The organism is Terriglobia bacterium (assembly GCA_020072645.1).
GTDB lineage: Bacteria > Acidobacteriota > Terriglobia > Terriglobales > Acidobacteriaceae > Angelobacter.
In genome coordinates this window covers 1-230,686 of the sequence record JAIQGK010000002.1, presented here as the reverse complement: position 1 = coordinate 230,686, position 230,686 = coordinate 1, and the positions used below count along the sequence as shown (strand labels likewise).

198 protein-coding genes, 5 tRNA genes and 2 pseudogenes (1 of these 205 cut by a window edge) are annotated in these 230,686 nt (G+C 53.7%); 128 read left to right on the top strand and 77 right to left on the bottom strand.

Translation table 11 applies throughout. The features are described from left to right. A protein-coding gene (locus LAO76_03095; GenBank protein ID MBZ5489900.1) for an amino acid permease crosses the window boundary here: on the bottom strand, positions 1-873 show its 5' portion. Its footprint begins 546 nt before the window's first position; only the first 873 of its 1,419 coding nucleotides appear in the window; it begins with the start codon at positions 871-873; its stop codon lies off the left edge, out of view. Then, positions 866-2,101, bottom strand: coding sequence for a cysteine desulfurase-like protein (locus LAO76_03090; protein ID MBZ5489899.1), 1,236 nt, complete (start codon positions 2,099-2,101; stop codon positions 866-868). The genes LAO76_03095 and LAO76_03090 overlap by 8 nt, the downstream gene beginning before the upstream one ends. Before the next feature lie 179 nt (positions 2,102-2,280). Between LAO76_03090 and LAO76_03085 the strand changes: the two genes are divergently transcribed. From LAO76_03085 to LAO76_03065, 5 genes are read left to right on the top strand one after another with little or no spacing between them, the layout of a single operon-like run. Continuing rightward, on the top strand, positions 2,281-3,222 hold the full coding sequence (locus LAO76_03085; protein MBZ5489898.1) for a bifunctional enoyl-CoA hydratase/phosphate acetyltransferase: 942 nt from the start codon (positions 2,281-2,283) through the stop codon (positions 3,220-3,222). 4 nt (positions 3,223-3,226) lie between these two features. Then, positions 3,227-4,432, top strand: coding sequence for an acetate/propionate family kinase (locus LAO76_03080; protein ID MBZ5489897.1), 1,206 nt, complete (start codon positions 3,227-3,229; stop codon positions 4,430-4,432). A 52-nt stretch (positions 4,433-4,484) separates the two neighbouring features. Then, entirely contained in the window at positions 4,485-6,740 is a 2,256-nt protein-coding gene (gene pflB / locus LAO76_03075; protein MBZ5489896.1) for a formate C-acetyltransferase, read from the top strand. 10 nt (positions 6,741-6,750) lie between these two features. After that, the gene (gene pflA / locus LAO76_03070) at positions 6,751-7,608 is read left to right on the top strand and encodes a pyruvate formate lyase-activating protein (protein ID MBZ5489895.1); all 858 of its coding nucleotides are present in this window, start codon (positions 6,751-6,753) and stop codon (positions 7,606-7,608) included. 18 nt (positions 7,609-7,626) lie between these two features. Next, positions 7,627-9,216 carry a YidE/YbjL duplication gene (locus LAO76_03065; GenBank protein MBZ5489894.1) on the top strand — a complete coding sequence of 530 codons (1,590 nt, stop codon included), beginning with the start codon at positions 7,627-7,629 and terminating at the stop codon, positions 9,214-9,216. A gap of 742 nt (positions 9,217-9,958) precedes the next feature. On the opposite strand, the gene LAO76_03060 is transcribed toward LAO76_03065, so the two are convergent. Together LAO76_03060 and LAO76_03055 are read right to left on the bottom strand one after the other, a co-directional pair. Further along, on the bottom strand, positions 9,959-10,981 hold the full coding sequence (locus tag LAO76_03060) for a hypothetical protein (protein ID MBZ5489893.1): 1,023 nt from the start codon (positions 10,979-10,981) through the stop codon (positions 9,959-9,961). Next, positions 10,981-11,388: a helix-turn-helix domain-containing protein gene (locus LAO76_03055; GenBank protein MBZ5489892.1), complete on the bottom strand. Its 408-nt coding sequence runs from the start codon at positions 11,386-11,388 to the stop codon at positions 10,981-10,983. Before LAO76_03055 ends, LAO76_03060 begins: the two co-directional genes overlap by 1 nt. A gap of 166 nt (positions 11,389-11,554) precedes the next feature. Here LAO76_03055 and LAO76_03050 point away from each other — a divergent pair, with 166 nt between their 5' ends. The 6 genes from LAO76_03050 to LAO76_03025 are packed head-to-tail and all read left to right on the top strand — an operon-like array spanning position 11,555 to position 17,220. Then, a complete protein-coding gene (locus LAO76_03050) occupies positions 11,555-12,634 on the top strand; it encodes a cyclic nucleotide-binding domain-containing protein (GenBank protein MBZ5489891.1) in 1,080 nt (359 codons plus the stop codon). A gap of 31 nt (positions 12,635-12,665) precedes the next feature. Further along, positions 12,666-14,216 (top strand): hypothetical protein, encoded by a 1,551-nt coding sequence (locus tag LAO76_03045; protein ID MBZ5489890.1) that lies wholly within the window; start codon positions 12,666-12,668, stop codon positions 14,214-14,216. 58 nt (positions 14,217-14,274) lie between these two features. Next, positions 14,275-14,904 (top strand): SEC-C domain-containing protein, encoded by a 630-nt coding sequence (locus tag LAO76_03040; GenBank protein MBZ5489889.1) that lies wholly within the window; start codon positions 14,275-14,277, stop codon positions 14,902-14,904. Between the two features lie 30 nt (positions 14,905-14,934). After that, complete coding sequence (locus LAO76_03035) at positions 14,935-15,546, top strand: hypothetical protein (GenBank protein ID MBZ5489888.1); 612 nt, start codon at positions 14,935-14,937, stop codon at positions 15,544-15,546. Positions 15,547-15,597: 51 nt separating this feature from the next. After that, on the top strand, positions 15,598-16,503 hold the full coding sequence (locus LAO76_03030; GenBank protein ID MBZ5489887.1) for a nucleotide-binding protein: 906 nt from the start codon (positions 15,598-15,600) through the stop codon (positions 16,501-16,503). A gap of 9 nt (positions 16,504-16,512) precedes the next feature. After that, positions 16,513-17,220, top strand: coding sequence for an adenylate/guanylate cyclase domain-containing protein (locus tag LAO76_03025; protein ID MBZ5489886.1), 708 nt, complete (start codon positions 16,513-16,515; stop codon positions 17,218-17,220). 262 nt (positions 17,221-17,482) lie between these two features. Here the strand turns inward: LAO76_03025 and LAO76_03020 are convergent, their stop codons facing one another. From LAO76_03020 to LAO76_03010, 3 genes are read right to left on the bottom strand one after another with little or no spacing between them, the layout of a single operon-like run. Further along, on the bottom strand, positions 17,483-19,048 hold the full coding sequence (locus tag LAO76_03020) for a restriction endonuclease subunit S (GenBank protein MBZ5489885.1): 1,566 nt from the start codon (positions 19,046-19,048) through the stop codon (positions 17,483-17,485). After that, entirely contained in the window at positions 19,045-20,544 is a 1,500-nt protein-coding gene (locus LAO76_03015; GenBank protein MBZ5489884.1) for a type I restriction-modification system subunit M, read from the bottom strand. Before LAO76_03015 ends, LAO76_03020 begins: the two co-directional genes overlap by 4 nt. Next, positions 20,541-23,249 carry a DEAD/DEAH box helicase family protein gene (locus LAO76_03010; protein MBZ5489883.1) on the bottom strand — a complete coding sequence of 903 codons (2,709 nt, stop codon included), beginning with the start codon at positions 23,247-23,249 and terminating at the stop codon, positions 20,541-20,543. The genes LAO76_03015 and LAO76_03010 overlap by 4 nt, the downstream gene beginning before the upstream one ends. Before the next feature lie 235 nt (positions 23,250-23,484). Here LAO76_03010 and LAO76_03005 point away from each other — a divergent pair, with 235 nt between their 5' ends. The 4 genes from LAO76_03005 (at position 23,485) to LAO76_02990 (ending at position 26,199) form a co-directional block, all read left to right on the top strand. Next, on the top strand, positions 23,485-23,982 hold the full coding sequence (locus LAO76_03005; GenBank protein ID MBZ5489882.1) for a gamma-glutamylcyclotransferase: 498 nt from the start codon (positions 23,485-23,487) through the stop codon (positions 23,980-23,982). A gap of 77 nt (positions 23,983-24,059) precedes the next feature. Continuing rightward, complete coding sequence (locus LAO76_03000; GenBank protein MBZ5489881.1) at positions 24,060-24,836, top strand: toll/interleukin-1 receptor domain-containing protein; 777 nt, start codon at positions 24,060-24,062, stop codon at positions 24,834-24,836. A gap of 407 nt (positions 24,837-25,243) precedes the next feature. Continuing rightward, positions 25,244-25,765, top strand: a complete 522-nt coding sequence (locus LAO76_02995) for a hypothetical protein (GenBank protein ID MBZ5489880.1) — start codon at positions 25,244-25,246, stop codon at positions 25,763-25,765. A gap of 212 nt (positions 25,766-25,977) precedes the next feature. After that, complete coding sequence (locus LAO76_02990; GenBank protein MBZ5489879.1) at positions 25,978-26,199, top strand: hypothetical protein; 222 nt, start codon at positions 25,978-25,980, stop codon at positions 26,197-26,199. Between the two features lie 582 nt (positions 26,200-26,781). Here LAO76_02990 and LAO76_02985 read toward each other — a convergent pair. The 3 genes from LAO76_02985 to LAO76_02975 all read right to left on the bottom strand — a co-directional run bounded on the left by LAO76_02985 (position 26,782) and on the right by LAO76_02975 (position 28,137). Beyond that, positions 26,782-26,970 (bottom strand): hypothetical protein, encoded by a 189-nt coding sequence (locus LAO76_02985; GenBank protein ID MBZ5489878.1) that lies wholly within the window; start codon positions 26,968-26,970, stop codon positions 26,782-26,784. Positions 26,971-27,034: 64 nt separating this feature from the next. Continuing rightward, positions 27,035-27,415 (bottom strand): helix-turn-helix domain-containing protein, encoded by a 381-nt coding sequence (locus tag LAO76_02980; protein ID MBZ5489877.1) that lies wholly within the window; start codon positions 27,413-27,415, stop codon positions 27,035-27,037. A gap of 473 nt (positions 27,416-27,888) precedes the next feature. Continuing rightward, complete coding sequence (locus LAO76_02975; GenBank protein MBZ5489876.1) at positions 27,889-28,137, bottom strand: helix-turn-helix domain-containing protein; 249 nt, start codon at positions 28,135-28,137, stop codon at positions 27,889-27,891. A 575-nt stretch (positions 28,138-28,712) separates the two neighbouring features. On the opposite strand from LAO76_02975, the gene LAO76_02970 reads away from it, so the two are divergent. Genes LAO76_02970 through LAO76_02935 form a run of 8 tightly spaced genes read left to right on the top strand, consistent with a single transcriptional unit; the run spans position 28,713 to position 36,424 of the window. Beyond that, complete coding sequence (locus tag LAO76_02970) at positions 28,713-28,991, top strand: TrbC/VirB2 family protein (GenBank protein MBZ5489875.1); 279 nt, start codon at positions 28,713-28,715, stop codon at positions 28,989-28,991. A 7-nt stretch (positions 28,992-28,998) separates the two neighbouring features. Then, positions 28,999-29,310 (top strand): VirB3 family type IV secretion system protein, encoded by a 312-nt coding sequence (locus tag LAO76_02965; protein MBZ5489874.1) that lies wholly within the window; start codon positions 28,999-29,001, stop codon positions 29,308-29,310. Beyond that, a complete protein-coding gene (locus LAO76_02960) occupies positions 29,303-31,768 on the top strand; it encodes a hypothetical protein (protein ID MBZ5489873.1) in 2,466 nt (821 codons plus the stop codon). The genes LAO76_02965 and LAO76_02960 overlap by 8 nt, the downstream gene beginning before the upstream one ends. Positions 31,769-31,774: 6 nt before the next feature. After that, a complete protein-coding gene (locus LAO76_02955) occupies positions 31,775-32,560 on the top strand; it encodes a TrbG/VirB9 family P-type conjugative transfer protein (GenBank protein ID MBZ5489872.1) in 786 nt (261 codons plus the stop codon). A gap of 3 nt (positions 32,561-32,563) precedes the next feature. After that, a complete protein-coding gene (locus LAO76_02950) occupies positions 32,564-33,979 on the top strand; it encodes a hypothetical protein (GenBank protein ID MBZ5489871.1) in 1,416 nt (471 codons plus the stop codon). 48 nt (positions 33,980-34,027) lie between these two features. Further along, entirely contained in the window at positions 34,028-34,762 is a 735-nt protein-coding gene (locus tag LAO76_02945) for a hypothetical protein (protein MBZ5489870.1), read from the top strand. A 55-nt stretch (positions 34,763-34,817) separates the two neighbouring features. Further along, entirely contained in the window at positions 34,818-35,678 is an 861-nt protein-coding gene (locus LAO76_02940; GenBank protein MBZ5489869.1) for a type IV secretion system protein, read from the top strand. 32 nt (positions 35,679-35,710) lie between these two features. Beyond that, positions 35,711-36,424, top strand: a complete 714-nt coding sequence (locus tag LAO76_02935) for a type IV secretion system protein (protein MBZ5489868.1) — start codon at positions 35,711-35,713, stop codon at positions 36,422-36,424. Between the two features lie 46 nt (positions 36,425-36,470). Here LAO76_02935 and LAO76_02930 read toward each other — a convergent pair whose 3' ends face one another. After that, positions 36,471-36,743 carry a hypothetical protein gene (locus LAO76_02930; GenBank protein MBZ5489867.1) on the bottom strand — a complete coding sequence of 91 codons (273 nt, stop codon included), beginning with the start codon at positions 36,741-36,743 and terminating at the stop codon, positions 36,471-36,473. 32 nt (positions 36,744-36,775) lie between these two features. Between LAO76_02930 and LAO76_02925 the strand changes: the two genes are divergently transcribed. The 6 genes from LAO76_02925 (at position 36,776) to LAO76_02900 (ending at position 43,858) form a co-directional block, all read left to right on the top strand. Next, positions 36,776-38,353, top strand: a complete 1,578-nt coding sequence (locus tag LAO76_02925; protein MBZ5489866.1) for a type IV secretory system conjugative DNA transfer family protein — start codon at positions 36,776-36,778, stop codon at positions 38,351-38,353. Between the two features lie 5 nt (positions 38,354-38,358). Further along, positions 38,359-39,141 (top strand): hypothetical protein, encoded by a 783-nt coding sequence (locus LAO76_02920; protein MBZ5489865.1) that lies wholly within the window; start codon positions 38,359-38,361, stop codon positions 39,139-39,141. Positions 39,142-40,077: 936 nt separating this feature from the next. Further along, a complete protein-coding gene (locus tag LAO76_02915; GenBank protein MBZ5489864.1) occupies positions 40,078-40,380 on the top strand; it encodes a DUF2274 domain-containing protein in 303 nt (100 codons plus the stop codon). Next, positions 40,377-41,387 (top strand): Flp pilus assembly complex ATPase component TadA, encoded by a 1,011-nt coding sequence (tadA, locus tag LAO76_02910; GenBank protein MBZ5489863.1) that lies wholly within the window; start codon positions 40,377-40,379, stop codon positions 41,385-41,387. Before LAO76_02915 ends, tadA (LAO76_02910) begins: the two co-directional genes overlap by 4 nt. After that, positions 41,384-43,510 (top strand): DNA topoisomerase 3, encoded by a 2,127-nt coding sequence (locus LAO76_02905; GenBank protein ID MBZ5489862.1) that lies wholly within the window; start codon positions 41,384-41,386, stop codon positions 43,508-43,510. The genes tadA (LAO76_02910) and LAO76_02905 overlap by 4 nt, the downstream gene beginning before the upstream one ends. Positions 43,511-43,639: 129 nt before the next feature. Continuing rightward, positions 43,640-43,858: a superinfection immunity protein gene (locus LAO76_02900; protein ID MBZ5489861.1), complete on the top strand. Its 219-nt coding sequence runs from the start codon at positions 43,640-43,642 to the stop codon at positions 43,856-43,858. 140 nt (positions 43,859-43,998) lie between these two features. Here LAO76_02900 and LAO76_02895 read toward each other — a convergent pair whose 3' ends face one another. Together LAO76_02895 and LAO76_02890 are read right to left on the bottom strand one after the other, a co-directional pair. Then, positions 43,999-44,619, bottom strand: a complete 621-nt coding sequence (locus LAO76_02895; protein ID MBZ5489860.1) for a hypothetical protein — start codon at positions 44,617-44,619, stop codon at positions 43,999-44,001. A gap of 15 nt (positions 44,620-44,634) precedes the next feature. Next, positions 44,635-45,366 carry a hypothetical protein gene (locus LAO76_02890; protein MBZ5489859.1) on the bottom strand — a complete coding sequence of 244 codons (732 nt, stop codon included), beginning with the start codon at positions 45,364-45,366 and terminating at the stop codon, positions 44,635-44,637. A gap of 748 nt (positions 45,367-46,114) precedes the next feature. Between LAO76_02890 and LAO76_02885 the strand changes: the two genes are divergently transcribed. From LAO76_02885 to LAO76_02875, 3 genes are all read left to right on the top strand, one after another. Next, positions 46,115-48,526: an ABC transporter permease gene (locus LAO76_02885; GenBank protein MBZ5489858.1), complete on the top strand. Its 2,412-nt coding sequence runs from the start codon at positions 46,115-46,117 to the stop codon at positions 48,524-48,526. A 77-nt stretch (positions 48,527-48,603) separates the two neighbouring features. Beyond that, positions 48,604-49,104 (top strand): hypothetical protein, encoded by a 501-nt coding sequence (locus LAO76_02880; GenBank protein MBZ5489857.1) that lies wholly within the window; start codon positions 48,604-48,606, stop codon positions 49,102-49,104. Between the two features lie 828 nt (positions 49,105-49,932). Beyond that, on the top strand, positions 49,933-53,010 hold the full coding sequence (locus tag LAO76_02875) for a choice-of-anchor D domain-containing protein (protein ID MBZ5489856.1): 3,078 nt from the start codon (positions 49,933-49,935) through the stop codon (positions 53,008-53,010). A 223-nt stretch (positions 53,011-53,233) separates the two neighbouring features. Here LAO76_02875 and LAO76_02870 read toward each other — a convergent pair whose 3' ends face one another. Then, entirely contained in the window at positions 53,234-53,815 is a 582-nt protein-coding gene (locus LAO76_02870; GenBank protein MBZ5489855.1) for a M23 family metallopeptidase, read from the bottom strand. A 40-nt stretch (positions 53,816-53,855) separates the two neighbouring features. Next, positions 53,856-54,962: a hypothetical protein gene (locus LAO76_02865; GenBank protein ID MBZ5489854.1), complete on the bottom strand. Its 1,107-nt coding sequence runs from the start codon at positions 54,960-54,962 to the stop codon at positions 53,856-53,858. Positions 54,963-55,242: 280 nt separating this feature from the next. Here LAO76_02865 and LAO76_02860 point away from each other — a divergent pair, with 280 nt between their 5' ends. Beyond that, positions 55,243-57,429 carry a hypothetical protein gene (locus LAO76_02860; protein ID MBZ5489853.1) on the top strand — a complete coding sequence of 729 codons (2,187 nt, stop codon included), beginning with the start codon at positions 55,243-55,245 and terminating at the stop codon, positions 57,427-57,429. Between the two features lie 494 nt (positions 57,430-57,923). Here the strand turns inward: LAO76_02860 and LAO76_02855 are convergent, their stop codons facing one another. Then, positions 57,924-62,534, bottom strand: coding sequence for an Hsp70 family protein (locus tag LAO76_02855; GenBank protein MBZ5489852.1), 4,611 nt, complete (start codon positions 62,532-62,534; stop codon positions 57,924-57,926). An 888-nt stretch (positions 62,535-63,422) separates the two neighbouring features. Between LAO76_02855 and LAO76_02850 the strand changes: the two genes are divergently transcribed. The 9 genes from LAO76_02850 to LAO76_02810 all read left to right on the top strand — a co-directional run bounded on the left by LAO76_02850 (position 63,423) and on the right by LAO76_02810 (position 73,174). Next, on the top strand, positions 63,423-64,343 hold the full coding sequence (locus tag LAO76_02850; protein ID MBZ5489851.1) for an ssDNA-binding domain-containing protein: 921 nt from the start codon (positions 63,423-63,425) through the stop codon (positions 64,341-64,343). Next, the gene (locus LAO76_02845; protein MBZ5489850.1) at positions 64,343-65,170 is read left to right on the top strand and encodes a hypothetical protein; all 828 of its coding nucleotides are present in this window, start codon (positions 64,343-64,345) and stop codon (positions 65,168-65,170) included. Before LAO76_02850 ends, LAO76_02845 begins: the two co-directional genes overlap by 1 nt. Before the next feature lie 851 nt (positions 65,171-66,021). Then, a complete protein-coding gene (locus LAO76_02840) occupies positions 66,022-66,903 on the top strand; it encodes a site-specific integrase (GenBank protein MBZ5489849.1) in 882 nt (293 codons plus the stop codon). A 12-nt stretch (positions 66,904-66,915) separates the two neighbouring features. Then, positions 66,916-68,121: an IS91 family transposase gene (locus LAO76_02835; GenBank protein MBZ5489848.1), complete on the top strand. Its 1,206-nt coding sequence runs from the start codon at positions 66,916-66,918 to the stop codon at positions 68,119-68,121. A gap of 561 nt (positions 68,122-68,682) precedes the next feature. Continuing rightward, the gene (locus LAO76_02830) at positions 68,683-69,837 is read left to right on the top strand and encodes a site-specific integrase (GenBank protein MBZ5489847.1); all 1,155 of its coding nucleotides are present in this window, start codon (positions 68,683-68,685) and stop codon (positions 69,835-69,837) included. Further along, positions 69,834-71,213, top strand: coding sequence for a tyrosine-type recombinase/integrase (locus tag LAO76_02825; GenBank protein ID MBZ5489846.1), 1,380 nt, complete (start codon positions 69,834-69,836; stop codon positions 71,211-71,213). Before LAO76_02830 ends, LAO76_02825 begins: the two co-directional genes overlap by 4 nt. Positions 71,214-71,224: 11 nt before the next feature. Beyond that, on the top strand, positions 71,225-72,211 hold the full coding sequence (locus LAO76_02820; protein MBZ5489845.1) for a site-specific integrase: 987 nt from the start codon (positions 71,225-71,227) through the stop codon (positions 72,209-72,211). Positions 72,212-72,470: 259 nt separating this feature from the next. After that, on the top strand, positions 72,471-72,782 hold the full coding sequence (locus tag LAO76_02815) for a hypothetical protein (protein ID MBZ5489844.1): 312 nt from the start codon (positions 72,471-72,473) through the stop codon (positions 72,780-72,782). A 128-nt stretch (positions 72,783-72,910) separates the two neighbouring features. Then, positions 72,911-73,174: a hypothetical protein gene (locus LAO76_02810; protein MBZ5489843.1), complete on the top strand. Its 264-nt coding sequence runs from the start codon at positions 72,911-72,913 to the stop codon at positions 73,172-73,174. Positions 73,175-74,382: 1,208 nt separating this feature from the next. Here LAO76_02810 and LAO76_02805 read toward each other — a convergent pair. Further along, positions 74,383-74,475: transfer RNA gene (locus tag LAO76_02805), tRNA-Pro, on the bottom strand. 312 nt (positions 74,476-74,787) lie between these two features. Between LAO76_02805 and LAO76_02800 the strand changes: the two genes are divergently transcribed. From LAO76_02800 to LAO76_02790, 3 genes are read left to right on the top strand one after another with little or no spacing between them, the layout of a single operon-like run. Continuing rightward, positions 74,788-75,753 (top strand): IS1595 family transposase, encoded by a 966-nt coding sequence (locus tag LAO76_02800; GenBank protein ID MBZ5489842.1) that lies wholly within the window; start codon positions 74,788-74,790, stop codon positions 75,751-75,753. Beyond that, positions 75,750-76,142, top strand: a complete 393-nt coding sequence (locus LAO76_02795) for a hypothetical protein (GenBank protein ID MBZ5489841.1) — start codon at positions 75,750-75,752, stop codon at positions 76,140-76,142. The genes LAO76_02800 and LAO76_02795 overlap by 4 nt, the downstream gene beginning before the upstream one ends. A 23-nt stretch (positions 76,143-76,165) precedes the next feature. Beyond that, positions 76,166-76,327: a hypothetical protein gene (locus tag LAO76_02790; protein ID MBZ5489840.1), complete on the top strand. Its 162-nt coding sequence runs from the start codon at positions 76,166-76,168 to the stop codon at positions 76,325-76,327. An 89-nt stretch (positions 76,328-76,416) separates the two neighbouring features. Here LAO76_02790 and LAO76_02785 read toward each other — a convergent pair whose 3' ends face one another. The 3 genes from LAO76_02785 to LAO76_02775 form a co-directional block, all read right to left on the bottom strand. Next, entirely contained in the window at positions 76,417-76,638 is a 222-nt protein-coding gene (locus tag LAO76_02785) for a hypothetical protein (GenBank protein MBZ5489839.1), read from the bottom strand. 86 nt (positions 76,639-76,724) lie between these two features. Further along, positions 76,725-76,925 (bottom strand): hypothetical protein, encoded by a 201-nt coding sequence (locus LAO76_02780; protein MBZ5489838.1) that lies wholly within the window; start codon positions 76,923-76,925, stop codon positions 76,725-76,727. A gap of 77 nt (positions 76,926-77,002) precedes the next feature. Further along, positions 77,003-78,418, bottom strand: coding sequence for a recombinase family protein (locus LAO76_02775; protein ID MBZ5489837.1), 1,416 nt, complete (start codon positions 78,416-78,418; stop codon positions 77,003-77,005). Positions 78,419-78,671: 253 nt separating this feature from the next. Here LAO76_02775 and LAO76_02770 point away from each other — a divergent pair, with 253 nt between their 5' ends. The 3 genes from LAO76_02770 to LAO76_02760 all read left to right on the top strand — a co-directional run bounded on the left by LAO76_02770 (position 78,672) and on the right by LAO76_02760 (position 80,677). Next, on the top strand, positions 78,672-79,277 hold the full coding sequence (locus LAO76_02770; GenBank protein MBZ5489836.1) for a DUF433 domain-containing protein: 606 nt from the start codon (positions 78,672-78,674) through the stop codon (positions 79,275-79,277). A gap of 6 nt (positions 79,278-79,283) precedes the next feature. Continuing rightward, positions 79,284-79,679, top strand: a complete 396-nt coding sequence (locus tag LAO76_02765; GenBank protein MBZ5489835.1) for a DUF5615 family PIN-like protein — start codon at positions 79,284-79,286, stop codon at positions 79,677-79,679. 620 nt (positions 79,680-80,299) lie between these two features. Next, complete coding sequence (locus tag LAO76_02760; protein MBZ5489834.1) at positions 80,300-80,677, top strand: single-stranded DNA-binding protein; 378 nt, start codon at positions 80,300-80,302, stop codon at positions 80,675-80,677. A gap of 159 nt (positions 80,678-80,836) precedes the next feature. On the opposite strand, the gene LAO76_02755 is transcribed toward LAO76_02760, so the two are convergent. After that, positions 80,837-82,321, bottom strand: a complete 1,485-nt coding sequence (locus tag LAO76_02755; protein ID MBZ5489833.1) for a restriction endonuclease — start codon at positions 82,319-82,321, stop codon at positions 80,837-80,839. Positions 82,322-82,518: 197 nt separating this feature from the next. On the opposite strand from LAO76_02755, the gene LAO76_02750 reads away from it, so the two are divergent. Beyond that, positions 82,519-83,340: a hypothetical protein gene (locus tag LAO76_02750; protein ID MBZ5489832.1), complete on the top strand. Its 822-nt coding sequence runs from the start codon at positions 82,519-82,521 to the stop codon at positions 83,338-83,340. A 52-nt stretch (positions 83,341-83,392) separates the two neighbouring features. On the opposite strand, the gene LAO76_02745 is transcribed toward LAO76_02750, so the two are convergent. The 4 genes from LAO76_02745 to tadA (LAO76_02730) form a co-directional block, all read right to left on the bottom strand. After that, positions 83,393-84,664: a site-specific integrase gene (locus tag LAO76_02745; protein MBZ5489831.1), complete on the bottom strand. Its 1,272-nt coding sequence runs from the start codon at positions 84,662-84,664 to the stop codon at positions 83,393-83,395. 83 nt (positions 84,665-84,747) lie between these two features. Continuing rightward, positions 84,748-84,837: transfer RNA gene (locus LAO76_02740), tRNA-Ser, on the bottom strand. 169 nt (positions 84,838-85,006) lie between these two features. Beyond that, the gene (locus tag LAO76_02735; protein MBZ5489830.1) at positions 85,007-87,508 is read right to left on the bottom strand and encodes an ABC transporter permease; all 2,502 of its coding nucleotides are present in this window, start codon (positions 87,506-87,508) and stop codon (positions 85,007-85,009) included. 30 nt (positions 87,509-87,538) lie between these two features. Then, positions 87,539-87,982: a tRNA adenosine(34) deaminase TadA gene (gene tadA, locus LAO76_02730; GenBank protein MBZ5489829.1), complete on the bottom strand. Its 444-nt coding sequence runs from the start codon at positions 87,980-87,982 to the stop codon at positions 87,539-87,541. Between the two features lie 243 nt (positions 87,983-88,225). On the opposite strand from tadA (LAO76_02730), the gene LAO76_02725 reads away from it, so the two are divergent. Continuing rightward, positions 88,226-89,464: a hypothetical protein gene (locus LAO76_02725; GenBank protein ID MBZ5489828.1), complete on the top strand. Its 1,239-nt coding sequence runs from the start codon at positions 88,226-88,228 to the stop codon at positions 89,462-89,464. Positions 89,465-90,264: 800 nt separating this feature from the next. Then, positions 90,265-90,567 (top strand): hypothetical protein, encoded by a 303-nt coding sequence (locus tag LAO76_02720; GenBank protein MBZ5489827.1) that lies wholly within the window; start codon positions 90,265-90,267, stop codon positions 90,565-90,567. Between the two features lie 318 nt (positions 90,568-90,885). Here the strand turns inward: LAO76_02720 and LAO76_02715 are convergent, their stop codons facing one another. Next, positions 90,886-91,488, bottom strand: coding sequence for a hypothetical protein (locus LAO76_02715; GenBank protein MBZ5489826.1), 603 nt, complete (start codon positions 91,486-91,488; stop codon positions 90,886-90,888). Positions 91,489-91,965: 477 nt separating this feature from the next. Then, on the bottom strand, positions 91,966-92,820 hold the full coding sequence (locus tag LAO76_02710; GenBank protein ID MBZ5489825.1) for a DUF92 domain-containing protein: 855 nt from the start codon (positions 92,818-92,820) through the stop codon (positions 91,966-91,968). Between the two features lie 106 nt (positions 92,821-92,926). Here LAO76_02710 and LAO76_02705 point away from each other — a divergent pair, with 106 nt between their 5' ends. Next, entirely contained in the window at positions 92,927-93,808 is an 882-nt protein-coding gene (locus tag LAO76_02705) for a Ku protein (protein ID MBZ5489824.1), read from the top strand. A 224-nt stretch (positions 93,809-94,032) separates the two neighbouring features. After that, positions 94,033-95,577 carry a YncE family protein gene (locus LAO76_02700; protein ID MBZ5489823.1) on the top strand — a complete coding sequence of 515 codons (1,545 nt, stop codon included), beginning with the start codon at positions 94,033-94,035 and terminating at the stop codon, positions 95,575-95,577. Between the two features lie 78 nt (positions 95,578-95,655). Here the strand turns inward: LAO76_02700 and LAO76_02695 are convergent, their stop codons facing one another. Genes LAO76_02695 through LAO76_02665 form a run of 7 tightly spaced genes read right to left on the bottom strand, consistent with a single transcriptional unit; the run spans position 95,656 to position 103,290 of the window. Continuing rightward, the gene (locus LAO76_02695; protein ID MBZ5489822.1) at positions 95,656-96,138 is read right to left on the bottom strand and encodes a chemotaxis protein CheX; all 483 of its coding nucleotides are present in this window, start codon (positions 96,136-96,138) and stop codon (positions 95,656-95,658) included. Positions 96,139-96,144: 6 nt separating this feature from the next. Next, positions 96,145-96,582, bottom strand: a complete 438-nt coding sequence (locus LAO76_02690; GenBank protein ID MBZ5489821.1) for a response regulator — start codon at positions 96,580-96,582, stop codon at positions 96,145-96,147. 23 nt (positions 96,583-96,605) lie between these two features. After that, entirely contained in the window at positions 96,606-97,688 is a 1,083-nt protein-coding gene (locus tag LAO76_02685; GenBank protein ID MBZ5489820.1) for a chemotaxis response regulator protein-glutamate methylesterase, read from the bottom strand. After that, the gene (locus LAO76_02680; protein ID MBZ5489819.1) at positions 97,685-99,811 is read right to left on the bottom strand and encodes a chemotaxis protein CheA; all 2,127 of its coding nucleotides are present in this window, start codon (positions 99,809-99,811) and stop codon (positions 97,685-97,687) included. The genes LAO76_02685 and LAO76_02680 overlap by 4 nt, the downstream gene beginning before the upstream one ends. Beyond that, the gene (locus LAO76_02675) at positions 99,808-100,713 is read right to left on the bottom strand and encodes a protein-glutamate O-methyltransferase CheR (protein MBZ5489818.1); all 906 of its coding nucleotides are present in this window, start codon (positions 100,711-100,713) and stop codon (positions 99,808-99,810) included. The genes LAO76_02680 and LAO76_02675 overlap by 4 nt, the downstream gene beginning before the upstream one ends. Before the next feature lie 29 nt (positions 100,714-100,742). After that, the gene (locus tag LAO76_02670; GenBank protein ID MBZ5489817.1) at positions 100,743-101,228 is read right to left on the bottom strand and encodes a chemotaxis protein CheW; all 486 of its coding nucleotides are present in this window, start codon (positions 101,226-101,228) and stop codon (positions 100,743-100,745) included. A 16-nt stretch (positions 101,229-101,244) separates the two neighbouring features. Continuing rightward, positions 101,245-103,290: a HAMP domain-containing protein gene (locus LAO76_02665; protein MBZ5489816.1), complete on the bottom strand. Its 2,046-nt coding sequence runs from the start codon at positions 103,288-103,290 to the stop codon at positions 101,245-101,247. A gap of 546 nt (positions 103,291-103,836) precedes the next feature. On the opposite strand from LAO76_02665, the gene LAO76_02660 reads away from it, so the two are divergent. The 15 genes from LAO76_02660 to LAO76_02590 all read left to right on the top strand — a co-directional run bounded on the left by LAO76_02660 (position 103,837) and on the right by LAO76_02590 (position 121,657). After that, a complete protein-coding gene (locus LAO76_02660; GenBank protein ID MBZ5489815.1) occupies positions 103,837-107,082 on the top strand; it encodes a PAS domain S-box protein in 3,246 nt (1,081 codons plus the stop codon). Then, positions 107,079-107,480: a response regulator gene (locus LAO76_02655; GenBank protein MBZ5489814.1), complete on the top strand. Its 402-nt coding sequence runs from the start codon at positions 107,079-107,081 to the stop codon at positions 107,478-107,480. Before LAO76_02660 ends, LAO76_02655 begins: the two co-directional genes overlap by 4 nt. Beyond that, complete coding sequence (locus tag LAO76_02650; GenBank protein ID MBZ5489813.1) at positions 107,477-108,886, top strand: sigma-54 dependent transcriptional regulator; 1,410 nt, start codon at positions 107,477-107,479, stop codon at positions 108,884-108,886. Before LAO76_02655 ends, LAO76_02650 begins: the two co-directional genes overlap by 4 nt. A gap of 168 nt (positions 108,887-109,054) precedes the next feature. Beyond that, positions 109,055-109,480, top strand: coding sequence for a hypothetical protein (locus LAO76_02645; protein MBZ5489812.1), 426 nt, complete (start codon positions 109,055-109,057; stop codon positions 109,478-109,480). A 5-nt stretch (positions 109,481-109,485) separates the two neighbouring features. Continuing rightward, entirely contained in the window at positions 109,486-111,015 is a 1,530-nt protein-coding gene (locus LAO76_02640; protein MBZ5489811.1) for a hypothetical protein, read from the top strand. A gap of 224 nt (positions 111,016-111,239) precedes the next feature. Continuing rightward, positions 111,240-111,605 carry a response regulator gene (locus tag LAO76_02635; protein ID MBZ5489810.1) on the top strand — a complete coding sequence of 122 codons (366 nt, stop codon included), beginning with the start codon at positions 111,240-111,242 and terminating at the stop codon, positions 111,603-111,605. A gap of 177 nt (positions 111,606-111,782) precedes the next feature. Next, on the top strand, positions 111,783-112,295 hold the full coding sequence (locus LAO76_02630; protein MBZ5489809.1) for a chemotaxis protein CheW: 513 nt from the start codon (positions 111,783-111,785) through the stop codon (positions 112,293-112,295). 168 nt (positions 112,296-112,463) lie between these two features. Further along, positions 112,464-113,918 carry a methyl-accepting chemotaxis protein gene (locus LAO76_02625; protein MBZ5489808.1) on the top strand — a complete coding sequence of 485 codons (1,455 nt, stop codon included), beginning with the start codon at positions 112,464-112,466 and terminating at the stop codon, positions 113,916-113,918. Positions 113,919-113,945: 27 nt separating this feature from the next. After that, on the top strand, positions 113,946-114,809 hold the full coding sequence (locus tag LAO76_02620) for a protein-glutamate O-methyltransferase CheR (GenBank protein MBZ5489807.1): 864 nt from the start codon (positions 113,946-113,948) through the stop codon (positions 114,807-114,809). Next, positions 114,806-117,967, top strand: a complete 3,162-nt coding sequence (locus LAO76_02615) for a response regulator (GenBank protein MBZ5489806.1) — start codon at positions 114,806-114,808, stop codon at positions 117,965-117,967. Before LAO76_02620 ends, LAO76_02615 begins: the two co-directional genes overlap by 4 nt. 19 nt (positions 117,968-117,986) lie before the next feature. Then, positions 117,987-119,132, top strand: coding sequence for a chemotaxis response regulator protein-glutamate methylesterase (locus tag LAO76_02610; protein ID MBZ5489805.1), 1,146 nt, complete (start codon positions 117,987-117,989; stop codon positions 119,130-119,132). Beyond that, positions 119,129-119,638: a chemotaxis protein CheW gene (locus LAO76_02605; GenBank protein MBZ5489804.1), complete on the top strand. Its 510-nt coding sequence runs from the start codon at positions 119,129-119,131 to the stop codon at positions 119,636-119,638. The genes LAO76_02610 and LAO76_02605 overlap by 4 nt, the downstream gene beginning before the upstream one ends. Next, positions 119,635-120,063 (top strand): chemotaxis protein CheW, encoded by a 429-nt coding sequence (locus LAO76_02600; protein MBZ5489803.1) that lies wholly within the window; start codon positions 119,635-119,637, stop codon positions 120,061-120,063. Before LAO76_02605 ends, LAO76_02600 begins: the two co-directional genes overlap by 4 nt. Beyond that, positions 120,060-120,836 (top strand): DUF4388 domain-containing protein, encoded by a 777-nt coding sequence (locus tag LAO76_02595; protein ID MBZ5489802.1) that lies wholly within the window; start codon positions 120,060-120,062, stop codon positions 120,834-120,836. The genes LAO76_02600 and LAO76_02595 overlap by 4 nt, the downstream gene beginning before the upstream one ends. Next, complete coding sequence (locus tag LAO76_02590; GenBank protein MBZ5489801.1) at positions 120,833-121,657, top strand: response regulator; 825 nt, start codon at positions 120,833-120,835, stop codon at positions 121,655-121,657. Before LAO76_02595 ends, LAO76_02590 begins: the two co-directional genes overlap by 4 nt. A gap of 3 nt (positions 121,658-121,660) precedes the next feature. Here the strand turns inward: LAO76_02590 and LAO76_02585 are convergent, their stop codons facing one another. Next, a complete protein-coding gene (locus LAO76_02585) occupies positions 121,661-123,565 on the bottom strand; it encodes a glycoside hydrolase family 3 protein (GenBank protein ID MBZ5489800.1) in 1,905 nt (634 codons plus the stop codon). Positions 123,566-123,790: 225 nt separating this feature from the next. Between LAO76_02585 and LAO76_02580 the strand changes: the two genes are divergently transcribed. Together LAO76_02580 and rfbC are read left to right on the top strand one after the other, a co-directional pair. Continuing rightward, positions 123,791-125,752: a Na+:solute symporter gene (locus tag LAO76_02580; GenBank protein MBZ5489799.1), complete on the top strand. Its 1,962-nt coding sequence runs from the start codon at positions 123,791-123,793 to the stop codon at positions 125,750-125,752. Between the two features lie 36 nt (positions 125,753-125,788). After that, the gene (gene rfbC, locus LAO76_02575) at positions 125,789-126,370 is read left to right on the top strand and encodes a dTDP-4-dehydrorhamnose 3,5-epimerase (GenBank protein ID MBZ5489798.1); all 582 of its coding nucleotides are present in this window, start codon (positions 125,789-125,791) and stop codon (positions 126,368-126,370) included. A gap of 8 nt (positions 126,371-126,378) precedes the next feature. On the opposite strand, the gene LAO76_02570 is transcribed toward rfbC, so the two are convergent. From LAO76_02570 to LAO76_02485, 18 genes are all read right to left on the bottom strand, one after another. Then, positions 126,379-127,272: a polyphosphate kinase 2 family protein gene (locus LAO76_02570; GenBank protein ID MBZ5489797.1), complete on the bottom strand. Its 894-nt coding sequence runs from the start codon at positions 127,270-127,272 to the stop codon at positions 126,379-126,381. Between the two features lie 51 nt (positions 127,273-127,323). Next, on the bottom strand, positions 127,324-128,418 hold the full coding sequence (locus tag LAO76_02565) for a hypothetical protein (GenBank protein ID MBZ5489796.1): 1,095 nt from the start codon (positions 128,416-128,418) through the stop codon (positions 127,324-127,326). 71 nt (positions 128,419-128,489) lie between these two features. Further along, positions 128,490-128,663, bottom strand: a complete 174-nt coding sequence (locus LAO76_02560) for a hypothetical protein (protein ID MBZ5489795.1) — start codon at positions 128,661-128,663, stop codon at positions 128,490-128,492. Positions 128,664-128,736: 73 nt separating this feature from the next. Then, positions 128,737-128,883 (bottom strand): hypothetical protein, encoded by a 147-nt coding sequence (locus tag LAO76_02555; GenBank protein MBZ5489794.1) that lies wholly within the window; start codon positions 128,881-128,883, stop codon positions 128,737-128,739. Positions 128,884-128,980: 97 nt separating this feature from the next. Continuing rightward, positions 128,981-129,133 carry a hypothetical protein gene (locus LAO76_02550; GenBank protein ID MBZ5489793.1) on the bottom strand — a complete coding sequence of 51 codons (153 nt, stop codon included), beginning with the start codon at positions 129,131-129,133 and terminating at the stop codon, positions 128,981-128,983. A 74-nt stretch (positions 129,134-129,207) separates the two neighbouring features. Then, positions 129,208-129,378, bottom strand: a complete 171-nt coding sequence (locus LAO76_02545; GenBank protein MBZ5489792.1) for a hypothetical protein — start codon at positions 129,376-129,378, stop codon at positions 129,208-129,210. A gap of 75 nt (positions 129,379-129,453) precedes the next feature. Next, positions 129,454-129,627, bottom strand: a complete 174-nt coding sequence (locus LAO76_02540) for a hypothetical protein (GenBank protein MBZ5489791.1) — start codon at positions 129,625-129,627, stop codon at positions 129,454-129,456. Positions 129,628-130,525: 898 nt separating this feature from the next. Continuing rightward, positions 130,526-130,684 carry a hypothetical protein gene (locus LAO76_02535; protein MBZ5489790.1) on the bottom strand — a complete coding sequence of 53 codons (159 nt, stop codon included), beginning with the start codon at positions 130,682-130,684 and terminating at the stop codon, positions 130,526-130,528. Positions 130,685-130,780: 96 nt separating this feature from the next. After that, positions 130,781-130,930: a hypothetical protein gene (locus LAO76_02530; protein MBZ5489789.1), complete on the bottom strand. Its 150-nt coding sequence runs from the start codon at positions 130,928-130,930 to the stop codon at positions 130,781-130,783. Positions 130,931-131,030: 100 nt separating this feature from the next. Then, positions 131,031-131,183, bottom strand: coding sequence for a hypothetical protein (locus LAO76_02525; protein MBZ5489788.1), 153 nt, complete (start codon positions 131,181-131,183; stop codon positions 131,031-131,033). Between the two features lie 123 nt (positions 131,184-131,306). Beyond that, positions 131,307-131,462, bottom strand: coding sequence for a hypothetical protein (locus LAO76_02520; protein MBZ5489787.1), 156 nt, complete (start codon positions 131,460-131,462; stop codon positions 131,307-131,309). A 109-nt stretch (positions 131,463-131,571) separates the two neighbouring features. Continuing rightward, complete coding sequence (locus tag LAO76_02515) at positions 131,572-131,769, bottom strand: hypothetical protein (protein MBZ5489786.1); 198 nt, start codon at positions 131,767-131,769, stop codon at positions 131,572-131,574. 52 nt (positions 131,770-131,821) lie between these two features. After that, complete coding sequence (locus tag LAO76_02510) at positions 131,822-131,983, bottom strand: hypothetical protein (GenBank protein MBZ5489785.1); 162 nt, start codon at positions 131,981-131,983, stop codon at positions 131,822-131,824. Further along, entirely contained in the window at positions 131,976-134,117 is a 2,142-nt protein-coding gene (locus LAO76_02505) for a peptidase domain-containing ABC transporter (protein MBZ5489784.1), read from the bottom strand. The genes LAO76_02510 and LAO76_02505 overlap by 8 nt, the downstream gene beginning before the upstream one ends. A gap of 29 nt (positions 134,118-134,146) precedes the next feature. Then, positions 134,147-134,785, bottom strand: a complete 639-nt coding sequence (locus LAO76_02500; GenBank protein MBZ5489783.1) for a hypothetical protein — start codon at positions 134,783-134,785, stop codon at positions 134,147-134,149. 226 nt (positions 134,786-135,011) lie between these two features. Next, the gene (gene murA / locus LAO76_02495) at positions 135,012-136,316 is read right to left on the bottom strand and encodes a UDP-N-acetylglucosamine 1-carboxyvinyltransferase (GenBank protein ID MBZ5489782.1); all 1,305 of its coding nucleotides are present in this window, start codon (positions 136,314-136,316) and stop codon (positions 135,012-135,014) included. Positions 136,317-136,462: 146 nt separating this feature from the next. Beyond that, positions 136,463-137,389 carry an N-acetylmuramic acid 6-phosphate etherase gene (gene murQ / locus LAO76_02490; protein ID MBZ5489781.1) on the bottom strand — a complete coding sequence of 309 codons (927 nt, stop codon included), beginning with the start codon at positions 137,387-137,389 and terminating at the stop codon, positions 136,463-136,465. A 3-nt stretch (positions 137,390-137,392) separates the two neighbouring features. Beyond that, positions 137,393-138,487, bottom strand: coding sequence for a beta-lactamase family protein (locus LAO76_02485; protein ID MBZ5489780.1), 1,095 nt, complete (start codon positions 138,485-138,487; stop codon positions 137,393-137,395). 74 nt (positions 138,488-138,561) lie between these two features. On the opposite strand from LAO76_02485, the gene LAO76_02480 reads away from it, so the two are divergent. The 3 genes from LAO76_02480 to LAO76_02470 all read left to right on the top strand — a co-directional run bounded on the left by LAO76_02480 (position 138,562) and on the right by LAO76_02470 (position 142,381). Then, positions 138,562-140,976 carry a DUF1343 domain-containing protein gene (locus tag LAO76_02480; GenBank protein MBZ5489779.1) on the top strand — a complete coding sequence of 805 codons (2,415 nt, stop codon included), beginning with the start codon at positions 138,562-138,564 and terminating at the stop codon, positions 140,974-140,976. A 242-nt stretch (positions 140,977-141,218) separates the two neighbouring features. Beyond that, positions 141,219-141,974, top strand: a complete 756-nt coding sequence (locus tag LAO76_02475) for a DUF72 domain-containing protein (GenBank protein MBZ5489778.1) — start codon at positions 141,219-141,221, stop codon at positions 141,972-141,974. Further along, entirely contained in the window at positions 141,971-142,381 is a 411-nt protein-coding gene (locus tag LAO76_02470; protein ID MBZ5489777.1) for a carboxypeptidase-like regulatory domain-containing protein, read from the top strand. The genes LAO76_02475 and LAO76_02470 overlap by 4 nt, the downstream gene beginning before the upstream one ends. 71 nt (positions 142,382-142,452) lie before the next feature. On the opposite strand, the gene LAO76_02465 is transcribed toward LAO76_02470, so the two are convergent. Next, on the bottom strand, positions 142,453-143,289 hold the full coding sequence (locus LAO76_02465; GenBank protein MBZ5489776.1) for an aldo/keto reductase: 837 nt from the start codon (positions 143,287-143,289) through the stop codon (positions 142,453-142,455). A gap of 54 nt (positions 143,290-143,343) precedes the next feature. Between LAO76_02465 and LAO76_02460 the strand changes: the two genes are divergently transcribed. From LAO76_02460 to LAO76_02435, 6 genes are all read left to right on the top strand, one after another. Continuing rightward, positions 143,344-143,634 carry a DUF1330 domain-containing protein gene (locus LAO76_02460; GenBank protein ID MBZ5489775.1) on the top strand — a complete coding sequence of 97 codons (291 nt, stop codon included), beginning with the start codon at positions 143,344-143,346 and terminating at the stop codon, positions 143,632-143,634. 544 nt (positions 143,635-144,178) lie between these two features. After that, a complete protein-coding gene (gene xerD, locus LAO76_02455; protein ID MBZ5489774.1) occupies positions 144,179-145,189 on the top strand; it encodes a site-specific tyrosine recombinase XerD in 1,011 nt (336 codons plus the stop codon). Next, entirely contained in the window at positions 145,186-146,109 is a 924-nt protein-coding gene (locus tag LAO76_02450; protein ID MBZ5489773.1) for a tyrosine-type recombinase/integrase, read from the top strand. Before xerD ends, LAO76_02450 begins: the two co-directional genes overlap by 4 nt. Before the next feature lie 55 nt (positions 146,110-146,164). Next, a tRNA-Arg gene (locus LAO76_02445) sits at positions 146,165-146,241 on the top strand. A 19-nt stretch (positions 146,242-146,260) separates the two neighbouring features. Further along, positions 146,261-146,803 carry a hypothetical protein gene (locus LAO76_02440; protein ID MBZ5489772.1) on the top strand — a complete coding sequence of 181 codons (543 nt, stop codon included), beginning with the start codon at positions 146,261-146,263 and terminating at the stop codon, positions 146,801-146,803. Positions 146,804-146,812: 9 nt separating this feature from the next. Then, the gene (locus LAO76_02435) at positions 146,813-148,024 is read left to right on the top strand and encodes an ABC transporter substrate-binding protein (GenBank protein MBZ5489771.1); all 1,212 of its coding nucleotides are present in this window, start codon (positions 146,813-146,815) and stop codon (positions 148,022-148,024) included. Between the two features lie 15 nt (positions 148,025-148,039). Here the strand turns inward: LAO76_02435 and LAO76_02430 are convergent, their stop codons facing one another. Further along, entirely contained in the window at positions 148,040-148,936 is an 897-nt protein-coding gene (locus LAO76_02430) for a hypothetical protein (GenBank protein ID MBZ5489770.1), read from the bottom strand. A 390-nt stretch (positions 148,937-149,326) separates the two neighbouring features. Between LAO76_02430 and LAO76_02425 the strand changes: the two genes are divergently transcribed. Beyond that, positions 149,327-149,557, top strand: a complete 231-nt coding sequence (locus LAO76_02425) for a hypothetical protein (protein ID MBZ5489769.1) — start codon at positions 149,327-149,329, stop codon at positions 149,555-149,557. A gap of 255 nt (positions 149,558-149,812) precedes the next feature. On the opposite strand, the gene LAO76_02420 is transcribed toward LAO76_02425, so the two are convergent. Beyond that, entirely contained in the window at positions 149,813-151,381 is a 1,569-nt protein-coding gene (locus tag LAO76_02420) for a glycosyltransferase family 39 protein (protein MBZ5489768.1), read from the bottom strand. Between the two features lie 27 nt (positions 151,382-151,408). After that, a complete protein-coding gene (locus LAO76_02415; GenBank protein ID MBZ5489767.1) occupies positions 151,409-151,708 on the bottom strand; it encodes a DUF3467 domain-containing protein in 300 nt (99 codons plus the stop codon). 133 nt (positions 151,709-151,841) lie between these two features. On the opposite strand from LAO76_02415, the gene eno reads away from it, so the two are divergent. Next, complete coding sequence (gene eno / locus LAO76_02410; GenBank protein MBZ5489766.1) at positions 151,842-153,158, top strand: phosphopyruvate hydratase; 1,317 nt, start codon at positions 151,842-151,844, stop codon at positions 153,156-153,158. 44 nt (positions 153,159-153,202) lie between these two features. On the opposite strand, the gene LAO76_02405 is transcribed toward eno, so the two are convergent. The 5 genes from LAO76_02405 to LAO76_02385 form a co-directional block, all read right to left on the bottom strand. Further along, complete coding sequence (locus LAO76_02405) at positions 153,203-156,388, bottom strand: sialidase (protein ID MBZ5489765.1); 3,186 nt, start codon at positions 156,386-156,388, stop codon at positions 153,203-153,205. A gap of 43 nt (positions 156,389-156,431) precedes the next feature. Beyond that, positions 156,432-157,202 carry a hypothetical protein gene (locus LAO76_02400; GenBank protein MBZ5489764.1) on the bottom strand — a complete coding sequence of 257 codons (771 nt, stop codon included), beginning with the start codon at positions 157,200-157,202 and terminating at the stop codon, positions 156,432-156,434. Between the two features lie 220 nt (positions 157,203-157,422). Next, positions 157,423-160,845, bottom strand: a complete 3,423-nt coding sequence (locus LAO76_02395) for a hypothetical protein (protein ID MBZ5489763.1) — start codon at positions 160,843-160,845, stop codon at positions 157,423-157,425. Between the two features lie 91 nt (positions 160,846-160,936). Next, on the bottom strand, positions 160,937-161,524 hold the full coding sequence (locus LAO76_02390) for a GNAT family N-acetyltransferase (protein MBZ5489762.1): 588 nt from the start codon (positions 161,522-161,524) through the stop codon (positions 160,937-160,939). 3 nt (positions 161,525-161,527) lie between these two features. After that, positions 161,528-163,516, bottom strand: a complete 1,989-nt coding sequence (locus LAO76_02385; protein MBZ5489761.1) for a hypothetical protein — start codon at positions 163,514-163,516, stop codon at positions 161,528-161,530. Positions 163,517-163,716: 200 nt separating this feature from the next. Here LAO76_02385 and LAO76_02380 point away from each other — a divergent pair, with 200 nt between their 5' ends. The 11 genes from LAO76_02380 to LAO76_02330 all read left to right on the top strand — a co-directional run bounded on the left by LAO76_02380 (position 163,717) and on the right by LAO76_02330 (position 173,681). Beyond that, the gene (locus LAO76_02380; GenBank protein MBZ5489760.1) at positions 163,717-164,448 is read left to right on the top strand and encodes a lipid-binding SYLF domain-containing protein; all 732 of its coding nucleotides are present in this window, start codon (positions 163,717-163,719) and stop codon (positions 164,446-164,448) included. Positions 164,449-164,451: 3 nt separating this feature from the next. Beyond that, positions 164,452-165,327, top strand: coding sequence for a DUF1684 domain-containing protein (locus LAO76_02375; protein ID MBZ5489759.1), 876 nt, complete (start codon positions 164,452-164,454; stop codon positions 165,325-165,327). A 26-nt stretch (positions 165,328-165,353) separates the two neighbouring features. Further along, on the top strand, positions 165,354-166,529 hold the full coding sequence (locus LAO76_02370; protein ID MBZ5489758.1) for a threonine synthase: 1,176 nt from the start codon (positions 165,354-165,356) through the stop codon (positions 166,527-166,529). A gap of 66 nt (positions 166,530-166,595) precedes the next feature. After that, positions 166,596-167,597 (top strand): metallophosphoesterase, encoded by a 1,002-nt coding sequence (locus LAO76_02365; GenBank protein ID MBZ5489757.1) that lies wholly within the window; start codon positions 166,596-166,598, stop codon positions 167,595-167,597. An 83-nt stretch (positions 167,598-167,680) separates the two neighbouring features. Further along, on the top strand, positions 167,681-168,892 hold the full coding sequence (locus LAO76_02360) for an alanyl-tRNA editing protein (GenBank protein MBZ5489756.1): 1,212 nt from the start codon (positions 167,681-167,683) through the stop codon (positions 168,890-168,892). Positions 168,893-168,903: 11 nt separating this feature from the next. Continuing rightward, a complete protein-coding gene (locus LAO76_02355; GenBank protein ID MBZ5489755.1) occupies positions 168,904-170,295 on the top strand; it encodes a M20/M25/M40 family metallo-hydrolase in 1,392 nt (463 codons plus the stop codon). A gap of 3 nt (positions 170,296-170,298) precedes the next feature. Next, positions 170,299-171,087 (top strand): SDR family oxidoreductase, encoded by a 789-nt coding sequence (locus tag LAO76_02350; protein ID MBZ5489754.1) that lies wholly within the window; start codon positions 170,299-170,301, stop codon positions 171,085-171,087. 60 nt (positions 171,088-171,147) lie between these two features. Then, on the top strand, positions 171,148-171,936 hold the full coding sequence (locus LAO76_02345) for a PEGA domain-containing protein (protein MBZ5489753.1): 789 nt from the start codon (positions 171,148-171,150) through the stop codon (positions 171,934-171,936). A 118-nt stretch (positions 171,937-172,054) separates the two neighbouring features. Further along, positions 172,055-172,130: transfer RNA gene (locus LAO76_02340), tRNA-Ala, on the top strand. A 113-nt stretch (positions 172,131-172,243) separates the two neighbouring features. Then, positions 172,244-173,428, top strand: a complete 1,185-nt coding sequence (locus LAO76_02335) for a site-specific integrase (GenBank protein MBZ5489752.1) — start codon at positions 172,244-172,246, stop codon at positions 173,426-173,428. Between the two features lie 58 nt (positions 173,429-173,486). After that, positions 173,487-173,681, top strand: a complete 195-nt coding sequence (locus LAO76_02330; protein ID MBZ5489751.1) for a hypothetical protein — start codon at positions 173,487-173,489, stop codon at positions 173,679-173,681. A gap of 71 nt (positions 173,682-173,752) precedes the next feature. Here the strand turns inward: LAO76_02330 and LAO76_02325 are convergent, their stop codons facing one another. Further along, a complete protein-coding gene (locus LAO76_02325) occupies positions 173,753-174,631 on the bottom strand; it encodes a hypothetical protein (protein ID MBZ5489750.1) in 879 nt (292 codons plus the stop codon). Positions 174,632-174,701: 70 nt separating this feature from the next. On the opposite strand from LAO76_02325, the gene LAO76_02320 reads away from it, so the two are divergent. Continuing rightward, on the top strand, positions 174,702-175,349 hold the full coding sequence (locus LAO76_02320; GenBank protein MBZ5489749.1) for a DUF4393 domain-containing protein: 648 nt from the start codon (positions 174,702-174,704) through the stop codon (positions 175,347-175,349). Between the two features lie 237 nt (positions 175,350-175,586). On the opposite strand, the gene LAO76_02315 is transcribed toward LAO76_02320, so the two are convergent. Both LAO76_02315 and LAO76_02310 read right to left on the bottom strand, forming a co-directional pair. Further along, complete coding sequence (locus LAO76_02315) at positions 175,587-177,197, bottom strand: TIGR04141 family sporadically distributed protein (GenBank protein MBZ5489748.1); 1,611 nt, start codon at positions 177,195-177,197, stop codon at positions 175,587-175,589. A gap of 430 nt (positions 177,198-177,627) precedes the next feature. Then, positions 177,628-178,539, bottom strand: coding sequence for a hypothetical protein (locus LAO76_02310; protein ID MBZ5489747.1), 912 nt, complete (start codon positions 178,537-178,539; stop codon positions 177,628-177,630). Between the two features lie 246 nt (positions 178,540-178,785). Between LAO76_02310 and LAO76_02305 the strand changes: the two genes are divergently transcribed. The 3 genes and pseudogenes from LAO76_02305 to LAO76_02295 all read left to right on the top strand — a co-directional run bounded on the left by LAO76_02305 (position 178,786) and on the right by LAO76_02295 (position 180,023). Beyond that, entirely contained in the window at positions 178,786-179,028 is a 243-nt protein-coding gene (locus LAO76_02305; GenBank protein MBZ5489746.1) for a hypothetical protein, read from the top strand. Positions 179,029-179,033: 5 nt separating this feature from the next. Beyond that, positions 179,034-179,309, top strand: a complete 276-nt coding sequence (locus tag LAO76_02300) for a hypothetical protein (GenBank protein ID MBZ5489745.1) — start codon at positions 179,034-179,036, stop codon at positions 179,307-179,309. Positions 179,310-179,312: 3 nt separating this feature from the next. Next, positions 179,313-180,023 (top strand): annotated as a pseudogene (locus LAO76_02295) (SOS response-associated peptidase). 50 nt (positions 180,024-180,073) lie between these two features. On the opposite strand, the gene LAO76_02290 reads toward LAO76_02295, so the two are convergent. The 3 genes from LAO76_02290 to LAO76_02280 all read right to left on the bottom strand — a co-directional run bounded on the left by LAO76_02290 (position 180,074) and on the right by LAO76_02280 (position 181,555). Then, positions 180,074-180,436 (bottom strand): hypothetical protein, encoded by a 363-nt coding sequence (locus LAO76_02290; protein MBZ5489744.1) that lies wholly within the window; start codon positions 180,434-180,436, stop codon positions 180,074-180,076. 186 nt (positions 180,437-180,622) lie between these two features. Next, on the bottom strand, positions 180,623-180,877 hold the full coding sequence (locus LAO76_02285) for a helix-turn-helix domain-containing protein (GenBank protein ID MBZ5489743.1): 255 nt from the start codon (positions 180,875-180,877) through the stop codon (positions 180,623-180,625). A 444-nt stretch (positions 180,878-181,321) separates the two neighbouring features. Further along, on the bottom strand, positions 181,322-181,555 hold the full coding sequence (locus LAO76_02280) for a helix-turn-helix domain-containing protein (GenBank protein MBZ5489742.1): 234 nt from the start codon (positions 181,553-181,555) through the stop codon (positions 181,322-181,324). Positions 181,556-181,870: 315 nt separating this feature from the next. Between LAO76_02280 and LAO76_02275 the strand changes: the two genes are divergently transcribed. From LAO76_02275 to tadA (LAO76_02210), 14 genes are all read left to right on the top strand, one after another. Then, positions 181,871-182,131, top strand: coding sequence for a TrbC/VirB2 family protein (locus tag LAO76_02275; protein MBZ5489741.1), 261 nt, complete (start codon positions 181,871-181,873; stop codon positions 182,129-182,131). 34 nt (positions 182,132-182,165) lie between these two features. After that, positions 182,166-182,462 (top strand): VirB3 family type IV secretion system protein, encoded by a 297-nt coding sequence (locus LAO76_02270; protein MBZ5489740.1) that lies wholly within the window; start codon positions 182,166-182,168, stop codon positions 182,460-182,462. Then, positions 182,455-184,908 (top strand): DUF87 domain-containing protein, encoded by a 2,454-nt coding sequence (locus LAO76_02265; GenBank protein ID MBZ5489739.1) that lies wholly within the window; start codon positions 182,455-182,457, stop codon positions 184,906-184,908. Before LAO76_02270 ends, LAO76_02265 begins: the two co-directional genes overlap by 8 nt. Continuing rightward, entirely contained in the window at positions 184,905-185,663 is a 759-nt protein-coding gene (locus LAO76_02260; protein MBZ5489738.1) for a TrbG/VirB9 family P-type conjugative transfer protein, read from the top strand. Before LAO76_02265 ends, LAO76_02260 begins: the two co-directional genes overlap by 4 nt. Before the next feature lie 2 nt (positions 185,664-185,665). Next, the gene (locus LAO76_02255) at positions 185,666-186,928 is read left to right on the top strand and encodes a hypothetical protein (protein ID MBZ5489737.1); all 1,263 of its coding nucleotides are present in this window, start codon (positions 185,666-185,668) and stop codon (positions 186,926-186,928) included. Positions 186,929-186,939: 11 nt separating this feature from the next. After that, positions 186,940-187,731 carry a hypothetical protein gene (locus tag LAO76_02250; GenBank protein ID MBZ5489736.1) on the top strand — a complete coding sequence of 264 codons (792 nt, stop codon included), beginning with the start codon at positions 186,940-186,942 and terminating at the stop codon, positions 187,729-187,731. A gap of 52 nt (positions 187,732-187,783) precedes the next feature. Continuing rightward, positions 187,784-188,608 (top strand): type IV secretion system protein, encoded by an 825-nt coding sequence (locus LAO76_02245; GenBank protein ID MBZ5489735.1) that lies wholly within the window; start codon positions 187,784-187,786, stop codon positions 188,606-188,608. A 2-nt stretch (positions 188,609-188,610) separates the two neighbouring features. Next, positions 188,611-189,288, top strand: coding sequence for a hypothetical protein (locus LAO76_02240; GenBank protein ID MBZ5489734.1), 678 nt, complete (start codon positions 188,611-188,613; stop codon positions 189,286-189,288). A 13-nt stretch (positions 189,289-189,301) separates the two neighbouring features. After that, complete coding sequence (locus LAO76_02235) at positions 189,302-189,595, top strand: hypothetical protein (GenBank protein ID MBZ5489733.1); 294 nt, start codon at positions 189,302-189,304, stop codon at positions 189,593-189,595. 2 nt (positions 189,596-189,597) lie between these two features. Beyond that, positions 189,598-190,443, top strand: coding sequence for a hypothetical protein (locus tag LAO76_02230; protein ID MBZ5489732.1), 846 nt, complete (start codon positions 189,598-189,600; stop codon positions 190,441-190,443). Beyond that, a complete protein-coding gene (locus tag LAO76_02225) occupies positions 190,440-191,408 on the top strand; it encodes a hypothetical protein (protein MBZ5489731.1) in 969 nt (322 codons plus the stop codon). Before LAO76_02230 ends, LAO76_02225 begins: the two co-directional genes overlap by 4 nt. 252 nt (positions 191,409-191,660) lie before the next feature. Continuing rightward, a complete protein-coding gene (locus LAO76_02220; GenBank protein ID MBZ5489730.1) occupies positions 191,661-191,909 on the top strand; it encodes a hypothetical protein in 249 nt (82 codons plus the stop codon). Between the two features lie 15 nt (positions 191,910-191,924). Beyond that, the gene (locus tag LAO76_02215) at positions 191,925-193,949 is read left to right on the top strand and encodes a type IV secretion system DNA-binding domain-containing protein (GenBank protein MBZ5489729.1); all 2,025 of its coding nucleotides are present in this window, start codon (positions 191,925-191,927) and stop codon (positions 193,947-193,949) included. Further along, positions 193,946-194,923 carry a Flp pilus assembly complex ATPase component TadA gene (gene tadA / locus LAO76_02210; protein ID MBZ5489728.1) on the top strand — a complete coding sequence of 326 codons (978 nt, stop codon included), beginning with the start codon at positions 193,946-193,948 and terminating at the stop codon, positions 194,921-194,923. The genes LAO76_02215 and tadA (LAO76_02210) overlap by 4 nt, the downstream gene beginning before the upstream one ends. Positions 194,924-195,216: 293 nt before the next feature. On the opposite strand, the gene LAO76_02205 is transcribed toward tadA (LAO76_02210), so the two are convergent. From LAO76_02205 to LAO76_02195, 3 genes are all read right to left on the bottom strand, one after another. Beyond that, complete coding sequence (locus LAO76_02205) at positions 195,217-196,284, bottom strand: ATP-binding protein (protein ID MBZ5489727.1); 1,068 nt, start codon at positions 196,282-196,284, stop codon at positions 195,217-195,219. Positions 196,285-196,288: 4 nt separating this feature from the next. Beyond that, positions 196,289-198,799, bottom strand: a complete 2,511-nt coding sequence (locus LAO76_02200) for a hypothetical protein (GenBank protein ID MBZ5489726.1) — start codon at positions 198,797-198,799, stop codon at positions 196,289-196,291. A 174-nt stretch (positions 198,800-198,973) separates the two neighbouring features. Continuing rightward, positions 198,974-200,188: a hypothetical protein gene (locus tag LAO76_02195; protein ID MBZ5489725.1), complete on the bottom strand. Its 1,215-nt coding sequence runs from the start codon at positions 200,186-200,188 to the stop codon at positions 198,974-198,976. 684 nt (positions 200,189-200,872) lie between these two features. Between LAO76_02195 and LAO76_02190 the strand changes: the two genes are divergently transcribed. From LAO76_02190 to LAO76_02175, 4 genes are read left to right on the top strand one after another with little or no spacing between them, the layout of a single operon-like run. After that, positions 200,873-201,565, top strand: a complete 693-nt coding sequence (locus tag LAO76_02190) for a class I SAM-dependent methyltransferase (GenBank protein MBZ5489724.1) — start codon at positions 200,873-200,875, stop codon at positions 201,563-201,565. Then, the gene (locus LAO76_02185; GenBank protein ID MBZ5489723.1) at positions 201,562-202,149 is read left to right on the top strand and encodes a hypothetical protein; all 588 of its coding nucleotides are present in this window, start codon (positions 201,562-201,564) and stop codon (positions 202,147-202,149) included. Before LAO76_02190 ends, LAO76_02185 begins: the two co-directional genes overlap by 4 nt. Further along, complete coding sequence (locus LAO76_02180; protein MBZ5489722.1) at positions 202,146-203,120, top strand: queuosine salvage family protein; 975 nt, start codon at positions 202,146-202,148, stop codon at positions 203,118-203,120. Before LAO76_02185 ends, LAO76_02180 begins: the two co-directional genes overlap by 4 nt. Before the next feature lie 11 nt (positions 203,121-203,131). Next, a complete protein-coding gene (locus LAO76_02175) occupies positions 203,132-203,680 on the top strand; it encodes a hypothetical protein (GenBank protein ID MBZ5489721.1) in 549 nt (182 codons plus the stop codon). A gap of 5 nt (positions 203,681-203,685) precedes the next feature. Here the strand turns inward: LAO76_02175 and LAO76_02170 are convergent, their stop codons facing one another. The 6 genes from LAO76_02170 to LAO76_02145 all read right to left on the bottom strand — a co-directional run bounded on the left by LAO76_02170 (position 203,686) and on the right by LAO76_02145 (position 209,567). Next, positions 203,686-204,123 (bottom strand): hypothetical protein, encoded by a 438-nt coding sequence (locus LAO76_02170; GenBank protein ID MBZ5489720.1) that lies wholly within the window; start codon positions 204,121-204,123, stop codon positions 203,686-203,688. A gap of 5 nt (positions 204,124-204,128) precedes the next feature. Continuing rightward, a complete protein-coding gene (locus LAO76_02165; protein MBZ5489719.1) occupies positions 204,129-205,064 on the bottom strand; it encodes a hypothetical protein in 936 nt (311 codons plus the stop codon). A gap of 227 nt (positions 205,065-205,291) precedes the next feature. Continuing rightward, positions 205,292-206,308, bottom strand: a complete 1,017-nt coding sequence (locus LAO76_02160; GenBank protein MBZ5489718.1) for a hypothetical protein — start codon at positions 206,306-206,308, stop codon at positions 205,292-205,294. After that, positions 206,305-208,794, bottom strand: a complete 2,490-nt coding sequence (locus tag LAO76_02155) for an SIR2 family protein (GenBank protein MBZ5489717.1) — start codon at positions 208,792-208,794, stop codon at positions 206,305-206,307. The genes LAO76_02160 and LAO76_02155 overlap by 4 nt, the downstream gene beginning before the upstream one ends. Positions 208,795-209,020: 226 nt before the next feature. Then, positions 209,021-209,097 (bottom strand) — tRNA-OTHER (locus tag LAO76_02150). Between the two features lie 233 nt (positions 209,098-209,330). Then, complete coding sequence (locus LAO76_02145) at positions 209,331-209,567, bottom strand: helix-turn-helix transcriptional regulator (GenBank protein ID MBZ5489716.1); 237 nt, start codon at positions 209,565-209,567, stop codon at positions 209,331-209,333. 102 nt (positions 209,568-209,669) lie between these two features. On the opposite strand from LAO76_02145, the gene LAO76_02140 reads away from it, so the two are divergent. The 14 genes and pseudogenes from LAO76_02140 to LAO76_02075 all read left to right on the top strand — a co-directional run bounded on the left by LAO76_02140 (position 209,670) and on the right by LAO76_02075 (position 230,373). Then, positions 209,670-209,906 (top strand): hypothetical protein, encoded by a 237-nt coding sequence (locus LAO76_02140; protein ID MBZ5489715.1) that lies wholly within the window; start codon positions 209,670-209,672, stop codon positions 209,904-209,906. A gap of 20 nt (positions 209,907-209,926) precedes the next feature. Then, positions 209,927-210,142: a hypothetical protein gene (locus tag LAO76_02135; protein ID MBZ5489714.1), complete on the top strand. Its 216-nt coding sequence runs from the start codon at positions 209,927-209,929 to the stop codon at positions 210,140-210,142. Between the two features lie 380 nt (positions 210,143-210,522). Then, positions 210,523-211,383 (top strand): ssDNA-binding domain-containing protein, encoded by an 861-nt coding sequence (locus tag LAO76_02130; protein MBZ5489713.1) that lies wholly within the window; start codon positions 210,523-210,525, stop codon positions 211,381-211,383. Continuing rightward, entirely contained in the window at positions 211,380-212,198 is an 819-nt protein-coding gene (locus LAO76_02125; protein MBZ5489712.1) for a HipA domain-containing protein, read from the top strand. Before LAO76_02130 ends, LAO76_02125 begins: the two co-directional genes overlap by 4 nt. A gap of 933 nt (positions 212,199-213,131) precedes the next feature. Continuing rightward, positions 213,132-213,791, top strand: a complete 660-nt coding sequence (locus LAO76_02120) for a site-specific integrase (GenBank protein MBZ5489711.1) — start codon at positions 213,132-213,134, stop codon at positions 213,789-213,791. Between the two features lie 431 nt (positions 213,792-214,222). Continuing rightward, complete coding sequence (locus LAO76_02115) at positions 214,223-215,128, top strand: MoxR family ATPase (protein ID MBZ5489710.1); 906 nt, start codon at positions 214,223-214,225, stop codon at positions 215,126-215,128. Then, positions 215,128-215,628, top strand: a complete 501-nt coding sequence (locus LAO76_02110) for a lytic transglycosylase domain-containing protein (GenBank protein ID MBZ5489709.1) — start codon at positions 215,128-215,130, stop codon at positions 215,626-215,628. Before LAO76_02115 ends, LAO76_02110 begins: the two co-directional genes overlap by 1 nt. Positions 215,629-215,804: 176 nt before the next feature. Beyond that, positions 215,805-216,548, top strand: coding sequence for a hypothetical protein (locus tag LAO76_02105; protein MBZ5489708.1), 744 nt, complete (start codon positions 215,805-215,807; stop codon positions 216,546-216,548). Then, entirely contained in the window at positions 216,545-217,864 is a 1,320-nt protein-coding gene (locus LAO76_02100; protein MBZ5489707.1) for a TrbI/VirB10 family protein, read from the top strand. Before LAO76_02105 ends, LAO76_02100 begins: the two co-directional genes overlap by 4 nt. Before the next feature lie 1,827 nt (positions 217,865-219,691). After that, the gene (locus tag LAO76_02095) at positions 219,692-225,748 is read left to right on the top strand and encodes a hypothetical protein (protein ID MBZ5489706.1); all 6,057 of its coding nucleotides are present in this window, start codon (positions 219,692-219,694) and stop codon (positions 225,746-225,748) included. Positions 225,749-226,334: 586 nt separating this feature from the next. Next, positions 226,335-227,309, top strand: coding sequence for a hypothetical protein (locus LAO76_02090; protein ID MBZ5489705.1), 975 nt, complete (start codon positions 226,335-226,337; stop codon positions 227,307-227,309). Between the two features lie 195 nt (positions 227,310-227,504). After that, a complete protein-coding gene (locus LAO76_02085; protein ID MBZ5489704.1) occupies positions 227,505-227,843 on the top strand; it encodes a transposase in 339 nt (112 codons plus the stop codon). Positions 227,844-227,848: 5 nt separating this feature from the next. Continuing rightward, positions 227,849-228,835 (top strand): IS3 family transposase, encoded by a 987-nt coding sequence (locus LAO76_02080; protein ID MBZ5489703.1) that lies wholly within the window; start codon positions 227,849-227,851, stop codon positions 228,833-228,835. Positions 228,836-229,316: 481 nt separating this feature from the next. Then, positions 229,317-230,373: pseudogene (locus LAO76_02075) on the top strand (IS110 family transposase). Positions 230,374-230,686 lie beyond the last annotated feature (313 nt).

Here is a 230,686-nt window from a genome sequence, read left to right as displayed (position 1 = left end):
AAAGGGACTGCCCGAAAGGGTGGACGAACTGCCCGTCTGGTTCCAGGGAACCATGGTGACCATGATGGAAATGGCAAGCACGTAGAAAAAGATGAGTCGATAAACGATGTTCCGCATGGCGCGGGGAATGGTCACTTCCGGACGCTCGGCTTCGCCCGCAGTAACCGCAATTATTTCCACGCCCATATAGCTTGTTACGGTGATCGTCAGTGAGAGCCAGACGCCTTTCCAGCCGGAGGGAAGAAAGCCTCCATGCCGCGTGAGATTGGCCAATCCAAGCGCATGCCCTGTGCCCACGCCGAAAATCAAACCCAGCCCCACGATGATGAAAGCTAGAATGGCAGCCACTTTGATCATGGCGAACCAGTATTCGAACTCGCCCAAGCGGTTGACCTGCATGGAATTGAGGGCCACCAGCGCGGCTGAAACCAGCACCACCCAAATCCATTGCGGCACATGTGGAAACCAGTAGGAGATGTAGATAGCGGCGGCGGTGACCTCAGCGCCAATGGCAATGATCTGCGCCACGCCATAGGTCGCACGGATAGAAAATCCGGCCCAGGGGTTCAGATACTTTTCCGCATAAACGCCAAAGGCCCCGGCCACGGGATGGACGACAGCCATCTCCGTCAGCACGTAAGACATGATCAGAGCGATGCCGGCCCCGAGAAGATATGACAAGATCACAGCCGGCCCAGCCAGGCGAATCGTGACGCTGCTTCCCAGAAAAAGGCCCACACCAATAGCGCCGCCGATGGCCATCATGGTGAGCTGCCGCTGTTTCAGGCGGCGATGAAGGCCCTCGGCTTTAGGCGCAAGTTGCTCGCCCGCCGTGGATGCTGCCAGGGAAGGGGAACCTGCGGGATCAGTCATGGGACTTGGCTATCGCGGCAAGAGCGTTTTGAAATTTGTGCACTTCTTCCATAGTGTTGTAGTGCACCAATGACGCCCTGACTGCGCCGCTTTCTTTAGTCAATCCGAGGCGTTTCATTAAGCGGGGTGAATACATGTGGCCATCGCGCACGCCAATGTTCTGTTGGGCCAGCGCCTCTGTGACTTTCGCCGGTGAAATGCCAGGAAGATTAAAACATAACGTCGGCGTGCGAAGTGAGAGATGGTCGCTGGCGGTAATGCCGTAGACCGTAGCCTTTACGGCGGAGAGCGCGTCCAGCATGCCGCGGGAAAGCAGCGCTTCATAGTTGCGAATGGATTCCATACCCGCGGCAAGCGTGTCGCGGCGCGACGCAGCGGCGGGATTCACGCACCGTCCCAGCTCTTCCAGATATCGCACCGCCGCATCCATTCCGGCCACGTTTTCGTAAATATAGGTGCCAATTTCCAACTTCGCCGGCGTGGTGTCCGGAACAAAATCTTCGCGGAAAGTAGGCAGTGCATTGAGCGTTTCTCGCCGTCCCCAGAGGAAACCCATGTGCGGAGAGAAAATTTTGTAACCGGAACAAACCAGGTAATCGCAATTGAATGCCTGCACATCAATAGGCCCATGGGGGCCGTAATGCACTGCATCGATGAACACTTCAGCGCCGGCGGCATGGGCCCGCCGGGAAACTTCCGCTACATCGAGAACGGACCCAATGGCATTCGAGGCCAGCGTGCAGGCCACGATTCTTGTTCGCGGCGAAAGGAGCTTCTCCAGGTCTTCAGGATGAAGGCGTCCGTCCTCGCGGAACTGCCACCATATGATCTTCGCGCCTTCGCGCTCCAGAGCCAGCCAGACGGCAATGTTGGCCTCGTGGTCAAGGTCAGTAACGATGATTTCACGCCGCTGCTGCAATGATTGCCCAATGGCGATGCTGATGAGCCGCATGAAAGAAGTGGCATTCATGCCGAAGGAAATTTCTTCAGGATGCCGCGCATTCACCAGCAGGGCCACGCTCTCCCGCGCGCGTGCAATCACTGCATCCACCTCTTGGGACTGCCTGTACCGTCCGCCGCGCTGCACATTGCGATGGAGAAGATGGTCTGCCACCGCGTCCAGCACCGCCTTGGGCGACTGCGCTCCGGCAGCGTTATCAAAGAAAATGAAGTCGTCTTGTAGCGCAGGAAAAGCGGCGCGAACCTGATCTATGGGGAATGCAGCCATGGTTCCAATAATATATAGGAGAGTTCCGGTCGCGGCAGGTGAAAGCGGATATTTGGTTTGGAACCACGGAAGAATTCTCTGATCTGAGACTTGTCTGGCGGAGAGGGAGACAGCTGTCAAATCTGACAGTTCTCCCCTGCACTGGGTATCTGTAGCTTTGAAGCATGAGCACAGCTACGATCGTTCGCCAACACGAGAAATATGAACAACTGATGGCCCGCTGCAAGTCGCTACCGCCGACGGCAACCGCGGTAGCCCACCCCTGCGATGAGAGTTCGCTTTCGGCGGTGATCAAGGCTGCAGAAATCGGGCTGCTGAACCCCATTCTGGTCGGTCCGCGCGCAAAAATCGAGGCGGTCGCCCGCCAACTTGGCAAGGACATCTCCGGCTACCGAATTGTCGACGCGCCGCACAGCACCGCCTCCGCTGAGGAATCTGTCAAGCTGGTGCGCGAAGGCAAGGCTGAGATGCTGATGAAAGGCAGCCTGCACACGGACGAGCTAATGGGCGCCGTAGTCAAACGCGAGACCGGGCTCCGGACCGAGCGCCGCATCAGCCACTGCTTTGTCATGGATGTGCCATCGCTCGACCGCGCAATCATTATCACGGATGCCGCGGTCAATATGTTTCCAACGCTAGAGGATAAGGTCCATATCATCCAGAACGCGATTGATCTGGCCCACGCGCTTGGCAAAGCGCGGCCCAAGGTGGCGATTTTGTCGGCGATGGAAACGATCAATCCCAAGGTACAAACAACCGTCGAGGCCGGCGCACTGTGCAAGATGGCGGATCGCGGCCAGATTACCGGAGGCATCCTGGACGGTCCACTTGCGCTCGACAACGCGATCAACCTCACCGCGGCAAAAATCAAGAAAATCGACTCACCAGTTGCGGGCCAGGCTGACATCCTTATTGCACCTGACCTGGAGGCCGGCAACATGCTCGCCAAAAGTCTATCGTTCCTGGCGGACGCAGACTCAGCCGGAATCGTGCTGGGAGCGCGCGTGCCGATCATACTGACCAGCCGCGCCGACTCAGCCATAGCACGGCTTGCTTCCTGCGCGATCGCGGTGCTGGTTGCCAAAGCCCGACGCGAAAGCGCCGGCACAACAATCGGGTGACATGATGACGGATGTAATTCTTGTACTCAACGCCGGTTCTTCAAGCATCAAGTTCTCTGTTTTTCAGGCGCAGACGCCTGGACTGGAGCCCTGCTTTCGCGGCCAGATTGAGGGGCTGCACACCGCGCCGCGATTTGTCGCGAAAGACCCGGCGGGCACTACCATCCGCGAACGCACGTGGGAAAAGGGCACATCTCTGGGTCATGCGGGGGCAATCGACTACCTGTCCGGATTCATGCGCGACTATAGCCAGGACTATCGACTGATTGCGGTTGGCCATCGCGTTGTACATGGCGGGCTCGAATTTTCCGAGCCAACATTCGTTACGCCTGATGTGCTTGCGAAGCTGGATCAACTTGTGCCTCTTGCACCGCTGCACCAGCCGCACAATCTCTTGCCGATCCGGGTGCTTGCTGGGCGGAGGCCTGAACTGCCTCAGGTGGCGTGTTTTGATACTGCATTCCATCGGGCGCAGCCGGAACTGGCCCAGGCATTCGCGTTGCCGGCAGCCATCACCGATCGCGGCGTGCGCCGTTACGGTTTTCACGGCCTCTCTTACGAGTACATTGCCAGCGCGTTACCGCAGTTGGATGCAAAGGCAGCGGCTGGACGCGTCGTCGTCTTGCATCTGGGCAACGGCGCCAGCATGTGCGCCATGCATGCCGGCAGAAGCGTGGCGAGCACGATGGGATTCACCGCCGTGGACGGCCTGCCGATGGGCACGCGCTGCGGAGCGATCGATCCGGGGGTGATGCTGTACCTGATGGACGAGTTGAAGATGGACGCGCGAGCAATTGAAAAACTCATTTACCAGCAGTCGGGCCTGTTAGGTGTTTCCGGTATTTCCAGCGACATGCGAGTGCTGCTCTCCAGTGACGATCCGCGGGCAAGGTTTGCAGTTGACCTCTTTATATATCGGATCGATCGTGAGCTAGGTTCGCTGGCCGGAGCGCTGGGCGGGCTCGATGCCCTCGTGTTTACCGGCGGAATCGGGGAACATGCTGCGACGATCCGCGAACGTGTTTGCCGCAATGCGGCATGGCTGGGGGTGGAATGCGATTCCATCGCGAATGCCGCGGGCGGGCCGGGCATCAGCACGCCGGCGAGCCGCGTTCCGGCTTGGGTGATTTCGACGAATGAAGAACTGATGATCGCGCGCCACACCAGGTGCATGATCCAGGCAATCCGCCAATTGAAGGTGGCAGTTTGAACTGAAGACTTTGAAATACAAGATATATGAACTGAAGGCGAGGGGGGAGATTATGGCAGCCAGTCCAAAAATCGCAAGGGAGCAATGGGAAATCGCATGGCGGGGATTCGCGCCCGGCGTGTGGCAAAGTTGCGTTGATGTTCGTGAATTTATTCAGCTCAACTACAACCCGTACGAAGGGAACAGCCAGTTCCTGCAAGGCGCGACCAGGCGCACGCTCGCCCTGTGGCAGAAACTGCAGCCACTGCTCGTAAAAGAACTTGAGAAGGGCATCCTCGACGTCTCGCAGACTCCCGCCGGCATTCTGGCACATGGGCCCGGTTACATTGACAAGGAAAACGAGATCATTGTCGGCCTGCAGACGGATGCGCCACTCAAGCGGGCGATCATGCCCTTCGGCGGCTGGCGCGTGGTGGCGGACAGCCTCAAGTCGTACGGCTATGAGCCCGATCCACGAGTTGCCGAAATCTTTACCAAGTATCGCAGGACGCACAATGATGGCGTGTTCGACGCTTACACGGGTGACATCAGGAAGGCCCGTAAATCCGCCATCATCACCGGCCTGCCGGATGCCTACGGGCGTGGCCGCATCGTCGGCGACTACCGCCGGGTAGCGCTGTATGGAGTGGATTTTCTCATCACGGACAAGCAGCGCGAGAAACGAGAACTGGACGATGAATATTCAACTGAAGAAGTGGTCCGTTTGCGCGAGGAACTGGCGGAGCAAATCCGGTCGCTCGACGAACTGAAGGAGATGGCCTTGAGCTATGGCCATGACATTTCCGGGCCGGCCGCGAACGCGCGTGAAGCGGTGCAGTGGACCTACTTTGGCTATCTTGCGGCCACCAAGCAGCAGAACGGCGCGGCGATGTCTGCCGGGCGGCTCTCCACATTCTGGGACATCTATTTTGAGCGCGATTTGCGCGAAGGCACGCTGACCGAGTCGCAGGCCCAGGAGATCATCGACGATCTGGTGATCAAGTGGCGCATTGTGCGATTTCTGCGCGCGCCCGCCTACAACCAGCTTTTTTCAGGCGATCCGGTTTGGGTCACTGAAGCCATTGGCGGCATGGGTGAGGACGGACGCACGCTGGTGACCAGGACGTCATTTCGCATGCTGAATACCCTGAACAATCTGGGACCGGCGCCGGAGCCCAACCTGACGGTGTTCTGGTCGCCAAGGCTGCCCGACGGCTTCAAACGCTTCGCCATCAAGGCGTCCATCGACACGAGTTCTATCCAGTATGAGTCCGACGACCTGATGCGGCCAAAATGGGGCGACGACTGCGGCATCGCGTGCTGCGTTTCAGCAATGCGCATGGGCAAACAGATGCAGTTCTTTGGCGCGCGCGTGAACCTGCCCAAGACGCTGCTGTACGCGCTCAATGGGGGCCGCGACGAAATCAGCGGCGAACAGATTGGACCCAAGCTTCCACCCATTACCAGTGCGGTGCTGGATTATGACGAAGTGATGAGCCGCTTTGATCCGATGCTGGACTGGCTGGCCAAGACCTACATCAACGCGCTGAACATCATCCACTTCATGCATGACAAGTACTGCTACGAGTCGCTGGAGATGGCGCTGCACGATCGCGATGTGTTGCGCACCATGGCCTGCGGGATCGCCGGCCTGTCACACGCGGCAGACAGCCTTTCCGCAATCAAGTACGCCAAAGTGACTCCAGTGCGCGATGAGCGCGGGATCATTGTGGACTTCAAGACGGAAGGAACGTTCCCGTTCTACGGCAATAACGACGACCAGGCCGATGACATGGCTCGCCTGCTGGTCGCAAAGATGATGGAAAAGATCCGGAAATATCCTGCTTACCGCAACGCCACCCACACCCAATCCGTGCTTACCATCACGTCAAATGTTGTCTATGGCAAGTCAACCGGCAACACTCCAGACGGACGCCGGAAAGGCGAGCCGTTTGCTCCTGGAGCGAACCCCTCGAACGGCCGCGATACGCACGGCGCTCTTTCAGCCCTGTTGTCAGTGGCCAAGCTGTCTTACGACGATGCTGAGGATGGTATCTCGCTGACTCTGTCCGTGGTTCCAACGGCGCTCGGCGAGCAGAGCGATCGCATTGCCCGCGGGGTCGGCGCGCTGGACGCTTACTTTGCAAGTGGAGGCTTCCACGTCAACATCAACGTGCTCGATCGCGAAACTCTGAAGGACGCGATGGAACATCCGGAAAAATATCCGCAACTCACGGTGCGCGTGTCTGGCTACGCCGTGAACTTCGTGAAACTTAGCAGAGAACAACAGCAAGACGTGATCAACCGCACATTCCACCGTGCTGTGTAGGAGATATGCAATGAGTCAATCATTTGTCGGAAGCCGCTACGACCTGCACGTCGCTCGCGAGGGCGCGCACGAGAGCAAGAAAGTACACGACTATTACGCTATCCATCCGGGGGACACCGAAGAGGTCCGGGAAAAAGACGATCTCATCGGCTACGTGCACTCTTATGAAGTGGGAAGCACCGTGGATGGTCCCGGACTACGCTTTGTAGGTTTTCTTACCGGCTGCCTGCTACGCTGCCAGTACTGCCACAACCCAGACACGTGGCACAAGCTCAACGGCCATCCTGTCCCTGTGTCACGCGCCATGCATACCATCGGAAAGTATGCACCAGCGCTCAAGATCAGCAAAGGTGGCATCACGCTCTCCGGCGGTGAACCTCAGGTGCAGAAGCCATTTGTTGCCCGGATTTTCCGGCGCTGCAAGGAAATCGGGCTGCACACATGCATTGAAACCTCAGGCCGTCTCGGCGAACGGTTCACCGATGACGAATTGATGGATATCGATCTCCATATTCTCGATATCAAGTCCGGCGACCCAGCCATCTACGAGAAGGTCACCGGCCATCAGTTGCAGCCCACGCTGGATTTTGCACGCCGGCTTTCGGCTCTCGGGCGTCCCATGTGGGTCCGTCTTTGCCTGGTGCCCGGACTGACTGATGGCCTTGAAAACGTGGAAAGAATTGCCGATTTTTGTACCGGGTTAAAAACCCTGGAGCGTGTGGAGATCCTGCCTTTTCACCAGATGGGCAGGGAAAAATGGCACAAGCTTGGCCTGCAATACAAGCTGGAAAATGTTGAGCCGCCCCGTCCTGAGCTGACGGAGCGGGCCCGAGGCCAATTCCGCAGCCACGGTCTGACGGTTTATTGAGGTTAAGAAGGAGGCAACATGGAGTGGGTCAAGACTCTGCTTGAGCAGCAGCCGCTGATGGCTTTGTTTCTCACCATCGCGCTCGGATATCTGATAGGAGAGATCAACATCAAAGGCTTCTCGCTGGGCGCTGGTGCGGTCTTGTTTGTAGGCCTCACCGTGGGTTGGTTCGCCCCGAAGGCAGCGCCTGCCGCAATGGTCGGTACGCTGGGCCTCGCCCTTTTTCTCTATGGCGTGGGTATCCATTATGGCAAGCAGTTTTTTATAGGCTTGACCAGTGCTTCTGGCCGCAGGGCAAACATCATGGCGCTAACAGGCGTGATGTCGGCGGGTGCGGTAAGCATTCTTTTCGCGAAAATGCTCCACCTTCCGCTGGGACACGCGCTCGGGTTGTTTGCGGGATCGGGCACCAGCACGCCGACGCTCCAGGCGATCATAGCAACGCTTCACAATGACGACGCCGCAGTTGGTTATTCGGTTTCCTATCCGTTCGGCGTGGCCGGGCCCATCCTGTTTTTGTATATCGTCTACATGATTTTCAAGCCGAAGATCCAGATGCCCACGGGCACCGGAGTTGAGATGCTTGAAATTTCGGTGCACAACCTGGATATGTTCGGACGGACGCTGGGCGAACTGATGACAACGCTTCCCGCCGGGGTCCAGATCGCCGCGGTACGTACCGGGCAACGGAACGAGCCGGCTTCCCCGAACATGGTAATTGCGGAGAATGACGTGCTTCTCGCAGTGGCTCCCACCAAAGTGGCGCTTGAGGAGGCCAGCAAGACCATCGGCGCAACAGCGCACGGCCGTTTAATGAAGGACCGCAGTAATCTCGACTATCTCCGGGTGTTTGCTTCGCGCCCCGGCGTAGTAGGCCGTTCGCTCGGCGATCTCGATATCCCGGGGGACAAGGCTGCGTTTGTTCTTCACGTTCGGCGCGGCGATACCGACCTGATGTCGCGGCCCGATCTTGTGCTTGAGTTCGGCGATCGCATCGGCGTGCTTGCCAGCCGCGGTGATTTTGCGGCCTTGCGCAAGTTCTTTGGCGACTCAATCAAAGGAACCGCCGAGTTCAGCTACATCTCCATCGGTCTGGGTATAGGAGTCGGCTTCCTGCTGGGCGCCATACAACTGCCACTGCCCGGCATTGGAAAGATCACGATCGGCGTTTCAGGCGTATTAATAGTGGCGCTAGTGTTAGGTTACCTACGACGCACGCGCGGCATGAACTGGACCATCCCGCTTTCCGCCAATCTGGTTCTTCGCAATCTTGGATTGACGTTATTTCTGGCGCAGGTCGGAATGTCTTCCGGACCCAAGTTCGTCGCGACGGTCTCCTCCAGCGGCTTGACGATGCTGGGACTGGGTGCGATCGTGCTTGTCGCACTTGTGCTGCCGGTCCTGATCCTGGGCTTGTGGATCTTCCGGATGCCGTATGACGAGGTGGCGGGCATTGTTGCGGGCGCTTGCGGCAATCCGGCGATCCTCGCCTACTCAAACAAACTCGCGCCGACCGAAAAGCCGGACATTGGCTACGCGATGATCTTCCCGGGCATGACCATCGTAAAGATCCTCTTTGTAGATATCGTTGGGGTGCTACTGCGGTAACCGGCTCGAGCGCGGCCAGTCAAAGAAATCTGCTAGCCGGAGAAAGGGATTCGAACTCATTGGAGCGCTCAATCATGAGCAAAGGCCTTTGAATTAAGGCATTTGGCTTGTCACCTTTATGAACTATGATCTTGGTTATAGATTTGGAGGAGAAAACTCTGCAGCCTCTCGAAAACCCTTTCGGGGCAAAAGTGTAACCCGTTTCTCCGGTACGTTCTGTTACCTATGTCTCAAGGCCGGACACTGTTTAAGTGGCGGAGAGGGAGGGATTTGACCTACCCTAAATTTCCCAAGTTGTTGATTTCCGGCGGCATAGCCTCAAATATGCATGAATACAGCGGATTCTTTGCTTTCCGCCCTTTCTGCCCTTTCCGCCCTGTCTGCCCAGTAGAACCAATTTCTGCATTTTATGGACAGGATGGACAGGAAGCAAAGCGATTCGGACTGGAGCAGGCTAAGGCGTGCCATCCCGGCTCGGTCTGGAACTGAGTACAGGAACAAGAGGCAAACACAACCATGCAAGATTATTCTGTGAGCAGTTAGCGCGGTTCTTATCCAAGTGCGCAATTTGGCCAGCCTTCTCTTCCAGGTCACCATTGAGCCGGAAGCACAACGCAACACCTCCTGGCGCTCTTTACCAGAATGGCATTTTCAGTCGCGACGAGGTATTTTTCGCCGAGGCGGTCTTTTTGATCGCATCTTTGTTTATTAGGGCGATTGACGGAACAAGACAATCTGTATTCTAACGCGGTGTGATCAACGCGCGAACCCCATCCCAAGCCCGTCGAGCCTGAACGAGCACCTTAGCGGCTGGAAGGCGACTTCCATCGCTTGATTCCCACAAAGACAGATCCTCAACTGTTGGGCTAGTGACGGTCTCACCCGCAAAAACTCGATGAATAATGGAGCGTTCGGGAACTCGCATGTTTGGGAAAATCACAAAATTTGCGCTGCGAGCAGCGTCATTCATCATTACTTGTACGGCCCGAAGTACCTCTTTGGGTTTGTCCTGAAAGCTCAGAGTTCTTTGCGCAAGCTCTCTTCGTTCGCCACGCTTGAGAGCCATTTGTGCCTGGAGCAAGATACATGGAGTAGGCCAAGCCTTTGCGATTCCGATGAGTGAAGCCTGCTGGCTTGCCTCCGGACAAATCTTAATACGGATATTTTCGATTTGGTCGAAAGAAGGCTGCCCTTTTGCAAGGGGACTCACAAGGTCCGGCATAAATCCGAATGCACCTGCAATTACATCAACCAAAGCCTCCTCTGGATCTTTGTCGTCCAACCCAAAGTGTGTTCGCCGGAATGCCAAGCGCATCTGGTCCGTAAGTATCAAGAGATGACCAAGTTCATGCCACTTGGTGTAATACGAGCGGAACTGCTTTTCCCCTCGACAATCGATTACAGAGACGTACGGAAGTTCCCAAGCTTTTCGATTGAGACGCTTGAATGTTACGCCAAAAACATTCGCTGAAAGCTCTTCGTGAAGACCCGCAAATGCCTTTTCACTTTGGCGCAAGTAACGTCCACGTACTTCAACTAGTTCAGTATCAGAGTGGATCTCTTCAAATTTTGTGCCTAGTTTTGACGCGGAGATTTCAAGCAATTGAGAGAGCGTCTTACAGTCAGGAAAATCACGTAAAAATCGTCGAATGCGCTTCTCGCAAAAACGCACGATTTCTCTTATCGGATCGCTTGAGGGCTTGATCCCGAGATCGCCGGCCAAAGCGTGGATCTTGTAGTTGCGTTTTAGAGAAGCGGGTGACATCAACCGAACACTTTCTTTATCAGCTTGTGGAGCTCTTTCCAATCCTCAACCGAAAACTTGCGTAGTCCTTTGTTGCTTCGACGGGCAATAACCGATCGATGTGCCTCCAAGAGTTCCACTGTAGCTGCGTAGGAGAGTTCCAATTCTTCTGCGGCTTGGGAAAGCTCTGGAGGGATGACAACAGGTTCAGAACTCGTGGGCTCTACGGCCTCTCCACGAAGAAGGTAATCAACTGACGCGCCAAGGACATTCGCAATCTTTAGTAGGTTCTCTGAACCAATATTACGCTTGTTGTTCTCGACATCGCTGAGGAATCCTTTGCTCAAACCAGCTCGATTTGCCAATTGCTCCTGGTTGATCTGCATCTCTTCGCGGATCTCGCGGATGCGGTCACCTACTGTCGGCATAGGCACCAAAAAAGGCTGAATTTTTCACTACGCCCACTATATCCGAAAGAAGGCATTTGTCAAGCCAATGGTTCGCAGCGTTTGCGAATTTACATTATGAAATGACTGTGTATATAATGTATTGCGAACCAGCAAGGAAGGGCCTTGGTGGAGAAAACAGGATCAGATGGCGGCATGGGACAACACGAAGCTTGATCTCTCAAATATCCCTCTGTTCGAGGGTATAGCGGACACGACGATCATCCCCAACGTCGAAGACTGGATCTTTTTCTACAACGACGGGCAGAAAATCTGCGTACAAGGTGAGCTCGCGGACAGTATGCTCGTCATCCTGCGCGGTGAGGTTCGGATTCTTTCTCAGGACACGTTTCTAGTGACACGGCGTGCCACCGATGTTGTAGGGGAGCAAGGCTTCCTCGCTCCGGGTGCTCGCCGGACAGCCGATGCGGTTGCTTGTGGAACGGTGGAAGTTCTCCGCATCCCCTACGCAGAAATTAGGCGGCTGCAGGCCACCAGTCACCAGTTCACGCGCAACCTCTTGGCGATCGTGTCGGCGAAACTCGCTGACGCTACGTCGGAACGCGCATTTCGATACCGAAATGAGCACAGGCTGATTTCTGCTTTCAACTCACATCTTGCTCCGAACATTACCGCACGGCTCCTGGGCTCAGGAGATGATTACGGTAACCCCCGGCTAATTCAAGGCATTGTTCTGTTTGCGGACATTCGCGGTTTTACGACGACGAGCCTAGCCCTGCCACCGGATGCACTGGCAAGTCAGCTTGGGGAATACCTCGATGAGATGGTCAAAATCCTCCTCGACCATCACGCGTATGTGGACAAGTTCATCGGCGATGCAGTGATGGGCGTTTGGGGGTTTCCTTTTGATGTTGATAATCAGGCGTCCGAGGCGCTCGCTTGCGCGACGCAGATGGTGGACCGCGCTGCGAAGAAGACAATCGGCAATAACCCAGTCAAGATCGGCGTTGGTCTGAGTTCAGGGAAGATCTTCTGTGGAAATGTCGGCAGCGACTTGAAGAGACAATTTACCGTTCTCGGCCCTCCCGTAAATCTCGCAGCACGGTGCGAAAGCGCATGCAAAGAACTGAATGCTTCAGTTGTCCTATCGGCAGACGTCTACGAACACCTGGCGGCGACCGAAAGGACCCAATTGCGTGCTCATTCCAATGTGCCGCTCAAAGGAATCGGCGAGGTCTGTCTTTACAGCATGGAGAACGGGCAATGAACAAAAAAACTGTAATACAAGGGAGAACAAGATGAGTTGGAACCATGACATAAGTCTCGACCGAGTCCAGAGCCACCTGAACGACATGGGTGAAATCGAAGTCGAAAAGCTCGTACGCGATGCCGACCTGCACAGTCTCCTCTCTGAGACCTGCTGCCGGGATATTTATGGCGCGCACGTCTATATTGATGTTCCCAACTTCGCGGATCTAGCGACTATGGCAGCGGAGGGCGAGGAATATCGCCGGGTGATTCAGGCGCTGCATATCTACGAGCGCGAGGTGGCTCGGATCGTTGAGGGGCAAGATATCTTCGACGGGGTCCGCATACATTTTCAGGGTGCAAAGCTGCACGCACTTTTCTTCCGACCGATCGATAATTCCGCTGAGATCGCGGCGCGCGCCGTACTGCTACAAATGGTTCTGCGATACTTTGTTCGCTGCGTGTTCAACCCGGAGTTCCCAAAGTTGCCCAACCTGTCTGTTTCCGGCGGCGGCGACATTGGATACGCTATCGGAACAAAAAACGGTCATCGAGGCGACCGCGAGTTGCTGTTTCTCGGAGCGCCGGCCAACTACGCCGCCAAGATTCTCACAGGGACGGACGGCATTCGCGTCACGAAGACGATTTACGAAGCCCTACCCGATACCCTGCAGCCTTACTTTACAGAAGTCGAAGACAGTCGGCTCAGCGTAACGGTCTACGAGATGGGTGCCGTTTCAACGGAGGAAATGGATGCGCTCCTCGTGGAGCACGGTATCAACTGGGATCGCACGGCGAGTCTTCAGCGGCTGAAGGATGACAAGGCAATGTACCCGCTCAACCAGATCGAATACAGTGACGCAGAGGTGTTGATTGATATCGATGCACTCGGCATCACCAATAACAAGCGGGTCTTGGCAGCCTCCGTCTTCGGTGACGTATCCGGCTTTACCGCGTACATCGACAAAGCGGTCGGCGAGAACAGTGGGAAGACGGCCCTGAGAGTATTGCACGCGATTCGGAAAGAGATGGCTTCAATTGTTAAGCACGATTTTTCCGGGCTAAGGGTCCAATTTCAGGGTGACCGTGTCCAGGCGCTGTTTCATCTGCCTCAAGGAGATGAAAAGCGCATTGTCGCCCGAGCTGTCGACACTGCTGTCGCACTTCATTCTGCTATGGAACTCGTTATCAAGACGCTACTCCCGGAGGCGAAGGATCTCGGCATGGCCGTCGGCAGTTCGATCGGGACGACGCTCGTATCAAAACTTGGAACCCGAGGACACCGGGATCGCATCTGCATCGGAGAAGCAGTCGAAGATGCGGCAACCTTTCAGGAGAGCAGCGCAGGAGGAGAGATCGCAATCCCGTCGCATTTTCATAAGCATCTGGAGGAGGAACTCCAAAAGTTCTTCCTCTGGAACGGCGACCGGCGTCTCTATGTCGCGACGAATCTGACCCAAGATAAAGTCGAACGAGCAGGCAAAGTTGCTCTCTTCAAGCAGACGGTTCATGTCGCAACCGGACTCGGCGGCGCTCGGGTCACCAGTCAACCGAGTGTGGGGAGCCGCTCCTTTGTACCATCGTCGTCATTTGCTGAGTAAGCCAAAGCCGTGGTTCGAGCGCGATGGACGAAGCCTTCTACGCGAGGAGCAGGCACTGGTGTCAGAACACTACCCCGGCCTCGCGTTTCGGGCCGATGCGAAGAGCGAACGGATGTGCTTAGAGGGTGACTTCATCCTCAAGGCCGACTGCGGGATTTCCACCTCAATCTATATCCGGATCGACTTCCCATCCAACTATCCTGAAGGTGAACCCACGGCATATGATGCTGCTGGACGATTTGCCCCATCCCTAGATCGCCACATTCTCAAAGACGGCCAATTCTGTCTTTGGCTTCCTCCATGCTCTCCTTGGTCAAAGGACAATCCGTGTAGATTGCTGCGGTTCCTCGATGAAGTGACAGTGTTTTTGGAGCGCCAGCTCGTTTACGACGCGATTAACGGACAGCAGTGGCCGGGACCACAGTTCAAACACGGCGTCGACGGTTATGACGAGTTCATGTTGTTAATACTTGGGGGGAACGAAGAACACCTTCGTTGCTTGTTCCCCGTAATCGTCGGTCGCATACACGCCGGACGCAATGAGTTGTGTCCTTGTGGAAGCAAACTGAAATATAAGCGCTGTCATGCTGATCGAGTCGAGGAGATTACTCGCCGCATCGGTCGCAATAGACTCCAGTTTCTTTATGGGAAATCCGTATCGGAGGATGCCACCACCACGAAGTTGTAAACTTTCCCTTGTCATCCGATGGGAGACCAAATGTTAGATCCACGCACGATTTATGAGCAGCACACCGTTTCATGCGTTGCCTTGATCGTTGACATCAATGGCTCCGAGAAGTTAATCGATGCCGGTGAGGATGGTCTCACGGGACAGTTCTTTAGGGACCTCTTGAATGGCGGTATTCAAGCCGTTGAGAGATGCAATGGTTCTGTAATTAACTTCACGGGCGACGGTTTCATCGCCGTACTTCCGACGGAGACTGATGCGGCCCACGCTTGCTGGGACATTGCCCGGGATCTTCGAAAGACCAGAGAGTACCTTAAAGACTGCCTGACAGATTGCCCCGAGTCCTGGCCCCAACTGGATGTCGGGGTCGGGCTTAAAATTGCCATCGAGGGTGGCCAGCTCGAAGTTAGCAGTATTTCCTCGGCATTTCTTGGAGTACAACCGTTTCTGGTAGGCCCGCCGACTGTCTATGCTTCGAGGATTTCAGCATTTGGCAAGGGGGACCGCTGTGTCATCGGCCCGAGAGCGGCAGCCAACTGGCCGTACGCTGGTCTGGAAGGACCCTTCGAAGGTGAAGTGAAGCATAAGGGCTTGAAGTATCAATATTATTCTTACGATCTTAGCGATTTATGGGGCGAATAGCGACAGCGTGACGAAACGAGCAAATAACTAGCGGTGTTTGGAGTGGAACGAATGATAGAGCGTTTTCAAGGCGAGCACAGACGGCAAAATCTGATTGAAGCGCTTCGCGATCAGAAGATCATAGCTGGGAATGCGACCTTGGCCGAGCGGATTGCAAGCATGGGTTCTCTCATAGAAGTGAGTCCTGGAACGACGATCATCGAACAAGGCGCAGAAGACAACGACGTCTATCTGATCATCGCGGGCGCATTCGATATTCTAGTCAACGGACGCAAAGTAGCGCGTCGGTTCGCCAACGACCATGTCGGCGAGATGGCAGCCATACAACCGTCGCAGCGGCGCTCCGCCACTAACATTGCAAGCGAGCCATCTGTTTTGTGCAAGCTGACAGAGCCGCAACTCAGTGAGCTTGGTCGAGATTTTCCCGATATTTGGCGCTTAATTGCGAAGGAGCTTGCTCGTCGGCTGGAGCAACGCAATGCGCATGTTACCGCCACCCATGACAAGATTCGTATTTTCATTATCTCGTCCGTGGAGGCACTCGAGATTGCCCGTACAATTCAGAATGCGTTTGAATACGACTTCACGGTTGTCGTTTGGACTGATGGCGTCTTCCGGGCTTCCTGGTATCCAATCGAGAGCCTGGAGCGACAGCTGGATCAGTCCGACTTTGCGATAGCGGTCGCGCAGCCGGACGACATCACGTTGAGCCGTGGAGGTTCGTCTCCTACAGCGCGCGACAACGTCATCTTCGAGTTGGGGCTGTTCATCGGTCGCATCGGTAGACAGCGCTCCTTCCTGGTCGAGCCTCGGGGTGAGGAAGTAAAACTGCCGACAGATCTTTCCGGGATCACGGCTCTTTCGTACAAATATGACCCCGAGAATCTTGCGTCTGCAGTCGGGCCGGCATGCAATCGCATCCGGGCCATCATTAAAGACCTCGGCCCCAACAACTGATCGACACCTATGCCACTCAAAGACGATCTCGAGAAGGAAGTAGCGACCATATTCAAGGCTGCTTGGGACACGCGGGATGGTACGGTCGTCCCGTCGGACGATTCTCTAAAGCTCGGTAATGACGCCGTACAATTAGATGCTACGGTGTTGTATGCAGACCTAGCGGATTCAACCAACTTGGTCGACAGTCATATCGGTAGTTTTGCTGCAGAAATATACAAAAGTTTCTTGCATTGCGCAGCAAAGATCATTCGGTCGGAAGGCGGAGCCATCACTGCTTACGACGGTGATCGCATTATGGCAGTCTATACCGGCAACACAAAAAATACGTCCGCTGTTCGTACTGCTCTGAAGATCAATCATGCGGCGACGTACATCATCAATCCAGCAATGCAGTCACAGTATAGTAACGAGACATACCGCCTTCAACATGTCACAGGAATCGACACCAGCAACCTTTTTATTGCCAGAACTGGTGTGCGGGGCGCGAATGATGTGGTGTGGGTAGGGAGAGCGGCAAATTATGCCGCGAAACTTGCAACGCTTCCTGAAACATACCGAACTTACATAACTGCTGAGGTCCATGACAAACTGAACAATCAAGTGAAGATTTGGACCGACGGGCGACAGATGTGGGAGGCTGTTCGGTGGAATAACTTCGACAACAGAATCATTTATCGTTCAAATTGGTGGTGGAACGTTGACTATGTGCGCTGAAGAATGCGTACGATCCGCGCGGAGCATCGAGAGTGCTTTTGTGGGTAATATTCAAATTGCAAATCGCAACGTAAGCGTCAGCCTATGGCCGCATGGACAATAGCAGGGCTGAATGGACATCCTAACCGTGAGGCACGAGATGCCTCCGGGAGGGACGACCGTTTTAATAGCTGGCCAATTTTAGTACCGGTTAAGCCCTGAGGATGTGTCCCCAAGCACATCACAAAGCGCTTGCAAACGGTTGGCATCGAGTTTTGGAATCTTAGCCATGTGATGATGAACCCACACGCCATCTTATGCGGGTTCTAGCGCGCCTTGCTTCGTCTTTGCTGCTTCCAGTCTTGATTTTCTCCAACAGCATCGACGCGGGCTCATACTCCCGACCTTCTCGCCGAGCAAGCTCCGCTTCAATTGGTACGAGTTCCCCTCGGAGTGCCTTCGCGAGAATCGCTTGGGTTAATCTTTCTGCCCGGAATGATACTGTGGCCACCCTCTTTTCGATTGCGTCCGCCAATTTGAATAGAGCTTCAACGCGGCGAACGATTTCTTGCTGCTCTTCGACTGGGGGCAAGGGAACCTCCAAGTTGCGCACCTTCTCGCCATTAAGGGCAGGTTGATTTCCGCCGCGACCTACTGCACGAGTTCTCTCGTACTCGCTCAGCGCCCAAAGCCAGACATACTCGGAATTGACGGTTCCCGGCTCAACTATCAAACCTGCTGCGTTCTGGTTGGTGCAGGCCTCAATTTCCAGGATTGCAGCTTGCCCACGCGTTTTCCCTTCCCCAATCATCGCGATCAACACCGTTCCCCTCGGGTAGAGTTTTGCATTGCTCTTTTCGAGCCCGAGATCAGAAATGGTCTCGTTTGTCTTACGGATTCGACAGTTTGCAACTTCTCCGGAACTCACCCACGCAATATCACCGCCCCAATATGCAGCAACTTTCCGAGATGGAGTTCCTCCGAGAGAAACTGTGGCGATTTGATCGACCCTGCACCATTCCCACATCTCTGGGATATCCCACCGATTGACCTCGTCATCACCGTCCGAGGACTCTTGCCGCCCGCGTGCGTCTCTGCTCTTTTGGCCTTTACGGCTAAGAACGATACGTTTTAATAACGACGACGCAGGTTCCACATCCGGATGTTCTCGTCTCCACTCCACTGTCAACTTCCCGGAACACGCCGCCGCAAGCACAGCTTCGCGAAGGTGCTTCAGAATCTTTGGAAGTTTATGCAGGCGATTGCGCACCAACCGGGTGTTGTTAACGAGTTGGTTGAGTTTCTGAATAATCCGTTCTTGCTCTGGCAAAGGTGGTACTGGGATGCTTGTTTCCTCGAGGAAATCAACCGGTACACGCTTTTGCCCGACCGAGCCAGTCATTTCGTTTTCGGCAGATCGTCGAAAAGAATCCTGACGGATGAAATGGTACAGATAATCAGGCAGAATGGCTCCGTTCGACCGAAACACGTGGAACTCGGTCGAACCGAATCCAAGACCGTTTTCTAGGCCCCGCGCAACGGCAGCTTTACCGTTTTCCATGCATGGCGTGATTTTCGCCATGAGGACATCGTTATCTCTGAATGCGGTGTACCCCTTCCGCACTTTCACAAATGGACGCTTCTCCGCCTTGGTAATCGCACCTAAATCAGCGTCTACGGCTGGCATGGGCACAAACGAAACGTCTGCCCCGGGAGGGAGTGCGTTGGCTGCAGGCTTTGGCGGGTTGAGCTCGCAAACCTCCGGAAGCAGAGCTAAAACCCACCCTTCCGGCAACTCCGTTTCGGGTGTCTCAACTTCTGTTCTGACTTGTTGGGCTGTGGTGCTCATGCCTTCTTGCCTGCCGCGGCGGGTTCGGCCGCCTTACCATTCCCGTTGTCATTCGAATCGAGCATCATCAAAATCGAGTTCAACTCTTCGACTGCACCTTCGAGTTCCGCAATCGCGTCCGTCGCCAGTTCCTGCGGTTCGATATCGGGATCAAATTCGCCAAGCGACTCATCCTTCAGCCACTTGAGCCCGTCAATTTTGTAGTCGCGCACCTTCACTTCCGCTATTGTGAAGGGTCTCCAGCGATCTTCCTTCGAGTCGCTCGCCTTGCGCTTCGCCAGACCGTTCGGATCGCTCCCGAAGCATTTCTCGAATTCCGCAAAATGTTCCGGCGTGAGCGGGCGGTCCTTCTTCGTGATCCGCGGTACATTGCTGCGCGCGTCGTAGACCCAGACAGTCTCCGTCGGCGCTCCCTTAGTAAAGAAAATTACGTTCGTTTTCGTGCCAGGGCTATAAGGACTAAACGTTCCATTCGGGAGTCGCAAGACCGTGTGCAAAACGCAATCCTGCATTAGGATCTCGAACACTTCTCCCGCCTGATCCACGAACAAACAATTATCGGGCACCACGACTGCCGCTCGGCCACCCGGCTTCAAAATAGTGAGGACGTGTTGCAAGAAGTTGAGCTGCTTGTTCGATGTCTCGATCGTGAAATCATCTCGGTCCGGGGCCTGATTCGCACCTTTTGTGCCAAATGGGGGATTTGTCAGTACCACATCGAACCGCTGCGAGTCGGGGACCTCGTAAATGGAGTCCCCACCCTTAATGACAGGTTCCAGACCGTGGAGATACAGATTCATGAGCGCGAGGCGCTTCGGCCGTGCGACGAGCTCCTGCCCGTAATACGTAGTCTTACGAATCCTCTTGGCAAGATCCCGGTCAAGGGCGCCGTCCTTGGTCGCGCTCATGAACCATTCGTAGGCCGATACCAAGAACCCGCCGCTCCCGCAGGCAGGGTCACAAATCGTAAATTCCTTATATGCTCTCGGATCGGGCTTCACACACCGAACGATAGATTGGATGAGGATGCGCGGTGTAAAGTATTGTCCCGCACCCTTCTTGCCTTCGCTCGCGGCCTTCTCCAGAAGCCCTTCGAAGGCAGCCGCTTTCACATCCACGCCGAGCTCGGTCCATTCCGTCTCGTCAATGACGCCGATGAGCGCTCTAAGGTTCACGGGATTGTTGAACCGCGAGAGCGCCCCAGCGAAAATGCCACCAAGCAGGCCCTTCTGTTTGCCTAACGCCTGAAGCACCGCAACATAATGATCGGTGAGCGCCGTGCCGGCTTGTGCTTCAAGAGCGGGCCAGGAGCAATCAAAAACCACGTCTCTGCCGTTGCCGGCTACGTACTTGGTTTCGCTGAGATCGATTCCACGCTCATCGGCCATCTTCAGAAACAGAAGATACGTGAGCTGTTCAATATAATCGCCATAGTCAATCCCGTCATGGCGCAGGGTGTGACAAAACCCCCAAAGTTTCCCGACAATGTCGCTCATATTGCTACCGCCTTATTAAATGAATGAATAAGCTGCGGCAGTTCGCCGAAGAAGACTCCGTTGGCTTTCTTCCAGCCGCCGAAACGAGCGAAGATCGGGAGGATCTCAAAGTCCTCTTGGTCGATGGACAAGTTTTCAGTCAAGTGCGCCTTAATCCGCTCCAACCATTGCTGTTGTTCCGGCATGAATTTCCGTCCGCAACTTACTGTCGCAAACGCCCGTTCGACCCGCTCGCTTGCAGTTAGCAAGGGGTTTTGCTTGTCGGCAGCATGTTTCACCATCGAGATGATATCGGCGAGCGCTTTGTGATACTGGATCTCATGAACTTTTTGCAGGTTCTCGACAGTGAAACGTTGAGGTGCTGCCTTCAGCTTATTTCTTAACTCCGCAAGCGCTGCCGCACCCCAGTCCGCGGGACTCTTCTGCAATATTCGTATTGCCTCGATATGCTCAGGATTTTCCTCGACAAATCTTGCGAACGCTTGCAGATAATCCCCCGGCTTGTACTCTTTCCCATCCGCTCCGCGGACCAACCACTCCGAAGTGACTTGATCCTTCGTGTCATAGGCGATGACAAACGTCCTTTTCGCCCGAGGATATTCGACAAGTAGTTTCTGGAATGCTGCATCCCGCAAAAGGCCTATAGTTCCGGTAAAGTCCTGTCTCAGGCTTTTAGGCAAGTTCTTGGCATACCCACCGAGATCCCCGCTCTGGACGTAGGCCGCAAAAAGGTCCCGTGCCTCGCCTGACATTTCTTTGTCGATCCGTTGCAAGCGCTTGACGAGACACCGCACGTTGTAGTCGCGGTCGCGATTCTGCCAAATATCCTCGATGACCTCCGAGATTGTCCGCGCCTCTTTCTCCAAGGGCTCTGCGGTAATATCCGTCGCGTTCCTGAAATACTCAAGCAGTGTTCCGCCGAAGCAATCAAAGACAGTGAAGTGCGACTTGTCTGGAAATTTGTCGCCTTTACGGGTTCCGCGTCCGAGCATCTGCTCAAAGAGAATGCGCGACTTCACCGGCCTCAAGAAGACGATACACTCAAGGTCGGGGATGTCCACACCAGTCGAAAGCATGTCGACAGTAACCACGACTACGGGCAGCGGCCGGTTGCGAAATTCCCGGATGCGCTGTAGTGGGCGGTCCACTGTCTTGGAGCCCGTGATCTTTTGCACGAATGAATCACCGCGGCCGAATACGTCGCGGGCAATGTCGACGAGCTGATCTGCGTGAGAGGTGTGGGGAAGATCATTGGCGGCGAAAATGAGGATCTTCGGGATTCTACCGTAACGTGTTTCATGTTCGAGCGCGCACTTCTTCACTTCTTCCAGAATTTTCCGATTTGAGTCGGGTGAGGTGACCTTCTCTTCGATTTCCGTGGTGTCAAACTGGCGCTCGTCCTCAAGTAGGTCGAGCTGCTTCGCGCCTGTCTCAGAATTGACGATGCCGACTTCTTCCCCTTCCTTAAGGAAAATACCTTTCATGCGAACCTCAGACGAGATCGCAACCACGTCGTAATCGACGAGGAAACCCTCGCGCACAGCGCGTTCGTATTCATAGCGAAATACTACATCCTTGAAATAAGACGTGGTGTGCGACGCGGGTGTTGCGGTAAGCCCGATCTTGATCGCATCGAAGTGTTCCAAGGTTTGTCGCCAGATGGCTACTTGCGTTGCCGTATATCCGCGATGGCATTCGTCTGCAATGATTAGGTCGAAAGCATGAATCGGGATATTCTCGACCTGTTCGGCATCTTCTTCCGGGACCTCGTCTTTGTCTCCGAGAACTGTTTCGCGTCCAAAAAGATTGATCGCCATTCGCTGGATGGTTGACACATACACGAAGGCATCTCCGGGCTTCGGGGACACCAGATAAGAATTGGGCAAGACGGTTGGATCGAACTTCTCTTCTTCGCCAAAGTCCTCACGCTGGAATTTCTGACTGTATACCTGATAGATCTTGTTGAACTTCAGCCCCGGCTCTGGCTCAAAGGATGCGAACGTTCGTACCGCCTGGGCGGCGAGCGCTCTCCTGTCTACTAAAAAGAGAATGCGCTTGGCCACACCCGACTTCATAAGGCGGTAGATTTCGTTCACCGTCATGAAGGTCTTGCCGGTGCCAGTGGCCATCGCTACGAGCATTTGGCGCTTGCGCGCCTCGATTGCCTTCTCTATCTCGCGGTTGGCATCGATCTGGTACGGTCGCGCGACAATCCGTGGATGATCGTTGGGCATCGCACGGAGTTTCACCGTGGCTCCTTCGAGGTCCCGTGCCAAAAACTCCGCGAGCGCGTCCGGGGTATGGAATTTCGCGATCTGGCGTGAGCGGCTTGATTCACTTCGGACATCGTGGTACCAAATTACTTCGCCGTTAGTTGAAAAGAGGAACGGCACGTGGTACCCGCAAAAATCGAACGGGCTAACGATTAGCCCCCTTGAGTAACGCTCGGCCTGCGTAAGTACGTTTTGCGGGCCCAGACTCAGCTTCTTCGCTTCGACGACTCCGAGGATTCCGCCGTCGGCGCAGAGGGCATAGTCGGCTGGCCCATTCTCGGTGGGGTACTCCTCGATTGCACATCGGTTGAGGTTTGTGAGTGGTCTTGACGGATCGAAAGGAACCACTCGCCAGCCAGCGGCCTTTAGCTTGCTGTCAATCAATGACTTGCGAGTGACGTGCTCCGATTTGCCCGGTGGCGTTTTGAACATTTCCTCGGGACTCATGCAGGGAGTTTTGGGAGAGATAATAGCAGGAATTCGGCTAAATACCTATAAGCTCTTGCATTTACAGGCAGTTACTATCGTATCCTTAATTCCCGATTTGAGTAAAAACCGTCCTCTTGCGTCCAAATCCTGCTTCCATAATAGATTTGCAAACCCACAAACTGCTTGACCCAGCGCACATAACTGCTACTTTTTAAGAGGCACCCTCAAGGAGAACATTTTGTTGTATTTTGCCTACGGCTCGAACATGTGCACCGGCCGGCTCCGGCGCCGAGTACCCAGTGCTTCCCCATTGCGAATCGCCCGTTTGACTGGTCACCTTTTCGACTTTCATAAGCGCAGCTCAGATGACTCGGGCAAAGGAAATGCACTAGAGACCGGTAGCCCTGCAGACGTTGTCTGGGGAGTGATTTTCGAGATTGACTCGCAAGAGAAGCCCATATTGGATGATGCAGAAGGGCTTGGGCACGGATATCAAGAAGTTCAAGTGAGAGTAAACGATGAGGCCGGCAATCAGCATCAGGTTTCGATGTATGTCGCTGCCTCAGACAGCTTCGATGATTCCCTGCGTCCATACTCTTGGTATAAAAGATTCGTAGTGGAAGGCGCGCGCCAACACAGGGTGCCAGTGGACTATATAGCCCGCATAGAGGCGATGCCGGACAGTGAAGACCCAAATCGGAATCGAGACACTCGAAATCGACGAATCGTCTGTTGAGGAATTCTTGCCTAAGAACAATAACTTAATGACAAGAGAGATTATCCAAAGGGCTATTTCCGAGAATTAAGTTAAATATGAAACACGACGTATTCATTTCACACGCGAGCGAAGACAAGGAGGCTTTTGTTGATCCTCTCGCAAATGCACTCGCGAAAGCTGGAGTGAAGGTCTGGTACGACAAATTTGCGCTGGCATGGGGAGATACCCTGCGAGGCACGATCGACCGCGGTCTGGCAAGCTGTCGTTATGGCATTGTCGTGCTCTCGCCAGCCTTCCTGAAACGAAAGAAATGGACGGAGCACGAATTAGACGGTTTGTTTGCGCGTGAGCAATCTGGCGAAAAAGTCGTTTTGCCAATCTGGCACAACATCAAGAGAGAAGACTTAATCGATTATGGTCCCTCCTTCGCCGACCGGCTTGCGAAGAACTCAGCTGCGGATTCAATAGATGACATTGTTCGTGATCTCAAGCACCTCCTTGCGAGTACAGACCAGCCTAGTGCTAATGAGGTCCCGGCGGTCAACAAGGATTGGCAGGAAGACGTCGAAGCCTACGCAGCCTTAGTGATACAAGTCGGAGGAGTAGGCTCTCGCCTGGTTACAAAAACCGCGTGGTTAATGACAGGTGAGCACGCATACCTCGATAGTGATCGCTTTGTCCTTGTCGGCTTCAATGGCGGGGGCGATCTTATGAGCCTTTCTGCCAGGGACGGGTATGAAATAGTTGGTTGCAGCAGTCCAAGCGGGAATGAGATCCACGATGAAGACTACCCTCATTGGAGGCGTATTATTCTTGAAGACAAACTTAAGAATGAGTTAATGATCCATTGTGAAAGGCGGGCTACCGCCTAGTCGAATACGAAAATGAAGCTGATTTAGAAGCAGCCACTATCCAAGTACAGGGTTCGCTCTTTGGACAAGACCGGTATTACTTGGACATCAAGAAGAAGATTGGAGCGAAGGCCCCGACGGATAAGGTCATCGGGCTGCAGAAGAGGTCCGCGTCGCCTGTCGCCAGCCGCGCGCAGGAAGATTTCTGAGGCGCACAAGCAGCGTTGGGCAAAACGGAAAGGAAAAAGTTAAAGATATGGTCCAGATTTACTGTTTTTTAACCGCCTCTGGCTTTCGCGCAGAACCTGGGATAACATATACATGAATTTTATGAATTACAAGCCCAGGTGTAAGGAGAAAGGCATTTCCAAAATTCCTTACGGTTCTCAAATATTGTCCGCTAGTCGAGCTTGGTGAAAGCGCACACGATGACCACCACGACAAAGAAGCGGATTGTCAGGCCTAACCTTGGCGGTTCATTGAGGCCACGGGCTGAGGCTCCGCGACGGCATTTCCTCTATCTCGACGTGACGAAAGAGGAACAGAAGAAAATTCACGATTACTGCCAGCAAAAGAAGATTAGCGTAAGCCAGTTTCTCGCCGACCTTGTACTCAAGGATGCCACTAAATCCAAGCCCAAGCGTAAAGAGAAAGTTACGATCCGAGCGGAATTTGAAGTAACTCCCGAGGAGCAGGAGAAACTGGAATTGCTTCTCAGATTGCATCAAAAAGGTTCGATTGGCCAGTTCGTTAGCGAACTCATCCGGCCCAGTCTGGAAGTCCAAAAATTGCACGCGCCCGTGGAAACGACGCCTCTTCGCTATTACTTGTCAGAAGAAGAACACGAGATCGTCACCAAGCACATGGCAGGCAAAGGAATAGCGGCCCGAAATTATGGGGCCTTACTTGCCGTTAAGGCTATTGAAAAAGTCCAAAAGAAAGGGAAATAGTCCACCCGTCTAGGGACGGGTTTCGGCGCAACTTTCTTCCAACAAGCCGTTCCGCAGGCTTCGCGCAGCGGTCCCCATTGCTTACAGCATAGCAACGTTTCTTTCTTGACATGGACTGTATATTTATTGATATTATGTTCATGTAGTCAATTGCCTGCTGTCAATGTGCGTGGCAGCCATGTAGGCCCAGGTAACGGGTGGGCTGGAATTAAATGAAAGTTGCAAGCGACAGGATCGATCTCTACCGCAGCCTTTATTGGGCGAACCAGGGACTTCTTAATGCTGTCCACGCCCTGCACAAAGCAGAAACTCCCGTCTCATCCATCTCAGCAAAACAGCTCAATCATGAACTACGCCGTACTCAAGCCATCATCGAAGAGACTCGGGAGGTGATGAACCACATTTTGCACGAATGGATTGAGCGCAAAGAATGATTTCCGGTCAGTCGATTGAACGGCTACATCGCAAGGGTACTCATTCGCTTGAGAACCAATCGCTGGTGAGCATCTTCGATGTTTTGAGAGTGCCGAAATCATGTAGTTTGGCATTCAATCTGACCCGCTGACAACCCGCGCCCCTTAGCAGTACTCGGGGGCGCGGCTTTTTTAGGTCCACATTTGTAATTGGATTGCATCCAGGGCTGCGCGATCTACCAGGGATCTTAAGTGGAACCGAACACAATGCAACACGGTCGGCTCACAGGAGACAACCTAAAGAAAACTGCGCCTGGGCTCTATGTTGATGACCGAGGGGCCGAATATTTTTACTTGACGGATATGTTCGTGTGCGTATCGCAGCGAATGCTGAAAAATCCTGAACTGTACACGCCCGGTTTCATCGTAGACGTACTTGATGAACTTCGAGAGTCCCTCCATGTCTTGCGGATGGAGTTGATGGATTGATTCATGAATGTTGTGGAAATATACCGAACGTGTTGGCTGCATGCTAAGGACCTACTCTTCAGGCACTCGTTATTTTCCCCCGGAGAGACCTATCCCTCAATCAGCCGACTAATTCTATTGCTTTCTGACCGGCTCGATTCCAGGCAAAATCTCGCTGTGCCGATCGAGAGCGTGCCGCACCCATTGCACCACCGTGTCGAAAACTTCGGAACAGTCGGCGCATTGAAAGGCGTAGGTGCCCTCCATTTTCATCAATTCATTTAGACTCGGGCCATTACCAATCGGGAAGACATCTTCGGGCATTTTGAATCCACCTTTGAAATTGTGATTTCGTAACGATTAGAGCCCAACAGTATTCAGGGTCGTATTAGCTCTTCTCTGCTGTCTTGTCCAGCCCTTGTCCATTAGTAACACCATCAATGACTGCGGCAGCTTCCAAATGCTGGGCCTTCCGCCGCAGAGCGTTGTGGACGGCACTATTGCCGCTACCGTGTCCGTTTCGGTTCAGCACCGGACGCTTTTGAGGCCGCTTTTGATCGCGGGCCTGGACTACAGGAAGCTTCTTCTTTCGCAGCCAATCAGCTATGTCCTGCGGATCGAGCCGAACGGACCTGCCGACGTAAAAAGCCGGCAATGTGCCGTCCGCCACCATTTCATAAATATGCTTGTCGGAAACCCCCAGGACTTCTGCGACTTCTTGAACGGTAAGAGCTTCTCCCCGACTCTCCAGTATCTGTATCAGTGTCATAAACGTCTCACGCTTGCCGGATCCCCACTCGCCCCGAAATGACTGGCATGAAGGGGCTACAAAACGATAGACGCACAGAGACCACCCAAAGTCGTTGAAGCTCGATCGAAATGCGCACTCTTGCGCACAAATGGCCACAAATGTCACAGGAGAAAACATAGCCAATCGGCGACTGAGCAGGCCACAATCAACGCTCCGGCAACGATTGCGGCCAATTAGCTGTTCTCGGAGTTGAGGCAAAACCATTGCTTGTTGCCGTCCAGCAAAAGCTCCGTCAATCTTCAACCAAGAAAAAACAGGCGCTCAGTGCTATTTTGGTGAATAAAGTTAAACCGCTGTCTGCTTAATTTGATTGCACTCTGCCGCCAGCAGCCTGCCTTTCCATCCAAAGGTTTAAACTAGCTGGATCCATAATGTAGCCCTTATTGTCTTGGGGTTTTGATTGCTTAGGTTGATGCGTCATAACTATCGTTTCATGGCTGTTCCTGGGCACTTCCACTGCGATTTGGCCGCTTTCCATTGCCATTAAACCGCCGCTCCAGCCAGACCTTTAGCTTGCAAGGACAAAACATGATGTGTCCGCCTTCAACCCTTGACCAGCCATCAATTTTGTTTTGACGGACAAGCCTGTATAGATGCCTGACGGAGTATCCGAGAAATGCGGCCGTCTCGGCCATGGTCCAGGCACGCTCTGCATGATCGAGTTTGTCGTATGGGTTCATTGTTGTGACATCTGTGGCCAAACGTGCGCAAGAGTGCGCAGGAGTGCGCATTTTGCTTTGGCACCAGAAACCTCCTTCTACCTGTGGCGTCTGATGTTGTAGACACCGCAGCTAGCCGCGCAACTCGGCGACTCTGACGAAGACGGAAAGGAGAAAACAAACTAGCGAGTTTTGGCGATCTGGCTGCGGTGTTGAGAGCAGGGATCGCTAACAGAAGCTTTGGGAAGCTGGGGATCGAGACCAGGGAGCCCGACTGCATAGTTAGCAACACCTTGGAACATAGGACGCATTGAGAGAACGTTTGTATTCAACTTTTTTGCCGTAGTTCTGATATTGCCACAGGCGTCCGATCTCAAGCCTATGGCCGAAGTTAAGGACAAATACCAGGAATACTTCAAGGAAAGGTCAATGAGAAGGCAATGCTCAATGCGAATAACATCTGAAAACCAAAATCACTATAGCTTTATAAAACAATTCGGGCAGCCTTAACGGGACGACCCGACAGCACTTGGACAGCCCGAGTCATTAGAAACGTAAAGAACGATAGCAACCAGCGAGAAAAGGGAGTTTAGAACATGAACGCTATCCAGTCACTATCCCACAGTGCCAGCGCAACACTCTATCTGCTTTTATACCAAGCCGGCGTGCCTGGCCAGGGCCTGCTCGACTCCATCGCGCAATTCATCACAGGCCCCTTTGGCAAGGCCATAACCCTCATTGCCATCGTGCTTTGTGGCGTCAGCTATATGTACGGCAAGCAAAGCGACAACGCAAATATCGGAAGGCTAGCCATTGGCGCCGCCCTGATCGTCGGCGCTGCCAATATCTTTGCCTACATTCAACAAGCAGGGTGAAGCAACCATGGCCGAGATCACGGGGCGGAGCAATCCGGTTTACAAGACGCTGAATAAGCCGCTGACCATCATGGGTGTAGAGCGGACCCTGTTCGCCACAGCCCTGTTTACAGGCGGAGGCTTTCAAGTTCTTTTCAGCAGTTTTCTTGGCGCTATCGTGATCTTCGCCATCCTGCTTATGCTGGCCCGGATCGCAACCCGCCGCGACCCCAAAATGCTGGTGTTTGTCATTCAGGCGATGTCACGCACCTTCCGGGCGGAATACGACCCTGTGAAATACACCCTGACAACCGTAAGGAGAATTCCGAGCCGTGCTTAACATCCGCAAACTTGTCAAGAATTACCGTGAGACTGGCGCACTCGCCGAGCAATGCGGCGTTTTCAGCTTCATCAACGACTGGTGCTTTATCACGAAAAGTGGGGCCATTGGCACGGTCATCGAGGTTGAAGGGATTGATTATGAATGCCTGGATCAGCGAACGCTCGATACCACGACGAAACGCTTGGAAGCCGCTTTCAGACTGTGCGGGCCGGAATTCCGCGTTTACCAGTATCTTTTCAAGTCCCATTTTCACCCCGACCGGCCTCCTGCCTACAGCAATCCAGTCGTCGAGAGGGTTGAGGTTGAACGCTCCCGCTATTTCGCTGAGAAGTCCGAGGAGATGTTTTCCGTCCGGATCTATTACGTGCTGCTCTACCAGAGCACCTCCCACGCCGCCAAGATGACACCCACGAAAGCCGCGGGAAGTTTCTTCAGCCACGGCCTTACCGCTGGCTCACGGAATCTCAAATCTCTGTTCAGCGCGAGGAAGGAAATCCTTCTCATCGAGGACGAAATCGAGCAGGCCACAACCGTCCTGCTGCGCCAAGCCAACAGCCTCGTTTCCTTTCTGTCCGATCTAGTGGAGATCAAGGTCGTGAACAAGAAAGACGCTTTTGGAATGTTGCTCAGAATCTTTAATGTTGATCCCGAGAAGCAAGCCCAGCGGCTCAAGTTCGACGTGATGACGGACAAATACCTGGTTAACTCGCCGCTCGAATCCCATACGGACCACCTGACAATAGACGGCTATCACACGCGCGTCCTAACGCTTCGCGAAGAACCGAGCGAGAGCCGGCCAATCGTTTTGCAGCAGTTGCTCCGAATCCCTGCAACCTATCACATCGTTACAGAATGGCGTGCTGTCGAAGCGAGCGAGGCCGTCCATTACATCGAGTCCATGCGAACCCATTTTCACAAAACCAAATCATCCTTGAGCGTATCAAGCGGCGGGGACCGACTGAAGGACGAAACCAAGGTTGAATTTGTCGATGATCTCAATGAGTGCCTGAAAGAGGTGCAGAAGCGCGGCAACTACTTCGGCAAATTCTCGCTTACCGTGGTCATTTATGACCCCCACCGGGCCAAAGTTGAAAAAGCAGTATCGGATTTCAGCAAGGCATTCGCCACGGTCGGCGCATCACTATATTCCGAGACATACAATCAGCTATCGGCATTTTTCGCCACCTGCCCGGGAAACTCCCATTTCAATTTCCGCCAGCTCTACATTACGAACAACAACTATGCCGATTGGTCGTTTCTGTTTACGCTCCACGAGGGCCATCGCTGGAACACCTTTCTCAATCGTGAGGCGCTGGCCCTCGTGGAGACCACGGACGGAACCCCCTTTTACCTAAACCTGCATCAGCGCATTCAGGACGGCAACGGCTCAACCAGCGACGACGTAGCCCACACGTTTCTTACCGGGCGCACTGGAAGCGGGAAATCATTCTTTGCGAACTTCCTGACGCTGGCTTTACAGAAGTACGATCCCCGTACTTTCATCTTTGATCTGGGCGGCAGCTACGAAAAGCTGACCCGCCTCCTGGGAGGCTCGTATCTCAAGATCGGGGCGGAGAATCGCGATTACCAAATCAACCCGTTCAGCCTCGAACCCACCGCTGCTAATCTGGAATTCCTGTTCTCGCTCGTTCAGGTGCTCATTGCGGGAAGCGATGGCTATCAAACCACAACCGACGACGACCGCAACATTTTCCAGGCCATCGAGACGCTGTATGTATTAGACCGCGACATCCGGCGCTTGAAGACTCTCGCCGGCACACTGCCCCGGCATCTGGCCGACCGCCTGCACAAATGGACGGAGGGTGGGCAGTATGGGCATCTCTTTGACAACGTAAGAGACACACTCACCCTGTCCACGCTACAATGCTTCGACTTTCAGGGCATGGATGAATATCCTCAGCTCATCCAGGCGTTGCTTTTTTATGTTCTTCACCGCGCCAGCGCCGTCATCTATGACCCTGCGATCCGCCCGACTCTCAAGATTTTCATTCTGGATGAAGCATGGAAATTCTTCACCGTGCCAGTCATCCGCAACTATCTGATCAAGGCTGCGAAGACCTGGCGCAAGCATAACGGTGTCCTCATCATGGCGACGCAATCACCGGAGGACCTGAAGGAATCAAACCTGCTTCCGCTGCTCGATTCCTTTCCTACCAAGATCTTCCTCGCTAATGCCGATGCTGATTTTGACTTTTACACCCAGAAATTCCACCTCAACCCGCGCGAGGTGGAGCTGATCCAGACCCTCATTCCCAAGCGCGAGGGACTTGTTAAGACATCCACAATGGGCAAAAAGTTTGTCCTCAACGTGGACCACAAGAGCTATTGGCTTTACACCAATTCTCCAAAAGACAACGAGCGCTTCGCTGCTGTTGTCCAGGAGCACGGTTTTGAACACGGCCTAGAAATCTTAGGCAGCACTCATAGGAGTTGAATCATTATGCAACGACTACTTCGCTTTACTGCTCTCATTGCAATCTCTCTCAGCGCCGTCTTTGCGACAGCCCAGACCCAGGATTTGAGCCGTGCCGCGGCTGAGGCCCGCACGATTAAATATGCGGCCAAGGACATTGTTCGCATCACAGCCCGGCCGCACTTTACCACCCTGATCCTGCTGCCGCCGCAGGAACGCATCCTCGATTTTGTTATCGGAGACAAAGATGCCTGGGTGCTCGAAGGAACGCAAAACTTCGCCTATCTCAAGCCCACGAAAACAGGGCTTGAAACTAGCATGAATCTCATCACTGCTTCAGGAAACATCTATACCTTTTATTGCACAAGCACGGAAGGCGCGCAGGCCGACCTCAAGATTTTCGTCGAACCCACGGACGAAAAATTGCTGACTGCGGCCAGCGGAGCGCCGCGCCTTGTGCCCGCATCCGATGTGGACCAGTTCCGGGAAGCTGCCGCTCTTCAAATCAAAGCCGCGCAGGACCAGAGCAATCGCTTTCGCACCGAGTACCCGCTCCATGCGCTGAAATTCGATTACAAATTCAGGCAAGACAAAAAGCCTTTTCGTATATCGGCCATCTACCACGACGACCGGCTTACCTACATTCACTCGACTGCAACGGAAAAGCCGACTTTTTACGAGATCAAGGACGGCCAGCCAACGCTTGTGAATTACACCCTCGAAGATGGCGTGTACGTAATCGACCACGTTGTTGACAAAGGCTACCTCTCGATTGGCAAGCATAAGAGCACATTTGAGAGGCAGGGAGAGTGACCAATGTCCACCACACTGCAAACAATGCCACCAAAGCCCGAGCCCGAAGGGCCGGAGCTTTCCACTGCTGCCGCCCCCGTCAACAACAAGCGGATTGCCGCCACTGGCGTTATCCCGAAACGGATGCAGTCATGGATCTTTCTCGCAGTGCTTCTGGTTACGGCTGTAGGACTTTGGTTTTCCTCTGGTTCCACGAAAGCAGCCAAGCCAAAACCCGGCACGGTTGCGGCGCCAGGAGATCAGGTTAAACCGCCCGTTGGCGGACTCTCCCCGGAAGAGGTACAGACGCGCCTAAAAGAGAGCGAGCAGGCCAGCCGAAATGTGGCAGCCAATCAGCATTCCAGTCCACCGCAAGCTAGCGATGCGCAATTCAAAGCCGCCTTCGGCGATTCTAACCAGCCATCCACTGCCACCCAGAACGCTCTCCAAAACCCGGCGACCCGCGATCCCATTCAGGAGGATGAACGCAAGCGGGAATACACCGGACGCTTTGCTTCTAACATCGCGTTGTCCTATCGTTCCGATCCACATGCCGGAGCTGCCAGCAACCAATCACCTGCCAGTCAACTCTCGCGGATGACGAATTCCAGCGAGTTACCGGCAGAATCCGCCCTGCAACCGGGCCTTCCCGCTCTGCCAGCAGATTTCCAGCAACAACTTGATTTGCTCCAGGCGCAACAAGAAAAACTCCTGTCCCAACAGCAACAACAACTGGCTGCGGCTACAGGCACTCCCCAAGGTTCCGCCCCGCAAGCCCAAACACCGGGGCAGAGTGCTCCCGCCGCAACTCGCCGCAATCCCAACCTAAATCAGGCTACGGGCAAAGATCACGTCATTTTTGAGGGGACGGTGCTCGAATCAGTGCTTGTGAATCGCCTCAATGGCGACTTCGCCGGCCCGGTCATCTGTCAGATTTCTACTGACGTTTATTCCCACGACCATGCCGAGTTGCTGATCCCGTCTGGAAGCCGAATTCTGGGAGAAACAAAGAAGGTCAACGATGTCGGACAGGAACGGCTGGCCGTCATCTTCCATCGGCTCATCATGCCGGATGGCTATGCTGTGGACCTGGACCAGGCCCCCGGTCTCAATCAGATCGGGGAGACCGCACTACGCGACAAAGTTAACAATCATTATTTCAAGATCTTCGGCGCTTCTATCGCAATCGGAGCGATCGCCGGGCTCTCGACCATTGGGACAAACAACAGCGCCGTAACCGGCCTGCCTACGTCCAATGCCAGCGCTTACCGCGAAGGTGTAGCCGGAAGCCTGTCGCAGTCGTCTCTCAGAATCCTCGACAAATTCTTGAACATTCCGCCAACCATCACCATCCACGAGGGCCACCGCGTGAGAGTTTTTCTTACCCAGGATTTGCTGCTGCCCGCGTACAGCAATCACAGGATGCCCTCGGATTTGTAAAGGAGAAGTTCGCCAGTTTTATCAGATTCAAAGGAGAAGAAACACGTTATGAAAAAGCTAATTTCAGTCGCAATTTTATTGCTCGCCACCACCATACCGGGTACAGCCCAGATTGCTGTCCTTGACGTGGCCAGCGTCAGGCAGCAAGTGCAACAGCTTTTGCAAATGCAAAAAGAGTTAGTGCAGCTTCAGCAGATGTATGCCCTCTATCAACAGCAATTCAATTTGCTGAATGCCGAGGCGCAATCCCTCAAGGGCCTGCCCAATCGCTACCGCTACACCTTTGCCAACTGGCAGCAGTTTGTCGCTGGTAACCAGTACGGCAATACGAACAATTGGGCCAGCGGCATCACCACGGGCGACGCGAACTCGATCCAAACAGGATTCCGGAACCTGTTGCCGACGATCCAGCCCGTTGATGTCACAGCCACCCCGCAGGCGCAACAGGACTGGCGGCAACAATACGGCCTCATGCAATTGCAGGATGCCAGCCTCATGACCGGAATGAAGACCATCGGCGATCTCCGCAACAACATGCAGCAGAACACACGAATGTTAGCGCAGCTTGAAGCCGATGCTGCTTCCAGCGATCCGAATTTGCAATCGGCCAAGGCCCTCCAGCAGAAGACGCTTGTCGCCTTGTTGCTCATGATTCACACGCTCCAGGACACGAACCGGGCGCTTGCGTCTTCCATTGATTTAGAGGTGCAGACGCTTGCTCAACAGCGATGGGAGAGAGGACGAGAATTGAACGCTACAGCCAGAGACCGCCAAGGGCGCTAATTGCGGCGACTGTCAATTCACGTGAGTACGAACCGTCCTAAAAGGAGACGGAACGATGGACCCGACATTACTCAACAACTTCCTGGCCTCACTGCGCGACACCATCTTTAATGTGCTCACCGAACACGGCACTCCGTTTGCGCAACTCGGCCTTAATATCTTCCGCACAATCACGATTGTCATGATTGTCATTGCGGGGAGCCGCATCGCGTTCTCTGACCACCACTCTCTACATAAGCTCCGCACACTCGCGGGATTGATTCTGACCGTGTGGATCATGTTGACGCTTTACACCCGATCCAGTCCGCTTCTAGGTGGCTATTCGTTTTCCGAGGCAATTCCAAGAACCGCATTCGGCATGGCTGATCTAGTCGGCACCACGACGCAGCAGCAGATGCTGGCCAAACTTGACCAAATCACCAACGGCATTTCCGGCATGAGTTCGTTCTCATTCCTGCATGCCCGCGACTTCATCACTTACCTCATCATCACCCTTCTTATCGCCCTATTGGAACTGGCCATGTTTATTGTCATCGGCTTCGGTTATCTCGCTCTTGGGGCGGTGCTCGTCATTGGCCCCATCCTTATTCCTTTCATGATCGTGCCGAAGCTCGATTTCCTGTTCTGGAGTTGGCTTAAAGCGCTTATCAAATACAGCTTCTATCCCGTAGTCGGCAACATAGTCCTGCTCGGAATTTGCCAGATCATGCTTTCCACCCTAAACGTCACCTTCCCACTTGCGGGCCAGATCGCCTTCAACATTGTCCAACTCCCTATCTTGATCATAGTGTTCGCCGCGGGACTCTATGCCATCTTCAAAATTCCCAGCTTGGTCGCGGACATCTTCAGCGGCGCGGCCAATGCCGGAAGCGGAGTACACGCAGCGATCACCGCTGCCGTCATGAAGGCGCTCTGACGGCGCCCCGTAAAAAGGAGAACGAATACGCCATGAATCCATCTTCAACCCGCAAACCAGAGTTGCCGACCATCCCGGCAAAATCCGATGCCGAATTCCAGGCAGGCAAACGGCTCTATGCCGAACAGTGGGGGAATGCGGTGGTGACCAATACATACCTCAAGATCACCATCCTGGCGCTAAGCCTGCTGTGCGCCGGCTCACTCTATATCGCCTATGCCACAGTCAAAAAGATTGACAGCTTTCATACGCGCTACATCCGCATCGACGCCATCGGGCGGGCCGAAGCCATCAGATACGATGACCTCAGTTACAAGCCGCAGGAAAAGGAGATCAAGTATTTCCTGACCGAGTTTTCCCGCCTGTATTACGGCCGCAACAAGCTGACGATTCGCGACGACTTCCGTCGCGCCCTGCTGTTCATGGACACGCAGCTTGCTAATAACGTCCTGGCTGCCTGGACCAAAGACAAGACAATCGACAATTTCCTCACCGGCACAGCCCCGAATCAGGAGGTAAGAGTCAACCGTATTGACATCGAAGACCTGCGGACCGCGCCTTACAAGGCTACCGTGGAGTATGAATTGATCTACAAATCGCCCCTTGATGGCAGCGTGATCAAACGTTCTCAATACACCGCCCACTTTGTTTTCGCTTTTCGCGACAACGTGAGCAATGACCTCATACAAATCAACCCGCTTGGTCTCGCCATTTCCTATTTCCGGGAAGACGAGGCCCTGAATTGAGCCCGCGCAAAGGAGTACCGCAATCATGCCGCAACCGCAGCTTACGTTACCGCAACAGTACGGACGCTTTCTGGTGACGGGGGCCTTCGTCTTTGTCCTTGTCTTCTGGGGTCTGTCCCAATTCCTGATTTCGAGTCACGACGCGCACCTCAATTTCGCCGCCGTCCGCCTGACCGCCAAAGCCTCTATCCACCAGCCCTTTTCCGTATGGCTTCAGAACTTTGAAACGGCTTATCTGCCATTCTTTCTCCGGCAGCACTCCTTGCTCGGTTGCTACATGATTGCCAGCGCCTTTGCCTGGTTGGTCGGATTCTTTCATGACACAAAGATCCTGCGTAAGGAGAACACGCTGTGACGTTCCCCAATTTCAAAGACCGGCGCTTCTCGAACAAAGTCATCATGGCAACGGTGCTTTTGCACTTCATCAGCCTCATGATGGCCGCTCGTTTTGACCAACTCTGGCTTACCCAGGTCGCTCTCTACGGCACCCTGAGTCTTTATCTCGGTCTCATGCCGGTCCTCTGGTTATGGCACCGCGCCACCAAACGCTTGCCCTCCGATGACACGCTGTCGGATATCCGCAGGAGCTTCGATGAAACCGAACGGCCTGCCTATGAGCCAAGCCGCTATTTTGCTTTTGAAAAGGGAATCTTCACCGGCCTCAATGACCGCCGCAAACCCGTCTATGTCTCGTGGGAAGAATTCAATAGCACCCACATGCAGGTCATCGGCACTACTGGCGCGGGCAAAGGCGTCATGAGCACCATGCTGCTCGTCCAATGCGGGCTCAACGGCCAGCGCGTCATCATCTTTGACCCCAAGAACGATAAGCACGCTCCCAGCGTCATTGCTCTTGCGGCCAGGCAGGCAGGTTTGCCGTTCCATCTGATCGACTTGCGACCGGAGACGCCGCCCCAGGTCAACCCTTTTCGCTTTGCGACGTATGCGGAGATGAAAGAGCTTTTGACGACAACCTTCGATCTTGCAGATAAGGGAGAGGCCGCTGACTTCTACCGGCTTATCGACCGCAGGGCGGCCCGCGATGTAATACGCCGTGCCGGATCGAACCCGACCATCAAACGGATGCTAGAAGTTGCCGATGAGAGCCCATTCATCACCGACGAAGACGCGGTTGCCTTTCTCGAAAAGCTCACCGAGATGACCGAACTTGACGCCATCGACACCAATGAGGGGCCAAATCTCGGCGAACTGATTTCCAGTCCCGGCTTTCTCTACATCATCGGCAGCATTCGCAGTGTCGAATCCATCCAGTGCCAAAAGCTGCTCTTGCTGCGCATCCTGCAAATCATCGAGAAACGTCCTGAAAACTTAGCCGACCGTCTGTCTATCGCCATGATGCTCGATGAGTTCAAGTACATCCTTTCACCGCCTGCATTGCAGGCGCTCGGGACGGTGCGGGACAAGAACTGCCATCTCATCCTGGCCCATCAGAGCATTGGCGACCTTGAAGAGTGCAAAGGGCTTGATCCCGCCGCTGTCCGCGGAGCAGTGCTGGAGAACACGGGAATCAAATTCATCTATCGGGCCAAGACCCCGGAGACAGCGCAATGGGCCTCAGAGCTTTCCGGGACCATCATTGCAAAAACCCGCCGCACCGACATTCAGCAATCCGCGTTCGATGCTGCCACCGCCCAATACAACGAAGTCGAGAGGGCACTGCTCACCACCAACGACATACTCGCCCTTCCTAAGCTGGTGGGAATGCTCTTTGGAGTTGGGTTGGCAAAACGCTGCCAAGCCGCCCGTATGCCAAAGGGCAAAAGGCCGCAGCTTACAGCCGCACCCAGGGCGCCGGAGATACTTCTTAAAAACCGAGCCAAAGCAAAGGAGTCGCAAGAGAAGGAAGCCTCCCAGACTGCATCCTCTGCCGAGGCTTCGAGCGATCCAACCCACGAGAACCTTACCTAAATGCCATGTCCCTTCTTCCCCGCACTCTCGCCTATGAGCAAAGCCACCGCAAAACGCGGGACGTGCTTTCGTTCCTACGCACATCCGTTTATTCCACGGAGTCGCTTCTCGGACAGGTCATGCGCATCAAACATCGCAGCACTGTCCATAACGCTCTCGTTCGTTTAGAGCAAGCTGGCCTCATACGCCGTGTTCCGATCCGCACGGCTATGGCATTCATCACACTTTGGGGAATTACCTCTGAGGGCCAGCAGCTTGCCACACCCTCAGGCGAAGAAGTTAGCCCGCTGACTTTTAACATTTCCAAAGTCAGCGTCTCGCGGCTTGAACACTATTTGTCGCTCCAGCAAATCCGCATTACCGGGGAGCGATTCGGCTGGACAGAGTTTGTCTATTGTGATCGCGAAGCAAGAGCAAACCCAGACAGAGCCGAGTCCAAGTACAACGTTCGCCCCGACCTAACCGCCCTTGATCCTCATGGCCGCAGGGTGGCAATCGAATGCGAACTCTCCCTCAAAAGTCCGGCCCGCTACAAAGAGAACATCATTCCCGGCCATATTCGGCACATCAATGCCGAAGAATATGACTACGTGCTCTGGATCACAAAGACGCCCGAAGATCAGCACACGTTGCATCAATCCCTCACCGCCAGGATTCAGGAGTTGAGAGAGATCGAACGCTTGCATCTGACCCGCACCTTTGCTGACTACAAGATGTTTCAATTCGCCAATCTCGACACATGGCTCAAGCCGCAGCTCGTTGTTGTGTCCAACGGAGGGCAGCATTGATGCATCCTCTCACTCGCATAGCAACCCTCTCGGCAGAGTCCCCCGTCTTCTTGCTCGCCGCTTGGTGCGGCCTTAAGGCACACCAAGCTCAGTCACCCCGTCGCATGGCTCACCGCCTACACCATCGCGCAGTCGATGTGCGCCGCAAAGTGCGCGACGGTGTGCGCGATGATGTACGCGGAAAATCTTTGCCGGAATGCTCGTTTTGGGCTGCGGGCGCTCGCCCCATTCGCATCCCAGGCGGGGCTACCGCCCCGATGCTTCGTAAAGCCGCAACCGGCCTCCGCGCTCTCGGCCTCAAACCAGCGTCTTTACTGCGCACTGCCCAGGCCAGCCTCCCTGTTCCGCGCTCTCACAGGGCACCCGCCGGCCAGGGCCAAAATCAAAATCTAAGAGGCGGGGATCTTCGGATTGGCCTCCGCGCTCTCGGCCATACACCGCTTCCGAAGACGCCCGCCTGCGCTCCCGCGCCCGACTGGCGGCCTATTCCCTCGCTTCGCTCGGTCATACCCCAGGCCGCCAGTCGTGCGCGCTTCGCGCTTGACCAAGCACCGCATCAGTCGCGTTTGGGAACGCTCCTTCCCCTGTCGCTCGTTGGGACTCGCTCCTGCTTGTGCCCTGAACGGCTCAGTCAGCGCTGGGGCGCTTCCTTCTCCTTGCGCCGCCTGGGGGCGGCATATCACGGCTCTCCGGCCCTTGGGGGCCTGCGCAAACTTTCGCTTGTAGGCAGCGAAGAGTTTTTGCCGTTTTCTCTGGTCGCTAGGACGACCTGCGCGCATCGTTTCATTGAACCTGCAAACGAGCTTGCCAGAAAGTCGGTTGGGCTGCGGGCGCTCGCCCAATCAAGCCTCGGGCATCGAGCAAACGCGAATCAATCGCAATTCAAACATCTTTCAATCGACAACCAAACCCAGAATGAGGAGTTAATCAAGAGTTATGCCGCTTATTGAAATACCACCGCAGGGAAAAGACGTTTCGATGACCGTACATCTGCCTGAGGAAACAGCAAACGATGTCAAACTCTATGCCCGTTTCCTCAAGGCCACGCATCAATCAGCGCCATCGGCAATCATCACCGAATGCATCCGCAGAACCTTGAAACAGGATTCGGAGTTTCAAACCTGGAAGTCTGATCCAGCCAACACCAAAACAAATCGGGGAGGAGTTCGCCCCCGCAAAGCTGTTCCACCCGGTCTGCCTCAATCCACTAAGTCGGAAACCGGAGGAAAAGACAAATGAATGCAGTCAGCATACATCCCGGATTCAGGCTAATCCTGCCCTACTTGCGACCAATTGAGAATCTGATTCTCGATCCAGAGATCAGCGAAATCATGCTCAATTCACCAACAGACATATTCATTGAGAAGCAGGGTGTCATAGAAAAGGTCCAGGGCATCACCATTCCTAACGATCAATTGCGCGTGGCCGTCCAGAACATCGCTCGCTCACTGGGGGATGACATCTCTGAAGAAAAACCCATCCTCGATTCGCGCCTGCCGGACGGCAGCCGAATTGCCGCCGTACTGCCGCCGTGCAGCATTCATGGAATCACCCTCACCATTCGCAAATTCAATACCCGCAGCTTCACCATCGATGACCTCATTCGCATCGGCACAATCACCGAACCGATGGCCGCTCTCCTTCAAAACGCCATCATCGAAAGAAAAAATATCCTTATCAGTGGCGGCACAGGTACCGGCAAAACCACTCTGCTCAACATTCTGGCCGACTTCATTCCTGAAGAAGACCGCTTGCTGGTGATCGAGGATACAGCGGAAATTCACATCCGCAAACCCAACCTCGTCCGCTTTGAGGCACGCCGGCAGCAGGGACCAAAGATTCCAGCCGTTACAATTCGCGATCTGCTCAAAGCAAGCCTGCGCCACCGACCCGAGCGCACGATCCTGGGAGAGATTCGAGGCGAGGAAGCATTCGATCTCCTGCAGGCGCTCAATACTGGCCACAGCGGCAGTCTTTCCACCATTCACGCTAATTCCGCCGCCCAGGCGCTTTCCCGATTTGCCAATTGTGTCCTGCAAAGCGGAATTGAGCTGCCTTACAGAGCGATCAAAGCCAATATCGCCGACTCGATTCATCTGCTCGTTCATATCGAGCGTCGCCACGCTCGCCGCTACGTCAACGAGATCCTTGCTATCAAAAGCTTCTCCCCGGCTGACGATACTTATCAACTCAAAACTTTATTCAATCGTGATCAGGACCATTTATCCCAGGAGTCAAAGCAATGATCGTAGTACTCGCAGAAAAACCCAGTGTCGCTCGCGACATCGCCGCCGTTCTAGGAGCCAATCAAAAAAAAGACGGCTACTTTGAAGGGAACGGCTACCAGGTGACGTACGCCTTCGGCCACCTTGTCACAATTGCCCAACCGGAGGAAATGAATCCCGCATGGGGACAGCCTTGGAGGATAGACCAACTTCCTATGATCCCAGCTCAATGGAAGTATCAGGTCGCCGACAGAGCCGAGAAACAATTTAATTGCATTAAGAAACTCTTCCTTCAACCCAACACGACCAGCATCGTCTGTGCCACCGACGCCGGACGCGAGGGCCAGCACATCTTTGACCTCATCTATCAATTGACCGGCTCATCCAAACCTGTCGATCGCCTCTGGATCAGCTCCTTGACTCCGGAAGCCATCCGCGCCGGCTTCCGTGATCTCAAACCTGCCAGCGCCTTTGCCAATCTCTCGGCGGCCGCAGCTTGGCGAGCTCGCGCTGATTGGCTCGTAGGATTGAGCGCCACCCGCGCCTACACCTTAATCAATGGTCAAACATGCACTGTGGGCCGGGTACAAACGCCGACCCTGGCCCTTATCGTCAATCGCCAAATCGCAATTGAAAACTTCAAACCTACGCTCTTTTATGAAATCCAAGCGGTCTTCGAACCAGGGTTTACGGCCAAATACATCACTCCGGGCAATGATCCCCAAACACGCCTCCAAGACCGCGCTATGGCTCAAGCGATTCTCGACCAAATCTCGCCCATCCCAAGCGGCATCGTCGTCTCAGTTACGACCACAGAGAAAACAACCAAAGCCCCGCCTCTGTTCGACCTGCTCACGCTACAGAAAGAGGCAAACAAGCGATTCGGGTACACCGCACAAGAAACTCTCGACGTGGCCCAAAGTCTTTACGAGCAATACAAAGTGCTCTCCTATCCCCGAACCGAATCCCGCCATCTGTCGCATGACATGCTCCCGGAACTCCCGAACATCATTCGCGCTTTACCCAGCGACCCTCAAAGCGACCTTCCCACCGAGAGCGCATTGACGGCCCTTGAAAAGGGCCTCAAACTATCCAAAACTTACGTGGACGATACCAAGCTCACCGACCATCACGCCATCATTCCCACTCACAACGCCGCGCCATCCGATCTGCCAGCAAAGCACCGCAATATTTATGACCTGGTTGCAAGACGTTTCTTGAGCATCTTTCTCCCTGCCGAAGTCCGTGATGATACTACCGCCATCATCGAACTCGGCCAGCATTCATTCCGCGCCTTTGGTTCGATCATCAAGGAATTCGGCTGGACGGTGTTGAACATTCAATCCGAGCCAGAGAAAAAGACCAGCGATGACATCGAGCCTTTGCCCCCGCTGCGCCAAGGCCAAAATGTTGCCAAACGAACATCCCAACTCAAAGAAGGCAAGACCACACCGCCCAAGCCGTATGACGATGCCGGCCTCTTAACCGCCATGAAGAATGCCGGCCAGGAGATAGGCGATGAAGATCTCGCCGCCTATATGAAACAAAGCGGCTTGGGAACCCCGGCGACCCGCGCCGCTATCATCGAAAAGCTAATTGCGGTTGGCTATATCGAGCGTAAAAAGAAGTGTCTCTTCCCCACAGAGAAGGGAAAAGCACTCATCAGTCAGGTGCATCCCACCCTCAAAGACGTAGCTCTCACTGCTTCTTGGGAACAGCAGTTGGCCAACATCCAGGGCGGAACCATGCCCCCCAATGTCTTCGCCGCCGCACTCACTCAATTCATCCAGCATATCTTTCCCGAAATCATCGCTACGCGGCCAGCAATGGCTGCCCTCCCCAACCCTAACGTTTACGGGCCTTGTCCGAAATGCAAAACCGGCATAGTACGCAAGACCATCAAGGGTGCCGGTTGCTCTCGCTTCAAGAAGGGCTGCAACTTCTCCATTTGGGGACAGATCAATGGCAAGAAGCTTACCGATGAGCACATCCGCCAGCTTGCGACCAAAGGCCGCACTGGACTTATCAAAGGGTTCAAGAAGAAAGATGGAAGCGCAACCTACGATGCCTGCCTTGTGCTAACGGATGATTTCACAATCCGTCTAGAATTTGAGAGCCACGCCAGAGCAGCAAAAACAGCGTGATTCAAACTCATTCATTTTTCCGAGGACCGAGTTGCATTGCAAAAGTCCTGCTCCCGGTCTTCGGATAAACTCTTAAAATCGAGGCACTATATGCATCATACGAACTTGCACAATCTTACTCCGATCGAAATGATTATCGCGGTTGCTGCCTTATTCTTGGTCTTATACATATACTTCTTGCCCACCATCACTGCCATCAGAAAAAACAGCCCGTATAAGGCCGCGGCTATCATTGTTAACATCCTGTTCGGCGTTACGCTTCTCGGTTGGATTATTGCCCTGATTCTTGCCAGCAAGCAACCGCAGCAGGTAGTAGTCGTCTACAATGCTCCCCCACCACCGCGCTGACAAGTACCTTGAAAATATGAAATGATTCGGGGCGCTGAATGTTAGGTCGCCAGAGTCAGGAAAAAACCTCTCAAAACAGGAATAAGAACTCGCACACGAAAGAACGAAAGAATTACATTTCGCTTTGGCGACTTCATCATTTATGCAAGGTCGGGGTCGGATTGACCGCCTTCGATTAACCGCCACTCAGTAAGCCCCAGCCTTTCCAACAGCATGTCCTTGAGCCATTTCCCTTCGACTTCTGCCAAGGCTAACATTCCTTCCTCAACGTCCTTGTAATGCACCAGCAGAGTCAGGAACACGCTCCGATCAATCTTCAATCCCAACGCGCTGCGCAACCACAGAGTCACTTGCCAACGAACCTGCTGCCACCTTAATCCTGTGGCCTCATCAATCAATGCCACGATAGCCGTTTCCTGCGGGTCATACTTCAGCCCGCGCTTACTTTCTTTAATCTTCAGCCCCTCGAAGCGGAGAGCCTGAAGAAATAACGTTGTATTGTTCGTTTCACCACGGAGGTATCCCCAATTAACTTTCAACTGCTGCCGGCGCGCCTTTCGCCCCAATCGATCTTCAATCGGCTCCTCATCATCAAGCTGCTTGTTGTAATCCAGGACGAGATGCGCCCGCGCGGGCACCACTTTCGTGATAATACAGCCCCAGACGAGGGGTGAAGGATATTGAATCTTCTTTATAAGCACTAATACGGAAATCAGGACAATAGCCAGTATTACGGGCAGGATCGCAAACAGACTTAGCATTGACTTTTGCCTTTCTTACAGTTGCTCACCGGAAGCCCGGTAACGCCGCAACGCCTTCCGAATTTCATCAGGCCCCATTCCCAACTCTTCGAACCCGAACTGTCTTAGCGGACGCGAGAAAACATAAATCCACCAGAACACAGCTACAAAGTATCCCACAGAGGGAATGTGTTTGATCAAGAAAATGTATTTCATGCCAAACAAGGAAAAACTGCCGAAGTACAGCAAAAAAGCACCTGCCGCTATGCCAAAGCCAGTTACAACGGCATCCTCCCGCGTAATGCCTTCCCTCATCAGAAAGGTTAGCACTACCGTCAAAAGGGTAATCCCAAGAAAGCCCCATCGAAAAAGAAACTCAGCACCAAACACAAAGTTGTAGAGCCGGCTCACTTGAAGGGGCGGAGCGTACACGGCCTTCCATGCCGAGTAAGCTACCACCCCGACAATCACAATCCAAACCGACCAACGGAATCCAGGCTTGCGAGTGAAACCCTGAAAAATGCGCAGAAAACTCTCGCGCACAGCTGCGACGATCAAGGCGATCTCGGCTGCGTCTATCCACCAATAAGCGTTGTAATACAAGCGATGGCTGAACAGCCAAAACGCGAACTGGACCAAAGTTATCAAGCATTCCCACCACAGGTAAAAGACAAACCACGGCAACTGCTTCCTGACGCCTTGGCGGTGGACGATCATCAGGAGCCAGAAATAGGCTGCGAAGCCAAAAATGAAGGTCGCAATTTGCATAAGAAAACCCGTACCCAAGGGTACAGAATTTTCTCATGGTTCAACGCACGGAGCAGACTCCAGGACACGCAGGCCCAGGCCCTGCCTGTGGTGCATCTATTGGTCCTGCCTTAACCAATGCAAACTGCCCCATTGATACGGCGCTTGGAAAGCTGAGCATCGCCGCAACCACAGTTGACATCATTACAATTTGGATTCTCGTTTTCATCTCATCTCCTAGAATTCCTGATTTGGGACAAGCCTTTTTTGAGTTACCGAAGCTTCTTGACATCTGTAAACCTATTTCCTAATATCCATACAGACAAAGAACCGCGGCTCAGGCCAGGTCGCCCATTTGGAAGCCTGATCCCAAACCTTAAGAAACCAACCCCGGAATCAGGAGAAGGCGAACCCCGGGCCTCTGCGGTCTCGACAACTCTTGGCCGAGATTGGGACCGCAGACCTGGGCGCATGATCGAATGCTTCGACCTTACCCCGATCTTCCGGTTGTGTTACCGCTGAGTCTCTGGACGAGCATATCGCGAGCCGCGACCGAGGGCCTCAGCTCCTTTAAGTAGGGCAAATGTTAGCACTGCACGCAAAAAATGTATCCGAAGACTTCAGCGCATTTTACCCCCCAAACACTTTCCTTTTCTTTCTTGACATTCAGTCTTTACCGCATAGTAATATGCTCGGTTTGCACCTACCTGCCTCTGGCGCGTTTTCACGCTAGCAGGCGCATCGAAAGCGCTCTCCCGGAATGCATTCCTTGATTCAAGACCTCCAGTTCACGTTGCGGCTCATCCGCAAGCGGGCGGGAATGACCATTCTAGTACTCGCAGCCTTGGGGCTCGGCATCGGTCTAAATAGCGCAATATTCAGCGCGGTCAACGCCATCATTCTGCGCCCCCTCCCAATACATGAGCCAGACCGCGTCGTATGGCTTCATTCCCGAGTGAATCGAACAGGCGGACAGCTCGGGACTTCTTATGCCGATTTCCTGGATTGGAAAGCGCAGAGCCACTTGTTTGAAAGCATGGCTGCGATGTATTTCTTTTCCGCGACCTTAAGCGGGCAAGGGCCTCCCCAACATATTAAGGTTGTCGGAATTTCCGCATCAGGATTTGATGTCTGGGGAATTCAAACCGCCTCTGGCCGGAATTTCACCAACGCCGATGATGAACCCGGCGCCAACCGCGTTGTGATCCTGACTTACGCATTTTGGCAGCACCAGTTCGGTGGCGATCCGTCCATCCTGGGAAAAGACCTGCTATTGGACGACCGCCAATACACAATTATCGGCATCCTGCAGCCCACTCCCATCAATGTCCTCACGTACTCCGATGTCTATGTAACCAATGGCCCCTTGCTCAACCAGCCCCACATCATGGAGCGAGACACCCGCTGGTTTTTTCCGCTTGGGCGCATGAAACCCCATGTAAGCATTGCGCAAGCCCAAGCAGAAATGGACACGATCGCAAGCCGGCTGGCCTCTCAATATCCTGCGACAACTAAAGACATGGGTATCAGAGTTGAGAGTATGACTGAAAACCTCATCTCTGGTAGTGGCAAGCCCCTGCTCCTTCTCATTCTTGCTTCCAGTCTCATTTTCCTGCTGGCTGTCCTGAACGTCATGACAATATTCCTGGCTGCTGCCCTCGAACGTGCCCAAGAATTAAGCGTTCGATTGGCCTTAGGTTCTCCACGGTCAATCCTGTTGCGGCAACTGCTCCTGCAAGCCCTGATGTTCGCAATTGTTGGAGCAGGACTCGGTTTACTTTTCGCCAAATTGGGACTGGTGTACTTTCTCGACCGTTTCCCGAATGCCGCTCAAAGATTTCACGAGACCAACATCGATCTCAGAGTTATCGCCCTCACGCTAGCAATGACGTTGTGCGCCACCTTGGCCAGCACTCTTGTTCCGGCTCTCTATGCTTTCCGGCTCAAAATCGGCAACGAACTCAGAGGCGAGCCTGGTTCCTCGAACAGGCGTCGGTCTCTCCCACGCGGCATCCTGATCTTAAGCGAGGTTGCCTTCGCCTCCGGATTGGCGTTAGTTGCTGGATTGCTTATCAAAAGTCTTTACGAAGTGCAAAAAGTTGATCTGGGGTTCAACCCGCACAATGTTTTTTCCTTTCAAATCACGCCCCCTCTCAACCGCTACAAAGAACCTGAGAAACAATTGAGTCTCTATAAAACAGCAGTTGAGAAACTCGGCAGCCTACCCGCAATGCAATTAGTGAGTGGAATTTCGAGTCTGCCCCTAACGAGCCAAGCCTTGGTCAATAGCATGGACCCAGATTCGCAATCCCCACTCTTTGGTAAACCACTGCTCGTGGAAGAAGAATCCATCTTGCCAGGTTTTTTTCAGGTGATGCGGCTTCCTGTTCTTGAAGGACGCGATTTTACAAATGCCGATCGCCAGGGCACTTCGCCAGTCGTAGTTATGGACGATGTTCTAGCGGCCAAACTCTGGCCCGGCCAAACCCCTCTCGGAAAACATCTCCGCATGGCACTCTTCACGGGCGAACCGGGCCCCTGGCGAGAGGTAATTGGGGTGGTGAAAGAAATCAAACACTTTGGACCAGAGCGCCAGGTCAGATGGATGCAGGTCTACGTTCCCCAGTATCAGGATCCATCGCCGGCCCTTTCCTTTGTTGTCAATACCACTCTCTCAAGTGATGCGGCCAAGAGTGCCGCCTTAAAAGCACTCCAAGATGTTGACAGAGACCTTCCAGTGGAGAGCTTCGAGACTCTGGACGCCTACTTGAGCAGAAATTATCTCAGTGGACGCCATGCAAGCTTAGCGCTTCTAACCGCCTTCGCCGGTATCGGAATTCTCTCAGCTGTCTTTGGCATCTATGGGGTTGTGGCAAATGCAGTCACACAAAGACGCCGCGAAATCGCCATCCGCATGGCACTCGGAGCAACGCCTATTCGGACAGCCTTTCTCGTCAGCCGACTTGGTCTCTTCGCCACTATAGGCGGCGTCCTCATCGGATCAGTCATCGTGATCAGCCTGAGCCGAGTTCTATCCTCGATGCTCTACGGCGTTACGGCATTAGATCCTACGATTTATATACTTAGCGCCACTCTCGTAATTCTCCTGGCAATCATCGCCAGCATCGTTCCGCTTATGCCCCTATTTCGGTTCAATATCCAACAGATTCTGCGGCAATAATGTCATTGATTTGGTCTGTACACGTATCTTATGATTCGGTGTCAGATCAACTTTAAAAATCCTTAATACTTACCCCCGTGTTAAAAACACCCAAACGGCCAGTAGCCACGGTAAAACGAAGTCAAGGCAAAGGCATCCGCGAACGGTTCCTCTACACGAACTTGACCGAGGAGGAACATAAGAAGATTTCGCAGTACTGCCGTGACAATCACATCAGCATCAGTCAATTCTTTGCCGACCTGCTCTTGCAGGAAGCCAGCAAGTCAAAGGAGAAGCCACAAAAGCTTACCCTTGAAATTGAATTGACGCCCACGGAACACGAAAAGCTTGAGCAGTTGACCCGCCTTCATAAAAAGGAATCCATCAGCGACTTTATCCGCGAAGTCCTCGAACCCGAGCTTCGCATTCAAAGGTTACATGCGCCTACCAAGACCAAGCATGTCCGCTACTATTTCTCCGACGAGGAGCACGAGTTGGTCACCAAGCACATGAAAGCATTGGGGAAATCCCCGAGCAATTACCCGGCGATTCTCGCTCTCCGTACCATCGGCAAAGCATCCAAAAAGCCAACCAAATAGCACCCCCCTCAGGGTCCGCCCGGGGCAATTCAGGGATCCTTTAATACCGTCCGACCTTATTAAAGGATAGCAGCCTAAACGTTAATAACTGTTCGGCGCTTACTGCCCTGTTGCACTCGGAGTATCATTCACGGGCGAAAAAAACATTTGGGTTAACCAATAACGGCAAATCCGGCGCCTCAGCCAGGAGCTGCTCATGGACTCCTTTGCCCGTATACCAATAACCGACCCATTATGATCAAAACACGACGCAGATTTTGCATTCGATAAAGCTCGATGAATGGCGGGTTGTCGAGTTCCCTTAACAGAAAAATGCCTTTTAGAGCAGCAAGGCGAGGAATCACGAAACAATCGAGCACCGACCGCCTCTGTTGCATTTTGACCAATAGTAGTCACTGTCGATGTGTCGAGCAGTTCCATGAAACTGCTCTTCATCGGTAAGTTTACGACACAGAAAGCCTCCAGAAGCCAAACAGCTCAACAGCTTTCCACGAACCGTCTGCAACGAGGTTGTGAAGTCCTCACCAGAGGGGCTGTAGTGGGTCAGTTTGAAAAACTGACCCACTAGCAGTATTCAGCGTCTAGCGATTCGCTCACGAATCGCGGGCCTTTAGGCAGACGTTCATCGCGCAGCGATGAACCGGATTCACAAACTGTACCACTACCAGAGGGGCCAATGAGTGGTTTTCAGTACCAGTATTTGGTATACTTTCCGCGAAAAAATACCTCTTACATTGTGTTTCTTAGGCAAAGCTCATTTGAGCAGGCAGTTTTTCAAAATATGAGATCACAAGATTAGTCGAGGTATGCTCCCAGCCCGGAGGGGGTATGAAGATAATCCGCATCATTGCAGGAATAATTGCTTTCTCTTCATTAAGTATTGCGCAAGCTCCTGTCCAGGTCGTATCTCCATTGGAAGGGCCGCTAAGATTTACACATTCAGACGTCAGAGATAGCACGTGGGAATTCCTTCAGCACCCAGGCACGGGAGCCCATATCGTGGGAGGCGGTTACGGAGCGGCAGATGATACCAATGCATGGGATATTAATAAATATAACCCCAATAGCAGTAGCAGAGATGATGATGCTCTTGCCCAGGTATTTGCAGCTGCAGATGGAGATGTAGTGGAGTGGGGAGGATCGGGAACTGCAGCCAGCTGTCACGCTGTATTAGTCGCTCACCCTAATAGCGTTAACCCCCAATGGTGGAGTGGCTATCTTCATTTAGATACTGTTGTCGCTTTTCCTGGAATGCATGTTACGAGCCAAAATTTGATTGGATATTTAGGAAAAACATGCGTCAACCCTGATCCAAATTATCATCTGCACTTTGTTGTATATGAAGGCAAAAATCAAGTACGGGGACTGATCTCCAAGACAGTTGGTATAACTGAGCGTCTCTGTCGTGACGGCAGCTCTGAGCAATTTACTGTAAATGGCTCATTCCCATCGCACCCCGTTGGTACATTTGTGCAGGAAAGAGGCAATGCAGTTGTCTATCTCATTCGCGGTCCTGATGAACACCGCGCTGCGATTCATAGAGATGGAATAGCATCTCCGGATGTTTTGCGAAACCCATATAACCAGACCGTAGCCTTAGCTCATGATCAGTTTGATTTTAAAAATGTCATTACTATCTCACACGAAGAGATGGCCAGCTATTTCATGGGGGGCGTAATATCAGTACCACGATCACTCTTATCGAATAGCCATGCACATCCGGACGGAACTTTAATAAAGCGCCTGATGAATAATGAAATTTCAATCGTCACCGACAATGGAAGCCGCCGCCCTTTTGGAGATGCTGGTACATTTCTTGGTCTTGGTTACTTATTCTGCAACGCGATAGAAGTAGACGACAATGAGTATTTTTCTTATGTTCCCGGTTCTACTGTAACAGGATCTCCGCTCGACAGCTTCAATTTGAAAGTACGATCTTCCAATCCCGATGACGGTCTTGGAGCTACAGTAAATCCGTTCGATTTGATTGGTCGATTTCAAGGGACAGAGTTAAATTTTATTAAGAATACTACCGTGAATGTTGCTGTCCCATCCCAACTTGGGAACAACATATTTGATCACTGGCTTTTGGATGGTGTAATACATTTTTCTTCATTCGCGAAAAGTACGGCAGTGCCTGTATCCGCTCAAGCCTTTACAAACATAACAATGGATACTAATCACATTTTAACGGCGGTATACAGCAGTATGCCACCCGTGATTTCAGGATTTTCACCAACGAGTGCCAGTGCAGGGCAATTCATAACTGTGAATGGTACAAATCTGCTTGGTGTCACATCAGTTTTATTTAACGGGATACCTGCTGCGATTGCCGACAGTACGGGAAGCACCAGTTTAACGGTACAGGTTCCCGAAAATGCTCAGACTGGACCTATTACCGTTGTGACAGTAGGAGGGACCACTTCATCTTCTTCTGCACTTATTGTTAATACTCCGTCAATACCTTTTCCGACCCCGGCGACGGGAGGTGCGAGTTGGGTGGGCGACAGATCGGCGATTCTTAATGGCATCTTCAATGCGAATTTTACCAGTACTAGTCCTTATTTCGAGATCTCAACAACACCAGACTTCCAAGTGACGAACCTCTATCTATTGGATGCAATCGGAGATGGCGCTGATCACATACTGTCGGCCCTTGCAAATGGGTTGCAGCCAAATACCACATATTACTTTCGTGCGGGTGCTGCTAATGCACGGGGTAATGTGAGAAGCGTCACCGATATGTTCACCACAGTTCTATCTGGCACGCCTGCTTTCAGTGTGAGTACATCGGGGTTCAATTTCCAAGACCTGACTCTTGGACAGGAATCAGCACCTCAAACAATAAATTTATTTAATTCTGGGACAAGCGCTTTGTTCTTTGGTGGCATTAGTATGCCAGGAGAGTTTTTTACGACTCAAGTCCCTTTCAACCAAATTGCTCCCGGCACCAGTTTTCCGTTAACGGTGATTTTCAGCCCCAGACATCCGGGATTTCAATCGGGGCAAATTCAACTTTTTGATAATACGACCGCGAGCCCTCATGTGTTGACTGTTGAGGGGAATGCGGTTGGCCCTGCTGTACAGGTTTCTGTCCCAGAGTTGCAATTTGAGCCCACGGTTATTGGGACAAGTTCTAAATCACAACAGGTCTCAGTATTCAATACCGGAAATGTAGCTGCTCAGTTACAGCCTGTGACCAGTAGCGCTGGGTTTTCTCTCCAGGGGATCTGCCCTCCAACCATCAATCCTAATTCGAGTTGCAGCTTCAATGTGTCTTTTACGCCAGCTAGGACAGGCTTGCAATCAGGGGGAATTGAAATACATAGCAATGATCCATTTAATAATTTTGCTGTTGTTGGTCTTCTTGGAAATGCAACAAATTATCAGATAAGAGTTCAATCAACTTCTAGTCCTACAATTCACATAACTGCTGGGCAAACAGGTTTTTTCCATTTAGAGCTACAGAGCATAAGCGGATATGCTTCTCCGATCCAGATAACGTGTACAGGTGCTCCTCCAGGTCAGATTTGTGTGGCCTCTCCATCTCAGCTTCAGCCCATCGCGGATGGGATTATCTCATTCGATGTAATGGTGCCGACTTCCCCACACGCGACAGCCCGTACGGTCAATAGGACTGGAAAACTTGGCCAGCTTGCATCGGTATTATTGGGTACAGTTGTATTGGCTATTTTGATTATGGGAAAGCCAAAGCATCGAATCGGTATCTCAGTGTTAATGGTAGTCGCGCTTCTTGCAGCAACGATTTCGTGTGCTGGCGGTCCAACGCAGCAAAATTCCATTTCTGCAAATAATGGAACTCCATCAGGAACTTATGCTTTAATCGTTACCGCGAACGACGGCCATGCGACTCGATCACTGAATTTGACATTGGTTGTTGAATAAAGTTTTATTTTCCCAACTGCAGTGAATTACCAAGCTCCATCTTTGGAGATGTTCCGTGCATAAGCCAGTAGAGGGGATGACCGCCCAAAACACGAGGAGAAGTTGTTTGGCAGTTCCCTCTGGTGCTGGGCCAGGTCCTTTTACAAGTTTGCTAGGAGAATGAAATTCACCTGCCGATGAGCGAATTTTGCTCATCGGCAGGCTGGCTCAGAAGAGCAAACATTTATTGGCAGGTTGTTGTTGGAAATCCTCCATTTTGATTGACCCAAAAGCTTGGGGAATTACATGCGCCACCGAAGAAATCCAGCCGCGTTCCTATGCTGGTGTTTTGCCAAAGTTCAAAATGGAGGTGAGGGCCTGTCGCATCTCCTGAGGCACCAGATTGTGCGATTAGAAACCCGCACCCCACACTTGTAAGCGACGTCAATGTTCCACTTTCAAGATGTGCATATATGCTTACACGCCCGTCACGAGTTGCTTGGAGCCTGATGTGGTTGCCGTATCCTCCACCACAGGTCGGTGAAGACCCGTCAGGGCAGCCATTTGTCGTGAAATAAATCGTGCCTGTGGCACCGGCAAAAACGTTGGTCCCAGTCGAGCATGCGAAGTCAGTGCCATGATGGTCGTTGTATTGAAAAGTGGTATTGCAATCGTAGCGCAATAGGGAGGTGCTTGTGTCATGATCGAACCAGGCGCTGTAGCCGGGATTTGAAGCAAGTGGCAGGCGGTAAAGCGCCTGTGCGTTTGCGCTGACGCCACCCATCGTAAACGCTACAAATAGAAGCAGCGATGAATAAGTTTTCATAATCTCAATCTCCAGTAAGGTTGTGTTTGTACTGTTTTTGTTACCGCAAGTTGATCTGCCGCCAGGCGCTCTTGCCGTCTGTCAGAGTGTGAAACACCACACTCTTGTCGGGAACCACCCATTGTGGAGAGTCGCCATCGCCCATTTGAGCCGCAGATGTCAATCCGCCATCTTCGGAAAAGTTGAAGATCCAAACACCCTCTTTGGAGTTGTTCGATGAAATAACAGTCTTGTGATCAGAGCTCCAGATCGCACTTTGGCTGACTATGGGTGTTAACTCCTCGGAGGAGTGTCCGTCAGCCTGCTGTATGTTTGTCAGTCGAGTTGTTTTGCCGTTTCTAAGGTCAACGACCCACAATGACGCAACATGCGCTTGAGGCGATTTTTCTGAAGGACGACTGGAATTGAAGTAGAGTTTGGTCTTATCCAAGGAAAATCCAATCGGCTCAAAGTCATCCATGCCCCCTGTCGTTACAAGCCGATCCTCGCCTGTTCGCAGATCGTGAATTGCAATTCCTTTGGCAGACTCAAATAGGCTGTGAGGGTCCCCGTCCGGACTGTAATCAGCCAATTTTTGATATGCCACCAGATTGCCATCATGCGAGAAAATCGGGGCTGCCGCGTGACCCTCGATTTCCAGCAAGGGCATGTTGTCAGAAGTAACAATGTGTACTTTGTGTTCTTCATTCCAAAACGCTACCTTTGCTGCATCGGGGGACAATACTGCCGATACAACATTTTGCGCAATCAGATGGGCAACTTGGTTATCGCTATTGAGCAAGAAGAGATCATGCCCCGTGCCGGCATCGGTGGAGCCTTCGTCTGAATTGGTAAGATAAAGCACGCTATTCTTTTGCGGCTTTTGATCCAGAATGCGCGAGACATTTTCCGCGGCTTTTTGAGAAAAGTCGTTGGTTGCCGTCGCAGAATAGAGCGTTCCATTCTCGACGTAAGACGGGTGTGGAGCAGTTTGGGCCACAGAAAGCTGTCTCGTGCCCAACATCAAGAGAGACAGAACAGATAAGACTAACGCTCGACAAAACATTTCATATCGAGTTCTCATATCGCCTCCATTTTCGGATTGATCCGGCATCGTGCTGCAAGCGATGAGCTGCGCCTTTATCTGCACGCTGAGACACTTAGCCATTCACTTGATCGCGTTCGTTGCAGGATGTTTTGAAGCGGCGAGTGCTTGCCGGTTCACAAATGTTGTAGGCTCGAATGGCTTAGAGGCAAACAGACAGCACAGGACAATACAAGTCAAAAGAGGACATCGGCCTTACTTTTCACCGTGTTAGCTAGGCGCACGTAAATCTAACCAATAGATCTGTTTCAAGAAGATAAAAGCTACATACATGCGCTGGGGGCAGGTGTTCCATTATGGGATCACAATGTGCGAATGAACCAGAATATGATGAAAACGGTTTATGAGCGCGCTCTTATTCTCCTTAATGTTGCTGCTCAGAACAGATAAAATAGATATTCAGGCGGGTTCGAGTAAGATGAAAGAAAGTCTCTCATCCAATGACAGGTTGGATTCCTGGAAGGAAATTGCGAATTACTTAAAACGGACTGAACGTACTGTAAGCCGTTGGGAAAAGCGTGGTCTTCCTGTGCACCGCGTCCCAGGCGGGCAAAAGCAGGCGGTTTTTGCTTTTAAGCATGAACTAGACGCTTGGCTTCTTCAAGACAATTATTTAACTACCGAAGCGGAGCTCCCGTCGCAACTAAATGGGGTGCCAAACAATTCGGAAGAAAGTCAGTCATCCGTCATAATCCCTCTCACAACTCTGGCACCAACGATTCGCAAGGAACCACCAGAACACAGCGTAGAAAACCCTTTGCCAGGCAAGACGGAAACCAAAAATTTATGGGTCACAGCTTGCGGTGTTTTGCGCGGCAGAGGAAAGCTGATTGTCATTGCTGCCAGTGTGCTCGGCGTCTTGACGGTGGTTGGTTTTCGAGCAACGATCATGCATACACCTGCAGCTGTTCATATTGGTCGGTTTCATAAGATTACTGAAGATGGGCGTCTTAAGAGCAATTTGGTCACTGACGGTTCAACCCTGTATTTCAACGAGTTTGAAGCAAATCGGGAAGTCGCAGTAGCCTCTTCAACGGCCGGAGGGCCGACTTACACATTAGAGACTCCTTTTGCAAATGTCGAAATTCAGGATATCTCTAATGATGGCCAGAGTCTCTTGATTACGTCATTCAGCGGAACGGTAGAGAAAGGTGGCAAACCGCTTTGGATTCTACCGGTGCGAGGAGGGACGCCACATCAAGTCGGCGACATGCTTTGTGATTCTGCCCGTTGGTCTCCCGATAACCATCAAATCGCTTGCATCAATGGGGCATCAATCTCCATTTGCGACTCTGATGGCGGCCATGCCCGCGTCATTAATACATTCTCATTCATTCCTCGCAGCTTATTGTGGTCTCCAGATGGAAAGAAACTGTGGACCGTGCTCATGGATTATGCAGCTCGGAGTGAAACACCATGGGAATTGGATATTACCAAGAGTGACTCCGCCGCCATAACTCCTAGAAAACTGCCGCTTGGAAAAGAGTGTTGCGGAACTTGGGCTTGGACACCGGGCGGAAAGAATCTTATTTATAACAAACGCGAGGTGAATGGCCAATCAGAGATATTTATAGCCAAGCGAAATGGATCGGGAATCTCGGAATCCAGACTTCCCATCCGAATGTCGGAAATTGGAGATATTGCAACAGGAAAAAATAATCATGAGTTTTTTATGCTGAGTGCCGACCCGAACCGTGGCGAACTTCTCAAATATGATTCACGGTCGAAAACTTTCCAGGCATTTCTCTTGGGGCTTTCAGCCGATTGCCTGTCTTTTTCACGCAATGGTCAATGGATGACCTACGTGTTACCCGCGGATCAATCCCTGTGGCGCAGTCGAATCGATGGCAGCGATGCTATTCGATTGAGCAAGCCTCCCATGGAAACCGAATTTTCCGCTTGGTCCCCAGATGGACGACAAATTGCTTTCATGGGTAAAGAGTCCGGCAAACCATGGAGAATTTTTCTTGTGGATCGTGATGGAGGACCGCTCAAGGAAGCTGCTAGCGGAACAGATGGGCAAGGAGCGCCAACGTGGTCACCCGATGGCAAAGCGCTTATATATGGCAATATCTCCTGTGAAGAAACACATTCATGTTGGGTTCGGCGCATTGATTTGACGACCGGAATGGAAGAAATCTTACCGGATACAAACGGCTTTCGTACAGCACGGTGGTCTCCATCAGGGGAGTTCATTGCTGCACTCAAACCCCAAACCCGTGAGCTGATGTTGTTCGATATCAAAGCAAAGCACTGGACCAGCATTGCGGATTCTATTACTGGTGATAACGTGAATTGGTCAAACGATTCTCAGTACGTGTATGTGGACACGTTGCAGAGCACACACACACTTATTATTCAACTTCGGGTTCGCGACAAACAGCGCCAGACCATGGCTGATCTCACCCCTCTGAAAAAGGGACTCGGGCAACTCGATTATTGGATCGGCATAACGCCGGATAACTCTCCTGTAATGCTTCACCAGTTCACCGCTGCGGAAGTTTACGCAATAGAGTGGCTATCCGAGTAACTCGCATGCGGGGTAGCCCGACTGGTCCTGTGGCCGAACGATAGGCCGTTGGTTTGAATGGGCGCTCTGTCTCCCAGAAAAGCCTGGGAGTTTGAATAAATAATCATGGTCGGAAGAACAGACCGAATAGATGGATGGTGGGGGCACGCTGCCACCGCAGGGATTAATGCAAACCGCGGGTCTTGGTCATTGTGAAGAGTCTATGTTCCAGCGAGAGCGAAATGGCGCTCCTTTCCACCCAAAGGCGTCGAAGCCATTTTTCGCCCTTGACACCGCCGTCGTTGTTATAGACGGGACCAGGTGGTCGGGTTCAAGCCTTCTCTCCCCGACGAAATTCAAGCTGGTTCATGATTTCAAGGGCTTGCAAGCATACCCATTCTGCACTTTTGAACTTGTATACCGAATGAACACCTTGGGCCAGAGAATCCTGGTTTTTGTAAGCCTGGATCAACTTTCAGTGGACCAGAATCTCGATATGATCGCTGGGAAAAGATTCACGTTGACTTCCAAAGACGTCGAAGAATTTCCACTGGTATTGCATAGTGGGAGCGCTCCGTCGCCCTATGGCCACTCTCTGCCACCCTTTCCCATTGCAGGGAGAAAGTGAGTAATCCAATCACCTCCCCAAATTCATTCAAGATCGGAGCGCCACTGATGCCGCCGTGAAGCTCGATGCTCACTTCGATGACGCGCTCACTGCATAATTCACTCTTGATGATCCGGTTAACAAGGCCGCTGTTGCAGTAGAGGTTCTCTTTATGATTGGAATCTCGGGGTGCAGGAAAGCCGATGGTGAGAATGCGCTCGCCTAATTCGACAAGATCGGAAAATCCCAGCCGCAAGGGCCGCAAATCGGGTTCCGCTTCCGAAAGCTGCAGGATTGCCACGTCATCATGCGTGCCCCGCGGCACTCGAACGACAGCGATGCGGCATTGGCCGCTGCTAGTTGTGACGGAAATCTTCTCAGGAGCTGCCAAGCGGCCATCGGATGCCAATATCACATGGCGATTGGTCGCGATCTCGCGCCCGCTGATGGCAAAGCCGGTTCCGCTGCTCCGCCCAGACGCAGTCTCGCATTGCACCAGCACCACCGAACCGGAATAGATGCGCACCGACTGATTCAACCGGGAGAAATCCGGTTTCTCTACTCCGAGCAGTCTGGCATTATCGTTAAGTAGAGTACCGTAGCCATCTCGGTCATGCCGCCTGGCGAAAATCTCAAGACCCAATTCTGCTAGGCGCAAGTTAACGGGGCGGCCTAGCCGTTGCAGGACCTCCAGGGCCTCGTCATAGCGCGAACGTTGAAGAAGATGCTCGATGATATCTTCAGGTTCGCCGGCCGGGCTCAGCGGAAGATCAGTTAAAACAGCAATCCAGTGGCGCAATTGTTGTGCTATCTCAGCGCCGGTCTGTACGCTTGTTTGCAGGCGCTGTAACAATGCTTCCCCAGCCTCAAGCGACTGTCTTGCGGCTTCAATGCTTGCCTCTCCCTCCACCTGCGGATGGGACGCCTCTGCGATCCAGGATCTTGAGCTCTGCTGCAATGATGACCACCTATCCAAGAGTAATTGCAGTTCGACGGACAAGCCATGGCGTCGTTGATAAAGATCGAGTATGACCTCATTATCTGAGCGCGTGGGAGCATATCGGGAAAAATGCAGCTCCAATTCCGCGACTTTGTCCTGTATATGGGTCTGAAGTTTGGACAATGCAGCAATATCGGGGTTCTCCAGCATTTCCGTCATGGAAGATATAATGCGCGCCAGTAATCGCGTCGCCGCTTCTGCCCGCGTATTCTTCTCAAGCCGCTCCTTCATCGTGCCCATCTGCGCAGGAGTAAAGAGGTGCGAGTCCGCGATGCTGATACCGCATTCTCGTCCAGTGGCATGGTCGCGCGCCGTTATCGTAAGGAGACAGTTTGCATCGATGTCAAAAGTCACATGGATCTGGGGTACACCGGCTTTTGCTGGGATCAGTCCTTCGAGCCGGAACTCGCCGATTTTGAAATTCTGACTCGGATCAAAAGACTCGCCTTGATAAACATCGATGGTGACGACTGTCTGGTTGTCCATGACGGTCGTATATGTTTGCGAACGTCGTGTTGGAATTGTTGTATGTTTGGGGATTAGCTTGCTGAACTCAAATTTGTCCGTCCCCACATGCGCCTTGATGCCGAGGCTGAATGGCGTGACATCCAGCAGAACTATGTCGCGTACTGCGCCCACGAGAATTGCTGCCTGAATGGCAGCGCCGCGGGCTACTGCGGTAAGAGGATCTACTCCCGGGCTGGGATCGAGGTGATACACGCTCTGAACGCAGTCCCGCACCGCCGGCATCAGAGTGCCTCCGCCCACGAGCAACAGTCGCGCCGGTTTAGCTTTCAGCTTTCGACAGGTGGCAGTTATGCCATCAAGCCACGGCCTCGCTAACCGTAGCAGATCCTCTCGCGCTAATTCCATGTGAAATGGCTGATTATTGACCAAGCCTGGCAGGTCAATCGTCCACGACTTCCGAAGCGACAGCTCAATTTTCAATTCTTCACAGGCTGAAAGTAGACGCCTCTGTCCCAATCTATCCAATTCGTGGCCGCAGGAGTCTTTGATCCCATTGTGAAAGTGTTCGAACAAAATTTTGTCCAAATCAGAACTTCCGAGGCGGGAATTCCCCACAATTTGCTGAACTTCATAAATGCCTTCCGCTGCCTGTACCAAAGAGAGATCGAAGGTGCCTGCTCCCAAGTCAATCACCAGCACTCCTTCGCCCTGCGATTTCCAGGGTGGTTGCGCCAAACAGGCTGCTGTTGGTTCATGAATCAGCCGGAGCAACTTAATGCCGGCAACTTCCGTAGCAGCCCGAGTCGCCTGTTTTTGAGCTTCGTTAAAATGCGCCGGGACTGTGATTACCGCCTGAACAAACACGGTTGCCGGCGGGTGCTCTCGCAGGTAATCCGAGATCCACTCCTCCGGCACTTCTTTGCGAAACTCGCTCTTCGCCAGTGCGGCCATGCGTTCGGCGATTTTTCGGCGCAGGTACTCGCTGGCCCGTTGCTGTGCGTATTGAAGAATTCGCGCCGAAATCTCCTCTGGCCGGTACATGCGCTGGTCAGCTTTATAGGATCTCCCACTTCCCATCTCCCGCTTCGCTTCTGTTACGAGAGCTAACGGTGATTTCCCCAACCAGCCTGCCGCGGAAACGCCGACTATTTCCCGTCCGGCCTCATCTATTGCGAAAGTGGACGGGATCAACTGCTTCCCATCTAGTTCCACAATCTCTGGTTGACCGAGCTGTTTCTGGTAAAGAGCGACTACGCTGTTGCTGGTCCCAAGATCGACCCCAAGCGCTTGCACGTATGCCCCTAGAACATCTCTGGCAGCTTTATCTGCCCACTCCACGGCGCGACTTGCAAACAAGGATCGTCCGGCTGCATCAATCTGAGCTATCTCGCCTTCCACGCGCTCGGCCCAGGCCGCGCCAACATAACCCTGTTCGACTATGAACTTAATCCGCCGGAGAAAGCGCACGCGTTCTCCCGGCAGGGAGGACTTGCCGGCACAGTCCCAGCATAGCTGTGCAACCTCTTCAGCACGGCCCGCGTTGGCGGCCAGCTTCAAATAACGGTCGTCAAGCGCAGCCCTTTCGTCGCTCAGTTGGCTCCGCAGCAAATTAGCCGCCCGTGCGAATTCACCTGTCTGCTCAAACAGGGCTATGGCTTTTTCCACTTGCCCCAGGCGTTCGTAAATCAGGCCAGCCATGAGCAAATCACCGCCCCGCTCAAGGAGCTCTGCCCGGCGTTCAAGATGATCACTTCGAGAGGAGCGGTCGAAGGCGCGTAGAGCTTGTCCGAACGCCCCTGCTTTTTCGAACATCAACGTGGCACTCAAATAGTCTTGTGCAGACTCGGCTTGAATCCCTGCTTCCAGAAAATTGCCCGCCGCCTCTTCTATCGCGCTCCAGCGACGAAACACATCTGCTCCCGGCGGCGCGCCTCGCGATTCCTCTGCCAAAGATGCGCGTGCAGTGCGAACCAGGCTATTCAGAATCTCATCCAATCGCGCTGCTTCGCTGCGGATGTACTCCTCATGCTTTTTGGTCCGCAATGACTCGGCCGTCCCGCGAACGAGCCGAATCGCCTCTAACAACACTCCTTGCTGGGTAAAATCGCGGAGCATCTGGTCGGCATTCTCTCGGACTCTCGCCAACCATGCCGGAGAGATTTCCGGGCGCCATTTGACCGCATCAGGGATCCGGCCCATCAATAGATAACAGTCACTCAGCCACAGTGGATCATTCGCTTTATGGAAGTGCTCAGCCGCCGTTGCGTAGTTTCCATCCTGGTAGAAGGCTTCGCCGGCGTGATGGTACGCTTTCGCTGCCAATTCAGGGTCATGGACCCGCCCCTCGCTCAGGCTGACCGCCCGGCACGCTGCTTCCGTTCCCGGACACTGCAGGAGATAGCATAATGCGGCGCGGGAATCTCCGTACAGCTCCGCAATCTCGGCTGCGTCAAAAAACCGGCCTAGCAGTGCATGAACTTCGTGAATACGCGGGAGTTGATCGTGGGGAAGTCGTTCGAAGAAGCCGGTCCACGGGGATGCAACGTTGAAGCGGTGGGCGCTTAGGTAGACGGAGGTCACCTCTTCGATCTCCTGTTTTCCCAACAGGCCGCACTTGACGCGGCCAAGTAGCTTTGAGATCAAACGGTCACTCTCGCCACGTCTGGCAAGATTGAGGCAAGTAAGATGTTCTATTCGTCTAATCTGAGCTGTATCGCCGTGGCGAAGAGCTAAGCGGTGAGCAGCCTCAAGTATCTGGTCCGGAACAGGCTCGCTTGCCATAAGAATCGTCAGCCCTTCGCGCAAGGGCGAGTCCACAGGAGCTACACCGGATGGGAATTTCAGGTCAAAGTCGAGTACCAGGCTCGTAACTGCATCGCTCCCGCATTTCATGGCGACCACCAGCGCCTTCTCGTAGCACGTCCAAGCCTTCCCGCCGACCGAAAGGGAAACGCTATTCGAACGCACTGCCTTGTCCAGTTTGTGACGCGCTCGTGCAAGGGCGGCCTTACGGTTGCGCGAGAGTATGCCCCACATTGACGATAAGCCCATACGGAAGTCCCATTTTGATATACCGGTGAAGTATAACGCGGACAAATGTGTAGTGCGGACGCGATATTCGGCTTGATCTGAATTGAGAAATCGAGCCGGGTTTCCCTCTGCCTTGAAGTTGCAATTAGATGGATATTCACCGGACCTTAGCCATTAAGCCAAACGAGTCAAACGTTCTAAAAATCGTCCGGTAGGGCGACCAATCTCGCGCGGTTTTCTCCGATCAACCTTGCGGTAAGAACGCATTTCTAGATGAGAACGGAATGGTGGTCATTCACTCGCAGTTTGACACACCGATGACTTCGAACATGGGCTAGCAAAGGTTGAAGTGAAAAGCTCCATTGGATCCTCAGGGTCACTATGTTTGGAAACCCAAGAAAATGAGACGTTCTTCACCACACATCCGTCTTCAAATGCGGCTTACAAACAAAGCATTTCGTCTCTCTCGCCCATTAATTCTCAAAGGCCGCTACTTCAATCCTTCCTTATTCTCAGCATCCGTCTGCCAACTTAGTGCCTTCCGGGTCCCTGCCCAAACACCTCATCCACTTACTAGCTGCGTGCATCCGCGATCCGGCCAGTAAAAAACCGGCTCGCTCAAAACCCCAATTCTAGGTAACAGCGGAGCTGATCTTCTGGCACTCCACATCCGTTTCATGGCGAAGTCTGGAGCTACGTTCGGCTCCTTCTGTCAATCCCGCTTGTGCAGCTCCGTGCGGCGCACAAACCAGAACCGCGCCGTACTCGCTTCCGCGCCCGTTCCGGCTGCGCTGCGCTTCGGAGATTGACAGCGCCTCCCTCCGCTCACCCTCGCCCTCTATGAAACGAATGTGCTCCTCTCGCCTAAAAGGCGGAGAACCAAAAAAAACAAAAGAGGAGAACTAAAAAATGCTTAACACAATCCAGAACAATCAAATTACAACCAGTTGGCAACTTGCCCAAGCCAGCGTTAACAGCTTGGCTGAGGCGATCCAGTCAGGGCGCAGCGAGGCTCTTTTCACCTATCTGCAAACGATGGCGAAGTTTCCCACCTACAGCGCCCGCAACGTCCTGCTAATCGCGGCACAGCGACCCACGGCAACACACCTTGAGGGAATGCGTAGCTGGAATGATCTAGGCAGGAGCGTCCGCCCCGGTGAAAAGGGAATCCGTATCTTTGCCCCGATGCTTGGAGTCAAACCCGCCATCCAGAACGGGAGCCAGGCCGAGGAGAACAGCAAGAAAGCTGTGAGAGCGAAGAAAACCGCCGCCACACCGCCAAAGGAAACAACGCAACAGTCCGAAACTCAGCTTTTGGGTTTTCGTGGAGTGTACGTTTTCGACGTTTCGCAGACCGGAGGAGAACCACTGCCGGATTCTCGCCAGCCCGTTGATGTGGCTGAGAAACTGGAAAAACTCAGCGCCTTTGCTCATGCGCAAGGCATGACCATTGAATATGCGGATTGGATCAGACCAAGTAAGGGCAGCTCTTACCGGGGGAAAATTCGCCTGTTGCCCGATATGCCCCCGGCTGAAGGGCTCCCGGTTTTGTTGCGGGAAGTAGCCAGCCAGCTGCTTTACACGATCAGGCGCCGGACGTTCGTAACCCGCGCCCTGCATCAGCAGGAAGCCACCGCCGCCGCTTTCGTGGTTTGCGAGGCTCTTGGACTCGAAAGCAAGACCGATTTTTCCGACTGCCAACTCTTCTACGGGGATTCCCGATTGTTGGCTGAGAGCCTTGCCGTTGTCCATCGTACAGCCGCCGCCATTCTTGGAGCCATCAGCCCTGAGATTGCAGCGCCCGCCGATGCTGCGCAGGGGGTGAACTAATGAGCGCCGCGTTACCATTCCTGCCGCCTGTACTGGCAACCGTTGATGAGATGCTGACCACAAAGAAAATTCCCGCGCTTAGCGGGGATGAAATGGAAGCTATGTGCAATCATCTCTTTGCCCTTCGCGACCGCGACCAGCGGATTACGATTGCTGAAGTCGCATACCTCAACCACGACGACCCGCAAGCATTGAATATCTTTCTTGCCTGCGCCTTACCCATGGCCCAAGGAATGGCGGAACGCAAGGCAGAGCGGGTATTTACGCACCCGACGGACTGGCAACTTGAGGCCATGTACAACGGAGCAGTTTCAAATCTCTTGAACATGTTTGAAGTTCACCGCACGATCCAGGCTTTCGTTCCGAATGCGTTCCGGCGTTATCTCATGATGACCATCGTTCATGGCGCAATGAATCCGTTTCGTGTGCGTGACGAGCATTGGTATATCCAAGGTGTCGAAGATGTTACCAAGTTTGACCGCATTCGAGGCCGTTACCGAAATCCCGCTGAACGGGAACTCATTACCCGCGATCTGCTGGAGCAGGTAACCACCTTCCCGCACCTCATGGAGGAACAGGCCCGCGTGCTCAAAACCATTGCTGCTCTGGGGCCAGAAAAGGCCTTGAGGCACACGAATCACTACCAGCAAGGGGGCGACAAAGCACACCACAAGCACATTCGGAGAAGGCGATCCATTCTCGATCTGGCCGGCATCGCTGAAGCCATGGGTGTAAACAAAGTCAAAGTGAAAAACCTTTTGAAGGACACTCGACGAATCTTGCGCGATAGTTTCAACCGTGATGGCTGTTTGTTTGCAAGCGAGTAAATCATTCTCTGGGGTGCGTGTCAGAGCGTACCCCCTTTTTATTTTGCAAAAAAATTGCAGCTTGCGCCGCAAGCTGCAATTTTTTTGCTCCTACAAATCTTAACCAAATAAAGGCATTCTGACCTTGTTGCATAAGGCCCGGATCATCTCAACTGTCCACCGACGCAACGTGCCGCTAATCTGGGACCTACCTCACAACCCTTCAAGCTTGAATCGCGCCGTGCTGCCATGAGTTTTAGTTGATTGTTTGCCCTGCCTCTTGCCACTTCGTCCGCTTGGGTGGACGCCTCAAACTGCCGAGGCTCGGACGGTCGCGCCAGCAGCGCCGGTATCGCGCCAAAACATACCCCAAAACCGTTTGGTCACGCACCGCGCTTTCCGGCGTGCCCTGCCACCCTTCTTCGGACTCCGTTCACTCCTGTCCGCTTCGTGTCTGTTTTGTTCCCGCTTCCGCGGCCCTGGTGAAGAACAAAACAGCCATTAGGCGGAACAGGAGAATAAAAGATGTTAGGCAGCGCAATCAAAACCAATCGCACACTCTACGCTCAGCAACACATTCGCCGGATGCGCGGAGGATCTCAGGCCCACCTGATGCAGGCGTCCGATGGCGGATATTGGATTGTAAAATTTCAGAATTTATGTGGAGCTCCACATTAGTTGGATTGGACTAAACCGCTGCGCGGTATGGGTGGTGCCAGGCGACTTGTGCGGTCTCCAGATTTTGGGGGACAGGGGCTTGCCTGTCGATCCTGAGTTTTGTCTTCTTTGGTGTCTTCTCGCGTGAGTTCCTTTGCGAAAAGATGAGATGGCTGCTCATGGCGGCAATCTTGTTTCGCAAAAGGAGCTTTTCGATGACATCTCTTCGGCAACGCATGATCGAGGACATGCAGATTCGCAATTTGGCTGTCAACACCCAGGATTCCTACATTCAACAGGTCTCACTATTTGCACGCCACTTTGGCAAGTCGCCAGAACTTTTGGGACCCGACCAGATTCGTACGTATCAGGTGTACTTGACGACGGAAAGGAATCTGGCACCAGGTTCAATCACTATCGCTGTCGCGGCACTACGTTTCCTCTATAAGGTCACCCTGAAGAAGACATGGTCCTTGCAGGACATCATCCCGGCCCCGAAAAAACCCCAGACGCTCCCCAACGTTCTCAGCCCCGAAGAGGTCATTCAGTTCCTCGACGCCGTCGCAAGCAGAAAGCATCGTGCCATCTTGACGACATGTTACGGAGCCGGCTTACGCATCTCTGAGGCTGTTGCTCTCCAGCCTCCCGCAATCGACAGCAGGCGCATGGTTCTGCGTGTCGAACAAGGCAAGGGCAAGAAGGATCGGTACGTGATGCTGTCGCCAAAACTCCTGGAGGTGTTGCGCGATTGGTGGCGAGTGGAACGGCCACGGCACTGGCTCTTCCCAGGTGACATGCCCGGTCAGCACATCACCCGGTCCGCCGTTGGACAAGCATGCGAACAGGCCCACGGCATTTGTAAGATTTCCAAACCGATCACCCCGCACTCGCTGCGGCACGCCTTCGCCGTGCACCTGTTAGAACAAGGTACTGACATCCGCACCATTCAACTGCTACTCGGGCATCGCAGTCTGTCTACGACCGCAAAATATCTCAAAATCGCGACCAGCAAAGTGTGCTCGACATCGAGCCCGCTCGATCTGCTACCTCGTCCTGTTTCCATGGAGGTCAAGCCCGCCCCGCCGCGGCATTTCTAATCGCTAGCCCGGATGGATCGCCCCAAACTGGAAGTGGCGGATGTCTTTCGCCGCTATGGTGAATCCTATCGTTGGCAGCATGGTGCGTCGCTCTCCACTGCACAGCGGCGTGTCATGACCGCAGTCGAGGTGTGTCGAACTGCAACTCTCGGCGGCCATCTCGAACGATGTGACTCATGTCATCACGAACGCCCCAGCTACAACAGCTGCCGCAATCGGCACTGCCCGAAATGCCAATCGCTCGCCCGCGCCCAGTGGGTCGAAAAACGAAAAGCCGAAGTTCTGGACTGCGCGTACTTTCACGTTGTCTTCACTCTTCCCGAAGACATCGCCGCAATCGCTTATCAGAATAAGGATTTGGTGTACAGCATCCTGTTCCGAACCACTGCGGAAACCTTGACGATCATCGCCGCCGATCCGAAACACTTGGGCGCCGAGATCGGCTTCTTCGCCGTGCTCCACACATGGGGACAGAATCTGCTCCATCATCCCCATCTCCACTGTGTTATCCCAGGTGGTGGCATCTCGCCCGACGGTACCCGCTGGATTCCTTGCCGGCCCGGTTTCTTCCTGCCGGTAAGAGTACTGTCCCGTTTGTTCCGCCGACTGTTCTTGAAGTACCTGCAGGAAGCGTTCGACCGCCGCAAGCTGCAGTTCTTTGCTTCACTGGAAGAATTACGAGATCCACAAGTCTTTGCTCGTTACCTCGGTGAGGCGCGGAAAACGGAATGGGTTGTTTACGCCAAGCCGCCGTTCGGTGGCCCTCAACAAGTGGTCGACTACGTCGGCCGTTACACTCACCGTGTCGCCATCTCCAATCATAGGCTCATGGATATCGACGATGGTCACGTGACATTCAGGTGGCGTGACTATCGCTGCGACAACCAGCAGAAAACCATGACCCTGGCAGCGGAGGAATTCATCCGGCGGTTTCTGCTTCATGTTCTACCTGTTGGCTTCCATCGCATCCGCTACTACGGGCTCCTTGGCAACCGGTACCGCAAAGAGAAATTGGCGCATGGCCGCCGGCTTCTCAATATGGTTCCTCCCCGTCAGGATTCTTCCGAACCCACAGTAACCGAAGACTATCGTGATCGATACGAACGTCTCACCGGACACTCCCTGCGGGAATGTCCGGTTTGCCATCGAGGCCAGATGATCAGAGTCGCGGAATTGCCAAAGGTTCGTGGATCGCCAATCGTCCAGGACACATCATGATCCATCCGTTTACGATTTCAACTCGAACCGTCCATCAACTCGAAACCTTCGAGGCGAAGGAGCAGTGTTGCTTCACGGCAACTGTCATGGGTTCTGATCAGGACGGCACCAAGCAGTCATCGTCCCAGTGGGCGTGCCGAACCAGACATTCACATGCCGCCAACTTGTTTTTCGGTCCTCAATACCAATTTTTCTCCCGGTGGCCACATCCAACCATCCTTCAAAACCCATAGCGCGTGCATCCTTCATCGGTTTAGCCCAATACATTTTTAGCTCACCGGCACGGCCCGCTGAGTTTCTCTTCTGTTCACGGCCTCGCCATGGGCCGTGCCGCCAAGCTAAAAATACTCTGCATTATGGTAAGGACGCCGTTATGGAAAGGAAAACCCCGGCAGGCTAGAAATGCGGGCATGGGGCTCCAATCTCCTTCGCATAATTTGGGCCGTGCGAAGCTGACATGTCACCCAGGAGGTGCACATGTCACTTCGAAACTTGAGTCACGGCGAGTGGCTCGCGCAATTCAACGCTCACCTAACAAACGAACGGTTTGCCAGCGGAACGATGAAGTACTACGTCCCGCGTGTCAGCGAGTTCCTGGCCTTTCTTCAGAAGCGGCACATCGAACTGGATTCCGTGCGGCCCACGCATGTCGATAGATATTTGCAACTCGTGCTGCGAAGATTGCGGCACCGGTATAGGCGTTTGCCCTTTAACTGGCGAGCCGGTTATACCAACCCGATTGGTAAATTCCTGAAGTTCGCTCACGGTCAATGGCCACCAAATCCAAAACTGCTTAGCCGGATCGAGAAGTTTCAGCATCAGCTCTGCGAACAATATGTCCGTTGGATGATTGACGTTCGTGGATTAGCTCCTGCGACTATCTCTGACCGGCGCAAGGAGGCGTGCCGTTTTCTCACCTGGTTGCGCACCAACCGCTTAGGTTTAGCTGCCCTCAAAGTGAACCATGTGGACAGATACCTGAAGGAAAGAGCGCATGGGTGGCGTCGGTCATCCATCAAAGCAGCGACGGACTGGCTACGGATTTTTCTCCGCTGGCTGCACTCGATCAGCCAAACAAATCGTGATCTCTCCACGGCAGTCATCGGACCTTCAATGTACGCTTTTGCAAGTATTCCATCAGCACTGCGATTTGAGGATACGAAAAGGATCCTTGCTGCTGCGCGGCAAGATGCTACAGCAAAAGGCATCCGAGACCACGCGATTCTGATGCTGCTTTCTCAGTACGGTATGCGCGCCGGCGAGATCGTGGCTCTCCGCCTGGATGATATCGATTGGCGCAAGGAGGTCATTCGCCTACATCACGCTAAGACAGGAGCTACTTCATACCTCCCGCTAATGCCCGAGGTGGGAAACGCGATTCTCAAGTATCTGCAGAAAGCCCGACCGAAGACTTCCTTTCGGCAGATCTTCATTCGAACCCGTGCTCCTTATCGACCGTTTCCAACAGGGGCTGGCCTCTACAACATTGTTCGCAAACGGCTGGACACTGCTGGCGTTGTCACTTCGGGGAGGCGTGGGCCCCATGCTTTTCGCCACACACGAGCGGTCAGCATGCTCCGTGCGAGAGTTCCATTGAAAGAGATAGGCGATGTGTTGGGCCATCGCTCCGTTACCTCAACGATGATTTACCTGAAGCTGGCCGTGGACGATTTGCGCGCAATCGCCTTGGAGATTCCGACGGAGGTGAGGGCATGAAAGAAACCTGGCCCTGGCGTGCAGCCACACCTCGCGACTACGTACAACAGTTGAACCTACGCCATCCCCTTTCCCCTCACGTCTATCGCACCATTCTCAACGAGTTCTATCGTTTCGTGACCAAGAGAGTGAAAAATACTCGGCTCACGGAGAAGGTGCTACGGGAATGGCTCAAGGCCAGATTCAGTGTATGGCCTTTTCACCTGGTCGCTCATCGCGCTCGTCTGGTCGATCGTTATCTCGACTGGGCCGTACAGAACGGTGGGCCGCCGGAAAATCCGCTGGCCACATTGAGAAAAAAGTATGGTCAGCGGGCGACAACACCCGTAGTGCGGGCACTGTTGAGTCCTGATCCCGCAGCATCTCTTGAGGCCTTGCGGCCAGCACCACGATTCGGGAGCTTTCTCGGTTGCCTCATGCGTGAGCACCTGGCCCTGATGAGGGCGATGGGGTATCGCTACGACGTGCAGGAGAGAGACATGCTGCGGTTGGACCGATTTCTTCAAAGCCGGAATGATCTTGCTGCACAGCCCTTGTCCGTGATGATCCGCGAATGGACGAAGGCAAACCCCAATCCAGAGCATGCGTTCCACTGCCTAAAAATCGGCAGAGTACTTTCCAAAGCGCTTTTGCGAATCGACCCGAACAGTAAAGTCATTTCCTGGGATCGATGGATCGAGCGCAGGGCCAAGCAACGCTACCGGCGGCCATACATCCTCAGCGAATCGGAGCTCCATCGCATCCTGGAGGCGGCCCGTACCTTTCCTTCACCACGATGCCCATTACGACCCCTCACGATTTACACCATGCTCGTGCTGGCCTATTGTGCTGGCCTCCGCTTGGGCGAAATCGTGCGTTTGAATCTGGGTCATGTTGACTTAGAAACGGGGACCATCGAGGTTTGTGAAACCAAGTTTTTTAAGACAAGGCGTTTGCCACTTTCTCAAAGCGCGGCCAGGGTACTGCGCTCTTACATCGAGGCTCGCCGGAAAGCCGGAGCACCGATTACTCCATCGGACGGATTGTTCTGGCATTGGCACAACAGGGGAGCCAGTCGGTACTCCTACGTCATGACAGAGAAGATGCTGGTTTGCGTTCTTCGTCACTCTGGTATCAAACCCAAGCAGGGTAAGGCTGGACCACGCATTCACGACCTGCGCCATGCCTTTGTCGTTCATCGTATGTTGGCCTGGTATCGACAAGGCATCAATCCTCAGCCATATTTACCTTATTTAGCCACGTACATGGGACACCGGGACATCAACTCGACGCTTGTGTATCTCACCATTACCCAAGAGTTGCTCCAGCACGCAGGAGAGAAGTATCGCCAGTTGGGTGCGGTCGCGCTGGGCAAGGTCGTAGGAGGTGAGCGGTGAAGCTGCCATCTCTGCACAGCTTGTTGCACGCCTTTTTTCATGGTTGGCTGGTGGAGCAACGCAATGCCTCGCGTCACACCGTGATCTCGTACCGCGATACCTGGCGTTTGTTCCTTCGATATGTGGCCGCAAGCAGACGCCGACCGGTGGCCAGGCTTCGGTTACAAGATCTCACTGCAACTGACGTGCTGGCGTTCTTAAAAGACTGCGAGGAACAGCGTAAGGTGTCCATCGGGACACGAAACTGTAGGCTCGCCGCTCTTCGTGGGTTTTTTGCTTTCCTAATCGACCGCGAACCTTTAGCCGCAGGCCAATGTGCGGAAGTGCTTCGCATTCCAGCAAAACGCTCCTGTCAGCGGGAACTCTGTTATCTGGAAGAGCATGAAGTGGCCGCAATCCTGGCCCAGCCGGATCGATCCACGCTTGAAGGCCAGCGCGACCACGCCTTGCTCGCGTTCCTCTACAACACGGGGGCTCGCATTCAAGAGGCCCTGGATCTCTGTCCAAGTTCGCTGCGTCTGGAATCACCGGCGCAGGTCCGGCTGATAGGAAAAGGCCGCAAAGAACGCGTTTGCCCCTTATGGCCGGAAACGACGGCTTTGCTTCGCGCTCTACTGCAACGTATCCCACGGCAATCCGATCAGAGGATTTTCGTAAACCGTTACGGTGAACCTCTGGGAGCCGCGGGCGTGCGCTTCAAGTTGAAACAGTACATGCAACGCGCACGAAAGAAAGTTTCGTCTCTGATGGCTAAACGGGTTTCGCCACATACTTTCCGGCACACGGCTGCCGTACATCTGGTTGCTGCCGGCGTTGATGTCACGGTGATCCGTAGCTGGCTTGGTCATGCTCACCTGGATACGACCAATCACTACGCACGGGCCACTGTCGAAACCAAACGTAAAGCACTCGAAAGAATAGCTGGCTCATCTCGGCCAGCACATGCGCCTCGTTGGAAACGTGACACTGACCTGATGGCATGGCTTGATTCGCTGTAGATTCTGAGTGCCATTATCGAAAGGTTGGAGCGGCTGAATTCCAGCAATAAAGGGGGTTCAACCGCTCTTCCTTCTCATAACGGCGTCCTTACCATAACCGAGGTGCCTCGTTCTCGACAAATGGACTTGCAACGCCGATGCACGACAAGCTGTCTTCGCCCGTCCATCACAGTCCCGCCGCTACCGCGCCATCTTCATTGACCAGGGATATTGTTTCAATGCCGGCGAGTGGAATTTCCCCGATAGGGATCTCCGGGGTGTGTATTCTCGCAATTGCGTCTATCATCACGTCACCGGTTGGACGGACTTTGAGCCAGCTCTTTCACTCGCCGAGCAGTCAGACCTGGGTGATCTCTGGCAATGTGCTTCGCAGATGCCGCGTGAGTGGTATCAGGGAGACCACGCTGGTCTTTCGCGCCTGATTGAAACCCTGCATAAGCGCCGCTCCATGATCCGTGATCTCATTGCTCGGTTCCGCCAGCATGAACGCAATCCGTTTCCGAACTGGAAGCATACGGCGCAGGTTGCAGTTCCGGCCCTTCCCGCCGAATCCCTGGAATGCCGCGCTTGACGCGGTATTCCATCGCTTACAGATGGGCGTTTCCCTGGATCGTCAGGAAGCCTGACTTGCGGTTAAAAATTCCAAACCGGTAACCAGCACGGGCTATGATGTGCATCTCGACGCTGAGACGAACCAGATTGAGAAAGCAACGAAACATGGGCGTGGGCCATGACGAACTTATGGTGATTATTCCACCCCTGAACGAATCCTGCATTGAGGACCTTGCCTTCTCGATCATGCTGCTGCTTTCTTCTTTCTCTCCGCCCAACGTTTCTTCATGGCCAGGCCGATCTTCCTACGTGCTGCTGCCGACAGGTGCCGTCTCCGGCCATAGGGCTTACCTGATGCTGTCCTACCACGTTTGCCGTCGCTGTTTTGAAGCGCTGCAATCGCACGGTTAAGACGGTCTCGTTCGGTTTCCAATTCCGCGATGATTGATTGTGTGTCCAAGGGCGGGTGAGTCTCCTTATATTCAGAATCGCCACGATTCTACAACAAACTTGCTGGAGTTCTGCGCTGACGGCTCTTTTTCAGTCGAGGCAACGGCTGGATCTTTACCTGCTCGATTAGGTCATGGGCTCGCGTTGTGGCGGCTCGATTTCTTTGAGATAGGCTTTCACGGCATCCCAGAGGCGGAGACCTTGGCCTTCTTCGCTTTCGGCCAGCACGCGAGCGGGATGGCGCGGAAGTTGTGAAGAGGATCACGGCCATCACGTTGCATCTATTCCTTTCGTTGCAAATCCTCCAGCAGGATTTCAAGATCGCGCAGCTCGGGCAGATGATACCTAGTAAGGTATCGCTCCACTCGAAGATTCTTCAACAGCGATTCTGCATAACCTCGGCAAATGGTCAAAGTAAGTAGATCAGCCGAGAATGCCTTAGGAACTGTGCGCAGAATGTGCGCCACTTTCGCATGCCGCGTCCGCTTCCATGCACGCTGGCTCACTGCCCCGTCTCGTGGTTGTGCCTTCATTTCCGCTCACCCCCATCAGCGTCGAATAGACTCGCTAGATGCTCCGGGATCATCGCCAACGACTCTGCCCGCAGAAGGGTGACGAAGTTCTCGTCACGAAACAGACGCCCGAAGATACTTCTGAACCTTGCCAGATGATCTGCCGTCCACGCCACCTGTTGAGGCAGTGCGAGAATTTGGTGTAAGTGCGAGTGGTGTGCGACGAAATTGATGCTGCGTCTTTTTGCGCCCAGGTAGAGTCTGCTCATAGACCTCCGAAATGCAGCGGCAGCGCAGTGAGGTTATCAAGCCGCTGAGATTTTTAACGCGATGAATGTCTAAAAAGGCCACGTTCTTGCTTGCCCTGACTAGGAATTTACCGTTAACTTTTGCCAAGCGCGGCACGACATAGTAATCCAGGATCGGAAGTGTGGCGTTTACGCAACCCACTGATTTTACGTGATGGCGGTATGTGGCGGGAGATCGCGGGAAATGACGGGGTTAAACGTGATTCAGTTGTTTATACAACTGGTTTAGTTGTTGACAAACCCAACAGAAAGTTATCAAATTAATTATGGCGTGAGTAAGAATTGAGTGAAACTTGAGTTGAGACTTAAACCTGAAAGTTCTTTGAAATGTGCAACTTAAAAAGTTTGATGCGGTAGACGGGATTTGCACCCGCACGGAGCCTTCTAAGGGAACCCCACCTGATTCCAAATCAGGCGCGTCTGCTGATTTCGCCACTACCGCATTAAAGAGGCTGGCCGATTAAGACCAGCCCAAAGCAATACAGTTGCTCACCATGGCCTGATTCGCCGTCCGCCAAGACTCAAGCGAATTGGGCCTTTGTGTTATCGCCCTCAATCACGGCAAGCGTGATGGTCAAGGGCTATCCCTAGTAGCATGGAAATTTCCAATCTCGTACGAAAATAGTTTACCACCATCGTGGTTATCATTCCTCTCATTTCTCAAAGCCTTTTACTGAGTGACCAAAGAACATATTTTTTCATCTAACTAATTTTTTACTTGACACAACTTGCGCCAAGTATTATATTGTTAACTATGAAGAAGTCAGAGCGCAGACATCAACTTTCAGGCTCTTATACGGTGGCGGAAATTCCACTGGCTTGCAGTAACGAATTGGCCGCTGTTGAATTTCTGGAAAAGCAACGCTGGGGCAATGGTCCTGCCTGCGTTCACTGTGGAAGCGTGAATGTATACAAAATGATTGACGCGAAAACAGGCGAACGAAGCACACGGTATCTCTGGCGTTGTCGCGATTGCAAGCAGCAGTACACCGTCCGCATCGGCACAGTGTACGAGGAATCAAGGATTGAATTGCGCCACTGGTGCTATGCGTTCTGGAGAGCGTCAACGTCCAAGAAAGGCGTATCTGCTCTGGAAATCAAACGGCAATGCCAGATTAGCTACAAGTCAGCATTGTTCCTAATGAATCGTATTCGGTTTGCCATGGCACCAGACGGAGACAGCCCCAAATTGACTGGCCTTGTTGAATGTGACGAAACTTACATTGGCCCTCGTAAGCCGCGCTACAAGGGCACCAGCAAGCGCGGACGGGGCACCAGTAAGACTCCGGTGTTCTGTGCCGTGGAACGAGATGGCCAGCTTCGCCGTCGCATAGTTGCGGACGTGACCACTGAAACAATCGAAAACGCAATCCGCGAGGAAATCGACCGGAGCGCACATCTTTTGACAGATGAGTTTTCAGCTTACAGGCGCATCGGGCCAGAGTATGCGGGTCACAGCACCGTTTGCCATGCAACCAAAGAGTATGCCCGTGGAATCGCTCACACGAATACAGCAGAAAGCAGCCATGCTCTAGTGAAGCGGGGAATCATCGGCATTTACCACAATGTAAGCCGCGAGTATTTGCATCGCTATCTCTGGCAGTATGATTTTCTGTGGAACAATCGGAAGATGAATGACGGAGAGCGCACCGTGTTAGCGATACAATCAGCAGAGGGAAAGCGTTTGATGTATCGCAATCCCAAAGGCGGTATCCAATGACAGATTGGGTTACCGAACGTTCTCAGTGTTCTCCCGCTAATTCCTTTGAACGGTTAAAAGCGGAAATCAAGGACGACATTAAAGCGAGAACTGTGCTAATTAAATCGGGAGATTACAAACTTTCGTTTTCAGAGGAAAACAAAAATCGTTTGATCGTTACCCTCGAAGGCATATTGCCTGGAAAAGTTCCACCAGTATCCATTAATGAATCTGTCTGGATAGAACTTAGTGGGAAAGTTATCATTGTGAGAAATTTAGAGGAAGAACTAAAAGCAACTCTGACACTCAATGAAGAGGGGAAATGCAGGTTAAAGATTAAGGGAATCGAGCATGATTTCTGGCGGGTTCGGCAAATGCTGTTAGAGGATTTATTTTTTAATATCGTGTAAAGCGGAATCTTGGGCCATAACTAATGAATAAAAATAAAAAATCGAAATCGGTAGCAATGGACAGCAAGCCAAAAGAAAAGTCTGGCCCTAAACCAGACGTGTTGAAGATCAAAGGCGACTGGAAAGAAAATATCAAAAAATCTCTCACCAAAAAGAAACCGCCTGAAGGCTGGCCGAAAGATTAGAAAATTACTCGCATAGGCAAAGCCTATTGCCATGCCATCTATAATATGAAGCATGGAAATAATTCATTCATCGCTACGCGAAATTGATTTCATTTGGACTGACGAAGGTTTTCAAGTGAAGACCGAATGCTGGAAATTATTTTTTCTGCATAATCGGCAGGAATCGCCAGCATAAAAGAATCGGATTTGCTTGCAGTAACGTCTTCTGGCGTAAGTGCGACAGATAATTGCAGCACAACGCTGTTGATGTCTTTCGAGGCAGCTCCTCTGTGTCCAATAAGAAACACCATTTGTCCTGTCTTGATTTGCATTATTTTGCTCACTTTCTTCTAAAACAGATTAGCAGCAATAATAAACCCGCCATCTCTGGCGGGTCGGTAAGGGTTAATTTTCTAGTTCAGAATTTGAAGATGGACTTCAATTCCGCTTCAATCTCGCGTGATCGTTTTCTCAGTCCCTCCAGATATTGCGGAGTAAAGACTTCGTTTTTGGATAATTGCTCCAGCTTGAGAACAACGGACTGGAGAGAACTGTTTAGAAGGGTGAGCATCCGGTGGATGCTGCTACGTTCTTGGCTGGTAAAATCGGCAATAGCCATGATTCGCCTTTCAAGGAAGGTGGATTTTGGTCAGGGGCGTGTTCGGTGTCGAAAGCACTGAGCACGCCCGATTCTGCTTATAGCGTCACTGGCGAAAGGAATGCAATGGTAAAATGAGGGAGAAATCGCCCTTGCGTAAAAGACATACTTCCGTCCAGGATTGAGTACTCTCTGGGTTCCACGCGGGCGAGAATCAGGACATCAACATCGGGAAGCATTGTAATTGGGAGCCACCAGGCAGGATGCCCCTCTCGCCACGTTAGCCCCACTGTGACCTTCACTTGTGCAGTGAGCATTCCGTTTATCGATAGAACTCCCGGTGCGCGGGTGCGTTCTGCCGTCCCACCAACTGCGCGTACACGGTAAGAAATCTCTTCACATAGGTTGTCCCGTGCAGTATTGGCGATGGGCCTGACTCTTGCATATGTGACGTCCCGGTGTGAATACCCAATCAAATCGTAGGCATGGCTGAGAGAGCCAAAGTGCCTCGTAAACGTCCAGGTTGTTGGAACACCCTTGGTGCGGTTTACTAGTGTCGAATTCAGGGTGCCTTTTCGTTTCCACAGACGCTTCAATGATTCCAGCATGTCCGCATTTTCGAGTCGTCGTTTCCGCGCAGCAATCAGCTCCTGAGCTCGCGCAAATTGCTTAGCAGAGATTATCGCGGGGAAAGCACCGTCATGAACGATCCACTTATCGGATGGTGTCAGCGTCCGTTTTTGCCCCTTCTTGCAGTCGAACTTACCAAAAGCTGACGATCCCTTATATACGGGGTTGCGCAGCAAGCACCGCAAAGCGCACCAGCCCCAGGGGCGGCCCCGGCGCCAAAGCCCACGTTGATTGAGGTACTTTTGAATGGCCCCTTGGCACATTCCTTTTTCAGTAAACAGATTAAAGATCAACCGGACTAAATCAACTTCTTTCTTCCGACCGGGCTTCAACACTACACGATCTGTCTGAATGCTCTTACGCTCGCCCGATTTGAGTATTCGCTTTGGTTTGCCATTTCTGTCAACAAGCTGTCTCACCATGCCAAAAGGAGGAAGTCCGCCGAGCCATACACCCGTGGAAGCCAGTCGGCACTGTCCCGCGAACACCTTGGCCGATAACTCGCGGCTGAATTCTCCGGCCATCGTGCGCTTGAGCGCCTTAAGAAGATTGGACGTCGTGCTGTTGTCATTCTCGAATTGTTCGGCGCAATAGCGGATTTCAATTCCAGCTCGTTTGCAGATGTATTCGTAATGTGCAGCTTCATCCGCATCGGGGAACCGGCCCCATCGGCTGATGTCATAAACGAGAATCACATCGAAGTCGGAGGCTCCAGCCTGAACCACCCGGAGCAATTCCTGCAATCCCTTACGCCCTTTAATAGTCGTCCCGCTCTTCCCCTCATCACTGAAAGAGCGCACGATGCCGATGTTATGTGCCGCCGCGTAGAGCGCAATCGCGGCGGATTGATTCTCAATCGAGTACTGCTGGTGTTCCGTGCTCATTCGTAGATATTGTGCGGCGCGAAGGAGTCGGCCGGACGGCGCACTTGAAGAGTGATCGGGCATTCGTTGTGTTGACCACAATCGGACTGAAAGGGTAACACATGGCGCAATCGGACTCAGGCTTACCTGGCGCGAAGGTGGGATTTACCGGCGGGGAAGGCAAATATCGCAGTGTTCTAGGCGATAAAAAACCAAAACTTAAAGCAACAGCTCTCTATTGAAAATCATCCCTACCTAGGGTAGAATTAGTTTTATGGAGACGCTGAATTTATTTACGCCAACCCGTGCGGCAGCAGTGACTGGTTTATCGCTCAAGTCAGTACAGAAGGCGATTGACTTGAACATGGTGCCCGTGCGTCGAGTACGTGTTAAGGGAATCGCAAAACGCTATTTAGCAGACGTTGCACTGTTGTGTCTTCGGTTGGAAGCTGAAGGTTTGCACCAACTTTCGATTCAAGCCAGAAAGGATATTTTCAGAGCTGTCACACGCTCTCCACGGGAACCACAGGTGCGTTTTGGGGGCGTGTGTTGGGTGGATATCCCGGCTGCTCGGAAGAGGCTTGCGATGGGATTACTCGAACTGAGAAAAGTGGAGCATATGGTTTGGTCAGACAAAGAAATCTTGACGGGAACGCCCGTTTTTAAGGGTACTCGTGTGCCTGTCCATTCAATTGCGGAAATGGTGAATAGTGGGACTCCTATTGCCGAGATTTTGGAAGGATATCCGAGCCTGACAGAAGAGAACGTTAGACTGGCTCCAATCTATGCCAAAGCTCACCCCTTGCGTGGAAGACCTCGAACACCTTGGAAAAAATCAAAGCCTACAAAGCGCCTTCGCAAGCGTTTGAAAGCTGCGTGAAGCAGCATGAAATTTTTGATAGACGAATGCTTACACACGAGTCTGGTGACCGTTGCAAACGATGCTGGTTTTGAGGCACATCATGTTGTACACCTGGGTCTTCAGGGAACGCCAGATCATAAACTTATGGGGCGTATCCGAGACGACGAATCAATATTCGTTACGAACAACGCCCTAGACTTCGTGACGATGTATGCTAACGAGGAAATCCATCCCGGCCTTGTTATCATCCTCAGGAATGTTCCTCCCAACCTACAACGTGCTCTGTTTCAAGCAGCTCTTGAATTCATTGGAGAAGATGAACCTGTGAATTGTGCGATTGAGGTTGACTGGGATGGATCGGAGATCAGCATCGATCAATACTCCCTCAACAAGACCGCGCGGGACTCTCGCGCTGATTGAAACTCTGCATAATCGCTGATCCATAATCCGTGTCTCTGCGCCATTCCTCAGGCTGCTCCAGGGTTCTGTTTGCTCGTGGTCTCCAATAAATTTGCCTGCTCCATGCCTCTATCATTTCCGTCTCCTGTGATTCGCCATAGAAACCGGCACTTGCCGCCTTGGAAGCATTTCTTTCGATTCTGCTGCCGTTTCCTCTGAAGCGACTCGATGCCAAGCGATTCTTTTCGCCAAATAACTCCCTGGCCTGCAATCCGGCAGCAATCACTTGGCGCTTTCGAATCCCGCGTACATCTGCGCCTTCCCAGTTCATGCTCACCAAGACTGGCCTCCCGCGTACTTCTGCTGTGCTCCGCTCTCCGATATGTTTCCGTTGATTCGCCGTTCTCAATTCTCCCGCCAGTACCACTCACGCTTTCCGCCTGCTGATCAGGCTCCCAGACCTCCGGGGAATGCATCCCTCCCGCCAACGATACCCCATGTTGTCAGTCAGTTTGCTTTCTCCCTGCGTCCGTCGCGCTCGCGGTCTTGGCCTCTGCCCTGCGTTCTGCGGTTGTTTTTTTCTGCTAGCGCCAAGATGAAAGAAAAAAATCAATCCTCGAAAGAGGGACGGAGAAATCATCATGAGAACGAGCAAGAATTCAACTCGCAACACATCCACCAAGAGCGCAAACAATCAGCAGCGGAAGTCCTTCAGCAACAATCTGGTGATCCTGACCGGCAATCTGGGCGCAGATGCGGCTTTCTTCGGCGCCAATGACAATGCGGCCTCATTCCGCATGGCCACCAAAAGCAAGTTTGGCGAAAAAGAATACGTCGAATGGCACTCTGTCGTCGCTTTCCGGGAACTGGCGAAGGAAGTAGTTGAGAAATGCACGAAAGGCAGATTCATCAAGGTCTATGGCTACCTGCATCACAGCCAGACTGGGAGCGATGACGCCCCGCAGTTTAAGACCGAAGTCGTTGCGACCGGAATCAAGTACCTGGACCGCAAAAAGTAAAATCCTACGGGGCGCAGCCTCAGCCGGCTACGCCCCTCCATTTTTAGCTCTGCTCAGTAGCATTGGGCCATCACGCCTATCCGGGCCTAATCCTCAGGCCGGCGTGTCGTTTTTCTGGGCAGCGTCTCGGCATTGATCCGCCTAAAAACAGAAATCTGGTTAGGAGTCTTCGTCCTCGGCGTATTCTTTCAGAATTCGATCGCATGCCCGCTCAAATGCTTCTGCGGAATTTGGACGTGGTTTGGTACCTGATGCAATTTCATCCCATTCGCACATGATCTCGAACACTGGCATGTGTCCGGTCCAAATTCCGCTCAGCTCACGAAAAAAATAGTTTTGTACGATTTCGCCCGGTTCATGCCAGTGGGCCAGATCACAGACAAGGAGTTCCGTATCAGCGAGGTACGGCAAAGGCGAATACTTCTGCTTGCCCTCAGGAGGTGCCAAAGGGTCAGTGCCAAAAAATGGATTGTTAATCACGATCCCTGTGACCATTTGCTCTCCATCGAGGTGGATGGCAACGATTTGGGCCACGGCCGTCACGGGAGTCTGGCGGTACTCGCGACGAACCCTATCAGGTTCGAACCCAAGTACTGGCTCTAAGTGGGCGTTTGGATTTTGGGTCGCAGCACAGAGTTGCTGCAGTCCCGTCCCATTGACTGGAATGCCCGGCAGGTGGAGCTCTAGCTCTGCACTGTGCAAGAAAACCGAGTCTCCAACACGTTGACGCGCTGTGAGAGCCAATAACCTCCCATTACACGAGTCAAAATATGCTAGCTCTTCTGAATGGTGATAGTTCGTCATTTCTAGCGCAGCATAACGTTCTTCCCAGGCTTGGATCGCATTTAGAAAATGTGCAATGCCAAATCCGTACCACGCATGTCCGCTTTGGTGAATCGCAAAAGTTCCTTCATCGGAAAGGCCAACGTGTCGGGTGACGGCGGAAAATATGCCGGCGAGTTCTTCTGGTCTTGCAATATCCAAGCGTAACGCGAGACGCACGCAATGACCGCTCAGATTGATTTCGACGTCCGTAAGGAGAAAGCCCACATCGTTGTCTCTCGTACGGCAGTGGAACCAGGGTACCTGTTGGCCGTCGATAAAAAGTTGCTGCTTGGAAATCGGCCATGTAGGGTCAGCAATGGTGACCGCACTGGGTGCATCTGTGAAGAGCACGCATGCATTAATTCGCAGCGCATCGCGTTTTTTGTTGAGCAGCTCCGCAACGTGGACTCGCTGCTGAAAAATCGCATTGATTTCTGCGGCATTAAAAAGGAGGATTTCACGCGTGCGATCCTGCACAATCTGATCAACAGCCTGTTCTGAGTAGTCGGACATGCTGAAAATGCACGCGACCACATCCGTGGGCGTGCGTTGGAGCCGGATGCGGATGTTATCGATGTCGGCGATGCCAATCTTGTCTGTTTGCCATTTTGCTTCGATGATGTAGTCCGTTAAGCCCACGCGTGCAAAGAGATCGGTTTGGCGGGGTGCGGCAATTTTGGGATTGAGTTCGACCTGAAAGCCCTCCAGCCTTAAGCGATGACGAAGGAGCTTTTCAAACCGACGGCCGCGATCAGCGGGATCCGTCGAGTCAAAAAGCTGCTCAAAGCGACGACAAAGTGCTGATGCGGTACTCTCCAAGGGACTCTCCTCCCCAAAAGGCAGCGTATTTACTTACTCAGAAATGATAATGCCTTGGAGAGCGAGAATGTGCAGGTCTTCAAAACCCAAACGCTCATTCTCCTTCTTTAGCCACAACCGAGCGGCCAGTAGAAATCTCGCTTCGCTTAAAACCTGCCATCGATATAATTTGAATATGCACATTGAGGAGAGTCTACGTGGCGTCTGTTGACGAAGCGTCCGCAATACCGTCCAAAAACTCCAAAGCAAGCGTCAAAACGCAATCGGAACTCGTATTTGAGCAGTATCTTGAATCGCAGAATCTGAACTGGAGTCGTATTCCAGAATCCAGTCGGAAGCAACCCGATTACAGGATTACGCAGGAGCTGACATGCGTATTTGAAGTTAAGGAATTCGCCGATCCAAAAATAAAACCTGTGGGCGGATACAATCCTTGTCCACCCATCAAAGAAAAGATTCAGGCGGCGTCCGAAAAATTCAAGTACTACAGAAACGACTGCTGTGCGTTAGTCCTGTGGAATACAAGCATTTATCGAAGTGCGATCCCGGAGATTGTCCTCGCGGCAGCTTTCGGAGAGAAGGTTTACATGAACCGACCACCACTTGGAGCACAGCCGAGCACCTTTCACTTCTCGGGACGAGCAGAGTTGAGACCTGATTGCAATACCAGACTTAGTGCGATTGTGATCCTCGCACCGTACCAATTAAACCACGTGCGACTTGAAGTTTGGCGGAGACTTGATGCCAAGAGACAACGAGGTGAAGAAATTCAGCCGTCTGACCAATTTGACTTGCTTGCCCAGGTCGAATCTGAAGGTATCGTAGGCAATTCATACGAAGGTACCATCCGAACCATTGTGCTTGAAAATCCATATGCGAAAATTGCGTTTCCTCATGACTTGTTCGTTGGAGCATTCGATCAGCACTGGCGCATGGAATCGGGCTGCTTCCGGCTTTCTTTCGTAGGTGCAGAGCTTCAGCGTCTTGAGAGTGAAGGCGTGCCTACCATTTTTTGGTAGCGTCAAGATCAGACGGGGCTAAGGCGTCCAAGAGAATTTTGGTCCAATTCCCCTACTGGGCTGCATGAATCGGCGTTGAGTTTGCGGTTGCAAACGCAGCCAGTTCACTGCCGTTGACCCGCGCCGCCACATCCTTATTCCGCACCGCTTTCAGATATACCATCGTTGAAGCAAGGTCGTTGTGTCCAAGCCATAATTGCAGGGTGCGAATGTCGCAGACATGGTCCTGCAAATTCCGGGTCGCAAATGTATGTCGGAATTTGTGCAGGAACCAATTGGAACAAAACTCGCCGTCTGCGCATTTGTTCCCATGGCGGGAGGTGCATCGACCGCAGTTCAGACCGGCCTTATACGCAATCCGCTTCAGCTTCCATTCGTGCTTTTTGTCCGGCTCGCCTTTCATTGTCGGGAAGATCAGGTTATTCGGATTGTCTCCTTTCTGGCGCTCTTTGTGGGCCTTCAACTCAGCAACCAGCGAGGCTGGAATCGGGACCTCGCGCTCTTCCTTGTTTTTCGGCTTAAATGCCCATTGCGTCTTGGCGGTAACCCGCACCGCGTGACTGCGAAAATCTACATCCCGCCAGGTCGAATATCGAACTTCCTTGTCGCGCATCCCCGTCAGGAGATAGAACAGGAACAAGGTTTTCTCCGCTGGCTGGCAGGCGCTAAAGAATGCCGTCAGGTCTTCCGGTTCATAAATCGGCCGTATCGGATCGACATATTTCGGCCAGTCGCGTTTGTGCAGTAATCCAGTGATGCCGTTCAGCTTCAGCAACTGGCAGACGATCACAGCGCGATTGTTCGCAGTACGTGGGCCGCAGCCGAGGTCATAAATCTTGCGGATAAATCCGAGAATATCTTCCCGCGTAACATCGTGCAGATAGGTCTTCCGGCAGTTTTGGGCAAACAGCTCCAGGCAGTGCTTGTATGCGCCGTAGGTCCTGGGCTCGCGTTGTGGCGGCTCGATCTCTTTGAGATATGCTTTCACGGCATCCCAAATGCGGAGACCGTGGCCTTCTTCGCTTTCGGCCAGCTCGATTCCGGCCTTGCCGGCATCAAGCTCAATGGCCTTGCGCCGCGCCTGCTCCAGCACTTCGCTCGAATCCTTGACACTCTGCCGACGCCGAGCGCCATTCTCGTACCACTCAATGTAATAGGTGCCTTCGGCATGCCGCTCCGGGCAGCCATCCACCAGCACCCAATCTTGCTTCAGCTTATTGTTCTGCGTCTGCGCAGGTGCGAAGCGCCATTTATCGGCCACTTTGACATACTTGAGGATGTTGACCCGGCAAGAATACCCTTTGTGGTTTTGCGGTTTCGGCACGGCTGGTAGGCTCCTGTCTATCTTTCAGCTACAGACAGGATGATAGACAGGAAGGCATCTAAATACAAGAAAATAATGGTACATGGCGGAGAGGGAGGGATTTGAACCCCCGATACCCGTTAAGGTATGTCCGCTTTCGAGGCGGATCGTTTCAACCACTCACGCACCTCTCCGCGTCGTGAAAATTCGTGGTCTGCTGATCATTTTATCAGGTGAGGCCCATCAAGGAGCGCGCTGGTTCGCGGGTTCGGTTGCTGCTACGTACACACTGTGATTTGCCTCGTCGCCCCAGGGCTTTAGATCTGCCGCTTTTACTCACCTGGCGCAGCTCACGGGACGCGATTACTGATGCCGCAGGGCATCCATTGGGTCCACCTTCATGGCGCGCCGTGCCGGAATGTAGCAGGCCAGCATGGCGATGGCGGCGAGCACGGCGGCGACCGAGACAAAGGTAAGAGGATCGGTAGGTCGAACGCCGTACAGCATGGTCCCCATCAGGCGTGTGAGAGCCAGAGCACCGGCCAGTCCAATGAGGATTCCGGCCAGCGTCATGCGCGCGCCATCTTTCAGGACCATACGCAGCACGTCAAACTTCTGGGCTCCCAGGGCCAGGCGCACGCCGATTTCCTTGGTGCGCTGCCCCACCATATAAGAAAGAACGCCATAAATGCCGATGCTGGCGAGCAGCAGCGCCAGAAGCGCGAAGACGCCAAGCAGCGTCATGGTGAAGCGCTTGTTGGAGATGGAATCGGCAACGGTTTTTTCCATGTCTTCAGGATTATGAACAACCATTCCTGCGTTGTACTCAAGGATGCGGCTGCGCAGCGCGGCCACATTGGAGGCTCCAGCCGAGTGCAGGCGTACGAACGTGTCCGATGCCAGGCCGGCGCGCTGCATTTCTCTATCTGGAATTTGGGCCAGCGGCAGATACATCTGGGCGCGTAGCGCATCGGGCCCATCGCTATCGAGCCCCCACTGATTCACGTGACCCACTATGCCGATAATTTGCGGATTCGGTAATTTATCCAGCGCGGAAGGATTGGTGTTGAGATCAATGTATTGTCCAATGGGGTCCTGTCCAGGAAAATATTTTTCCGCCATGCTTTCATCGATGACAGCAACCGGGGCTGCATGCTCGTTGTCTGCGGCAGTGAAAAAGCGTCCGCGCTTGAGCGGAATCTGCATCACCTTCAGATAGTCCGGTTCCACGTCATACTCAATGGTCATGGGATAATCGCCTGGATGCGCTGGTTTTGGCCTGCCTACAACCCAGAAGAAATTTTCGTCATCGCTCCCCATGGGATGTGCGCCTCCACTCAAAGACACGGCTTCAATGCCCGGAGTTGTCGCCAGCTTGTCATGAATCTGGCGGTAAGCGGACCGTATTGCGTCGGCGGAGCCGCCTTTGAAGGAAGCAGGGCCGGAAAGCTCCAGAGTCAGTACGTTTTTGGGATTGAAGCCAGGATCGGATCGCCACAGGCTGACTAACGTCCGAATCATCAGGCCCGCGCCGATCAGCAGCACCAACGCCATCGCCAATTCTCCAACGACGAAAACACTTTGAGCGCCACCGCGTGCACCTGCCAGAGCGCGTCCGCTTTCAATCAGTTGTCTGCTCACGCTGCCTTGCGACGCTTTCCATGCCGGCATTAATCCAAAAATGAGGCCTGCGAGAATGGACAGAGCAAACGTAAACAGCAGAACGCGAAGATCAAGGCCAATATCCTCCGCGCGCGGCAGTGTGCGCGGGACAGCGGCAAGTGCCGCCGTCATGCCAAATTTGGCCACAACCAGCCCCAGCGCGCCCCCGATCAAGGACAGCAGCAAGCTTTCAGTCAATAGCTGGTGAATCACTCTGTGCTGTCCCGCGCCCAAGGCCATGCGGATGGCAAACTCGTTTTGTCGCGCCGTGGACCGCGCCAGTAAAAGGTTGGCGACGTTCACGCAGGAAATAAGAAGAACAAATGCGACCGCGCCCAGCAGGACAAAAAGGATCGGGCGCATATTGCCGACCATTCCGTCTTTCAGTGAAAGAATATTGGCTTTCTTGCCGGAGTTGACGTCCGGATAAGCAGCGGTCAGATCGCGCGAAACTCGCTCCATATCTTCACGCGCCTGCTGCAGAGTCACGCCCGGCTTGAGCCGGCCAATAGCGTCAAGGCCCCACCCAGCGGCGCGATCGTTATAAAACTTTGGCTCGTTATATTCGCCCACTGGGACATAAACGTCATTCAGCGGGCCGCCGCGCTGGAAGTTCTGTATGTGGAGATGAAAACTGGATGGCACCACGCCGACGATGGTTCGGCCCACATCGTCCAGAATCATCCGCTGGCCGATGATATCTTTGCGTCCGCCAAACTTGCGCTGCCACAAGCCTTCAGTGATCATCACGGTGGGGTTCGCGCCAAGCTGGTTTTCGTCAGCGGTAAATGTCCGGCCCATGATCGGGTTCACGCCAAGAATTTCAAAAAAACCGGCGGAAATCATTTCTCCATGCAGACGTTCCGGCTCGCCGTTGCCGGAAAGATTAAACCCGGTAGAGCGGTAAGCGGCCATGCCCACGAAGGTGGTGTTCATCTTCTGCCAGTCTTTGAAGTTTGGATAAGAGATGGAGCCATTATCAAAGTTCGTAATCTTCTGAAACATGGAGACCAACTGCTCAGGTTGATAAAAGGGCAGAGGATTGAGCAGCACGCCGTTGACCACGGAGAAGATTGCCGTGTTCGCTCCAATGCCAATCGCCAGGGTGAGAATCGCAATCAGTGAAAAGGCAGGCGACTTGGCCAGCACTCGAAGTCCATAACGCAGGTCTTGAGGCAGAGAGGTGAGTAGGTTGGCGGACATACGTTTTTTGACTGCTGCCAAGATTTCCGGTTAGCAGGAGGTCTGCTGTCTTTTTTGGCGAAAGAAGTTCTGCAGAATTTCTGAACATTTTTCAGCCAGCACGCCGGCAGTGACTTCCATGCGGTGGTTCAGGCTGGGATGATTAATGACCTGTACCGTGGACCCGGCAGCTCCGGCTTTAGGATCAGCGGCGCCATAGACCAACCGGACAATCCGCGCATGGATGAGCGCACCGGCGCACATGGAGCAAGGCTCAATGGTGGCGACCATGGTGCAGCCAGTCAGGCGATGATTTCCCAATCGAGCAGCAGCCTGGCGCAGAGCAACGATCTCCGCATGGGCCGTGGGATCGCTATCCAGCAGGTTGCGATTATGCCCTCGGCCGATGATCTCACCATCCTTGATTACTAAAGCGCCAACAGGCACTTCACCGGCTGCGGCAGCGAGCCGCGCCTGCTCCAGAGCCAGTTCCATCCATACGGCATCTTCTCCGGACTGCATGTCTGCTGCGTTTTTGTGTGTGCCTGTCATAAACCTTGCCGCGGGTTGCATCAAAAATTTAGCACGAGCAGCAGCTCTGCTTATGTTTTATTTCTCAGTCAACCCGAGAGAGTTTACCAGTCTCTAACCAGTATCGGCGTCCTTACCTCAGTGGACGTTGGCGGGAACAAACTCGCATCAAGCCCAGACGGGCGCAGATAACGAAGGAGCAACGACATGAACAAGAAATTTATTTTGGCGCTGATGCTGACCACAGGGATGGCATTTGCGCAGACAGGCAGCTCTGGCTCCACAACCGACCAGTCCAGCCAGCAGCCCTCGACAACCAGTCCATCCACCTCGCCTTCCACTTCAACGCCTTCAACGGCTGATCAAACGAATTCAAGCGCGACCACTACAAATTCGACCACGACCAGCACCAGTGATCAATCCAATTCCATGCGCGGCTGCCTGAAACAGTCCGGCGGGAACTGGGTGCTTGCGGCCGACAACGGCCAGAGCGTCAACCTGCAGGGCGACAGCTCCATGCTGAAGCCGCACGATGGACACCAGGTCCAGATCCAGGGAACGCGCGCCAGTGATGGTTCATTGCAGGTCAGCTCAGTCAACATGATTTCCGATTCCTGCACCAATAACCAGGCTGCCGCATCCGGCGCAACCGCGGGCACTTCCGCCGCCGATCAATCGGCTTCAAGCGCAGCAGCTCCGGCTTCAACCATGTCCAGCGCGTCATCACCAGCTGCCACAAGCTCAACTGATCAGAGCGCAGCTTCACCTTCCACGTCGGCCAGCAACAGCACGCCAGCCGCACCAGGCAGCGCTCAGGCTCCGACCACGGACACGAACAACGCGAACGCGCCCGCAGCAACTACCAACACAACCCAGGCGCCCGCACAGGGCGAGAGCGCCAGCGCTCCGGTAAATCCGCCAGCAACAACGCCGAGCTCGAGCGACCAGAGCGCGGCTGCCAGCACCAGCGCTCCAAGCAGCTCGACAACGTCCAGCACCACCAGCACCACGGACCAGAACTCCACTGCTTCCAGCACCGCCGCTCCCAGCACGACCGACCAGAGCGCCGCTGCTTCCAGCACGACTGCAGCTCAGACTCCTTCAACCAGCAGCACGACTTCACCCAGCAGCACCACCGCTGACCAGAACGCCGCTGCCAGCTCCACCACAGCCCAGAATCCTCCGGCCAGCAGCACCACCGGAACAGACCAGAACGCAGCTCCTGCCAGCAGCGCCGCTGCCGCTGACCAGAGTGCTACTTCTACTGATAAAAACTCCGACAAAAACTCCACCGCGGCTGACAACGCTTCGGCGTCTGATCAGAATGCAAACGCTAACGCTGATGCAGGCCAGAAACTGCCCCAGACCGCTTCTCCGCTGCCGTTGCTAGGCCTGCTGGGATTCGGCTCCATCGCTGCCGGCTTCTTTGGCCGCAAAAAGAAATAACCAACGCTCATCTACTTAACCGGCTGCCCGTATGCAATGCATGCGGGCAGTTTTGTTTTAGCGGGAAAGAAGTTGCAGCTATGGGCGATTGCGCCGAAGCAGAACACCAAAATCCGGGACTTAATTTTGTTAGGCGGTCCGCACGAAAAGTGGGCTGAAAAAACGAATAAAAAGTCTCTTTACGCGCTTCTGCCGAATGAGCTATATGTGTGAGGAGCTGTTAGTACTTTTTAGCAGGCTGCCGAAAAAAGTATTTTCAGCCTGGATTTTCAGGGGCTAAAGCCCAAGCCATTTGAATTGCTAACACTTGTTTCGAGGGGAGGAGACTTTTTCCGCAGCGGTCAGCCAAAACGAAAGACGCAGGCTAAAAGCGCTTGCGCCATCTAAACCCCGCAAAGGAAATACAAGAAGGTTTTCAACAAATGCTGGCCGATACTTGCTTGCCCAAAAGATTATTGCGCGCAGCCGAGAGCGGCTGCGGTACACAATGATTTGTTTATTGCATGCGTTGTCGAGTCATTTCAGAGACACCACACTAGTTGCTTAACCTAACGGGCAGCGCCCGGTGTTACAAGCACCGAACGCGCCCTAACCGCCGTTCACCTGCTAGAGGCAGGCAAACCTTGGCTGCTATTGAACATAAACACTCCCCGTCCCGGGCGCAAGGCTCCCGCCGCCGCGCTCACGCCTCAACCAAACCTGCTCGAATTAAATCCGCCAAAACCAAACCTCAAACTTCAACGCGCAGGCTTCGCAACTCAAAACACGGCGATCCCAAAAAACCGAAGAAGCGAGAGAGGTTGCCGCCTGCGCTGCGCTTCACCGAAACCAAACGCGGAAAGACCACGGTGCGCCGTTACAGCGGGCGCACGTTCTATCGCTTTGAAGAGGTCAAAGGCAAGCCTGTGGATTTTGTCGAGGTTTTCACCTCCGGCGAGAACCATGCAATTGACGTCCGTTTTCAGGACAAGACCGCGCTGCATTTTGTAATCGATCCCGGATTCACCCTGGAAACCGAATATGCCGACTGGAAGACAGAGAACTGGCGTCCTATCAAAAGCTGGCCGCTGATTCACAGTGAAACGCACCGGATAAAGCGATGAAGGCTGAAAGTTTACCCCACCCTTTGCGTCCGCAGTCAGTCCGGGTTGAGTATGCGACCCTAGAAGGACGCAAAGGATGGGGACCCACGCGAAGCAATTGGTACCCAGACGGTCCGGACTTCTGGGAATTTGCAGTAAAAGCTAAATCACGATAGACGTGCCGGCGCGGGTTCTAAACGGGACTCGCGCCGTTTTTATTGACTAATTGCGTCCCCAGGAAAGTAGTGCGTGCCCCATCCTTTGTCTCCCGCCTGATCGTAACAAATTACGAATCCTCCCACCGGAAGCAAAGGGTAGGTCAGATTAATGACGCCGGAATTATGGAGTTATCGTGAAGCCCACGGGGTCGGTCCTGAAGAGGGGTCCATTTGCCACGTCAACCGGGACGGTGCCCGCAGACGCAATCGCTGATGCCGGCACCGCAGCAGTGACCGTATTTGGGTCAACAAAGGTGGTTGGAAGCGCTGAACCATTGAATTCCACAACGGAGGATGAAGTGAAAAACGAACCGACCACCGTGAGCGTAAAGGCAGGGCCGCCCGCTTTCGCGCTGCTGGGCGAGAGGGAACTGATGACGATTGTGGACACCGTGAATGGCGAGCTATTCGAACTTGAAGGATTGACCACGCTCACCTGGAGAATTTGCGGCACTTCCGCGAAAGAAGCATCCACCGAGGCCGTCAATGTGGTGGAGGCGACGAACTTGGTGGGCAACGGATTGGCGTTCATTTCCACCACGGAACCGGAACCAAAACCGTCACCGGTCACGGTCAGGGTGAACGTCGGGCTTCCCGCGTGGACCGAATCCGGAGTCAGCTTCCCCACGAACGAAGGGCCGGAAGAGCCACCGCAACCGGCAAACGAGCCCAGCAGGATGAGCCCAACTGCTGCAAGAGCGACGGCATGTTTCTGACCTTTCATTTTTTCCTCGTCGTGACCTGAGGGTGTCTTTTGACACTAAGACGCAAGGCACGCCAAGAATATTACTACTTTCAGCCGTTAGTCATAAACTTAACCACAAAGGACACCCATTCGACTTCGCTCAGGGCAGGCTGCGGAACGCAAAGGAGATCGGGTAATCCCTGGCCGGCTAAATTTGCTTACGTGAGATAAGACCGCGCTCCACTTCGTCATTGATCCCGGCTTCATCCTGGAAACCGAATACGCAGATGTGAAGACAGTCAACTGGCGTCCGATCAAACGCTGGCCGCTGATCCACAGCGAAACACACCTGATAAAGCGATGAAGGTAGGCTTTTCTGTTAACCCACCCTTTGCGTCCACAGTCAGTTCGGATTGGACATGCGTTTCTCGCAGGACGCAAAGGATGGGGCACCCACAGTGTGGCAGGGGACAGTAAAGTGCTACTTTCGATTGATTAATGGATGCGCAGGGTCGGTCAGGAACCCAAACACCAGGCCATACCCACTGCTGCGGCGGTGCTGAGCAGGTTGACCAGATCGTTATCGAGCCAGCCGTGGCGCTCAAAGATCGCGCCCAGCAAGCTATCGATGACGGTGCCGAAAAAACCGGCAAGAACGATGGTGGCAAGCTGGCTTACAGGAACAAGACCTGTAGCGACCGCCGCGATGGCAACACTCGCCGCACCGAGCAAAGCGGCGATGGTCCCAAACAGGCTCATGCCGCCGTCAGTCCCTGCGGGAACCGGCTTGAAGGTGGTGATCATGAAGGTTTTGCCGGGAAAGGCCATGCCGATTTCGCTCGATGAGGTATCACCGGCGGCTTCAGCCAGAGCGGCCAGCGCGAGCACCGGCCAAGCTTTACCGGCCACGGCAACTACCAGCGCGGCGATGCCAAGATTGGCCATGGCTTGTGAGGCGGTACGTCCACCAGGGGGCTCAGCGGTGCGGAGTTGCTGCTTGCGCGCATAACCCACACGAGTGGCAACCAGGGTGACAGCAAAGACGATGAGCAACGCCAGAAACATGCGCAGATCGCGGACCGCCATGATGAAAGCGACGGCAGAGCCGGCGAGCGATCCGCTGAAATTCACGCCGTCGGCAAACCAAGCAAGCACGGCGAATCCGGCGGTGATGGCCAGCGCGGTGAGGAATCGGCGGCCGCCGGGAGGGAATTCAGAGTGATGCAGGGATGCAAAGACAGCAAGAATCGCGGCGGCAAAGCCCAGCGCTAGGAGGTCAGAGATCCTGAATGAGCGGGATTTTGGCAGTGCGTTCCTCCCCGGCGGACGAGCGGGGCTGGCGGCATACAAGCCCCTTAGCGCATCGTACAAGAGAAAGGGCTTGCCACAAACAGGGTGGCCTAAACCTTTCCTTAAACCATGAACGTACGCAAGGGTGAATCTTAACTAAAGGGTGAATCTAACTTAAGGGTGAATCATGGCTGCATCTGTCTGGACCGGGTATCTTACTTTTGGACTCATTTCCATGCCGGTAAGGCTGTTTTCCGGCGCACGCGGCACGCGAGTTTCTTTCCACATGCTGCATCGGGACGACAACGCCCGGGTAAAGCAGCAGCTCTACTGCCCGGTGGATGAAAAGGTCATTGAGCGGAATGAGGTTGTGAAGGGCTATGAATTCCGCAAGGGCGAATATGTGGTTATCGAGCCGGAAGAGATCAAGAAGATCGAGCCCAAAACCGCCAAAGCCATGGAGATCCTGGAGTTTGTGAAGCAGGAAGAGATTGACCCTGTGTACTTTGAGTCATCCTACTATCTGGCCCCGGACGAAGCCGCCAAAAAGCCTTACGCGTTGCTGGTAAAAGCCATGAAAGATACCGGCTACGTGGGTGTGGCCAAGCTGGCCATGCACAATCGCGAATACACGGCGTTTTTGCGCCCGTATGAAAAAGGGCTGATGCTGCACACTATGTATTACAAAGAGGAAGTGCGTGAAGCGCCTGACTTTGGCACCCAGCATGCCACGCTGAAAGAAGGCGAAGTGAAAGTGGCGCACCAGTTGATTGAAGCCCTGGCCGCGAAGTGGGACCCGGAAAAGTATTACGACACGTTTGAAGAGAACCTGAAAAAGCTGATCAAAGCCCACATGGAAGGCAAAGAGGTGGTGGCGATTGATAAGCCGCGCCCTGCCGCCGCGCCGACTGACCTGATGGCCGCGCTGAAGCAAAGTCTGGCGCAGATGGAAGGAAAGAAGAAAGGTCCGCAACGCGTGGAGGCTGCCCAGAGAGAGTCAGAGGTTGAAGTGAAAGGGAAGCAGAAATCGGTTGTGGGAAAGAAGAAGCCGCCGAAACGAGCGGCGTGAAACCTCAAGATCGGGTGATCGCACGTGATCCGGTGATCGGTTGATCTGGTCCGCGAGGCCGACTTGCGCGCCGAGCGGCCTGCATCAAGCGCAAAGAATTGTCAGCCAGTGCCACGCTCCCAAGCGGTTTGGAGCAAAGCGACATAAACAAATGGGTTACAATAAAATCCTTCGCAATAATTCAGAGTTTGGGCGTTCAAACCGGTAGCACCGGTGGAGTTTGAATGAAGGCAAGTTTCAAGGCAATGTGGCTGCTGGCCAGCCTGGGCATTCTTATATTGGTGGCCGTAGGCTGCAATGACACCTTACGGCAATTTATCGTCCCTGTTCCATCGCCTTCTGGCGACCCCGGAACGCTTGCGCATGCGATCACACTCTCAACCAACCCGCTTCCGGCCGGCGGCCCTGGCAGTGATATGCACATTGACGTTTCCGGCGACTCAAGCGTAGGGATCGTGCCACTGGGGCTGAATCCAATTTTTCTGGGAAAAACTTCAAATCGCGTTTTCATCATTAATAAAGGGGACCCGACCGCTACGATTCCAATTCCGCCTTCGGTTTCCACTTATATTGCGCTCCTTCCCAACACCGCGGTTTCAACAGTGACGTTGCCCGCCACCAGTCTGAATCCAGTGGCCGGCGCCACCAGCAGCACCGGTAATTTTTATGTCGTGAATAACCTCAGCAATAGCGTTGACGTGATAGCCGGCGGCATCCTGGCTGTCGTTGATACGATCAAACTGCCGTCAACTCCCACGCATCCGGTCTCGAATCCGGTAATGATCGCTGGCAACGCTGCCAACAACAAGATTTTTGTCGTAAACCAGGGAAGCAACAACGTCACGGAAATTTCCACCATTGACGACACGGTGATCGGCGATCCGATCCCGGTCGGAAATTCGCCTATCTGGGCGGTGATGAGCACAGACGGGCTGTTTGTGTTTGTAGTGAATCAGGGCGATGGAACTGTGAGCGTGATTGATACTTCGCTGGACATCATTCTTCCTTGTGCTCCCGGTCCTTCATGCATTGGTGGAAATGCCATCAAGGTAGGCACAACGGCGTCTCCATCGCCGAACTTTGCTTTTTACGATTCCAAACTCAAGCGCGTCTACGTGAACAACACGGGCGAGCCGAGTGTTACCGTCATCAAAGGCAATGGGTTTGACCTGGGCTCAAATCCGCAGGTCTTGCCAGCTAAGATTGCGGATATTTCACCGTTGTCGGGGCTCCCGACTTCTATCACCGCGCTGAGTGACGGCAGCAAAGTTTATGCGGCGCTGGGAAATTGTCCGGCAGGAGTGAATCACCTCACGCTTCCTACAACTGCCAGCAGTTGCCCCGGCAATCTGGTCAGCGTGATTGATGCGGTTGGTCTGCGTGAAACGGGAACAATCGCAGTTGGCACAGGCGCAATTTCAGTGGACGCTTCGTCTGACGCGTCGCGCGTTTATGTAGTGAGCGCCAATGACATTACCACCGTTCGCGATGACGTGCACAGGCCGAATTGTACAGATCCATTGTGCCTGGATGGCCCGGTCCTACCCGATAGAACTTTTCCCACGCCTTCGATCTCCATTATCAAGACGGCTACAAATGTAGTTCTGGCGACTCCGGTAAACGGTGGAATCGTAAACCGTCCGCTGCCTACGTTTCACGTTCCACAGCAGGACCCATCGTGTGTTCCCACAATCGATCCTAATTTTAACGATGACGTTCCGCTGCCTTGTCCGCTGCAAACGCCGTTTCTGGTGCGTACTTTCCCATAGTCTGCGGAATTAAACAGTGCAAAAAAATGGGCGGCTTTGCGGCCGCCCGTTTGGAATCGCTATGAGAAGAAGTTAGCTCTAGTTGTCAGTTCGACGCTTGCGGTTATAACGCATGGCGATATTCATAAAAATGTTTCCGCTGCCTGTGTCAAAACACATCACCAGTGATTCCTGATCTTCACTGCTTTTTTCGCCCAGTTCATCGGCATGGATCACCGGCGGATAAATTTTGAACTTGAATCCCTGGTCATTGAGCGCGGTAATGGCGCTGCCAATCACCATATTGGCCAGTTCGCACACTGTTTCCCGCGCCACTTCATCGCTTTCGGGTACAGGTGATCCCGTGAGATAGCTCGCTACCTTGGCCGCGGTTGGCGTATCGATATCAAAGATGATACGGCCTTCAATGTCGCCCTTGATGGTAACCATGGAAGCGACGCCTTTGCGGCGATAGGCTTCTTCGTCCATGGTCACGTCGCCCATGCGGGCCGCGCATTGCAGCGTCTCCGCCAGCACGGCATCGGCCGCGTTGATGAACGGCTGAATCAGTTCGATCTTCATCGGGTCTCAGCTTTCCTGGGCAGTTGGTGTTGCCACCGCAGCGTCATCGCCCATTACGTACTTGATGACTTCGTAAAGTATTTCCGACTTCACCGGCTTCTGGACAAAGTGGCGCGCGCCCTTTTGCAGCGCGGCAACAATGTTTTCCTGGTAGCCGACGGAAGATACCATCACGATGCGGGCATTCGGATGCGAACGCACGATGCGTTCCGCAGCCTCAATGCCTTCCATCTGTGGCATGGTAATATCCATCAACACCATGTCAGGCGTGGTTCGGTCATATTCGGTAATGGCGGTGCAGCCATCGCCGGCCTCGCCGACAATTTCTCCGCCGAAAGCCTCAACCATCTTCGCTACGTTCTTGCGCGCGAAGACGGAATCGTCCACCACCAGATAGCGGATCGGCCTGCCGTCTTTACGAATCAGAATTGGAAATGTTTCCATACTTGTTCTCCTCGCGAATCCAATCAAACTTTTACTACTGCTCGAGCAATCTTTTCCGGGTTGCACTGCATGGCCAGCGTATTGGCCAACATATCCAGCGGGACAATGCGCATCGCATGTCCGCGTTCCACAGCCGCTTTGGGCATGCCGAAGACCGTGCAGGAATCCTCACTCTGCGCAATCGTCAGCGCGCCCGCATCTTTCATCAAACCCAGGCCTTCGGCGCCATCGTCGCCCATGCCGGTCATCAGAACTCCCACGGCGCGGCTGCCAAACTCCGCGGCTACTGATCGAAACAAAATGTCCACTGACGGCCTGTGACCGTTGGTGCGCGCTTCATCGGACAGCACCACGGTGTTGCCCAGCGGCATCCGCCGGACTTTAATGTGGCGATCTCCTGGGCAAATCAGCGCGCGCCCTGCAATCAGCAGGTCGCCGGATTGCGCTTCTTTTACGTCGATGGCGCAGGACTCATCCAGCCGCCGCGCAAACATCTCCGTAAATCCTTCCGGCATGTGTTGCACAACAACAATGGTCCCGGGAAAATCGCCGGGCAATTGCTGCAACAAATATTGCAGCGCGTTTGGCCCGCCGGTAGAAATGCCAATCGCCACGAGCTTGGTAGGCTCACGCCGTCCTCTTATTGGTTTTTTGTCCATTCGCGGACGATCGAATGTGAGTGGCGCCGGCGTGTTGCGCACTTTGGTCTTGGCCGCGACCTTGATCTTGCTGATCAGGTCCACGGCAATCTCATCCATATGAGCGGAAGCAGCGTCGCGCGGCTTGGCCACAAAATCAAACGCTCCCAGCGCCAGCGCTTTGAATGTCGCGCTTGCGCCCTCCGTGGTCAACGCGCTCACCACGATCACCGGCACGCGGAACCTCCGCGTGATCTCGCGCAATGTCTCCAGTCCGTCCATACGCGGCATTTCCAGGTCCAGCGTCACCACGTCAGGACGAAGGTCTTCAATCTTCTTGAGACCAAAAGCGCCGTCCATCGCCGTTCCTACAACTTCAATTTCGCTGTCCCGAGCAAGGATCTGTGGAATCAACTTTCGCATCAGTGCGGAATCATCCACCACCAGGACTCGCAATTTGCTACTCATGCTGTGGCCCCCACCATCTGTAACTTGCCGAGCTTTGCAACTACACTTGAGAGATTCAGGATCAGAACCACCGTTCCATCGCCCAGGATGGAAGCGCCGCTGACCAGGTCCGTGGCCACCAAATGATCGTCCATGGCCTTGATGACCAATTCTTCTTCGCCTACCAAATGGTCCACCACCAGGCCGAACTTGCGTTCGCCCGTGGAAATCACTACCACAAACATCTTTCCCGTTTCCGCCGGCTCTTTTTCCAGACGGTGCAGATGCAGCAGCGCAAGCACCTCATTGCGCAATTGCATTACCTCGTGCTGGTCCACACGATGCAGTGCTCCTTGCGTCGTCCGCGTAATCTCCACAACTGAAGCCAGCGGTACCGCGTATAACCGGTCGCCCACGCGGAAGAGCAAAGCCTTGATGATTGCCAGTGTCAGCGGCACCTTCAGGAAGAACGTTGTTCCTTTGCCGGCGGTTGTGCGAATGCTCACAGTGCCTTTTAGTTTTTCCAGCACCGTCTTCACCACGTCCATGCCTACGCCACGGCCGGAAATAGACGTAACTTCCTGCGCGGTGCTTAAGCCTGGATGGAAAATCAGGTTATTGATCTCTATTTCGCCCAGCACCGCTGCGTCGCCCTGTTTGATCACTCCGCGCTCCACTGCTTTTGCTATCAGCTTCTCGCGGTCGATGCCCCGGCCGTCGTCGGTCACCTCAATCACAATCTCATTGCCCTGGTGATAAGCGTCAAGCGTTACCGTGCCTTGCGCCGGTTTTCCATCGTTGATGCGCTCTGCCGGAGACTCAATCCCGTGGTCCACGGCATTGCGTACCAGGTGCGCCAACGGCTCCGCCAGCATGTCTAGAATGCTCTTGTCCAGATCGGTGTCCTGGCCCGTCACCACCAGATTTACTTCCTTGCCGCAGGACTTCGCTACATCTCGCACCACGCGGGGAAACCTGCGGAATAGATGTTCCACCGGCACCATGCGGATCTTCATTACAGATTTCTGCAGGTCATTCATGATCCGTGCCTGGAATGCCATGGCGTCAGAGAACCGCATATTCAATGGATCTTTGGGATGACGCTTCTCAAATTCGTTGATTGCCTGGTGCAGCATGCTCTTGGCGATGATCAGTTCGCCCACCAGATTGAGCACGGAATCAATCTTCTCGGCGTCCACGCGGAGAAGCGTTTCAGACATGCTGGCGAAACTTGCGGGCTGCGTGTCATTTGCTATTTGCGAATTGGCGCTCTCAGCTCTTTGTGTTGCAACTTCACGGGCAGCAGCCGTCATCGCCGGCGTTTCTTCAGCCCGAATGCTGGTCTCGGTTTCATCTTCCTGCGGAGCGGTTACGTGCCTCACAATATCCAGCACGTCATCCGCAGGCTCCTGCGTCTGTCCGGCTTTTTGGACCAGGACTTCCGCAACTACAGACGGAATGCGGCACTTTTTTGCGATCCACTCCTCGGAGTTGTCGCTGGCAATGGCCGCTTCCACCACGTCCAGATCGTTACTGAGCGTGCTCTGATCGGGCGCCACGGCCAGCAGCTTTCCACAGTCCTGTAACACGTTGCGGATCAACTGCATTGCGGCGCCGCGCATCGGGCATTGCGGTTCAATGGAGAACGCCACGTTATAAACCGTTTCTCCGCGACCCAGCGCATCCGCCACCACCATCTGCTCGTATTCACTCCAGACGAAGCGAGCCTGCAGCTTGTAACGCACTGTATTGGCCGGCTTTCTGGTAAGCGAAACGATCTGTTCTTTCAGCTCTTCTCCTGCCGGCGGTTGCAGGCTGCCTCGATACGCGGAGAGCATGGAACTGAACGTATCGGCGGCAATCAGGACCACTTCCGCTAAAGCTGACTTGCTCACAGCGGCAATATCCGGACGCAAAACATCTTCCAGCGCATGCGCCAACTCGCTCAGCTCGGTGTAGCCACAGGCCGCTGAGTCTCCCTTCAGGGTATGGACTGTGCGTCGAACCTGGCGCAACACTTCTTGATCTTCCGGACGCTTCTCCAGCTCCAGCCCCTCTTCGTTGAGTGTCTGCAACAGTTCTGTTGCGCTCTCAAAGAACAGTTCGCGAAGCTCGGCCGCGTGATCGTCAGAGAAGAAGTTCACCCTGCCACCTCAATGCGCTGGTACGCCGTGCCGTTGTTCTGGTGGATCATCTTGTATTTGTCTGACAATCCAAAAAGGCTTTCCGCATGCCCGATAAAAAGATAGCCTTCAGCGTTCAAACAGCGATACAGCTTTTCCACCAGGCGCTTCTGCTCCGCTTCATCAAAGTAGATCATCACGTTGCGGCAGAAGATTACGTCATTGCGCTGGGGGAGGAATTCCGTTTTCAAATTGTGGAAGTCAAAATGGACCAGGTCTTTCAATCCTCGCTTTACTGCGTATCGGTCGCCCAGCTTGTCGAAATAGCGCAGACGGTACGCGTAGTCCACGGATTCCATTTGGCTTTCTGAATAAACACCTTCTTGCGCGGTGCGCAATACCGTGTAGTTAATGTCGGAAGCCAGTATCTCCACCTTCCACGGTGGGGGAATCAGTGGCTTGGGGCTGGGCATTTCAAATGGCAGCGGATTGCGCAGATAGTAGTAGGCCAGCGCGTCGCACACCTGCATCGCCAGCGTGTATGGCTCTTGTCCCGTGGAACATCCCGCGCACCACAGGCGCAGGCTCCAGTCGCGCCGTTCCTGCTTCCGTTTCAAGAGTTCTTCCAGGACATTTTTTTGGAACAATTCAAGTTGCGGTTTGTTGCGAAAGAAGCTGGTTTCATTCACCGTGAGGTTTTCCACCAGCGCGCTCATTTCCGCTTTGCCCTGATAGCTGGTGAGCAGGCGATAGTAAGCGTAAAACGTGTCCAGCCCGCAGATCTTCAGTCTGCGTTGCAGGCGGTCCTGCAAAAAATGGGCCCGCCTTTCATCAAAGTACATGCCGCATTCCTGATATACCAGCGTCTGCAGCAGCTTGTATTCCGGTTCACTGATTTGGATTTGAATACTCGGAGTGGCCATGGTTTCCCGTTTTTCGTCCTAGGTGCCGATTACAATCCAGCGAAGGCGGCTGCCGCTCGTGGTTCGTTCACTTCCGCCACCCGCCGCAGTTCGCCCTTTTGCAGGATCCTGTTCAGGTCAATCAAAATGATCAGCCGGCCGTTCAGCTTGCCTACGCCGGTCACATAGTTGAGTTCGCCCTGATCAAAAACGGGCGGCAGTTCAACATCGCTCTCTGGTATTTTCAAAACTTCTGAAGCGCTGTCCACGATCAGCCCCACCAGCTTCCCGTGTACCTCCGTCACCAGGATGCGGTTTTTCTTGGTGGGCTTAATATCTTTCTCTCCAAAGCGGCGACGCAGGTCCACCACGGAGACAATTTTGCCGCGTAGGTTGATCACGCCCTGGACGCAGCCGGGTGAATCCGGCACAGAAGTGATCTCCGGCACGCGCACAATCTCATGCACCAGCGCGATTGGGACGCCAAAAACTTCGCGCCCTACGCGAAAGCCGACAATGTGCATTTCTTTGGACATCCGGGTCTCCTTCGGCTTAGTTGTAGCTTCCGCCCGCGGTCGCGGTTGCATATTGTGGTGTTGGCGTGCCGCGGCCCGATTGCTCTTCGTTCCGGCGCTGCCCAGCCCGCGCATCGCGTGCCACCATGTTTTCCAGGACAAAGCGGTCCATCGCCTCCAGCATGGAGCGTGACATCTTTGACATCTGCTCCGCTGAAGCCGCCAGCTCCGTTGATCCGGAAGAAGACCGCTGTACCAGCTCGCGCATTTTTTCCATGGCGCGGACTACGGCTTGCGCCCCCGAGGCCTGTTCTTCCACTGAAGAGTTGATTTCATGAGTGATTTCATTCAGCCGCGTGGTGGCCTTGGCAATCTGCGATGAACCGTGCGATTGCTCATTGGTCGCCGCGCCAATCTCCTGCGCGAACTTGTAGACTTCGGAGACAACGCTGGAAATCTTCTTCAGCGCGCCGCTCAGGTCGCCGCCAAGTGAAAGGCCTTCATTCACAATGGTGGTGCTCTTTTCCATGTTGTCCACCGCCTTGCGCGCTTCCTTCTGAATGCTCTGGATCAATTCAGAAATCTCTCGCGTGGACTGTGCGGATTTTTCTGCCAGCTTGCGCACTTCGTCGGCTACAACGGCAAAGCCCAGGCCGTGTTCACCGGCTCGCGCAGCTTCAATGGCAGCGTTCAAAGCCAGCAGGTTGGTCTGCTCAGCCAGGTCGTCAATGACTTCAATGATCTTTCCAATATCGTCCGCGCGCTGGCCCAGCGCAGAGATAATTTCTGCTGACGAACCGATGGAAGCATTGATCCGGCTCAAGCCGTCCGTTGCTTTTTCCATCGTATTGATTCCGTTATGCACTTCGTCACGCGAACGCTGCGAGATATCCAGCAGCACTTTGGCCGTATCTGCCACGCGCTGGATTGAGGCCACCATCTCATCGATGGAAGCGGAAGTTTCGCTCACGTTGGAAGCTTGCATCTGCGTGCTCTTTACCATGTTCTGCACATTGATGCTCATTTCATGCATGGTGCTGGTGACTTCATCAATGGCTGAGGCCGCCTGCACGCTGATCTTGGCTGATTCATCAGACGCCGAGGCCACCTGATTGGAGCCGCTGGCTACCTGCGCCGCGCTGTCGCGGACGTTCTTTACCAGGTTGCGCAGGCCGAGCGTCATTTCGCGGAAAGCCTTGCCCAGCGTATCGCGCGATGAACGCGGATTGATTTCTACCGATAAATCACCGCCGGCAATCGCCTCGGAAATGCCTGCCATCTCGCGCAGATAGAGCACCATGTTGTTAAAGGTGCGGGCCAACTGGGCGACTTCATCTTCGCCCCTGATTTCCACCTTCTGCTCCAGATCGCCGGTGTTGCCAATCTGCCCGGCCACACTGATTAATTGTGAAAGAGGTGATGTAATCGATTTCGCTACGCGCCATGAGATTGAGGCGGAGAGCAGGATCACGATCATGAGACCACCCAGGGTCACGAAAGTGATCAGCGTTGCCGCCTGACTGTCCGACGATTCGGCGTCCGTGTTGGCGTTTTTCATCATGCCGGCAAGCTGCACTAGGGGCTGTTCTTCTCTTTGTTTCTGTTCTGGTGTGGGTGTTGCCTGAAGGTAGGCGATCTGCAGCTCCGCCACCGTCGCGCTGCCCGTATCCACCTGGCGGCGTTTTTCCATCAGCGGTGCGGCAAAGACCCTGCCCCATTCACGTTCAGCGTCGGCCAATTGGTCCAGCAATTGTTTCGCTCGAGTGGTGTCTCCCAAAGCTGTGCCGCTCTCCTTGATCTCATTGATCAGGTTTTCCACTTCATTCTGGCCGCGGGCAAGGGCATCCGCTTCGCGGCGGTCTCCGTTGAGGAGGAAGTTTCGCAGAAAAAGACGGTTCTCATTCCTTGCCTTGTCCAGTTTGGAAAGGCTTTCCACCATCGTGATCGACTGTTTGTATAGCGTCCTCGTCGTTTGCTCGTGCCGCACTGCCAGCCAGTTCACAAAGAACGCAACGACCACGATTGCCATGATCAGGCCAAAGCCCATATAGAGCTTGCCGCCAATTGTCTTGTTAATATTCATGTTCCGAACCTCTACGGCCGCTTCGCTTCACGGCTCTCATTCTTTTTCATTTCGCAATATCTGCTTCTTGTTCCCGACCTCTGCCCAGTCCAAAACCGCCTTTGGAAAACTCCCGCTCCGGGAACACAACTGCCCTTACAGGGAATGAGCGGATAAATAAAAGCAATGTCATGGCCACCTAAGCATGGGACTAGCCCTTTCGGTACCTGGGAGTTTTTAGGGCTGAGCAGAATCAATGATTTACGGGGCCGCGCGGTTGCGGCAGGCTGCTGGTTTAGGCAGGGCAGGGACTGAACCCAAGCAATCTCTATGATTTAGCGTCTCATTTGGCGTGATGCAATCATCCTCGATCTCACTGTGAGACGGTCTTTCCGGTCATTGGCTCACGTTGTTGCGGTGATTCCGGCAGGTCAATTACTTATTGACTCAAAATGAGATTCCAGAGTACCTTCAGGCTTCCCCGTCATAAAACCCTTGAGACGAATGAGACCGACGATAAAAGCGAGCCTAGTCAAATCCAAAGCCCCAGTTAAAGCACCTGCACCCATGGAGAGAGTGCTTGAGGCCTGTGCGAAGCTTTCTTCTTTTATGGGTGGTTTGCCGGCTCTTCGACAGCGCATTACGGAATCAGCCGCAGACATTTTTCACGCCGTTGTCTCAGGAATCATGGTGAGAGAGGGTGAAACCTTCCATTCTGCGGCGGTTTGCCCCGGGGCAGGCGATCCGGCAAGTGCAAAAGCTCTGATGGAGCACGCCCGTTCTTACGCCAGCCATGCGATCGACCAAAATCAACAGCTCAGTTTCAAGTTCTCTTATCGATTCACGCAAACGGAAGCTGTTTATCACGGGCTGGCGCAGCCTATCCTCACGACGGGCACTGTTGCCGTTTTGCTAATGGTTCGTAAGAACGCTTTCACCCCCGCCGAAATCTCCGCGTTCGGCGTAATGGGCGACATTGGCCGCATGGCCCTGGATAATTCCGAGCTGGCCGACATGTATGCCGGGCAAAAACAGAAGCTCGATCAACTGCTGGAAATCTCCGCCGACCTGGGAAGCTCACGGCTGGAAAGTTTTTTCCCGGCTTTTGTTGTTCGCGCCGCCGACTTTCTGGGCGTCGCACGCGCTTTTGTCGCTCTGGTGGATCAAGGCGAGTGCCGCCTACGCTGGGCCGCCAGTAAGGGCTCGGCAAGCCGCGTTGACATCGATATTTCTGCGCTCGCCAAGCGCGCGCTGGATTCCAGAAACCCGCACCTCAGTGAAGACATTAACCAGCTTTCGTCCATTGAGAAAGCGCAGCTGCGGCGCTGGGAGTCTGACCTGAAACACTACCTCGGGATTCCATTGCTCACCAGCGACGGACGCCAGCTCGGCGTGCTGGGATTTCTCGACAAAAAAGACAAGACTCGCTTTTCGGCTGACGACGTTCGCCGCGCCCGTGTTTTAGGCGCTGAAATCACGGTGACGCTGGAAGCGACCCACAATCTTCAGCTTTCAGACCAGCACCGCAAGCGCACTGAAGACTTGATGGAAATGGCCTTGGATCTTGGTTCCGCGCTGCGACTGCCGGATTTTGTGAAGAACTTCACCGAGCGCGTCGCCGGCATGATTGGGGCGCGATCAGCCATCCTCTCTTTGGCCCAGGGTAATAAGGTGGAGAGCGTCGGCTTTTGCGGGCCTCGGCCAGAGCGCGAACTGCAACGCAAGTTAAACGCGGCGTTTTCTGAATATGCGGAGCGCCATCCTGACGTGAAGATTACCGGCAGCGGCGTTCAGGCGCTTGGCCCGGATCTGATAGCGGCGTGCGGCTGGCAGAATCTGACTCTTGTTCGGTTGGAAGGAACTGAAAGCGATCTTCTCGGCATTCTGGCTCTGGCCGATATCAGCCGTGAACTCATGCCCGGCGATCTTAACCTGCTTCAGGCGCTCATCGTTCACGCGTCGGTGGCGCTGGAAAATTCCAGACTGTTCACCAGGATCACGCAGTCCAGCCGCCAATGGGCGGAAATTTTTGATTCGATCTCAGACTTCATTGTGGTGCACGACGAACATTTTGAAGTCCTGCGCGTGAATCGATCTTTATCCGAGTTCATCGGCGTGCGCCCTGCTGAGTTGATTGGCCTGAGCATGCGCGCCCTGGTCTCGATTGCTTCCGATTCGCCGCAGCCCTGTCCTTTCTGCCGCGCGGAAAACGAGTCTGACGAATACCTGCATCCTGTGCTGGAACGTACATACCTTGTCTCAAGTTCGCGCATCCATGGCGCGCTTGATGAAGGCCTCCAGACTGTTCATGTGCTCAAGGACATTACCGACCGCCGCGAAGCTGAGCAGCGCTATCGTGAGTTGTTTGATAACGTTCAGGAAGGCGTTTTCTTTGCCTCGCCGGAAGGCCATTTTATCGAGGTAAATGACGCTCTGGTCCGCATGCTTGGCTACCAGACGCGTGAAGAAGTGCTGAAGCTCGATCTTCAGAGCCAGGTATATGTCTCAGCCGAGCAGCGCGAAGAAATCACCCGCCAATTGCACCACAGAGGCGCGATTCGCAACTTTGAAGTAACGCTAACCCGCCGTGACGGCAGCATGATTCATGCGCTGGAAAATGCTTTCGTTGTAAAAGACGGCCAGGGCAAGATCATGCAGTACCGCGGCGTCTTCCTTGATATCACTGAAGTGAAAAACTTCCAGGCGCAATTGCAGCGCGAGCGCGACTTTACCAGCAAGATCCTGAACAACACACAAACCATGATCATGGTGGCTGATACCGCCGGTTTAATCAGCTACGCCAACCAGCGCGTGTATGAAGGCGGTGGCTTTGACCAAAATGAGTTGGTCGGGCACCGCCTGGACCGCATCATCTCGCATTCTCACAAGAAGGCTTTTGCTGAAGCCTTTGACGCCAGCCTGCACGGTTTGCAATCAGACAATCTGGAACTGATGATCACGCGCGGCAACGGCACGCAAGGCAAGTTTTCCGTAAACCTGAGTCCAATGCGCGATGACCGCGGCGAAGTCAGCAGCGTTGTCGTCTTGATGACCGATATCACTGACACTTCCATGATTCAGGCCAAGCTGATGCACACGGAAAAAATGGCGGCCGTCGGCCAGCTTGTTTCCGGCGTTGCGCATGAGGTCAACAATCCTCTTACGGCCATCATGGGATTCTCTGATCTGCTCATGGAAAATCCTGATGTTCCCGGCAGCGCGCGCAAAGACCTGCAAGTGATTCTGGAAGAAGCGCAACGCACTAAAGAGATTGTGCAGAATCTGCTGAGCTTTGCCCGCCAGCGCCCGCCGCAACGCCAGCCGTTACAGATCAATAATATTCTCCGCAAGACAATCGCGCTGCGTTCTTATGACTTCGCTAACCACGGCGTGCAGATCGTGGAGAAGTTCGATTCGCGCCTGCCTGATCTGATCGGCGATTCCCATCAGCTGCAGCAGGTGTTTCTCAATATCCTGAACAACGCTTATGACGCTGTGCAATCTGCCGGTCGGCCAGGCCTGATCGAGATCGAGACGATTCAGGATGGCGGCTGGGTCGAGGTCCTGTTCCGCGATAACGGCGAAGGTATCCAGTATCCGGAGCGCATCTTTGATCCATTCTTTACAACCAAAGAAGTCGGACAGGGAACCGGCCTGGGCTTGAGCATCTGCTATGGAATCGTGCGTGAGCATGAAGGAGAGATTCTTTGCGCCAACAACCAGGAGACGCAAGGAGCCACCTTCAGTGTGCGTCTGCCTGTTCGAACCAGGACCGATTTGAAGCTGGTCGTTACCGCGGGAGCCAAGCAATGAACTCCGGCGCTGCAACGCTCGCACGGTTGCCTTTGCTGCTTATTGAAGATGAGCGCTCCGTGATGGAGTTCATCCGCACGGCACTGGAGCGCAATGGCTATGCCTGCAGCACGGCCAACTCCGCGGCGGAAGGCATTCGCACTCTGGAAACCGGCAGATTTGGCGGAATTATTTCCGATATGCGCACGCCCGGCGGAGCCAGCGGCGCGGACGTGCATTCATGGATCGTGCTACATCGGCCGGAACTCAAAGACCGCATGCTTTTTATTACCGGCGATACCGTGAATGAGAACACCATGAAGGCATTGCAGAGCACTGGCGTGCCTTATATTGAAAAGCCTTTTCGAGTGCAGGAACTGATCAATATTGTGGAAAGGATTTTCGGCAAAGCGGAATGACCAGTGACGCCAAAGTCCGTTTCATGATCGTGGACGATCATCCGAGCATTCGCAAGCTCTGCATGACCGTGGGTACCTCCGTCGGCTTCAGTTGCGTGGAAGCCGAAAGCGCGGAAGCCGCCCTGTCTCAACTGGAAAACGGTTCCCCCGATATCATCCTCACCGACCTGATGATGCCGAACATGAGCGGCCTGGAATTTTTGCCGCGCGTAAAGCAGTTGCTGCCGCGAACGGAAGTGGCGATCATGACCGGCCACGGCTCCATTGAGACCGCGGTGCAGGCCATGAAGCTTGGCGCTTATGACTACATCACCAAGCCCTTTCGCGTTGAAGAACTTAAGCTGCTGTTGCAACGCATGGCGGAAAAGGTGAACCTGGTTGCGGAAAATCAGTTCCTGCGCGACCGTGTAAATGCCGAGATGGAACTCAGCGGCATTGTTGGCTCTTCACACAAAATCCAGGAAGTGCTGCGAATGATTGCCCGCCTGAAAGATACGCGCACGCCTGTGTTGATCACCGGTGAAAGCGGAACAGGCAAAGAGTTAGTGGCGCGGGCCATTCACTATCGCGGTCTGCTTTCCAAGCGGCCTTTTGTGGCTGTGGATTGCGGCTCTCTGGTGCCCACGCTGATCGAAAGCGAATTGTTCGGCTATGAGAAAGGCGCGTTTACCGGCGCCATGCGCTCCAAGGAAGGGCTGTTCCAGACGGCCAATGGCGGGACTATTTTTTTGGACGAGATTGGCGAATTATCTCCGGAATTACAAGCCAAATTGCTGCGCGTGTTGCAGGAAAAAGAAGTGCGGCCAGTCGGCAGCAATCAGAAATTCAAAGTCGATGTGCGAGTGATCGCCGCTACCAATCGTGATCTGGAAGCTGCGCAAAAAGAGGGCACCTTCCGCAAGGACCTTTATTTCCGCCTGAATGTGGTGACGCTGAATCTACCGCCATTGCGGGAAAGACGCTCTGACGTTGTGTCCCTGGTCCACTATTTTTTGGACCGCTTTGCTCCCGGCAAAACCATCACGATTTCTCCTGCGGCCATGGAGGCGATGTTTCAGTATGACTGGCCGGGCAACGTGCGCGAACTGGAAAACTGCATTGAGCGTGCCGTAGCGCTCGGCGATCAGGAAATGATCGAGGTATCTGATCTGCCTCCGGCAGTGCGCAAGCAAAAGGAATGGATCTCTTCCGGGGACGAAATGGATCTCGAATATGAACCGGCTCCATCTTCAAATACCGATCTGGAGGAACTGGAGCGTGAAACGATTCAACGGGTTTTTGAGCAAGTGAATGGCGATAAGGCGCGTGCGAGACAGATGCTCGGGATCAGCCGCGCAACTTTGTACCGGAAACTTAAGCGCTACAACATTGGTCCTGGGGCCAAGGCGGCATCGGCGTCGTCATGAGACAAAAGGTGTGAGACATTGTTTCATCCTGAGACACTTTTCCTCATTGGGCCAGAGAATGAAACACTTTGCATCTTGGAATCAACAGGTTAGTGCTATTAAGGTTTGGCCGGGGTCTTGCTCTAAGTGTTTTAGCTAAGTTTTGCCAAAGGAAAAGAGTTCCAGTTCATGGAAAAAGCGGTATTGGAGGGTCAAGAGCCAATCGAGCCGGCGGAGTGTGTCGAAGAGCTGGCAAGGTTTTTCCCTGGGGTAATGCAGGTACGTATTCCCGTAAGAGTTTGCCAGGGACGTTCGGGCAAGGCTACATCTTCTGAACAGACCATGATTGAGTTTGGTACGTCCGATGAAGTCCTTTTTGTTTCCGGTCTGACCCTGGATTTTGAAGATATTGTGCGAGTAAGAAACGCGGATGGTTCGCTCGACATTGTGGCCAAGGTCATAGCTATGCATCTCTACCATGACAAAATGGCCATTGCCGTCAAATTTTTAGAAGAAGTTCCGAATTGGATCATTAAGGCTGATACCCAAGACGCGCCGAACGACCATTCCGGAGCGGAAGATTGCTCGATAAAAGCGAAAAGTTCAGCCGTTTAGCAAAAATGATGACAACAACAGCTACGCTCAATCAGGATGAAGTCGCAGAATTCTGGCGCATCGCGCGCCGGCTGTACGCTGTCTATATTGAACTGGACCGCACTTTTGAGCTCGACATTCCTACATGCCCTGAACTGGAACATGCCGCCGATAGCTCTGACGCGCATGCGCGTGAGCGCGTGCTGCAATGGTTCGACCAGATTGACGGCCATGTGCAAGTCTGGCAGTTGCGGCAGCTGCTGCAAAGCACCAGCCTGCAGAATGAAGAAAACCTGCGCTACCTGATCGCCCGCCATCTGGACAAGAAACAGAAGACTGAAGCGGATAAAGACAAGGTTGATTTTTTGCTGGTGCAGTACTTCGCACATTGCGCGCCGCATGGCCTGGCCGAAACAGCACTGGATGAAGTGGCCCGTGTGTTGGAGCCAGCCATGGGGAAAACGCCTCAAACTTTTCCTGACTGGGCTTCCAGTCTCGACTCCAAGCTGCGCAAGCTGAACGAGTCCAACAGCCTGGAAGAGCTGCAGAACTCCGGCGCGCTGCAGGAAGTCCGCGAGTTGAAGCTGGCCGTGGGCGACGACTATTTTGAGCCCGGTTTTCTGGTGGCTTTCACGCGCTTCAATTTCCTGGCTCGACGCGCTTTTTTCCGCGCCATGCATCTTGATCTCCATGCCATTCGTGAGTCAGTCAATGAACTGGAACGGATGGGATTCGCGACCGTGGATTGCCGCGATGCTGGCTTGACTGAAAGTGAATCGCTTGAACAGGTCCGGCACGTTGTCCACCAATGGAAGACGCCTTTCCGTGCGCCGTATTCCGGCGGATCGTCATTTCTACAATTGATTCTGCTGCGCCACTGTTTGCAGCACACTTTGGAGACCGCCGGGGGCAAAGCGCAAGTCTCTGTGCCTGAAGCGTCGTCCAATGTGTCCCAACCGACCGTGCAGATCCAAGAGCCCGTTGCGGCGGCGCCTGCGCCTGCGAAACAGCCTGACAATCAGCCTGTGGCAGTGGCGGTCGCCCAGGAAAAGCAGCCGGTTGCCGCGGCTGAAGCTGATCCTCTGGACCTGATATCCCGGCCTGCGCACAGCGGCACTGAAACGTCCGAGACCAGTGCGGAAGAGCAGGCCGATGAAGAAAATTACCTGACCCGCTGCGTTACCGATATCGCGGAGCAGTTAAAGTCGGTGCCGGCAAAAAATGTCCCTGCTGTTTCCCCAATAGTCCTGGGAGGATGCAAGCTGTTAATCGCAACATGGGAAGCGCAGGCCTTTGTGCAGGAGGATGAAACCTCCAAGGCATTGCAACGCACAGTGGCGGCACGCACCATTCTCCATGTCTGTGTAGATCGCCACAAAAAGAATGAGCCCACTGATCTGGCTGCAGCCATGGACATTGCCCGCGCCCAGGTTGAAGAAATGAAGCAACACGTAGAAGCCGCAAAAGAAGCCAAGAACATTGATGCTGCCGTGAACCTCGCGGCGACTAGCAAACGCCTTTTGTCATTGATCGCCGAATGCGAAAAGGCGGGGTAGCAGCAACCCTTTTTGTTGCGGCATCCCTGAGATTTTGTCTCAGCATGAGACAAAAGCCACCGTCTCAGGGACTTACTGCCATCCATCACCGCTGGTCGTGGTTCTTTTCAAGCTATTGATAAAAAGCAGCTTGATGTCGTTCTGGGATTCCTTTCCTGCCGCCGCAACTTGGCTGCGCAATTGCAATACTTTTAATGGATACCAAGGGCAGGGGTTCGTTCGTTTTGACCAAGATTCTGATAGTCGATGATTCACCGGCCGAGGTCAGGCTCATGCAGTCCGTCCTGGATCGGGCCGGATACATGTCGGTTTCAGTTCATGATCCTATGCGCCTGGAACAGATGATCGACATCGAGCGTCCTAACTTGATCTTGATGGACGTGGTTATGCCACAGCGCAATGGCTTCCAGGCGTGCCGCGAACTGAAAGGCAACGCTGACTATTCGCGCATTCCAGTGATCATGGTGAGTTCCAAGAACACTGAGAGTGACAAGTTCTGGGCCAAGCAGCAGGGCGCGGACGGCTACGTGGTGAAGCCGTTTACGAATGAAGAGCTTTTGGGGACTGTGCGCGGATTAGTAGGGAAGTAAATGGCAGAAGAACAACAACAACTCGAACCCCTTATGTGAAATCCCGAGCGGAGCGAGGGAACCCTATAGCCAAGAAGGAACATAGGGTCTGAAGCAGGGAATTGGTAAACGTAAGGCAGATCGTAAGGCGATAGTGGTCCCGGAAACAGCGCGGGTTCGGGACTTCAGAAAAGGCGAATGCCAGAAGAACAGCAACAACTCGAACCACTTTCTCCGGAAGCCGAGCAGCTTGAACTGCTGCCCCAGGCGGAGCCGGAACGGCAGTATTGCCTGTTCCGCGCTGGACGCGAGCGCTTCTGCTTTTCCGTGCTCGATGTGGAGGAAGTCGTGGAATGGCCCAATCTGACCAAAGTCCCGCTGGCACCGGCATTCTTAATGGGCATCTTCAACCTACGTGGTTCGATAGTGCCTGTTGTGGATATCGCGTTGACGGAAGGCCGTCGTCCAGACCTGCACCCCAAGCATGTGGTGGTGGCCAGTCTCAAGGGCGAAGGCGATAACGACGATCTGCGGATCGGGATTGCGGCAGACGAGGTGATTGGCACTTGCAGCACCTCTGAGCCACTGCTGGTGGAGGAAGCGCCTAGTGAGATGCCGCACTGTTGCGGCATGTTGCGGCATGAAGACCGCATGGCGTTGGCACTGAATTTGAAGAAATTGACTGAGACGTTCCCCGTCCCAGTGATTTGAAATTGCAAGAGATTAGTTGAGCACTCTGCGGCGTTTGGGAGCGCAAAGACAGGAATAAAAAAGCCGCGAGGCCGACCACGCGCCGAGCGGCCGGTAGCAAGTGCTGAAGTATAGCCAGTTTATGAAAGCTCTGTGGCGGTTTGGAGCGGAGCGACAGGAGTAATAGTTATGAAAGGTCGTTTGAATTCGGCCCTATGGGCGATGGTGATTGGCGACGTGGTCGCGCTGTTTGTGGTCTTATGGCTGGCATACAGCGCCGGCGAGCAAGGCAAACTCCCGATCACCGACTTTGGCGGTCTGGGGCAGGGCTCCGGCTTGAAGCTGTTGTTTGCGTTCGTCATCGCCGCCGGCGCCGGCCTGTTGACCTTTATTACGATCGGCAACCGCGTGCTGATTCCGGTGAAGCGGCTCTCGGATTTTGCCGAGCGCTTTGCTCAGGGTGACTACCGCTCGCGCGCCACGGTTGATTCGGCGGATGATTTCGGCTTTATCGCCGAACAACTGAACCGTGCCGCGGAGAACTCGTCCCGCGCCGTCTTCAACCAGGAAGCGCAGGAAAATCTGCAGAAGAGCGTGACCGAGTTCCTGACCATCGTAAGCCAGATTGCCCGAGGCGACCTGACGCTGCGCGGCCGCGTGAGCAATGACGCGCTGGGCAACGTGGTGGACTCCGTCAACTACATGCTCGATAACTTTGCCAAAGTGCTGGAGCGCGTGCGCAAGGCCGCCATTGACGTGCAATCGAGCGCCAATGAAATCCTGATCGCGTCGGAAGAGATGTCCACCGGCGCAATTCAGCAGGACCAGGAAATTACCAACACTTCATCGGCCGTGGAACAGCTTACAGTTTCGATGAAACAGGTATCGAACAACGCTGAAGCCAGTGCTGAAGCGGCACGCCGTGCACTGGACGCCGCCGAACAGGGCAACCGCTCCGTGCGAGACACGCTGGAAGGCATGCAGCGCATTCGGTCTTCTGTGCAGGCAACCGCTAAGCGCATTAAGGCGCTGGGCGACCGCTCGCTGGAAATTTCCGAAATCGTCAACGTGATTAATGACATTACTGAACAGACCAACCTGCTGGCACTGAATGCAGCCATCGAAGCGGCCCGCGCCGGTGAAGCAGGACGCGGATTTGCCGTGGTTGCCGACGAAGTGCGCAAGCTGGCAGAACACTCACGCGCTGCGACGAAAGACATTGCCGCACTGATCAAAGCCATCCAGGCGGAGACGAATGATGCAGTCATCGTGATGGAAGAAGGCACGAAGGAAGTGGAAATCGGCGCCAAGCTGGCTGATCAGGCAGGACGAGCGTTGGACGCAATTTCAACCGTTGTGCGCCAGTCGGCTGAGCTGGTGCAGGAAATCTCTCTGGCCTCAAAACAGCAAGTGCGTGGTACGGAAGGCGTGGCCAACGCAATGCAGATTATCTCTAACATCACCCGCCAGACTTCGCAGGGCGCGCGGCAGACTTCGCGCACTGTAGAACAACTGGTGCATATGTCGGAACAGCTGAATGAAGCGCTATCGCAATTCCGCGTAGTCGCTGCCAATCAGAATGCGCTTCCCAGTGAAGCGCGTCCGGAACTGGTAAGCGCGGCGGCGGCAATGTCACGTCGTTAACTTCGTTAGGTCCAGGGTGAGGGAGACATGGCAGGCGTAGTGACAGTGAGCGAACACGAATTGAGCGAGATACGCGGCTTGATTGAAACGCGCTCGGGAATCCATTTTGACGATTCGCGCGAACGCTTCTTTTCCACTCGCGTGGTTGAGCACGTTGAGTCCAGGAAGCTGACGCATGGTACCGACCTGATCCGCCTGATCAAAAATTCCAACGTCGAATATGATTCTCTGTTGCAGCGTCTGTTGACGCAGGAGACCTCATTCTTCCGCTACCCCGCGCTCTTTGAGGCGCTGGAGAAAAAGGTCTTGCCGGACCTGCACATGAAAAAATTCTGGGAGAGCCCACGTTCGCTGCGCGTCTGGAGCGCCGGATGCGCTACGGGAGAAGAGGCTTACAGCATCGCCATGACCGTGGCCGATGCAATTGAGTTTGCCGACGCATGGAACATTCATATCCTGGCCACGGATGTGAGCCGCGACGCGCTGGAGCACGCCGACCACGGCCTCTACGAACCCCGCGACATGGAAACCGTTGCGCCACGCCAGCGTGAACAGTATTTTTCCCGTGTCGGCGACCATTATCTGGTCCGTCCGCGCATTCGCAACCTGGTTACATTCGCGCCCATGAATCTTGCCCAGGTTGTCTATATGGGAAAGTTTGACTGCATCTTCTGCATGAACGTGCTGATTTATTTTTCTGAAGAGCGGCGCGCGCAGTTGATCCAGCGGTTTTATGAATATCTGGAGCCGGGCGGATATCTGTTTCTGGGCCATGCCGAGTCCATCAACAAGGCCGACGTAAAGTTTGAAACGCACATCTATCGCGATGCGCGGATTTACCAGAAGCCCGCCAACTTGGCGCGGGCCGCTACAACGCAGGAGAAAGCTTGAACCAGCAAGGGGCGGAATTCGTGGAGATATTCCTGCAGGAAGCGTCTGAGCGCCTGCAGTTTTTGCGGGAATATTCGGGCATCCTGCAGGACGCGTATCCACGCCAGGAGGATGTGGAGCGCCTGCACATTGCGGCGCACACGCTTGCCGGTACCTCTGCCTCCTATGGTTTTCCGCTCTTTGCTGAAATTTCCGGCAAGCTCGCGCACATTTTCCAGTACGCGCTGAATGCGACTATTGCCGCTGATGCGGCTGGCCCACTAGTCGAATTTATCTCTGAGGCCGTGGCACTGCTTGAGTCCGACCTCATTATGATCAGCACCAACGGGGTGGAATCGGGAGAAGACATCGGCGTCTTCAAGCAGCGTTATCCCTTTGCGTTCCAGACCTCTGCAGTGGCGCAGCCGCAAGAAGAAAGGCCTCAGCCAAAGACTGCGGAAAGTGCTGCTACCGCGACTGCTGACAAGTCAGATTCAATTCTGGAAGCATCACCTGCGCCCATAGCGGAGATTCCCTACGAGCCCCTGCCGCCCGACGGCGAAGTTCCTGCTGAAGTCCTGGAGTTCTTTGTCCCGGAAGCGGAAGAGCATTTGCAGATTGTGACGCACTGCCTGCTCTCGCTGGAAACCAATCCCAGCTCTGAGCAGATTCACCGGCTGCTACGCGCCATGCACACGGTAAAAGGATCGGCAGCGCAGGTTGGACTACACCGGATATCCAGCGTGGCGCACCGCGCGGAAGATTTGATCGGGCGCTTACGTGAAGGTGAGTTGCGACCAAGCGCCGAGATCATTGACATCTGTCTTGACGCGGTTGATACGCTTAAGAAATTTCTCTACCACCAATGGGCTGACGAAGCCGTTATGCAGGTTTCCGTCCACGGGCTGTTTTCGCGCATCGCGCGATTGGTGCCTCCGGAAAAAGAAGAGGCGGCAGTCAGTTCAGCCGCGCCAGTAAGCGATGTTCATGCTCCAGCAATTCCGCAGTCCGTGGAGACAGCTCCTGCCGGCTACTTGCAAGAGATACATCTTTCGGACGATGAACCAGTACCGGCGGCTGTGGCCGCGGCTCCTGCTGAGATACAAACTCAGGCGGTGGTCCCGGTAGCGCCGCATGCAGTGGCGGAAATCAAGAAGCCGGAAGGAATCGAAAAGTTCGCCGACGAAGACCTGATGCGCAAAGAGCCGGCTTCCATGCCGCAGTCCAAGTCTGTGCGCATTGCCCTGGAACGTTTAGACCGCATGATGAACGCCGTGGGCGAGTTGGTGATCAATCGCACGCGCATGCTGGGCCGCGTGGCCGAACTGGAACGTTTGGCCGACGTGCTGAATTTCTCCAAGGCGCGCATGCAGGACAAGGTCTCAGAATTCCAGGAGAAGCACGAGTTCAGCCGCATACACTCTGCGCCGACTCCAAGGCCATCAGAAGACTTTCCGCTGCGAAGCGGTTATTCCAGCTATTCGCACAGCTTTGACCATTCGCTGGCAGAGTTCAGTGAACTGGAGATGGATCGCTATGACGATTTCAATATCCTCTCGCGTTCACTGACAGAAATTTCTGCTGACATCACTGAAGTTTTGACGCAGCTTGACGGTTTTGTTCGGCGAGTGGATGGCGATATTGACGAGTTCACCAAACTGGCGCACCGCCTGCAGGATGAGATTACGCAGGCGCGCATGGTGCCGATAGGCAATCTGTACACGCGTCTCTCCCGCACGGTGCGCGATGCCGCTAAGGCGGTAAACAAAAAAGTTGAGCTCACGTTGGCGGGCGCCGAGACTGAACTGGATAACAATATCATCCAGCAGATTTCTGATCCGCTCATTCACCTGGTGCGTAACGCGGTGGCGCACGGCCTTGAGCGCGACGAAGAAAGATACGAGCAGGGCAAGAGCGATGCCGGCAATGTTGCCGTGCGGGCCTACCATCGCGGCAACCACATATATATAGAAGTAGAGGACGACGGCCGCGGCATTGATTACGAAAAGGTCCGCAAGACCGCGGTGGATCATGGCATGCTTTCCGCCGAAAGTGCCGCTGAACTTGGCGAACGCGACTTGCTCGATCTTCTGTTCCAGCCAGGATTTTCTACAGCCCCGCGCAAAACTGAGTTGGCCGGTCGCGGCGTAGGCCTGGATGTGGTGAAGTCAAACCTCGCACTGCTCAATGGTGAGATTGAAGTAGAGACACAAAAAGGGTTGGGCACGCGTTTCACGCTCAAAGTTCCTCTCACTCTCATTATTTCTCAGGCGTTGTTTGTGCGCTGCGGTACTTCCATGTTTGCTCTGCCACTTTCATTCGTGGAAGAAATCAGGCGGCTCAGGATCAACGAAATTGAAGAAGTTGGCGGCAAGCTGCTCACGAAAGTGCGTGACGTGGTCACGGAAATCGTGCGTCTTGATAGCGTTCTGGGGCTGGAGCCAATCCAACCGATCAATGGTTACTTCCGCATGGTGATTGCGAATGTCGCAGGCCGCCAGGTGGGAATCGTGGTGGAAGATGTTGTGCGTAAAGATGAAATCGTTATCAAGAGCCTGGGTGAGTTCCTGCGCAATCTGAAGATGTTTCCTGGTGCCACCATCGCTCCTGACGGTAGCTTGATTCTGCTGATTGACGTGAACCGCCTGGTGGCTGGCGAAGCAATTGAACATCGCCCGCTGATGACCAGCGCGAATGCGGCGAGAATTTTTGCTCCCGGTGCAGCGGCCATCGCGCATGGAGCTATCCCGCAGGAAGCCATTGATTTTGTTCCGGAAGAAAAACTTGTGGTGCTTGTGGACGACTCCATCAGCGTGCGCAAGTTTGTTGGTCGCATGCTGGAGAAGGCCGGTTACCGCGTGAAGTTGGCAGCGGACGGACTGGAAGCCCTGGAAATCGTAACGCAGACGCGTTGCGATCTGGTTGTCACCGATCTGGAAATGCCGAGAACGAATGGCTACGAGCTGTTGTCGCATTTGCGGCAGGACGCGAAGACTCGAAACATTCCGGTGATGGTGGTCACGTCGCGTGCCGGAGCCAAGCATCGGGACCGGGCAATGAAAGAGGGCGCAATGGCGTTTCTGACCAAGCCCGTACAAGAAGACCAATTTATTACAGCAGTGGCCAAGCTGATCGGCTCGCCGGCGGGACAGGCGTTGGAAAAGGCAGCGGCAGGATAGCAGAGAGATTTTGTAAGCGATGACGTTAAGTAAGAAAACTCGGGTGCTGATTGTGGATGACTCGGCGTTCATGCGCAAGGTGCTGCAAGGCATTATTGCGTCCGATCCGCAGCTTGAGGTGTGCGGCGAGGCGCGTGATGGCCGAGATGCCGTAACCCAAACCGAGACACTCAAGCCGGACGTCATCAGCATGGACATCAATATGCCGCACGTAGACGGTCTTCAGGCCACGGAGATCATCATGTCCAGCAATCCCAAGCCGATCCTGATTGTTAGCTCCGAGTCGCGTGAAGGTGCGGACGTCACGTTGAAAGCGCTGGAACTGGGCGCGATTGATTTTGTGGCCAAGCCAAGCGGCGGCGTTGATCTGGACATGAGTTCGGTGAAAGAAGAATTGTGCCGCAAGCTCAAGATGGCCGCGAAAGTACGAGTGGTCCGCACGGCAACGCGATCCAAGTTGCAGCATGAGGTAGCTTCGTCTTCACCGCGCGTGGAGCCTGCTTCAAAAAATGGCGACAACGGTCTTCAGGAAGTCCGCGCAGCGGTAAATGCAGCGGCCAAGAGCGCCGGGAAATTTCCGCTCATCGTATTGGCATCGTCCACTGGCGGGCCGGCCACACTGATGAAGTTCATACCGTACTTCCCCAAGGATTTTCCGGGAGCGGTGGTCCTGGTACAGCATATGCCGGGAAACTTTACCGCCCAATTCAGCAGTCAGTTGGCGGAAGTGTCACAGATCAAAGTGAAAGAAGCGGAAGCCGGCGAAATTATTGTTCCGGGCCAGCTTTATGTATGTCCCGGATCGCATCACCTTCGTGTTTCACCCACGGGCAGAATTTCCCTTGACGATGGCCCGCGCGTCAGCGGTTATCGTCCGTGCGCTGATCTTACGTTTGAAAGCGCTGCGGAGTATGCCGGGCCTATGACAATCGGCGTGATCCTAACAGGGATGGGAAATGATGGCGCCAAGGGCGCGCAGACGGTCCGTTCCGTTGGCGGGCATGTGATTGCGCAGGACGAATCGACCGCCGTAATTTTCGGCATGCCGCAAGAGGCCATTAAGACTGGCGCGGTGGACCAGGTCCTGCCGATGGAAGCGATCTATCAGGGGATCGAAAAGCGTGTTCTGTATATTTTTGGCGCGGCGAAAGTGGGGGCCTTGTGAAGCCCTTGAAACAGCTGCGGCCAGAAGTGAAAGCGGCGCGTGAAGATGTGATCGTGTTTGCCGTGGGTGGGTACAAACTTGCTGTTGCCGCGGGCGCGATCAAGGAAATCCGCGGCATGGATGACCTGCATCCGTTCAAGCTGGGAGGAATTTCTGCGCAGATCGCGAAGCTAAAGTACACGCTGGAGCGGAGCGGCACTACCTATTTTGTGATCGATGCCGCGCAGCATTTTCGCCTGCCGGCTTCGCATGCATCGCGAGTGATGGTCCTGCGCAATATGCCTACTGGCGTGCTGGTGGACTCGACGGACCGCATCATGGAGATTTCAGCACTGCATGCGGTGCCGCCAGCTTTCACCCATGAAGAGCGAGCATGGTATCGGGGCCTGGCCGTGGTGAATGGACTGGTAGTGCCGATTGTGAATCACAACGCTTTTTTGAACAGGGCAGAGCTGGAAACTCTGCGCGCAGGGCTGGAACGTGTGCGCGGCGTGGTGACGATATGATCGCGGAGGGCGACAAATCGTATGTGCTCTTTCCTCTGGGCGAAAAGCGTTTTGCTCTGCGGGCAGAAACTGTAACTGAGCTGGCGCGGCCAGACAGCGTGCAGACGTTTCCGCATCGAACGCCGTTGCTGACGGGCGTGCTGGTACGTCGGGGAAGAATTGTTCCGGTGTGTGACGTTGCCCAGGTCCTGGTTGGACCGACAGCGCCGCCAAGAAAGTTTTATTTGATTGCGAACTGCAAAATCGGATCGCGCCAGGAACTGACGGCTGTGCCAGTCACGGGCGAATGTGAACTGGCCAGCGCGGCAAGCGCGCCGCTCACGGGCAGTGAGCCACCTTATGTCAGCGGCATACTGTCCCTTGGCGATGAGACTATCGCGGTCGTCGCATTGGAAAAGCTGATCTGCGCGGAGGCGACGGCATGAACCCCACGGTCGCCACGCCCGCCAAGATTTTGCTGATTGATGCCAACGTGTTTCTGGCCCGCCGCATTACTGAGGCGCTCAAGCTTGAAGGATTCGAGGTCGTCCACACGACGCAATCGGGCTATGCGTTGACCATGCTGGAATATGACACGCCTTCGGCAATTCTGTGTTCAACCAATCTGCGGGAGATCAGCGCTCATGATTTGCCGCCGATCATCAATGCCGATCCAAAAACCGCGCATATCCCTGTGATTGCACTCGGCGATGGCGGCGATCAGGCATTGATGGAAGCTTTTCGCTCCGGTTGCGCCGACTACGTGGACAAGCGCCTGGGGCCGGAGTTGATCGCGGCGCAGATCAAAACCTTCCTACGCAGTAGTGCTGAAGGTTTTCATCCTGTGCAGATGCTGAATTCAGCCGATGAAGGACTGACCGGCAGCCTTTCTCATCTTGATTTGCCCGGAGTGGTCCAGATGCTGGTGCACTCGCGCCAAACCGGATCGCTCTCGGTGAATGCGGGTGACATTGATGGAATCTTATTTTTTGAGAATGGCAATATTACACACGCTGAAAGTGGAGACCGCATTGGCGATGATGCTGTGGTCCACATTGTGAAGCACTGCAACGGCGTGGATACCGGATCCTATAAATTTTTGCCCGGAGAGAGCGCCGCCACGCGCACCGTGCTCCGCTCGGCTACGGAACTGATGCTGGAAGCCCTGCGGGAGCTGGATGAGTCCGCGCACGACAACGGTGATGGAGGTTTTAGATGAGCACGATTCCCACTGTCTATTTTATCGATGACAGTGCGACCATGCGCGAAGTGATCAAGATCGCCTTTCGGCGTGAGAACATCAATGTGGTGGCCTGCCATGATGCAGCCACGGCGCTGGTGGAAATCGAAACGGCGAAGCCGGATATTGTGATCACTGACGTGATCATGCCGGACAAGGACGGTTACGACGTTTGCCAGCATATCAAGTCGCATCCTGAACTGGCGAAGACGCCGGTGATCCTGATGTCGGGCGTGGTCAATCGCGCGGTGGCGGAAAAGGCATTTGCCGTAAAGGCCGACGAGCTTCTGCGTAAGCCTTTCCAGCCGCAAGATCTGATTGCCCGCGTCAAGCATCTGCTCAAGAGCAATGGCGCTCCTGTTCCCACGCCTGCCGCAGCCGCGAATGCGGCGGTAGCGCTCAGCAGTATCTTTTCGGCAGCAGCATCGGCTCCAATGCCGCCGCGTTCTGTTCCCGCAACGCCGCCGCCAGTGCAGCAACGTGCCGCAGTGGCCGCTGCGCCCGCGCCTGCAACGCCATTACCCATCACGGCGACAGCTGCTGTTCCTTTGCCCCAGCCAGTTGCAGTTGCAGCGCCTGCGGCAACAGTCCCAGTTTCAGTTGCTCAGCCAGCTATAACGAATGGAAACGGCACCGCTACGGCTGCAAAAGCTGCGCCGCTGAATGATGCCGGGAAGTTGAAGATCGAGATTATGCGCCTGGAAGGCCTGGTGAAAAAACTACAGTCAGAATTGCAGGCCGAACGCGAGTACTCAAGAGCGCTTGAGGCGCACGTAAAGACCTTGCAGGAATCTGATTAGTCGTCAGCGGGTGGCGCGTGCTCCGCTTCGAAGGCCTTGGGCAGGTTGGTCCGTGCCTGCTCCGCGTTGGGCCATGCCTGGAATTGTCACCGGCAAGCGCCCGCGAAATGGAATCTCACCGAACAATGCTTTCACCGCTCCCGTCTCAGAAGTACTGGCATTCGAGTAGGCGCAGACGTAATTTTCAATCTGCGGAAAGTCTGCCAGAAAATAAGGCGATCCAAAACTTACCACTACGGTCTTTTCTCGCTTGATCTCAAGGATCGATTGCAGCAAAGCCGCCGTGGCATCTGGAACGGAAATGGTGTTCACCGCGGTAGAGCCTTCCTTGCGTACAGCGCGGCCGGGAACGGGGATTAAGTAGATCGCGGCTAGGACATTTTCCGCTGAGCTAAGAGCGCTTTGGATTTCCGCCGAACTACCGGCGGCGATGCGCGGATCCACAAAGATGATTTTTGCGTCGGGAATACGGGCTCGTAGCTCGCGCTGTAACTGGCGACCGTTGTCGCTTCTTACGTCGTCAGTAAAGATGATGCACAAGAACTTGCTTCCTTCCTGTTGTACGGTTCCATAAGCCGGGGCAGAAGCCGAACGTCGCTGCGGCCTGAGCGGCAGCATGCGGCCGTTGTCGCGAACAAGGGTGATGGCGGAATCGGCTATCTGCTGCGCAGTCGCCAGGTTTTGCGGACTGGAAATCATGGATGAAATATTGTTGATATCGATCTGGCTGGCCTTGTTCAGCCCCACGCTCGCCTTCGCGCGCAAAATCTTCAGCACAGATTCGTCAATGCGTTTTTCCGGGATCTCTCCGCTGCGCGCAGCGCTCAAAAGGCCTTTGTACGCGCCATCAAGATCAGTAAAGAGAATCAGCATGTCATTGCCCGCTCTTACAGTGTCGATGGCAGCGTGTTTGGCCGCTGCGGAACCGCCTTCCGGATACACGGCGGTGAGGCCGGCCATATCCATGGCGTCGGTCATTACCAGTCCCTTGAAACCGAGCTGCTGCTTAAGAATCCCGGTGACGATCGCGGGCGAGTTGGTGGCGACCCGCGACCGGTCTGGTTCGAGCACAGGAGCTGTGATGTGCGCCACCATGACGGCGTCGGTTCCCGCGGCGATGGCGGCGCGGAAAGGAGGAAGATCAATCTGATTGATCTGTTCGCGCGTGCGATTCACCGCAGCCAATCCCAGATGCGAATCGGTAGAGGTATCGCCGTGTCCCGGAAAATGCTTGGCGGCAGTGAGAAGGCCGTTGTTGCGCGCTCCGCGAATGTAAGCTGCCACCAGAGAGCTCACCTGTGCGGGATCTTCACCAAAGGAGCGAGTATTGATGACAGGATTCGCGGGGTTGGAATTCACGTCGGCGATGGGCATCAGGTTCCACTGCACGCCGATGGCGCGGGATTCCTGAGCGACAATCTTTCCGAACTGTTCGGCAAATTCCGGCTTGGCTGCGGCCCCAAAAGCCATGCTGTGCGGAAAGACCGTAGTCCCATACAGACGCATAGAGAGGCCGCGTTCATAGTCGGCAGCCACAAGCAGTGGGATTTTGGAGGCGCGCTGAAGCTGGTTAACCAGCATGGCCGCTTCATAGGGCTCGCTCTTGGAAAGGGATGGGCCTTCAGCAGGTACAGTCAACAGAACAGAGCCCAGGTGATAGCGCGCAATCTGGTCGAGCCAGTTCAGGTACTCGGGGTTTTTGAGGTTCACAAATTGTGGCATGGCCAGCCGGATCATGAACATCTGCCCAATTTTTTCTTCAAGAGAGAGCTTCTTGAGAGTTTTTTGGGCCCACTTTTCGCCGTCATGATCAAGATGGACTGGCCCGACGCGCTGAAAATCGCCGGCAACGGCGTGAGACGAGAGGGCGAGCAGAACAATGCCGACGACCACCAAATTTTGGACCAACTTTTGCACCATTTCGCAACGATACCAGAAATGCGGAGTTGGTTTGGTCAGAATATCGTGAACGATCGGACAGTATCGGGCATGGTTCACAGGCGTTGACCTTGCAGGCGCTCCCCCGTTGGTTAAGCGGTTTCCCCGGGACACTCCAGCGCGTTCTTCTGCTAGTCTGGCGACGAGCCGCCACTCATCGGCTGATACGTCTTTAGCGAGAAGCTAGGAGATCTTGTGTCACTAACCTGGACTGACTGGATCGTGATCGGCGGCTATCTGCTGATTAACCTGGCGATTGGCATTTACTACCGCCGTCGCTCGGGCGGCAACACCGAAGAGTTTTTTGTGTCCGGACGGAATGTCTCCTGGTGGCTGGCCGGGACCTCCATGGTCGCCACAACTTTTGCTGCGGACACTCCGCTGTTTGTGAGCGGCGTGATTGCGACGCAGGGAATCGCCGGCAACTGGATATGGTGGACATCTTGCCTTGGCGGCATGCTCACTGTCTTTTTCTTTGCCCGCTACTGGCGTCGTGCGGAAGTGCTGACCGACGTGGAACTCACTGAGATGCGCTATGGCGGCAAACCGGCGGCGTTTCTACGCGGATTCAAAGCCATATATCTCGGCTTGGCGATGAATTGTCTCATCCTGGGCTGGGTCACCAACGCTATGGTCAGCATTATCGCAGTTCTGCTGGGGCCGCTCATTGCGCAGGGCAAAGTCCTGCAACTGACTCTGGGTGGACACACTCTGCTGCATTACACGCTGGGCGCTCCCAGCCACACGGCCTTGCTGATCTGTATTTTCGTGTTGATTCCTTTTACCGGCATTTACACATCCATCGGCGGTCTTTGGGGCGTGCTCGTGACCGACCTGTTTCAGTTTGCCTTGAAGATGACGATGGTGATCGTTCTGGCATGGGTTGCGGTGGTGAAAGTCGGGGGCATGCAGGCACTCAAGCTTCAGCTCCAGTTTATTGGCCAGCAGGTGCAAAAGACTGGAGTGCAGACATCGAACCCGCTGGCGTTCTTTCCTGACTTCCATCTTGGCTGGACATCGAGCGCCATCTGGACATTGCCGGTGTTAACGTTCCTGATGTATCTCGGTGTGCAGTGGTGGTCAGCATGGTACCCAGGCGCGGAGCCGGGCGGCGGAGGCTACGTGGCGCAACGCATGTTCTGCGCCCGCGACGAAAAGAATTCACTGGGCGCGACTCTTTGGTTCAACATTGCCCATTACGCTGTACGTCCGTGGCCATGGATTATCACGGGATTAGTCGCGCTGGCTGTGTATTCACCACATGGCGGCCTGCGTCCTGACGCTGCATTTGGCGCGAATCCCCAGCAGGGCTACGTAATGGTATTGCGTGATTTTCTTCCTCCAGCTCTGCGCGGTGTGATGGTGGCCGCGTTTCTTGCGGCCTTTATGTCCACCCTGGGGACGCAACTGAACTGGGGTGTTTCTTATCTGGTAAACGACTTGTACCGCCGGTTTATGGTGCGACAGAAAACTGAGAAACATTACGTGGCAGTGGGACGGCTTTTTACCATCCTGATGGTGTTAATCAGCGGCTATGTCGCTTCGCAATTGCATTCGGTTGGCCAAGGATGGCAAATCGTTCTTGGCCTGGGCGTGGGGACTGGAGCGGTATACATCCTGCGCTGGTACTGGTGGCGCATCAGCGCATGGAGCGAGATCAGCGCCATGGTCGTTGCCGCCGTGGTTGCGGTTTATCTCAACAAGCATTTTCCCGGCGACGATCCAGTTACATTTGCCAAGACTTCATTGATCACGGCGGGAATCACGACCGTGGCATGGATCGCGGTCACTTTTCTAACCCCCGCGGAGTCAGAAGAAAAGCTGCTGGCGTTTTATCGTCGCGTGCGACCGACGGTGCATGGCTGGAAGCGCATTGCGGCACTAGCGCCAGAAATCCCACAAGTGCGCGATATCGGCAGCAACGCTTTTGACTGGCTCATGGGATGCGTGCTCGTCTATGGAACTCTCTTCGGAATCGGCAAGATCATCTTTGGCGAACTCGCCGTTGGTCTCCTGCTGCTGGCGATTGCTGCCGTAGCCGGTTATCTGATTTTCTGGGACCTCTCACGGCGAGGCTGGCAGGCCCTTTCCGGTACAGACCAGACCGCTGTTACACTCAAGATGGATTCGTCGCAGGCGCAAAAGAACCTTTCCTGACGCACGAATCCAAACTTGCGAGGGAGCGAACGCCGAATGAGCTTTAAGATTGAGTCAGTCCATCTGAATGAAGTGATTGTCGTGCAGCCGGAGGTGCGCGGGGATTCGCGCGGCTTCTTTATGGAAACCTACCGCGCTGACCAGTTTAAGGAGTTAGGGCTCCCCACAAACTTTGTCCAGGACAACCATTCCAAGTCAAAAAAAGGTGTTTTGCGCGGCTTGCACTTCCAGTGGGACCCGCCGATGGGCAAACTGATGCGCGTGACGCGCGGCGCGGCGTTCCTGGTGGCCGTGGATATCCGCAAAGGGTCGCCGACTCTGGGAAAATGGTTTGGGATCGAGGTCTCAGAAGAAAACAAGAAACAGGTTTGGGCGCCTTATAACTTTGCCCGCGGATTCTGTTCGCTCACCGACGATTGTGAAGTCCAATACAAGACGACGGGCGTTTACAACCAGAACGCCGAGAGCGGAATTCATTTTGCTGATCCGCAGATTGGCATTCAGTGGCCCATTGATGTTGCCAGCGCGGAAACGTCCGAACGCGACCGCAAGGCGCAGAGCCTGGAGCAATGGCTGGCTTCGCCGCTTTCAGACAAGCTTAAGTACCAGTCCAAGTAAGGGTCAGGTTAGTCACGCGACTTCTGCAACGCCTGCCTTGCTGCGTCCAGCTGCTTGCGGCGTACTTTATCGACCTTGGGCAACTGGAGATCCATGTCTTCCAGCGTCTGGATGATGGCCGAGCTTACCGCGATATGGGTAAACCATTTGTGATCGGCGGGCACCACGTACCAAGGCGCATCTGGAGTAGAAGTGTGGCGGATCATGTCTTCATAGGCGTTCATGTAGTCTTCCCAGTATTTGCGCTCATGGACATCGCCTTCTGAAAATTTCCAGTTCTTTTCCGGCTCGTCCAGCCGGGCAAGAAATCGCCGCTTCTGTTCCTCTTTGGAAACATGGAGAAAGAATTTCCGGATGATGACGCCGTTGCGCGTAAGGTATTCCTCAAAGTTGCGAATATCTTTGAAGCGCTCTTTCCATATCTTTTTTGTTACAAGTTCCGGCGGAAGATGCTGTTTTTGCAGATATTCCTGATGCACCCGAACGACGAGGACTTCTTCATAATATGAGCGGTTGAAGATGCCAATTTTTCCGCGCTCCGGCAGCCGGCGCGTCGTCCGCCAGAGAAAATCATGGTCCAGTTCTTCGGCTGAGGGCTGTTTAAAGCTCGATACCTCACAAGCCTGCGGGTTTACGCCAGACATTACGTGCTTGATCAGGCTGTCTTTGCCCGCGGCATCCATGGCCTGGAAGATCAGCAGGACGGCCCACTGGTCCTGGGCGTAGAGTTTTTCCTGAAGGTCCTGCAGCACGGCCACGCTTTGCTGCAAAAGCTCATCGGCTTTTTCTTTGGAATCGATGCCACGGATATCGGCGGGGTCGAAATCCTTGAGACGAAAAGATCCCGCGTGTCTGACCTTGAATGCATCCGCCAGTTTGAGGGCTTTCTTCGCGATCTTCATCGCATCTGTTGTACTCCATAGGCAATGAAGATCGCAAAGATTCCTGGCCTTCTATGCCTCCATAGAGAGGAATGGGTCTTCCTGACGAGGCCGACCTATAGGCGCAACCTGCTCGTTCTTGAGCAACTCTTCGTATTCCTGCAGAGAAGGGAAGAGGTCCTGACGGGCTTCCAGAGGCAGGGTTGAACCCTCGGGCGCAGTCACGAAGGCGCAAAACTTTTCCAGCAACCTGGCTTCACGATTGAACTGATCGATCCAAAGGAACTGGCCCTCTTCATTGATTTCCAGGAACCACCACGTGCCCTGTGCGTCAACGCCGAAGTCGAGCGAGCCAAAACACACCCCGGACCGGCGCGCGAACTCCAGGACGCCTCTTTCGACGTCAGGCGGTGTGGGAACCAGTTCGGCTGTCACGTGGCCTAACCCTGCGTCCTGCCGCCAGTCCAGCGCCTGCTTCTTGTTCCTGAGCGCGTAGGAATAAATGTGATTGCCCATCAGCACCATGCGGATGTCATATTCCTTGGGTACGCGTTCCTGGTAGATGGCGGGCGCATAGGTCAGAACTTCATCGCTCGGCAACTGGTCGGCAGTCAGCTCAAAGGTTTCCGTGATGGCGACAGACATATGGCCTTCCTTCTGCCATACGTGGGGGGTAAAGCCTTTGCAGATGGTGCGGGCATTTTCGCGGGCAAAAAACTCTCTGACAGCTGCAGGATGATTGGACATCAGAGTCGCCGGTGTCTTGAGTCCGCACTTGCGGGCCAGTTGCATCTGCACGGCTTTCTGGATCATTACGCGGGCCGCGGAATATTTGTTGATGCACCACACCGGCATGGTTTCAAAGAAATAAGCAATGGAATGGTAGAAGCAGCGGTATTCGAGCGCGGCAAATTTCTTGTCTGCTTCAGAAACCTTGGGGTTGTGGACCGGAACCTCCGGACGACGAATCCATATCACGTCACCAGCGTCAACTGAGTGTCCTCCCAGGATGAGCGTGTCATCGTCGTTCATCAGGAGGGAAGACTGACCTTCATCAGTCCATGAGAGACCTGCCCAGCACACTACCTTTTGGCCCGCCTTTTCCATCGCCCACTTGATAGGGGCTGTGTGGTTGTCGTCCGCTGGCGCTAAAACTATGAGCTTCATTGCGTTGCCTCCGTTTCAGAAGTTTGCGTGTTATAGCCGGGCGGCGCCACAAGGACGCCGCCTGGGATCGATCAAGGACCACATTCACCAATGGTCTGATCTCCATTAAGGAATTGTTGTTTGCTGTCCACAAAGCAGGGTGTGAGCGTGCGGCGGACTTTGAAAGCCCCGGTGACGGTTTCCACTTCCTGCTCACTAAGTTCGCGAGCACCCCTGCGGGTGAGTACGCGATTGTCCTGATCCATAAGTTCCTCCTTGATGATTGCTAAGCGATTGCACTGGATGCTGGTTAAAAGGGGCGCCCGAAGACGCCACCGTTTAATTGGAGCATTCGCCATCGAATACGCCAACCGCAACCAGGGTGCATGCGGTCAACGTCCTGAAACCGCCGCTTACCTGCTCGACTTCCTGCTCATTCAGGTCACGAGCGCCCTGGCGAACCAATACTCTGTTCTGGTTATTCATGTTTTCTCCTTTCGACATCTGGGTCCGTTGAGCGGGCCCAAGCTCTTCAAGAGAGTTTGTTCGGCGGCGTCATGCAAGGATGCCGCCTGGAACCGGGTCAACTGCATTCGTGGAGATCTCCGTCAATTGCGCCGGCCGCGGTTACACTGCATTTGGTTGCCGTCCGGAGACCGCCGCAGACCTGCTCGACTTCTTTTTCGGTCAGGTCACGGGCGCCCCTGCGCACTAATACTCTGTTCTGGTCATTCATGCTTTTTCTCCTTTCGTCATTGGGTCCGTTAAATGGACCCGACTTTTCAAGAGAAGTCTTCACCGCGGAAACGGCTATAGATCGGGGCTGCCGCATTCGCTGTGGAAGGTATCTCCGTCGAGAGTGCCGGCTGCCGCCAGGGTGCATGCGGTCAACGTCCTCAGCCCACCGGATACCATCGCGACTTCCTGCTCATTCAAATCACGAGCGCCCTTGCGAGCTAACACTCTGTTTTGGTCAGTCATGTTTTTCTCCTTTCATCTTTTTGGGTCCGTTGGAGGGGCCCAAGCTCTTTAAAAGAAGTTTTCTCAGCGGGAATGCTATACGTCGGCGCCGCACTCGCTGTTGAAAGTATCTCCGTCCGCGCTGGCGTTAGCCGCCGTAGAGACGGTGCAAAGGGTTGCGGTACGTATTCCTCCACCCACGTGTTCGACTTCCTGCTCACTCAATGCGCGAGCGCCTCGGCGAAGCAATACTCGGTTCAGGTCATTCATGTTTTTATCTCCTTTCGTAATTTTGGGTCCATCGCTGTCCCAGGCTTTGCAAAAGAGCGTTCGGCCGCGCTCATGCGCAGCCGAACGCGTTTAACAACCGAACTCGCCAACGTGTTGGTCTCCATCCGGGGAAGGAGAGCTGGTGCAGAGGGAGAAAGTGGCAAATCCTCCGTTGACGATTTCAGATTCTGACGGTGTTAATTCGCGAGCACCCCTGCGAATCAATACTCTGTTCTGGTTATTCATTTTTTCTCCTTTCATCAATTGGGTCCGTTGAGCGGACTCAAAGCTCTTTCAAGAGAAATTTCCGGTCAGCTGGCTGGCGGATGAAAAAGGTCGCCAATTGGGCGACCCCGCTTCCAGCTAGCATTCACCTATGGAAGCATCTCCGTCCCGGTGGTGTGGGCCGGGCCCGATGGTGCATGGTGTAAGGGTACGCAGGCCTCCATTAATGAGGCCGGTTTCTTGCTCGGTCAACTCACGAGCGCCATTGCGGCAGAGTACGCGATTTTCCTGGTCCATACATTTACTCCTTACTTGCGGTACAAGACTTTCTAAAACCATTAATTCCGCCGGAATGAAGTCCCGGGCTTAAGCCGGTGGCGCTATGAACGCGCCACTCTTGTTCAACAACCATGCCCGCATTCGCCGATGGAGGCGTCTCCGTCCTTGTTAGGGCAAGTCGTGCTGGGAATGGTGCACAGGGTTGTGGTACTTATTCCTGCGCCGACGCGCTCGATTTCTTCCGCACTCAATGAGCGAGCGCCCCTGCGAATCAATACTCTGTTCTGGTCATCCATGTTTTTTCCTTCCTTTCATCTTTGGCCTAAGCAAACGGCCCAAAGCCTTTCAAAGAAACCACTCGGGCTGCTGGAGGGCGGCGGCCCGCATTCAAGAGCTAGCATTCACCAATGGAAGCATCTCCGTCCGCGCTGCGTGAATCAGGATCAGCGGTGCAGGCAGTAAGGGTATTTATGCCTCCCTTCACAAGGTCGACTTCTTCCGCTGTAAGGTTGCGAGCGCCCTTGCGAATCAACACTCTATTTTGGTCGTTCATAGTGCCTCCTTTCCTCTCTTATTTTGGGGTCGATCCGAGCGGCCCAAGCCTTCACAAAAACCTTTGCCGAGGCCGCAAGGACGACAAGCGCAAAAGCTAGGCCTCACCCAGGAGACCATCTCCATCCCTGCCATTGGGGCCCCAGGTGATGGAAAGCGTATTGAAACCGCCGCCAACCTGCTCGACTTCCTCTTGACTCAACTCGCGCGATCCCTGACGAATCAGCACTCTGGTTTGATCATTCATTGCATTTGCTCCTTTTCTTTTCTTGGTTTTGGATCATTGAACAGCCCAAGCATTTCACAAAAGTCTTGCCGGGCCGCCGGGGAAGAGCGGCCCGTTGAAACTAGCACTCACCCAGGGAAACATCTCCGTCTTTTTGTGCTGAGGCGCCGATCGTGCAGAGCGTAAGAGTACGTAAGCCTCCGTTGATCAGGTCTGCTTCTGTTGGTGTCAGCTCACGAGCACCCCGTCGAATCAATACTCTGTCTTCTTTCATGTTGTTCTCCTTTTTCGTCATTTTGGGTCTGATGAACGGACCCAAGCTTTGCAAAAGATCCTTCTATGACGACTTCGTGTGATGAAAAGGGGCGGGGCCGCCAAGGCGGCCCCACCTGATGAACTAGCACTCACCGATTGAAGAGTCTCCGTCACCGCCGAAGTCCGGGTCCCATGTGCATGCCGTAAGGGTCCTCACACCTCCGCTGACTTGCTTGGTCTCTTCCCGGTCCAATTCACGAGCGCCCCGCCGAATAAGTACTCTGCTTTCGTCGTTCATGCTTGTTCTCCTTTTTTCGTCATTTTGGGTCCGTTGAGCGGGCCCAAGCTTTAGAGAGCGATTTTGGCGGCCGCTCATCCGCAAAAGCAGTGAAGCGGCCGAGTTTTCATTAAATGAAATTCGAGTCTTTGTCGGTATCGCTGCAGCCATCGCCGTCGCCGGAACCTGTAACGGTGGCGAAGGGCATGGCTGCGGTGCATACATTGGTGTGGTTCTGCATGGCGGCGCTCACTTGGTCGATTTCGTCCATCGTGAGTTCCCGTGCTCCGAAACGGACAAGTACTCTGTTGTCTTCTTGTCTCGACATTTGTTTTCTCCTTTTTATTTTTTGTTACATTCGCTCGCCCGGGACCCTCAGATTACGGACAAAACGTGTCCTCGTCTGAGCCGCCTTTGGGCAGGTGTGTGAATGTGAGCTGACACGGCGGACCGGCAGCGCTTACGCTTTCCACTTCTTCCTCAGTTAACAGCCGGGCGCCCATGCGGAGCAGCACCCGATTAGGCTCGTTTTGCTTAGACATAGCTTTCTCCTTCGTAAACTCGTGCTCCCGCTTCACGCGCTGCACGCAATGAAGACGGTTCTTCAGAAATGGTTCCGGAACGCGACAAAGTGATGACGCGGTCGGCTATTCGTATCGTATCCGGACGGTGGGCGGCAAAAATGCGCGTCATGCGCAGGTCAACCAGCATGGCCGCGATCCGCTGCTCAGTGGGAACGTCGAGATGGCTGGTGGCCTCATCCAGTATCAGAATGGAAGGCCGTTGATAAAGAGCGCGCGCCAACAAAAGGCGCTGTTGCTGGCCTCCGGAAAGAGCCGACCCCATCTCACCAATCAGCGTGCTATAGCCCATGTGCATCTCGTTAATCTCATCGTCGAGGCAGGCGAGACGAGCACATTCCTGTACCCGCGCCATGTCGGCAACGTCAGAGGCAAAAGCGATGTTTTCCGCAATGGTCCCGGCAAAAAGAGAATCATCCTGCAACACAAAACCAACATTGCCCAGGACTGCCGCGCGGCTCTCGCACACAGAATGTCCATTAACAACCACATCTCCCGATTGCGGTTTCAGAAGCCCGGCCATTAGTTTCAGCAGCGTCGATTTTCCCGCTCCAGAGGCTCCTACGATTGCCACGCACTCGCCCGGTTCGATCCGGAAGGTTACGTCGTGCAACAACCACGGCTCGGTGTCCGAGTAGCGGAAGAAGAGGTGTTTCACATCGATGGAAGAGTCTTCAACTGCTCCCGCGTCATCGATGAAGGTGGATTCAGGTTTTTCCAGAACCACATCCGCAAGCCGCTGGACCTGGAGCGAGAGCATGCGAAATTCATACAAGCGGTCAACGAGTGTGGTGATGCGCGCCTTGAATTGTTCCTGATAAGCGACGAAGGCAAACAGCATGCCGACGCTGAATTTGCCGCCCAGAACCAGCATTGCGCCAGCCCAGACCACAGCTACTGTTTGCAGGCCAAAAATCAACCCATTCGCAGCTCTGAAAAGCAGAGTGAGCTTTTCCGCAGCCACCTGGGCGTTGGTTGTGTCGGCAAGCAGGTTCATCCAGCGCGTCTTGCGGCCATCTTCACGGCCCAGGACTTTGATAGTGCGAATGCCACGAAGCGTCTCAATCAGATGAGTTTGTTGTTTGGCGAGACGCATGATCTGCTCTTCCGTGGATTGCCGCAATGGACGGTAGGCGAAATTACGCAATGCGACGTAAATCAGTACGCTGGCAATCACGATCAGCGCCAACTGGCGGCTATAGAAGAACATTACGGCCAAAACAAAGATGGAGATCAAGCCGTCGAGCAGTGTTTCAATAAAGTTGTTAGTGAGGGTGCGCTGGATGGCTTCAGCGCCATCAAAGCGGGAGAGAATGTCGCCGAAGTAGCGCTTCTCAAAGAAAGATACCGGCAGCCGTACCAGATGGGAGAAAAGATTGGCGTACCACTGCAATTTGAGCAACGTGCCGAAATAAAGAGTGGTCCAACTGCGCAGCGCTCCCAGGAAAGATTGCAGGCCGATCAACAGCATGAAGCCGACGCCAAGGGTAAAGAGCAGGTCGCGATCAAACGACGCGAGCACCTTATCCACGGTGAGTTGCAGGAACAATGGGCTGATGATGGAAAATATTTCCAGAGCGGAAGCCAGCACAAAGATCTGCGCCAGAGCGCGCTTGAGACCGGAGACGCGGCCAATGAGGTCGCGCAGGCGGAGCGGGCGGCGCTCTTCACGCTGCACAAAGCTGGGTGTGGGAGTCAGTTCCAGCGCAACGCCGGTGAAGTGACGGCTGGCTTCAGCAAAACTGACCCTGCGCGGCCCTACAGCGGGGTCATGCAGGTACACGTATTTCCGCGTGACCTTCTTCAGCACCACAAAGTGTTCCATCTTCCAATGCAGGATGCAGGGTGCTTTCAGATAGGCCAGGTCTTCCAGTTCCACGCGAAGCGGGCGTCCGGTGAGATCAAGAGCGGCGGCGAACTTGATGATATGGTTCAGGGTGGCGCCGCGAAGGGAAACGGAGAAACGGTGCCGCAACGCGGGCAGGTCAACGCGCAGACCGTGATAGCCGGCGATCATGGCAAGGCAAGCCAGGCCACACTCCGCCGCCTCAGTCTGAAAGACCATCGGCAGTTTTTGTTCCCAGGAAAATTTCATTTTCTGCAAGTACCGCGCCCTACGTCCCTTTAACTTCCTGATCGTTCAAAAAACCACTTGATGAGAGGTTTATGCCCAAGCGGGATTTCCGCTTCCACTCTTACTCCCGCTTGTGTTGAAGGGTCCACTTGCATGTCCTGTGCCGCTTGTGGCGGAAGCGACACCTTAATCTTGTAAACCGGAATTTTGTCCCCAGGCACAGAGAGACCTGGATTCTTCTGGGAAAGTTCCGCTGGTTCCACAGGTGTTTGTGGGACTTCCAGTACTGTTCCCACCTGACGAGCAAACTTTGTCGAGCAAGAATTACAGCGCAAAGTCAGATGAGTGCCCACGTGCAGCCGGTCACGCAGGCTGGCGGGCACGTAGAATTCAGCTCCCGTCGGACCCGGATTTGAGAGACTGCTCGAGCTTATGATCCCCGGAACGCGCGCCCTTTCCGTGTATTGGCCAAGGAAGAGAAATCCCAGGACCGCTGCCGTAATCCCCAGCGCAAACCAGCAAAGCAACATCAGTGAAAACGGACGGACGAGAATAATCTCGCCATAGAATTTTTGCTGTAGAGCGGCAATCGCTTCCGGACGGAACAGAGGCAGAGGCTCACTATGATTGCTGTGGCTTTCCTCCGAACCTCTTTCCACCGAACTTAGAGTCTTGCCGGGAAGTGGCATGCGCTTGTTCGCTCCGTATTAAACGAAGAATTAAATGGTACGGCGCTAGCAGTTGGAAATGATGAAAAATCGCTTAGAAAAATCCGGAGCTGTTCCAAAACGGGAAGGCGGGAACACTGATGGGTTGCGTAAATCCTGCGTTTTCATTGGCGGGAAGAAAGCGTGGCGAGAACTCCACGTAACTTCACAAAGAAATGAGCACTGAGAAGGGACTTGCCGGCGATTTTTACGCGACCACGCTGGGCACCGCAGCGCGTTTGGGCAGGATCTCACCGATGCGACGGATTTGTGCGCCTACGCCTTTCAGCTTCTCTTCAATCCGCTCATAGCCACGGTCTACGTGGTAGACGCGATCAATGATCGTTTCACCGTCGGCAACCAGCGCGGCGATGACGAGAGAGGCTGAAGCGCGAAGGTCAGAGCATTGAACGGCGGCGGAACTGAGAGGGGTCTTGCCGCGAACGATGGCGCGGCTGCCTTCTACCTTGATGTTAGCGCCCATGCGGGCCAGTTCGCCGGCGTGCATGAAGCGGTTCTCGAAGATATTCTCAGTGATGAGCGAGGTACCCTGCGCCTGTGTGGCCAACGTCATGTATTGCGCCTGCATGTCCGTGGGAAAGCCGGGGAATTCTTCTGTGGTGATATCGGCTGCTTGCAGTTGGTGGCCGTTGGTCACGCGCATTGAATCCGTCCCTGCCGTGATGCTCACGCCGCATTCTTCCAGTTTTTGAATCAATGAGCCCAGGTGCGACGGATCGCAACTGGTCAGCTGCAGGTCGCCGCCGGTGAGGACGGCAGCAATCACAAAGGTGCCGGCTTCAATACGATCAGGAATGATCCTATGGCGCGCGCCGTGAAGCTTTTCTACTCCATGGATACGGATGGTATGGGTCCCTGCGCCTTCAATCCTTGCGCCCATCTTGATGAGTAGCGCAGCAAGATCAACAACTTCAGGTTCGCGCGCGCAATTCTCCATGATGGTCTCGCCTTCGGCCAGTGTTGCGGCCATCATGAGATCTTCAGTGCCGGTAACGGTAATCTTATCGAAAATGATGTGGCCGCCGCGCAGACGTTCCGCAGTGGCTTCAATATAGCCATGCTCCTGCTTGATGGAAGCGCCGAGCCGTTCCAGACCTTTGATATGGAGATCGATAGGCCGCGCGCCAATGGCGCAGCCTCCGGGTTGGGAAACGCGGGCGCGTCCCATACGCGCGAGCAGCGGCCCCAGAACCAGCGTGGATGCACGCATGGTCTTTACCAGTTCATACGCGGCTTCAGGATTGACCAGGTTGTTGCAGGAAATCGTGGTGCGATGGGAAGCGCGACCGTAGCCCAATTCCACGTCTGCGCCCATTGAGACCAGTAGATTGCGCTCCGTCTGAATGTCACGAACGTCAGGGATATTTTCCAGAATTACGGGCTCGTCGGTAAGGATGGCGGCGGCCATCGCGGGCAATGCGGCATTTTTGGCGCCGCTGATGCGTACGCTTCCCACCAGGGGATTGCCACCACGAATTACAAACTTATCCATAAGACTCTCTGGCGCGATTTCTCCGTCCCTGAAGTCAATCCGGATGGTCCGGCTGCGCGAAACCGGCTTTCTGAAACCGGGAACGCCCACGGACAGCAGCGTCTCTGCCTTGCTGGAACTGCCATTCGGTGACTTGGGAACTAGCTTCATTTTAAATGACCCTGCTCGATCGCCTCTCGGACATTACCCTTAACGCTTTTGAGTCTTTTAACTGCCTGGGTGCGAGATAAACCGGTCTTCAACATAATCAGGGCGATGGCCACCTGATTGTCCGCCACGTCAAGAGTTTTGGATGCAGTTTGGCGGTCAACGCCAGCAGCTTTTTCTAAAACATTCAGCCCACGTTCCATTAACTTATGATTCCTGGTATGGACATTCACCATCAGGTTGCCATAGATATACCCAAGACGGGCCATTGTTCCTGTAGTTAGCAGGTTCAGGGCCATTTTCTGTGCAGAACCGGCCTTCATGCGCGTTGACCCTGAAACGGCTTCCGGACCTACGTCGATAACGATCTCAATATCTGCCAGAGCACCCATGGGGGAGCCAGGATTGCAGACAACGGCTACGGTTTTGGCCCTTTTCTTGCGTGCATGCTCCAGAGCACCCAAGGTGTAGGGTGTTCGACCGCTGGCAGCAACTCCCACTACGACATCTTTTTTGCCCGGCTTGCGTTTGGCAATGTCATTACGCCCGCTGGCGGCGGAATCCTCGCTATATTCGTCAGCACGGCCCAGGGCTTTATTGCCACCGGCAATCACATATTGAACGGTCTTAGGGTCGGTATTGAACGTGGGAGGACACTCGGCGGCATCAAGCGCGGCAAGACGTCCGCTAGTGCCGGCGCCCACGTAAATCAGCCTTCCGCCGCTGCGAATGGCATTGGCAATGGCGTCAATGGCCTGCGCGATTTGCGGCAAGGCGCGCTCCACGGCTGCAGCAACTTTGTGGTCTTCACGGTTGATTACCCGGGTAATTTCCAGCGCGGACATGGTATCGAGTGCGGAAGAGGCGAGGTTCTGCTGCTCGGTCCGGAGATCACGAAGTTTAGCTTTGCTGGAACTCACGTTCATACCTCAGTTAAGCGCTTCGATAACTGCATCGTGGAAAGCGGGCCGGAATTTCTTAATGGACTGCGAGCCACGGTCCGGCCAGGTGCGATTGGTTAACAGAGTGACGGAAAGTTGGCTATCAGGATCAATCCATAGTGAGGTACCTGTATAGCCCAAATGGCCATAGGACCGCGAGGAAAAATATTTTCCGGACTGAGACGGTTGGGAGGGTGTATCCCACCCCAAAGCGCGCGAAGTGCCGGGAGGAAAATCCTCTCGGTGGGTAAAAATTTCCAAGGTGCGAGCCTGGACCAAAGGTGTGCCTCCCCGTAACATGCATTGTGCAAAAACTGACACGTCCAGGGAACTGGCAAAACAACCAGCATGCCCGGCTACCCCACCCATCATGGAAGCGTTTTCATCGTTGACCTCACCCTGAATCAGGCGATGGCGAAAAGTGCGGTCATCTTCTGTGGTCGGGATGGCAGGTTTCAGGTCTGCCGACGGGTTGAAGCAGGTGTGCGCAAGGTTGAGTTTGGCGAAGATCTCACGCCGGCAAAACTGGTCCAAAGGCTCGCCAGAGAGCTTTTCCACCGCCTGGCCCAGCAGAATGAAGCCGATATCACTGTATTCGGCGCGGGAACCAGGTTCAGCGGTGAGTGGGACGCGGAGAGCTTGCTGGAGCAAATCGTCCTTATTATGGGCGGACTGGAACAGCTTGATATAGGCCGGCAGACCGGAGGAGTGCGCCAGAAGCATGCGGAGCGTGATCTGGCTGCGGACGTCTTTTTGTTTTGCGCTGTTGTCGGCGAATCCGGGTAGCAGCTCGACCAATGGCTGATCGAGCTTGAACAGGCCGCGATCGTACAAAATCATGCATGCGGTGGTGGTGGCAAGAACCTTGGTGACCGATGCGAGATCGTAGACCGTTTCAGCGGTCACGGCTGGGGAGGCTTCATCGTAAGTGAAACGCCCGAGGCCCTTGTGGGCGATGAGCTTTCCTTGATGGGCGATGGCGACGGCGGCACCAGGGAAAGCGCGCTGTTCGATGCCGGAACGCAGGACGTTAAAGGCACGCTGGAACTGTTCGTCCTGATGGTCGAGCGAGCGGGACAGCATGCTGTTGGTACTTTGGTGCAGAAAATCCCCTCGTGTTGCTTTTGTTTTCGGTTTATAACACACTCAGTTTACAGATGACATTCCCGCGCAAAGCCATTGGCTTCATTTCTATACTTATTCTGGCTATCCAAGGTCTTTGGGCTGCTGGTGCGTCCGCGCCTGCCGCAAAAAAGAAGAAACCAGCGGCGGAAGTAAAGGAAACAGCGAACTTTTCCCCGGTGGATCTGCTGGTGCAGGAGCAGATCAATGATCAAGCCATCACTGGCGCAGTGCTGGTGGTGGGACACGGCGGAAAGATCGTGCACCAGAAAGCTTTTGGGCTGCGCGCCACCTCGCCGCGTCCTGAAACCATGACTCTGGACACGATTTTTGATCTGGCGTCCCTGACCAAAGTAGTGGCGACCACACCGAGCGTGATGCGCCTGGTGCAATATGGGCAAGTCCGCCTGGATGAACCAGTGGCGCATTATATCCCTGATTTCGGGATGAACGGCAAAGACGCAGTCACGGTGCGGCAGCTCTTGACGCATTATTCCGGGCTGCGTCCGGACATCGATCTGAATCCTTATTGGGTGGGACGCGATGCGGCGTTCCGGCTGGCCCATGAAGAGAAGCTGCAGGCGCCGCAGGGCTCAGTCTTTGTATATAGCGATACCAACTTCATTGTGCTGGGCGAACTGGTGCAGCGGCTCTCCGGAATGCCACTGGACCAGTATGCTGCTGTGCATATCTTCCAGCCCCTGGGCATGAAGCACACACGCTTTCTGCCGCCTCCGGAATGGAAAAACAAGATCGCGGAAACTTTTGCGCCGGACAGAAAGCAGATCCTGCGCGGCGTAGTGCATGATCCGCGCGCGGACAGAATGGGCGGCGTAGCAGGACACGCAGGGGTTTTTTCCACTGCGGGCGATCTGGCTCTGTACGCGCAGGCGCTGATCAGCCGCAAGCAAATTCTGGATGGCGACATCATTGAGAAGATGACGACACCGCAACAGCCGCCGAATGCCACCGAAGTCCGCGGGCTGGGCTGGGACATTGATTCTTCATTTTCGTCGAACCGCGGCGTGCTGCTGCCGGTGGGATCGTTTGGCCACACCGGGTACACCGGCACATCGATCTGGATTGATCCTTATACGGATACGTATGTGATCCTGCTGACGAATTCTGTTCTGCCTCGGCAGGGACCGGCGATTATTTCTTTGCGGTCGCGTGTGGCTACGGCGGTGGCGGGAGTGCTGAAGCTGGATGTAACTTCTGCTGCCCGGGAAAAGCTGCTGGCGATTACGGGCTATAACGAAGCGGCCTCGGCTTCACGGCATTTGGGAGCGCGCAACGGGCACGTGTTGACCGGGATTGATGTTTTGGAGCAGGATAATTTTGCTTCGTTGAAGCAGGACAAGACGCAGATGACGATTGGCCTGCTCACGAACAATACCGGCGTGGACGGCCAAGGCAGAAGGACAATCGACGTGCTGGCGTCGGCGCCAGGAATCAAGCTAGCGGCAATTTTTGCGCCGGAACACGGAATCTTTGGCGCGCAGGATGACTTGAACGTCCAGAATACGACTGACTCTGTGACGGGCGTTCCCGTGTATTCGATGTATGGCGGCACCGACGCAAAAAAGCGCCCGCCGCTGGACGTGCTCAAGACGCTGGACGCCGTGGTCTTTGATATTCAAGATGCTGGAACCAGGTTCTATACCTATCCGGCAACGCTGGGCTACCTGCTGGAGGCGGCTGCACAGACCAATACCGAGGTCATTGTGCTGGATCGGCCAGACCCGATCAATGGTTCGTTTGTGCAGGGCCCAATGTCGCAGACCGAGTTTACAAACTTTAACAACTACCACCCCATACCTCTACGACACGGCATGACCCTGGGCGAGCTGGCGCAGATGTACAACGCGGAGCGGAAGATCGGTGCGCGGCTGCGGGTGATTCCCATGCAGGGCTGGCTGCGCGGCGACTGGTTCGATTCAACGGGGATCGTCTGGATCAACACGTCGCCGAATTTGCGGTCAGTGAATGAAGCGGAGCTGTATCCCGGCGTGGGGATCGTGGAGGGGACGAACGTCTCTGTGGGACGAGGGACCGATACGCCGTTTGAAGTGCTGGGCGCTCCGTGGATTGATGCACGCGCGTTTTCCGACTATTTGAATGCACGGCTGATTCCCGGTGTGCGGTTTGTTCCAGTCACATTCACGCCTGTCAGCGGGCCGTACCAGAACCAGCAGTGCAAGGGCGTGAACATTATCGTTACTGACCGCACGGTCCTGGACGGGCCGGAGATGGGAATCGAGCTGGCGGCGGCGCTGAAAAAGCTGTATCCCGACAATTGGAAGATTGAGCGTATGCTCGGCCTGCTTGCCAATCGCCAGGTTTTTGACGCATTGATGAATGGCGACGATCCCCGCGCGATCGCGCAAGGCTGGCAGGAGGACCTGGAGAAGTTTAAGGAGTTAAGGCAGAAGTATCTTCTCTATAAGTAAATTTCACCGCGGAGGCGCGGAGACGCGGAGAAGAACAAAGGACTAATTCTTACCGCGGATGAACACGGATAAACGCGGATCAGGAATAAAACAGCGGCGCCAGATCCCTTGGGTCCTGCTAGCAAGCTGAAGACTACGCTTGCTTTCTCACTGACCTTCGAGACGACAACTCTAAAAAATAGAGGGCATGTCTGTTGAGCACGATCTGTGTAGGTTTACCAGGTCGGCTATACTTTTCTTCCATGGACCTGCACATCGGCACTTCAGGATGGTCATACGCGAGCTGGAAGCCGGCATTTTTTCCGGAGAAGCTGCCGTCGAAAAGATTTCTTGAGTTCTACGCAACGCGGCTGAATGCCGTGGAGTTGAATGCAACGTTTCGCCGCATGCCAACGGGCAGCGCCATCGCCGGATGGGTGGGGCCAACGCCCGCTGACTTCAAGTTTGCGGCGAAGGTGCATCAATCAATCACGCATTTCAAAAGGTTGAAGGATTGCGGCGATTCTTTCCGGTTCTTTCTGCAAAGCATGGAGCCGATGCGGCAGTCGGGCAAGCTAGGGCCGATCTTGATCCAGACGCCACCGAATTTGAAAATCGATCTTGACCTGTTACGGGCGTTTGCGCAGCTATTGCCGCAGGCCTATAGGTTTGCCTTTGAGTTCCGGCATGATAGCTGGTTTGTAGATGCGGTCTATGAGATTTTGAAAAGCAAGAATGCGGCGCTGTGCTGGGCGGAGAGCGAAAAGATTGTTGTGCCGAAAGTAGCGACGGCGGACTTTTTGTACCATCGCTTTCGCGAGCCGGAGTACAGCACGCCCGATTTACAAAAGGTGGCGGAGGAGTTGAAGGCGCAGCGCGCGGAACGCGAGGTATTTGCATTTTTCAAGCATGAAGAGCAGCCGGAGAGCGCGTTAAATGCGGTGACGGTGGCGCGGCTGAATGGGATTGAAGAGAAGCCGTTTGCGATGCCTGAGAAGAAGGGCCGGAAGAGCGCATGAATACCTTAGTTCGGTATATGTGTACGCTTCTGGTGTTTACATGCTCTATGACTGCCCAGGAACGGTTTTCATCTGGCCCGTGGAAGGGATTTTTCAAGGAACAGCCCGAGTTGAATACGATTGAGCTTCCAAAGCCGTTCAAGGTTTCCTCCATCAAAGGGAAAGTCGTTTATTCTGGACGCGAGAAGCTCCGCGACGCCTTCTTTGAAATTCGCGACAAGTCTGGTCGTGTGCTCACTGCGACTACGGATGAAAATGGCGAGTTTACTCTTGCGCATGTGCCTCGCGGAACATACGACTTCAGGGTTTCAAAGAATGAATTCAAACCTGTGATCGGCAAGGTCATGGTTTCACGCAGATGGTGGAAAAGCGACGCGATCATCATCCCAATTGAGCTCGGAAACTAGAAAAGTTTGGCCGGGCACGGCGCAGTCGGTTGCGGGCAAGGCCGTGCGATCGGGCCGCGCTCTTGGTTGATTTAGCCGGCCAGAGATTCAATTGTGTGCAGGGCGTCCGGCGTCAGCGCAAGCTCACGGCTGGCAAGGTCCTGCCGCATGTGTTCTGCGCTGGATGTGCCGGTAAGCGGCAGCATCCCTACGGCTCGAGCGAAAGCAAAAATGATCTGGGCGAGTGTAGCGTTGAGCTCCGCGGCGAGTCCTGCAACGAAGGGATGACGCAGGACTTCAACATTTGCCGTGAGCAAAGAGAAGCCCTGGTAGATGATGTTGTGTTCGCGACAGAAGGCCCGCACTTCGCGGTCCCAGCCGCGATTGGCGTAGCAGCGGTTCTGAACGAAAGCCGGCGGTTCCGCATGGGCCCGGGCCATCTGCTGGAGTTGAGCAAGCGAGATGTTGCTGATGCCGAGAAGGCGTGTGCGTCCAGCGTCGCGCTCTTTGATCATGGCCTGCCAGGTTTCAAAATCGTCGGTGGTCCAATGGGAGCTAGAAGCGGGGCCGTGGAGAACAAAGCTGTCCACGTGATCCGTGCCAAGATGCTCCAGCGAACTGGCCATGGACTGCGCGACCTGAACGGAAAGAGTTGCGGCAGGATCGTAGGGCAAACGATGGTCCTGACCTTCCTGATAGGTGAACTTAGTCTGAAGAAAGAGATCAGCGCGCGTGACGATGCCGGCGGCATATGCGGCAGCCAAGCCTTGTCCGACGGCGGCTTCAAAGTAGTGTTTGCGCTGGTTGGCCGTATCAATGGCGCGAAAGCCCGAGCGGATAGCGAGTTCAGTGAGGGCCGCGGTGCGGTCTTCTTTCCAGGCGGTACCGTAGAGGAAACTGGGAATGGATGAGGGTTGGACGCTGGGCATCGATTTATTCTTACATATGGCGTTTTGTTCTGGTTTGTTGAGACAGGAGTAGAGATGACCGTTTACGCGATTGCGCAATTGAAGATCACGGACCGGGCGGCCTATGACCGCTATCAGTCGAAGTTTATGGGCGTGATGAAGCGTTTCCAGGGACAAGTGCTGGCGGCGGATGAGAAGCCACAGGTAATCGAAGGGGAATGGAGGCGCGATAAAGTTGTGTTGCTTGCGTTTCCGGATGAGAAGGCCTTTCGCGAGTGGGCGGAGTCGCCCGAGTATCAGGAGATTTCAAAGGACCGGAAAGCGGGTTCAGAGGCGGTGGTGTTGCTAGTGAAGGGAATCGGGTAATTTTCACCGCGGAGGCGCGGAGAATGGCCGGAAGAGCGTGAGAAAAAATCTTTGGAGATTCGGTCAATTCATGTCGATTTCCCTTGATTTATTCGCTTTATATTTGCTATAACAAAGGCTGACAGGGCGACCTGTCAACAGTCCGCGCAACGGGAAACCGTTGCGTTTTGTCTTTTGGGTATTTTGCGACCCTCTGCCTGATCTCTCAGCCGATGGAATGGGGAGCAAATGGGGAGGTTTTAGATAAGTGCTTATGTTTGCAACAACGGCGTTTGGGGATCAATGGGGAGGAATCGCATAAGTCTTTTAGAAATGGGGATCGGGGAGGGGGTAGGGTATCCATGGCTCCCCAGACTTAGCCTATGACGAGATAGGAAAAGCAAATTTCACAACGGATTAAACCAGACGGACGCGGAGCAGGAATAAAAGTGAAGAGTCGGGACTTAGATCACCGGACGCAAGACCCAAGCCAATTCGCGTTCAAAGCCAAACGGAACCAGCAGAGCTATTTGCCGGGGAATCGGCAGGCAGGATACTGAGGATTATGAGGTCTGATAACAAGCGTGAGACTGGAAGCCGCCACAAAACGGCGGAGCCAAGTGATTCTATCCGCCAGCGAGATCGGGCGGCGGGGCCAGATCCAATATTGAATAGATTTCTTGATTACCTGAACGTTGAGAAAGGGCTGACGCAGTTGACCGTGGCTGCGTATAAGTCTGACGTGATTCAGCTTGCCGAGTTTCTTGCGGCACACCGGCGCGAGTTGACGGAGGCGAGGCGGGAGGATATTCGCGCCTTTCTGAGCCAGTTGTTTGCCAATGGCGTAAAAGACCGGTCAGTGGCGCGAAAGCTTTCCACGCTTAGACACTTCTACAAGTATCTGCTGCTGGACCGGATTATCAAACAGGACCCAACGCTGGAGATCGATTCGCCCAAGCAATGGAAGGTGCTGCCAAAGTCGCTGGCGGTAAGCGAGATTGATTCGATGATGGAGTCGGCCGGGCAGGCGGGCGACTCCAAACTTTCCGCGGCGCTGGCGCAGCGCGACCAAACCATGCTGGAGGTGTTTTATGCCGGCGGGATGCGGGTTTCCGAGATCATCAACGTAAAACTGGAAGATTTGAAGCTGGAACTTGGACACATACTAGTGCGGGGCAAGGGTGACAAAGAGCGGATTGTTCCGATTGGAAAGGCCGCGCAGGAGCGAATCAGCGCGTATCTTGCCGATGGGCGGGAAGCGCTGCTGAAGGGAAAGATTTCATCCCTGCTGTTTGTGCGTCGCGGTGGAGGGCGGATGACGCGGCAGTGGGTTTGGCAGATGGTGAAAGATGCATCCGCTTCTGGAAGGCATGCAAGCCCGCACATGTTGCGCCATAGCTGCGCCACGCACATGGTAGAAAATGGCGCAGACCTGCGAACGGTGCAGACGATCCTGGGCCACGCCGATATTTCCACCAGCCAGATTTATACGCATGTTGCGCTGGACCGGCTAAAGACCGTGTATCGCGACTTTCATCCGCGCGGCAAGAGGACCGGCACAACGGGGAAACCATGAAGCAGCAGGGAAGACGGGTAAGCACGGAAATCCAACACGGCATCAGAAAATTTCTGGACTCGCTGCGCGGAGAGCGGAATGCATCGGAGCATACGCTGCGCGCGTATAGCAACGAACTGGGCCGCTTTGCCGAATATCTGGGGCCGCAAGCGAAATGGAAAGAGATTGACCACATCACGATCCGGGGGTTTCTCTCGCATCTGCACGGCTGTGGGCTGAGCAAAGTTTCAGTGGCGCGTGCGCTTGCAACGTTGCGGTCAATATACAAATGGCTGGGGCGAGAGGGAATTGTTGCGCAAAATCCGGCAAAACTAGTTTCTTCGCCGCGATTACCAAAGAAGCTGCCACGTGTCCCGACGATGGAAGAGATTAACGGCCTGCTGAACACCGAAATGCCGGAGAGCGCCGCGTTTCCTGAGCGTGATCGCGCGATCTTTGAACTGCTGTATGGCTGCGGACTCCGAAATTCAGAGTTGGTAGGCACAGAACTGGGCGATATTGAAGAAGCGAACGGCGTAATTTTGATTCGTGGAAAAGGAAAGAAGCAACGCTATGTGCCGCTGGAAGGCGCAGCGGCGGAAGCGCTGGCGGCGTATCGCGTGGCCCGGCAGCAAGTGCTCAAGGCAACGCGCAAGAAAACGCACCGGCTGTTCATCAATCAGCGAGGTGGGCCATTGACGACACGGAGCGTTGGGCGAATTGTGAAAAAGATCGCAGTCTCACGTGGACTGCCGCCGGACGTGCATCCGCATACTCTACGGCACGCGTTTGGGTCGCACATGCTGACGGAAGGCGCAGATCTGCGGTCCATCCAGGAGTTGTTGGGGCATGAGCGGCTGGCAACCACGCAGAAATATACGCAGCTATCGATAACGCACGTGATGGAAGTCTATGACAGGACGCATCCGCGAGCGAAGTAAGCAGGAGACCAGTACGCCGCCGCGAGCTGATATTACGGGTTAAAATGGTGTGAGTGGCCCTGTAGCTCAGATGGATAGAGCGACGGTTTCCTAAACCGCAGGTCGCAGGTTCGACTCCTGCCAGGGTCACCAGACTTATAGTCGAAGCCATATGAAGGTCAAGCGCAAGAAATTACCGGCGACCTGTTCGGTCCACGGTCGGGTACACGTAGGCTGCCCAGTGTGCGCAAAACGCAATAGGAAGCTTTGCAAACCAGTTCGGCCTCGCACCCTGACCCCGTTCGACCCAGCTCTTTTTGATCAGATCTTTCGTGATTTCTTATCGATGACGGATGCTGCCGTCAACGACCAGACTGAGTTCGTGCCCTGCTCGGCGGGACGGCCCTCGAACATATTGGCATTCGGAACTTGGTTGATCGCCCGTCGTGCGGAACTGGGCAGCTACGCATTTAGCGAATTCATTAAAATGTTGCCAGCCAAGTACGGCATCGCAAGCAGCACGGGCTATCGCTACATGCGCCTTGCTCAGGCTCTACCGCGATACTTCCCAAACAAAGCCATCAGGGATGAACTAATGAGGAGAGGGGATGGCAGAGGAATCGTAACCATCGACAATGAAACGCGGAGGGTGGTGTTAACGCCCTCTTTTCAGGCAGCTATGGAAGTCGTTCCAATACCTGCAGGACTGGAATAGTTCATATCAATGCCATTGCATTTGACGCTGAAGTTCTCGGCCGCATTTCTCAGCCTGATGTTGTGCACCAATGCAGGCGCAGCAAACCTGCGCGTCCACGCACTACAGGCAAAGCAGCCCATGCCACCCCAGCCCGGCGTTACACCGAACAGCATCACGATTGGCAGCCTTGCTCCGCTTACGGGCGAGAACGCCGAAACCGGCAGCGCGGTGAAAGCGGTTTTGACCGCTTATTTTGACGACCTAAACCAGCGCGGCGGAGTTTACGGCCGGCGGATAGTGCTTCGCTTTGATGACTCTGGCGGGAACAGCGCTGCTATGTTGAAGAGCGCAAAACGTCTGGCCGCTGCGCCGGTATTTGCCATGGTGGCCCCGTTTGTTCCTGACGCTGAAGAAAAGCTGGCAGCGGTGGCGCACACCAGCAAAATGCCGCTGGTGGGATTGCTGGCGCTTTCTGTGCCCAATGAACCGGCAAATCGTGAAGTGTTTTACCTGCTTCCCGGCTTTCAGCAACTGGAGCAGGAATTAGTCCGGTTTGCCGCGGCACGGGAAAAAGCTGCCATGGAGAAGACCGCGGTTGTGGTCGCCGATAGCAAGCTGCAGACAGACGTGGCCGCAGCCATGCAGGCAACATGGAAAGAGCTGAGCGTCGAAAAGCCGCAGGAGGTTCTGCTTTCTGCGGCGAAGGGCGCAGAGGTCATCAGTGATCTGCATAAGCAGGGAATAGAGCGGGTCTTTTTCATCGGGGATGGAGAGCAGCTTGCGCCGTGGATACAGGCAGCCGACAAAGCTGAGTGGGCCCCCAGAGTTTTTGTGCTGGGGCCGCTGCTGGATGAAAGCATTCTTGGCGCTCCTGCGCGTTTCCAGGGCAGGATATTTGCCGCCTATCCGCAGTTGCAACCTGAAGTAGGAGCGGTGGATGAGTTCGACTACTTTCTCAGTAGCCACAATCTTGCCAGCGACCATCGGTTGGTGCAGATTTCAGCGTATTGCGCGGCAAAGATCATGGTAGAGGCACTGGCGCGCGCTGGCAAAAACGTGACCCGAGAGAAATTGATTCAGACTCTGGAGCAGATGCGCGATTTCAGGACTGGCCTGCTTCCTGGCATCACGTTCGGCGCGAATCGCCGGGTGGGATCATTTAAAGCCGAGATCGTGTGTGTTGATCTGGCGTCTCATTCTTTTCAACCAGAATGCAGCAAGACTGCGAAGCCTGAGTGACCGATTCGTGTGACGCTAGAAATCGACGAGCCCATCGACACAGGCCAGCCATTTCTCGCCAACGCGATGCGCATCAATATGGTGCATGCCGGAAGCGTTCCATGAACTGCCGTCGGGTACGAGGATAGGCGACTCTTGTACCTCATGCTCCTTGTAAGTTGTCGGGGTGAGTTCTGTGATCTCAAAAGCTCTCACCTGTTTGCCGTAAGTGGGATAGCAATCCTGGGTAAAGCGAAGAAGGCGACCATCATAGTCGAGCACGCGACCGCCGGGCCGGGCGATGCTTTTATTGCCAGAGATGATGGGGCTGGAAGGATGTTCGGTCCATGTGGACGCGGGACCGTCGGCTGAATAAAGAGCGAGCGTGTCATGCTTGTGAGGAGTTGGACAGGTAAAGAGCCACCATTTTCCGCCGTGCTGGAAGATTGAAGGGTCAGCGTGCGGGCCGGGAATCAGGTCTTTGACCAAGGCCCATTGATCAGGGAATGACGTGGCCCGATAAAGACGAACAGCGTTGGCGCCGAGCGTTTCCGGCGTCATATAGAAATCGTTGTTCCAGCGGAACACGTATGGATACGAAAGATGAAACGGCTCCTGCAGGACGATTCGCTCGTAGCGCCAGGTTAGACCGTCGCGGCTGGTGGCGCGGCCAATATCGCCCTTATTGGACTGGTTGTTTAAGACCTCAAAAAACATGTGCCAAAGGCCGTCAACATTGACCATGAACGGATCAGCGACAAAGCGCGCGGGAACATCTCTGACGTCGGCGGCGGAAATGACAGGGTTGGAAGCGCCGGGAGCAGCCGCCATGCGCAACGGCGATGGACCGGAATACATGGCAATGGACCAAGTCCAGGGGCGGCTGGCGTCTTTTGATCGGCGTCCTATGGCGTTGGGATCGATGGTTTCCATGGGTCAGGATAATTTTATCAATCGGCCACGCTTAGTGCAGAACGCCCGGGATGAGAGTGTTGGGGCATCCAAAATCGAAACTCTTTTTCGCGTTTTAACCCATTGATTCCTAAGATCGCCAAGCTGAAGTACCTGCGCCGACAACGAAACTTAATGCAACAAATCCAGAATACCTGCGTTCAACGTATTGAAAGCGATGTTCGTAATACAAACTAATGACAATTTGTGTCATTGGGATGTGGAAATCAAGTGAAACGAAATCGAGGCAGAGACCACTACTTACAGTAACGAAGGTCTCGGGCCTGAAGGGCTTGATGATCCTGAAGACGACCCCAGGTAGACGCGAGGCTGTAAGAGTGAATAGCTTGATGCAACAGCCGGGAGGAGTTTGTGAAGATTTTTGACGCTTTGTTCGGATGCTGGCATAAACGAATCAGCTTTCCCCAGACCAGCAAGCCTGGACAGCGCCGCTGCGAGGCCGCCACGCTCACCGGAACGTATGTGGTGTGTCTCGACTGTGGTACCGAGTTTGCTTACGACTGGAAAAAGATGCGAGTTCTCTCCCCCATTGAGAAACAGCCTTTTGCCCATGCACGTGTGGAAGTTGAGGCCAGAGGCTAAGAAGCGGGAGAGGTAAAGGGTCATGAAACGGCAGTGGCGGTTTCGGGTGATTGAGTCGGTGGGACTGGTGTTTGCTTATTTCTGGTACAACGCAAACATACCTGCGGTGGTTGCCAGGATACTTTCATAGCTATTGATGCAAGCAGCCTTTCTTCCGGGAGGCTGTGCTTGTTCGTGTGGCTCTGCTGCGAGAGCTGCTGCGATATTCGGATGAGGTAGTTTCACCGCTGCATCGGTTTTGTGTCGATCAAGGTCTTACTCAGCGGCTGATGCCACCGAAGATGGCTGGTCCATCTCCAGAATTGCCACCCACTCGGCTTTGCTTCGCGCCAGAAACACGATTTTTCCGTGAAGGAATTCCGCAGCTAACTCTGGAGACACATCGACATGAGAGCCGAAGAAACGCCGGTTGAGTCTCTCCCATCGTTCTGAACGGATGAACGGCGGCACGTCAACTTTGGTGGAAAATAAATAGGCCACCTGATATTTTGGCCGCATCTGCCGCGCTTTGATTATTTCCTCAACGGTAAAATCCTGTACTTGAACAAATGGAAATGATTGCTTCACGTAGCCCAGGTAGGGACGAGTAAGTTCGTCGGTGGCCGGCCAAGCGGTGAGGATTGTGGAATTCTGCTCGTGCTCTTCCAGAAACTTTGCAGCCTTAAAGTGGAGATCGACGAAGTCTTTGTAAGTTAGGTTGTCTTCCGGCGCAAAGCGGTAAGGCGGATCGAAAAATAATCCCAGCACGAAGACAATCACCATCAAGGCTGCCGGCCATTCCCATCGACTGATGCGCCGGTGCAGAGTTGACATGCCGAGCATGATTACCAGCGGATAAACGGGCAATAAATAGCGAGTAAGCAGCGCACCGCCAAGCAATGAAAACGCGAGTAGATGCGCCAGCATGATCAATCCGAACTGGAGTTGTACCGGTACGGCGATGCGCGGACGCACGACGGTGGAATCGCCGGTTGAATCAATAACCGGCGGAAAGAACATTGCGACCGCCGTGGCTGCGGTAAGCGCCAACATGTTCATGGTGCCAAAGAGATGCCAGACGCGTTGCACCAGCGCTAAAACAAACCGCAGCGGGCTGAGTGTCTGGGTCACGTTGTACTGATAGAAATCGGCATTGCCAAAAAATCTTCCGGTGGCATGATGGTGATAAGCCAGCCAGCCCAGCAAGGGAAGAACTGGAATGAGTGCAATCGCAGCGCGCTGGAAGCGGCTTCGACCGCTGTCATCGCGACGAGACAAGATTTCCCAAAGCGCAAAGGCAAGCGGCGTGATCGCCGCAGTCTCTTTGCTCAAGACAGCCAGGCAAAATGCAAGCTGACTGGGCCATATTCGATCTTCGATATGAAGCCGGATTCCCCAAAGCGTGAATGCAGCAGCCATAAGATCGGCGTGCGTCAAAGAGCTCTGCACAAAAAAGATCGGGTAAACGGCGGTGGCGATAGTCGTGGCCACAGCAACGCCAGTACCAACAAGCTTGCGCGTGAGCAGAAAGACATTAGTCAGCGCAAAGGCGGCAAGCAGCAGCATGGCCACGCGCGCTATAGCGGGTTTCCAGCCGCTGATAGTGAACCACAACGCAAGATATGCCGCGGAGAGTGGCGGATGTCCTGTATCAAGCGTGGTCTTGGCGATCACACTGTGAGAATGCGCCAGATCGTAAGCGGCAGGAACATAGAAGCCGGCTTCGTCCCAGAAAAAGGGAAGCCGCAAAAGCGGAGCGTGCAGCAAAAAAATGATGACAAAGATCAGCGGGTAAAGACGCCGGAACGAGAATTCCGGCAGTTCGTTAGTTCGTGGCGTGATCAATGGCTAAGATTCTCACAGGAAGCTGCGCTAGTTGATTTGGCTTTGCTGCGCCGTGATATTGGGATCGAGCTTGATTTCGCCGAACGTGCCTTCATACTGGCGTACATTCTGCTCCAGGATGGTCAACAACGCCTTGGCCTGTTGCGGACTCAGGTAGATGCCCTGAAAATTCTGCACTTCGACCTCTTGCGCCGTCACAGGCTGCAAGCGGCCAAAAACCAGCAGAAAGTCCCACACGCTGACGCGGATTTGTATTGAGTTGGCGTAGGTATCGCGGTAATCGGGCGCGTTGACCAGGCGGATGTTGGGCTGCTGCTGAATTGTCATGGGAATGATCTCCTGAAGTAAACTTTCACCATAACAGAAGTCGGGCAAACGCGTGAAGCGCAGTCGCGCGATGATCGAGCGTGCCGCAAATTTTTCTGTCATTTATAATTCTGGCTCTTTGAGGGATTCATTCATGGATACAGGCATTGTTGACGTACACGCGCGTGAGATTCTGGATTCACGCGGCAATCCAACAGTAGAAGCCGAGGTTACTCTTGGTGACGGGTCAATTGGCCGTGCCGCCGTTCCCAGCGGCGCTTCCACGGGGGAGCACGAGGCGGTAGAACTTCGCGACGGCGACCAGCATCGCTACCTTGGAAAAGGCGTGCAAAACGCGGTGGAGAACGTCAACGTAAAGATCGCGGATGCACTTCAAGGCCTCGACGCCTCTGACCAGCGCCGCGTCGATGACACGATGATTGAACTCGATGGCACGCCTAATAAAGCGAAGATGGGGGCAAATTCCATCCTTGCGGTATCCATGGCCTGCGCGCGCGCCAGCGCCAATGCCATGAAGACGCCACTCTATCGCTATCTGGGCGGCGTTAGCGCCAGCGTTTTGCCTGTCCCTATGATGAACATACTCAATGGCGGCGCACACGCTGACAGCAACGTTGATTTCCAGGAATTCATGGCGATGCCTGTGGGCGCGGAGACTTTTTCTGAAGCGCTGCAATGGGGCGCAGAAGTTTTTCACACGCTCAAGTCTGTCCTGAAGAAACGCGGGTACAACACCGCTGTCGGCGATGAAGGCGGGTTTGCTCCATCACTCAAGGCCAATGTAGAGGCCATTGAGTTGATCCTTGAAGCCATGCAGCAAGCGGGATTCCGCGCCGGCGTGGATGTCTCCATCGCGCTGGATCCTGCGGCCAGCGAATTCTTTGATAAAGGAACAGGCAAATACGTTTTCAAGAAGTCAGATAAATCGGTTAAGTCGTCGGAAGAGATGGTGGCTTTCTGGGCTGACTGGGCGCGGCAGTATCCCATCGTTTCCATTGAAGACGGTTTGGCGGAAGACGACTGGACGGGCTGGCGGCTGATGACGGATGAACTGGGCGACCACATCCAACTGGTCGGCGATGACATTTTCGTCACCAATACGGAGCGGCTAAACCGCGGCATTGAGGAAGGCGTTGCGAATTCCATCCTGATCAAGGTAAATCAGATCGGCAGCGTTAGTGAGACGCTGGATGCCATCGACATGGCACGGCGCAATGCATTCACAGCGGTGATTTCGCACCGCTCCGGCGAAACCGAAGATACGTTTATCGCCGATCTTGCAGTGGCTACCGGCGCTGGACAGATCAAAACCGGGTCGGCGTCGCGCACGGACCGCATCGCCAAATATAACCAGCTATTGCGGATTGAAGAAGAATTGGGTGAAGGCGCGCACTTTCTCGGTCTGGAAGCGCTCAATTATGATGCGGGAGTTGACAAGGCAGGCTCTTAAAAAAGAGGAGCTCCGTGACGGAACTCCTCCTCTTGGCATCGTCGCTAGTCGCGGTCTCGCATCCCCATCATTCCCGGCTGCGAGCCAGTGTTTCCCTGGTGCATTTTCTCCCATTGCTGCTGCGTCAGAGGCTGGATGGGCTCCAGCTTCTTCTTTTGCAGTCCAGAATTGATGGCCGGCAGCTGTCTGGTTGTAAGTTGATCTAATTCTTTAATAACGTCATCCAATTCTCGGCCCAGCCCATCGGTCCGCTCGATTTGCGAATTGGTGGGCTTGCCGTCATAGCTGTTCACGTCGCTGTAAACGTTTGTCACGTATTCGCGGATTCGCTCTTCACCCGTGATTGCGCCGCCTTCCTTGGTTGCCACAATCTTGGAGCGCAATGCATCAGCCTGTTGCGATAGCTCCTGCACATTCTTGCGCAAGGGGTCATTGGCCGGCAATTTAGCTGCGCGTGCATTGGCAGCATCGCGCAGGTTCACCATGGAATCCACGGCAAAGCTCATGCGTCCCATCATGTTGTAAAGTTTCATCACCAGATCAAATTGCTGGCGGCGGTCCTGTTCGTTATAGGGCGCGCGCGGATCCAGCACCAGTTTGAGCTTTGACGTGTAAACCTTATCGCCCTTGGTCATTTTTACGGTGTAGGTTCCCGGCAGGACGCGCGGTCCCGTAGAAGCGCCGAATGCAGCGCTGGCTGCGGGCGGAACGGTTGGCGGTTTCAACCGCATTGACCATGTTGCCCGATTGATGCCGCGATGCTTGCTGCCCGCAACGGTATCCATCACCTTTCCGTCCGGATCGATAATTTCAATCTTCATGTCGCCAAAAATATGCCGGGTCTTCTGGTAGTAGGTGATGAAAGCGTCCTGTGTGCGGCTTTGACCGGAGAATGTGGCATCGCCTTCCGGCCAGCCGCCGTTGGAAGTCAGGTACTGAACACTGGTGGAATCCAACAGGACAGCGTCTTGGGCCATCAAATCCGGCGTGAGAGCACGCAACGATGAAATGTCATCAATGATCCATATGCCGCGCCCGTGCGTGGCCAATACCAGATCAGATTCGCGGGGCTGAACCACAATGTCGCGCACTGCCACGGCAGGGAATCCGCTGCCCTTGTATTGCGCCCACTGCTTGCCTCCATCAATGGAGATCCACAAGCCAAACTCGGTTCCCAGGAATAGCAGATTGGAGTCGACTGTGTCTTCCGTAATGACGTGCGCATATCCAGTTACGCCGCTGGCGTCGTTCACGAGCGGAGTCCACGTATTGCCGAAGTCGGTTGTCTTGTAAAGGTAGGGCTTCATGTCGCCAAACGTGTGGCGATCAAACGTGGCATATGCGGTGCCTTCATTGAATCGGCTGGCAGTCACCGTGGATACCCATGAGTTCTTGCCCAGGTTCGGGACTTTGTCCACCACGTTCGTCCAGTGCTTTCCGCCATCGCGCGTAATCTGCAGGTTGCCGTCGTCGGTGCCCACCCAGATCAACTGGCCATTTTTTGGCGACTCGCTGATTGAATAGATTGACGTGTGCATCTCAGCCGCAGAGTTGTCCACGGTAATGCCGCCGGACTCCTCCTGCTTCTGCTTCTCCGGATCGTTGGTGGAAAGGTCAGGTGAAATGCGTTCCCATGAAACGCCGTGGTCACGCGAGCGGAAGAGGAACTGCGCGCCAATATAGATTGTCCCTTTTTCATTCGGGCTCATGTGGATCGGCGTGTTCCAGTTGAAGCGCAGCTTCTTTTCGTTGTATTGCGGCTGGGGCTTGATGCCCTGACCGCTCAACGTGTGCCGATTGACTCTTCCGATTTCTCCGCCCTGCGACTCCGCGTAGATGTAGTCCGGATCAGACGGGTCTTCAAATGCCCAGAAGCCGTCGCCGCCATAAACGTTTTCCCAGCGCGAATTGCTGATGCCGCCAGGGTAGGATGAATCTCCCACCCATGTGCTGTTGTCCTGCAGTCCACCGTAAACGTGGTATGGGTTCGCATTGTCAACGCTTACGTGATAGAACTGCGCGGTTGGCAGGTTCCATGCGCGTGCCCAACGGGTGCCGCCGTCAGTGCTGCTCCAGAATCCGCCGTCATCACCGTCATAAACCAGGTTGGTATTGCTTGGGTCAATCCACACGGCGTGGTTGTCGCTGTGCGTGTTTGCTGTTGAACTGAAGCTGCGTCCGCCATCCACGCTGACCAGCAGCAGCAGGTCTACCTTAAAGACCTTGTTTTCATTCTTGGGGTCGACAATCAGGTTGGCAAAATAAAAGGGCCGCCACACCATGTACTGGCTGGCATCCATCTTTTTCCAGCTTTTGCCCGCATCGTCTGAGCGGTACAGCGCGCTCTGCTTTGATTCGATCATGGCGTAAACAACGTTTGGCTTGGACGGAGCTACTGCCAGCGCAATTCTTCCGTAGGGCTTTTCCGGTAGTCCCTGGCTGTTGCTGGGTGCGATTTCCGTCCAGTGGTCTCCACCATCTGTGCTCTTGAACAATCCGCTGCCCGGACCACCAGAGCGAAATGTCCATCCCTGGCGGCGGAAGTCCCACATGGACGCGTAAATCGTTTTCGGCTCCTGCGAATTGGAAGTCAGCATCCCGCAGCCGGTCGAGCCATTGGCGCCGGCCAGAACTTTTTTCCAATTCGCGCCGCCATCCGTGGTCCTATAGACGCCACGCTCATCATTGTCATTCCACAAGTGACCGGTGGCGCAAGCGTAAACCGTGTTGCTGTCTTTGGGATCAACCAGGATGCGCGCGATGCGTTCTGAGTCTTTCAATCCCATGTTGGTCCAGTTCTCGCCGCCATCGGTCGATTTGTAAATCCCGTTGCCAATGGAAACGCTGTTTCTGGTCCAGGTTTCGCCCGTTCCCACCCAGACATTTTTATGATTGGAAGGATCAATGGCCACGGCTCCAATCGACTGTACAGGTTCACGGTCAAACACCGGTTTGAAAGTTGTGGCGCCATTGATGGACTTCCATACGCCTCCACTGGCTGATCCCACAAAGACGGTGATCTTGCCGTTTTCATCCACGGCCTCAATGGCGGAAATCCGTCCGCCCATGGTGGCTGAGCCAATGTTTCTTGCCGCCAATCCGGAGATGGTGCCGGAATCGTATCTCACCGGCGCGGGCGTCTGGGCCGCGGCCATCATGCAGAACGCACACAAGAGAATAAGCACAGCGATCGAGCGCACAAGGGACAGGCGATAGCGGGCAATCATCATTATGAAATTCCTCTCAATATATCGTTACAGTAAAAGTAAGCGCTCATTTTTGTTTCGGTGCTGGCTTGGTGGCCGGCGAAGCGGCAGGAGCCGCGGGCATCTTGAACTCGAGGTCCTCAATGGGCACATTCGCTTCCATCCTGGTTACCGTGATTTTTCCGCGACGTTCCGGACTGTTCTTGGGCCCGCTCTCAATGAAAAACGGATACATTACGCCATTCACCGGCTTGTACGATCCCAGCATGGTTATGCTTTCACGCACTGAGCCGCGGATGAACTGCTGCTTTTCAATCTGGATCTCAATGTATGTGTCCGGATCCAGGAAGTAGTAAAAGACGTCGCCGTTCTTCAGCGTGACTTTCAATTTGTATGCGTCATCGCCATCCACCTGGTCGTGGCCCATATATTCGATCTTGTTGCCTTTGGCCGCGGCGTCCACCAGCGGTCCGTCAAAATCAGCGTCCTCGGCCAGCCCGCGGACGTCGTCCTCACCCAGCATCTCCGGGTCCTTGCGGCCGCCAAACGGCGAGATCTGCCAGCCGCTCGACCCGTCATATGCCTGAATCTGGGTCATTCCCTGGAGGGTAAAGGTTTCTTTCACCATGTCCGGGCGCTTGCTTAGTTCTCCCACGGTGGCCTTAAAACCTCCAGCATCAAAATCACCGATCATGCGGAGTGATTTAATCGCCTTGATCTTCTCCACTCCGCCCTTGGCTTGCAGATTTTTCGCCACCAGTTCCTCGGCAGTCTGGGCGTAACCGTTCAATGCGATAAAACAGACGAGGCTTGCCAAAATGCTGCGTAGTACGCTCACTTGATTGCTCCTTGAGGTTCTTTGGGGTCGGGCTTTTTCTGACGCGCTGGGTTTGTGTGGTGAAACTCGTTTAGACGCGCAGGAGCTGCCTTCGTTAGCCAGCTTCATCGAAGGCGCGTGTTTCTCCGAATGATTAGGCCAATTCCTGCGTACTTTACTGGCAAATCGAAAAAATGCGCGGCCCTTGCGGGCCGCGCCCCTGGAATCGCGTCAAACCGCGCTAGTCCTGATCGTCCTGCTCTTCGTCCTGATTGCCGGTGCTGGCGCTCGATGCCGCCCCTGCACCCGGCTTGATCTGGATCGGGCCGCCCGCAAACAGCGTGCTGGAACCATGCTCCGCTGCGTTCTTGTTGAAAGCGGTGACTTCGGTGGTCAGGAACGTGTTCACCTGCGCCAGTTGAGTTTCCAGTTCTTTGCGGACCTCGGCCGCTTCCGTCACCAGCAACGGGCTCGGTGCTTCTCCTGGCCCACCCATTACGCCGCGCATGACCCCTTGCAGGCGGTTCTGGAAGCGTTGCAGATAGTGGATATCATCCTGGCTGCCGGGCTGAATGTCATTGTTGTAGAGCGGCTCCTGGATGGATGCAATTTTCTTGTCCAGCGCCTTCGCCTCCTCCAATACTGGTTTGTAGCTAGCGTTGGTTGCGGTGCCGTTCGCGCCGCCTTCCTGTCCTTCATCGCTAGCCAGAAGCTCTTGCAGGCTGGTGATCTGCTTGTGCAGTCCGTTGAGCCGGTTCAGGGCCTCATGCAACGCGGAGACTTCATCGCGAAGTTCAAGTCCCAGCTTTAGCTGTGCGCGCATGCCTTCAGCGTCAAATTTGAAACGCGGATCGGTTTGGACATCGACTGTCTGCGTTTCAGTTTTGCCGTGCACCGTTACCGCAACTTTGTATGTGCCCGGCAGCGCGTTTGGCCCAATGCTAGGATCAAAGAAGAAATCCTGGTCGTTCAGCCCTTCCGGCGGTGGCAGGAAATTCAGCTTCTTTGGCCCGTCATAACGCAGGTTCCACGCCACTCGATTGAGGCCGTACTTTGTTGGCCCATACATTGTGCGGACAACCTGTCCGCTGCTGTCAGTCACGGTGATCTTTACCGCCGTCTCGCCATTCGGTCTGCGCCGCGACGGCCCGCCGGCATTTTCTTTTATTTCATTTGGCAGCCAGTAGGTAATCACTGCGCCACTCATTGGATTGGGGGCAACATATCCGCCGCTGGCAAAACCGTGCTTGCTCCAGTTGTGCCAGTTCACGGCAGGAGACAGCGGAAACAGGTGGAAGTCGCTCCGCGCCAACTCCGCGCCGCTTTCTTCCAGCGGAGTGATGTCATCCATTACAAACAGACCGCGCCCATGCGTCGCAACCACCAGATCGTGTGACTTCTTGATGAACTTAATGTCATAGACTGAAGCAGTGGGGAAGTTGCTCTTGATCTGCGTCCAGTGCGCGCCATCGTCGCTCGAATAGAACAGGCTGGTGTCTGTGCCCAGGACCAGGAAGCCTTTCTTGTTCGGGTCTTCGCGGATCACACGCGCGGGATCGTCCTGCGGCAACCCGGCTGCGATTGAAGTCCACGTCTTGCCGCCGTCATGCGTCTTGTAAACGTATGGCTTGTTGTTTTCCACCTCGTGGAAATCCACAGCGATATAAGCCGTATTGGCGTCATTGGGCGAAGCCTCGACTTGTTGCAGTCTGCCCCACTGCGGCAGGTTCGCGATATTGGCAGTGGCGTTCGTCCAGTTTTGTCCGCCATCACGCGTTACCTGGGCCAGGCCGTCGTCGGTGCCAACCCAGATTGTTTTGGGATCGACCGGCGAAATCGACATGGAAAGAATCGCGCCGACTGTTTCTGCGCCGCTCAGATCAAACCAAATTGGCCCGCCACTACTTTGCTGCTTGGTCTTGTCATTCCGTGTGAGATCCGGGCTGATGGGATTCCAGGTCTTGCCTCCATCAGTAGAATGGAACAAAACGTTGCCGCCCAGATAAACTTCGTTCGGGTTGGTCATGGAGACCGCAATAGGTGACGTCCAGTTAAAACGGTATTTCAAATCGGACGGCTTCATGGACTGCACGCCTTGCAGATACGGCCGGATAAAGTTCGACATGCCCGTTTCATTGCTCACGCGCTGGATCGATCCGTTTTGCGAATCCGTATAAACCACGTGCGTGCCTTTGCCGCGCGCCGGGACAACATATTCGCCGTCGCCGCCGGTCACCGTGTACCACTCAAAGCCGCTGATGCCGCCGCGGCTCAGGCTGTTCGATGGGCCGCACCAGCCGTTATTGTCCTGCAAGCCGCCGCACAGGTTATAAGGCGTCTCATCGTCGTCCGCTACGGAGTAGAACTGCTCGATCGGCAGGTTATCCAGGTAGCGCCACATTTTTCCTGCGTCACCGCTTATATAAACACCGCCGTCATTGCCGTTGATGATGCGATTGGGATTTTCCGGATCGATCCATAACGCGTGATGGTCAACATGCACACGCGGCGTGGTGTTGCGCGCCGTTTTACCGCCATCTTCAGAAAGCATGACGTTGAATGACATGAAGTACACTTTGCTCTCGTCATTCGGCGCGACCATCAGTTCGCTGAAATAAAATCCGCGCGCTGCCAGGTTGTGATTGTTGCTCACCATCTTCCAGTGGTCGCCCAGATCATTGGTGTCATAGAGCGTACCTTTCTTGTTTTCCACCAGCGCATATACGTGCCGGGGATTGCTCGGCGCCGCGCCCAGCCCGATGCGGCCTGTAGGTTCTGTCGGCAAGCCTTCTGTCAGCTTCTTCCAAGTATTGCCTCCGTCGGTCGACCGGAAAATGCCGCCGCTGGTTCCACCTGATTCAAGAGCCCACGGATAACGCCGCACGCGCCACATTCCCGCAAACAGCACCATGGGATTGCCGGGATCCATAATCAGCGAGCTTGCGCCTGTATCTTCGTCGATGAACAAAACTTTCTGCCAGGTCTTGCCGCCATCTGTAGTGCGGAAGACGCCGCGATCGGCATTTGGTCCCCACGCATGACCCAGCACGCCGACGAAAACTGTGTTCGGATCGCGCGGATCTATCGCGATGTTCGAAATTTGTCCGGCATCGCGCAGCCCCATATGCTTCCATGTGGTGCCCGCGTCAGGAGAGAAGAACACGCCCTTGCCGGTAATCACGTCATTGCGGATATTTTTCTCGCCCGTGCCTACCCAGATCAGGTTCGGGTTGGAAGGCGCGATCGCAATCGCCCCGATGGAAGCCGTGGGTTCTTTCTCAAAGATCGCCTTCCAGGAAAGACCGCCATCCTGCGTCATAAAAACGCCGCCGCCCGCCGCGCCAACGTAATACACGTTGGGCTTACCGGGAATCCCGACGACAGATGTCACGCGGCCGCCGCCGACTGCAGGACCCAGATTGCGGAATTTCACGTTCTCCAGCGGGTCTTTGGACTTGTTGTCCTCAAGCTTGGTCGGCGTGGTGGACTTGGCTTCTTTGTCGGCATCGTCAGACGTTTTCTTGTCTGAGTTTGCTACCGGCTTCTGCGCGTTTCCGCTGCTGTTCTTCTTGGTGCGGTCGCCCGTCTTGCTCTGGGCTACGAGTAGCGCGGGAATGCACAGCGCCAGGACCAAAACAAAAATCATCTTCAATAGTGTCTTCATCGGGAATACTCCTGCGGGTAATAGGAAGGCTGACGCGAATCATATCGCAAACAGAGGGTTGTTGTACAAATCGTGAGGGATCAATTGGGTATCAGTCCCTCAGGAACTCGCGTCCCAGACGGCCATAGATGCTCCGCCAGCGAGGTTCCATATCGTTGCGGTAAATGTGAGGACGCCATCCAAGATTGAGGTAAATTGAAATTGCGGCAATCCTGAAGTCTTCCGTTCCAAGAAATGGGCGCTCGTAGCCTTCCTCCACAAATCGGTTCGTCACCGATGCGGAGACGATTGTCCCCAAGCCCTTTCGCGTGTGTGACGGATCAGTGACCAGCCAACCCAGTTGTCCGGCCTTGTGCCTGGGTGAACTACTGCCGCGCATGGCGACACATGAAGCTACAAGCTCACGTGAGGCCAAGTGCTCGACAACAAAGAAGCCGCCAGGTAATGTCCTTTCGATCGTTTCCTGGAATCGACCTTCATCGGCAAAAGCCAGGTGGAACAGATCATCGTACGGGCCTTCATCGCCGCTGCAAAGCTGGCGCAGAGCATAGCCATCCGTGGCCGGCGGCACATCTACAATACCCAGAAACGACGGCCTCACCATTTCCAGTTGGTGCGGGTATTTTTGTTCAAAGAATGGATACGATGGCCGACCAGGGAACCCACGTATTCCATACATACACTAATCTCCCACAATCGTTTTCCACTCCAACCTGCCCCGCTCCAGAATTGCCGGCAGATCTTCTTGCAGCAGGAATCGCTGCTCGATGAGCTTCTTCGCTGCCTGCTCAAACTTGCCCATGTATTCTGCTTGCGACGCATAACGCTCGGCAATTGATGGACGAGGATCGCCTGACTTCTTGCGTTCTTCCGCAGTCTTAGCCAACGGAATCCACGACCCCAGAAAGCTCACGCGTTGGTCCGGCGCGCCGATGCTGGGATTGCGTAGATTCCATCCCGTGTAGCTGGCCAATGGCACTTGCAGCTCTGGCAGGCGCACGCCGCCCAAGTCGTTGCCGTCCGCATCGCTCTGCGGCATCAGTACCGCGAAGGGAGTGCCTACTTGCGGAGGCTCTATGTTGATCCAGGCGATCTGCGGCTGTTTACTGTCACCTTCTTTGCCCGGCGGCGGCCCAAAAACTTCCAGTGCGAAATCGAGGTGGTACGCCAGGCTTACCTCATGCGGTGTATTGACACCGGAAATTTTCGGGAACTTCCAGTCCGCAAGCGGCACCAAAGTCTTCTCGGCGATCTTCGGATACGTGCTTGACGGCGGTATTTTTCCATCCTTCACCCACTGGTCCATATCTGTAATCAGAGCGCGCCAGTACCATTGAATCGGATTGGGATTGGCCTTCTGCTGTGCAGTGTAGTCGGGATTTCCGCCTACGCGATTCTCTGGCGGAAATGGCACCGTGAAATGCTCCAGTCCGGCCAGAAAATAAATCCGCGTGTTCGGCGCCAGCGGCGCGTCCGTCTTGCCGTCCGCGCTTGTGTGAATCAATGATGCCGCGCGTCCCCAGTACTCGTAAGAGGTGTTGGTGTAGAAAATTTTCGGAACGGTGTGTGACCGCGTTGCGGCATCCAGCAGACCCGCAGAGGCGTTCAAGCGATCTTCCTCTGGCAGATCAGTAAAAGGGAACAGGTCAGTGGGGAAGAACAAGCTGGACATCGGCTGAGCGTCGCGTGATGGCTGCGCAAAGCGATGGTTGAAGCTGCCGCGCCCCGCGCCCGCCACATGTGCGATCACGCCGTCCATTACTTGACGGCCTTTTTCGTCGGCGTTGAAATCCTGATAGATAAAATGCCGGAGAAAGCGCCCGCTCTGCGAGATGCCTACTGCATACGCACGTTTCATCGGCGCAGTAGCTTGCGGATCGTATTTCAAGTAAGAAAGAAAATCCCGCACCGCGGCCAATCCCACTCCCACGACAGCAGGATTTTTAGCCGTATAAACCAGTTCATAAATTTTCCCGGGCAGAAATCCGCTGTTCAGATGCACATAGTGTGGGGCAGTCGTGAGCTGACCGTTCACTACGTGCGCAAAGCTCCACTCTGAACGTGAAATCGTCGTCCGGTCCCCCGTTGGAGTATCGCGAACAGTCAATCGGTTCCTCTCGTTTGCCGGATCATCCACGGGATAGCTATTGCCACCGTCTGGGCCGAGCAGAATGTGTCCCAGGGGCATGTCCTCGCGCTTTTCTGACGGGGTGAAATCCGTGCGTACCAATCCATGAATTTCTTTTCCGTCCGCCTCATGCGCTATCGGCGCGGAGAGACGCAGGCGCTCGCCCTGGCTTGAAAGGTCAAATTCCCAGCCTACCCAGGCAATCGTATATCCCTGGCGCATGAGAAAGCCGTCGCCAAATTCGCCGTCGCGGCCATTCACAAGGGAAAGAATCCCGCGCCCCCCGCGGTTAGAAACTTCAAACAGGACGGCCTGGTTTCCCTTGGACATGTCTTTGGGCTTAAGCAGATACAGATCGGCAGAAAACTCTACTTCACCGTGAGCGTTTCGCGGAGCTTTGTCCAGGTCCGCAATTTGCCGGTTGTGCAGGTTAGAGGGATCAACGGCGAAATACACGCGCCCAACGATCTTTTCATAGGCGCCGGCGCTTCCAAACGGCTTGCCTTCCTGTAAGTCTGTGCGCGACGTTACCTCCACCCGTATGACGCGGGCCTGCGCTAATGACACTAAAATCGCGGGCATTAGCAGAAACCATAAGACTCGTGTTTGTAGCCGCATCTGCTCCTCCCGAAGTGATAGAGTTTATATGATCGCAAACGGTCGCAACCTGAAATCGTGAAATGCCGTCAGTCTTGTTGGGGAAGTTGCAGCGGGCTCAAAAGCTATCTGAAAGAGGAGCAGACATGAAGAAGGTTTTCAGTTTCGCAGTCGCAGCACTTCTGTTTTGTACCGGCGCGCAGGCCCAGCAGCATGAAGCCGACCGCCTCCGCCATGCCGGCGAAGTCCTGATGGAAATCCTGAACATCCCAGATAACATTCCCAAGACCGTTTTGGACAAATCAGAATGCGTGATCGTGATTCCCTCAGTGAAGAAACTCGCCCTCGGCGTTGGCGCAAACTATGGCCGAGGTGCCATGACGTGCCGCGGCGGAGGCACGTTTACCGGCGCTTGGGGCCCGCCCGCGATGGTTGCACTGGAAGGCGGCAACATCGGCTTCCAACTCGGAGGACAGGCCACGGACTTTGTGCTTTTGGTTGTGAATCCAAAGGGCATAGATTCCATCCTGAAGAGCAAGGTTAAACTGGGCGCTGATGCCGCAGCCGCCGCCGGGCCAAAAGGCCGCGACGCCCAGGCTGCCACGGACGTCCTGATGCATGCTGAAATTCTTACTTATTCGCGCTCACGCGGACTTTTTGCCGGCATCTCTCTCGATGGTTCAACTCTTCGTCCGGACAACAGCGCCACGGAAAAAGTCTATGGCAGAAAAGTTTCCGCGCGCGACGTTGTGATTGGCCACAGGGTAGGAACGCCAGTCGCTGGGCGGCTCATGGTGAATACGCTGCAGAAAGCATCGCCCAGGAACTTATCAGATCCCAAGTCACTGCGCGAAGCCGGAGCCGAGGAGAAGAAATAACTCATGCGCCTGCTCTCGTGTATTGTGTGCCTACTTCTGTCTGCCAGTGTATGTCTTAGTGCGATAGAAATCTCCTCCTACCAGCAATCGGTGGAAAAGTGGCGGCAGTCTTATGAGGCAACGCTGAAAGCCGATGATGGCTGGCTCACGGTTTCCGCTCTTTTGTGGCTGCATGAAGGAGAAAACAGCTTTGGTTCGGCTGCCGACAATGACATTGTGCTGCCCTATAGCTACGTTCCGGCTCGCGCCGGCCGCTTTGAACTGCATGCGGGCAAGACTGTCATCCATATAAATCCTGGTGTGATGATCACTCTGAGGGGAAAGCCAGTGGAGAGCATGGAGCTTCGTCCCGATTCCAAAGAAGATCGGCTCACCATTGGCGATCTGACTTTCTTTGTACACGCCAGCGGCAAGCGTTATGCCATTCGAGTGAAAGACAGGAATAGTGAACTGCGCAAGAACTTCAAGGGCCTCCACTGGTATCCGGTGAATGAGGCTTATCGTTTCAATGCGCGTTTTGTTGCCTATCCCAAGCCGCGCGAGGTCGAAATTGAAAACATGCTTGGAGATCGCGGGCCGACTTACTTTTTCGGCTATGTAGCCTTCACTCTTGGCGGCAAGGAGTATCGCCTCGACGCTGAAGACAATGGTTCGGGCGGGCTATTTATTGTTTTTCGCGATCTCACCAGTAAGACAGACACCTATCAGGCCGCGCGTTTTCTTGATGCTGATCCGCCGAAGGATGGACACGTCGAAATCGACTTCAACAAAGCCTACAACCCGCCCTGTGCCTATAACCCATATGCAACGTGCCCTTTGCCCACCGCGCGAAACAGATTGCCGGTGGAAATTCCCGCGGGCGAGAAGAGGTATCACTAAGCACGCATTTTGTTAAACTTTCACGCATGGCCCAAATCGCTTACCTTGAGTGCACCAAATGCGGAGACCACATCAGCGGCGCGCAGCCGCAAACCATTTGCCCCAAAGATGGCGGATCACTTTATGTGCGGTTTGACCTCGCCTCGCTGAAAGGCAAATTTACGCCGGATTCTATTCGTGGTCGTGCCGCCACCATGTGGCGATACCATGAAGTTCTTCCGGGCGACAAGCCTGTGACTCTGGGCGAAGGCTTCACGCCCATGCTGCCCAGCCGCGAGTACCCTAACGTCTATATAAAGGATGAAGGCCTCAATCCAACGGGATCATTCAAGGCGCGTGGTCTCTGCGCCGCTGTGACAATGGCCCGGCAATACGGACTGAAGAAGCTGGCGGTTCCTTCCGCAGGCAATGCCGCCAGCGCTCTTGCCGCATACTGCGCCGCCGCGGGCATTGAAGCCCATATATTTATGCCCAAAGACGTGCCGCTGGCCAACCTGGTGGAATGCAAATCCTATGGCGCCCACGTCACATTGATCGACGGCCTGATCTCTGACTGCGCGCGCATGGTCAATGAGCGAAAACAAGCTGAAGGTTGGTTTGATATTTCCACGCTCAAAGAACCTTTTCGCGTTGAAGGCAAGAAGACCATGGGTTATGAAGTAGCGGAACAACTGAACTGGGAACTGCCTGACGCTATTTTCTACCCCACTGGCGGCGGCGTGGGACTCATCGGCATGTGGAAGGCGTTTGACGAGATGGAGCAACTCGGATGGCTCAAGAAAACGGCCAGTTACAAACGCCCAAAAATGATTGTTGTGCAGGCCTCCGGCTGCGCACCGGTGGTGAAGGCCTGGAATGAACACAAGCCTGTGGCAGAGGTATGGCAGGGCGCGCAGACTGCCGCCGCGGGATTGCGCGTGCCCAAGCCTTACGCCGACTACATTATTCTCGACATCCTGAAGCAGAGCGGCGGGACAGCGGTGTCAGTTTCGGACGAGGAGATTTTGGCGGGAGTACAAGAATGGGCGAGCAAAGAAGGACTCTTTGCTTCTCCTGAAGGGGCAGCCTGTCTCCCGGCGTATCAGCGATTGTTGCGCGAAGGGTTCCTCAAGCCAACCGACAAAGTCGTGATCTTCAACACCGGATCAGGGCTGAAGTATATTGACGTGATTGCGCCGGCGTTGAAGATCGGCAGCGAATAGCCGGCCAAGCAATGTGTTCGCGTAAATCCGCGGCTGGATCTTTGTTGCTTCATGAAAGGAAAGATAATGGATCGGCAAACTGTCTATGCATTCGCAAAGCTGTTTTTCATAGTGCAGTTGTTAGCCATAGCGGCACTGGCCCAGATGCCGGTGCTCTCACAACTGCCCCAGACGCCTACTCTCTCCCAGTCTGCGAATCCAACGCAGTTTACTTTTGTCCTTGCGGGCGACAACCGTCCGGCGCACTCCAGCGATCCTCAATCCGCTGTTCCTGGAAACATCTTTTGCGCTGTACAAAGAATGAATCCCCCCGCGGCCTTCGTGCTCTGGACTGGAGACACCATCTCCGGAAAAGACCCGCAGCATCCCAAGCGCATGCACGACCAGTACAAGGAATTTCTGGGCATCGCCGCCCGCGCCGGTGTTCCGGTCTTCAACGCGCCCGGCAATCATGAAATGGATGACAGCAAGGAAACGCCATCCAAAACCATGAAGGACCTCTATAGAAAGTACATGGCTGGGACGTATGGCGCGTTCAGCTATGGCAATACCCGTTTCATCGCGCTCGATAGCGAAAATGAACCTTCCAACGCGACCAAGAGCGTGACCACCGCCGAAGGCGAGACCAAAGTCCAGGCCCCTGGAGCAATCACGAAGACGCAGCTCAAGCTGCTTAAGGAAGATCTTGACGCGAACAAGAACATGGCCCACGTCATCATCTTCATGCATCATCCCGTGGAACCGTACGAGAAGAAGGATGGGCTGGACAAAGCCAGCAAAAAGGCCCTGAAAGATCTTTTCGCCGGCTATAAGAATATTTCCTACGTGATCTCAGGGCATGAGCACATGTATTTCAATCATCAAGGTCCCAAGGACAAATTCACCCCGCCACCCGCGCGTACTGATCCTGCGCAACCGCCCACCTATCTGGTTTCCGGAGGCGCCGGAGCGCCGCTCAAGAGCAAAACACCCGGCTCATTTTTCCATTATCTTGTCTTCACCGTGAACGGCAATCAGATTACCCCGTCACTTATCAAGGTTCCTGAGATCAATCAGTGCACGATGTGAAAGGGGCACGCGCCGAGGTTTGCTGTTTTAAAATAGTTTTTGGCCAGCAGCTAAGTTCCCGGTGCTGACCTCTGATAGCTCTCATGACTGAACGCCTTTATTACCACGATTCTTTTCTCTACGACTTCGACGCTCGCGTGGTCGAAGCGTTCGACAGCAATGGCAGGACGGCCATCGTGCTCGATCGCACTGCTTTTTATCCGACGAGCGGCGGCCAGGTTCACGATCTTGGCACGCTGATCGCCGAGGGCAAGCAGATCGCCATTACTGAAGTTGCCGACGAGGAAGATGGACGGATTCTGCACTTCGCCGCCGCGTCCCTGCCTGCGGGAACCCAAGTTCATGGCACCGTCGATGATGCTCGTCGGCGAGACCATGTGCAGCAACACTCTGGTCAGCACGTGCTCTCGGCTGCATTCATACGGCTTTTCAATATGCCAACGGTCAGCTTCCACATGGGCGAGGAAAGCTGCACCATTGACCTGGAAACGTCTGGTCTCTCTCCCGCTCAAGCTCAAAAAGCTGAATACCTGGCCAATGAGGTGATTGCAGAAGATCGTCCGGTTGGCATTCGCTTTGTGCCGCTGGAAGAAGCGCGGCAACTCGGTCTTCGCAAGCTTCCACCAAAACAGACCGGCGACCTTCGCCTGATAGACATTACCGATTTCGATCTGACTGCGTGTGGCGGCACTCATGTCCGCGCCACAGGACAGATCGGCAGCATCCTGTTGCGGAAGATCGAAAAAGTTAAACAGGGTGTGCGCGTGGAGTTTGTCTGCGGGCTGCGCGCGGTATCTACAGGCCGCCGCGATTACAGTACGCTCACAGAAGCTGCGGCGCTGTACTCCAATCATATATATGATATGCCGGAACAGGTCCGCAAGTCACTGGGGGAAGCCAAAGCCGCAGGGAAAGCGCAGCACAAGTTGCTGGAAGAACTGGCGGAGCTTTACGCCGAACGCCTGCTGGCGCAAACTGCGGGATCGCCGCAGGTCATCACCGAATTTTTTACCGATCGCGATGCACTCTTTATCAAACTCCTGGCCCAAAAGCTCACGGCAGGGAAGAGCGCAGTCATCGCGTTGCTTGCCTCCGGCGCTGGCCAGCCAACATTGGTCTTTGCACAGACTTCCGGCCAGAAATCCAACATGGGACAGCTCATGAAAGACGCAATGGCGCAGCTTGGTGGTCGTGGTGGCGGATCAGCCGACATGGCACAAGGCGGGTTGGCGGCGGGATCAATTGAGATGGAAAAACTCAAATCCCTATTGCAGGAAACTGCCCGCAAGCTCTAAGCTTGCTCGCTATGTGCTCACGCCTCTTTCTTGCTTTCTCCGTGCTTCTCCTGTTCTCGGTGGCATCAATTGCCCAACAATCACCAGACTTTACCACCGCCCAAACTGAAGCGGTGAAGTTCCTGGGCGAACTGGTAAAGATCGACACCAGCAATCCTCCTGGCAATGAAACCCGCGCGGCAGAATACATCAAGGGCGTGCTGGCCGCCGAAGGCATTACCGCACAGATCTTCGAGTCTGCTCCTGGGCGCGGCAACCTTGTCGCGCGACTGAAAGGCAGCGGAAAAAAGAAGCCTCTACTGTTGATGGGGCACCTGGACGTAGTGGGTGTCGAGCGCGACAAATGGACCATGGATCCCTTCGCCGCCACAATTAAAGATGGTTATCTTTATGGGCGCGGCTCGGTCGACGACAAATCCATGGACGCCGCGAACCTTGAAGTCTTTCTGCTGCTACATCGCATGAAACTTCCGCTTGACCGGGACGTGATCCTGCTGGCTGAAGCGGGTGAAGAAGGCACTAGCCAGTTCGGTATCGACTTTCTGGTGGAAAAGCACTGGAATGAGATTGCCTGCGAATACGCGCTGAATGAAGGCGGCGACATTCCGGAGGAAGATGGTAAAACGCAATACGTTGCGGTTTCCACCACGCAGAAAGTTCCACGAGGTTTTTCAGTGGTTGCTCATGGCACCAGCGGGCACGGCTCCGCGCCCCGGTTGGACAATCCAATCGCGCATCTGGCAGCCGCCGTCGACAAAATCTCCCGCTGGGAAGCGCCCATGCGGTTGAATGAAACCACGCGTCGCTTCTTCCAGCAGATAGCCACCATCAGCGTGCCGGAGAAAGCGCAGCTTTACCGGCATGTGGAAGATCCCGCGGTGCAACAAAAGCTTCATGAGACACAGCCGTCGTATTATTCCATGCTTCGCACGTCGCTGGTTCCAACAATCATCAAGGGCGGCTTTCGCTCCAACGTGATTCCCGCTGATGCCGAGGCCCGTTTTGATGTACGCGCCCTTCCGGATGAAAACATGGACGCACTCAAAGCTGCGCTGGCGAAGCTGATCAATGATCCTGCCATCACGTTTGTTGACGCGGAAAACACGAATGCCCGGCCAGCCACGGCGCCTTCGGGGCTCGATACAGACGGCTTCCATGCGCTGGAGCGCGCTGCACAAAAAGTTTTCCCCGGCGCGCCTACCATTCCCATTATGCAGGTGGGCGCCACCGATTCAGCCCAACTCCGCGCCAGGGGCGTGCAGGCTTATGACATCGGGACTGTGTTGAGCCTTGAAGATCTAAAGCGCATTCATGGCAATGATGAGCGAATCCAGATTGCCGGCTTTGGTAAGTTTGTACAGTTCCTTTTTACCGCAACTGCCGATCTGGCAGGAGCCAAGTAAGCGATGGACTTTAGAAACCGCCGCATATGGATCACCGGAGCTTCTTCAGGCATCGGCGAAGCTCTGGCTCTGGCGTTCCACCACGCGGGAGCAAAGCTGGTCCTCTCTGCTCGTCGTGAAGATGAGCTGAAGCGCGTGCAAACTCTTTGTGGCGGCGATCCCAACACTCGCATACTTCCTATGGACGTGACCAACGCCGGGGATATGCCAGATAAAACGCAGCTGGCGCTTGGTATTTTCAACGGCATCGATATTCTGGTCCTTAATGCCGGCATTACCCAGCGATCTTTCGCCCGCGATACCGACGAAAGCGTTTATCGGCAACTCATGGAAGTAAATTTCTTTGCGTCCGAGGCCTTGGCGCGCGCTGTTCTGCCTTCCATGCTGGCGCAAAAGAGCGGACACATGGTTGTGATCTCAAGCATTGCCGGCAAGTTTGGCGTGCCGCTCCGCTCCGGCTACTCCGCCTCAAAGTTTGCGCTGCATGGTTTTTTTGAAGTTCTTCGTGCGGAAGAGGAAAAGAATGGCATTCACGTGACTATGGTTTGCCCCGGTTATATTCGTACTGACATCAGCCTGTCAGCATTGCGGGGCGATGGAGCCAAACATGCCAAGATGGATCCAGGGATCTCACAAGGCATGCCCGCCGCGGAGTGTGCCAGACGAATATTGCAAGGAGTGAGGCGGGAGAAGAACGAAATTATTGTTGGGGCCAAACGAGAGCGGGCTTTGGTGTATCTTAAACGTTTTTTTCCTGATTTACTGGCGCGGATGATCGGCAAGCGCGGTTGATCAGACGAATTGACGATAAGCTAGCGCAGAGCTCTTGCTGAGTGTTTTTTTGAGGTGAATATGGTCCGTTGTAAATTGTGGGTTGTGTGCGTGCTTGGCTTTTTCCTTGCGGCGGCTGAAGCGAAAGAGACGCCGGGGCAAACTGTTGTCTGGCCAGAAAACGGCCAGCCGATCTTGCGCTTTGTGTTTGGAAAATTCAAGGAAGGCCCGGCATATGGCCGCGAGCACAACTACACATGCGAAACTACGGCACAGAATCTCTGGAGCAAGAAGATTGACGCGGTCTTTTCCCTGTACCTCTTTGATAAGGCCAATGTACGCATTGGCGAGGGCTATGTGCAGGTCAGCAACGTAGGGCCTGGGGAAATGATCAAGTTTCAGACTACGTTCCATGCGGCTGGAGTTCCAGTGACGCTCAAGCTGGTTCCGCAGACACTGCCTCCTGAACTGCGGGCCCAGGCGCCGCCTCGGAGCATCAGCATCACCGTCAACTCAGTTCCCCAGGGCGCTGCGCTCAAAGTGGATGGAGAAGACTCAGGGACAACGCCGAAGATCGTGCGCGTCACGCCCGGCAAACACGTGCTGGAGTTTAGTAAAGAAGGTTTTAATCCAGGCAAGTTTCCACTGGAGATCAGCCCAGACGACGCCTCTGGCGGAAGCGTGAGCTATGAACTGGGAACGCTGGCCCATGACACAGTTGAGCTTCGCGATGGCACCGTTCTGGTGTGCGATGTAGAGTCGATGTCCGCAACGGAAGTTGTGGTCCGCGTTGGTGGCGCCTTGGAACGCATGGACCGAAACAAGATTAAGCGCATGTTGCTGGTGGAGCGCGACCCGCCGACCCACTAGTCCGCTCATGAAGAGCCAGAGCAGAAAGAGCCAGGGGCAGAAAATCGGTCCGGCACTGCCATTTTGTTCAATTGCGCCGCGCTGGTAAAATCATTCCAGTACTTCTTCCCGCAAATGTGGGGCTATAGCTCAGCTGGGAGAGCGCATCGTTCGCAACGATGAGGTCGTCGGTTCGATCCCGACTAGCTCCACCAAATTCTGACTCAATGTTTTCAACAGTTTCAACCGAGTGGAATTTGGGCTGTACAAATTTTGTACAACCGAAGATTTTCGGGTCGGAACAGCATCTCTCAAATTAGGAGACGAGATGCTTTCCGTATATACCCGCCACGCGCAGAATTGCGAACACCGGGAGGACATCAATTGGCGGCGCTGCCGCTGCCCCAAGTGGATACAAGGCGTAAGTGCGGACGGTCGAGGCCCGATCCGCGTTACGGCAAAAACTCGCAGTTGGGAACGCGCCGAGGCCAAAGCACGAGAGATGGATGAGGCTGCCGATCCCACCAAGCCACAAATTAAGCCCGCTGTCACTATTACCGAGGCCGTATCAAGCTTCCGGGCCGATGAGGACGGGCGCTGCCTGGAAAAGACCACCATCGCCCAAAGCAAGACCTTATTTGAAGTATTGTTGCTAAACTGGGCCAAACAGCGCGGCCTGATTCTGCTCACCGAACTGACCACGCCTGAGCTGACCAAGTTCCGGGCCTCCTGGGGCAATGGGCCAAACACGACGCGGCGGAAGCACGAGCGCCTAGTCGGATTCTTCAATTTCTGTATCGCCAATGACTGGATAGAAAAAAACCCGGCAGCTCGCATGAAACGCGTTGAAGAAAAGCGCGTACCGACAGACTATTTCACGCGGCAAGAGTTTGAACGCATAGTGGACGCGACTTATGCATACGGCGACTGGCAGGGTGGCCACGACTTCCATTCACGCCAGAGACGGCTTTTGGCTTTGGTTCTTCTGATGCGCTGGTCAGGACTGGCAATCAAAGACGCTGTGACACTGGAACGTGAACGCCTTGGGAGCGATGGGCGGCTGTTCCTGTATCGCGCAAAAACCGGAGTTCCTGTTTACGTTCCCCTCCCGGTATACGTTGTCGAGATGCTTCATGCGTTACCGAATTCCAACCCGCGCTATTTCTTTTGGAGCGGTAACGGTGATCCTGAAACAGCTAAGAAGGGATGGCAGCGAAGTCTTCGACACCTGTTCAAGAACTTTGCAAAGATCACCAAACCGGACGGAACGGCAAAGCGGTGCCATCCTCACATGTTTCGGGACACCTTTGCAGTAGAGTTGTTGCTATCTGGGGTGCCGATAGATCAGGTTTCGCTATTGTTGGGTCACAGCAGCGTCAAAATTACTGAGAAGCACTATGCTCCGTTTGTTAAGGCACGGCAAGAGCAGCTTGAGGGCAGTGTGAAACTGAGTTGGCAGGCCCAAGCGAAGTGGATGGAAACCGAAAAGCTTGGTGTGGCAATGACAATGTGAGCGCCGAACCGACTTGATTTTGGGAACGTGCCGTCGTATTGATTCCAAGCTGTACTTCTTGAGTGAGTCCAAGCGCGTCCTGGATGTCAAGGGCGTTAATGATTTCGGTTCTGCCCAATTCCTCAAGACGCTGGACGATGAAGTGGAAGGAGCGATTGAGCAGGAACATAAGGCGGTAATATCCTGCCTCTCACCACCGGTAAACTGTGGGGCAGCCATGGGTCGCGTTTCCAAAGAGGTGATTTGTCGTTAAGAGCACGTTCGTGCTGATAACACGGGTGCGCTCTGTCTGTATAAAGGGCTGCCAGAGGGAAGTCAACCCAATCAGACAGCAGTTGCGGGCTTTCCGCCCAACTGAGGAGCGACGTCTTCCATAACGTAGTGGATGAATTGCTTGCCCAATTCTGTTAGAACGTAAGGCTTGGTCTCCTCAAACGGCGTCTCCATTACCCCGCTTGCAGCAGCCCGTGACTGGGGACTTCGTCTCTTCCGGCGAAACCTTCCCTGTGAATCAACTTCCCTCTCTTGTCTGATAACACCGCCGGTGCTGAGATCTCGGATCAGGAGTTTGAAGAGATCAGCTTCTGCTGAGTCGTCGCGAGGTCTTGCTCCACGAATCACGTCCCACATTTCTCCGCGAGTGATTCCAGGATCGCGATAAATCTCTTTGATGACGGCAAAATGCAGCTCGTGATACAGTTCGATCCAGGAGGTGAACAGACGTACAAGATCGTCCGAACAAAGCTTTATTGCGCCTGCATTCAGAATCAACTTCTTGAGCATCTGCCTTTTCTCTTCGGTATCGGCTTCGTCCCACGCTTTAAAAGTCTTCCGTACCAAAGTCAGAAATTCTGGAGACTCAACTCGCCCCTGAATTTCATCCCCGAAATTATCCAATCTGTCGAAAATGTCCATCAACGTGGCAATCAGTTCTCGTGCCTTCTCTTCGTGCTCAGCGAGCCAAAGGCGGTGAAGATCATTGATCTTCTCTTGACCCATCTCGGCGCTGAAGCTGGCCGACGCACTAAACAAACCGCCGACCCACGGAATACTGCTGAGAGCTGCAACGAAGAAACGAACGTATTTTTTTCTCTTATCACCGCCCAGACTTTGAGCGAGTGCATTTTGTGCGTCTTCCAACTCCTTAATCCGTTTCTGTAATTCGTTTAGAGCTGGATTAGATGGCTTTATTTCGTCTGACATTACAATTCCTTCAGCTACTCAGCCTAATATACGCCTCGCAACACCCTATGCTGATGTTATGATTGGCCGAATGCCCGAAGACCCGACAAAGAGCGTAGCCCGGGGCGCTATCGAGGCCATTTACAAGCCCATAGAAGACATCGTCAAGATTCTGGCTGGTCCCGCCGCCGAAGAAATTGGTCTGAGCTTTCGGGACTCAATTCAGGTGTGGCGCTTTAAAAGACAGGTCAGACTATTCGAGCGCGTCAAGACAATATGCGACGGCGCGGGAATTAAGCCCGAGGCTGTTAAGTTGCCACTGTTGTTTGAGATCGTCGAAAAGGCCAGCCTAGAGGAAGACGATGATCTTCAAGATCGATGGGCAAACCTTTTAGCAAACGCAGCAAACCCAAATCATAACGTTTTCGTACTACCAGCATGGCCGGACATTTTGAAACAGATTTCTAAGTTGGAAGCTGTATTCCTCGACGACATTTATATATGGACAAAAGAAGGACGACCTAATTTGACGTTGGCTGAGTGTTCCCTGCGGCTTCCACCTATCTGTGCGGACAATCTCAAGCGATTGGGGTTGATAACACAGAGAAGAATGGGGGATTTTCCAAGCCGAATATCTTCGGACTCTACCAAAACACTTAGAATAGTTCTTACTGATTTTGGATTCGAGTTTGTGAAAGCTTGCAAAAGCCCGAAAGACGACAATCCTTCCGACATGTAAGCGCTTGTCGCGCCCAGGATCAGCCTAACAATGCGCAGCTCGGAACCACGGATTCAGCCGATACTCTTCATCATGACGCCTGTTCCCGCCTCGGATCATTAGATTCAAAGCCACTTTTATGTTGGAATAAGATCAGTGACCTCAAAAATGCGAAATTTACGACACCGACATGAGAGTCAAATGGGCCAAACGATTCTCGTTGAAATACTCCGGCGTTGAGGCAGGTTATTGATTGATCTATTTGATCTTTTTCTTTTTTTTCATTTCTTTCCGTGTCTTACTGAATACTGCTTCGACCGTGATTTTCGCTTTCGCAACCCGGTAGCCATACGCTTCCAATCTTCTGACGGCGTTCTTGAAATTAAGACGTGAAAAAAATGGGATTCGTAGCGCACCAGGCGTATCGCTAATGATGCCAAATACAATCCGGTATTCGCCCTCAGCGAGTTTTGCTGTATGGTCGGCAAGCTTGTAAGGGTTTGGCAGTTTCTCGTTTACTTCTTTCCGAAATCTTTGATCTATCTTGAAAAGCTCGCCAGAGATGAGACCCTGCGCGAACAGGTGACTCAACGCGCCTGCTTGGCCATATCTCTTTATATGGCAGATATCTTTGTTCGCTGTATACAGGTCGCAGAACTCCATTTTGCTTGGATACTTTAGGAATTTCTGATCCATCAGCGCATACGTTGCCTGATCGCTTTGCCAAACCGCGTTGAGATACTCTCCTTCATTCGCGTGTTGATATTCCGGAAACTTCCTGTCATAGTCGTCAATGTCGTTATAATCCTTGGTTATGCGTTCAACGAATGTCTTGTCAACTGCATACCATTTGCCGCCGCTCAACAGAAACGATTCCTTGTTGTAGTCCAATTCCGCGCAGAGACATTTATAAACGGACCACATTTTCAATTTATCTCCCTGTTCATCCACAGCCACAACCCTCTTATTCTTTAGTAGGTCCACCGTGACCTTCGTTTTGCCCAGCAGTTCGAGAAACCTCTTCAAGTGAATGTCAGCGTCTTCCCAAACTTGACCTGGCGAAACGAATCTAAATCTGCTGATCCTGACCCATTCAACGATGTCGGGAACCGCCATCCATACACCACCCGTCTGACCAGCATTAATTTCTTCAACCAACGTTTTATCAAGTGCATCCTGTTTTGCAGTATTAGTAACCTCCGCAATATGGTCGACCCAGGGGAAGTTCTTCTTGTACGATGTATCGAGATATTTATCTGCGACCTGACCAAGGAGTTCGGGAAGGCCATTCAGGTTCACAGGTATAGCTAAGTGCAAAGATTCTGCGCCTGAAATACGTGGTCCGAAAGTCTGTGTGTCTGTGGGAGTGCCGGTCACGCCGCCAAGCAGATCTTGCTCGACATCAAAGCCGAACTCAGTCGTCGTTGCGTCCCTACTCGCCTGTTCTTGACTGATTCTGAGAATCTGATCCAAGGAGCGCTTTTGGATCGTCCGTACTTTGCCTTCGCCGATGCAGTTGAGCGTAACTTTTAGTCCAAACTTCTCTTCGACGAATTCATCGTTCAACATGAAGCGCCCGCGACCAAACGGCAATGCAAAATATTTGCTTTGGGCCTCCACAAGCAATAAAGCGCCCGTAGAGCTGTTCTTTCCGAATTCAACTTGATCGACGTAGCCATCGAAGAAAGACGACCAATCAGGAAAATCGGAAGTTGGCGTTTCGATATACAAAAACGCCTGCGTGGATATATTGATATCTATCTTGAACTGCTTGAGTGTGGCATACTCGGGCTTGAGCAGATCGGCCAGCTTAGCTCCAACACGCGCTAAATAGATTGTAAGCGACTGAGTTCTTGCGTCGTCCGTCATTGTAGATCGCTGTCTTGTGGGAATTATGAGGGGGGATGGTGATGGATTGTATCGCAGCTTGACGGAACAAGAACAATATTTATTTGCAGGTATCTGTTGGATAAAACGGCCGGGGATGCCCTCGACGAGGCCAATCTCGACCATAAGAAAAATCTTATCAAGAGGAGCCTCGAAGGTTAATTCCCGCTAGAGGTTTTAAGAAAAACCAAGGAGTCAGTCATTTGTTGCGGTCGATGATGTGCGACTGGATTACTCCCAGCACGAAGAAGACGAGGCTAATCACGAGCAACGGCGTGTAGCCTAAGACTGAAGACCGACCTACACAGAAGAAAACGAATGAAAGAATAAAAGCCCACCTACGGCGTGACCTACGGTGGTCACTGCGACTTCCGCCTTCGACATATTCGTTTGCTGCCATGGGACCCTTCTACTATTTGGGGGTGATTTTGACTGACCCGACTTCCGAGTCAACCGTATATTGTTTAAGAGGCCGTTGATTAGAATGCTGGCTCAGGCAATCTGTGGAGACGCAGGACCGCGGGTCGGGGTGGTCGTACCCGTGATCTATCTTGGCTTGCTGTTCAATCTCGTTTCTGGACTCTGGAATAGCCTTGTAAACTTGTCCGAGAGTGGTTGCGTATGTTTGTGTTCCAGACGAATTGGTTACCTCCACTTCAACGGGCTCGTCAGCCTCTTCTTCGACCGCGACAGGCAATGGCACCGCCGCTCTTGCTATCTGCGGTTGAGCAGGAGGATTTAGTGGTGGCACTGCCCAGGGTGGAAGATCCTGAGCAGGCGAATGTTCGATTTCCCGCTGATGCCTTTTCTCATAGGCGTCGAATTCAGCCTTCCACTTCGCCTCCTGTTCTTGTTTCAATTCTTGCACCAAAACAATATGTTTTTGTTCTTCACTAGCAGCGCGTTCGTCCGCTTGTTGATTGGCCGAGTAACTGGCCAGGATGTTGCCGACAATCACAAATCCTATGAAGAACTGGACCAACCCGAACCTCTCTCTTTTTACTTTCGGGACTGCCATCGAAGGTGACTTGCGAATTGCTTCCGCACGGTCGATAAAGTCCTTCCATCTGGGACTCACCCATTCGTCAGCCTGAGTCTTACTCATCCCTATACCCGTCAGGTGCCTGGTAACGGCTTCCTTCATTTCGGAATATAACTGTTCTAGGGACTTGCTCTTGGTGTTCTCGCCGAGTTTCCGCCAGTCCTCCTCCAACTTTTCTATGTCTGGGCGAGTGAGGTTCTCAAGGCCAGTCTTTTCCTTAAGCCACTTGAGGATCGTTTGGTTGATGTCGAGAAGTGTCTTGCTTGTGGCCGTTTCGCTCATGCTACCTTCTTTCTGAGCGGCTTGATGCCCTGCGCTTCAATGCGGGAGTATGACTTATGCTTTCTGGAGTCTTTTGTCGGGTATGGAATCCAGCTCACCGCGAATCTCCCGAATGTCTTTACTTACTATAGACCAGATTGCAGACGCCGTTTAAATATATAAGTACCTAGTTAGGAAGTCGTGTGGGTCTTTCAATCGAAAGGGGTAATACAATAAAAGGCACTTCTTGATTGGACAAGCCGACCTGTGACCCTGATCCTGTTCACGATTGCGCCCCACTCGCTGACTGACGAACTCACCAAGCAAGGCCATGAGGTCTATGAGGCCATTGCGATCTCTGAGGTTCTGGCTCTGGCCGGACAGCATCCCGCCTCGTCCATCGTCATCACGCCTGATGTTGACCAGAACCGCGTCAGCGTAATCCAGCAGCACTACCCCACAGTTCGCCTGCGCAAACAATTCACCGCCCTGTATGTTTCGCTAAACTAGTCTGGATGGCCAAGAAGAAAACAGCGCCGGCAACGACTCTGAAAGGCTGGACCGCGATTGCTAAGTTTCTCGGCACCAGTCCGGCATCTGCACAGACTTGGGCAAAACAAGGGATGCCCGTGAAGCGTGAAGGACGATTCACCATTGCCGATCCCACCGAAGTACAGGCATGGTTAGGACAGCAGTCGCATATGCCGAAGCCAGCGCATATTCTGACCGGCGATGCTGACATCGCTGCCGCTCTCAAAGAATCGATCTCAGTTGTGCAACGGAAGAAATAAACGATGTGCGGGCGTTACAGACTCACGGCAAAAAAGCGTTGGCTCAGCGAGTATTTCAACATTCCTGCTGAAGACATCAATTGGGCCGCCCGATGGAACATAGCGCCCACTGATGAAGTCGCCACGATCCGCCAGGATCGCAAAGAGCCAAAGCGCATATTCGCCAAGATGCGCTGGGGCTTGATTCCTTATTGGGCTAAAGATATTTCGTTCGGTTTAGACTATCAACGCCGTATCCAAGACGGCTGCGGAGAAGCCAGCGTTTCGCGAGTCGATGAAGAAGCGCCGGTGCCTGATCCCGGCTGATGGGTTTTATGAGTGGAAGAAGATTGGCCCCAAGAAAAAGCAGCCCTACAATATCGGGATGGCTGACAACGGCCTGTTTGCGTTCGGCGGCCTGTGGGACAGATGGAAAGACCCGGGAGGCAAGGTAATCGAATCCTGCACGATCCTCACGACTGAAGCCAATGTGCTGCTGAAAGATATTCACGACAGGATGCCGATTATCCTTAAACCTGCCGATTACGATCTCTGGCTTGACCCCGGTGTCACTGATCCCGCAAAGGTCGCCGATCTGCTCAAGCCGTTCGATGCGGGTCCATGCGGGTCTACCCGGTAAGCTCTACAGTGAGCAAGGTTGGGAACGACGGCCCAGAGTGTGCAGAAGAATCAGTCGCGGTACAGGATGGCCCGGCGCAATCGTCTCTTTTTTGAGCCGAGTGCGTCCCGTCAAGCAGAGATTTGGGCGACGCTTGGCCTCTTCCCTATCTTATTGCGTAATTTACTGCCCACGTCTTGTCGTAACCTGATTTATTCGCACACTCGCGGTTCCAGAGCTTTGTGCCACCGTCCATCTCATTCGTTTTGAGCATGCCTTTAGCCGTCAATACGGCACGGCCAACATTGATCCCGCCAAACCCGTTCTGCGCACGGTACTCGTAGCAGACCACTCCATTATCCATAAAGAGAGCATTGGACACCTTAAAACTGTCGGGATTCCGCATCGCATTTTTCAGCTGTTTAGCACCACTGACTGCGAGTTGAAACTGTCGCTCATCCTTGGCCTTTTTCTCTTGCTCAGTGGAAGATACGGGCCTTGTGGGGCCGTTCTGACTGATAACTGCCATAAGGATTCCAAACCCAATAATTATTCCAAAAAACCATGAAAGTAACTTCACGAACTTGTGGGTAAAACGCTTTCCGCAGCGCGGACAAAACCGGGCATTTGACGCCACTTGATTACCACAGGTGCAGATCATGAGCGGATTATCTCCTGCTTTATTGGAAACGCAAATAGTGAGTTCCCTGACCGATCAGCTGGCGAGCTTGGAGCGCAACCAGTCGAGAAGGGTCCGCGGACAAAATTGAAGAGCATGATTTGAGATACGTAGCGCTCCTGGAATCTGATTGGATTCGAGCATTTTATAAACGTGTTGCGGCGTAACCCCGAGGAGTTCTGCTACTTCGCGTACAGATAATGGCTCCATGCGTTCGGCCCGCCCGTAAAGTTTCTGCAGCCAGCTCAAAATGCCCCCTCTTTCACCGCGAAAAAACGGATGCAAGTGCATGCTTGCACCCGTTACTCTGCTTCAGTATCAGCCTGCCTTCTTTAGGCGCCGGTGCACGCGCACCAAGACGCTTTCGGGAATACGAATCGTCAAGTAGCGTCTTTTTCTCATGCTGTCAGGTTGTCCCAATTCAATGATTCCTGGCTCGTTCGCAAACAGCCGCCGAACGGTCCTCGGGCTTAGACCCCACATTAACGAGACAGCCTCGGGAGAGTAGTGCGTTTCCAGGCATTCATCGGGAGTCGGCGCACTTTCAGAAGAATTGTTGATCAAACCATTCTGAACTGGTGAAACCATAATTACCATCCGTTCACATAATCGCTACTAAAAATAGACTCTTGATTCCGCGATTAGTTTCGGCGACAAGTCGTAGATGCCACTAGGGACACTCTGTCGACAGTGTTTACGCCGACTAATAGCTGTCCGTCACAAGTACATAGTCATTCAGTTGTGATTACGATTGCTATTTCCGTTTCCATAAACGGTCTCTTTTAGCCATTCCACAAATTTATCAGGACAAAACCTGATAGCTCTTTTGGATACACGTATTGCGCCTGGAATCTTGCCGCAGGCGGCTAGTTTGTAAACTTCCGAAGTGGTGACCCCAAGTATCTTTGCGATTTGGTTTGCCTTAATCGGGCTGTCTTGTTTCTCTAGCCATTCAATCCACTTTTTCATTGGCGTCAACACACTCAACAGAGCCGCATTTGCGGCTGCTGAGTGCACCTTTCCTTATACCTGTAGCGTCTACTCTGGATAGACACTGCGGCTTGCACGCGCACACTTTGACGAACGCAAAAAGGAAAAGTCGGACGAATGGCTATGTCAGACGAAGTCAAACAAGGTAAAGCGAAGATGAGCGCGGCTGGCCGCGGTGTTCGTTGGAACAACATTTTGGTCTTCTCCAGCCCGGAGCAACGAACCACTACGGGCTGATGAGCTGGCCGGAGTGAACCAAGACTCACGTGAGTAGCTACTCACAATGGATGCCATATGGGAACGATACGATCACTTTTATTTGCAATGTACTTTTTTCAGGGTACGAGCCCCTGGGAAACAGCAGTCAATCAACTCCGGGATGCCTTTACCGGACCTATAGCCAAGGCTTTGAGCCTGGTAGCAATTGTCGTAGGTGGCCTGATGTTTGCTTTTGGCGAGGGCGGCCATAAGCGGATGCTGGCTGGAATCATTTTCGGCGTGGGCATGGCCGTTGCGGCAGTTAACTTCCTAAGCTGGCTTATGCCAGGAGCTTAGAGCAAAACCACCAACCAGAAGGAAAGCAAAGAAAGTGGAAAGCAAAAGACTCAATCCGGTTTACAGAGCCATAAACAGGCCGCTCACCATTCTGGGAGCGGAGCGCCGGCTGTTTTTTGCCGCCTTGGTGCTCGGCGGCGCTGTTTTCAACCTCTTTGGCAGCGTTTTTAGCGGGATCGTAATGTTTGCGGCTTTGCTGATACCGGCACGTTGGGCGACCCACAGCGATGCACAAATGCTGAGGATATTGCTCAACTCCGGCAAGTTCCGCAAGCAGTACGACCCGCTTAAGTTCTGTGACCAAACGACAAAGGTGATTAGTCATGCTTAGTGTAAAAAGAATCGTCAAGAACTATAAAGAAACAGGAGCGCTGAACGAAAACATCAGCGTCTTCGGTTTCATTGACGAAAACACCTTTATCACGAAATCCGGCGATATCGGGATGGTGCTTGAGGTGGATGGCGTTGACTACGAGTGTCTGGACAGCAGGGAAATAGACAATCTAACCAAGCGCCTGGAGTCGGCCCTCAAGTTGTTTGATTCCAAATTCCGCATTTATCAATATCTGTTTAAGACAAATAACCCTCCCATTCCCAACGCTCCCGTTGCCGATGAGATTGTCAGGACCGCGGTTGAAACACGGCTTGCATATTTCAAGACCAAAGCCGCTGATCTTTACTCCCTGAATATCAATTACGCAGTTCTCTACGAAGGGTTCCGCTATCAGAGCAAATTTTTGCAGGCAATCGGGAAAGTATTTTCCAATCCCCGCTCGGCCTGGGATGAATTGCACGGCTTATTGTCCAGTAAGACGCAAATCGTATTCGTACAGTCTGAAATTGAAAAGGCCCAACGCATCTTGCGCCAGCGGACGGAGAACTTCATTCTCCAAGTGAACGACTTTGTAAAGATTCGTTTGTTAGGAAAGGATGATGCCTACCAATTCATGCGCAAGATGGTGAACTTCAGCCCGGAGAAGAGGGCGTGGCACCATCTGAAATATGACACCCACGTTGATTTCTTTATGTGCGATTCGTCCCTTGAGTGCTACCCCACGCACTTGCAGGTGGATGACTCTTATGTGAAAGTTTTGACCTGGAAGGAGCCAACGGCGCAGAGCTGGCCTCTGATCCTGAAGCAGCTTTATGAGGTCGAGGCCAGCTTGCACGTTGTCACCGAATGGCGACCCCGCCCGAATGCCGAAGCCCGTAAGAAGATCCAATCGGCCCGGCGTCATTTTCACAACAGCAAAACATCTCTAATGAGCCAGATCAGGGCGGACAACTCGCCCAACATCGGCGATGTTCTGGTAGATGACTCGAAGGAGTCGCTCGTTCACAACCTGGGCGAGTGTCTAAAAGAACTGGAGATTAAAGGCAACTACTTCGGCGAGCTCTCACTTACCGTTGTGGTCTATGGACGGGACCGACAGGCCGTAGAGCGAGCCTGCGGAGAGATTTACAAAGTCTTCAGCGTGAACGATGGCTCGCTTTATAGCGAACGCTACAACCTGCTAAACACTTTTTTCGCCACGATTCCCGGCAATCAGCATTTCAACCTGCGCCGGATGGATGTGCTGAACACCAATTATGCTGATTACTCATTCCTGTTCACGTTGCACACTGGGGACCAGTGGAACAAACACCTTGACCGTGAATATCTGGCGATCCTTGAAACCAACCACAGCAGCCCGTATTTCTTCAATCTCCATTATCAGGACACGGCGCACACGCTGATTACCGGGCGCACCGGCTCGGGAAAATCGTTCCTTCTCAATTTCCTGATCGCCAACATGCAGAAGTATGAACCGTACACCTTCATCTTTGATTTGGGCGGCAGCTTCAGGAGCATCACGCAACTGTTCGGCGGGTCCTATCTGAAAGTTGGGATTAGCGGAGGCCCATTCACGATCAATCCGTTTTCGCTTGAACCTACGGCGGAGAATCTGAATTTCTTGTTTTCGTTTGTCAAGGTACTGATCGAGGGCAAAGGCCAGTACAGATTCACCCACGCCGACGACAAGGAGGTTTATGAGCAGATCGAAAATCTGTATCAGCTTCCCCTTGACCTGCGGACTTTAGATGTGCTCTCGAACACCCTGCGCAAGGACTTGGCCGACAAGTTGCACAAGTGGACTGCGGGCGGACAATACGCGACATTGTTTAACAATGCCACTGACACGCTGGCTTTCAGCCGCTTCCAGTGCTTTGATTTTGAAGGAATGGACCAGTATGCAGAGGTCATTGAGCCTCTGCTTTTCTACATCCTGCATCGCGCCAACGCCGTGATCTACGACCCGGCGATCTCCATGACTTTCAAAGCATTCTTCATGGATGAAGCTTGGCGCTTTTTCTCCCATCCGGTCATTCGCAGTTACATCGTGGAGGCCCTGAAGACCTGGCGCAAGAAAAATGCCGCGATGGTTCTTTCCACGCAGTCTCTTGATGAGCTGCGCAAGTCGGAGATTCTGGATGTTGTGCTCGAAAGCTGCGGCACCAAGATTTTTGTGGCAAATCCAGCTCTCGATACCGAGCTTTATAAGAACACCTTTCACCTGAACGACAACGAAATCGAGATGATTTCGGGCCTCATACCCAAACGCCAATTATTCATAAAGCGCCCGGACATGGCGAAGGTCTTGAACCTCAATGTGGATGGGAAATCCTACTGGCTCTACACGAACGACCCCAATGATAACCAGCGCCGGGAGGAGGCGTTTCGGGCGCACGGATTTCGGCAAGGGCTGGAAGTCCTTGCCAGGAGCACACGCATATGAAACGAACACTCGCACTTATCTCAATCATTACCCTCTTTACGGGGATTGGCCTCGGTCAAGTCCGCGAGGCCCGCACCGTCAAATACGCAGCCAAGGACATTGTGCCCGTCAGGGCCAAGGTCCGATTCACTACGCTGGTCATTTTGCCGGCCAACGAGCGAATCCTGGACTTTGTTGTCGGCGACAAAGATTTCTGGATTGTCGAAGGCGTGCAGAATTTCTGCTACGTCAAACCCGCCAAGCAGAACAGCAGCACCAATGTGACCCTGATTACTGCCGCAGGCAACGTCTATTCACTCTTGCTGAATGAAGTTGGCGAGAACGGCGGCGATCCCGACCTCAAGGTCTTCATTGAACCCACCGAGCAAACCATGATCCAGGCGCTCAGCGGCCCGCCGAGATTTGTACTGGCATCGGAGGTGGAAAGTGTTAAGGCAACCGCGCGGCACGAAACGGAGAGAGCGCAGGAAGGCAAAGAGGTATTTCGCTCGGAGTATCCGGTCAAGGCGCTTCAGTTTGATTACAAATTCAAGCGCGATAAAAAGCCGTTCGCGGTTTCGGAGATTTATCACGACGAGAAATTTACCTACATCCGCTCCAGCGCGCAGGAAAAGCCCACGCTTTACGAAGTGAAAGATGGAGCGCCCAATCTGATCAATTTTGACTTACGCGACGGCGTTTATATCGCGCCCAAGATCATTGACAAGGGCTATCTGGTCATTGGCAAACACCGTTTAGATTTTGCGAGGAACTGATTATGCAGGACACTACAAATGCAACACCCGAGACCGGAACGCCAGTGATCACCGACAAGCGCACAACGCCCCCTGGTGTAATACGTAAATCGCTTCAATCATGGGTAATCCTGATTGTGGCCGCCCTCATGCTGCTATTGATCTGGCTGACAGGCGGCACCAAGGCCAAAACACCGACACCACAAAATCAGCCAACTCCTTCCGCTCCCGTCAACACGGCTGGGACAGCGGACGAGATAGCGCGGCGTCTCTTGGCTGGACAACAAGAACAGCAGCGGAGCATAGCAACACAGCCCGCGACCGAACCTCAGCTCCCCCCGCCGAATTCACCAGCCGCGCTGCAGTCCTCAGTTGCTCCATCAGAGCGACAGATTGACCCAATTGCAGAGGATGAACGCAAGCGCAGATACATGTCCCTCTTTTCATCGAGTGTAGCTCTAAGTTATCGTGAGCCGGCCAACAAGAGCCTACATCCGCAAACTCCGACTGCCGAGCAGCTAGCCGCGTCCATTGCGGGGCTGCCCCTTGGGCCGTTGCCGCCGGCGACCGCGGGCATAAATCTACCAAATGGAGCTATGCCCGGCTTGCTCGCGCCAGCAGCGCCCAGCCCTTCCGCGTCCGCAGAAATCGCGCACCGCGCCCCGGCTGCCAATCCGAACCTGTCAAACGGCAAGAGCTACACCATCTTTGAGGGCACTTTGCTTGAAGCAGTGCTCGTAAATCGGCTGGACGGTGATTTCAACGGCCCTGTCATCTGCATGATGACGAGCGACGTTTATTCCGAAGACCGCCAGCACTTGCTTATCCCCGCAGGCAGCAAGCTCATAGGTGAGACCAAGCGGGTTGATGCGTTCGGACAAAGACGGCTCGCCGTCTCCTTTCATCGGTTGATTATGCCCGACGGCTATTCGCTTGATCTGGACCATTTTCAAGGTTTGAACCAAATCGGCGAGACCGGTCTGAACGACAAGGTAAACAATCATTATCTCCAGATATTCGGTGCATCGATCGCCATCGGCGCAATCGGAGGTCTGGCCCAACTCGGGACGCAGGCGAATTCTGCCGGAGTTCCCGAGTCTTCAACTGATGCTTACCGCCAGGGTGTTGCCAATAGCCTGTCCCAATCGTCCTTGCATGTTCTCGACAGGTTCTTGAACATCCTGCCGACCGTCACCATTAGGGAAGGTCATCGGGTGAAGGTCTATCTCACTGAAGACCTCTTGGCTCCCGATTACACACAACACGTCATGCCCTCGAATATTTAAGGAGTAAATCTATGAAGTTCCGAATCACACTAATAACGCTGTTCCTGGTGCTCACCTTGAGGCCAGCTTTCGCCCAATTCGGTGGGGTCGTCTTTGATCCCACGAATTACAACAATGCTGTGCTGCGCTACCTGCAATTGCAACAGCAACTGCTGCAGCTTCAGCAGACATACAGCCTTTACATGCAGCAATATCAATTTCTGCGCGGACAGGCCCGGCAACTTCAGAATATGGTCACCCGCTATCGGGCTGAGTTTGCACAGTGGTCAAACCTGACCGCCGGAAACACGCTCGGAAATACCTCATGGTGGCTCAGTGGCGTTAATAGTGGCGACTACGGCACGGCCAAACAGGGATATGGCCAGGTCAACATGCCACTCAGCAGCCCCACAATCAGCATCAGCTCCCAGGCAATGAAGCAGGCTTATGGCCTTGAAGAGCTATCCGACGGCTCCACTATTAACGGCATGGCAACCATTGGCCAGTTGCGCCGTAATGCGCAGCAGCTCGAACTTCAGATCAAACATCTCGAAGACGATTCACTCTCTTCAGCGCCAGACCTGAATACTCAATTGGCTGTCCTGAACAAAATCAACGCCTCCAATGTCCTTCTGGTACGCACCATGCAGGACACGAATAAATTAATGGCGTCACTGCTCGAACAACAGCTGATTGCGACCGAGCGCAATCGCACGACTGCCGTGAGCAACATCAATACGGGACTCTATCGGCAGCAACACTACTCGGAGGTGATGAGCTTTACCGACACCATGCCGACGCGTCTGCCGGTGCCGGGAAAATAGTAGTGCACAAAGGGAACACGTCATGTTTATACCCGTTCAAGATCCACTAACTTTGCTTGAAGACGGCATCCGTAACCTGATGACAGCCCATTCGGACTTGTTTATCCAGATGGGACATAACCTGTTTCGGGCATTTGCCACGATCCTGGTTGCCTGGTTCGGAATCCAGTCCGCGCTCTCAAGCGCCGAAGGGGGCGAAGGCTTCAACTTCGCCCGCTTCACCGAACTTATTCTTGTCATCACCTTTGGCTTTGCCATGGTGACCTACTACAACACCCCAATACCCGGCATTGGCTACAGCTTCACCGATCTGGTCATGCAGGAAGCGTCTTCACTTTCAAACAGCATCGGCTTGGAGCAGGGCAAGCAAATTGAAACAGCCGTTACCGAGTTTCAGAAAAATCTAGAAGAACCGAGCGCGTGGAGCTTCAGCCAGAGCCTATACTTCTTTGCCCTTACTATAATCTTGGCCGCTGTCCAGGCCGTGGTTTTCATCATCATTGGCTTTGGCCTGATTGCCGAAGCAGTGTTGGCCCTCATCGGCCCTATCTTCATTCCGTTTTTCATTGTCCCCAAGATGGACTGGCTCTTTTGGGGATGGTTCAAAGCGTTTCTGCAATATTCTTTTTATCAAGTAATCGCCGCCGCATTCGTCTTCATATTTGCCCAACTGCTCCTCGGGTTCTTCCGCTTTTTCACCGGAGGAATGAGCGTCGATCAGTGGATGACCACGCTGCCAGTAATCTTCATCTTCCTGCTGATTGCAATCTATGGTTTGCTCAAGGTCCCGGCCTTGACCAATCACCTGTTTAGCGGTTCCGCGGGCGCCAGTTCCGGCTTAGGTGCCGTTCTGTTAAGCCGAGTCATTGGAGATTGACCATGAGCACCAAGACGCAAACGATGTCAGAATTTAACGCGGCCAAGCGGCTCTATGCAGAGCAGTTCGGTGATGCCATTGTCACGAACACTTACTTGAAGATCGCCCTGCTGGCGCTATCGCTCATTGCGGCAGGACTGATTTACGCCAACATCAAAACAGCGCGGATGGTCCAGAACTTCAAGCCGTTGGTCATCCGCATCAACGACATTGGCCGTGCCGAAGCAATCAATTACAACACCCTCGCCTATAAGCCGCAGGAAGCCGAGATCAAATACTTCCTGAGCGAATTCTGCCGGCGATATTACAGCCGTAACCGATTCACCATTCGGGACAACTTCAGCCAAGCATTACTGTTCATGGACATGCAGCTTCAGGCCAATGTGTCGGAAGCATGGACGAAACAGAAGATCATCGACAACTTCCTCCAAAACCAGCAGAGCGAGATTGAGATCAATGTGATCAAAGTTTCGATTGAGGACTTAAGAGCTGCCCCCTACAAAGCCACTGTGGATTTTGAAGAAGTTTTTCATAATGCAGTGGACAAGACGGAAACGAAACGCGTTCTCTATACCGCGCATTTTGTTTTCGCATTCCGAGATTCTGTTCCAAACAGCTTGATCCAGGTCAACCCGCTCGGGCTGACCATCAGCTACTTCCGTGAGGATGCCGCCTTTTGACTCCAGGAGCTTTATGTTGGCCAACGCAGTCCTGTTTTCCTTCATTTCCTTTGTTGCCCTGGTGGTCCTGCTTTTAGGCCGTTTGAAGTTCCTGACTCCGGTCAAGAGTTATGTATTTCACACCTACGGGCACGAGATTGGGATCTTTGCCTTGGTCCTATTCTTCAATTTGTTCGCAGCCTTCTACACCATGTTCAGGCGCTTCCGCCTGAAGAGTACCGGACAGAAATTGCTTCATCTCGATAAGCAGGTCAAGACCGGCCACAGCGCCCTCTCACGTGAGATTGCGGAGCGATACGGAGAATAGTCATGTACCGCGATCTTGAGGATGGAACAAGGGCAGACCGAAACCAAAGTGCTCCGACTGGGCTTGAGCGCCCGGGCACACTGATCTCTAAAGACCATTCGCACAACCATGACGAGCAGCGCTCCGCCTATGAACTACGAGACAAGGACTACCGCCTAAACACCCTTGAAAAGCAAATGCTCTCTGATATCGGAAAATTCCGCGCTGTCGAGAAAGCCGACCTGTTGCGAAGCATATATAGAGGGCAGCAAGCGGCATTCGACCGCGATCTCCGCCACCTTCACCGCCAGAACTTAATCCGCATTGTCGGCCCAAAAGGCTCTCTAACCAAATACATCGCTCTCACAAAGCCTGCCAAGCAGCTTACCGAGAAACACTTTCGCACCGATCCCCGTCAGGAGATTTATGCCGGGGCTGTGAAGCTACGGGAGCTGAAACACGATGCAGCGCTCTACCGCCTTTACCAAAAAGCCGCCAGTGAAATAGAGCAGCGCGGCAGCAGGCTGGTACGAGTTGTACTCGATTACGAACTCAAAAGAAACATCAACCGGGAGCTGGCGAAAACCAAAGACCTTTCACGCCAGCAGCAACAGCAGGGAATCAGAGAAACAGCCGAACAGCAACACTTGAAAGTCGTCGGCAGCAAGATTCCCATTCCTGATCTCCGGATCGAATACGAAACCCCTGAAGGCGAGCGCGAGATGTGCGATCTCGAATATGTGACAGAGCATTACCGCGATCGATCCATCGCTGAAAAACGCGCGGCCGGTTTCAAACTTTACGGATCGGAGCATCGTGGACACCGCCCTTACGGGCCTGACCTGGTAGGAGGACTTATTTCGTTATGAAAATCCCTGATCACTCCGTTTCTGCGTTAATGAAGTATGGATATACCGAACGGGAAAGCCAGTTCCTGTATGTAGTCGCTACGTTCTCAGGCAATTTCCTCAGACGGCAATTCAGCGAATTTGCCGGGGCCGCTCGCGGCGGAACAGACCACGACTTTCTGCAGAAGGCAATCCGCAATCGCCACGTCCGGGAAATCCCGTACAAGCGGAGCAGTTATCGCCGTTATCATCTCTGCGCCCGCTCGATCTACGGCGCCATCGATAAGGAGCACTCTTCCAATCGGAAAGAGAGCAGCGACACCCGTACCATCCTGAAACTGAAGATTCTGGATTTCATTCTCGACAATTTCAGCGAGGATTATCTTGAGGAAGAAGCCGATAAGACGCACTTCTTTGCGGAGCAACGAAATATCAGCGGCGACCTGCTGCCCGCCAAGATCTATGAAAATAGCCAGGGCACACAGGCAACGGTCCGCTATTTTGTCGATAAATTTCCTCTATTCGTTTCGAACGATAGTGAAACCGCCGCGATTCCCGTTTTCACATATTTTGAAGACGAATATGAGCGGGTAACTAGCTTCGCAGCACACCTGAACTGGTACAAGCCCCTGCTCCATGCCATGAACGGCCAATACAAATTTATTTATGTGGCCGACTCACCAAACAATTTCAATCGCGCCGAGAAGCAATTTCAGGCCGTTCTCTCCAGCCCCTATCACAAGATGTATTCGCCAGCTCTCTTGACTTACTTCCGGCTGAGGAAGCTTTGGGAAGAAAAGAAACTCAGCCAGCTCTCCGATAAAGACCTGGCTGATCTCAATCGAGCAGAAAAGAAATTTTCGCGGCCCGAACACGAAAAACTTTATCAGCAATGGACAAGCGGTGATCCTCTCCTGCCGCTCTCCACTTCAGCGCCGGACAGCACCGAACCCGGAATGTTTGAAACATATTTGCTAAGCGCATGAAAAAGCCACTTTCAAGCCCGGTTGCAAGGTTCGCTTCGCGGTTCGGCTCAAGGTTCGGCGTCCCGTCGGACGAAGGGCTTTGTTTTCTGCCAACTGCAGGGACGCAAGCAACACGGAGATCTCAAAATCGAAAAGGCCGCTGGCCCGGAGCGCCCGGCCTCTGCCGCAGGCATCGGCCCCTTCTCGGGCTTCGCTTTGCTTCGCGGGCACTCCGGGCGGGCCAGCGGCCTTCTTAAGCAAAGGAGAATGAACATGCCATTGATCGCAAGTGAACCCCAAGGCAAGAAGTCAGCCCTGAGATTCGAGATCGACTCAGAAACTAAACATACGCTAAAACTCTACTGCGAATTCTCGGAGAACTTGAAACATGATCCCGTAATCGTCGGCGCATTGAAGCTGCTCTTTAAAACCGATGCGGACTTTGCGCCCTGGCTCGAACAGCGCAAACGTCAACAGGCAGGTGGCCCTAAGGCCGGCCAACCAAAATCGGAACAAAAATAAAAAGGCAGTCACTTTATGTTGGACCATATTTTTCATTCAAAGACCTTCGTCAGCTTCATGTTGGCCTCAGGCACATGGTTTGTACTTATATTGAGATACCCATTTCCCGTTGACAATCTGCTGTTGCGACTGATCGCGCTCAAAGACCCAATGGTGTACGGCGGAATGCGCTGGACCTACATGGCCCTGATGTTCACAACGCCATTCATCCTTTACTCATCCGCTCTTTCCGGAATCTACATCTTCGCTTACCGGCACGGGCGAAAGAAGAAACCCAACCCTCTCCCGCCCTATCCCGAACCGGCAAGCCGCAACCAACTGTTTCTCGTTACGGGGGAACAGCATCACCCGACCAAGTTCGTTCCCAGCCCGACGCCGCACTGGATCACCACTCCCCCGCGCGGCCTGTACGCCGGAACAATGGTCGTAGGCGCGGTCGGGTCGGGCAAGACCTCATGTGTGATGCTGCCTTTTGCGGACCAGCTTATCGGCTTTGAGCCTCGGAACGCGCAAACAAAACTCAGTGGTTTAGTGCTCGAAGTCAAGGGCGACTTCTGCCACCAGATCAAACGAGTGATGAAGAAGCACGGACGTGAGGAGGACTATATAGAAATTTCCCTCGATTCCGAATATCGATGGAACCCCCTTTATAACGACCTTGACGCCTACGCTCTGGCATATGGCCTTGCCTCGCTACTGACAAATCTGTTCGGTCGGGGCAAGGAACCATTCTGGCAACAGGCGTACACCAATCTTGTCAAATTCGTAATCCTGCTTCACAAGGTTCTTTACGACTATGTGACATTGTTTGATGTGTACGAATGCTCCATTAACCCCGATCTTTTACAAAAGAAAATTCAGGACGGCGAAAAGCAGTTTACCGGCAAGCAGTACATCCAGCTTTCCTCCGCGGCCTACCGGAGCCTGCAGGGCGCCGGGGCCACATCCGTAAGCGGCTTTACAGCGAATGAAGAAGGCAGCCACTATGAGGCGCTCTGGTCCGTGTCACTCGAAAATGCGCTCAATGCCGTCAGACCCGTAGTGGCGTACGAGCTTCGCCGTGAACCTGCCCCGCGCGAATACGACACAATCAAGCGGGAGCAATTTGAGGCAGTCAAGCGTTGGTTTTATAACGACTGGACGAGGATCGAACCCAAGCTCCGCACATCCATTGTTGAGGGTATCTCTGTTTTCCTGTCGCTCTTTGATGACAGCCCTCCGGTGAAACGGATCTTCTGCCCACGTAAGGAAACCTATGATCCTGCCTTGAACACTGTTGAGGCCGAGGGCAGCTACAAATACGGGAAGCCTCTGCCGTCATTCAATTGGCTCATCGAAAATGGGAAGGTCTGCGCCTTGAACTTCCCAATTTCGCTAAACGCTGGCCTTGCTCGGGCGATTGGGACCATGATGAAGATGGACTTCCAAAGAGCCGTTCTGCTCCGCATTCCGAAGATCGAGGAACACAAGGATAAGCACTTCCGACCTGTTTTTTTTCTGTGCGATGAGTACCAAACATTCGCCACGGTCGGAGAAAGCGACCCGAGCGGCGATGAAAAGTTCTTCAGCCTCTCCCGGCAGGCCAAGTGCATTGCCATCGTTGCTACGCAAAGCATCAGCTCTTTGCGTTCCACCCTGCCAGGCGAGAGCTACAGGACATTGCTTCAGACGTTCCGCACGAAGATCTTTTTGGCGCTCTCGGATGAATTCTCAACCAGGACCGCCAGTGAACTCTGCGGACAAGAAGACAAGCCCTTCATCAATTACACCATCACAGAATCCGGGCAGGAGTCAAAGGTAAGCATTCTGACTGGCACTACCACATCCGAAAGAGACTCCGTCAGTGCCAGTAAGAATTACAGCATGAGGAAGGACTTTCGCTTTCCCCAGAAAATCTTTGCAGAACTCGCCAACGCGCAAGCCATTGTCATTCCTTACAACGGCTTTGAGACCAGCGAGGCCACGATTTGCTATCTCAAACCACACTATCTCGACCCGAACATTTCATATTTTGAGCAGGCCAAAAGGGGGCTGTTATGAACGAGCGGGCAAGCTTTGATCTGATTCTGCCGTTTTTGCGGCCCATCGAACACCTGATACTGGACGAAAACATCTCCGAAATCATGGTCAATGCCGGCGCACAGGTCTTTATCGAAAGAAACGGCACACTTGAGGCTGTCCCGGAGGTGACACTTTCTGAGACTGCTTTGAATGCTGCGGTGAGAAACATCGCTCGCCGTCTGGGCGATGATGTCTCAGAAATCAAACCCATTCTTGATTCGCGCCTGCCCGACGGCAGCCGCGTCGCCGCTGTCATTCGACCGTCAAGCATTGACGGAATCACCCTGACCATTCGCAAATTCAATGCACGGCATTTCACCGTGGATGACCTCATACGAATTGGCACGCTTAGTCAATCCGTTGCCGATCTGCTTAGCCAGCGCGTCGAAGCGCGCAACAATATCCTTATCAGTGGAGGAACCGGAACCGGTAAAACAACCCTGCTTAACATCCTCACCGGGTTTGTTCCCGACGAGGACCGCATTATCCTGCTCGAAGATACGTCCGAAATCAGCATCAAAAAACCCAACCTTGTTCGCTTTGAAGCCCGCAAAGAGCAGAATGGAATCCCACCGATCACGATTCGAGATCTGCTCAAAGCCACGCTCCGGCACCGGCCCGACAGAATCATTGTTGGAGAAATTCGCGGTGGCGAAGCCTTTGATTTACTTCAGGCGCTCAATACCGGTCATTCCGGTACGCTCTCAACCATCCACGCCAACTCCGCTGCCCAGGCCCTGCAGCGATTCACAAGCTGCGTCCTGCAAAGTGGCGTCGAACTGCCGTACCGCGCCATAAAGAGCCACATTGCTGATTCCATTCAGCTGCTTGTCCATATCGAACGGCAACACGGAAAGCGCCTCGTTTCACAAATCCTTGAAATTCAGGGGTACTTTCTTGAAACGGATAAATACGAATTCAAAGCGCTATTTGAAACTGAAATTCAAACATGATAGTTCGCAAAGAGACAAAGGGTCTTGAATGGCCAATTCGTCCATTAGGCTCTCGAATAGATCCATGCGCCAAGAAACGCAATCCGCCGCAGGACGAGAAGAAGAAATGAACCAAAGCCAGTTTCGGTAGGGACGTCTTAGTTATGGCACCAACTTCCCATAAGCGACTTTCTCGTTACTTACTTCTGTGAGCGGTGTCTCACGTTTTATTGGAGCTATCGGCACCTTACACTGCGCACGAGATTGCCATCGAAGATTCGACAAGTTGTGTCGACGTACACCTAGGCCAAATCTCACGAAAAGGACGCCAGTTGGTAGTCCTTACGCGCTGCTTCATCGACGGCATCGATGGCCTGAGCGAGGTACTCGAAGCGTGTCAGGAACTCATCAAGTGTCATTCGGTATTCGTCATTCAGGTTGGCGGTAGGAAAGTATTCCCGGAATTTGTCGTCAACAAGTCCATTCTGGTGAGCATAGAGGTGTCGAATCTGCAAGATTCTTTCGATCTCTTCCTGCCGCGTGTCGAACACGCCGAGTGACTTTATCTGTCTGTTGTCCGCTATGAATCCTTTGACGCTGCCGCGTTGCAGCTTCTTGAGCTTGCTCTTGGCGTGTCGACTGATGAACTCTTGAATGTCGGAGCAGTCCAGGACTTCTTTGACAGTCACTTGTGCGTTTGATTTGAGTGTCTCTGGCTTCGCCAGGTAGATCTCGTAGAGCAGGTCTGACATGAAGATCTCGAACGTGTCGGCGCAGGACGAGAAGAGGATGCGCATAAGCATCTTGCCTTCAGGGTTGTCGGTCGGGATGTTGGACCGTTTTGGATACAGGAGGTTGCCGAGGTCATCAAGGATGCGGAGTACGCTTTCGTAGTGGTCCAAGAGCTTCGCTCTGGCGGCTGTACAGGACTTGCGGCTTTCTTTGAAGAGTTTCGACAAACGGGCAATACCGAGGTTTCGAATGGCTTTGGCGGGGCCTGCCTGCCGGAGAGTCGTACGATCCCCAGTCCTGGAATAGACCTTGCCGCCAAGCGAGACTGGTGCATCCGACTTCTTCACGTCGATGACGAAGAGACGCTTGCCCTGGTGGACGACGTAGTCATACGTCACCATAGGCGGTGGTGCGAGGAGATCGATTGCCTTGCGAGTGATTTGTACGGCGCGGAATTCGTCGCTGAGGCCATTGATGAGAACCTCTTTGCCGTTTTCGACGACGCCGAGGACGATGCCTCCGCCGTTGGTATTCGCGAAAGAGCAGATCAGTTGCGCGACGGTCGCGGCGGGCGGCAGAACCGCCTTGTATTCCAGCTGCTCGGATTCGGGCTGACCGATGCGGTCCAAGATGTCTTGAGCGATGTCCATGGCGTTATATCGGGAAGCGTCGGATGTCCGTCTTCTTCAGGATGTGGCCGAAGGTGATGCGCCGGACGTCCCTTCCGGTATCTACCCAGAGTTCATGGTCTACGAAGTCCAGCACGTCTCGTTCCGATTGGTAGTAGATGATCACCGTGCCATCGTATGCTGGTCTGACGACGATAGTTACATCCCGGTCGTCCTTCTTGACTCCTGCGAGGACGGTGTCCGCCGTCTCGTCGAGATCGGTGAGGTCATATTCCTCAAGCGTCGATAAGTGGGCCATCACGCGATCTTTGGCCCTCTGAATCAGCGATTGCGCGTAAATGAACATGTCGGGCGTTGGCGTGGACTCGTGGGAGAAGAGGGCGGCCAGGTTTTTGTCTTCGAGCGCTTTGGTCCATTCTTCTATTGAGGTGATTCCTAGGCTCGCAATGATCTGCTGCGTGACGGGCAAGAGCTCAGAGGCCGCGGTGTGCTGTTCGATGACGGCTTGGAGCTCGTCAACGCTCTTCACGTTGTAGCGGCTCAAGAGTTGCTTGAGTTGATCCGCGTGTTTGATGTTGTCGAGGATCTCCTCGTCGTCATAGAGCCTGTGTTTGTTCTCATACAGCATGGAGAAGAGCTTTTTGGCACTTGACGGGTTGTCGCGGAACCACAGCAGGAGTCCGGAGAGTGCGGGCCGAAAGCGGTTCATGGCATTCCGATCATTGATGAGTCTTTCGACCGTTGCCGTGATTTCCTTGACGACGAAGCTTCCGTCTCTTTGGGAAAGATCATCAAGGTCCGTGTCGATCTCCGCAGCGAGAAGGTGATCGCGTAGGTCGTTTCCTAGGAGCTTGAGGATGTCCAATAGCGCGGTGTCGATGTCGCCAGCGTCCCGGGAGAGTTCGGCTTTTTTCTTGAACGTGCCGTTCTGGTTCGGGAAGATGCGCCGTTTGGTGACCACCGCATGGAAGTCGGGCTCGCTGAGTTTCAAGGTCGCGTAGAAGTCATTGAGCCACTCGTGGACTTCTTTTTCGTCCGATAGTTCGCCTGCTAGCGTTTCGATCGTTCCGTCGTCTTCGATGAAGATGGCGACCTGATCTAGGGTCAGTTTGTTGCAGTCGGGCCAGATGATGTCATACCACACTTCAACATCCGATTGTGCAGGCAGCTGGTTGGGAATCCATGGCTTGCAGCAGCGCCAAATGCGACGCCGGATTTCTTTGTTGGGATTACTCGGAAACCAGATATTGCTGCCGTCAGGCGAATGGATTGGAGCCATGGTGTCCGCTGCAGTTCGCACGATCTTGGTGCGCAGGAGGGCGGTCTGCATGGGCTTGAGGATCTCGGACTTGTACCAGTCCTGATCGGCCCAGATGAACGCCGGCATTGGCTTTGCGGCAGCAAGGAGGTACAGATCTTGCCAGTCGGCTGCCGACGCGTAATCGAGCAGCGAAAGATATAGAACGAGCGCTTCTTTGATGATGGCCCGGTTATGGTCGCTCTGAGCAGCGGACCGCTCGCTCTTGGTGAGGAATACGCCGTCCCGTGGTTCGGTCGGATTGAAAGTCGGGTTGTTGATGATCACCGGGAACGGAAAGGATTCGGTTCCCAGGAGCGGAAAATCGCAGAACAATCGGGGTACCTCGGGGCCAAGCGAGAGGATTCGGACGCCGTCTTCCGTGTGCTCGACCGGTATGGCGATCGTAGTCAGGTCGTCGCTCAGCACCGCGATGGAATAGGTTTCGGTGTCTCCTTCGGAGTCCGCGGTGGTTACGGAAAGGAATTGCACCTCGCCATCTACGCTTTCGCCGTCGGGTTCCTGGAGGCTCACCAGATGGTCCGGGTACTCGACGCTTTCGATCTCCCGCACGAATGCGAGCGTGTACGGGAGGCAGATGTCGAGGTCTTTCAAACCCGCGTGCGCTACCTTCTTGCCCGTCTTGTCAGTTAACTCATAGCGGAAGGACGTATTGAATTTGTCGTCGGCATATCCCCTATAGGGCGGTCTATCATCCAAGTCTTCCATCGAGCCTTTCGCGGCTTCTACAGCAGCGATGATCTCTTCCAACTCGCTTCCGCTGCGATCAAGCGAAAGCTCGAACTTCCTGGGCGTCAAGCCCGGTTCCTTCACGACGCCATTGACCAAGACGTTTTCGGACAACAGGTGGGTGGTGAGAAATCCCGTGCCGAACCTCCCGGTTGTTGTCGGCCGTCCTGTGCTGTCAGTCGTCCGGTCCTTCGATGAGACTTGCTCGATAAGGAAACGAATATTCTCCGCAGAGAACGCGCCTCCGTTGTGGCTGAAGGTGACGTGGGCATCCGGGTCATCCAGGTCCACATCAATACGCACACGAACCCTACCTCCGATATTCACGTCCTTGGCATTCTGGATCAACTCCCAAACCCAGCGCTTTGGTGTCGTCGGCGATGCCTCCACACCGGCACGGAGCTTCGACATTTCCTGATGGATTTTCGTCGCGATGAAGCGGTTGTGCGCCTTCTGCTCCGAAGCCGAGAATCTCTCTCTATATGACACGGACGACCGATCCTCTCGAATCAAGTGTACGGGAACATACCTTCCCGAGATACGGAGTTCTAAAAGGCACTCCCATGAAGTCGCCTTCACGGATTAGGAACGAGAAACGCCCCAACATTCAAGGATCGTGACGGAACTCAAGATTTCAAAGCCGTTCAGAGCCGCGCCCCTCTCTCAATAGCCGCGACCCAAGTCGGACTCCCACTCCCGTATGACCTTATCGCAGTCATCCCAGGGCCCCGACCCTTCTCGGGTGCCACTGTGCAGCACAAGTCGCACGCTTCCGGCTTCCGCATCTCTCGCCGTCCGTGGCAATTCCAAGACCTGGTAACGCGTAACATGATCCTTGGGAACGCGTTTAAGCGCGGCCAGTTCCCGTTCGAAGAACGGATCGTCCGCCCCTTCCCGCTCGAGTGGAGTAAGTGCATGCAAGAGCGTGGCGGGAGGATTAAGCTCGGCGTGAACGAGCGGAATGATTTTTCGAGCCAAGTTGTCGAGATCGATGCCTTGGGATTTCTTCGCGGGAACGTGGATAATTGTGACTCCCGCTGTTGTCAGCAGCGGGAACATGTAATGTCGTTTTTTACGTAGCGCCGCAAGCGCCTGATGCACGCTGTTCTTGAAAACCTTGGTCTCACCGCTCTTGGCAGCGGGCGTTCCTAAGTCAATGCTCACGAGAGCTTGCATAAGCAGATTGCGGGATGCGGCATTCAGCAGTTCGTCGAACTTTCGCAGCCGCGACTTGCCGAACCTCGAACGACGGAATACCGATGCCAACTGGTCAGGACTCGGTTGATGGTCTTTGAGAAACTTTTCCTGTAAACGCCGCTTGTTCATAAGGTGGAAGCGCTCCCACATTTCTCCCCGACCTTCGGCGAAATACGTTTCTCTCTTGGCGAGATGGTCCTGGTAGTCGTCTATCGCATCATCCGGGTTAGAGTAGAGACGTTTTGATCTGTCCTTATCGCCGTAGTGCCTTGATCCATCGCTAAAATTGCCGTTGATAATCCGCTCGTAGAGCTCAAGGTTAAGGACAAAATCGTTCAAGGTGGCAACGCGGATCCGGACGCCGCGACCTGATCCGTGGAGATGATAGTTGCAAATCAATAACTTCACCAGACGGTCATCAGCAAGGAGAATGCGCGCCCCCTGGAGTCTGGAGCTGGCCATTGGCTCCTGGAGCAGATCGAGATAATGCTTCGCCAAGCTGTAGATCGCGGGAGGTGGAGAGTCCAGTGCCGGGTCGAAGTCCATTTGCAGAATGACCGGAACGCGGAACGCGCGATGTCTTCCTTGTCTTAGCATCTGCTGGGCGATTTCCTTCTGGAATTGTGCCCGGCTCGCATCGGAAGAACTGGTCTTGCTTTCCAGACATCCATCGACTTCCAAATGAACACATCTGCGTTGGCGATATCGCCAAGCCCAAGCCTGACCACGCTGTGTTTCGAGAAAATCCGTTCTTCTACTCCACACTACTTCACCTCAGAGAATGGATGGCTCGCGTGCGTCAACTTGGTGTAATAATTGCTGTGCATTCAAAGGCTTGGAAAGGAGCGATCTTCCCAACTTCAATGCCCATGCAGCACCGCAACCGGCCGTCGCAGACAAGCCGAATTGCTTCTCCCAACCGTCCCACATCAATGAGCCGTATCCAAATGCCCACATGAAATGCATCCTTGTCTGCTGGATGTTATTGACGATAACAGCCCGGGTCTTCGCCGGGCCGTATCGACTTCCCAAATCTCAGACACAGAGGGGATCATAAGCTCGTGGCACTTGACTGTAATGAGCAGTAAAAGGGTGCCAACTTAACATCGTTGAGAATAATCTACTGCAATTCGATGACAACCCGGTAGCGCTCTAGCTGGGCCGTTATTTCCCCGTGAGGCAACCGGCAGCGTTGATGGCCGGCGATAGGCTTCCAATCCGTCGTGCAAAAGCTGAATACAGGGTGTTCCCGCCTCCTCCATCATGTAAAGAACCCACAAAGATGCCATGAGATGAAAATTTGCGTTAGTTTTTCCTGATCATATATGCGCTATACTCCCTACTCTATAGTTCGTAACAAGATAAATGCCACGACTGCCACGCAAAACCAGCCTTTACCAATACGCTCGGATGAATCCGATCGAATCAGAGAAGCTTCGCATCAATCAAATTATTGCCAAGGCGCTGCGGCCCGAAAGGGTGTTGGATGCATTCGCAGGAGATGGCACCAGCACGCGTATCTTTGCCAAATACGCCAAACTGATTGTTGCGATCGATAAGAACAGAGAGGCGGTAGAAACTCTCCTGACACTCAGGCGCACCCGTAAGCTAGCGGTTGCATATTGCGACAATTTATCACTCATGCCTTCACTAAGTGCACGCTCCTTCGATTTGATCGATCTGGATCCTTGCGGCAATTGTTATTCTCAGTTAGAGCATGCCCGTCGCTTACGTTCTCCAGAGGGACTTCTACTGATATCCTCTGGGCAAATTCAACGTGTCGTGCGAGGATTGGATATTCCCGAACTGCCTACCTCCCGCTTATACTCAGGGAGGCGGTCAGTGTTTTGGGCTGAGCAGATATGGATCCCATTCCTGCTCAAGTCCTTGAGACGGGGGAACGACTTGGACTTAATTCACTTTTTTACAAGCCCGGTCTTGACGCGAGTAGTTCTTGGCCCGACGAACGTCCGCCAAAGTCTCTCTCGACTGCAGACCCGAAGCCGATACCTTGGTTGGTTTGAGGAAGCCGCCAAAGCGGCACAAAGCACATCATGAATGACACGAAAACCACAAAGCCCCACTCTTTCCCGTTGTCGATTGGTGAGCGGCTCGGTACAGAAGTGTGTGAGCTTTTTGCTGGCGCGGTCGACCGGATTGCGGTCGCAGGTTCGGTACGGCGGCGGTGCAAAGTAGTTCATGACCTTGACATCATTGCTATTCCTCGTTTCACGACCGTTCCACCGAGAACATTGTTTGGTGATCCCGAGCAGGTCTCTGAGGTTGACAGGGTACTCGATGAGCTTGCTTCGAGCGGCAAAATAGACCTCATCCAGCGAGGTGAGAAGGCAGTGCGCTTCCAACTCTGCGGCCATCATATAACGGTTGATTTCTACGTTGCTTCCCCTGAGACTTGGGCAACCCTGCTGCTTATAAGAACTGGTTCTCGCGAGCACAACATTTTTCTTTGCACTCGAGCGAAGGATCTCGGCATGCAACTCAAAGCCGATGGTTCCGGACTCTTCCGAGGGGGGCGGATGATTGCTTCAGAATCCGAAGAGAGCATCTTCCAGGCATTAGGCCTCAATCTACCGCCGCCTGAGCTTCGCCAGAATCCCAAAGGAGGTCGTGGGTTAAGATGAACCCATTCATTAGCACTCTCGAGCCAATTTGGAGCTCACCTACCTGCGTCTTCATCGACGAAAAACGGCTTCGGGTAGTTTCGGAAGAGCTTTCGAAAGAACCGCTGGAACTGCCGAACTGGAGGCTGCCTGTTTTTCCGTCGGACGACGACGAAACGTTCACCAACTTTCTCGGGGTTGGAAACTCCATCAACTTTGCTTTTACTGACTTTAGCACGTACAAATCATTTGAAATCGAATACAACGGGGGCATTTGGAAGGGGGCCTTCGCAATGTGGGGCTGCATTTTGCGTGCACTGGAAAGAGGCAAGGAAGTCCTAAAGGGGCGTTTCCTCCGCAATCTAAATCGCAAAGAGTTTGACGAAATCTTTGCTGGCAAAGTTCCGATTCCAATGGCGGATGAGAGGCTTCGTATACTCAATGAAATCGGTGCAGTTCTGGAAACACATTACGGGGGCGAGTTCTCTAACCTTTTCATCGAAGCGAGATTCAGAGCATTTGGAGGAAATGGCATAGTCGACAGGTTGACCAGCCAGTTTAGCTCCTTCAGAGATGAGAGCGTATACAAGAGAACTAATGCAGTGCTCAAGTTCCATAAACGCGCCCAGCTGCTCCCAATGATGTACCAAGGAAGAGCAGCGGCATCGACTGTCCTTCCTCAAATTGCGGACTTCGAAGATCTGGGACCGATCGCCGATTATGCAGTTCCGCGGGGATTACATAACGCTGGGATTCTGAGCTACGCACCAGAGTTGCAGAGTAAGATCATTGATCGAGTCCTGATCCCGAAAGACTCGATTGAAGAACAGGAAATCCGTGCTCAGACCGAGAATGTTCAGTGGAAGCTTCTTCAGGTGTTGCAGCGGATGTCCACTCCGGCGCCGACAATGCTTCACATCGATTATAAAGTGTGGTCCCTGGGTCGGGGGGCTAAAGAGCCCCACCACCTTACAAAAACGAGCGCTTACTAAGAGTCGAATAAATGCCTGATCCCCCAATCACACGTCGTGTATTTGTCGATTTCATGTACGCGATCGTCGTCGCAGCTGTGCTTCCATTGATAAACGGGAATCATCTTCAATGGGACCCCGTATTCTACAGTGTTGGATTTCTTATTCTGGTCATCCTAGAGGACTATTTTTTATATGAGACTCAGATTGCAAGATTCCAACGTCCGGGATCGCTGTCATTTCTTGGCCTCATTCTTGAAATTGGGATTCTGATTTGCTGGTACTTAGCCGCAATCTCCATTCCAGATCATCCGCGATGGTTTTTGTCAACACTCTCCCTGTTTTTCGTTTTGAAATTCCTAGCTGGCTTGGCACACTGGAGGGCTTTGAGATGGGAATCGATGCGAAACTTGGCATTTTTTCTGCCCGTTGCGACTTGTGGTTGGATTGCCAGATGCCATGCTCCCGTTAGCATAGACGGAGCCACCATCCTCAAGTTAACGTGTTCGTGGCTTGTTATGGTCGCCATTTGGTGGAGCATTACAAAGCTCAACGAACCAACGACTGCGGCAGCGGCTTAACCCCTTTACGGTGTGGTTGCCGCTTTGAGCCACTTCATGCGTTCGAATAAACTCTTCGACTGAAGCGGTAATTCTAGGACTTTTGAACTAGGGAGTGCCCTCCGTAGCTGCTCATTGTAAGCCTTGCCAGCCAAACTGACGATCACTTCGTACCGATCCAGCAATGCAGCAGACTGCTTTGATAAGCGGTCTCGATCAATAACAGACGAGTTCAGCCCATTGAACGTAACGTCGTAATCCAACAACTCTTGTTCCGGCACCACTAGCCCATAAAATGCTGACAGGATAAACCAATCACTTGCATAGTGCATTTCGGCATATCGACGACATAAGCGAAACAACGGGCCGATATACACATCCTTGGCCGGTACAGCACCAAGCCAGGGTTTAGCCTTCCATACTTTTAGCTTGCCGCATCCCACCACGAGCGCCGCGCTGGTCATATGCCTCACTTTCCAACAAGCTCTGGAACGGAGAGGCATTGCGAATAAACCTCCCTTCTCAAATATTCATGAACGCCCCGAACTCGCACTTCTTGGTCTGACAGGTGCAAAGATTCCGCTAGACGTTTGACTGCGTCTTTATATGTTGATGGAAGTCCATCACGAGAAACCAAATGCTGTCTCCTCGCGATAAGTTCTGCATCGACGCGACTCAATTCGTCTTGAGTGCGCAGGAGCTTCTGCCTAAGCTGCGCTTTTTGGAGTGAATTACTGCCGCCGTCATTTTTCATTTCGATATAAAGCAGGCGTTGCCGCCCTTCGCGTCTGCTCAAGCGATCCCGCTGTTCACTCAGCCAGGGAAGTCGAGCGTTACAAACTGTGCTTTTCTCGATGGACACGACCTCCTCATGAAGTTTTGCAACATGGTCGCGCCGGTGTTCGTAGTTGAAAATCCAGCCTTTATAATCGCTTCCAAACACATCATAAGCAGAAAACAGCTGATGTCGCGAATGATGGTAAGCACCTAGAACAAAGAGCCAACGTGTGCCAAACTCTTTTCTTATTGCAGCAAGTACTTGAGCTGCTAGCTCCGAGCTTACGTACATATAACGCACGGACGCCTCTCTCTTTCGAAGAAGACCTCCCACGGCTATGTATTCTGCACCCATACGCACAAGCTCTGAAAAGCATGACAGATACTCGTCCACACTCTTTCCTTGGGCAACCAATACCAACTTAAACGCCCTTGGCCTCTTCCGGTACTGCCTTAACGCGTGGCGAGCAGATGCAAGAGTTTGTTTCGAATCCCATAAAACGTCCTTCATGACACCATAGTCAGCACGCGCCTGCTCATAAATGGCAAACAAATCATCGTATGGTAGATTTCTTATTGATCTCTCAAAAATGCCTGAGTCGCACATTCGCACAATGCGGGAACGCATCGAGGGCCCAACCCGACAAGTGCCTTCACCATCGAAAGAGCTTGGGCAGCCATGTTGACCTTTTAACCAACACTGTGTGGGGTCACATGGAAAATTCGCGAAAAGACGCAGAAAATTCTTTGAAACCCAAGCATGCGTCATGAGGCCAAATGTAAGATCAGGCCGGCTAATGAAACTCGTCTTCAAGATGTTAAGCGACATCGGACGGTCAACAACGAAAAATGGGATCATGATGAAATCGTCAGTTCTGAGGGTTGATCAAGGAGACCTGTGGACCCCAAATCGATAAACAGTGTCCCGCGCCTCCCGAAAGTTGCAATCCTCCGGCCAGAAGGAATGCTATCAATCGCCTGTATATAACCGTGTTGTCTCAATGCCCAATACATACCGAGGGTCTGAAGTTTTGTTCCGAGACATGAAACATAGACGTTATAGTGCTGTTTAATGGGCTCGATCTTCTCCGTCAGGAATTTCGAAAAACCTGTCGCAAAGGCCAGAGGATCACGACTCGGAATGAACCGCGCCTCCACACCATGAATTCGCAACAAGCCACTGTTATTCTCTCGGGCATGTTTTATATAAAAATCTCGTTCTTCATCACCACTGTCCCCCAAGAGCAGGAAAGTTTTGTTTGGTGCTAGCCTTCTGTAGAGCGAGAACGCTCGATTTCCCTCAAACCCTAACACTAGAACCAAAAGATCACGCCGCAATCTAATCTCTCCATTGAAGCCAGGAATCACGGCGATATCCTGAATTCCATAAGAATAACCCTCCTCTTCCGTCACCTGTCTGCGCACCAATGTGTATGTCAGATAAACGCGCAAATTGAATAACTTTTGGCAGCGGCTCAAATACTCTAACAGCGCGAGAAGACGTCCTCTGGGTGCGCAGGAAATGTCCACCACGAGAGGCAGCTCGAATGGACTAATGGGACCGAGACTATCGTCAAAAGGAACAAGGAGACCGAGATGACACGGTATGCTCTTCTCTTCTATGGAACGTTTCTTCAGCCAACTGTGAATCGCCTTCCGATTCCGCGCGTAAGCTCGCTGTGCTCGGATATCTTCCCGCGCAGCATCGCGAGGTTGCGGTTCCTCATAGTCTTTAAACTCGACGATCCAAGCACGTTTGGGAAGGCGCTTCTCGTCCAATTGCTCCAGTACATGGAGACACCGCTTCTCGGGGCTCGCAAACAGGAGCAACTCAAAGCGTTTTAAAGCAGGGCGGCTATGACCGAATATCATTGGCTCTCATGAGTGAACAGTCTGGGCGACAGGGCTTCCAAGTATTCATCGATGCCTTTCGCCCTGTATCCTTGCATCAGTTCCTCCCGAACTTGGTCTGGAGACGTCCAAATTCGATTCATCTGTTGTGCCCGGACCGAGACGGTGTATCGCTCGTTCAGCGACAATCCAAACAGAGGCGCTAAAAGCCGATGAAAGCTATATTTTTGTGCCGGGCCCTCGGTTCGCGGATTGTGGGGTTTTTTGGGCACCACTGGAAACTGTAGCAAGCGGGCCTTGATAGCATCTTCTAAAATCTCCTGTGTTTCCTCACTCAATTTGTCTAACTCAGTTATCTCAAAAGAGAGCGGCGTTCGATATTCTGACTGGTTCTCCGTTGTCTTCGATATGGCCCAGAATAAAGGCCCTAGCGCAGTAAATAACCTGAGCACCCTCTGAGGGTAACGGCAGCTCCGGAAACTTTTAAATAAGATTGCCGAATGAACTCTTGCTACGTGACGTTGGACTCGAGGAGGGATCGGAGTTAAATCAACATGCCGGAACGCAGATTCGGGAAATGCTTCATATACCGCATCCTTGCACAATTCAAGAAACTGGCGCGTTAGACCACTAGATAGCAAACAGTAATTCCGGAAACCTGCATATGATTTTTCTGAGTCTTCGTCGTCCTCCGGCAACAAACGCGTCACGGATGTGTCTGGGTAACCAGACCGGCGAAGCCGTTGATTAGAAATCTCTTCAAGAAACTTTTCATATTTCGCTTTCTGTTTTTTATCCCAAATAAAGCTGTCGCATGAGACGTAGCCGAAATCATCCGTTGGATCCAGCGTCTTGTCGTCAATGTCTCTAAGATTCATATGCAGCGTTTTAACCGCGATTTTATATCTCAGTTTCGGGTGACGCTCACGAAGAATCACATTCACTATGGCCTGTTGTTCCGGATATACATTGTCGTATTCGTCCAATAAGACATGCCAAGACTTTTCCTCAAGTAGCACGTAGGCTTCACACAGCCGCTCCAACGCCCGGCTCAAAAAAGTTGGCCCAGTGTAAAATGTAAGACTATCCCTGTCATTCACGGTCGTGTCAATCGCCTCTTCAACCGCTCTTCGCAAATCACGTAAGCTCTCCAACTGTTCTGTCCCCGACAAACGGAGCAATCGCCGTCCGACATTTTGAATAACATCGTTGGCTTCGGGGCCAGACATAAAGACACCATCCTTAATAGCTTCCTCAAGATTTTGGAGAATTCCGACAAACAGAATTAGATTCAAGTAATGTGTGAAATGCCTGATCCACTCTTCCTTAGAATCGGTCGCTCTTTTGCGGAATGAAGTGAACAACCCTGGCACCATTTTTATGTAGAAACCCCACATCGGCAGATCCGGCAGATCAGCAGGACCGAAGGCCCGCGCCTTCAGGCTCAACCGCCATAAGATGGTAGATTTTCCGGAGCCCCGATGGCCCTCAATGATCGTATGTTGGTGCTCCAGGAGCACTGGAAAATCTACCGGCTTGACAAAGGTTTCGAACAAGAACCTTGGCCGTTCCTCAATTAGAGCTTCAGTGTCAAAAAGAATGAAAGGGTTGGTGAGGGGCTCGGTAGGGGCAGGCGGTGCTACATTTTGTGGAGGCTCTGGGAAAGCGGCTGCTCGTTCATTGTAATGACGTTCGTCATATTCTTTCTCTAGTAACGCGAGAAAGTCCTGTGCAGTTAAGGGAACGTGTTGAAAGCCCTTGCGAGCCCAATGCAGTTCCTGCATCAGCGATGCCGTAGGTGATATGAAGAAGTTTTGCGGGTCTTCCACGTCCTTTATTGCCCTGGCATAAATCTCGCCGAAATCAGAGTCCTCCATTGAAAATCCAATAACTACCAGATCTTTCTTGCGAAGTAGCGTTTTAACCGCATCGATTAAGGCTTCGTGCTCCTGCTGATATTCGCGATAGTCTTCTTCCGTGAGCACTAAAGAATTTGGATCAGTTCGCGTACCGTGAAGCTTATAGAGGTTCAATTTTGGGCTGAGAGGCTGACGGAGGTCCGAATTCCTATAAATGAGCTGACAGTTGCTTTGTCCAAGAGTTGTTTCCAACAAACAATCATAGTTGGTGGTCAGAATATCCCTGATCGTGGGGAGATTCCTGAAAGCCCTTAAGAACTCAGCCTTGGCTGACTCTTCAGCTTGCGACAACTGCTGGCAAATGAGATTGTAAGGCCTTTGATTGCCAAAGTATTCTTTATGGGCCTGAGCAATTATCTGTAGCCGCTCTTCTTGGGACACTTCATCCAACCGGTGCAAGTACTTAGAATCCTTCTTGAATGCATCCAGCAGTTCTGCTTTGAGGACATCTCGAAGCTGAACTGAGGACGGGAGCCCCGCGGCTTGTGAGACACCAGCCCCCAGGAGGATCACTAATCTAGACTCATCAAGGGCTGTAACCAGTTGAGGAGGTAATACTTTTGCCGGTGGCAGGCTTCGCTTGCTCATTCTTGATTTCGGATATTGTACTTTACATTGCCAAAAATCAGAATCGATTCAGTGGTAGCTAGAACCAGACTCACCATTCTTTTTCCGCATCTTGATAGATCGCTACCGGCCTAAAAAGATGGGCTCCTCAGCTGGGGCTCGGCTCACAGCCCGAGCGAATTTGCCAGTTTTCGTTGAGCTGAAATAAACCGAGATTCCTTCCGCAAATCATTGAAAACAAAAGTAGCGGAGGAGTGAGAGTCGAACTCACCAGAGCAGCAAAACTAACTCTCGCCGGTTTTGAAGACCGGAGAGCGTGTTTCCAAAGGGGGAACAAATAAATTTATCGGCGAGGGGGATTCTCGACGCTGCCCATTAGAGCCTCGGCTTAAAAATCCGCCTTGTGATCTTTGAGGCTTTCGCAGCCACAAATTCGCCCTACACCAGTGAGAATGGAATACCAAATTACATGTAAGGCTTTGAAAATAATGGTCGGGGAGACAGGATTTGCCCCCCCAAACCCCTCGTCTCGAACCAGGGATCTTGGATACGTAGACTCACCGTTTCTTGCGCAATCTTAGGCCCGGGCTTTCACTGTTAAGAAATTCGATTCCCGCCTTCTCAAAAACAGCAACGACCTTGGCAAGTGTCTCCGTCCTAGACCCGATGGGCCCATCAAAGCTCTCCATACGCTGGATAGTGCCGAAGGCCACCTTCGATTTTTTCGACAGCTCTCTCTGGGACCAACCCAGGAGGGCGCGGGCAGCCCTAATCTGACCTCCGTTGATTATGATCACGGATGGACGCTACCACGACCCTTTGATAAGCTCAAATAATAGAGTCATTTACATAAGTTATTGTGTATTTGACTCATTTATGAGACCATTCTTTCGACTATGAAATCCAAGCTTTTCAACTCTCTTTTAGGCGTGCTGTTGGACATCATTTTGTGGATCATGAGGGAGAAAGAGGACTATCCCGCCGTCCCCAGCCCAATCCGACAGCCGCAAACCCGAAAGGAGGCCGGCTGCTTAGCAGCAGCAGATGAGTTGGTAGGACTGGGAGGAATCAAGATGCCGGTCAAACAACCCAAATCCAACTATTACCGAGCTCTATATCGCATTGACCGTTGATTTCAACAGTGGGAGGACTCTTGGCTACACGCAGATTCAAGGTGATTCGTGCCGTCAGAGGGAAAGTCATAGACAGCATCCACATGGACAGCGACGATTACCTGGAAATTGATATCCGGTTTCAGGACGGCACATCGCTTGGCATACAGATCACCCCCAGGATGGAGATCGAATTGGTAGACCTGCTCGGCTGGAAGAAAGGGAACAGCTTCATCATCAGAAGTCTGTTGCGATGAAAACCCTGTTCCCGTTTGGCTGATTACTTCGTCACAGCCGGTACGATTCTCGTGGACCCTCTGCTGCCTTCCACCCCACACAAAAACCAAAGCGGCTGTCTACGCGTCTTTCCCACTCCGCTCTGTTCGGGCGTACGCCGCTTGGCCGCGGCTCGGACGGTCCCTCGATCTAAGCGCCGGTTTCGCGCCAAACGCGACTAGCTTCCGCTAAAGCCCAAAATAAAAACTTGTCCGCGTTTCGCACTCACCGCGCCGACGCTCGCGCCCTGCCACTCCTCACTGCGCTACGTTCGTCCCCGTCTTCCGGGTCGTTGGATTTGTCTGGCTGCCGCCTGAAGTGAAAGACAAATCACGCCGACCCGGCAGACAGGGGTTTTCAAATGTTAGTTAATAGCAAAGACAAAATCAGAAGCGTTCGTCAGGCAGTTTGGGCGGGTGTTGAACTTTTAGCCAGTGACATCGAGTCAGGTCATCCCGAGGTGCTGTCCGAATGCCTCAACGCGATGGCACGTTTTCACACTTACAGCTTTGGCAATGTCCTTTTGATCTCAACTCAGCGACCCACAGCAACTCAAGTTGCGGGGTGGCGCGGTTGGAATGAGTTAGGCCGCAGAATCAAGCAGGGCGAGAAGGGCATTCTGATTTTTGCTCCCATCCTTTCAGAACCCAAGCAGCCAGCCAATGCAGACGGAAACAGCAGTGAAAGCTCAGAGCCACAACATGAATTGCTTGGCTTCCGTCAGGTGCGCGTTTGGGATGTATCGCAGACCGAAGGCGAGCCCATAGCAGCAAGTGATCTTTTCTCTAATCTTGACCTCTCGGAAGTGTTGACCAAGCTGACCGAGTTTGCCGCCAATCAGGAATTTCAGATTGAGTATTCGGACAAGATCGCGCCAGCGCGAGGAACTTCGTATTACGGTCAGATTCGCCTCATGCCTGACATGGAAGCGAAAGAGACTCTTTCCGTGCTGGTTCGGGAACTGGCCTTACAGATGTTGTATGAGACAAAGCGTCGCAGCTTTGTAACCCGCGATGTCCTGCTCAGGGAGGCAAAGACGGTTGCTTTTGTGGTTTGTAATGCTCTCAGTCTGGAAACCGAGCCAGCCGAAAACATCCAGCTCTATCGCGGCAATAAGAACCTGTTGGCGGAGAGCTTGGAAGTAGTGCAGCGCACGTCTGCTGTCATCCTTGGGGCACTCATCCCCGAGGATACACAGAACGGAATGGCGGTGCAGCAATGAACACCGTTACAGCTCTTTCCGCAGTGCAGCAGATTCGCCGGATGCGCGGCGGTTCACAGTCTCAGCTCATGCGCGCTTCCGATGGCCATTTCTACATCACTAAGTTTCAGGGAAACCCGCAGCACACCAGAATATTGGCGAATGAATTTCTTGCCAGCAGACTCGGTTCATATCTCGGTCTGCCCATGCCTGAAGTCGCGCTTATCGAAGTGTCCGAATGGCTGGTAAGCAATACCCCGGAGCTGCGCTTTGACATGGCTGGACTGGCGATTCCGTGCAGCAGTGGCTTACAACTCGGTTCGCGCTACGTGGCCGATCCTGAAAGGGACATGGTATTTGACTATCTGCCCGAGTCTCTGATGGAGAGAATCCGCAATCTGCAGGACTTCGCCCGTGTGCTGGTGCTGGACAAATGGGCCGGTAATGCCGATGGGCGCCAAGTGGTATTCACCAAACCAGCCACGGCCCGGAAGTACACGGCGGCGTTTATTGACCAGGGCTATTGCTTTAACTGTTCGGAGTGGAACTTTCCTGATTCTCCACTCAGGGGTGTCTATGCCCGCAATTTTGTCTATCAGCACGTAACAGGCTGGCAGTCCTTTGAACCTGTCCTCACCCGCGCCGAAGAGATGGACACGGCAGAGCTTTGGGCGCTCACTGATGGGATGCCGGAGGAGTGGTGGTCCCGTTACGGCTCAGCGGATGACCTGTCCCGCCTAATCGAAACTCTTTATCAGCGCCGGTCATCCATCCGCGACCTCATCACCGCATTCCGCAACTCCACCCGCAATCCCTTTCCCAACTGGAAGGCTTAGACCTTGGCTTCCAGCTAAAGCGCCGCGCGGCAGCAGCCGCGCGGCTTTTTTCATTGTGCTAAAAAAAAATTGCGAGAGGCGCAACGCCGCGCCTCTCGCACTCTCCCGGCGGAATTTTCTAAAATTATTTCGCTATTTATTCACTATCGTGGTATACTGTGTGCGAGTGTTGGTTACTGAAATGACAAAAGAATTTGTACAAATTTTGTACAACCGAATCGGCTTTCTGGCCTTTTTGGTTCTTTTGGCCATACTAAGAATCAACAACTTACGTGTTATCAATACAGTGAGCTGTTCCGATCCCGACTAGCTCCACCATTCTAATCTACTGAAAACAAACAAGTTATAGGTGGTTTGCGCGAATCGTACAATAATCGTACAGTCGCCTCGGCTGACTCGACCTGCGAGCCGTGTCAGGAGGCAGCGTGCTTCGCGTTTATACCCGTCATTATCCGCCTTGCAGGCAGACCAATTGCAGCTATCGCCGATGTCGTTGTCCGAAGTGGATCAACGGGATGCTGCCCACTGGTGAATTCCTTCGCACGTCCGCCAAGACGCGCAGTTGGGAAACTGCGGAGCGCAAGGCCCGTCTAATGGAAGTCAATGCCGACCCGCTCCGTCAGTCTCCCCCGGAGGCGGGCTCAGAATTACGATCAAGGACGCAGTGAAAGCATTTTTGCAGGACGAAGAGGCACGCCAGCTTGCCAAGACGACAACCTGCCAGAGCAAGACTCTATTCGAACAGCAATTGCTGACTTGGGCTAAGAGCGAGTCGCTCGCGTTCCTCGATCAATTGACTACGGCTAGACTCCGGGAATTCCACGCCTCTTGGAAAAATGGTGCTTTGACCACGCAGCGCAAGCATCACAGGCTTAACGGGTTTTCGCTTTTTGCATCGAGAACGAATGGTTGACAAGGAACCCCTCTAAGAAGATGAAAGGGGTTCATGCGAACCTTGTTCCTACCGACTACTTCACACCAGCTGAATTCAAGGAAATCATCGATGGTACGTATGCCTACGGCGATTGGAAAGGCGGGCGAGACTTTGAACATCGGGGGCTGCGCCTACGGGCACTGATTCTCCTGATGCGGTGGTCGGGGCTGTCAATTCTCGATGCAGTCACTTTGGAACGTCAACGGCTCCAGCGACATCGGCTGCTGCTGTATCGTCACAAGACGAAGGTTCCCGTCTTTGTGCCTCTTCCACTTAATGTCTCAACGTTGCTACATGAGCTTCCCAACTCTAACGCCCGCTATTTCTTTTGGAGCGGGAACGGAGATCCTCACACGGCCAAGAAAGGATGGCAGCGATCACTGCGCCGCCTTTTCAAGACGGCGAACCTGAAGACGGAGGATGATCAACCAAAGCGTTGCCATCCGCATATGTTCCGCGACACATTTGCCGTGGAGTTGTTGCTTGCTGGCGTCCCGCTCGACCAGGTATCGCTACTTCTAGGACACGGCAGTATCAAGGTGACCGAGAAGCATTACGCACCGTTCGTAAAGGCCAGGCAGCAGCAGCTTGAATCCAGTGTGCGATTGGCATGGCCTCGAAGCCGACAGCCTCAGGTGCGTCAGCAACGGGTCATGTAATTGCCTAACCCGCGGCTTGAAGCTGCTGGTGGACGCGAAGGGCAACTGTCTCGGGAATGCGCAGTGTGGTGTAGCGTCGTTTGAATCGCCCCTCGCGACTACCCCATTTCAAAACCCCGGGCTCGTTTTCGAACATTCGACGTATTGTGTTCTCGCTTAAGTTCCAGAGCTCAGCCAATTCGAGAACGGAATAGTGCCTTTCCGCGCAAACCCCACTAGACGTGTTTGTTTTATTACTGGCTTCTACAGTTGAGTGGACTGGCTTCTTAGCAAGTTTCATGACAACTGATTCTCCATCTTGGGCTTTTGTACCCGAGAAGCGGATTTCGAGCAAAATTCCCTTGCAAGAGAGGAAATTTGACCGAAATCGCAGGTGGACATAGGTTCTCCCTGTCAACAGCCACTTGCTGCACGACAAGGAGAAGGACTAGGTGTTTTCCTCACCCCGGCAAACATTGGAAGCCCTCGCATCGGTTGGATACATCACCGATGAGATAACCGCCACGATTGTGTATTTGGCTGCCCGCCTGAATAAGCCGATTTTGAAAGAGGGACCGCCGGGGAGCGGTAAAACGCAGCTGGCGTACGCAGTTGCAGAAGCTACCGGTGCTGAAATCGAACGTCTGCAGTGCTATGAAGGCATCAACGAGGAAAAAGCCATCGGCAAGTTCGACGAACCTTTGCAACGTCTTGCAGTTGAGTTGAGGTCGAGATCGGGATCGGTTGAATGGGAGGCCCTCACGCAGGAATTACATGGCGAAAAATTCTTCAGTGCTGGACCTCTTCTGCGTGCTCTTGGCCACTCCAGACGCTGCGTGTTATTGATAGATGAGCTGGATAAGGTTTCCCAATCTTTTGAGGCAATGCTGTTAGAGCTGCTTTCAGTCTGGCAGTTGAGCATACCGAAGCTCGGCCTGATCAAAGCGGAGAGCATCCCCTTCGTCGTATTGACCTCCAACGAGGAACGTAGGATCGGCGATCCTCTCCGGAGAAGAAGCTTCTATTTGCGGATTGACCACCCGACTCCACAGAGAGAAGCGAAGATTCTGCAGCTAAGAACGCCGAACCAAAGCGCTGAGTTCCACCGCGGTATGGCGGGCCTGGCAAAGGCATTGCGCGGCTGGAGCCTGGAGAAGCCCCCGTCAATCTCCGAAATGCTCGATCTGGCGCAGGCCCTCGAAGTCCTCAATGAGCAACGGATTACTCCCGAAATGCGAGACATTCTTTTGCCGCTTCTCGCCAAAACGGAGGCCGACAGACGAAAGCTCTTGTTGCGGGATGGATGGGCCAGTTTGGTTTATGACGCCCAACAATACAGCGCGGAGGCGGTCGAGTAATGAAAACGGCCTGGCTACTGCTGACTCTGCTTTTCGCTTTGCCGTGTTGGGCTGCAACGCGCAACGCATCCAGGCAAGAAGCAGAGTACTACGTTGCTGCCTACGCCCAGCACTATGGTGTTCCGGTTGAATTTGTCCGTGCATTGGTCGAGCAAGAGTCAGATTGGCACAGGTGCGCCATTTCCAGAAAAGGAGCTGCTGGCCTGATGCAGCTCATGCCGGATACCGCCAGAAAGCTGAACGTGCAGGATCGTTGTGACTTGAAGCAAAACGTCTCCGGCGGGGTTCGCCACCTGGCGCGGCTGATGACAAAGTTCCACGGAGACCTGAGACTGGTCGCAGCCGCATATTATGCGGGCGAACACGTAATTGAGATCCGTGGGCTTCAGTATGCGAACCCTGACGTTGTTGCTTATGTGGCGAGCATTCGCCAGCGGGTTGAGCGCGAGAGAAACTTACGGAGTGTGAATGTTCAACGCACTCCTGGGAGAACACGATGAGAGTGCACTTGATTCTGATTGTCTGGTTGATTGCCAGCATTGGCATAGCTCAAACGCAGGACAGCAAAGTTATCCCGAGCGTTACAACTGTGCCTATTGAGGAAAGCGCAGTCACTCTGCTGCACCTCGGGCCTGGCTACACGACTTCAGTGAAACTGCCAGAGGAGATCAGCTCCGTGGTTATTGGCAATCCGGCGAGCTTCAAAGCGGAGCACTCAGATGCCGAGCCGCGGCTCGTTTTCTTGAAGCCCATCACAGCGCAGCCGAGCGAAAGCAACGCCTTGATAACGACCAAGTCGGGCCAGGAAATTTCGCTGCATCTGGTGAGCTCGGGCAAGGCATCGGCAAATGCGCAGGTCGATTTCTTCGTGGAATACCGGAGCCCCCAGAGCCTGCTCATCCATTCTGACCGCCAGAGCTTTCTGATTGCTGAGATTCGGCCGATTGCGCAGGCCGTACCGATCAGAACCCCAGCCCTTGCAGAGAAGCCGGATCTGATCTCCCAGGAGCTTGCGAGACAGAAAAGCTTGGCTTCGCCGGCCTGGGAGGGCAAGGAAATACTCGCCTCCGTGGGAGCATCCATAAAGCGAGATCACCAGACGGTGCTTGGCTTTTCAATTCTCAACAGTTCAAACCACACAATTGAGCTGTTACCGCCGCAGATCGAGCTGAGTGGTTCTGGACACGGGCACAAGGGCAAGCGAATCAAAGCTGAGCCTATTCCAATCTCCGAATACCGCATGACCACCCGACGCCTGGCGCCGGGCGAACGGGCAGACGGAGTGGTTGTCTTCGAGCAGCCGGCCTTCAAGGAATCAAGCGAAAAACTGCAATTGCAACTGACGCAGGCGGAGCAGGTAGATCGTCCCATTCTCTTGCCGGTGCCGTTTACCGCCAGCAGTCAAGGAGAAGCACAATGAATCGAAACGAAGAGAACGGATTCCGTGGAACCCAAGTTGTAGAAGAGCCATCCGAGCAGATCACCAGCGGCCCTCCACCGAGTGAAAACGGCAGCGCGCCCTATGTGCCGCAGAAAGACAAGGCAAAGCCGTCATTGAAAGACAATGGTCGGTTGTTGGTGATTGGAGCAGGCATTGTCCTGGTGCTCCTGCTGCTGGCGTTCAATGGCATTTCCCGGCGGTCCTCGCCGACGACGAAGACCTCAACGGCAAACGGCAAGCAGTCACAATCGCAATCCCCGAATCTGGTTCATGCGCCAAGCATGACACCTATTTTGGATACGGGCCGGTCGCCTGCGCAGGACACCGATGGCAACCTGGTCAATCCAGACCAGATCGCACGCACCGCGACCAAACAGGCAAAGCCGAGTCCCGGGACAAACCTCGGCAGTGTGCGACCATTTGATGGCACGCAACCCTGGCAGCCGGCGCCGTTCCAGCCCCGATCTCAGCCTGCGGACGCTGGTGCAAGCCCGGCTGCGCCCGCCGAGGCTGCTGAAATCCGGAGCGAGCACGATGCGATGGACAAGGCATCTCTGGTGTTTGTGAGGAACAGTCCATCTTCTACATCGAACGCAAGACCGCCGGACACTGCCGCAGGCATTGACTGGGACCTTGGAGTGGCGCCCGGTACGAGATTGCGGGCCAGACTTGAATCTGCCGTCAGCACTGCCGTTCGGACTCCGGTCGTCGCAGTCATCGAATACAACTACGAACAGAACGGCGAGATCGTAGTGCCCGCTGGAGCGAAAGCGTTCGGACATCTCGAAACTGCCGACCGATCAGGTTATGTTGGAATCCGCTTTGACTCTCTATTGATGCCCGATGGATCTTCAGTAGGCTTTGAAGCCGCTGCGACCGATCTTCAGCTTCGGCCCCTGCGAGGCAAGGTCGAGGGTAAGCACACCGGAAAGAACATCCTCGTGCGTTCGTTCGCGGGAGTTGGTGAGATTGCTGCCACCCTGGTGGGGCGAGGCAGCCTCAATCAGCCATTAAGCGAAGGAGATCTGCTGCGCGACAGAGTCAGCAACAATATCGGACAGGCATCCGACCAAACTGTGGCAAATCTGGCGCTTACAGAACACGTTGTGGTTTCGGTGCCTGCTGACACAGAAATCTACGTGATCTTGCAGAAGCAGGTAAAGGAGAATGTTCAAACCCCGCGCCTACAGTCGCCACCGCAGGCCACAAACCAGCCGAGCATCGAAGAATTGCGGCAATTGATGCAACTACAGCGTGAGTTGAACCAGACGACAACAAAGGCAGGGCCGGAATAGGATTAGAGTCATTGGATAAAAACCCAAACATTGTGCCAATGACTTCGCGTTGTATGTGACAGGGGTTGGTTCTGGTGCCACGAGAATCGTGGTTCCATACTCCCGGATTGCCGACAAGCCGGACACTATATTTGTTCATCTGCGGATTGCTGGACACAAGGGCGTTTCTCGATACTAATCCAACCGACGAACCGACAACTTCCGGCCGACTTGGATCCCTTGCTGAGTCGTCCCTGTGTAGGAGGGCGACGAGTTCTGACCCCATTAAGCCTAAACCGTTTTGGAGGTGTTAGGAAGCCCAAGCACCTGGTTCGGGACCAGGTGCTCTACCCGGCGCTCCTCGTGGAACTCCTTTAGATTCAGCATCGTAAAATTTCGAAGTGTTGAAGGCTGTTGAAATGCGAGGCTCTTAGAGCTACAAAATCGACTACAGTTCCCATTTCGACGCGAGTCTCTATGCTGAGAAAGCACTAATAGATAAGGATATGAGAGCGCAAGCCGTCTGATAGACCCACTGGGTTTGCACCAGGTGCTTGAGTGCCGAGAGTTTCAACAACGTCAGGTGTCGACTAATGGCACAAATTTTACGCCCTTTGTCAGTTCGGCCCGGGACGCGCAGTTAGTACCGGTGTAGGGCAACATATTTCTACGGTGGGGGAGAATCCTTTCCCGCAGTCCTTTTCGTTGTGCCAGTTGATCTTTCCGTCTTCAACATCGCTTCCGGAGCTAGCATTCGGGCGATGTGCACCAGCGCTATTGTTCAGCAGCTGACCTTGACGGGGAAGTCTTCCCGCGTGCGGATTGGATGCAACCATGGTGAGCAAGACTAAAATCATACCGCTCCCCTTTTCTTCCTCCATTCAGCCCATCGCTTCTTCGTAGCTCGGCTGAGCTTCCTCCGGGTTGCTGCTGAGTGGGGCCGTTTCCGCCCATCCGGCTTACCGGAAGCCTTGCGGAATGTGATTCGATTGCCACGTAAGGCTGCAATGGCACAGTTGAGCCGGTCCCGTTCGGCTTCCAATTCCGCAATAATAGCCGCTGTGTTCATTTCCGGATGTTCTCTCCGTGTCGGTATTGTGCAGCCGAGAAATTGTAATACGAATGTGAACTTAGACCATAAGAGGGGCGAGGTGCAGATACTAGCGATTCAGCCGTTCTTGCCTGCCTGTGCTGCGTAGTCGTATCGATGCTGAGCGAAAGACATTGTGAGCGGTGGGCCGGGCGCAATCGGGCCTGTTTCCGGAAGCAGGCTGCCAAACAGGACAGTGCTCCTGATGATAGCGTTTCGATTATCTCCGCGATCCGGCTGCGCGGAGAACCGAGCACAGATTTGGCGGAGGTCGCAGTAAAACGGTAGCCGAGACTCCAACTGGCCCGGTAGCGGCGAGATCGGAACGGCATTAACGGCGAGTGCCAGATGAGAACAGGCTAGTTATCAACTAAATACTTGCCGCTCTACGTCAGTTCTTGTAAAACTGTTTCAACTACACCCTTGGGAATTACTTTTGATGTTCCCCGCTAACATGTAAAGCGAAATTTTGTTCGTTTTAGGGATCAGCCAAAAGGTCGATTTGATTGCCTGTGCCAGGTGAACATTCACGAGAAGACTGTGGAACCACGCAAGATTTCCTTACGCCAATATTGTTCGTCTTGTCATTTCTTATGTGTGGCGGGCTGGACATCAAAGCAGGAAGCATTTGGAATCAGACGCATCTCTCTTCCGGGAAAGCGTTCTAAATGCCATTAGATTGAGGCTGCTATCGACATTGTAAGAATTTGGTACCCGGATTTCCCGTTTTTATTCTGAATCGAATTGGAGATTGAGAGATGCAGGAATCTGTATTCGCCGGCAGAGATGGTGATCACAACAAGCAAAAGACGCTTTCTTCGGAAGTTACAACAATCGCAACTTTTCGAATTCCCGGGATACGAATTAAGTTTGATCATTTGCTGCTAATTATAGCTTTCAGTCTTATGTTCTGTATTGAAGGCATCGCGCAGAATAATCCAAATGAGGACCAGGGGCTCAAGCCCTACGATACTTTTAGTGGTGGCGACCTTGACAGCGTCAGCATGACCAATGGCGGCCTGTCTCTGCATATTCCGCTGGCCTCATTTCCCCAGCGCGGCAATCTTGGCCTGAGCTTCATGATCAGCTTCAGTAACAAGCAGTGGTATATAAAACCTCCGAAATATAGTACCGATGGAACCACCCTGCTTTCGCCAGCGCAGTGGGCCCCTATGCCCAATAGCGGTGTGCAAATTGTCGGCAGCACAGACTGGTGGCTGAATAGTTGCACAACAACCGAGACCAGTGATCCGGACAACCCGGGCATGCTTCTCTATGATTGGTCGGATAGCGTCAGCTCTCCTGACGGCAGTTCGCACCTCTTTGGGGATCAGGGCGCTACACTTTCCGGCGAGGCCTTTCCCGTGCGCTCACTGGATGGGACGGGACTCCTTCGCCCGGATGCACAGACTCTGATTTTGTCGAACGGGACCCACTATAGCTATCCGAGGGGCGTCAATTGCACGTTGTCAAACGCGCGCATCCGTGGTGGCGTGCAAGCCAGCAGCGTCACCGATGCTAATGGCAATCAAATTACAGTCACCAGTTCTGGTTGGACGGATACGATGGGACGCTTCATTCCCGGCTCTGCCAGTACAGCCGTTCAGGGGATTTCACCTGGTATCACGACGACTGATTTGTCAAAATGCCCGTCCGGAACGGCATCAGCCCGTGTATGGAACGTGCCAGGGATTTCTACGATCAATAGCGGCATGCGCACATTCTATTTTTGCTACTCCATGTTTCCTTTGTCCAATTCCACCAGCGGCGCAGCCAGCTATGGCCCCGTGAGCACCTCGTTATTGAGTGCAGTCGTTCTGCCCGATTTGACGCAGTGGACGTTTACCTACGACAGTTATGGCGACGTGCAGCATGTCAGTTTTCCTACTGGTGGGTCCCTGGCTTATACGTACTCAACTGGGCCATTTGGCTCGAATACTGGAACAGGGTACAGCACATGGGTGATGTCGCGTACGGTTGACGCCAATGACGGGGCGGGCGGCCATCAATGGACATATAACTATCAGGGCAACTTTCCTACAGGAAATGGCAGTTCAGTTTATCCATACTCAGCAAAGGGCATAGCCACCATTACGGACCCTAACGGTAACGATGTGGTCTACACCATTGGCCCCGGCGGAACTGGAGGCTGCCCCGGATATATTTATCAAACACAATACTTTCAGGGACGCTCGGATTCAGTGACTCTGCTTAACACCGTCCAGACGCAGTACTTCTGTACTATGGGCGCAGCCGGGGGCGACCTGGATGAAATCGCTCTGAATGTGGTGCCTGTCCAGACCACAACCATCTGGCCGCAGGGTCAAGCAGCCAAAGTCGTCAACCGCTTCGATCCAACGTTTAATGATCCTAATGGACAAGCTGTCCATGTTGGCAGCTTGCTGCAAAAAGACGAGTATGACTTTTCTAATGCGTTGGTTCGCTCCACGCTAAACCGTTACTGGTGGCAGGATAACAGTACATTCTTCAACAACAATTTCGTATCACCCCTGGAGTGGACAACGGTTTACAACGGGGCTGCTCCGCAGTCGAGCACGCTGCCAGCCTGCAGTTTCACAAGCGTACCCGCATGTATATCGCAGGCCAAGTTTGCGTATGACGAGGGAACCCGGGCTTCATCCGGAATAGGGACTCCCACTCATGTAGCGACTCCTGCGGGTGACACGATGCGAGGTAATCTCACGACGATGAGCCGCTGGCTGGATAGCGCACAGGCCTTTGTTTCTTCCAGTTCAACTTACTTTGATACGGGCATGCTAAACAGTAGCACCGATCCGATGGGCCGGGTAACTACATACAGTTACTCACCTGTTTTGATGGGGGCTTTCGTTACCCAAACGAGTTTTCCCGATACGCAAATGCCTGATTCGGGTGCTCCCGTTGTCCATCACTTGATCAGCGGCAACTACGATCTGAATACCGGCTTGCTCACCAGCTTCACGGATGAGAATAGTCAAACTTTCACCTATACCTATGACATCATGCTAAGGCTCACCGAGGGAGATCACCCGGATGGTGGTGTCACAAAAATGCTTTATCCTGATTCCAACACCATCGAACGCCAAAGGCTAATCTCCGGCACAACCTACGACGATTACAAGGTGAAGTTCGACGGCTTGGGACGGGTCTACCACACTTTGCAGTTGACCCCCGATTGTCCCACATACATCAAAGTCGACAGCACCTATGACGCAGTTGGTCGGATAAAAACAGTTTCCAATCCATACTGCTTTACAACTGAAGCCACTTACGGTATTACGCAACTGGACTATGATGGCGTCGGCCGCGTGACAACCACGACCAAGCCGGATCAGAGCGTCGCCATTGTGCTCTATAATGACACTCCGGGTGACTCCTCGGGACCTCCAGCCATTTGCACAACAGCTATCGATGAATCCGGGAAAAAACGCCAGAGCTGCACAGACGCCTTTGGTAGGGTGGTCAAAGTCGTTGAACCGAATCCCGGGGCAGCGGCCACTTTTGCCACCGGATCTTTTTCGGTCAGCGGGACGGAACAGTCGGCGACTTCGCAGCAAGCACAGTATGCCAGTGTGACGCTCACGATTGGCGGGTCTGATCCCGTCAACATCATAACCACCTGCAGCCCCACGTGCCATTCTCACAATGTCCTCGACACCTCGGGAACATTGAACTTCACCATTACCACCGGTGGGACGACAATTGGCCCGGTCTCGGCAACCTACAACACCACCATTACTCCTGCAGGTCTGGCCGCGGCCCTTTACAGCGCTTTTCCCGCCAATTCACTGGTGACGATCAGCAATCCTAACGGTGGCACCTCATTTACTCTGACTAGCGCTACCGCAGGAAGCTTTGCCAATGCATACGTAATCGCAACCTCAAAAATCACCAGTTGTGTGGATTCGGATTCGGTGTTTTGCGGAGGCGGCGGGGGCGGCTGGACGATGACTCTTTCCGGTCCAGGACTGGCTCAAACTCAGGCCAGTCCGGAGAATTTTACCGGGGGCCAAAATGCCTCGACCGTGGCGGATTCCGGCCTGATTACTGCCACGATTAACGGGATACAGTATTCAACCAGTTTTGGCGCGGGAGATACTTCCGCCACCATCGCCTCGCGTCTCGCTACCGCCATCAGCGCCGGGCCGTACGCTTCGGCAACTCCATCGGGTGGAACTGTAAATCTGCTCAGCAAAACCGCCGGAACTATTGGCGACTACTCTCTGACTACCAGCTATACCTGGAACTCGGCCCAGTTTGTCAATCCATCGTTCACGACTTCCGCAACAGAATCCGCTCTGACAGGCGCAAAGGATGCCAGTGCCCTGAACAACAATCCTTTCGTCACCACGTACCAGTACAATGCTCGTGGCGACCTGTTGTGCGTGCACCAGAAAGCTACCGACACCGTCAATGCCGACCTGCCCTGCACCAACCCAACTCCGCCGGCGGTTCCAGCAGCCTGGCGACAGCGCTTCTTCACCTATGATTCCTTGTCGCGGATTTCGTCCGCAATAAACCCGGAGACGAATAGCACCGGGTCGACCACAATCACATATACCTACGACAATAACAGCAATGTCACATCCAAGACAGAGCCAGCTCCAAATCAGGCGTGGGGCTCGGCTCAGATGGTCACAATTGATTACACCTATGATGCCTTGAACCGTCTCCTAGATACGACGTATGTAGGTACCTCAACTCAAAGTTCCAGCCATCGCTATGACTATTCCACATACTTGGGGCAGAGCTTTACCAACCCAATCGGCCGGGAAGTGGCGGCAACCGCATCTGGCAATACTATTGAATTTTTCTTGAGCTACGACCCGATGGGCCATATTACAAAGAGGACGCAGTGTAACCCGGGAGTAACCGCATGTCAGACTTTCACTGCCGCCTATAATACAGTGGGTGATATCACCAGCATCACCTATCCGGTAAATAATTTCACTGTGAGTTATAGCTATGATAGTGCGGCCCGGCTTACCAGTGCCACGGACTCCAATGGAGTCATATACGCGCAAAGCCCGAGCTTCTGGGCAATCGGTGCAATTAAAGAATTTGCTAGCCCCAACTTTAACAACAATAAATTCCATGTTGATCTTAATAATCGGCTTGAGCCTGTGGAAATCTGGGCGGGTGCAGGTCAGGGTGCAAGCGCTTTATTTGACAAGCAGTATTCATATACGCCATCGCCGCAAACCCATACCAACAATGGCAATATCCTGACTATCAGCAATGTTACGGATAGTTCCCGAAGCCAAGTATTTACTTATGATGCATTGAATCGTCTTGCCTCTGCCACTGACAATGTCCACTGGGGGAACACCTATGGCTATGATGCCTGGGGCAATCTGCAGAAGGCTCCGATGGGATCGCTCAGTGGCGAGAACCTTCAGCATGCTGGCGATACGGATAACCATCTGACAGGTTACAGCTACGATGCTGCCGGCAACATGCTCAATGACGGAATAAACAGTTTCACATATTCTTACGACGCAGAAAACCGCATAATTACCGCTGGACCCACCACCTACACCTACGATGCGGATGGTAGACGCGTCAAGAAATCCACCGGCATCAACTATTGGTATGGGCCCACCGGTGCCGTTCTCGCCGAGACCGACAGCAATGGTGCCTGGACGTTCTATATCTTTTTCGCTGGCCAGCGTCTTGCGCGAAATGTGCCACAACCGTCTCCCAGTCCTGCGGACATCAAGTACTACATCTCCGACCATCTGCATTCTACCGCCATGTTTGTGGATAAGGCCGGAACCTCTGCAGCAATCCTCGACGATAATGACTTCACGCCGTGGGGCGGGCTTGTTTCTGGTGTTGGAAAGAGCACAAGCGACAACACACTTAAATTCACAGGAAAATACCGTGACCCTGAGTCACAACTCGATTATTTCGGTGCACGATACTATAGCTCTGCCCTTGGACGCTGGATGCGGCCCGATCGGCCCTTTAGTGATCAGACTGCCGTCAATCCACAGAGCTGGAACTTATATGTGTATGCCCAAAATAATCCCATCAACGCGACAGATCCCGACGGTCGGCAGGTATTGTGGGATATCGTTGCTCAAGCAGCTGCGCAATTGAGCGGCCTGAATCCCGGGAACACATTCACGTATGTTTTTCTGGGCGTTCGGTCCGGTGAGCCTGGCTATGAAAATACTTTGACTGCTCAAGATATTCCAAACTGGTCCGGACAATTCGGGATGGGGAATCTTAGCATCGGTCCGAATGGCAATACTATTGAACTGCCGAATAATGGAAGCTGGCTCAATGGATTGATGCAAACCCCCAATCAGGACCAAATTGACACATTCAACTACATTCATGACAATCTCGTTCCTCCAGGAGTTCAGGAGGACGCCATGAGTCACAGCAATGGTGTCAATGCACTCGGGGTTGTTGCTGATGAGGATGGAGTAACGTTTGGCTCAACGTTGGTCATTGCTCCAGCAACAAAATCGACGGACACCATGGATTCAGTTGCTAGCGCCAGCGACCATTTCACGATTGTCGCGCCACTCGGGAACAGCGATGATAAGCTTAGTCTCGGTCACTTCCCCAATGCCGATTTTTGGGCATCAGCATATCCGGGAAACGTTGTCGGCGTGGAAACTAGCTGCCATGGAGCCCAGTGCTACAACGCCGCAGTAAACGCGGTTGTTGTCTCACCCCTCAATGATGATGGGCGCGCGAAGAGGATTAGCGGGATGAATAATTATTCCCAGTACCTCCTGATGAGCGCGGCTGCGGAAGAACTTGCCTGCATCCCTTGCCAGGTTGCTCCGTTCTTTCAGTGACTTCTGTAAAGTACAGTATCATTGGAGAGCGGTAGGCTGTCTGCCGCTCTTCCCCCGTGGAATGCGCAAGGGATGAGCTCTTATCAGATCCGGCGTTTTGCGGGGCAAAAGGTTGGGGTATTACATGAGCTTATTAAACTGGCCTCGTTTGGGATACATGCTTATATTTGTGCTAGCAGTTCTCACACAGGTTGCCTTTGCGCTCGATGATCCTCCTCAGTGTGCCTCGACGTCGCAGCACCCAATCCCAGTGCTACAGTATCCCGGTGACTTGTCGCTGACCGCCGACGACAGCGTAGTTTATCGGCCTCTCCGGGCGCATAAGATCGCTATCGAAGCGGGGTACACGCGCTCCGGGGAACTTTCGTGCGCTACTCCTTTATCCGGCTACAGCATTTACTGGCCCTATGCGGTAGAAGCTTTGAGAAAATTTCCGCATTCCCCAGATTCTAAGGAGTCACATGTAATTGTGATCTTCCGTGATCCCGTAGCAGAGAAGGCACGGCGAACAGCTCCGAAGACTCTGGTCCCCAGATGCTCGGAGACGCAGCCCCTCACAACTACGTTGCAGAATGCTCTAGTCCTCATGAACCGAGGTCCAAAACAACTTGAGAATGCACGCGAGTGTCTAAAGCTGGCTGTTAGGGCCGTTCCCGATTCCTTGGCTGCCAATTATGGGCTGGCAATAACAGAAAGCCTCGCGAAAGATACAGACGCCGCCATTACCTTGCTCGAAAAAGTCGCCTCCCTAAGGCCTCATTTTTATGAAGCCCGCCTCGATCGGGCTCTCTTATATGCGGAGATCGGCAACAGGACCAAAGAAGAAGCTGAATTAAAGAACATGTTGGTAGAGAAGCCTCCTTTATGTATCCAGCGAGAGATCTTCAACAAATTGATGCGCATATATGACGATCTCAACCGAAGAGCCGATGCACTCGCTGCAGAACAATCGCTGATATCCAGCGAGTATCAGCTCCAGAGTGTATATCCAGAACTTGTACCAGATTCCTTGATCGCTATGAGCGAAGCAAGTGTCGGCCTTCGCTTCGAAGAGCAAGGAAAATACAGTCAAGCCGAAGAATCGTATCGCGCCGCCGATCGCAACGGGCGCGCGCTCGGGCAGTCATTTCTCTTTGAGCAGGCAATGGGACGTTCCCGCTCGCTTCGTCAATTCGGAGATAACTCTTCAGCTCAGCTCATCTGTTCGCAGTGGAAAGCTAGTCTTCAACAGCTCGGTCCGGAACTCGATGCATTCCAATGGCATGGAAAAGAACTTGTTTTCGCAAAGTGGGAGCTCTCATGCGGGAATCTTGTTGAGGGACTGCAAATGCTGAGTAGAGTTGCAACAAATGATGCTTCTACTCCCGAAAGCCTCGATCATTTTCGAGCGGCAGCTCCTTACCGTGCGCTTGAGACGTTTTACCGTGCCCACGGGAAAACACGCATGGCCGAATTGGCCCACGAGAGTGCCGACCGCATTCTAGAAGCTCGCACTTCCACCGTATTAGGCCGGGTTTTGAAGGATGCAGCGATGCTTTTTGATGGATCAAACATCCATTGAAGAATGTAGTTGCTGGCTAGTGCGGTTTGCCCTGAGTTGTGCTAACCAAGATCGTTCCATCGAAAGTGAGTGAATAGCTGGTTACTGTTGTAAGCCTTCTCTCGCGGTTGCGCGACGCTTTTTTTGACCTTGGACTGACCCCCTAAAATGGAACAACAAAAGATTACAACACTCCAGCCGGAAAGGGATTAGGGAGTGGGCAAACGAGTGGGGAGGTATCCGGAAGCGTTCCGCCGCATGGCGGTGGAGCGAATGAGGAACTGCGCCAACATAAGTGCGCTGGCGCGGGAATTGGAGATTGATCGCACGGTGCTGTATCACTGGCAGAGGCTAGCCGGAGAACAAGGGACAGACTCAACAGCGACGTCTCCAGTGCGCGAGCTGCGCAAGCAGGTAAGGGATTTGAAGCGGCTGCTGGCGGAAAAGACGCTGGAAGTTGATTTTTTCAAAGGTGCCTTGCAAAAAATCGAGGCTCGACGCCGGAGCGGAAGCGACTCTGGCGAGACGGCATCTACGACCAAATCCGGGAGATGATGCCGATGCAAGGCAGCCTGAGTATCGAGCGCATGTGCGAGTTGATGAGAGTCAGCCGGACCAGCTTTTACCGTTGTCTACAACAGCGCGAACCGCAGGAAGAGAGCATGGAAGTGCGATCTGCGATCCAACGGGTGGCATTGGAGCATCGTAAGCGCTACGGCTATCGGAGAGTGACAGCCGAGTTGAGGCGCCGCGGGATGCCGCTCAACCACAAACGGGTAGCGCGGATTATGCGCGAGGACAACCTGCTGGCGGTCAGACGCAAGCAGTTCGTGACCACCACGGATTCCAACCACGCGCTGGAGATCCATCTGAACCTGGCGAGGCGGATGACGCCGACCGCAGTCAACCAGCTCTGGGTGGCTGACATCACCTACATCCGCCTGCTAAACGAGTTCGTCTACCTGGCGCTAGTGTTGGATGGATTCTCGCGCAAGGTGGTGGGCTGGAAGCTAGACCGCACGCTGGCTAGCCGTCTGGCAACGGACGCGCTGGAGTCAGCGATCGCAGCAAGGAAGCCGCTGCCAGGGCTGGTGCACCACTCCGATCGTGGCATTCAGTATGCCTCCGGAGAGTACGTTGCTATCCTGCGAAAGCACGAGATGGTGCCGAGCATGAGCCGGCCGGCGAACCCCTACGACAACGCGAGCTGCGAGAGTTTCATCAAGACGCTGAAGCGTGAAGAGATTTACGCAAACGAGTACCAAAGCATGGAGCACTTGCACGATCATGTCGAGGAGTTCATTGAGCAGTATTACAACATTGAGCAGTATTACAACCAAGTGCGCTTGCACTCTGCTTTGGGTTATCGCTCACCGGAAGAATTTGAAGAACAAGCGGGGCGAGAAAATTCATTGACAACAACAAGTGCTACAGTAAGATTTTTCTCGCCAACAGGGGAAAAGGCTTCTACGGTGCTGCTGAGAGAAGGGACTCAAACGCCGTCCCTTCCCCAGACCCCTACCCTGCTTGAAGAATCAACAGGATGACGGAGAGGAATCAGCGTTGTAGCAAAGTGTGAAAGGCTAGATTGTTCCAAGTGAAGGGTTCATATTTCAGAAGGTCGAGAGTTGTAGTAATCAGAAACTGTACCAGGAGAGGGGTTCAGTCTAAACGACTGTAGACGATTTTGTAGCTGTAAAAACCTCAAGCTTCAATAGAGAACAGCAGCTTTCAACGAACGGTGTGCAACAGATTCAATATCAATCAATTACGAGCAACAAAATTCCACAGCGCTCAATAGGGGATGGAATCTGGTTCGGGACCAGGGGGCGGAGGTTCAAATCCTCTCTCCCCGACCAATTCTTTCAATCAGATACAAACGATTTCTGGCCAGCCGCCTACAGCGGTGTAGATAGAAATGAGGCTGCCGAATCCTCAGCGAGCAAGCAGTATGCTCGCTAAGAAGAAAAGCCCACCTAAGAAGGGAGGATCGGCATGAAGGGAAACCGCGACGTCAACCAACAGAGGATGGCAGAACCAACCAGAGGGAGCACTATTGGGCTCGATCTAGGTGACCGTTGGAGCCGTTACTGTGTAATCGATTCAAGGGGTTCGGTGGTCAAAGAGGACCGGGTACGTACTAACCCAGAGGCGCTGGAGGAAACGTTCCGGTTGATCGTGCCCAGCAAGATCGTGATTGAAGCCGGAACACACTCGCTCTGGGTGAGTCGACTGCTGGAGCGGCTGGGACACCGAGTGATCGTAGCCAATGCCCGTAAAGTCCGCCTGATTTATCAGAGCGATCGCAAGAACGACCGGCTGGATGCGCAGATGCTGGCCAAGTTGGGGCGTGTGGATGTGAGTTTGCTGGCCCCAGTTGAGCACCGCAGTTTGGAAGCACAGACCGACCTGACCGTGGTACGCAGCCGGGATGTTCTGGTTTCGGCACGAGTGCAGATGATCAACGCGGTGCGCGGGCTGGTTAAGGCCATGGGCGGACGGCTGCCCGCCAGCACCACGGCCGCCTTTGCCGGCAAGATGGCATCGCTGATCCCACCGCCACTGAAGCATGCGCTGACTCCGCTGCTGAAGAGTATCCAACATCTGAGCGAGCAGATCCGGCGGCGTGACCGCCAGGTGGAAGAGTTGGCAGGCAAGAAATACCCGCAGACCAGGCTGCTGCAGCAGGTCAAGGGAATAGGACCGCTGATTTCCCCTGGCCTACGTGCTTACGCTGGACAATCCAGCTCGCTTTCAGAAAAGCCGGATGGTGGGCAGCTACCTGGGCCTGCAACCGAAGCAGAGCCAATCCGGAGACAGTTCTCCACAACTGGGCATCACCAAGTCGGGCAACGGCTTTTTGCGACGAATGTTGGTGCAGGCGGCGCAGTATATTCTTGGCCCGCTGGCGCCGGACAGCCGATTGCGACGCTGGGGTCTGGAACTGTCCCGTCGAGGTGGAAAGAACAGTAAGAAACGCGCGGTGATTGCGGTGGCCAGGAAGCTGGCAGTGCTGCTGCATAAGCTGTGGGTGACGGGCGAAGTCTACGAACCGCTGTACGGGATCGAATTTGCGGCAGCCTAAGGAGAAATCGGTGGATGAAAATTGAGCTGAAGCCGTGTTGCGGGTGACTGCGGAAAATCGTCAGGTCCGGTCCGGTGAAGTTGGCCGGATTCGGATTCCTCCGGTCGTATCTGTTCCCAACCCACCGCGGAATGACTGTCCTCCGGAGGAAGACCCGAGGAGTATGGCCGAGCACCATCCCGTCTATAACAACGACGGCGATGTCAAGGGCAAACGAAGGCGTCGACGCCCTCGGGTTAGGAGAAGCGCCATTTCGCTCTCGATGAAATTCTTCCAACTATTCACGAAACCAAGACCCGTACTCTTTCATAAT

What these genes read in the sequence shown, in the direction of transcription:
- LAO76_02630 (MBZ5489809.1), top strand. Translation starts at nt 111,783, where the DNA reads ATGCCAGAAGAACAGCAACAACTCGAACCACTTTCTCCGGAAGCCGAG.
- LAO76_02435 (MBZ5489771.1), top strand. Translation starts at nt 146,813, where the DNA reads ATGCCATTGCATTTGACGCTGAAGTTCTCGGCCGCATTTCTCAGCCTG.
- LAO76_02165 (MBZ5489719.1), bottom strand. Translation starts at nt 205,064, where the DNA reads ATGCGTTCCCGCATTGTGCGAATGTGCGACTCAGGCATTTTTGAGAGA.
- LAO76_02100 (MBZ5489707.1), top strand. Translation starts at nt 216,545, where the DNA reads ATGAATCGAAACGAAGAGAACGGATTCCGTGGAACCCAAGTTGTAGAA.
- LAO76_02875 (MBZ5489856.1), top strand. Translation starts at nt 49,933, where the DNA reads ATGAAGATAATCCGCATCATTGCAGGAATAATTGCTTTCTCTTCATTA.
- LAO76_02360 (MBZ5489756.1), top strand. Translation starts at nt 167,681, where the DNA reads ATGACTGAACGCCTTTATTACCACGATTCTTTTCTCTACGACTTCGAC.
- LAO76_02280 (MBZ5489742.1), bottom strand. Translation starts at nt 181,555, where the DNA reads ATGAAAAAGTGGATTGAATGGCTAGAGAAACAAGACAGCCCGATTAAG.
- LAO76_02370 (MBZ5489758.1), top strand. Translation starts at nt 165,354, where the DNA reads ATGGCCCAAATCGCTTACCTTGAGTGCACCAAATGCGGAGACCACATC.
- LAO76_02395 (MBZ5489763.1), bottom strand. Translation starts at nt 160,845, where the DNA reads ATGAAGACACTATTGAAGATGATTTTTGTTTTGGTCCTGGCGCTGTGC.
- LAO76_02860 (MBZ5489853.1), top strand. Translation starts at nt 55,243, where the DNA reads ATGAGCGCGCTCTTATTCTCCTTAATGTTGCTGCTCAGAACAGATAAA.
- LAO76_02920 (MBZ5489865.1), top strand. Translation starts at nt 38,359, where the DNA reads ATGTCCCTTCTTCCCCGCACTCTCGCCTATGAGCAAAGCCACCGCAAA.
- LAO76_02895 (MBZ5489860.1), bottom strand. Translation starts at nt 44,619, where the DNA reads ATGCTAAGTCTGTTTGCGATCCTGCCCGTAATACTGGCTATTGTCCTG.
- LAO76_02240 (MBZ5489734.1), top strand. Translation starts at nt 188,611, where the DNA reads ATGAGCACCAAGACGCAAACGATGTCAGAATTTAACGCGGCCAAGCGG.
- LAO76_02320 (MBZ5489749.1), top strand. Translation starts at nt 174,702, where the DNA reads ATGCCCGAAGACCCGACAAAGAGCGTAGCCCGGGGCGCTATCGAGGCC.
- LAO76_02850 (MBZ5489851.1), top strand. Translation starts at nt 63,423, where the DNA reads ATGCTTAACACAATCCAGAACAATCAAATTACAACCAGTTGGCAACTT.
- LAO76_02380 (MBZ5489760.1), top strand. Translation starts at nt 163,717, where the DNA reads ATGAAGAAGGTTTTCAGTTTCGCAGTCGCAGCACTTCTGTTTTGTACC.
- LAO76_02325 (MBZ5489750.1), bottom strand. Translation starts at nt 174,631, where the DNA reads ATGTCAGACGAAATAAAGCCATCTAATCCAGCTCTAAACGAATTACAG.
- LAO76_02780 (MBZ5489838.1), bottom strand. Translation starts at nt 76,925, where the DNA reads ATGGCTATTGCCGATTTTACCAGCCAAGAACGTAGCAGCATCCACCGG.
- LAO76_03090 (MBZ5489899.1), bottom strand. Translation starts at nt 2,101, where the DNA reads ATGGCTGCATTCCCCATAGATCAGGTTCGCGCCGCTTTTCCTGCGCTA.
- LAO76_02515 (MBZ5489786.1), bottom strand. Translation starts at nt 131,769, where the DNA reads ATGTCGAGACAAGAAGACAACAGAGTACTTGTCCGTTTCGGAGCACGG.
- LAO76_02840 (MBZ5489849.1), top strand. Translation starts at nt 66,022, where the DNA reads ATGACATCTCTTCGGCAACGCATGATCGAGGACATGCAGATTCGCAAT.
- tadA (MBZ5489728.1), top strand. Translation starts at nt 193,946, where the DNA reads ATGAACGAGCGGGCAAGCTTTGATCTGATTCTGCCGTTTTTGCGGCCC.
- LAO76_02650 (MBZ5489813.1), top strand. Translation starts at nt 107,477, where the DNA reads ATGACCAGTGACGCCAAAGTCCGTTTCATGATCGTGGACGATCATCCG.
- LAO76_02530 (MBZ5489789.1), bottom strand. Translation starts at nt 130,930, where the DNA reads ATGAATGATCAAACCAGAGTGCTGATTCGTCAGGGATCGCGCGAGTTG.
- LAO76_02125 (MBZ5489712.1), top strand. Translation starts at nt 211,380, where the DNA reads ATGAACACCGTTACAGCTCTTTCCGCAGTGCAGCAGATTCGCCGGATG.
- LAO76_02625 (MBZ5489808.1), top strand. Translation starts at nt 112,464, where the DNA reads ATGAAAGGTCGTTTGAATTCGGCCCTATGGGCGATGGTGATTGGCGAC.
- LAO76_02130 (MBZ5489713.1), top strand. Translation starts at nt 210,523, where the DNA reads ATGTTAGTTAATAGCAAAGACAAAATCAGAAGCGTTCGTCAGGCAGTT.
- LAO76_02110 (MBZ5489709.1), top strand. Translation starts at nt 215,128, where the DNA reads ATGAAAACGGCCTGGCTACTGCTGACTCTGCTTTTCGCTTTGCCGTGT.
- LAO76_03030 (MBZ5489887.1), top strand. Translation starts at nt 15,598, where the DNA reads ATGATAGAGCGTTTTCAAGGCGAGCACAGACGGCAAAATCTGATTGAA.
- LAO76_02480 (MBZ5489779.1), top strand. Translation starts at nt 138,562, where the DNA reads ATGACATTCCCGCGCAAAGCCATTGGCTTCATTTCTATACTTATTCTG.
- LAO76_02965 (MBZ5489874.1), top strand. Translation starts at nt 28,999, where the DNA reads ATGGCCGAGATCACGGGGCGGAGCAATCCGGTTTACAAGACGCTGAAT.
- LAO76_02560 (MBZ5489795.1), bottom strand. Translation starts at nt 128,663, where the DNA reads ATGGATCAGGACAATCGCGTACTCACCCGCAGGGGTGCTCGCGAACTT.
- LAO76_02535 (MBZ5489790.1), bottom strand. Translation starts at nt 130,684, where the DNA reads ATGAACGACCAAAATAGAGTGTTGATTCGCAAGGGCGCTCGCAACCTT.
- LAO76_02550 (MBZ5489793.1), bottom strand. Translation starts at nt 129,133, where the DNA reads ATGAATGACCAGAACAGAGTATTAGTGCGCAGGGGCGCCCGTGACCTG.
- LAO76_02290 (MBZ5489744.1), bottom strand. Translation starts at nt 180,436, where the DNA reads ATGGCAGTTATCAGTCAGAACGGCCCCACAAGGCCCGTATCTTCCACT.
- LAO76_02375 (MBZ5489759.1), top strand. Translation starts at nt 164,452, where the DNA reads ATGCGCCTGCTCTCGTGTATTGTGTGCCTACTTCTGTCTGCCAGTGTA.
- LAO76_02690 (MBZ5489821.1), bottom strand. Translation starts at nt 96,582, where the DNA reads ATGGAAACATTTCCAATTCTGATTCGTAAAGACGGCAGGCCGATCCGC.
- LAO76_02160 (MBZ5489718.1), bottom strand. Translation starts at nt 206,308, where the DNA reads ATGATATTCGGTCATAGCCGCCCTGCTTTAAAACGCTTTGAGTTGCTC.
- LAO76_03020 (MBZ5489885.1), bottom strand. Translation starts at nt 19,048, where the DNA reads ATGAGCACCACAGCCCAACAAGTCAGAACAGAAGTTGAGACACCCGAA.
- LAO76_02950 (MBZ5489871.1), top strand. Translation starts at nt 32,564, where the DNA reads ATGTCCACCACACTGCAAACAATGCCACCAAAGCCCGAGCCCGAAGGG.
- LAO76_02250 (MBZ5489736.1), top strand. Translation starts at nt 186,940, where the DNA reads ATGAAGTTCCGAATCACACTAATAACGCTGTTCCTGGTGCTCACCTTG.
- LAO76_02610 (MBZ5489805.1), top strand. Translation starts at nt 117,987, where the DNA reads ATGACGTTAAGTAAGAAAACTCGGGTGCTGATTGTGGATGACTCGGCG.
- LAO76_02565 (MBZ5489796.1), bottom strand. Translation starts at nt 128,418, where the DNA reads ATGAAGCTCATAGTTTTAGCGCCAGCGGACGACAACCACACAGCCCCT.
- LAO76_02640 (MBZ5489811.1), top strand. Translation starts at nt 109,486, where the DNA reads ATGATGACAACAACAGCTACGCTCAATCAGGATGAAGTCGCAGAATTC.
- LAO76_02800 (MBZ5489842.1), top strand. Translation starts at nt 74,788, where the DNA reads ATGAAGAAGTCAGAGCGCAGACATCAACTTTCAGGCTCTTATACGGTG.
- LAO76_02450 (MBZ5489773.1), top strand. Translation starts at nt 145,186, where the DNA reads ATGAAGCAGCAGGGAAGACGGGTAAGCACGGAAATCCAACACGGCATC.
- xerD (MBZ5489774.1), top strand. Translation starts at nt 144,179, where the DNA reads ATGAGGTCTGATAACAAGCGTGAGACTGGAAGCCGCCACAAAACGGCG.
- LAO76_02970 (MBZ5489875.1), top strand. Translation starts at nt 28,713, where the DNA reads ATGAACGCTATCCAGTCACTATCCCACAGTGCCAGCGCAACACTCTAT.
- LAO76_02095 (MBZ5489706.1), top strand. Translation starts at nt 219,692, where the DNA reads ATGCAGGAATCTGTATTCGCCGGCAGAGATGGTGATCACAACAAGCAA.
- LAO76_02705 (MBZ5489824.1), top strand. Translation starts at nt 92,927, where the DNA reads ATGGCTGCATCTGTCTGGACCGGGTATCTTACTTTTGGACTCATTTCC.
- LAO76_02795 (MBZ5489841.1), top strand. Translation starts at nt 75,750, where the DNA reads ATGACAGATTGGGTTACCGAACGTTCTCAGTGTTCTCCCGCTAATTCC.
- LAO76_02520 (MBZ5489787.1), bottom strand. Translation starts at nt 131,462, where the DNA reads ATGAACGACGAAAGCAGAGTACTTATTCGGCGGGGCGCTCGTGAATTG.
- LAO76_02335 (MBZ5489752.1), top strand. Translation starts at nt 172,244, where the DNA reads ATGCTTTCCGTATATACCCGCCACGCGCAGAATTGCGAACACCGGGAG.
- LAO76_02695 (MBZ5489822.1), bottom strand. Translation starts at nt 96,138, where the DNA reads ATGAAGATCGAACTGATTCAGCCGTTCATCAACGCGGCCGATGCCGTG.
- LAO76_02725 (MBZ5489828.1), top strand. Translation starts at nt 88,226, where the DNA reads ATGAACAAGAAATTTATTTTGGCGCTGATGCTGACCACAGGGATGGCA.
- LAO76_02935 (MBZ5489868.1), top strand. Translation starts at nt 35,711, where the DNA reads ATGAATCCATCTTCAACCCGCAAACCAGAGTTGCCGACCATCCCGGCA.
- LAO76_02500 (MBZ5489783.1), bottom strand. Translation starts at nt 134,785, where the DNA reads ATGCCACTTCCCGGCAAGACTCTAAGTTCGGTGGAAAGAGGTTCGGAG.
- LAO76_02120 (MBZ5489711.1), top strand. Translation starts at nt 213,132, where the DNA reads ATGAAAGGGGTTCATGCGAACCTTGTTCCTACCGACTACTTCACACCA.
- LAO76_02390 (MBZ5489762.1), bottom strand. Translation starts at nt 161,524, where the DNA reads ATGTATGGAATACGTGGGTTCCCTGGTCGGCCATCGTATCCATTCTTT.
- LAO76_02505 (MBZ5489784.1), bottom strand. Translation starts at nt 134,117, where the DNA reads ATGAAATTTTCCTGGGAACAAAAACTGCCGATGGTCTTTCAGACTGAG.
- LAO76_02665 (MBZ5489816.1), bottom strand. Translation starts at nt 103,290, where the DNA reads ATGAATATTAACAAGACAATTGGCGGCAAGCTCTATATGGGCTTTGGC.
- LAO76_02905 (MBZ5489862.1), top strand. Translation starts at nt 41,384, where the DNA reads ATGATCGTAGTACTCGCAGAAAAACCCAGTGTCGCTCGCGACATCGCC.
- LAO76_03055 (MBZ5489892.1), bottom strand. Translation starts at nt 11,388, where the DNA reads ATGCCGACAGTAGGTGACCGCATCCGCGAGATCCGCGAAGAGATGCAG.
- LAO76_02900 (MBZ5489861.1), top strand. Translation starts at nt 43,640, where the DNA reads ATGATTATCGCGGTTGCTGCCTTATTCTTGGTCTTATACATATACTTC.
- LAO76_02485 (MBZ5489780.1), bottom strand. Translation starts at nt 138,487, where the DNA reads ATGCTGTCCCGCTCGCTCGACCATCAGGACGAACAGTTCCAGCGTGCC.
- LAO76_02285 (MBZ5489743.1), bottom strand. Translation starts at nt 180,877, where the DNA reads ATGCACTTGCATCCGTTTTTTCGCGGTGAAAGAGGGGGCATTTTGAGC.
- LAO76_02930 (MBZ5489867.1), bottom strand. Translation starts at nt 36,743, where the DNA reads ATGAAAGAATCCGACCAACCAGGCAAAGGCGCTGGCAATCATGTAGCA.
- rfbC (MBZ5489798.1), top strand. Translation starts at nt 125,789, where the DNA reads ATGAGCTTTAAGATTGAGTCAGTCCATCTGAATGAAGTGATTGTCGTG.
- LAO76_02205 (MBZ5489727.1), bottom strand. Translation starts at nt 196,284, where the DNA reads ATGGACATCGCTCAAGACATCTTGGACCGCATCGGTCAGCCCGAATCC.
- LAO76_02595 (MBZ5489802.1), top strand. Translation starts at nt 120,060, where the DNA reads ATGAACCCCACGGTCGCCACGCCCGCCAAGATTTTGCTGATTGATGCC.
- LAO76_02510 (MBZ5489785.1), bottom strand. Translation starts at nt 131,983, where the DNA reads ATGTCTAAGCAAAACGAGCCTAATCGGGTGCTGCTCCGCATGGGCGCC.
- LAO76_02735 (MBZ5489830.1), bottom strand. Translation starts at nt 87,508, where the DNA reads ATGTCCGCCAACCTACTCACCTCTCTGCCTCAAGACCTGCGTTATGGA.
- LAO76_02350 (MBZ5489754.1), top strand. Translation starts at nt 170,299, where the DNA reads ATGGACTTTAGAAACCGCCGCATATGGATCACCGGAGCTTCTTCAGGC.
- LAO76_02540 (MBZ5489791.1), bottom strand. Translation starts at nt 129,627, where the DNA reads ATGAATGACCTGAACCGAGTATTGCTTCGCCGAGGCGCTCGCGCATTG.
- LAO76_02230 (MBZ5489732.1), top strand. Translation starts at nt 189,598, where the DNA reads ATGTACCGCGATCTTGAGGATGGAACAAGGGCAGACCGAAACCAAAGT.
- LAO76_02310 (MBZ5489747.1), bottom strand. Translation starts at nt 178,539, where the DNA reads ATGAGCGAAACGGCCACAAGCAAGACACTTCTCGACATCAACCAAACG.
- LAO76_02460 (MBZ5489775.1), top strand. Translation starts at nt 143,344, where the DNA reads ATGACCGTTTACGCGATTGCGCAATTGAAGATCACGGACCGGGCGGCC.
- murA (MBZ5489782.1), bottom strand. Translation starts at nt 136,316, where the DNA reads ATGGATAAGTTTGTAATTCGTGGTGGCAATCCCCTGGTGGGAAGCGTA.
- LAO76_02555 (MBZ5489794.1), bottom strand. Translation starts at nt 128,883, where the DNA reads ATGAATAACCAGAACAGAGTATTGGTTCGCCAGGGCGCTCGTGACCTG.
- LAO76_02975 (MBZ5489876.1), bottom strand. Translation starts at nt 28,137, where the DNA reads ATGAACCCATACGACAAACTCGATCATGCAGAGCGTGCCTGGACCATG.
- LAO76_02985 (MBZ5489878.1), bottom strand. Translation starts at nt 26,970, where the DNA reads ATGCCCGAAGATGTCTTCCCGATTGGTAATGGCCCGAGTCTAAATGAA.
- LAO76_02940 (MBZ5489869.1), top strand. Translation starts at nt 34,818, where the DNA reads ATGGACCCGACATTACTCAACAACTTCCTGGCCTCACTGCGCGACACC.
- LAO76_02995 (MBZ5489880.1), top strand. Translation starts at nt 25,244, where the DNA reads ATGACCACCACGACAAAGAAGCGGATTGTCAGGCCTAACCTTGGCGGT.
- LAO76_02955 (MBZ5489872.1), top strand. Translation starts at nt 31,775, where the DNA reads ATGCAACGACTACTTCGCTTTACTGCTCTCATTGCAATCTCTCTCAGC.
- LAO76_02785 (MBZ5489839.1), bottom strand. Translation starts at nt 76,638, where the DNA reads ATGCAAATCAAGACAGGACAAATGGTGTTTCTTATTGGACACAGAGGA.
- LAO76_02220 (MBZ5489730.1), top strand. Translation starts at nt 191,661, where the DNA reads ATGCCATTGATCGCAAGTGAACCCCAAGGCAAGAAGTCAGCCCTGAGA.
- tadA (MBZ5489829.1), bottom strand. Translation starts at nt 87,982, where the DNA reads ATGGAACTGGCTCTGGAGCAGGCGCGGCTCGCTGCCGCAGCCGGTGAA.
- LAO76_02475 (MBZ5489778.1), top strand. Translation starts at nt 141,219, where the DNA reads ATGGACCTGCACATCGGCACTTCAGGATGGTCATACGCGAGCTGGAAG.
- LAO76_02980 (MBZ5489877.1), bottom strand. Translation starts at nt 27,415, where the DNA reads ATGACACTGATACAGATACTGGAGAGTCGGGGAGAAGCTCTTACCGTT.
- LAO76_02430 (MBZ5489770.1), bottom strand. Translation starts at nt 148,936, where the DNA reads ATGGAAACCATCGATCCCAACGCCATAGGACGCCGATCAAAAGACGCC.
- murQ (MBZ5489781.1), bottom strand. Translation starts at nt 137,389, where the DNA reads ATGAACGTGAGTTCCAGCAAAGCTAAACTTCGTGATCTCCGGACCGAG.
- LAO76_02470 (MBZ5489777.1), top strand. Translation starts at nt 141,971, where the DNA reads ATGAATACCTTAGTTCGGTATATGTGTACGCTTCTGGTGTTTACATGC.
- LAO76_02655 (MBZ5489814.1), top strand. Translation starts at nt 107,079, where the DNA reads ATGAACTCCGGCGCTGCAACGCTCGCACGGTTGCCTTTGCTGCTTATT.
- LAO76_02770 (MBZ5489836.1), top strand. Translation starts at nt 78,672, where the DNA reads ATGGAGACGCTGAATTTATTTACGCCAACCCGTGCGGCAGCAGTGACT.
- LAO76_03035 (MBZ5489888.1), top strand. Translation starts at nt 14,935, where the DNA reads ATGTTAGATCCACGCACGATTTATGAGCAGCACACCGTTTCATGCGTT.
- LAO76_02190 (MBZ5489724.1), top strand. Translation starts at nt 200,873, where the DNA reads ATGCCACGACTGCCACGCAAAACCAGCCTTTACCAATACGCTCGGATG.
- LAO76_02345 (MBZ5489753.1), top strand. Translation starts at nt 171,148, where the DNA reads ATGGTCCGTTGTAAATTGTGGGTTGTGTGCGTGCTTGGCTTTTTCCTT.
- LAO76_03025 (MBZ5489886.1), top strand. Translation starts at nt 16,513, where the DNA reads ATGCCACTCAAAGACGATCTCGAGAAGGAAGTAGCGACCATATTCAAG.
- LAO76_02185 (MBZ5489723.1), top strand. Translation starts at nt 201,562, where the DNA reads ATGAATGACACGAAAACCACAAAGCCCCACTCTTTCCCGTTGTCGATT.
- LAO76_02215 (MBZ5489729.1), top strand. Translation starts at nt 191,925, where the DNA reads ATGTTGGACCATATTTTTCATTCAAAGACCTTCGTCAGCTTCATGTTG.
- LAO76_02825 (MBZ5489846.1), top strand. Translation starts at nt 69,834, where the DNA reads ATGAAAGAAACCTGGCCCTGGCGTGCAGCCACACCTCGCGACTACGTA.
- eno (MBZ5489766.1), top strand. Translation starts at nt 151,842, where the DNA reads ATGGATACAGGCATTGTTGACGTACACGCGCGTGAGATTCTGGATTCA.
- LAO76_02155 (MBZ5489717.1), bottom strand. Translation starts at nt 208,794, where the DNA reads ATGAGCAAGCGAAGCCTGCCACCGGCAAAAGTATTACCTCCTCAACTG.
- LAO76_02235 (MBZ5489733.1), top strand. Translation starts at nt 189,302, where the DNA reads ATGTTGGCCAACGCAGTCCTGTTTTCCTTCATTTCCTTTGTTGCCCTG.
- LAO76_02300 (MBZ5489745.1), top strand. Translation starts at nt 179,034, where the DNA reads ATGGCCAAGAAGAAAACAGCGCCGGCAACGACTCTGAAAGGCTGGACC.
- LAO76_02225 (MBZ5489731.1), top strand. Translation starts at nt 190,440, where the DNA reads ATGAAAATCCCTGATCACTCCGTTTCTGCGTTAATGAAGTATGGATAT.
- LAO76_03010 (MBZ5489883.1), bottom strand. Translation starts at nt 23,249, where the DNA reads ATGTTCAAAACGCCACCGGGCAAATCGGAGCACGTCACTCGCAAGTCA.
- LAO76_02355 (MBZ5489755.1), top strand. Translation starts at nt 168,904, where the DNA reads ATGTGCTCACGCCTCTTTCTTGCTTTCTCCGTGCTTCTCCTGTTCTCG.
- LAO76_03045 (MBZ5489890.1), top strand. Translation starts at nt 12,666, where the DNA reads ATGAGTTGGAACCATGACATAAGTCTCGACCGAGTCCAGAGCCACCTG.
- LAO76_02890 (MBZ5489859.1), bottom strand. Translation starts at nt 45,366, where the DNA reads ATGCAAATTGCGACCTTCATTTTTGGCTTCGCAGCCTATTTCTGGCTC.
- LAO76_03065 (MBZ5489894.1), top strand. Translation starts at nt 7,627, where the DNA reads ATGGAGTGGGTCAAGACTCTGCTTGAGCAGCAGCCGCTGATGGCTTTG.
- pflA (MBZ5489895.1), top strand. Translation starts at nt 6,751, where the DNA reads ATGAGTCAATCATTTGTCGGAAGCCGCTACGACCTGCACGTCGCTCGC.
- LAO76_02855 (MBZ5489852.1), bottom strand. Translation starts at nt 62,534, where the DNA reads ATGGGCTTATCGTCAATGTGGGGCATACTCTCGCGCAACCGTAAGGCC.
- LAO76_03015 (MBZ5489884.1), bottom strand. Translation starts at nt 20,544, where the DNA reads ATGAGCGACATTGTCGGGAAACTTTGGGGGTTTTGTCACACCCTGCGC.
- LAO76_02845 (MBZ5489850.1), top strand. Translation starts at nt 64,343, where the DNA reads ATGAGCGCCGCGTTACCATTCCTGCCGCCTGTACTGGCAACCGTTGAT.
- LAO76_02570 (MBZ5489797.1), bottom strand. Translation starts at nt 127,272, where the DNA reads ATGAAGATCGCGAAGAAAGCCCTCAAACTGGCGGATGCATTCAAGGTC.
- LAO76_02180 (MBZ5489722.1), top strand. Translation starts at nt 202,146, where the DNA reads ATGAACCCATTCATTAGCACTCTCGAGCCAATTTGGAGCTCACCTACC.
- LAO76_02945 (MBZ5489870.1), top strand. Translation starts at nt 34,028, where the DNA reads ATGAAAAAGCTAATTTCAGTCGCAATTTTATTGCTCGCCACCACCATA.
- LAO76_02175 (MBZ5489721.1), top strand. Translation starts at nt 203,132, where the DNA reads ATGCCTGATCCCCCAATCACACGTCGTGTATTTGTCGATTTCATGTAC.
- LAO76_02090 (MBZ5489705.1), top strand. Translation starts at nt 226,335, where the DNA reads ATGAACCGAGGTCCAAAACAACTTGAGAATGCACGCGAGTGTCTAAAG.
- LAO76_02790 (MBZ5489840.1), top strand. Translation starts at nt 76,166, where the DNA reads ATGAATAAAAATAAAAAATCGAAATCGGTAGCAATGGACAGCAAGCCA.
- LAO76_02775 (MBZ5489837.1), bottom strand. Translation starts at nt 78,418, where the DNA reads ATGAGCACGGAACACCAGCAGTACTCGATTGAGAATCAATCCGCCGCG.
- LAO76_02545 (MBZ5489792.1), bottom strand. Translation starts at nt 129,378, where the DNA reads ATGACTGACCAAAACAGAGTGTTAGCTCGCAAGGGCGCTCGTGATTTG.
- LAO76_02990 (MBZ5489879.1), top strand. Translation starts at nt 25,978, where the DNA reads ATGAAAGTTGCAAGCGACAGGATCGATCTCTACCGCAGCCTTTATTGG.
- LAO76_02265 (MBZ5489739.1), top strand. Translation starts at nt 182,455, where the DNA reads ATGCTTAGTGTAAAAAGAATCGTCAAGAACTATAAAGAAACAGGAGCG.
- LAO76_03080 (MBZ5489897.1), top strand. Translation starts at nt 3,227, where the DNA reads ATGACGGATGTAATTCTTGTACTCAACGCCGGTTCTTCAAGCATCAAG.
- LAO76_02835 (MBZ5489848.1), top strand. Translation starts at nt 66,916, where the DNA reads ATGGATCGCCCCAAACTGGAAGTGGCGGATGTCTTTCGCCGCTATGGT.
- LAO76_03050 (MBZ5489891.1), top strand. Translation starts at nt 11,555, where the DNA reads ATGGCGGCATGGGACAACACGAAGCTTGATCTCTCAAATATCCCTCTG.
- LAO76_02600 (MBZ5489803.1), top strand. Translation starts at nt 119,635, where the DNA reads ATGATCGCGGAGGGCGACAAATCGTATGTGCTCTTTCCTCTGGGCGAA.
- LAO76_02685 (MBZ5489820.1), bottom strand. Translation starts at nt 97,688, where the DNA reads ATGAGTAGCAAATTGCGAGTCCTGGTGGTGGATGATTCCGCACTGATG.
- LAO76_02170 (MBZ5489720.1), bottom strand. Translation starts at nt 204,123, where the DNA reads ATGACCAGCGCGGCGCTCGTGGTGGGATGCGGCAAGCTAAAAGTATGG.
- LAO76_02315 (MBZ5489748.1), bottom strand. Translation starts at nt 177,197, where the DNA reads ATGACGGACGACGCAAGAACTCAGTCGCTTACAATCTATTTAGCGCGT.
- LAO76_02080 (MBZ5489703.1), top strand. Translation starts at nt 227,849, where the DNA reads ATGCAAGGCAGCCTGAGTATCGAGCGCATGTGCGAGTTGATGAGAGTC.
- LAO76_02465 (MBZ5489776.1), bottom strand. Translation starts at nt 143,289, where the DNA reads ATGCCCAGCGTCCAACCCTCATCCATTCCCAGTTTCCTCTACGGTACC.
- LAO76_03060 (MBZ5489893.1), bottom strand. Translation starts at nt 10,981, where the DNA reads ATGTCACCCGCTTCTCTAAAACGCAACTACAAGATCCACGCTTTGGCC.
- LAO76_02865 (MBZ5489854.1), bottom strand. Translation starts at nt 54,962, where the DNA reads ATGGCTAAGTGTCTCAGCGTGCAGATAAAGGCGCAGCTCATCGCTTGC.
- LAO76_02620 (MBZ5489807.1), top strand. Translation starts at nt 113,946, where the DNA reads ATGGCAGGCGTAGTGACAGTGAGCGAACACGAATTGAGCGAGATACGC.
- LAO76_02830 (MBZ5489847.1), top strand. Translation starts at nt 68,683, where the DNA reads ATGAAGTACTACGTCCCGCGTGTCAGCGAGTTCCTGGCCTTTCTTCAG.
- LAO76_02760 (MBZ5489834.1), top strand. Translation starts at nt 80,300, where the DNA reads ATGAGAACGAGCAAGAATTCAACTCGCAACACATCCACCAAGAGCGCA.
- LAO76_02440 (MBZ5489772.1), top strand. Translation starts at nt 146,261, where the DNA reads ATGAAGGTCAAGCGCAAGAAATTACCGGCGACCTGTTCGGTCCACGGT.
- LAO76_02645 (MBZ5489812.1), top strand. Translation starts at nt 109,055, where the DNA reads ATGGAAAAAGCGGTATTGGAGGGTCAAGAGCCAATCGAGCCGGCGGAG.
- LAO76_02700 (MBZ5489823.1), top strand. Translation starts at nt 94,033, where the DNA reads ATGAAGGCAAGTTTCAAGGCAATGTGGCTGCTGGCCAGCCTGGGCATT.
- LAO76_02670 (MBZ5489817.1), bottom strand. Translation starts at nt 101,228, where the DNA reads ATGTCCAAAGAAATGCACATTGTCGGCTTTCGCGTAGGGCGCGAAGTT.
- LAO76_02405 (MBZ5489765.1), bottom strand. Translation starts at nt 156,388, where the DNA reads ATGATGATTGCCCGCTATCGCCTGTCCCTTGTGCGCTCGATCGCTGTG.
- LAO76_02275 (MBZ5489741.1), top strand. Translation starts at nt 181,871, where the DNA reads ATGGGAACGATACGATCACTTTTATTTGCAATGTACTTTTTTCAGGGT.
- pflB (MBZ5489896.1), top strand. Translation starts at nt 4,485, where the DNA reads ATGGCAGCCAGTCCAAAAATCGCAAGGGAGCAATGGGAAATCGCATGG.
- LAO76_02140 (MBZ5489715.1), top strand. Translation starts at nt 209,670, where the DNA reads ATGAAATCCAAGCTTTTCAACTCTCTTTTAGGCGTGCTGTTGGACATC.
- LAO76_02525 (MBZ5489788.1), bottom strand. Translation starts at nt 131,183, where the DNA reads ATGAAAGAAGACAGAGTATTGATTCGACGGGGTGCTCGTGAGCTGACA.
- LAO76_02260 (MBZ5489738.1), top strand. Translation starts at nt 184,905, where the DNA reads ATGAAACGAACACTCGCACTTATCTCAATCATTACCCTCTTTACGGGG.
- LAO76_02870 (MBZ5489855.1), bottom strand. Translation starts at nt 53,815, where the DNA reads ATGAAAACTTATTCATCGCTGCTTCTATTTGTAGCGTTTACGATGGGT.
- LAO76_03000 (MBZ5489881.1), top strand. Translation starts at nt 24,060, where the DNA reads ATGAAACACGACGTATTCATTTCACACGCGAGCGAAGACAAGGAGGCT.
- LAO76_02415 (MBZ5489767.1), bottom strand. Translation starts at nt 151,708, where the DNA reads ATGACAATTCAGCAGCAGCCCAACATCCGCCTGGTCAACGCGCCCGAT.
- LAO76_02915 (MBZ5489864.1), top strand. Translation starts at nt 40,078, where the DNA reads ATGCCGCTTATTGAAATACCACCGCAGGGAAAAGACGTTTCGATGACC.
- tadA (MBZ5489863.1), top strand. Translation starts at nt 40,377, where the DNA reads ATGAATGCAGTCAGCATACATCCCGGATTCAGGCTAATCCTGCCCTAC.
- LAO76_02715 (MBZ5489826.1), bottom strand. Translation starts at nt 91,488, where the DNA reads ATGAAAGGTCAGAAACATGCCGTCGCTCTTGCAGCAGTTGGGCTCATC.
- LAO76_02590 (MBZ5489801.1), top strand. Translation starts at nt 120,833, where the DNA reads ATGAGCACGATTCCCACTGTCTATTTTATCGATGACAGTGCGACCATG.
- LAO76_02660 (MBZ5489815.1), top strand. Translation starts at nt 103,837, where the DNA reads ATGGAGAGAGTGCTTGAGGCCTGTGCGAAGCTTTCTTCTTTTATGGGT.
- LAO76_02675 (MBZ5489818.1), bottom strand. Translation starts at nt 100,713, where the DNA reads ATGGCCACTCCGAGTATTCAAATCCAAATCAGTGAACCGGAATACAAG.
- LAO76_02255 (MBZ5489737.1), top strand. Translation starts at nt 185,666, where the DNA reads ATGCAGGACACTACAAATGCAACACCCGAGACCGGAACGCCAGTGATC.
- LAO76_02365 (MBZ5489757.1), top strand. Translation starts at nt 166,596, where the DNA reads ATGGATCGGCAAACTGTCTATGCATTCGCAAAGCTGTTTTTCATAGTG.
- LAO76_02765 (MBZ5489835.1), top strand. Translation starts at nt 79,284, where the DNA reads ATGAAATTTTTGATAGACGAATGCTTACACACGAGTCTGGTGACCGTT.